Source organism: Streptomyces kanamyceticus, from assembly GCF_008704495.1.
Lineage (GTDB): Bacteria > Actinomycetota > Actinomycetes > Streptomycetales > Streptomycetaceae > Streptomyces > Streptomyces kanamyceticus.
This window is the reverse complement of sequence record NZ_CP023699.1, coordinates 5994305-6224990: the sequence shown is the minus strand read 5'-3', so window position 1 is coordinate 6224990 and position 230686 is coordinate 5994305. Positions and strand designations below refer to the sequence as shown.

Sequence of the window (230686 nt, the reverse complement as noted above, 5' to 3'; positions counted from 1 at the left end):
CTCGGCAGGACCTGCGTGGGGTCGGCCGCGCCGGGAGTCTCCGGGACGTGGGCCGGTGCCGGATCCGGCATGAGCAGCGCGCCCACGCCCTCCGCGGCGGCGATCTGCGCCGGGGTGGAGTGCACACCGACGCCCTCGGCGACGGCGCGCAGGCCGCGTGCGAGGTTCTCGGCGCTGGGCCGGCGGTCCGGGTTCTTGTCCAGGCAGCGCTCGATGACCGTCCACAGCGGGTCGGGCACGGTCGAGGGGCGGCGCGGCTCGGCGCTGAGGTGCTGGTGCAGGACTTCGAGTGCCGACCCGCCCGCGAACGGCGGACGCCCGGTGACCAGCTCGTACAGCAGGATGCCCGCGCCGTAGATGTCGACGGCGCTGGTCTGCGGACGGCCCTCGGCGGACTCCGGCGCGACGTACGCGGGCGTGCCGACGAATTCGTGGGTGCGGGTGAGGCCGGGAGAGTCCGCGAGGCGCGCGATGCCGAAGTCGGTGAGCATCGGGTGCATGCCGCCGTCGTCCTGCTTGAGCAGCACGTTCGCGGGCTTCAGGTCGCGGTGCACGACGCCGTCCGCGTGGCTCGCGGCGAGCGCGTCGGCGATCTGGGCGGTCAGCAGGGCCGCGGCGACCGGCGTGAACGGGCCGTTCTCGCGCAGGTAGCGGTGCAGGTCGGGGCCCTCGACCAGGTCCATGACGAGGGCGAGGAGATCGCCCTCGACGACCAGGTCACGGGTCCTGACGATGTTCTCGTGCGTCAGCCTGAGCAGGACGGACCGCTCCCTGAGGAAGCGCATCACGACGTCCGCGTCGTTGGCGAGCTCCTCCTTGAGGACCTTGATCGCGACGGTCTCGCCGGGCTGGCCGGGAACGGCCGCCTCGGCGCCCGCGGTCTCCCGCTGGCGGGCTCGCCAGACGGTGCCCGTGGCGCCGCGCCCGAGCGGCTCCTCGAGCAGGTACTTGCTGCCTACCGGCCGCACGTCATGCGCTCCCTGCTGGTTCCTGGGGTGGTGGTGATGCTCTGTCGTCCTTGGCGCTCCGGCCTTCGGCCGAAGATGTTCCGACCCACTGTAGTGCCGCAGAACGGGGCACCGGCGGGTCGGATTCCGCCCGGCCGCCCACTTGCGGCATCCCTCCGGATTCCTCCGGATCGCTGTCCGCAGGAAAGACGCTCAGCCGTGGCCATTGGTTGCCGAGTGGTCCCGAATTGCCCTCCCGCCGGAAGCTCGGGTGGATATCCACAACGGTCCAAGCAGGAACTTTTCCGAGCAGAGGCGACCAATCAAGATCACTTCAAGATCACTTACGGGTGGCCGCCGGGCGTGTTGTCAGTGGCAGGTGCGAGGATGCCTCCAGTACTGGCCGACGTGCCCGTGTGCGGTGGGGGGAATCACAGCGCGAGTCCCCATGCCGTGCCCAGCGCAGAAGGGACCGCTGACGGCGATGCAGATCCGGCTGACCGTCCTCGGGCCGCGCAGCGGCCAGACCGAGCCGCCAGGGCGCCCCACGGCGCCGGGCGGTCCGCACGGCGCCTGTGACGTCCTGGTCACCGCGCCCGCGGGGACCGCGCTCGCGGCGGTGGCATCGGGCCTCGCCACGGCCGTCGCGGGCACCGACGCCCCCCTGGTCCTGTACGCGGACGCGGAGCGTCTGGACGCCCAGCGCTGCACGATCGGCGAGCCCCCGCTGACCGACGGAGCGGTGCTCTCGCTCGGCGCCCCCGCCGAGCCCGGTCCCGAACCGGCGGGCGCGGCCGCCCAGTTGCACGTGGTCGCGGGCCCCGACGCGGGCGGCGTCCACCTGCTGCACGGCGGCCAGATCCGCGTCGGCCGCTCCGCGGAGGCCGACGTCCCGCTGGACGACCCCGACGTCTCCCGGCTGCACTGCGCAGTCACGCTCGCCGACGACGGCCGCGTCACGGTCACCGACCTCGGCTCCACCAACGGCACGTCGATGGACGGCAGGGAGGTCACGGGCCGCCCGGTCCGCCTCGCGCCGGGATCCCTGCTGCGGATCGGCGAATCCGCGCTCCGGCTCGCGGACGGCCGCCTCGGCCTGGGCTCGGGCGCGGGCCCCGGCGGCACGCTCCCGACGGCCCCTGACGGCGAGGGGCACGTGCGCGTGCGCACCGCGGGGGCACTCCCCCCGGAAGCGTCGGACGCCGGGGCGCCGCGAGCGCCCGAGGGCGCCACCCACCACGCGTACGGCACGGCGAGCTGGGGCGCGGCGGGCGAGGTGGCACGGGACGGGGCGCACGGAGGCGGCGCCCCTGGGCCGTACGGCATCCAAGGGGTGTACGGCACGCAGGGCGGAGCGCAGGGCAGGACACCGGGCGGGACGCAGGACGGGCCGCACGCCAGGGCGCAGGCGGGGCGAGAGGTCCACGACGCGTACGGCGCGCCCGCAGCCCGGGGCGGCCCGGCGGGCTCGGTGCAAGGAGGCGGTCCTAGGGGCTCGGTCCAGAGTGGCCCGGCGGGCTCGGTGCCGGGCGGCGGACCTAGGAGCTCGGCCCAGGATGGCCCGGCGGGCTCAGCGCAGCGCGGCGGCCCCGGCGGCTCGGCCCAAGGTGGCCCGGCGGGCTCAGCGCAGCGCGGCGGCCCCGGCGGCTCGGTGCAGGGCCCGGTGGGCTCACCCCACGGCCCGGCGGGACCCACCGACCCGGTCGTGCCGCAGCAGGGCACCGCGCCCGACGCCGAGCGCACCAGCCGGACCGGGACCCCCGCGCGCGGGACGACCGTGCCGCGCGGTCTGCGCAAGCGCGGCGGTCTCTCCGCCTGGGCCCGTCGGCTGACCGGCGGCCGGGAGAGCGGCCAGGAAGCCGACGTCTACGAGGAGTACGCACCGGAGGGCGACGCCGCCGCGCCGCCCGCGCCCACCCCCGAAGAGCTCGCCGTGGCCGCCGCCGCGCGCACCCCCGAGTCCTGGCCCGATCCCGCCGCCCTGCTGCTCACGGCGCTCGGCCCGGGACCTCGTCTCTGGGAGCGCGGCCCGAGCCACCCCGAGGCACTCGCGGTCCGGCTCGGCACGGTCGACCGGGCCGCGCCCACCGACGACGGCGCGGGCGGCCTGCTGCCCGCCGTGCCCGTCACGGTCGGCCTGCGGGAGGCGGGCGCGCTCGGTCTCGCCGGGCCCCGTGCGCGGCTGACGGGGCTTGCCAGGGCCGTCGTCGCGCAGCTCGCCGCGCTGCACTCCCCCGACTCCCTGGAGATCGTGCTGATCAGCACGGACCGCGCGCGCCCCACGGCGGAGCGCGTCGCCGAGTGGGCCTGGCTCGGCTGGCTCCCCCATCTGCGGCCCACCCACGGCCAGGACTGCAGGCTCCTGCTCGCCTACGACCGCGACCAGGCCGCGGCCCGCACCGGCGAGCTGCTGCGGCGGCTGGACGACCGCATCGCCGACCAGCGCGCCGGTGCCGACACCGCGGCGCCAGGTCCTTACACCGTGGTCGTCGTCGACGGCGACCCCGGTTCCGCCGGGCTGCGCGAGGCCACCGTCCGGCTCGCCGGGGAGGGCGCGCGGGCCGGGATCCACGTGGTGTGCCTCGCCGAGACCGTGGCCGCCTCGCCCGCGTCACCGGTCGCCGACACCTACGAAGCGGCCTGCTCGGTGTCGCCCGCCTTCCGCGCGTGCGGCGCCGTCGCGCTGCTCAGCGGTGACGTGGCGACCGCCCTGCGGCTCCTGCGGACTGCCGGTGGCCGCCCCGCGGGGCACGGCACCGTCGCCGCCGTGGACGCGGTGTCGGCGGCCTGGGCCGAGCGGTTCGCGCGGGCGCTCGCCCCACTGCGGACGGACGGCGTGGCGGGCGAAGGGCACGCGCGCGTGTCCGCGCCGCTGCCCCAAGCGGCCAGGCTGCTGGACGAGTTGGGGCTCGCCAGGGCCACCCCCGCCTCGCTGATGGCACGCTGGGCCGCGGCTGCCGACGATCCCGACGCGCTCGGCGGACGCGCCGTGGCGGTGCTCGGCGCGGGGCCGCGCGGGCCCGTGACGGCCGATCTCGTCGCCGACGGACCGCATCTGCTGGCCGAGGGCCCCGGGGGCAGCGGGCGCAGCGAACTGCTGCGGTCCGTCGCCGCTTCGCTGGCCGCCGCCGAGCGGCCCGACCGCCTCGGCATCGTCCTGGTCGACGGCCGGGACAGCACCGGGGCCGGTGCCGAGCGGCGCACCACGGGGCTCGGTGTCTGTACGGACCTGCCGCACGTCACCACCCACCTCGTCGCCAACGATCCCGTCCGGATGCGGGAGTTCGCGCAGTCCCTCGCCGCCGAGCTCAAGCGGCGGGCCGAGCTGCTCGGCAGGCTCGGGTTCGCCGAGTGGCACACGCAGCGGGAGGTGTCGGGGCGGATGGTCTCGCAGCGGTCCCAGCCGTCCGCCGCATCCGGTGCCGTCGGCTCGTCCGGGGCCACCGGCGCGCCGCCCGTGCCCGCGCAGCTGTCCGACGGCGATCTCGATCCGCCGACCAGTGCCACGCTGCGGCTGCGGCCCGCGGCGGCGCGCAGGCAGGCCGATCCCCCACCGCCGCTGCCCCGGCTCGTGGTGCTCGTCGACGACTTCGACGCGCTGCTCTCGCCCGCGCTCGGCTCGCCGGGGCGGCCCGCCGCCGGGTCCGTCGTCCGCGCCCTCGAAGCGGTGGCGCGGGACGGGGAGCGGCTCGGGGTGCATCTCGTGGTGGCCACGGGACGCAGCGAGCGGATGCCGGAGACCGAGCTGGGGCGGCGGGCCTCGCTCCGCGTGGTCCTCGACGCGGTGGCCTCGGGCCCTGAGGAGCCCGCGCCGGGCCGGGGCGAACTGCGCTCGCCCGACGGGCGGGTCACGGCCTTCCAGGCGGGGCGGGTGACCGGGCGGATTCCTCGTACATCGACGCTGCGGCCCACGGTCGTTCCGCTGGAGTGGGAGCGGATGGGGGACCCGCCCGCGCGGCGTCCCGTCCGGGAGCTGGGGAACGGGCCGACGGATCTGGCCTTGCTCGCCAGCGCGTTGGAGCGGGCCGCGCGGTCCGTCTCGGCGGAGCAGGTGCCGTCTCTTCTCTGAGTCACTTGGCGAATCTCCGGTGCGGACTGCCCCCTTCTCGGCACTCGGCACCGGAGGTTGTGCCCACCCTTCCCCAAGCTCTCGGCTTCGCTCGAGCAGGGGAGGCCCCACTCGCCGTGCGGAACGCCTGCCCACAACAGGAACGAATCGCCTACCCACAACGGGAGCAACTCGTTCAACACCGCCTATGACGCCACGTCACAACGCCATCACGATCAACGAGTTGACAGCACGGGCCATCTTGCCGCCCCTCCCCGCCCGGGCGTAGACCAGACCGCACGGGACTCGCCAGGGAAGAGAACGGGGCAGTGATGCGCAGCACTCTTCGTACACGCAGGGCACCGCACCACAGGCACACCACCGCCAGGATCGCCGCGGCAGTCGTCGCGGGGGCGCTCACGCTCACCGTCACCGCGTGCGGCGGCGACGACAACAAGGACAACAACGGAGGCAAGAGCGGCGGCACGGAATCCGGGAGCTCGCTCCAACTGCCCAAGCTGGACGGGGAGAACGTCTCCGTGGCAGCCGTGTGGGGCGGCGCGGAGCGCAAGGTCTTCCTGAAGGTCCTCGACGAGTTCGAGAAGCGGACCGGCGCCAGCGTCACCTTCGTGCCCGCCCAGGACCCCATCATCAGCTTCCTGGAGTCGAAGGTCGCGGGCGGGCAGCCGCCGGACGTCGCGATGCTGCCGCAGGTCGGCGCGATCGACCAGGCCGTGGCGAACAAGTGGGCCAAGCCGGTCGGCGCCGAGGCGCAGAAGCAGCTCGACAAGAACTACGCCGAGGGCTGGAAGAAGCTCGGGGCCGTCGACGGCAAGCAGTACGGCGTGTACTTCAAGGCCGCCAACAAGTCGCTGGTCTGGTACAACACGAAGGTCTTCGAGAACGCGGGCGTCAAGGCGCCCAAGACCTGGGCCGAGTTCATGAAGACCATGCGGACCGTCTACGACTCCGGCGTGCCGCCGATGTCCGTGGCGGGCGCCGACGCGTGGACCCTCACCGACTGGTTCGAGAACATCTACCTCTCGCAGGCGGGCCCGGAGAAGTACGACCAGCTCGCCCAGCACAAGATCAAGTGGACGGATCCGTCCGTCAAGAAGGCGCTGACCACGCTCGGCGAGGTCTTCGGTACGAAGGGCTTCGTGGCGGGCGGCTCGAAGAGCGCGCTGCAGACCGAGTTCCCCGCGTCCGTGAAGCAGACCTTCACCGGCGGCGACCAGCCCAAGGCGGGCATGGTCTTCGAGGGCGACATGGTCTCGCTCGCCATCTCGGAGACCAAGGCCGAGGTGGGGACGGACGCGAAGGTGTTCCCCTTCCCCGTGGTCGGTGACGCTTCCCCCGCCGTGGTCGGCGGTGACGCGGCCGTCGCGCTGAAGAACACCAAGGGCGCGCAGGCGCTGCTGACCTTCCTCGCCTCGCCGGACTCGGCGAAGATCTGGGCGGAGGCGGGCGGGTTCATCTCGCCGAACAAGAACCTGTCCATGTCCGCGTACCCGAACGACGTACAGCGCAACATCGCCAAGGCCATGATCGCGGCCGGTGACGACATCCGGTTCGACATGTCCGACCAGGCCCCGCAGTCCTTCGGCGGCACGCCGGGCAAGGGCGAGTGGAAGGCACTGCAGGACTTCCTGGCGAACCCGAAGGACGTCGCGGGCACGCAGAAGGCCCTGGAGACCGCCGCGGCCAAGGCCTACAAGGACTGACGCGGTGGCATCCGCTGATGCCGGGGGCGTGCCGACGACGGCACCGCCCCCGGCCCCGAAACCGCGCAGGAGCGTGACCGGTACCCGCAAGGCCGTGGCGGCGCTCTTCCTGCTGCCCGCCCTCGTGCTGCTCGGCGCGCTCGTCCTGTACCCCATCGGGTACTCGTTCTTCCGCAGCTTCCTCGACGACTCGGGCGACTTCACCGCGTTCGACAACTACAAGACGCTGTTCACCGACGACGGCATCCGCACCGCCATCAAGAACAACGCGATCTGGGTGGTCGTGGCGCCCACCCTCGCGACCATCCTCGGCCTGATCTTCGCCGTTCTCACCGAACGGGTGCGCTGGGGAACGGCGTTCAAGCTCATCATCTTCATGCCGATGGCGATCTCGATGCTGGCCGCGGGCATCATCTTCCGGCTCGTGTACGAGTCGGACCCCGACCGCGGCGTCGCCAACGCCGTACTGGTGGGCGTGCACGACACGTTCAGCAAGGCGTCGGCGTTCCCGCAGGCGCACCCGGCCATGAACTCGCCCCTGAAGTCCGCGGGCGGCGGTGCCTTCATCACCAAGGAGCCGGTGCGGGCGGGCACGCCGGTGGCGCTTCCGCTGACCGGGGTGGCGCCGGACCAGATGCCGGGCGACGCGAAGGCGGCGAAGGCCGCGAAGGCCGATCCTGGCCAGGTCACCGGCACGGCCTGGCAGGACTTCACGCGCGGCAAGGGCCGCGGGAAGCCCAACGCCCCCGACGCCGCCGAACTCGGCTACGCGGGCATCAAGATCGAGGCCGTCAAGAACGGCGAGGTGGTGGCGTCCACCTCGGCCGGGGCCGACGGGACCTTCGCGCTGCCCGAGGCAGCCGACGGCGCCCAACTGCGCTATCCGGCATCGAACTTCCGCGAGGCGTACAACGGCCTCGAATGGCTGGGCCCGACCCTGATCACGCCCTCGATCATCGGCTCCTATCTGTGGATGTGGGCCGGTTTCGCGATGGTCCTCATCGCGGCGGGCCTGGCGAGCGTGCCGCGTGAACTCCTGGAGGCGGCGCGGGTGGACGGCGCCAACGAATGGCAGGTGTTCCGCCGCATCACGGTGCCGCTGCTCGCCCCGGTGCTCGCGGTGGTCCTGGTGACGCTCATGATCAACGTACTGAAGATCTTCGACCTGGTCTTCGTGATCGCGCCGGGCTCGTCCAAGGACGAGGCGAACGTGCTCGCCGTCCAGCTGTACAACTCGGCGTTCCTGGACAAGGACCTGGGGGTGGCAAGCGCCATCGCGATGCTGCTCTTCCTCCTGGTCATCCCGGTGATGCTGTTCAACATCCGGCGCATGAGGCGGGAGGCGCATCGATGACCGCCCAGACCGAAGTGGTCAAGGCCGAACAGTCGCTCGGCGGACGGATCGCCGGGCTGCTGGGCAGCACCGCGCTGCGGGTGTTCCTGGTCCTGGTGGGCCTGTTCTGGCTGGTGCCGACGATCGGCCTGCTGCTCGGCTCGTTCCGCACCCCCGCGGACATGAGCGAGAGCGGCTGGTGGAAGGTGTTCACCGCGCCCTCGCAGATGACGCTGGACAACTACACCAACCTCCTCAAGGACGAGACGATCACCGACTCGATCCTGTCCAGCGTGATGATCACCGTGCCCGCGACGCTGCTCGTCGTGATCATCGGCTCGCTGGCCGGATACGCCTTCGCCTGGATGGACTTCCCCGGGCGCGACTGGTGGTTCCTCGGGGTCGTCAGTCTGCTCGTGGTCCCGGTGCAGGTGGCGCTGGTGCCGATCGCCGATCTCTTCGGCAAAATCGGCATCTTCGCGACCACGATCGGCGTGATCACCTTCCACGTGGCCTTCGGCCTGCCGTTCGCGATCTTCCTCCTGCGGAACTTCTTCGCGGAGATCCCGCGCGAACTCCTGGAGGCGGCACGCCTGGACGGCGCGGGCGAGCTGCGGCTCTTCGTCCGTGTCGTGATGCCGCTCGGGGCGCCCGCGATCGCCTCGCTCGGCATCTTCCAGTTCCTGTGGGTCTGGAACGACATGCTGATCGCACTGATCTTCGCCGACGCCAAGCACCCGCCGATCACGGTCGCGCTCCAGCAGCAGGTGCGGTTCTTCGGCGACAACGTGCAGATCCTCGCGCCGGGCGCGTTCATCTCGATGGTGATCCCGCTGGCCGTGTTCTTCGCCTTCCAGCGGCAGTTCGTGTCCGGGGTGATGGCGGGCGCGGTCAAGTAGCGCGCGCCGCACCGCCGTACGGAGACCGGGAGACGGCCCTTAACCGGGCCGTCTCCTCACGTCTATCCCCCGTATGCCACATCCGGCGTAACCGACCCACCCCTTCAGGCGTTCGGGGCTGTATGCCCGCGCCGACCCATGGATGTGCCTTGCCCCGGTTCAGTGTCATCGTCCCCGTGTACAAGGTCCAGGCGTATCTGCACGAGTGCCTGGAGTCCGTGCTGGCGCAGTCCTTCACGGATCTGGAGCTGATCGCGGTCGACGACTGCTCGCCGGACGCGAGCGGCGCGCTCATCGACGAGTTCGCGGCCCTGGACACCCGGGTGAAGGCCGTGCACCTCAAGGAGAACGTCGGCCTCGGCATGGCCCGCAACGCGGGCATGGAGCGGGCCACCGGCGACTACCTGATCTTCCTGGACAGCGACGACACCCTCACCCCCGGCGCCCTGCACGCGATCTCCGACCGCCTCAAGCAGACGGACGAGCCGGACGTCCTGGTCTACGACTACGCGCGCACGTACTGGTCGGGCGAGGCCGTGCGCAACCAGTTCGCCGGGCAGCTCCACGAGGAGGGCCAGGCGCCCTTCCGGCTCGCCGACAGGCCGGGCCTCCTGAAGGTCCTGATGGTCGCCTGGAACAAGGCGCACCGCCGCGAGTTCATCGAACGCGAGGGCTTCACCTTCCCCACCGGGTACTACGAGGACACGCCCTGGACGTACCCGATCCTGATGGCGGCGGGCTCGCTCGCCACCCTCGACCGGGTCTGTGTGCACTACCGGCAGCGGCGCCAGGGCAACATCCTGGGCACCACGAGCCGCAAGCACTTCGACATCTTCGACCAGTACGACCGGGTCTTCGCCTTCCTCGACCGGCACCCCGACCTCTCCGCGGCCTGGCGGGCCGTGCTGTTCCGGCGGATGGTGGACCACCTCTCGACGATCTTCACCAAGCGGGACAGGCTGCCGCGCGGCAGCCGCGCCGAGTTCCTGCGCAAGGCCCGCGCCCACTACCGCCGTTACCGCGTCCCGGGCGCCCCGGTCCCCACCCGCACCCGGCTCCGGCACGGTCTGGTGCGGCTCGGCTCCCACCGGACGTACCGCGGTCTGTGGACGGCCCTTCGGGTGCGCTCCCGCGCCAAGCGGTACGCGGCCGCCACCCGGCGCCGCCTGCGCGGCGCCCGGCTCCAGCTGCACTACCGCGTCCAGCTGCGCCTGCCGGTCCGCGCCGACCACGCCGTCTTCTCCTCGTACTGGGGGCGCGGCTACGGCTGCAACCCCGGCGCCCTGGAGGCCGCGATGCGCGAGCTCGTGCCGGGCATGCGGACGGCGTGGATCGCCGCCCCCGAGCACCACCACACGATCCCGACGGGCACCCGCAGGCTGCGTCCCGGCACCGCCGCGTACTGGACGGCGCTTGCCCGCTCCAAGTACCTGGTGAACAACGTCAACTTCGACCGCAGGCTGGTCAAGCGCCCAGGGCAGGTCCTGATCCAGACCCAGCACGGCACCCCGCTCAAGCAGATGGGCCTCGACCTCCAGGACCGTCCCGCGGCCGCGCGCGGCACGGACTTCGCCGCGCTCCTGAGGAACGCCGACAAATGGGACTACGTCCTGTCGGCCAACCGCCACTCCACACTGGTGTGGGAGCGCGTCTACCCCTCGGCGTACGCCACCCTCGAATACGGCTATCCGCGCAACGACCGCTTCCAGCAGGCGACTTCGGCGGAGGTGGCGCGGCTGCGCGAGGGGCTCGGCATCCCGCACGGCGCGGTCGCCGTGCTGTACGCGCCGACCCACCGCGACTACCGGCGCACCCAGCGCCTGACCCTGGACCTGGAGCGGATGCTGCACGCGCTCGGGCCCGGCTTCGTCGTCCTGACCCGCGCCCACCACACCTACGACGCGCCGCTCGCCGGGTCCTCCGGCAGGCTCATCGACGTGTCGGGGCACCCGAGCGTCGAATCGCTCTGCCTCGCCTCGGACGCGCTGGTCACGGACTACTCGTCGCTGATGTTCGACTACGCCAACCTCGACCGGCCCATCGTCCTGTACGCCGACGACTGGGATGCCTACGAGGCGGCCCGCGGCACCTACTTCGACGTGCGCGACTTCCCGCCGGGCGCGGTCGCGCGCAGCGAGGACGAGCTCACCGACATCCTCGCCACCGGGCACTGGGCGGGCTCGCGCTCGGCGCAGCTGCGGCGGGCGTTCCGCGAGCGGTTCTGCGCGTACGACGACGGGCGCGCCGCGGAGCGCGTCGTACGCCATGTGGTGCTCGGCGAGCGGAGCGGGCTGCCGTCCGTGGTGCCGCTGGCCGAGCGGCACCCGGCGCCGTCGGCCGCCGCGCCACGGGACCAGGCGTCCCTCCCTGGCCTGCAGCCCAGCACCCGTACGTGATCCCCGCCGTGACCTCCGTACCGGGCGAACCCGTGTGAACCACCATCGAGAGAGGCTGTCTTGTCGCGCTTCAGCATCATCGTCCCCACCCATGGCGTACCGGGGCGGCTCGCCGACTGCCTCGCCTCGGTGCTCGGGCAGTCCTTCACCGACTTCGAGCTGATCGCCGTGGTCGACGCACCGGACGGCGCCACCGGCGAGGAGGGGTTGTGCGCGGCGATCGTGGCCGAGCACGCGGAGCGCGACGCCCGGGTGCGCCGCGCGGCCTCCCCCTCGGGCGAGGGGCTCGCCGGGGCAAGGGACGCGGGGACGAGGGCGGCGGGCGGCGACTACCTGCTGTACCTCGACGGTGACGACACCCTCACGCCCGGCACCCTCGAAGCGCTCGACGCGCGCCTCGCCGAGACCGACGACCCCGATCTGCTGCTCTTCGACCACGAGCGCGTGCACTGGTTCGACGGCAGCCAGGGCCCGGTCCTTGAACGGCTGTGGGAGGGCGCGCCCCGGGGCACCTTCGCCGCGGCCGACCACCCGGCGCTGCCCGACCCGCTGGTGCCCGCCTTCTCCGCCGCCCACCGCCGCGCCTTCGTCACCCGGCACCGGCTCTGCTTCGCGCCCGGCATGTTCACGGACCTGGTGTGGAGCGTGGGGACCACGCTGCGGGCCGAGCGGATCGCCGTCCTGGACCGGGTGTGCGTGCGCCACCTGCAGCGCCGCCAGGGTGCGCGCAACCGCCGTCCCGGCGTCCACCACCTGGACCTGCTCGACCAGTTCGACCTGGCGATGACCGACGCCAAGGGCCTGGGCGTGCCCGCGCCGGTGCTCGACCGGGTCTTCCGCAGGCTGACGCACGAGCTGCTGAAGACGGCGTCGACGCCCTCGCGGCTGCCCTCCGCGCGGCTGCGCAGGCGGTTCTTCCGGGGGGCCACCAAGGCGTACCGGCTGCACAGGCCCGCCGGGTTCAGGCCGCCCGGCGGCAGCCTCGGCGTGCAGCACCGGCTGCTCGCCGCGGGCGCCTACACGGGCTTCCGCGCGCTGCGCGGCGCGAAGAACCGGCTGCCCGCGCTCATCGGTCCCCACCTGCGGCGCGCACAGCGCGGGATCCAGCGCTACCGGCACCCCTACAAGGCCTTCCTCAAGCGGCCCGTCGACGCGAACCTCGCCGTCTTCTCGGCCTATTGGGGGCGCGGCTACGCCTGCAACCCGGCCGCGATCCACGCCGCGACGCGCCGCCTCGCCCCGCACGTCAAGACGGTCTTCCTCGTCTCCGACGCCGCGACGGCCGCGCTGCCCGAGGGCGTGGAGGGCGTGGAGATCGGCAGCACGCGCTACTGGGAGGTGATGGCCGCCGCCAAGTACACGTTCAACAACGTCAACTTCGAGATGGCCGTCAAGAAGCGTCCCGGCACGGTCCACGTGCAGACCCAGCACGGCACGCCGCTCAAGCGGATGGGCGTGGACCAGGTCGAGTTCCCCGCCGCCGCCGCTGCCGCGGGGCCGCTCGGCAAGCTCCTGCAGCGCGTGGACCGCTGGGACGTCAACATCTCCTCCAACCACCACTCGACCGAGGTGTGGGAGCGCGCGTACCCGGGGGCGTACGAGAGCCTCGACGTGGGCTATCCGCGCAACGACGCCTTCTACAGCGCGAGCGCCGACGACGTGAACGCGATCCGCAAGCGGCTCGGGGTGCCCGACGGCAAGATCGCGCTGCTCTACGCGCCCACCCACCGCGACTACCGCACGGACTTCGCCACCCAGCTCGACCTGCCCGCGTTCTGCGACGCGCTCGGCGAGGAGTTCGTGGTGCTGCTGCGCGCCCACCACTTCTACGAGGGCTCTGCGGGGCTCGAAGGGATCGTGCGCTCCGGGAAGTTGATCGACGTGACGGAGCACCGCTCGCCCGAGGAGGTGTGCCTGGCCTCGGACGCGTTGATCACGGACTACTCGTCGATCATGTTCGACTACGCCAACCTCGACCGGCCCATCGTCGTGTACGCCGACGACTGGGACGTCTACCGGGAGACCCGCGGCGTCTACTTCGACCTCCTCGCCGAGCCGCCGGGCGCGGTGGCCCGCACCCAGGACGAACTGACGGCGGTGTTCCGCGGCGGGGCCTGGGAGGGCGCGTCGGCCGGGCGGCTGCGGGCCGCGTTCCGCGCGCGGTTCTGCGATCTGGACGACGGTCTCGCGGCGGAGCGGGTGGTGCGCCGGGTGCTGCTCGGCGAGGCCGTGGCGGAGCTGCCGCCGGTCGTGCCGCTGAGCGAGCGCGTTCCGGCGCCCGCCGCGCCCCGCGTCCCCCAGCACTGACCACCGGCCCCTACCGAGGACGTCCGCCATGCCCCACCCGCGCGTTCGGCATCCGGCGCCCGGCGCACCGCCCGCCGCGCCGCGCGTCGTCGCCCAGCGCACCGCGGGCACGGGCCCGGCGGCGGGGGGCGCGGCGGGTCCTTCGCGATGGTGGAACGCGCTGGTCGTGACGGTCCCCGCGGCGGCCGTCCTGGTCCTCGGCTACCGGCACCGGTGGGTGGGCGACGACGCGCTCATCTACACCAGGGCCGTGCGGCAGATCCTGGCCGGGAACGGGCCCGTGTTCAACGTCGGCGAGCGGGCGGAGGCGTCCACCGGCACCCTGTGGCAGTGGCTGCTCGCCCTCGGCGGCCTGGTCACGGGCGCCGACCCGGCGGTGCTCGCGGTCGCGCTCGGGCTGCTCGGCACGGTGGCGGGCTGGCTCCTCGCGGGGGACGCGGCGCGGCGGCTGCACGGGCGCAAGGCGCCGCTCGTGCCCGCGGGGGTCCTGGTGCTGCTGCCGGTCGCCGCCGTCTGGGACTACGCCACCTCCGGCCTGGAGACCGGGCTCGCCACCTGCTGGCTCGCGGGGTGCTGGTGGCTCCTGGTCCGTGACGCGCGCGGCCAACGGGTGCTCACCGCCGTCGTGTTGGGGCTCGGCCCCCTGGTCAGGCCGGATCTGGGCCTGGTCAGCGTGGTCTTCGTCGGCGCCTGGTGCGTGCTGCTGCGGGCCCGGTGGCGTACGGCGGCGGGGATCGTGGCGGCCGCGTGCGCGCTGCCCGGCGGCTACGAGGTATTCCGCGCCGGGTACTACGGCGTGCTCGTGCCGCTGCCGGGGCTCGCCAAGGAGGCGTCAGGGGCCAACTGGGGGCGCGGCGTGCTGTACGCCGAGAACTTCGTCCTGCCGTACCGCCTGTGGTTCCCGCTGCTCGTGCTCGCCGCGCTCGGGGCCGTCCTCGTGGTGCGGCGCACCATGCGGGGGACGGCGGGCGCGGTGCGCGGCACCGGGCGCCCGCCCAGTCGGCCGCTGCTCGTCCTTGCGGCGGCGCCGGTGCTCTCCGGGGTGCTCTCGCTGCTCTATGTGGTGCGCGTGGGCGGGGACTTCATGCACGGGCGGATGCTGCTGCCGGGTCTCTTCCTGCTCCTGCTGCCCGTGTGGGCGCTGCCCCGGGGCCGTGCCGTGGTCGCGGCGGGGGTCGCGCTCGCCGTCTGGGCGGGGTGCTGTCTGCTGCTGTGGCGCCCGCCGGTCGTCTCGGCCTCCGGCGAGATCTGGGACACCCACGTCGGCTACCAGCGGGCCACCCGCGCCCCGTTCCCGGTCAGCCAGGCCCTACACGGCGCGCGCCCCACCCGCTACCGCGCCGAGATCGCCCGTGCGCTGCGCGCGGACCGGCCCCGGCTGGTCATCGAGACCTCCTACAACCGGCCCGCGCTCTCGCTCCCGCTGGCCCGCGACCGCCGGGTGCCCGTCGCGGGGGCCATGGGGTTCCTCGGCCACAACGGCATCGTCGTACCGCTGCGGGGCCTGGCCGTCGACCCGCTGAGCCTCGCCCATCCGCTCGGCGCCCACATGGAGCGCTCGGCGACCGCGCGCGCCGGGCACGAGAAGCCGGTGGCGCCCGCCTGGCTCGTCGCCGACCTCACCGACCCCGGCGTACCCCTGCCGCGCGGCGTCGACCCGCGCGCGGTCGCCGCCGCGCGCCACGCGCTGACCTGCGGTCCGCTGCCCGAACTCCGGGACTCGGTGCGGGCGCCGCTGGATCCGGGGCGCTTCTGGCGGAACCTCGCGGGCTCCTGGCAGCGCACGGCCTTCCGCCTCCCCGCCGACCCGCGTGCCGCGGAGCGCGCCCTGTGTCCCAGACCCTGAGCCGACCCCCGGCCGCCGTCCCATCCGTCCCGACCCGTGGAAGAGCCCGTGCCCCGTTTCAGCATCATCGTCCCCGTCTACAAGGTGCAGGGCTTCCTGCGTGAGTGCCTCGACTCGGTCCTGACGCAGTCGTTCACCGACATCGAGGTCATCGCGGTCGACGACTGCTCCCCCGACCACTGCGGCGCCATCATCGACGAGTACGCCGCGGCCGACTCCCGGGTCCGCGCCGTCCACCTGCCCGAGAACGCCGGGCTCGGCGGCGCGCGCAACGCGGGCGTCACCCACGCCACCGGCGACTACCTCCTCTTCCTCGACAGCGACGACAGCTACACCCCCGGCGCGCTCACGGCGATCGAGGAGCGGCTCGGCCAGACCGCGGAGCCCGACGTGCTGGTCTTCGACCACGTGCGGACGCACTGGTGGGGGCGGGGCGGCCGGAGCATGACGGCGGACCTGCTCGCCTCCGCGGGCACCGACACCTTCGACATCCTGTCCAGCCCGCACTACCTGCAGCTGTTCCTGGTCGCCTGGAACAAGGCGTACCGCCGCGACTTCTTCACCGCGCACGGCTTCACGTACAAGAAGGGCCTGTACGAGGACGCCCCGATCACCTACGAGGCGCTGGTCTCCGCCCGGCGCATCGGCTGTCTCGACCGGGTGTGCGTCGAGTACCGCCAGCGCAGGCAGGGCGCCATCACCCGCACCCCGGGGCGCAGGCACTTCGACATCTTCGACCAGTACGCCGGTCTCTTCGCCTTCCTCGACGCACACCCCGGGCTCGACGCGGCGCGGCCGCTGCTCTTCGAGCGGATGATCAACCACTTCCTCGCGACGCTGCCGCTCACCGAGCGCGTCCTGCCCGAGGACCGCGCCGACTTCTACCGCACGATCGTGGCCTTCCACCGCCGCTACAAACCGGCCGGGTTCACCCCGCCCGACGACCGCTACCGCCTCCAGTGGCGGCTCGCGGCGGGCAGCCCCTACGCGGTGTTCCGCGCCGTCGCCGCCGCCCACTCGCTGCGCGCCGCCGCGCTGCGCAAGAAGACCAAGCTGCGCAAGCAGGCCGCCAAGAAGGCCAAGCGGACCCTGACCCGCGTCCAGCGCGCCCGCCCGCTCGACCCGCACCTCGCGGTGTACTCGGCCTTCGCGCACCGCGGGCTGCTCGGCGACCCGGCCGCCGTGCACCAGGCGGCCGGGGTGCTCGCCCCGCACATCAGGTCGGTGTGGGTGCTGCGGCCCGACGCCGTGGAACGGGCACCGGAGGGCGTCGAGGTGGTCACGCCCGACACCCCGGCCTACCACCGGGCGATGAGCCGGGCCACGTACTTCTTCAACAACGTCAACTGGGCGCCGGGTCTGGTGAAGCGCGAGGGACAGGTCCACGTGCAGACCCACCGGGGGACGCCGCTCAAGCACATGGGCACGGATCTGATCGGCCGCCCCGCCGCGACGTACCACCTCAACGTCCGCGCGCAGCTGTGGCGTTCGGACCGCTGGGACTACAGCCTGGTGTCCGGGCGGCACGCCGAGCTCGCCTGGGACCGGGCCTACCCCTGCCGCTTCACCTCGCTGCCCACCGGCGCCCCCCGCAACGACGTCCTGGTCAAGGGCGACCCGCTGCGCGGCGTCGCGGTACGGCAGCGGCTCGGGGTGCCGCAGGGCAACACCGTGATCCTGTACGCGCCGACCCCGCGCGACCACCGCAAGTGGTACGAGCCACGCATCGACTTCGAGCGGCTCACGCGCGACGCGGGCCTGGGCGTGACGCTGCTCGTGCGGCTCCACCCGCAGTACGCGGGCGCCGCCGTGCGGGGTCTGCAACTGCGCGACCTGGAGCGGCGCGGGCTGCTCGTCGACGTCACCGACGAGCCGTCCGTCGAGGACCTGATGCTCGCGTCGGACGCGCTGGTGACGGACTACTCGTCGCTGATGTTCGACTACACGTGCCTGGACCGCCCGATCGTCGTGCACGCGGACGACTGGGAGGTCTACCAGGTCACCCGCGGCACCTACATCGACCTGCTCGCCACGCCGCCCGGCCATGTCACCACCAGCACCGCCCAGTTGGCCGACCTGTTCGCGTCGGGCACCTGGCGGGACGCGCGCTCGGACGCGCTGCGGGCCGATTTCCGCGCGCGGTTCTGCGAGTACGAGGACGGGCACGCGGCCGCGCGGGTGGTCTCCCGGGTCATGCTCGGCCAGGAGTACCCGCTGACGCCCATCCCCCAGCAGCACGCGGGCCGCCGCGGCTCGGCCCCGCTGTTCGCCGTCCCCCACGGCACGCGATGAGCGGCGCGACGACCTCGGCCCCCGAGATCCCGGGGCAGTCGACGCCCCAGGTGGCCGATGTCACCACCAACTCACCGGTTCTCAAACGGAGTTGGTGGGCCGACGGGGCGGCCGTCGCGGCGGGCGGCACCCTGATCGCGCTGCACGGCTCGCTGCTCGGCCGCTGGGTGGTCGACGACGCGGCCATCACCTTCGCGTACGCGCGCAGCATCGACGAGGGGCTCGGCCCGGTCCAGCAGGCGGGCGCCGCGCCCGTCGAGGGGTACTCCAACCCCGCCTGGCTCGGGCTGCTCGTCATCGGCAGGCGGCTCGGCCTCTTCGACCACCGGGCCGTGCTCGGAGTGCCCGACCTGATCCTCTTCCCCAAGGCGCTCGGCATGCTGTGCGCGCTCGGCGTACTGATCGCGATCGCGTGCGCGGCACGGCGTCTGGTGACCCGCTCCTGGCTGGTCACGGCCGGGGCCGGGGTACTGCTCGGCGCCAACATCTCCTTCGTCGCCTGGATGTTCTCGGGCCTGGAGAACCCGCTGTACGCCTGTGTCGCCACCGTCCTCGCGGCGACGCTCGTCCGCGCGGTCACCACCGGCAACCTGCTCGGCAGGGGGCCCGCGGTGGCGTCCGGGCTGCTCGCCCTGGTGGCGGCCCTGACCAGACCGGACGGCGCGGTGCTCGCGGGCGTGTATCCGCTGCTGCTCCTGCTGACTCTGCGGCGCGGGCAACTGTGGCCGAGGGCGCGCGCCGCCGGCCTCGGCACCGCCGCCTTCGCCGTTCCGTACGCGCTGTTCATCGCCTGGCGCCACCTCGTCTTCGGGCGGCTCGTGCCCAACACGGCGGTGGCCAAGGCCCAGGAGCTGCCGGACGCCGAGCTGTTCGGCAGGACCACCGGGGAACTGCTGACCTTCGCGGGCTGGCCCCTCGTGCTGGTGGCCGCCGCGCTCATCGCCGTCGCGCTCACCCGGCACGGCATGCCGCGCGCGGCCATCGGCGCGGTCGTCCTGCCGCTCGCCCTGACGTTGTGCGCGTTCGGCGTCCTGGAGCCGGACTGGATGGGCGTGTACCGGTTCGCGACTCCCGTGTGGCCGCTGGGAGCGCTGGCCCTCGGGCTCGCCGCGGTGGGACTCGCCGAGCGCGGCGGCCCGCGGCCGCGGATCCTCATCGCGGTCGCGCTGAGCGGGACGCTGCTCCTCTCCTGGTCGGCGCAGAGCGAGCGGGCCGCCGCGTTCCGCGCCGAGCCGACCCTGCCGATGTGTCTCGTCGTCAACCGCGACGGGGTGATGTTCAACGAGTACGCGGACCGGCTCGGCACCCGCGACGCGTCCGTCCTGCTGCCCAGCCTCGGCGGCACGCTGCTCACCAGTGACCTGAAGGTGTACGACCTCGCGGGCCTCACCGAGCCGCGGATCGCCGACGCGCTCGCCGCGGGTGACGCCGAGCGGCTGCGGACGTACGCCTTCAAGGAGCTGCGGCCCACGTTCGTGCACGCCGTCGGCGTCTGGGCGCGCAAGAGCGGCATGAAGGCACCCCGGCTGACCGCCGAGGGCTATCTGCCGCTGTACCGCACGGCCGACGGCGGTGGCGACTGGGTGCGGGCCGACGCCGTGGCGCACCCGGAGCGTCTCGGGCCGCTGCGCGCGTGGGCGGCCAAGGCCGTGCCGGACGCGTACGAGAACGGGCGCGAGCGCTGCCCGACCCACCACTGATCCGACCCACCACTGAACTGTCGTACCAACCCTGATGGAGACCCGCCATGACAACGACCAGCAGCGAAGCCACCACCGGGCCCCTTCCCGCCTCCCTGGACGACGTGCCGGGCTGGTTCTGGCCCCTGGACCAGCGCCTGTTCGCCTGGTTCCTGGGCGCGGGCGCCGCGGACACGCCGCCCGGGGACCTCCTGGAGATGGGCTGTTACCTCGGCAAGAGCACCATCGTCATGGGCGAGTTCCTGCGCACCGGCGAGACGATGACCGTCTGCGACCTGTTCGGCTCGGACGACGGCTACACCAAGGAGGCCACCAAGGCCTTCTACCAGAAGTCCCTGACCAGGCAGGCGTTCGAGGCCAACTACTCGGCCTTCCACGACGCCCTGCCCGAGCTGGTGGAGGGCCGCACCGACGTGCTGCCCGGGCTGATCGCCGAGGGCTCGTGCCGGTTCATCCACATCGACGCCTCGCACATGTACGACGACGTGGCCGCCGACATCCTCACGGCGAAGAGCGCGCTGCGCGAGGGCGGCGTCCTCGTCCTCGACGACTACCGCACCGAGCACACCCCCGGCGTCGCCGCCGCCACCTGGGAGGCCGTGTTCCGGCACGGCCTGAAGCCCGTGATGCTCTCCTCCAACAAGCTGTACGGCACCTGGGGCGACCCGGCGCCGCTGCGCGACGCGCTGATGGCGGAGCTGCGCGGGGTGCCGCACTGCGCCCCGGAGATCCAGCACATCGCGGGCCTCGACGTGATCCGGGCATCGCGGGCGAAGATCCCCGCGCCCGAGCTCGTCACGTCCAGGCATCCGGCGGCGCCGAAGCCCACCGTGGTGCCCGCGCCGCGCGCGCAGGCCCCGCGGCCGCCCGCGCGCAAGCCGTCGGCGGCCCGTCGGCTCGTCATCGACCTGCTCCCGCCGGTGGTCACGCGGGCGGTGCGGAGGGCGCGCCGCTGACCCCCTGCGGGTTACCGACCGGGCAAAGTGGTCCAATGCGCCACATTGGGTTCATGTCATCCCTCCGGTCCACCCGGTTCCGCGCCGAGCGGGCCGCCGCCGGGCGAGGGGGCGACCCGCTCCCCGCGCCCGTGCACCTCTCGTTGCGCGACAGCCGCACGCTCAACGTCGCCGTGGCCGCCGACCCCGCGCGGGGGGACGTGGCGCGGGCCCGGCTGCTCATCACCCGGGGACTTCGCAGGTACGCCGTCCCGCTCGCCCTGAAGCCGCAGGCACACGGCGCCCCGCTCCTGACGGCGACGGCCACCCTGCGCGACGCGCGCGACGGCGGGCGGCCCGGTGTGCCGTTGAGCGACGGCGTCTGGCGGCTCACCGTGGAGACGCGCGGGGCCCGTGGCCGGGTGCGCCGACACGGGCTCGGCATCGAGCGCGCCCCCGCGTTGCCGCCGACGCCGACCCTGCCGCACGCCCCCGACCCCCGCACCGGGACGCTCGTGCGGATCGTGCGGACTCGCGGCGGGCGGGCCGTGCTGCAGGCGACGCGGTCGCTGCCGCGCGCGGAGCTGGTGCGGTTCGTGCCGGGCGGGGACGGGATCACCGTGCACGGGCGGCTCGTCGCGGGGGCACCGGGCAGCGCGGGGGCGCGGGGCCGGGCGGTGCGGCGCAGGGACGGCGTCGTCGTACCCGTCGAAGTGGACTGGCGCGCGGACGAGTTCACGCTGCGGGTGCCGCTCGCGGAGATGACGGGGGCCGGTCCGGGGCAGTGGGTGTGGGACTTCCGCGTGGGTGAACTGCCGCTCGGCCGCTGGCTGTCCGACGTGCGCGACCCCGCCGCCTCCTGCCCCACCCCCTTCCGCGTCTTCGCCCTGCCGGACGGCGGGCTCACCCGGGCGCACGCCCACTTCACCGCGTCCGGCGCGTTCGCGGTGACGTGCCTGGACCTCACGGATCCCACAGACCGCACGAATCCCGCAGATCACACGCAACGCACCCCGGAGTCCGCGAAGGAGACCTCATGAAGATCACCTACCTCCTCGGCTGGGGCGACGAGATGGGCGGCACCGAGCTCGCCACGTACACCCAGGCACAGCACCTCGCCGAGCGTCCCGGCATCGAGGCCGAGGTCGTCTCCGTCTTCAGGACCCGCGCCGAGCCCTTCTTCCCCGAGGCGCGCGGCCTGCCCGTCCGCTATCTCGTGGACCGCACCACCACCCCCGAACGCCCGGTGCGCGCCACCGAGTTGGACGACGCCGCCTGCCGCACCCTGGCCGCGCTGCCCAGCGAGCTGATCAGGCCCGCCTGGGAGGACGCCTTCGACCGGCTCTCCGACATCGAACTGAGCGCGGCGCTCGGCACCCTCGACACCGACGTCCTGGTCACCACCACGCCCGCGCTGCTCGCCGCCGCCGTGGCGCTCGCGCCCGCGCGGGTCGTCACCGTCCACGCGGAGCACCGGCCCACCCAGCGGCGCGGCCCGTCCGGCGAGCCGCTGCTCCTGCACGCGCCGCGCCTGGACGCGCTCGTCACGCTCACCGGACGGACCAGGGACTGGCTCGCGGAGTCCCTCGGCGCGACCGCGCCCGAGCTCGCCGTGATCCCGAACGCCGTCCCTGACGGCTTCCGGCCGCGCGCGGACGGCGAGAGCAAGGTCATCGTGATGGCCGCGCGGCTCACCGGCGAGAAGCGCGTCGACCACGCCGTGCAGGCGTTCGCACAGGTCGCAGACGCGCACCCCGGGTGGTCGCTGCGGATCTTCGGCGGCGGCCACCGCGAGCGGCAGCTGCGGCGCCTGGTGGACGGCTTCGGACTGCAGGACCGGGTCGAACTGCTCGGCCCCTGCCAGGACATGGCCGCCGAGTGGGCCAAGGCGGGGCTCAGCCTGATGACGGCGGGCCACAACGAGGCGTTCCCGCTCGTCCTGCTCGAAGCGCTCGCCGCCGGGGTGCCCACCATCGCGTACGACGTGGTGACCGGGCCCGCCGAGATCGTGCGCCACCGGGTGGACGGGCTGCTCGTGCCGCCCGGCGAGATCGGCGAACTGGCCGTCGCCATGGACGAGTTGATGGGCGACGACGAGACCAGGCGCGGCTACGCGCGGGCCGCCCGCGAGGGCGTCTACGCCCGCTTCTCCTCCGCGGACGTCACCGCGCGCTGGGAGGAGCTGTACACGCGCCTGGTGGCGGGGCGCGACCGTCCCGAGCGGCTCGGCGGGCGCGCGGACCGCGTGGCGCTCGGCGTGGCGTCCGGCGGCGGCGGCTTCCGGCCCACCGCACCGCACACCTACGACGCGGCGGCGGGCGCCGACGAGCGCGCCCGCGAGGACGAGATCCTGGCCTCGGACACCGAGGGCCGGATCATCCGCTCGGTGGGCAGGCTCGCCGAGCGCCGCGACGACGTGCGCACGCCCCGGATGGCCGACTGGAACCTGGAACTGGCCGCTTCGGCGCTTGCCGCGCGGGACGTGCCGCACGTCCTCGTGCGCACGCCGGGAGCCACCGCGCACACCCTGGCGGTGGACGCCGACGACCGGGACCGCGCGCTCAAGGCCCTCGCGGGCGCGCTGCGCGGGCAGCCCGTCTACGCCGAGCTGGTCAATCCGCGCGACGCGGCGCCGGGCACCGTGCTCGCCGAACGGCTCGACTCCATCGGCGAGTTGGCGGGCGTCAAGCTGTTCAAGCCGGTGACCACGACGACCCTGTCGCTGCGGCACGGCGCGGGCCAGGCGTGCACGGTGGCGTTCTGGAACCGGGACGCGGCCGGGTTCCGCGCGCCCTTCGGCACGACGCTCGCGGGCGCGGAGCTGCCCTCGCTCACCCCCACGGCGACGCTGCGCGTGGCCGACCGCGCCTACCCCACCCTCGACGTGTTCACCGAACTCCTCGTCAAGGACGTGGACTTCCCCGTCGACGCCGTCTACACCTGGGTCGACGACCGCGACCCCGAGTGGCGCGCCCGACGCGACGCCGCGCTCGGCGGTGCGGGGCCCGCCTCCGCCGACAACGGCGCCGTGCGCTTCCGCAACCGCGACGAACTCCGCTTCAGCCTGCGCTCGATCGCGATGTACGCCCCCTGGATCCGGCACGTCTACCTGGTCACCGCGGGCCAGACCCCCGACTGGCTCGCCGCCGAGCACCCGGGCCTGACCGTCGTCGACCACCGCGACCTCTTCGCGGACCCGGAGAGCTGCCTGCCGACCTTCAACTCGCACGCCATCGAGAGCCAACTGCACCGCATCGAGGGCCTGTCGGAGCACTTCCTCTACTTCAACGACGACATGTTCCTCGGGCGCCCCACCACCGCGGAGACCTTCTTCCTCAGCAACGGCACGCCCCGCTTCTTCTGGTCCTCCGCGTCCGTGCCCGCACTGCCCGTCTCCCCCGACGACGAGGGCTATCTGGCGGCGGCGAAGAACAACCGGGAGCTGCTGCGCGAGGCGTTCGGCCGCACCACGACGCACAGCTTCTTCCACGTGCCCTACGCGCTGCGCCGCAGTGTCCTGCGGGAGATCACCGAGCGTTTCGCCGCGGAGACCGAGGACACCGCCCGCAGCCGCTTCCGCTCGGTCGGCGACCTGTCCCTGGTCTCCTCGCTGCACCACCACTACGCGTACCTCACCGGGCGGGCCGTGCCCGGCGGCATCGCGTACGACTTCGTGGACATCGGCGACCGGCACGACCACGCCCGGCTCGGGCGGCTGCTGCAGAGCCGCGACAAGACGGCGTTCTGCATCGGCGAGTCCCCCGACAGCGCCGTGGCGGACGAGGAGATGGCACTCGCCATCCGCTCGTTCCTGACGGCGTACTTCCCGGTGCGCTCGCCCTACGAGGCCTGAGGGGCGCCCTCCGGCGCACCGCTCAGGAAGAGCCGCCGCACCACGCGTTCGGCGGCTCTTCCGTCGTCGTAGGGGCAGAACCGGTCCCTGAACGCGGACCGCAGCCGCGCCGCGTCCGGCGCGTCCCAGCCGCCGTCCGTGAACAGCGCGGCCAGCTCCTCCTCGCTGGTGGCGACGGCTCCCGGCGTCTCGCCGGGACGCCCCGAGAGCAGGTCGAAGTAGGTGCCCCTGGCGAGCCGGTAGGCCTGCCAGTCGGGTGCGTACGTCACGATCGGCCGGTCCAGGCAGGCGTAGTCGAACATCAGCGACGAGTAGTCCGTGACCAGCGCGTCGGCGGCCAGGCAGAGGTCCTCCACGCGCGCGTGCCCGGTGACGTCCACGAGTCGCGGGTGGTCGTCCAGGCCCGCGTCGGCCCCGTAGAAGTAGTGGGCGCGGACCAGGACGACGTACGACGGGCCGAGCCGTTCCACGAAGCGGCGCAGGTCGACGCGGGGCAGGAACCCCTTCTGGTAGTCGCGGTGCGTCGGCGCGTAGAGCAGCACGGTGCGTCCGTCGGCGACGCCCAACTCGCCGCGGATACGCGCCACTTCGGCCTCATCGACTCCGAAGTACACGTCGTTGCGCGGATATCCGGCTTCCAGTGCCTGGTAGGACGCCGAGGGGTAGACCCGCTCCCAGACCTCCGTGGAGTGCGGGTTGGCGGAGAGGCTGAGGTCCCACTGGTCGGTGTGGTCGAGGACCTTCTGGAAGCTGATGCCGTGCGTGCCCGCGGGGTAGCGGCGCTGGTCGAGGCCCATCTTCTTGAGCGGCGTTCCGTGGTGGGTCTGGAGGTAGACCTGCCCCGGGCGCTTGGTGAACCCGCCGGGGAAGCTGGAGTTGTTGATCAGGTAGGTCGCCCTCGCCATGGTCCGCCAGTAGCTCCGCGAGCCCTCGATGACGTACTCGACACCCGCGGGCACCTTGTGCTTGTTGCGGCTGGAGACCACCCACACGCCCCTGATGTGCGGGGCGAGTTCGCGGGCCTTGGCGTGGATCGCGGCGGGATTGCAGGAGACACCGCGGTTCCAGTAGGCGCCGTAGACCGCGAGTGCCGGGTCCAGGCCGCGGCGCAGGTCGGTGCGGTAGGCGGCCTTCATGGCGCGGGCGCGGAGCTTCTTCTTCTGCCGCTTCAGCTTGCGGGCGACGCGAAGGCGCCGGGTCTCGGCCCTGCGCAGCCCCTCGTACGCACCCCAGGAGGCGGTGGCGAGCGCCTTCTCCTCGGGGGTGCGGGGCGCGAGGCCCTGCGGCGCGTACGTCCGGTGGACGCGGGCCGCCTCGCGGAAGAAGTCGCGCCGGTCGGCCTCCCCGATCCGGCCCGGGTCCTCCAGGACGGCGAGCAGGTGTGCGATCGCGGGCGGGAAGAGCCTGGTCCGCTCCGCCGGGTCGGCCGCGGCGAGGAGTTCCTCGTACCGCGCGGCGAGCGCGAGGTGGGCGCGGCCCGGGGTCTTGGCGAAGCTGCCCGCCCGCCGCTCGCGCCAGCGCACGCACGCCCGGTCGAGGACGGCGACACCGTCGCCCGCGTCCAGGGTGGCGCGCTGGACGGGCACCACGTCCTCGTACGCGCCCTGCGGGAAGCCCAGTCGGCGCTCGTGCCAGAAGGGGCGACGGAAGACGCGGTTCCAGACGGCGACGGTGGCCGCGAGGGGGTCGCCCGTGAGGTCGTCGCCGCCCGCGCGGACGTTCTCCCACCAGTCGGTCCGCTCGTGCGCGAAGAGCAGCACGTCCGGGTCCTCGTGGACGCGAAGGGCCGCGTCGACGGCCGCCAGGGCGCCCGGCAGGAGCAGGTCGTCGCCGTCGAGGAAGAGCAGGTAGTCGCCGGTGGCGCGGTCGGCGCCGACGGCGCGGGCGGATCCGACGCCCGCGCGCGCGGGGATCCTGACGAGTTGCGCGCGCCCGTCGCCCTCCGCATACTCCCCGGCGATCGCGGCGCAGGCGTCGGGTGACGCGTCGTCGACGACGATCAGTTCGAGGTCGCCGAAGGACTGGGTGAGCACGGAGTCCAGGCATTCCCGCAGGTAGCCCTGGACGCGGTGGGCGGGGACGACAACCGAGAAGCGCGTCATGCCAACTGACCGTAGTCAGCCGGACACCGCCTGTCGAAGACCCTTCATCACTCATTGGGGTGACGAAAGGCAAAGAAGTTGACGCTCGGGACGCTGAAACGGGCAAAGGGGATGAATAAGCCCGAACTACGCCCGAAAGGTCGGCCGCCGTGCAGCCCCGTCTCAGCGTCGTCGTACCCATCTACAACGTCGAGGAGTTCCTGGAGGAATGCCTGGAGTCGATCGCGGGACAGACCTTCGAAGGACCAGGCGGCCTGGAGTGCGTCCTGGTCGACGACGGGTCGACGGACGCCGGCCCCCGCATCGCCCGCGAGTTCGCCGCCAAGGACCCCCGCTTCGTCTACGTCCGCCAGCGCAACGCCGGACTGAGCGCGGCCCGCAACACCGGCGTGCGCAAGGCGTCCCCCACCGCCGAGTTCCTGACCTTCGTGGACAGCGACGACGTCGTGCCCCACGACGCGTACGAACGGATGATCGCGAGCCTGGACGCCACCGGATCCGACTTCGCGAGCGGCAACGTCTGGCGCCTGAACGAGCGCGGCCGCTCCCAGGCCTGGCAGTACAAGTGGCTCACCGCGCCGCGCACCCGCACGCACATCGCGCGCGACCTCGACCTGCTCTCCGACCGCGTCGCCTGGAACAAGGTGTTCCGCAGGTCCTTCTGGGACCGCCACAAGTTCGCCTTCCCCGAGGGCAAGCTCTACGAGGACACCCCCGTGATGATCCCGGCGCACTTCCTCGCCGGATCCGTGGACGTCCTCAGCGACCACGTCTACTACTGGCGGGTCCGCGAGGGCTCCATCACCCGGCGACGCACCGACGTCAAGGGCGTGCGCGACCGCATCGCGGCCTGCGCGCACGTCAGCGCCTTCCTCGCCGAGCACGCCCCCGAGATGAAGAAGACGTACGACACCTCCTGCCTGCGCGACGACTTCGTGTACTTCCTCGAAGGGCTGCCGATGGGCGGCCCCGAGTACCGCACGGCGTTCATGACGGACACGGCGGCCTTCCTGCGCCGCGCCGACCCCGCCGTCGTCGCGGAGCTCCCCGTCGACCTGCGCGTCAAATGGCAGCTCGTCCGCGAGGCGCGCACCGCCGAACTCATCGAGCTGCTCTCCTTCGAGCGCGCCAACGGCACCGCCTTCCAGGTGCGCGGCGCGGTGCGGCGCAGTGCCTCCTACCCGGGCGTCGGCAAGGTCCCCGACAAGCTCGCGCGGCTCGGGCGGCGCGAACTGCCCGTGGTGGCGCGGGTGAACGAGGCACGCTGGGTCGCCGAAGGGAAGCTGCGGATCACCGGCTACGCCTACGTACGCAATCTGGCGGCGACCCGGCCCGGGCACTCCATCAAGACCGGGCTGCTCAAGTCGGCCCACAGCAAAGGGCAGTTCAGACGGGTGCCGACCAAGACGGTCGCGGCGCCGGGGGCCACCGAGCAGTCCCGGCAGCGCCTGCACTGCTACGACCTGTCCGGCTTCGAGATGACCGTCGACCCTGATCAGCTGAAGACCGGCGGCCGCTGGCGGCCGGGGAACTGGCTGCTGGGCGTGGTCGTCGCGGGCCACGGCACGGTGCGCCGCGCCGCCGTCCGCGCCGCCGAAGGCGCCTCCGCGCAGTCCGTGGTCCGCGAACTCGGCGACGGGCTCCGCCTCACCGTCGGCTTCAGCAAGGGGCGGCTCGTCCTGCGCGTCCAGGAGTACGCGGCGCGCGTGGACGCCCACCGGCGCGACGGGGACGACGTGGTCCTGAGCGGACACCTGCCAGGACGCCTGCGCCCCACGGCCCTTCGGCTCACCCACAAGCACGCGAAGACGGAGTTCGACTACCCGGTCTCGCTCACCGACGACCGCTTCGAGGTGCGCGTACGCCTGGCCGACCTGGAAGGCGTGGCGCCCACGCCGCACCTGGCGCCCAAGGAGGTCGAGCCCCCGCACGGCGACCGCTGGCAGGCCAACCTGGTGCTGCCCGACGGCAAGCTGAAGTCCCTGGCCGCCGCGCTCGGCCTGCCCCCCGGCAGGTACGCCGCGCGCCCGGGCCGCGAACTGTGCGCCACCGCCAACGACCAGGGCCAGCTCGTGGTCGAGCTGACCCGCCAGCCCATCGCCGACCGGGTCGTCTGGGGCGCCGACGGCACGCTCACCGTCGAGGGCGAGCTGGCGTCCGCCAGCTGGGGCGAGGCCGATCTCGTGCTGCGGCACAGCGGCCGCGACGAGGAGCTGACCACGCCCGCCGAACGGCGCGGCGACCGCTTCAGCGCGGTGGTCGCGCCGGGGGGCGGAGTGCTGCGCGAGGGCCGGTGGTACGCGTTCCTGCGCGAGCGCTCTGCGGGGCCCCGCGCGGCGGGCGCTGCGGCGCCGCGCGCCGCGGACGGCATGCCGGTGCGGCTCCTGGCGTCCGTGTCGGCCGGGTTCCCGCTCCACCGGACCGTGCGGGGGCGGGAGTTCACCGTCGACCGGCGCTTCGGCGACCGGCTGTTCGTCGAGTCGGGATCGGTCCTGAACCGCACCGACCGCGGCGCCTACCGGCAGCACCGGCTGCGCACCGGCCACTACCCGGCCCGCCGCACCCAGCCGCTGACCGACGCCGTCCTCTACTTCGACGGGGACTCGCCGCGCGCCGTCCACGAGGAGCTGGTGCGCCGCGGCGCGGGCGTCGAACACCTGTGGGTGACGCAGGACCAGCAGACCCGGGTGCCCGCGGGGGCGCGCGGCGTCGAGCGGTACAGCGCCGCCTGGTACGAGGCGCTCGCCCGCTGCCGCCGCATCGTTACGGCGGGGCACCTGCCGGAGTTCTTCGAACGGCGCGCGGGCCAGACCGTCGTACAGACCTGGCACGGCGCGCCCCTCAAGCGCATCGGCACCGATCTGACCGGCACGCTCTACGCCGACCACGGCCACCTCGACGCGCTGCCCTCGCTCGCCCGCCAGTGGGACGTCCTGGTCTCACCGAACCGTTTCTCCACCCCGCACCTGGGGCGCGCGCTCGCCTACGACGGCGAGGTCCTCGAGGCCGGATCGCCCCGCAACGACATGCTGTTCGCGGCGGACCGGGGCAAGGTCGCCGAGCGGGTGCGCCGCGAGCTCGGCATCGACCCCGGCAAGCGGATCGTGCTGTACGCGCCGACCTACCGGGACCATCTCGCCTACTCCCCAGGACGGTTCCGCTACGAGCCCGCCCTCGACTTCGGCTCGGCCGAGTCCGTGCTCGGCGACGACCACGTCCTGCTCGTGCGCAAGCACCCGCTGACGGCGGGCCGTCTGACGGGCGCCCGCGCACCCTTCGTACGCGACGTCTCCGGGCACCCGCGCACCGCCGAACTCCTCCTGATCGCCGACGTGTTGGTGACGGACTACTCCTCGCTGATGTTCGACTTCGCGCACACCGGGCGTCCGATGCTCTTCCACGCGTACGACCTGGAGCACTACCGCGACACCGTGCGCGGCTTCTACCTCGCCTTCGAGACCCGCGCCCCCGGGCCGCTGCTCGCCTCCACCGGCGAGGTCGTCGAGGCGCTGCGCGACCTGGACGCCATCACGGCCCGGCACGCGGAGGCGTACGCGGCGTTCCGCGAGGCCTACTGCGACCTGGACGACGGCCGGGCGTCGGCCCGCGTCGCGGAGAGGCTGATGCGGTGAGCGGCGGGGCCGTGGAAGGCGGGCTCCTCACCCGCAGGGTCACGCACGGTTCGACGGCGCTGCGCGGCGGACCGCGCTGGCGGCCCTCGCCCTACCAGGTCTTCGGCGGCCTCTTCTGGCTGGTGATGTCGCTCGCCTTCTGGCGGGTCCCGATGTGCTGCGACTTCGGCCAGCACGCGGCGGTGGTCGAACGCCTCAAGGAGAACCTCCTCCACCCCGCGCACCCGATGGCCGACCTGCCGGGCGAGGGCAGCCCCTACTACTCGCCGTACGCGGTGGCGCAGGGGCTCTTCGCCAAGGCGACGGGCCTCGCGGGCTGGGAGGTCGTGAAGCTCTCGGGGCCGCTCAACCTGATCGTCCTGCTGACCGGCATCGGCCGCTTCGTACGCGGCCTGACGGACCGTCAGTGGGCGCCGGTCGTCGCCCTGTTCGCGATGGTGCTGCTCTGGGGCACGCGGATGGCGTGGTGGAGCGGCTATCTGGGCCTGATGTCGATGACGGGGAACCTCGGCTATCCGTCGACGTTCGCGATCGGCCTGGCGTTCTGGGCGTGGGCCTGGGCGGGGGCGCTCGCCCGTGGCGGACGGCGGGGACCGTGGCCATACGCGGCGCTCGGCGCACTGTGCGGCCTCATCCTCCTCATCCACCCGATCTCGTCGGTGGCCGCGGTGATCGGCGTCGTCGCGTTCGCGGCGTCCGGGCGCAGGCTGTGGAGCTGGGCCGCGACTGCCGTGACCGCCCTGCTCGTCGCCGCCTGCTGGCCGTACTACAGCGTCTTCGCGCTGGTCGGCGACGAGTCCGTGGACTGGATCCACCGGCAGCTCTACACCGAGCTGCCGGGGCGCTTCTGGCTCGCCGCGCTCGGCCTGCCCGCGCTCTGGCTGCGCCTGCGCAGGGACCGCAGGGACCCGCTGGTCATCATGTTCGCGCTGGACTGCGCGGTCGTCGCCTACGGCTGGCTCAGCGGCCACTACACGTACGGCCGCATCCTCGGACTGACCCTGGTCCCCCTCCAGTTCGCCCTGGCCATCGAGCTGGCGGCGCCCCGGCCGTGGGGCTGGCGGCGCGGCGCCCTGGCCGGGGCCACCGCGCTCGGCGCCTGCGTCGGCTTCTGCCAACTCCAGGCGGGCGCGGTGGTGCCCCGCGCCCTCGACCCCGTCGGCTTCGACCAGCCGCCGCGCTGGCCCGACTACACGTGGGCGACCGCCCACATGCGCCCGGGCGACGTCGTCCTGACCGACGGCTACCGCCCCACCCGCTCGGTCCCCGGCTACGGCGTCAACCTGGTCGCCCCCGCCTGGCCCGACCCCGCACTCGCCGAAAAGACCCGCGAACACCGCCTGAACGACGTGCGCGCCTACCTCTCCCCCGACTCCACCCGCGCACAGCGCACGGCCGTGGTCCGCCGCTACCACGTGCGCTGGCTGCTGCTCTCGCCCGACCAGAAGGTGCCGGGGGAGGCCGTGGTGGTGGCTTGGGGTCCGCATACGGGGGAAGTGCTCGCGCGGGTGAACGGTGGGGGTGGGGTGGGGGCGTGAGGCGCGGGGGCGGTGCAGGCGGCGGCCGGGGCGAACTCTCGCTCCAGGACGGCGAGTTCGACCTGCGGCGCTGCCCAGCGCGCTGCGTCTGACGCGGCGGCGTGAGGCGTCAGCGCGGGGCGGCCCGGTCCGCGCCCGGTCCTGGGCCGTCGCCTTGACCTCACCGCGCGACAAACCGAATGATGCCGGTGTTCGGTGCGGCGGTCGGCGCCGCCACCGGCGCCGCCACCGGCACGGTCGCGGGCGCGGGCGCGGTCGCGGGCGCGGGCGCGGGCAAGCTCTGCGCCAGAGCTACAGCCTCACGGGTGCCGGTGCGGCAGGCGGAGCCCTGTGGGGCAGCCTGTTGCAGCCGTGAACCTGCGCCGCAAGGCGTCAGCGCCGGACGTAGAGGCGCAACGTCGCGCCCCGCACCGTGTACGTGGCGTGCGGCGTGAACTCCCGCTTCAGGACCGCGAGTTTGACCCCCTCCGCGCTCCGCCCCGCGCGCTGCGCCTGGCGCAGCGCGGGCGGCTCCGTCAGGACCCAGAGGCGGTCCACGACCGCGAGTCTGCGGCGGAGTTCGGCGGGGTTCACCTCCACTCCGTAGAGCGTGCCCGAGCTGTCCGGTGAGGTGGCGAGGGCGAGGTCGCGGGCTCCTCGGAAGCTGTCCGGGTAGGCGAGGCTGACGCGTCGGGCGATCAGGGGCAGGAACAGGACCGGTTCGCCGGGGCGCACCTCACGGGCGGCGAAGGCGGCCGCACCCGCCGGGTTCTCGCGGTCGTGGCCGACGGCCCGGTCGAGCCGGTGCAGCGGCAGCTGCCACCACAGGGTGACCCCGACGGCGGCGGCACCGACGGCGGCCACCGCCGTCCGGCCGCGCGAGAGCCACGGTCGCGGGGCGGGCCACGGCGGGTCCCCGGGGCGCGTACGGAGTGCCGCGCCAACCCCTCGTACGACCCGGTCCGCCCCTGCCGCCACGAGCAGCGGCAGCCCGGCGAGCGCGAACAGCACGTAGCGGTCCTGGTAGAGCGGCCACCGCTGCGACACCGCGAGGAGCACGGCGGGCGGCACTACCAGAAGCGGCAGCGCCACGACGGGCAGCGAGAGTCCGGGCAGCGAGAGCGTGCCCCGCCCCGCGCGGGACCACGGCGGCCGCAGCGCGACCACCGCGAGCAGCACCTGCCCGACCAGCACGAGCCGGGTCGGCCCCGCGAAGGCGCGCAGCAGCCGCTCCGCGGCCGCGCCGTCCGGCGCCACCAGCCACGCCACCTGGGCGGACTGCCCGCCGGACGCGACGAACAGCGGGACAAGCAGCACGCAGGTGGCACACGCGGCGACCGCCCAGCCGCGGCGCGCGGGGCGCGGCACCCGGGCGACGAGGAGGGTCACCGCGTGGGCGACGAGCAGCAGCGCGGCGAGTTCGTGGAGCAGCGCGGTGCCGGTGGCGGCGGCCGCGTAGGCGCACCAGGCAGACCACGCGGGCCGGTCGGCGGCGGTCCCCGAGCGCTCGACCGCCCGCAGGAGGAGCAGCGTGGTCAACGCGGCCCCCGCGGCGACGAGCGCGTAGGAACGCCCCTCCTGCGCGTAGTGCCCCGCGAGCGGCGTCACCGCGTACAGGAGCCCCGCCCACAGCCCGACGCGCGGCCGCGCGAGCCGCGTGCCGATGACCGCGACGAGCGCGGCGGCGGCGGACGCGGCGACCACCGAGGGCAGCCGCAGCGCGACCTCGCCGGGGTGGGCGGGGAGCACGCCGTGCATGAGGACGTAGTAGAGGCCGTGCACCGCGTCGACCCGGTGCACCAGGTGCCAGATCTCCGGGAGCGAGCGCCGCGCGACGTCCAGGGTGGTGCCTTCGTCGCGCCACATGGTGCCCCGGTCCAGGCCCCACAGTCCGAGAGTGAACATGACGAGGGCGGGCAGGAGCGCGGCGGTGAAGGGGGCGAGCGCGGGGGTGGGTGTGGAGGCGGGCGCGGGGGCGGGCGCGGGGCGCGGCGTGGCCTGCATGAAGCCGAGCTTGTGCGATTGGCACGCCTATGGGGGGTATTGACACCCTTTGCCCGTCCCGCGAATAGACCCCTAATTGGATAATTACTTGTAAGCACTGAAATTTCCTGTGCGGGGTGCGGCTGGCACCCGGAGTACGCGGCGTCGCCGGGGTCGTGAAGCGTCGTCTGTCCCGCGTCGCCCACCGCGTCGGCGGCCGCTGACGCGTCCCGTACGCCTCCTCTGCGACACTGCACCTCCAAGGACCGGACACTCCACGCGGCACGCACGGCGGCCGGTACGGCGGGCCCGAAGGACAAGAAGGACGAGAAGGAGACAGGGCGAGCATGACCTGGCTGATCACCGGCGGCGCCGGATACATCGGGGCGCACGTCGTCCGCGCCATGACGGCGGCGGGCGAGACGGCCGTGGTCTACGACGACCTGTCGACCGGCGTCGCCGAGCGCGTGCCCGCCGGGGTGCCGCTGGTCGTCGGCTCGGTCCTGGACGGCGACCGCCTCGCGCGCGCCTTCGCCGAGCACGCGGTCACCGGAGTCGTGCACCTGGCGGGCAAGAAGCGGGTCGGCGAGTCCGTGGAACGGCCGCTGCACTACTACCGCGAGAACGTGGAGGGCCTGCGGGCGCTCCTGGACGCGATGGTCACCGCGGACGTCACCCGCCTCGTCTTCTCCTCCTCCGCGTCGGTCTACGGCATGCCCGACGTGGACATGGTGACGGAGGAGACGCCGTGCCTGCCGATGAACCCGTACGGCGAGACGAAGCTGGCCGGTGAGTGGCTGGTCCGCGCCGCGGGCCGCGCCCACGGCCTGACGACGGCGTCGCTGCGCTACTTCAACGTGGCGGGCGCGGCGGCCCCCGACCTCGCCGACACCGGCGTCTTCAACCTCGTCCCGATGGTCTTCGAGAAGCTCACGGACGGCGCGGCCCCGCGCATCTTCGGCGCGGACTACGCCACCCCCGACGGCACGTGCGTACGCGACTACATCCACGTCGTCGACCTGGCCGAGGCCCACGTGGCCACGGCGCGCAAGCTGGCCGCGGCGCCCCGCGGCACGGACCTCACGCTCAACATCGGCCGTGGCGAAGGCGTCTCCGTCCGCGAGATGACCGACCTGATCAACGAGGTCACCGGATACAGCACCCCCGCCGAGGTCACCGAGCGCCGTCCCGGCGACCCGGCCCGCGTGGTCGCCGCCGCCGACCGCATCGCCGCGGAACTGGGCTGGTCGGCCAAGCACGACGTGCGCGACATGATCGCCTCGGCCTGGGCGGGCTGGCTGCGCGAGCACCCGGACGCCGCACCGCGCCCGGTGGTGTAGCAGGCTCCACCCCAAGCCCGGGTGCGTACTCTCTCGCCTCGTTGACCTGCGGTTTCTAGCGTTCTCTGTGGGATTTGTGACCACGGAGAGGGCGTAGGCGATGTTCAGGCGACGGGGTTCGGGCGGCCGTACGGGCGTGGTGGAGGTGGCCGAGCCGGACGCGCTCGTGCTCGACGGGGTCGGCAGGTCCTACCGGCGCGGCACCGTCGTCGCGCTCGAACCCGTCGACCTCGCCGTGCCGCGCGGACGGTTCCTCGCGGTCATGGGCCCCTCCGGATCGGGCAAGTCGACGCTCCTGCAGTGCGCGGCGGGCCTGGACCGGCCGACGTCGGGGACCGTGCGCATCGGCGGCGTCGAGATCGCGCCGCTGCGCGAGGCGGCGCTGACCCGGCTGCGGCGCGAGCGCGTCGGCTTCGTCTTCCAGGCACACAATCTCGTGCCGTCGCTGAGCGTCCTGGAGAACGTCGCCCTGCCGCTGCTGCTCGGCGACGCTCCCGACGACGGGCGGGCGCGGGACGCGCTCGACTCCGTCGGCCTCGGCGAGCGCGGCGACGACAGGCCCACCGAGCTCTCCGGCGGGCAGCAGCAGCGCGTCGCGATCGCCCGCGCCCTGGTCACCTCGCCCGAGGTGGTCTTCGCCGACGAGCCGACGGGCGCCCTCGACCCGGTCACGGCGCAGGACGTGCTCGCGCTGCTGCGGCAGGCGGTCGACGGGGACGGCCACACGGTGGTGATGGTGACGCACGACCCGGCCGCGGCGGCCTGGGCCGACGAGGCGCTGTTCCTCGCCGGGGGCCGGATCGCCGCGCGAGTCGAGCGTCCGGACAGCGCTCATGTACACGGCATCATGCGGGACTTGGGGCGGCGGGCGGCATGAGCGCGGCGACGTACGAGAACGCGGACCGGAAGCCGGGCCCGAAGAAGACCACGAAGAAGACCACGAAGACGACCGGCCTGAACAAGACCGGCCCGAGAAAGCCCGACCCGAAAGAGACCGGCGGCCCGAAGAAGACCGGCCCGAAGAAGACCCGTGTCACCGCGCTGCTCGCCGCCCGCGCGGCGCGCACGCACCGCAAGGCCTGGGCCGCGGTCTTCGCCGCGCTCGCCCTGACCTCACTCCTCCTCGGCGCCTTCACCCTGGCCCTGGCGTCGGCCGGACTCGGGCACGCGCGTGTGGAGCGCTACGCGGACGCCGACCTCGTCGTCACCGGTGACCAGAACACCCGCTTCACCGCCAAGCCGTGGGGCAGCAAGCCCGAGACGGCGACGGCGGGGCTCACCGAGCGCGTACGGGTCCCTCGGGCAGCGCTGAAGACGGTGCGCGCGGTTCCCGGGGTGCGCTCGGCGATCGCCGACGAGGTGTTCCAGGCGGGCGTCGAAGGGACCCGGACCACCGGACGCCCTTGGGACGCGGCCCGGTTGGGCTCCTACTCCCTGCGCGAGGGAGCCGCTCCCCGGCAGGCGTCCGAGGTCGTCGTGGGCGAGGGAACGGCCCGCGTCGGCGAGCGCGTCACGGTACGGGTCGCGGGGACCGACGCGACGTACCGGGTGACAGGCGTGGCCGAAGGCCCCCGCGACGCCGCCTACTTCACCTCCGCCGAGGCCCGCCGCCTGGCCGGTCACCCCGGCTCCGTGGCCGCCGTCGGCGTGACGGCGGCCCCCGGCACGAGCACGTCGGACCTGTACGCGCGCGTGCGGCACGCGCTGGACGCGGCGGGGCTGCACGGCGTGGGGCACCGGGCGGACGGGGACGGCGCGGGACTGCACGTACTGACGGGGAACGGGCGCGGCGGAGCCGAGTTCCTCGGTGCGGCACCCGCGAGGTCGGGCATGCTCGCGCTGCTCGGCTCGGTGATGGCGACGGTCGTCCTCATCGCGCTCCTCGTGGTGTCGTCGACGGTGGTGCAGGCGCTGCAGCAACGCTCGCGCGAACTGGGCCTGTTGCGGGCGGTCGGGGCGACGCCGCGACAGCTGCGGGGCGCGGTGGGCCGGGAGGTCGGCAGGGTCGCGGCAGGCGCGGCGCTCGTCGGCGCGGTCGCGGCCGTCCCCGCGTATCTCGCCCTGCGCACCCTGCTCGACGCACGGGGCGCTCTGCCGCCCGGCCTCGAACTCCCGCTCCCGCCCTGGCTGTTGCCCGCTCCCCTGGTGACGGCGGGACTGACGCTCCTGGTGGCCCGCGTCGCCGCGCTCATCGCCTGCGCGCGGACCACGAAGGTCCGCCCCGCCGAGGCGCTGCGCGAGGCGGCACCCGGCAACGCGCGGCGGATCACCGGCCTCGTGCTGCTCTTCATCGGGGCGAGTTCGGCGGCGACGGCGACGCTGCAGCACGGCGAGGCCGCCGCCGCGGCGGCCGGTGCGGCGGCGGTGGTCCTGGTGATCGGGTGCGCGCTGCTCGGCCCGTGGATCGCCGAGGGCGCCATGCGGGTGCTCGGCGGCCCGCTGCGCCGCCACGGCGGTCCCGCGGGCCACCTCGCGGCGGCCAACTGCACGGCGTCCGCGCGGCGTCTGGGGGCGGCGCTCACCCCGATCATCCTGGTCACGGCGTTCGTCTCGGTGCAGCTCGCGGCGGGCGCGACGATGACGCACGCCGCGGGCGACCAGGCGGAGAAGGCGGCGCGGGCCGACTACGCGGTGACCGCGGCGGGCGGCCTGCCCAAGGGCACGCTGGAGCGGATCAGGGCGACACCGGGCGTACGGGCCGCGACGGCCGTCACGCGCGGCACGGTGGTCCTGGCCCGCCGCGAGACGGGCTCGCCGCGCCTGGACCGCCTGCCGGTGCTCGGCGTCACCCCCGAGGGCCTGTCCCGGACGCTCGACCCCGCCGTACGGGAGGGCGGCCTGTCCGCGCTCCGCCCCGGCACGGTGGCGGTCGGCCGCGACCAGGCGCGCGACCTGGACGTACGCCCCGGCTCGAAGGTGACGCTGCGCTTCGGGGACGGAGTGGAGGCGCGCCTGAAGGTGGTGGCGACGTACGACCGCGAACTGGCCCTTGGCGCCTTCCTGTTCTCCCGGGACCAGCTCCTGCGCCACACCTCGGCACCGGGCCCCGACCGCATCCTGGTCGCCGCGGCGGACACCGCCACGACGTCGCTGCGCGCGGCGGCCCCCGGGGCGCGGGTCACGGCGGACCCCGCCCCCGAGCGGCTCGACCCGGAGGACCGGGCGCTCGGCGAGGTGGTGACCGTGGCGGCGGTCGGCGCGGTCGGCGGCTTCACGGTGATCGCCGTCCTGAGCACGCTGTCCCTGATCACGATCGGCCGTCGCCCCGAACTCGCCCTGCTCCGCCTGGCCGGTGCGGGCCGGGACCAACTGCGGCGCATGCTGCGCCTGGAGGCGGCGGCGACGGCACTGACCGGCCTGGTGGTGGGCGCGGCGGTGGCGTCGTTCCCCCTGCTCGCCTTCAGCCTGTCGACGGCCCGCACGATCCCGCACCTCCCGCTGCCCCAGGCGGCACTGATCGCGCTGACGGTCGCCGCGACGACGGCCGCGGGCACGCTTGTGCCGTCCTGGCCGGTGCTGCGGGGCCGCTACCCGGCGCGCTGAGCACGGCGGCGGGTCAGGACGCGGCGGGCCCGAGCCCCTCGAACAACGTCCTGGCCACCAGGTCGGCTCCCTGGGCGGGGGTCAGCTCCGGCATCTCGTGCGAGGCGAGGTTGGTGAGCTGGACGAGCAGGGCGCGCGCCCAGCGATCGGGAAGACCGGATCGCAGCGCACCCTCGGCCACCGCGCGGGCCATGAAGGCGTCGAGCCGCTCGATCAGCGCACGCAGCCGGGCGGCGGCGGCCTCGTCCTTCACCTGCTGGAGGTCCACGGGCCACCGGCGGCTGACGGCGATGATCCCCTCCGCGTACCGGTGCAGGGCGACCGCCACCGGAGCCTCGCCGAGGCGCGCGTCGGCGAGCACGCCGTCGCAGGCGTCGAGCTTGGCCACGTACACGGCGGCCATCAGCGCCTCCCGGGTCTCGAAGCGGCGGTAGACGGTGCGCCGGTCGACGCCCGCGGCGGCCGCGATCGCCGCGATGCTCGTGCCGGGATCGCGCGCGAGGAGGCGCGCGCCGGTCTGCAGGACGGCGTCGAGATTGCGTGCGGCGTCAGCTCTCATCGTGCCCGGAGCATACGCGGGGGCGCGGCCCGGGAACCAACAAGAAGCACATCCCTATTGCACTCCACCCACTAAATGCCACACACTCGTGACACTTAAAGCGCCACCGCACTCCCAGGAGCCGCAAATGCCACGAGTTCCCCAAGCGCCCCTTGCCCCTACCCCCCTCTCACCGAAGCTGAAGAAGGCCATCGACTCCAAGGTCTTCGTCACCGTGGCGACGATCCGCCCCGACGGGAGCCCGCACCAGTCGGTGGTCTGGGTGGGACGCGAGGGCGACGACCTGTTCTTCGTGACCGGCGTCGACAAGGTCAAGATCCGCAACCTGCGGCGCGACCCGCGCCTGAGCGTGACGGTCAACCCGCCGGACGAGCCGTACGGCTACGCGGTGATCACCGGCACCGCACGGCTCGACGGCGCGGACAGCCGCGACCGGATGGACGAACTGGCACTCAAATACACGGGCTTGACCTACGCCGAGCACCACCCGGAGTCGGCGGCCGCGCTCCCCGAACTGATCACCGTCCGCATCACTCCCGAGAAGATCGCCGCGAGGTTCCTGTGAGCACGAAGACGTACGTCGTCACCGGCGGCACGGACGGCATCGGCAAGGCCCTGGCCCACACCCTCCTGGAGCGGGGCCACGAGGTGACGGTCGTAGGACGCAGCGCGGAAAAGGGCGCGCGATGGCGGGACTTCGCCCAGCGGAGCGGCGCGAAGGACAGGGCCCGCTTCATCCGGGCGGACCTCGCCCTGGCCTCCGAAACGCAGGCGACGCTCGACACGATCCGTGCCACCCACACGCGGCTCGACGCCCTCGTCCTCTGCGCCCGGCACTTCCGCTCCACCCGCCTGAGCACGCCCGAGGGCCTCGAAAGCACCTTCGCGCACTTCTACTTGAGCCGCTTCCTCCTGAGCCACGGCCTCACGGACCTGCTCGATTCCGCCGACGCCCCCGTCATCCTCAACGTCGCGGGTCCTGGCGGCGGAGGGGAGATCTCCTGGGACGACCTCCAGCTGACGCGGTCCTACGACGGAGGCCGGGCGCTGGCCCAGGGCGGCCGCCTCAACGACCTCCTCGCCGCGGGCTTCGCGGCCGTCCACCCCGACTCGAAGATCCGGTACGTCCTGCTCAACCCCGGGACGGTCAGCACGAGCTTCTCCGGTTCGTACGCCCCGGACGTCCTGGCCCAGGTCGAAGCGATGCGCCGCTCGGCCCCACCGATCGCGGAGGCACTCCCCTACCTCCTCCGCCACGTGGACACCCCGCAGGGCCCCTCCTTCACGGCCTACGACCGCACCGCCCAACTCCCCACCGACACCCCCGACTTCCACGGCGCGGATGCCCACCACCTCCACACCCTCACGGAATCCCTGCTCCCCACCCTCCGGTAGGAACCCCACCGCCCCGCCCCCAAGACGAACCCACGACGAACCCGAGGCGACCCCGGCAGGCAGAATTACCCCCAACGCAACGCCCGACCCACCCGAAGGACACCCGCCCCATGAAGCCCCTGCTCTGGCTCCTGCTCCTCGCCGCACTGGCCGTGAACATATCCAGCAGCTTCCTCTTCGACGGCGCCCAGCAGGCCCTGATCAGCGTCGCCACCGGCCTGACCGCCCTCGCCTCGGGCATCACCCTCGCCGTCAGGCACCGGAAGCAGCGCGCGACCGCCTAGCCCTTGTTCAGATAGGCGAGGACCGCGAGCACCCGCCGGTGCCCGCTGTCGCTCGGCGGCAGGCCCAGCTTCACGAAGACGTTGCCGATGTGCTTGCTGACCGCCCGGTCGGAGACCACGAGCAGCGCGGCGATCGTCGCGTTGTCCCTGCCCTCGGCCATCAGCTGGAGCACCTCGCGCTCGCGCGGCGTCAGCGAGTCGATGGGGTCGTCGCGGCGGCGGGTGAGCAGCTCCGTGACCACCTCGGGGTCGAGGGCGGTGCCGCCGCCTGCCACCCGCTCCAGCGCGTCGAGGAACTCGTCGACGCGCCCCACCCGGTCCTTCAGGAGGTAGCCGACGCCACCGGCTCCCCCGCCGAGGAGTTCGGCGGCGTACGTCTCCTCCACGTACTGCGAGAGGACGAGCACCGGAAGTCCGGGGATCCGCGCGCGGGCCGCGAGGGCGGCGCGCAGCCCCTCGTCGCGGAATCCGGGCGGCATCCGTACGTCCAGGACCGCCACGTCGGGGCGGTGTTCGAGGAGGGCTGGCAGCACCTCGGGCCCGGTGGAGGCGACCGCCGCCACCTCGTGCCCCGCGGAGGTGAGCAGCAGCACGAGCCCCTCCCGCAGCAGGGCGTTGTCCTCGGCGATCACCACGCGCACGGCAGCTCCACTTCGATCACGGTCGGCCCCCCGACGGGGCTCGTCAGCTCCAGTGTCCCGTCGAGCGCGGCGACCCTGCGCCGCATGCCGAGGAGCCCGCTGCCGCCCGCGTCGTCCGCGCCGCCCCTGCCCTCGTCGCGCACCGCGATCCGCAGCACCCCCGCCGCCCGGGACAGTTCCACGCCGGCCGCCCCGGCACCGCTGTGCTTGGCGGCGTTGGTCAGCGCCTCCGCGACCACGAAGTACGCGGCGGCCTCCACCGCGGCCGGGGCGCGCACGGACTCGCCCGCCGGGTCCTCGACGCCCTCCGCGTCGACCGTCACATCGAGCCCGCTGCCCGCGGCGAGCGCCCGCACGGCGCCCGCCAGGCCGCGGTCGGTGAGGATCGGCGGGTGGATGCCGCGCACGACGTGGCGCAGTTCGGTGAGCGCCTCCTCGGCCTGGTCCTGGGCGTCGTCGAGGAGCTTGCGCGCGGCTTCGGGGTCCTTGTCGTACGCCCGCCGCGCCAGGCCCACCCGCATCGACAGGGAGACGAGCCGCGCCTGGGTGCCGTCGTGCAAGTCGCGTTCGATGCGCCGCAGTTCGGCGCCGTGCGCGGCGACGGCACCGGCCCGGGTGACCGTCAGCTCCTCGACGCGCTCGGCGAGTTCGGCGCTGCGCAGCGCGTCGGGCGACGGGGTGAGCAGGACCCGCGACCACCGCGCGTCCAGGCCCGCGAGGCCCACGACGAGCGGCAGCAGCACGGCCCGCTGCCGGAAGAGCCCGCACCACACCCCGTCGACCAGCACGCCGATGACGAACAGGGGCATCGCGACGTACAGCAGGACAAGGCCGTAGACGAAGTGCACGAAGAGCCAGCGCAGGTCGCGCCAGGTGCCGGGGTCCTTCAGGGCCGCGGTCACCCGCTCGCGGACGTCACCGGTGAGCGGGGCGTACGCCTCGGACACCGGCCGCCCCGTCCAGGCGCCGACCAGGCGGCGCTTGAACCCGGCGGTCCTGCGCAGGAGTTGGACCGTCTCGGGCAGCACGGCCGCGCCGACCACGAGCAGGGTGACGAAGGCGGTGAAGAGCAGCAGCGCCATGAAGAGGTACGAGACGAGCGCGAGCCCGGCCCCCTTGCCGAGCTGCACCATGGCGAGCCCCGCGCGGCGCAGCGTCTCCTTCATGCCGGTCATACCGGTCAGGCTAGGTCACGGGGCGCGCGGGCGAGAGCGGGCGGGCTCCCGGGCCCGTGGTGGAGTGCGCTACACCACGGGTCCGGGAGAGCGCCCCATCGTTTCCGCGGCGCGCGGCGAGCAGAGTTGATCCCAGGCCGCCGCACGGGGCGGCGGCCGCTCCGCCCGGAAGGAAGCACCCCATGAAGGCCCTGCTCTGGCTCGTCCTCGCGGCCGCTCTCGTCGTCAACGTCTCGACCAGCCTCGCCTTCGAGGGCGTGCAGCAGGTCCTGATCAGCGTCGGTACGGGCGTCGTGGCGCTCGGCACCGGGGTGACCCTGTTCCTGACCCGCCGCGGCGACGCGTGAGCGCTCCGCTGGGAGTGGGCAGACCCCGCGGGCCGGTGGGGGCTGGTCGCGCCCACGCGGCGGAGCCGCACATGTCGGAGCCCCGCGCCCCTACGGGGCGCGACACCTCTCAGAGCGCCCGCAGCCCCGCCGCCGTAGCCGCCGCGAGACTGCCCAGATACCCCTTGGGCAGCTTCGCCCGCACCACCACGGACCGCCAGTAGATCGGCCCCGACACCAGGTCGAGGGCCAGGTCCTCGTCGGCGCCCGCCCGCATCTCGCCCCGCTCGACGGCGGCGCGCACGATGCCGCTCGCGACCCCGTGCTGCCCCTCGCGCAGCGCCTTCTGCAGCGCCTCGGCGATCTCCGGGTTGCGGGCGGCCTCGGCCTGCAGGTCCGGGATGACCTGCGAGGCCACGGGGTGCCGCAGCGCCCGTGACGTCACCTCGTAGAGAAGCCGCAGATCGCCCTCCAGGGAGCCCGTGTCGGGCGCCGGAAGGCCCTGTACCGCTATCGCGGAGACGAGGTCGAGGACGAGGTGCAGCTTGGAGCGCCAGCGCCGGTAGACGGCGGTCTTGCCGACCCCGGCGCGCCGCGCGATGCCCTCGATGGACATGCGCGCGTACCCGACGGCCGCGAGCTCTTCGAAGACGGCGGCCCTGATGGCCTCGGTCACGTCCTCGCGGAGCACGGCGGCCCCGGCGGGAGCCCTGCGGCGCGGCTGTTCACCTGATGGCCTGCTCGTCGTCATGCGAACAGCATAAAGCGCGACGACGATACGGTTGCGTTCCGACGTCACGTCGCTCTACTCTCGACGTTGCGACGATACGGGCCCGTCCCGACGTCCGCCGCAGCTTCCCCGAGTCTTCTCCGAGCCTTCCCCGAGCGAAAGCGACGGACGTGAGCCAGGTCCTCGACGCACCGCCCCCCACCGCAGCCCAGGCCGACCCCGCCGACCAGGGCCTGCCCCCCGCCGAGCTGGCCGCCAAGTACGGCCTGACCGTCAGCGGCGCCCGCCCGTCCCTGCCCGCCTACGTCCGGCAGCTGTGGCAGCGCCGCCACTTCATCACCGCCTTCGCCACCGCCAAGCTCACCGCCCAGTACAGCCAGGCGAAGCTCGGCCAGCTCTGGCAGATCATGACGCCGCTGCTCAACGCGGCCGTCTACTACTTCATCTTCGGCGTCCTGATGAACACCAAGCGGGACGTCGAGGACTACGTCCCGTTCCTGGTCACCGGCGTCTTCGTCTTCACCTTCACCCAGCAGTCCGTGCTCGCGGGCACCCGCGCCATCTCCGGCAGCCTCGGCCTGGTGCGCGCCCTGCACTTCCCGCGCGCCTCGCTGCCCATCTCGTACTGCCTGCAACAGCTCCAGCAGCTGCTGTTCTCGATGTGCGCGCTCCTGGTGATCCTGCTCTGCTTCGGCGTCCCGCCCACGCCCGCCTGGCTCCTGGTGCTCCCCGCGCTCGTACTGCAGTTCACGTTCAACACGGGCCTCGCGCTCGTGATGGCCAGGATCGGCAGCAGGACGCCGGACATCGCGCAGCTGATGCCGTTCGTGCTGCGCACCTGGATGTACGCGTCCGGGGTGATGTGGAGCATCGACGCGGTCCTCAAGGGCCGCGACCTGCCGCACGTCGTGAAGGTGCTCCTGGAGTGCAACCCCGCGGCCGTCTACATCGACCTGATGCGGTTCGCGCTGATCGACAGCTTCCACCACGACCAGCTGCCGCACCACGTGTGGGCCTGGGCGGTGGGCTGGGCGGTGCTCGCCGGGCTCGGCGGATTCATCTACTTCTGGAAGGCAGAGGAGACCTACGGCCGTGGCTGACTCCCTGGCGAACGCCCCCACCGTCATCGTCGACCAGGTCGACATCGTCTACCGCGTGCACGGCGCGGGAGCCACCGCGGGCCGCGGCAGCGCGACCGCCGCGCTCGGCCGCATCCTCAAGCGCGGAAAGGGCGGCAAGGACGGCGAATCCCCCGGCGTACGCAAGGTGCACGCCGTCAAGAAGGTGTCGTTCACCGCCTACAAGGGCGAGGCCATCGGCCTGATCGGCACCAACGGCTCGGGCAAGTCCACCCTGCTCAAGGCCGTCGCGGGCCTGCTCCCCGTGGAGAGCGGCCGGATCTTCACGGACGGCCAGCCCTCGCTCCTCGGCGTGAACGCGGCCCTGATGAACGACCTGACGGGCGAGCGCAACGTGCGGCTCGGCGGCCTCGCGATGGGCATGTCCCGCGAGCAGGTCCAGGAGCGCTACGAGGAGATCGTCGACTTCTCCGGCATCAACGAGAAGGGCGACTTCATCACGCTGCCGATGCGCACGTACTCCTCGGGCATGTCCGCCCGGCTCCGCTTCTCCATCGGCTCGGCCAAGGACCACGACGTGCTGCTCATCGACGAGGCCCTGGCGACCGGCGACCGCTCCTTCCAGAAGCGCTCCGAGGCCCGCATCCGCGAGCTGCGCAAGCGCGCGGGCACCGTCTTCCTGGTCAGCCACAACAACAAGTCCATCCGCGACACCTGCGACCGCGTGCTCTGGCTGGAGCGCGGCGAGCTGCGGATGGACGGTCCCACCGGTGAAGTCCTCGCGGCGTACGAGGACTTCACCGGCGGCAAGAAGTAGCCCTGCTCAGCGAGTGGTCCCGCTCAGCGAGTAGCCCCGCTCAACCCGCGAGCAGCTTCCCCGGGCCGTCGTCGCCCGGCACCAGCCGCAGGCCGTCGGCGGCCGGCTCGCCCGGTGCCGGAGCGGGCACGCGCCCGGCGACGGACGCGGGCGCCATCTCCTTGCCGAGCAGCACCCGGCGTACGACGCGCTCCGCCGCGTTGCCGTCGTCCCACTGGCAGAACCGCTCGCGGAAGGCCGCCCGCAGCTCGGTGGCCTCGGCGCCGCGCCAACTGCCGCTGCGGAACACCTCGATGAGCTCGTCGTCGTTCGTGGCGATGACACCCGGCGTCTCGCCCGGCTTGCCGGACAGCAGGTCGAAGGTGACGCCGCGCGACTTCACGTAGACGTCCCAGTCGTCGGCGTAGGTGATGATCGGGCGGTCGAGGTTGGCGTAGTCGAACATGATCGACGAGTAGTCCGTGATCAGCGCGTCGGCGGCCAGGTTCAGCTCCTCGACGACCGGGTACGCCGACACGTCGATGAGCGCGCCCTCGTCGGCCAGGCGCGCGAGCTGCGGGTCCGCGCCGTAGAAGTAGTGGGTGCGCACCAGCAGGACGACGTCGGGGCCGAGCTCCTGGGCGACCTTGGCGAGGTCCAGGCGCGGGATGAAGCCCGCCTGGTAGTCGCGCACGGTCGGCGCGTACAGGACGGCCGTCTTGCCGGGCGCGATGCCGAGCTTCTCGCGGATCGCGGCCACGTCCTCGGCACCGGCCCGGTAGTACACGTCGTTGCGCGGGTAGCCGGAGTTGACCGACTCGAAGGCGCAGGGGTAGACGCGCTCCCACTCCTCGGTGGTGTGCTGGTTCGAGGAGACGCTGAAGTCCCAGCGGTCCGCGCGCTCCAGGAGCTTGCGGAAGCTCATGCCCTTGGCGGCCGCGGGGTAGCGCTGCTGGTCGATGCCCATGCGCTTGAGCGGCGTGCCGTGGTGGGTCTGGAGGTAGACCTGCCCCGGGCGCTTGATCACGCGGTCGGGGAAGTTGACGTTGTTCACGAAGTACTTGGCGCGGGCCATCACCTCCCAGTAGCGGGGGGTATTGGCGACCACGTAGTCGATGCCCTCGGGGACCTGGTCCTCCAGGGACTTCTTGACGACCCACACCCCGTGCACGTTCGGGGCGAGCTCCTTGGCCTTCTCGTAGACGGCCAGCGGGTTGCAGGACGGCAGGCGGTACCAGTACGCCGCGTACACCGCGAGGTTCTCGTCGATGGGGCGCTGGCGCTGCAGCTGGTAGTACGTCGCGTAGGCGCGCTTGCCGACCTTGTTCTTGGTCTTGCGCGCCTTGGCGCGGCCCTTCACGAAGCCGCTGTTGACCAGCTTGAGCCCCTGGAAGGCACGGTAGGAACCGCGGCCCACCGCATGGAACTTGGCGCCCTGTATGCCCTCGGGAACCTCGAAGCCGGCGGGCAGGTAACGGCGGTAGTGCGCGGCCGCCTTGCCGAAGAACTCGGCGCGGGCGTTCGGCGGCACCCGGTCCGGACGGCTGAGGATGAAGAGGTAGTGGTCGATCATGTGCTCGAACATGAACGCGCGCCACTGGTGCAGCTCGGGGCGCTCCTCGATGAAGCGGAAGAGACGCTCGTACGTCGCGAACGCGGCGAAGTGCTCACGGCTCGGCGTGCGCAGCGCGTTGCCCTGGCGGCGCTGGCGGTAGTGCACGCACACGCGGTCGAGCAGGGAGATGCTGGCGGCCGTGAAGAGCGACTCGTAGACGACGACCGCGTCCTCGTAGAAGCCCTCGGGGAAGCTGAAGCCGCCCTCCAGGTAGAACTCCCTGCGGTACGCCTTGTTCCACACGACCGTGAACAGGTCGAGCAGCTCGGGGCGTTCGGCGATCGTGAAGACGTCCGGGCCCGGCTCGGCGAACAGGTCGGCGTCGCGGTTGCGCCGCTCGCCGTTCCACCAGAACGTGCGCGCGTAGTCGTACAGGACCATGTCGGGGCGGTCGGTCGCGTCGATGCGCTCGACGATCGCCTCCAGGGCGCCCGGCACGAGGGTGTCGTCGCTGTCCAGGAAGAGCAGGTACTCGCCCTTGGCCCGCGCGACGCCCGTGTTCCGGGCGTTGCCTATGCCGCCGTTCTGCTCCTGGTGGACGGCGATGACGCGGAGGTCACGCTCCGCGTACTCGTCGAGGATCGCTCCCGAGCCGTCCGGGGACAGGTCGTCGACCGCGATCAGTTCGAAGTCCCCGTAGCTCTGCGTAAGCACCGAGTCGAGGCACTCGCGGAGATACCCCTGAACTTTGTAGACAGGGACGACAATACTGATCCGTGGCATGCGGACTGAGCTCCTCGGGCAAGGTGGGGCCGGAGTACAGGGCGGTCTGGAGATTTACCATAGGTACCTCCTTTCGAGTCTATGACCGTTTAACGAACTTCGCTGCACGCCGAAGGTCCCGAAACGGACAGGACTAAGGTCCCTGATCCACCGAACACGGACACACCCTCGGAGGGACGAACGGGCAAGGGGGATGCCTTTACGGGCAAGGGGGCGCCCCGAGCCGAAAGGCCCGGGGCGCCCCCCTTCGCGTGTACCGCCGCGACCTACGAATGCGTGCGCAGCAGCGTCCGCATCGTCCGCATCGCCACCGACAGGTTCGCCAGGTCGAACGCGTCCGAGCTGTGGATCTCCTCCAGGGTCGTCCGCGCCCGGCTCAGGATCGGCGCGTTCTTCTCCTCCCACGCCTTGAAGCGCTGCTCCGGGGTCGAGCCGCCGTTGCCGACGGCGAGGATGTCCGCCGTCAGCGCGGCGTGCGCCGCGTACAGGTCCTCGCGGATGGAGGCGCGCGCCATGGACTGCCAGCGGTCGGCCCGCGGCAGCTCGATGATGCGGTCCATGAGCTGGGTGATCCGCAGCCGGTCGCCGAGGTCGTAGTAGACCTCGGCCACGTCCATCGGCTCCCTGCCCATCCGGTCGGCGACCGCGACGATGTCGAGCGCCGGGAAGGCGGAGGAGAATCCGGCGACGCGCTGGGCGAGTTCGTCGGGGACGCCCGCGCCGGTCAGCTCGTCGCGGATGCCCTGGTACCACTCCAGGTCGGAGCCGCGGAGCAGGTTCGGCAGCTCGTCCCAGACCCCGCTGACGCCCGCGCTGAAGAAGCCGATGGTCTCGGCGAGCTGCAGCGGCTGCGGCCGGTTGTTGAGCAGCCAGCGCGTGCCGCGCTCCACCAGGCGGCGCGAGTGCAGCCGGATGCGGGTCTGCACATCGGCGGCGACCACGTTGTCGAGCGCCTCGACCGCGTCCCACACCTCGCTCAGGCCGAAGATCTCGCGCGCGGCGAGCTGCGCCCGCACGATCTCCTCCAGGGAGGCGCCCGTCTCCTCGCGGAGGCGGTGCAGGAAGGTCGAACCACCGGTGTTCACCGTGTCGTTGACCAGGACGGTCGTGATGATCTCGCGGTGCAGCGCGTGCCCGTCGACCTGGTCGGGGAACCGCTCGCGCAGCGCCTTCGGGAAGTACGCGTGCAGCAGCCGCCGCAGGTACGCGTCGTCGGGCAGCGTCGTCTGGATCAGCTCGTCCGCCGCCGTGATCTTCGTGTACGCGAGGAGGACGGCGAGCTCCGGCTGGGACAGGCCCCGGCCGGAGTTGAGCAGCTCGCGGATCTGCCGGTCGTTGGGCAGGAACTCCAGGCCCCGGTCGAGGTGGCCCTGCTTGCCCAGGCGCCGCATGAAGCGCTGGTGGGCGTGGAGCAGGGACGGCGACTGGAAGATCGCGTTGGAGAGCGCGGTGTTCTGCGCGTAGTTGTTGCGCAGGACCAGGTGCCCGACCTCGTCGGTCATCTCGGCGAGCAGCTTGTTGCGCTGCTTGACCGTCATGTCGCCGTTCGCGACGACCGCGTTGAGCAGGATCTTGATGTTCACCTCGTGGTCGGAGGTGTCCACGCCCGCGCTGTTGTCGATGGCGTCGGTGTTGATGCGGCCACCGGCCCGCGCGAACTCGATGCGGCCCAGCTGGGTCAGGCCGAGGTTGCCGCCCTCGCCGACGACCTTGGCGCGCAGGTCGGCGCCGTTGACGCGGATGGCGTCGTTGGCCTTGTCGCCGACGTCCGCGTTGGACTCCGCCGACGACTTCACGTACGTACCGATGCCGCCGTTCCACAGCAGGTCGACCGGCGCCTGGAGGATCGTCTTCATCAGGTCGGCCGGGGTCATCTTGGCGACGCCCGTCTCGATGCCGAGCGCCTCGCGGATGTGCGCGTTGAGCTGGATCGACTTGGCGGAGCGGGGGAAGATCCCGCCGCCCGAGGAGAGCAGCTCCTTGCTGTAGTCGGCCCAGGAGGAGCGCGGCAGCTCGAAGAGGCGGCGGCGCTCGGCGTACGACGTCGCGGCGTCGGGCCGCGGGTCGATGAAGATGTGCCGGTGGTCGAAGGCGGCCACGAGCCGGATGTGCTCGCTGAGCAGCATGCCGTTGCCGAACACGTCACCGCTCATGTCACCGACGCCGACGACCGTGAAGTCCTCGGACTGGCTGTCGGTGCCCAGCTCCCTGAAGTGCCGCTTGACGGACTCCCAGGCGCCGCGGGCGGTGATGCCCATGCCCTTGTGGTCGTAACCGGCGGAGCCGCCGGAGGCGAAGGCGTCGCCCAGCCAGAAGTCGTACGACTCGGCGACCTGGTTGGCGATGTCCGAGAACGTCGCGGTGCCCTTGTCGGCGGCGACGACGAGGTAGGTGTCGTCCTCGTCGTGGCGCACGACGTTGGCGGGGTGCACGACCTCGCCCGCCACCAGGTTGTCGGTGATGTCGAGCAGCGCCGAGATGAACGTCTTGTAGCAGGCCACGCCCTCGGCGAGCCACGCGTCACGGTCCACGGACGGGTCGGGCAGCTGCTTGGCGACGAAGCCGCCCTTGGCGCCGACCGGCACGATGACGGTGTTCTTCACCATCTGCGCCTTCACGAGACCGAGGATCTCGGTCCGGAAGTCTTCCTTCCGGTCCGACCAGCGCAGACCGCCGCGCGCGACCTTGCCGAAGCGCAGGTGGACGCCCTCGACGCGGGGCGAGTACACCCAGATCTCGTACGCGGGACGGGGCGCGGGCAGGTCGGGAATGGCCTGCGGGTCGAACTTCATGGAGACGTAGTTGTGCGGCTTGCCGCTCTCCGTCTGCTGGAAGAAGTTGGTCCGCAGGGTCGCCTTGATGACGGTGAGGAAGGACCGCAGGATCCGGTCCTCGTCCAGGCTCGCCACCTGGTCGAGCGCCCCGTCCAGCTCCTCCAGGAGCCCGTCGGTCAGCTCGGTCCCGGCCCGCTGGTGGCCCGGCGACATGCGCGCCTCGAAGAGCGAGACGAGCAGCCGCGTGGTGTGGACGTTGTTGCGGAGGGTGTCCTCCATGTAGTCCTGGCTGAAGGTCGCCCCGGCCTGGCGCAGGTACTTCGCGTAGGCCCGCAGGACCATCGCCTGGCGCCAGTTGAGCCCGGCGCGCAGGACCAGCGAGTTGAACCCGTCGACCTCGGCGGCCCCGGTCCAGGCGGCGCCGAACGCCTCCTGGAAGCGCTCGCGGCCGTCGTCTCCGAGGTAGTCGCCGTTGCCGTTGGGGGACTTGGGCATGCGCAGGCCGAAGTCGTAGATCCACGCGTGCGTACGGTCGGTGCAGCGCAGCTCGTACGGACGCTCGTCGGTGACCTCGACGCCCAGGCGCTGCAGCACGGGCAGCACGGCGGAGAGGGAGACCTGCTCGCCGGAGCGGTAGATCTTGAAGCGGCGCTCACCGGGGGCGGCGCCCACCGGCTCGTACAGGGAGAGCTCGAAGTCCTTGTCTCCCTGGGTGAGGTGCTCCAGGTGCTGCAGGTCGGCGACGGCCGCGCGCGGCGTGTGGTCGGCCTTGTAGCCCTCGGGGAAGGCGCCCCCGTACTGACGCAGGAGTTCGGCGGCGCGCTCCTCGCCGCACTCGGCGGTCAGCGCCTCGGCGAAGCCGTCGGCCCAGGAGCGTGCGGCCTCGACGAGCCGCCCCTCGACGCGCTCGACGTCGGCGTCGGAGAGGTCGGGGACCTCGGCGCCCTTGGGCACCCGGACCACGAAGTGGATGCGGGAGAGGATCGACTCCGTGTTCCAGGCGGTGAAGTCGACGCTGGCGCCGTTCAGCTCCTCCTTGAGGATGTCGATGATCCGCAGCCGGACGCCGGTGGTGTAGCGGTCGCGCGGCAGGTAGACGAGGGCGGAGTAGTAGCGCCCGTACTCGTCCTTGCGCAAGTAGAGCCGGAGCCTGCGGCGCTCCTGGAGGTAGAGGACGCTGGTCACGATGGAGCGCAGCTCGTCGGCGGGCGTCTGGAAGAGCTCGTCGCGCGGGTACGTCTCCAGGATCTGGAGCAGGTCGCGCCCGTCGTGGCTGTTGGCCGAGAAGCCCGCGCCCTTCAGCACCTCCGCGACCTTGCGGCGGATGACGGGCACGCGGCGCACCGACTCGGTGTACGCGGCGGACGAGAAGAGCCCGAGGAAGCGCCGCTCACCGACGACGTTCCCCTCGGCGTCGAACTTCTTCACGCCGACGTAGTCGAGGTAGGACGGGCGGTGCACGGTCGCCCTGCTGTTGGCCTTCGTCAGGACGAGCAGCTTGTGCTCGCGGGCCTTGGCGCGGGCGTCGGCGGGCAGCCGGTTGAAGGACGGGCTCACCGGGTGGTGGTCGTCGCCGTGCTGCGGGTCGGCGCGCAGCACGCCGAGGCCGGTGCCGGGGACGGCCGCGAGGGAGTCGTCGTCGGTGAGCGTGTACTCACGGAAGCCCAGGAAGGTGAAGTGGTTGTCGGCGAGCCAGCGCAGCAGCTCGCGGGCCTCCTCGACCTCCTGGTCCGGCACGTCGCCCGCGGTGGGCTCGGCGGGCAGCTCGTCGGCGATGCGCAGCGCGGAGTCGCGCATCTTCTCCCAGTCCTCGACCGTCTCACGGACGTCGGAGAGGATCCGGAGCAGATCGGCGGTGATCTGCTTCAGGTCCGCGCGGTCCGTCTCGCGGTCCATCTCGACGTGGATCCACGACTCGACGAGCGCGTCGTGCGGGCGCTCCGCACCGGCGCCGTCGGACAACACTTCCAGGAGCTTCCCGGTCAGGTCGCGGCGTACGACGACCTGGGGGTGGATCACCACGTGGATGCCGCGGCCCTGCCGGGACAGCTCGTTGGTGACGGAGTCGACGAGGAAGGGCATGTCGTCGGTGACCACCTCGACGACGGAGTGGCTGCAGGTCCAGCCGTTCTCCTCGACCGTCGGGGTGTGGACCCGCACGTTGGCCGTCCCCTGGGGGCGGTTCTCGGCGAGCCGGTAGTGGGAGAAGGCGGCTCCGAAGACGTCGACCGGGTCGCGGTCGGCGAGGTCCTCCGGGGCGGTGTGCAGGTAGTAGCGCTGGAGGAACGCGAGAGCCATGTCCTCGTCCGGCGTGGCCTCGCTCGTCGTCCCGGTCGGTGTGCCGCTCGGTAGGCGTCCCCCGGCCGGGCTGCTCTCAGCTACCCGGGCGGCCCGCGCGAGCAGCTCGGCCTTGGCTTCGTCCAGCTTGGTCTGCATTGTCCTCTGACTCCTGTCGCGCGCCGTTGCGTGACGTAGAAGGAAGTGATGTGACATGACGCCGGGGCGCGGGGTCTCCGGCCGAGATCGACGTTATGCCGCGGTGAGAGTTGAGCGGGCGGTTATCCGCCATCTTCAGCGGTTTCGCTGACAGATGGGTTGCTCGGCGGGGTCGGCCGCACCGCGAAGAAGCGTCAGCGATGGCCCGGGCACGGATGTCCTCCGTGGTCCCCGGGCGAAGGGCGGGGGCACTCGCGCCCCCGCGGGATATCGCGCTGATCACGGGTCAAGGCTATCGCCCCGCACCGGGGAACCGTCATGAGCCGTATGTGTACAAAAGCGGGGGGCGAACTTTGACAGTTTGCACAGTCCGGCGGGGCGCGGATGCCGGTAAGGCCCCCTTGGCAAACCGGACGCGGGGATGCACGTTGAGCAGGACGGCAACGCACACGCGCGACGGACTCGGGGAGCGAGCGCCGATGGCAGCCAAGATCCTGATAGTGACCGGTGACGCGGCGGAGTCGCTGGAGGTCCTCTACCCCTACCAGCGGCTGCGCGAGGAGGGGTACGACGTCCACATCGCCGCCCCCGCCCGCAAGAAGCTGCAGTTCGTGGTGCACGACTTCGAGCCCGGCTTCGACACCTACACGGAGAAACCCGGCTACACCTGGCCCGCGGACCTCGCCTTCTCGGAGGTGGATCCCGGCCAGTACGCCGCGCTGGTGATCCCCGGCGGCCGGGCCCCGGAGTACCTGCGCAACGACCCCGAGCTCCGCAAGATCCTCAAGTCCTTCTTCGACTCGGACAAGCCGGTCGCGCAGATCTGCCACGGCCCGCTCCTGACGGCGGCGATCGGCGGCCTCAGCGGCCGCAGGGTCACGGCGTACCCCGCCCTGGAGATGGACATGCAGGCGGCGGGCGCGACGTTCCAGGACGCGGAGGCGGTGGTGGACGGCACCCTGGTCTCGGCCCGCGCCTGGCCGGACCACTCGGGCTGGATGAGGGAATTCCTGACGGTGCTTCGGGCCAAGGCACCGGTGACGTAAGGGCTCCGGGAACAGGTTCCGATCCGTATCCGGACCCGGACCTTCACCTTCCGCTAGGTATACGGACCTCCGCGCCCGCCCTCACATCGGTATGCGGATCCTGCCGCATACCGATGGCGGGACGCCTCCGTGAACGGCAGGCTTCTGGTGCGCCGCCCCGCCTGGGGCAGCGGCAACGTGCGGCGGGGTGTGGCATGCCTGGTCCATCCCCCACGGCTGTCATGGCAAGGCACCCCGCCCGCACGCCGCACCGCGGATCGGTCGACGCGGCCGCCTGCCCTTGTCGGCGAGGGCAGGCTCCGCGCCCACTCCCCGGGTCCCCCGGCCCCCGGGCTCACCGGCCCCGGGCCCACTGACCTCGGGGCCCCATCGACCACCGGGACGGCCCCGGACCCCGGCCGCCCCGGACCCGGCCGCCACCGGCTCCGCCACGCCCATGATCTCCGCGGCGCTACCCGCTCCGCCACGCCCACGATCTCCGCGGCGCTACCCCACTTCCGGCACGCCCGCGATCACCCCGACCCCTACCCCAGCTCCCACCACGCCCACAATCTCCGTGGCCGCCACCCCACTTCCGGCACGCCCACGATCACCCCGACCACTACCCCAGCTCCCACCACGCCCACAATCTCCGTGGCCGCCACCCCACTTCCGGCACGCCCACGATCACCCCGACCACTACCCCAGCTCCCCCACGCCCGCGATCTCGGCAGCCGCCACCCCACTTCCGGCACGCCCACGATCACCCCGGCCGCCACCCCAGCTCCGCCCCCACGACCGCCACGCCCGCTACCCCGCCTCCGCCACGCCCGCGATCTCCGTGGCCGCGGCGATCTCCGTCCGCGAGCCGACGCCCAGCTTGGCGAGGATGTGCTCGACGTGCGCGTCCGCGGTCCGCTTCGAGATGACCAGACGCTCGGCGATCTCCCGGTTGGAAAGACCCTGCGCCACCAGGACCGCCACCTCGCGCTCGCGCCGCGTGAGCACGTCGGCGCCCGTGGCCCGCCGCCCGCCGCGCTGGGCGGGCGGCCTGCCCGGGGTGTCCACGTCGGCCCGCACCGCGTCGAGCACCTGCTGCCCGGAGAGCCGCGCGCCCACCGCGTGCCAGCGCTCGAACGGGCCCGCGCCCAGCGCCTCCCGCACCGCCTTGCGCGTCGCCTCCTGCTGCTCCAGGAGCGTGGGCAGCATGCCGATGGGGTCGCCACCGAGCCGCCGCGCGTTCTCCGCGTACCCGAAGAGCCAGGCCGCCCGCACCTGCCGCCCGTCCCGCGCGGCCGCCCACGCGAGACCGTGGCAGCACATCGCGGCCACCAGGACCTCGTCGACCTCGCTCGCCGCCTCGAGCCCACGGCACAGCGACGCGACGCCCGCGGCCCGCTCCCCGGCGAGCCACTGCACGAGCCCCTGGGCCATGAGCGTGGACCCGTAGATCTGGCGCTCGCCGGTGCCCTCCAGGCGCGCGAGCCCTTGCCCGCACAGGTCGAGCGCCCCCTCGGTGTCCCCGAGGACCGCCCGCAGCAGCGCGCCTTCGTACCCCATCACCACCAGGCCGAGGAGGGTGCCGTTCGCCAGCATCCGGCGTCGTACGTCCTCCAGTGCGGCGAGCCCCGTCTCCTCGCCGCACAGCGCCGCGAGCCCACTGGCGTACCCCTCGGCGAAGAGCGCCACCTCCTCGTCGCCCGCGCGCACCGCGGACTCCAGGGAGAGCGCCATCCGCTCGACGGCCGTCGCGAGGTCCGCGGTCCATACGGCGAAGGCGCCCGTCGCGAGGAGCCCCCAGGCCCGCGCCGTGCAGTCCTCGGGGACCAGCTCCAGGCCCTTCTCCATCCAGTACCCGCCCTCGGAGAGCGCTCCGGAGGCACGCCAGTACGGCCAGAGCCGGGCCGCGAGCCTGAGCCCTTCCGCCGCCCGCCCCTCGGTCGCGTACGCGTATTCGAGGGCGGCCCGCAGGTCGGCGATCTCCGCGCCGACCGCGCGGTGCAGGGCGGGCTGCCGGTCGCTGAAGAAACCTTCCTCGAAGCGCCGCCCGAGATCCCGGTAGTACGCGAAGTGCCTGGCCCGCAGCGCCGCGCCCCCGTCGCCCTCGACCGCGCCGAGGCGCTCGGCCCCGTACTCCCGCAGGGTGTCGAGCAGCCGGTAACGGTTCCCCGACTCGCCGAGCCGCTGCACCACGGACTTGTCGACGAGCCCGATGAGCTGCCCGAGCACCTCTCCCACGGGCAACTCGCCGCCCCCGCAGACCTGTTCGGCCGCGGCGAGCTCGAACGAACCCGCGAACACCGAAAGCCGGGCCCACAGCAACTGCTCGGCGGGAGTGCACAGTTCATGGGACCAGTCGATGGCCGTACGCAGGGTCTGATGGCGCGAAAGCGCCGTGCGCCGCCCTCCGGTGAGCACCTGGAAGCGGTCGTCGAGCCGCGCGACCAGCTCCTCGATGGACACCGCCCGCAGCCGCACGGCGGCCAGTTCCAGGGCGAGCGGAATGCAGTCGAGCCGCCGGGTCAGCGCGAGCAGCTGCTCGCGGTTCCCCTCGCGCACCGCGAAGCCCGGCACCACGGAAGCCGCCCGCTGGGCGAACAGCTCCACGGCATCGTCGGGCGCCAGCGGCGCCACGGGACAGCAGTGCTCCCCCGGCACGTCCAACGGCTGCCGACTGGTCGCGAGCACACACACGTCCGCGGCCTCGCGCAGCAAGATGTCCGACAGCATCGCGCAGGCGTCGACCAGATGCTCACACGTGTCCAGCACGATGAGCAGCCGCCGCCCCTGCAGATGGGCCACCACCGCGTCCAGCGGCGCCATCCCCGACTGCTCGGGCAGTTCGAGCACCGCGGCCAGCGTGGCGGGGATCAGCTCCGGATCCCGCAACGCGGACAGCTCGGCCAGCCACACGCCATCGGGGAACCGCTCCCCGAGCCCGGCGGCGGCCCGCAGCGCGGTACGGCTCTTGCCCACCCCGCCGGGCCCGACCAGCGTGACGAGCCGCGCATACGTGAACGCCGCCCGCACCTGCGTCAGTTCGTCCACTCGCCCGACGAACGAGGTCAATTCGGCGGGCAGTTGCCCGCCCCGCCGCTGCCCGAAGCCGAAACCCATGCGCTACCGCCCCCGTCACGTCGTCCCGCAAGGCTCATCCCGCCGAGGATCCCACCACAGCGTACGCAGAACGGTGCGGAGCGTGAACGGAGTCCTCCGAAACCACTCGCGGGGATCGCGTCAGGCCGCGAGCCGCTCCGCCTCCGCGACGGCCTCCGCGAGACTGTCCACCACCGGCACCCCGGCGACCTCCAGGCTCCGCCTGCTGTGCGAACCCCCGGTGTACAGAACGGCCCTGGCCCCCACGTGAGCGGCGGCCACGGCGTCATCCACGGCGTCCCCCACGACGACGACCCGCTCCACGGCGACCGCCCCTCCGAGCGCGTCCAGGTGACGCACCATCCGCTCGGCCTTGCCCGCATGCGAATCGTCGGTCCGCCCGTCGATCCGCACGAAGTGCTCCTCGATCCCGTGCCTGCGCACGATCGGCACGAGGTGCTCGTGCGGAGCCAGCGACAACAACGACTGCGTACGCCCGTCGGCCCGCCGCTCGGCAAGGAGCCGCGCGGCCCCTTCGGTCAGCCCGCAACTCTCCACCCGGGCCCAGTAATGCTTGTGGAAGACGGCGTCCATGACCCGCCACTCTTCGTCACTCGGCAGCCGTCCGATCAGCCGCTCGTAGAACTTGGGAATCGGTACGCAGTACAGATCGCGATACCTCTCCAGCGTGATCGACTCGAGCCCGATCTCCGCGAACGAGGCGTTCGTGGCCTCGATCACGGTGTGTATGTCATGCAGGAGGGTCCCGTTCCAGTCCCACACGATATGCGCCCCGCGCAACAGCTTCCCCATACCCAAACGCTACCCGGCGCTGTGGGCAATTGTTCCGCAGGGCGGAACGGGTGGGCACAGCCCCCGTCGCCGAGGAGCGGGAACGGGAGCACAAGCCACGGTGCCGGTGGGGGCAGGCCCCCGGTGCCGAAGGACGGGACGGGGGCGCGCAGCCCTCGCGGGCCCCCCGTCGCAGACGGACGCACCCCGCGGCCAAGGCGGACACGGCCCAAGGCGCCCCCGCCAGCCCCCTCAGGCGATCAGCCCCGGAATCTCCTGCGTGGCGAACCAGAGCAGCTCATGGTCCTCCGCCCCGTCCACCACGAACCGCGCATCATCGTCCCCCTGATCCGCCGCCCCCAACGCGGCGGCCGCAGCCCGCACGTCCCCCTCCGCGTCCCCCGCGTCCACATGCACCGCCGCGGCCTTCCCCAACGAGAGCCCCGCCGCGATCCGCACCTCCCCGAGCGCCCCCTGGTCAAGACCCCGGTCCGGATCAGCCACCGCCACCCCGTCCGGCACGTCCGCCGCCAGCACGACCCGTCGCCGCGCCGCCTCCGGATCCCCCGCCACCAGCCGCAGCGACGCCGCCGCCGCCCGGTTCAACGCCGCGTACTCCAGTTCCTCGATGTCATCGGAGACGTACCACTCGCGCAGCGCGGGCGTCACGGCGTAGGCGACCAGCGGCCCGGGCGCCACCTCCCCGGCCTTGTACGCCTCCGCGAGCCGGGGCAGTGTCAGGGGAACGTAGACGCGCATGACTGACCGCTTTCGTTCGTGGCCGCAGAGGGCCTTCGTGCCCACTGAGAGCCTTCGTGGCCGTTGAGAGGCCCAGGATACGTGCGGGAGTCCCCCTTCGAGGTGCCCCCACCACGGCCGGAACCGTCGACGCGCGTCCCGGCATTCACCCGGTACCGCCCAGCGTCCACCGCACTTCCGAGGCCCCCGGCCACCCGGATAGGTGAATCCGGAAGCCCCCGCCCCCACCCTCGCCGATCCCTTGCGACCCCTGCCGCGCCCGCCGTACAAGATCCCCAGCGGAAAAGTTACTTACCGGTATCGCAGGAGGTCCCATGCGCAAGGTGATGACCAGGCCACGCCGACGCCCACCCACGGGCCGCCCGCCCGCGGGCCGCCCACCGACCCGCACGGACAGCCGCCGCCCCAGCCCCACCCGCCAACCACCACCCCTCACGGCCCCGTCCGCGATCCCGGCCCAGCCACCCCCGCACCCCACGGAACTCTTCGCCGAACGCCTGGTCCTGGTGCTCAGCGGCCAACGCCCCATGCACTGGGTGGCCCGCCACATCGCCAACACGGCCTTCGACGACCTGGCCCGCCTCGCGGAACTCCGCCCCCTCGGCACGGACGGCGGCCACCGCCCCACGATCCACCGCATCGGCCACTACCAGCCGCACCCCGAGACGTACGAGGTCTTCGCCCGCATCGCGACGGGCCCGAGGCTCAGGGCGCTGGCGTTCAGGCTGCACCGGGGCGCGGACAGAAGGTGGCGCTGCACGGCGGTGGAAACGGAACGCGCGCCCTAGAAGACCCCCATAGAAAAGCCCAAGCCAAAGGGGCCGACCCAAAAGGCCCGGCCCCTCCGACTACGACGTCCCGCGGCTACGCCGCGTCCGCCCTACTTCTTGCGGCGCCGCCCGCCCTTTTGAGCCTTGCGCCGCTCCGCCCGCGTCATCCCGTCCGACTCGGACCGGACACCGTCACCATCCGTGGCGAAGTCACCCTCGTCGATGCCGCCCTCGGCATTGGGCGCCTGGAAGTGCAGCCGGTCCGGACGCTGCGGAGCCTCGAGCCCCTTGGCGCGGATCTCCGGCCGAGCGGCACCAGCACCCGCCGGAACCGCGTCCTGCGCCCCGTCCTTCGTGAGCGACGTCGCCGCGTCCTCGACGGGAACCTCCTCGACCTGCTGCTCGACCTGGACCTCCAGGTTGAACAGGTAGCCGACGGACTCCTCCTTGATGCCGTCCATCATGGCGTTGAACATGTCGAAGCCCTCGCGCTGGTACTCGACCAGCGGGTCCTTCTGCGCCATGGCACGGAGGCCGATGCCCTCCTGGAGGTAGTCCATCTCGTAGAGGTGCTCACGCCACTTGCGGTCGAGCACCGAGAGGACGACGCGCCGCTCCAGCTCCCGCATGATGTCGGAGCCGAGCTGCTCCTCACGCGACTCGTACTGCTGGTGGATGTCGTCCTTGATGGAGTCGGAGATGAACTCCGCGGTGAGGCCCGCGCGGTCGCCCGCCGCCTCCTCCAGCTCGTCGACGGTGACCTTCACCGGGTAGAGCTGCTTGAAGGCGCCCCACAGCCGGTCCAGGTCCCACTCCTCGGCGAAGCCCTCGGCGGTCTCCGCGGCGATGTACGCGTCGATGGTGTCGTCCATGAAGTGCGTGACCTGGTCCTGGAGGTCCTCGCCCTCCAGGACGCGCCGACGCTCTCCGTAGATGACCTCGCGCTGCCGGTTGAGGACCTCGTCGTACTTGAGGACGTTCTTCCGGGTCTCGAAGTTCTGCTGCTCGACCTGCGACTGGGCGGAGGCGATCGCGCGCGTGACCATCTTGTTCTCGATCGGCACGTCGTCCGGCACGTTGGCCATGGCCATCACGCGCTCGACCATCTGCGCCTTGAAGAGCCGCATCAGGTCGTCACCGAGCGAGAGGTAGAAGCGGGACTCGCCGGGGTCGCCCTGACGTCCCGAACGACCGCGCAGCTGGTTGTCGATGCGCCGCGACTCGTGCCGCTCGGTACCGAGGACGTAGAGCCCGCCCAGGTCCTTGACCTCTTCGAACTCCGCCTTGACGGACCGCCCGGCCTTCTCCAGGGCGGCGGGCAGCGCCGCGGCCCACTCCTCGACGTGCTCGACGGGGTCGAGGCCGCGCTGGCGCAGCTCCGCCTCCGCGAGGTCGTCGGGGTTGCCGCCGAGCTTGATGTCGGTGCCTCGTCCGGCCATGTTCGTGGCGACGGTGACGGCGCCCTTGCGACCGGCCTGGGCGATGATCGGCGCCTCGCGGTCGTGCTGCTTCGCGTTCAGCACCTCGTGCTGGACCCCGCGCTTGGAGAGCTGCTGGGAGAGGTACTCGGACTTCTCCACGGAGGTCGTACCGACCAGGATCGGCTGACCCTTCTCGTGCTTCTCGGCGATATCGTCCACGACGGCCGCGAACTTGGCGACCTCGGTGCGGTAGATCAGGTCGGACTGGTCGGCACGGACCATGGGCCGGTTCGTCGGGATCGGCACGACGCCCAGCTTGTAGATCTGGTGGAACTCGGCGGCCTCGGTCATGGCCGTACCGGTCATGCCGGAGAGGCCGCTGTCGTAGCCGTCGCGCTTGTAGAGGCGGAAGAAGTTCTGCAGGGTGATGGTCGCCAGGGTCTGGTTCTCGTCCTTGATGTCCACCCCTTCCTTCGCCTCGATCGCCTGGTGCATGCCCTCGTTGTAGCGGCGGCCCGCGAGGATACGGCCGGTGTGCTCGTCGACGATCATGACTTCGCCGTCGATGACGACGTAGTCCTTGTCGTTCTTGAAGAGCTCCTTGGCCTTGATGGCGTTGTTGAGGTAGCCGACCAGGGGCGTGTTCACCGACTCGTACAGATTGTCGATGCCCAGCCAGTCCTCGACCTTGGCGACGCCGGACTCGTGGATGGCGACGGTGCGCTTCTTCTCGTCGACCTCGTAGTCGCCGGTCTCCTCGATGCCCTTCAACTGGTTGCCGGGCTCGCCCTTGGTGAGGCGGGTGACCAGCTTGGCGAAGTCGCCGTACCACTTGGTGGCCTGGTCGGCGGGGCCGGAGATGATCAGCGGCGTACGGGCCTCGTCGACGAGGATCGAGTCGACCTCGTCGACGATCGCGAAGTTGTGGCCGCGCTGGACCAGTTCCTCCTGCGACCACGCCATGTTGTCGCGGAGGTAGTCGAAGCCGAACTCGTTGTTCGTGCCGTACGTGATGTCGCAGTTGTACTGCTCGCGACGCTGGGCCGGCGTCATGTTGGCCAGGATGCAGCCGACCTGAAGGCCCAGGAACTTGTGGACGCGGCCCATCATTTCGGAGTCGCGCTCGGCCAGGTAGTCATTGACCGTGATCAGGTGGACGCCCTTGCCGGAGAGGGCGTTCAGGTACGCGGGCAGCGTGCCGACCAGGGTCTTGCCCTCGCCGGTCTTCATCTCGGCGACGTAGCCCATGTGCAGCGCGGCGCCGCCCATCATCTGGACGTCGTAGTGGCGCTGGCCCAGGACGCGCTTGGCGGCCTCACGGACCGTCGCGAAAGCCTCGGGCAGCAGGTCGTCGAGCGTCTCGCCGTCGGCGAACCGCTCCTTGTACTCATCGGTAAGCGCGCGCAGCTCGGCGTCGGAGAGGCTGACGAAGTCCTCTTCGATGGAGTTGACCTGGTCCGCGATGCGGTGCAGTTTGCGCAGGATCTTGCCTTCGCCTGCACGCATGATCTTCGAGAGGACGGACACGGGGGTTGGTCTCCTTGCCGGTCGGGCCTGGCATGGTCGGTTTTACTCGTTGGGCAACGGCCATCGTATGCGAGGACCCGGCTGCGCCGGGAGGTCTGCCATGAGGTCAACGGGCGAGGAGCGCCGAAGGTGCCGGGTTGTGCCCATGAGTGCTGCGGAGTTGTGATCACGAAGGTGCGTTCGGTGATCACCGTCACCGGCGAAAAAGGCTGGCCACCAGGACCACGCCCCCGCAGAATCGCCTGATGGAGTCCGTCACCCTGACCACCGAGCGGCTGAGCCTGCGCACCTTCACGTCCGCCGACACCGGCGAGACCTACGAGGCCTGCCAGGACCCCGACGTCCAGCGCTGGACCACGATCCCCTCGCCGTACGCCCGCGCGGACGCCGAGGGCTTCATCAACCGCATGGTCCCGGACGGCTGGCGGTACGACACCGAGTACACCTTCGCCGTACGCCCCCTGGAGGGCGGCCCGCTGCTCGCCGCCGCGAGCCTGCACCACCCGCGCTCGGGCACCTGGGAGATCGGCTTCTGGACCGCGAAGGAGCACCGGGGCCGCGGCTACATGACGGAGACCGTGCTCGGCCTGGCCCGCTGGGCCTTCACCGACCTGCACTGCACGCGCCTGGAGTGGCGCGCCGAGGTCGGCAACACCGGCTCGCGTGCCGTCGTCGAGAAGGCGGGCTTCACCATCGAGGGCACGCTCCGCGGCGGCCTACTGAACAAGGGCACCCTCCGCGACAGCTGGGTCGGCGCCCTGCTCCCCTCGGACCTCGACCTCCCTTCGCACCACCCCTACCTCCCCGCCAAGCCCAAGTCCTAAGGCCGAGCCCACCAGGCCCTGACGCCACCGCTCCGGCCCGGATCACCGTTCCCCGGCCGGATTGTCAGTGCCGCCCCCTATCGTTTCGACCATGACGAGCCTGCCGCCGCGCCCCGCCCTCGCACTCTCCGCCGACGAGGCCCGCCGCATCGCCCTGCGCGCCCAGGGCTTCCTGGGCGCCCCGGACCGGAAGTCCGGCGTGCGGGGCGTGCTGCGGCACCTCGGCGCGGTCCAGCTCGACACGATCTCGGTCCTGGCCCGGTCCCACGAGCTCATTCCGTACGCACGCCTCGGCGCGGTGGGCCGCGACACCGTCGAGTCGGCGTACTGGAGCGCCACCCCCGCGGGCGCCCCCGCGCCCCGGCCGCACGCCTTCGAGTACTGGTCGCACGCCGCGTGCGTCCTCCCCGTCGAGGAGTGGCCGCACTTCGCCTTCCGCCGCCGCGCCTACCGCGCCCGCCCGCACTGGCACCACGACCTGCCCGACGGCGCGTACGACCAGGTGATCAAGCAGCTGCGCGCCGAAGGCCCCCTCACGGCGACGGAGTTGGGCGGCGCGAAGAACAAGGGCGAGTGGTGGGACTGGTCGGAGTCGAAGATCGCCGTCGAGCGCGCGCTGATGTACGGCGAGGTGGTGTGCACCGACCGCCGCTCCTGGAAGCGGGTGTACGACCTCGCGGAGCGCGCCATCCCCGCCCCGCTCCTCCATGACGACCTGGACGACCCGGAGTGCCTGCGCCGCCTGGTCAAGCTCGCCGGGCAGTCCCTCGGCGTCGGCACGCGCGCGGACATCGCCGACTACCACCGCCTCAAGGGCGAGGAGTTCGACGCGGTGGTCGCGGACTCGGGCCTGGTGCCGGTGACGGTCCAGGGCTGGGACAAGCCCGCCTGGGCGGACCCCGAGGCCCTGCGGACCACCCCCCGCGGCCGCCACCGCACGACGCTGCTCTCCCCCTTCGACTCCCTGATCTGGGAGCGTGCGCGCACGGAGCGGATCTTCGGCTTCACCCACCGCCTCGAGGCGTACGTGCCCAAGCCCAAGCGGATCCACGGCTACTTCGCGATGCCGCTGCTCGCGGGCGGCAAGCTGCTCGGCCGGGTCGACCCGGCGCGCGAGGGCAAGGTCCTGGTCGCCAAGCAGGTCTCGCTCGACTCCCCGAAGGCGGTCGCCCCGATGGCCCAGGCGCTGCGCGAAGCCGCGTCCTGGGTCGGCTGCGACTCCGTGGCCGTGGGCCGGGTGAACCGCCCCGAACTGACGGCGGAGCTGACCCGCGCCCTCAACTGACGCCCCTGATCCGCCGGACAGGCCCTAGCGGATCTCGAGGATCTTCTCCCGCATCGCGTAGACGACGGCCTCCATCCTGGAGTGCAGCTGCAGCTTCTCCAGGATGTTGCGCACGTGGTTCTTCACGGTGTTCTCCGAGATGAACAACTCCTTCGCGATGTCGCGGTTGTTCATCCCCGTGGCGACCAGCTTCAGGACTTCCAGCTCACGGTCGGTCAGCCGCGGCGCGGGCACCAGCCTGCGCTCGTCGGTGCGCTGGATCATCGACTTGAACTCGGTGAGCAGCTTCGACGCCATCGAGGGGCTGATCTGCGACTGCCCGTCGGCCACCGCGCGGATCGCCGTGGCGACCTCGTCCGTGGAGATCTCCTTGAGGAGATAGCCGGTGGCGCCCGCCTTGATCGCGTCGTAGAGGTCGGCCTCCTCGTCGCTGATCGTCAGCATGATGATCTTCGCGCTCGGCGCCACCTCCTTGATGGAGGTGCACGCCTCGATGCCACCGCGCTTGGGCATGCGTACGTCCATGAGCACGATGTCGGGCAGCAGATCCGCGGCCTTGTCCACCGCCTCCGCGCCGTCGCCCGCCTCTCCGACGACCTGAATGTCCTCCTCGGCGGCGAGGACGATCTCCAGGCCCCGGCGGAAGAGGGCGTGGTCATCCACCACAAGGACCCGGATGGGCTCCTTGCGCGGGGCGCCCGCTTGCGTGCCGATGCCGATGCCGTCCCCGGCATCCTCATCACGCATCGGTCCGAAGCTGTCCGCCATCGTTCCTCCCCCATGAAGGCCGTGGCCCGGTTGTACCTCTGCTGCGCCAACCCGGGGCGGCAGCACACCGGTTGGCCCGGCACACCCATGATTTCATGCCCGGCGCCGGTGCGCTGCGCGCACTGGTCGCACGAGGGTGCCCCTGGGGGCGCACAACGCGCTCCAGGGGCACCACCGAGACGGTCACGGGGCGGCGTCAGCCGCCGAGGGCACCGCCGCCACCGGCCATCTCGGGCCTGGTGACCATCGGGTCGGTGTTGAGGCGGATGACGCCGTAGTCATAGGCGTGCCGCCGGTAGACGACGCTGGGTTCCTTGGACTCGGAGTCGACGAACAAGTAGAAGTCGTGTCCGACCAGTTCCATCTCGTAGAGCGCCTGGTCGAGCGACATGGGGGCCGCGACGTGTGTCTTCTCGCGGACCACGAGGGGGCCGTCTCCCTGGACCTCCAGGGAACCGATCTTCTTGACCGGCACGCCGTCCGGCTCCTCGTCGCGCGCGACGGACCCGTCCCCGTTGAGGTACGCGGCGTCCGGGACGCGCTCGGCGACTTCGGCGGCGGAGAGCCTGCCGTTGCCGCGCCGGTTGTGGCGCTTCTCGTGCTGCTTGCGCAGCCGGGCGTCCAGCTTGGCCGTGGCCAGGTCCAGCGCCGCGTAAGGATCGGCCGCCGAGGCCTCCGCGCGAATCACGGGCCCACGTCCGCGGACGGTGATCTCCACGCGGTCGGAACGGTCGGCCTGACGCGGGTTGGTTTCCTTGGACACCTCGACGTCGAGGCTGATCACCTTGCCGTCGAGCTTCTGGATCTTGTCCAGCTTCAGCTTCTCGGCCACGTGCTTGCGGAACCGCTCGGGCACCTCGGTCTTGCGGCCCTTGACGACGATGTCCACGCAGAACTCCGTTCCCGGATCGCTCCGCTCCTGTGGCGGAGCAACTCCCTTTTGCACCAAGCTCCGGTGACTCCCGGAGCCTCGGACTCGGTGACTTCCACCTCCTCCTCCCCCTTGGACAAGATCTCCACCCCACCGGTACGGGTGATTACAGAAAACCCGGCTACCGGCATTCCGATATACGAGGTACGGCGTCTGCCATTCCTCACAACCGAACATATCTCGCCCGGACGGATGTCGTCACCCTCTACGAGGTCGTACCTCCATTCAGGTGTATCAACCCTCTCATCACCTGCAACGACGCAAGTTCTCAATCAGTTCCGGTTTATTTCGAAGGATTCCGGTGAGGCGGCCACGACCGCCGCACTGATCCTGTTCTCCAGGCCCATTACCGGGCCTGCCACGGCCCCGGAAACGGGTTTCCGGGCGGTCTCGGTCCCTGTTTTCTCTTGCGTGCACACTTCACGTATTACGCGCGCGGCCTCGGCCAATGAGGCACCGGTGGTCATCAGGTCGTCCACGAGAACGACCCGGCCACCGCGCGCCAGCAGCCCTGCGCCCGTGGCGGTCACCTCCAGGGCGCCCGCCAGATTGGCCTGCCGCTGTCGGGACCCGAGCCCCGACTGGTCGGCCACCGCACGCCGTTGACCCAGCACCGCGAGCACCCTCGCCGGGACACCCGCACGCCGCAGTTCGCCCGCCGCGGCGAGCGCGATCCGCCGCGCCGGGTCATGCCCGCGCGCCCGTACCGCGGCGCGCGACGACGGGACGGGAACGAGCGACAACGGCATCGTGCGCCCCTGTGAACCGCCGTGTGGGCCGCCTACCCAGGATTGCGCCCCACTATCACCCGCCACCCCTGATTCGCCCCGCAGAGCGCCGCACACGGCCTCCGCCAGCGCTTCCCCCAGAGGTCCGGCGAGCCCCAGGGCGCCACGCTCCTTGTGCGCGAGCAGTACGGCCCGCACCGCGTCCTCGTACGGCGCCGCGGCGTGCACCACGGGCAGCCCCCGCGGCTCCGGCACCGGCCGCACCCGGCGCGACGCGGACCCGCACAGGACGGCACGGCACGCGACGCAGAGCGCCGCACGCGGTCGCCCGCAGCCCGCACACTCCGCCGGCAGCACCAGGTCGGTCAGGTCCTGCCACCAGCCCCGCATGTCCACCACTGTGCCAACCGACGGGCCGCGCGGCCACCCCTGTGGATAACCACCTGTGGACAACCTCGCGGGGCGGCCTGGCGGCAACTCGCCACCAGCGCACGGACGTTCGAGAGGCCGACCCGAAGCCTCACCCCGGATAGACCGGAGCCGCCCCTTCCTTCACCACCGTCTGCCACTGCGCACCCGTGGGCAGCCGCACGATCCCGTCGTCCGAGTGCGCCACCAGCGGCTGCCGCTCGTCCTCCGAAGCCGCGATCTCCTTCACGCCGGTCAGCCCGGGCAGCGCGGTCCCCGGACGCACCGATCCGTCGCACTGGACGTACCGCATCTGCTGCACCCCGCCGGACTCGCGCCCGACCACCACGAGCCGGCTGCCGCCCGCCCACGACATGGCCGTGACCTCCTCCATCTGCGGTGCCGCCTGCGTGGGTTCGAGCACCGAGATGTCCGCCTTCTCGCCCTCGCCGCCACCGGCCCGCTCGACCCGGCCGATCCACAGGGACTTCTTCCCGCCCTTCTCCACGAGCAGGGCGATGCGCACGCCGTCGGCGGAGACCCGCACCGCCTCGATGTGCCCGTCGAGACCGGACACGTCGACCTGGACCGGCTCGCCCGTGCCCTGGCCGAACCAGAGCAGCCGCGGCCGCTTCGGATCGCGGTCGGCCACCCACAGATCGCCCCTGCCGTCCCAACTCGGCGTGGAGAGGCGGTCCTCCTCCAGCTTGGCCTTGCTGCGCACCTCCGCCTTGTGGAGTTCGCCGTTCGCGTCCAGCGAACCGACGTACAGCGAGCGCCCGTCGTACGACACCCCCGCCGCGCGCTTCTCGTCGCGCGAGACCGCGGCCGAGCGCAGCGGCTGCTCGCCGCTGCCGATGGTGCCGAGGACCGGCTCCGGGTCCGCGGTGCTGCCCGGGGCCGCGGGCATCCGGACGAGCTGCTTCTTGTCGTTGATGAAGTACTGGAAGTCGGGGCGGTCCGCGGTACGGTGCGGCGCGATCGACTCGGCGCGCTCCTCGCTCAGCACGCAGAGCATCGAGCCGTTGGACCGCTGCAGCTGCACCTCCTCGACCCCGGACGACGTCAAGTCCTGGAGCGTGAAGAGCAGTTGGGCCGCCATCTCGCTGCACCGGCGCTGACCGGTGCGGTCGGCCCGCGAGTTCAGCTGCACGGTCAGCTTGTTCTGGTCGTCGGGCGTCAGCGACTTGCCGGGATCCTTGAGCTTCGTACCGCTGCTGAAGCTCGAATCCGCCACCTGGTCCAGCCAGTTGGTGGGCCCGTGCAGGAGCGACTTCACCGTCTCGGTCAGCGGGTCGATGCGCTGGCGTATGTAGATGGGGTCGGCGACGAGCGCCCGCTGGCCGTCCGATCCCATCCCGGACGCGCGCGTGGCGTAGTAGTACTTGTTGACGGACCGGTAGATGCGCTGGAAGTCGGACTCGCCGAGCACCACGCCCGGCGGCAGCCTGTCGATGCGCCAAGGACCACCCGGGCCGCCCTGCTGACTGAGGTGGACGGTCTGCTTGTACTGCCTCTCCTGGGGGCGGTACGCGTGCTGCTCGTCCACCGTCGCGACCTCGCGGCCGGTCAGCGAGAACGTACGTCCTTCGCTGTCGTTGCCCGCGTTGCCCTCCGCGCTCGTGTTCGGACCGTCGGCGAGCACCGTCGTGGACCGCTCGGGGTGCCAGCTCTTCGACGCATCGCCGGTCAGATACTTGCGCGCCATCGCGAACTGCGGATCGTCACTGGTCAGCGCCTCCAGGAAGCCCTGCACGATCTCCACGGCCCGGGCGCCCTCGCGCGGCGGCATCGCGTAGACCCGGACCTGCGACTGGGAGTCCGGACGCTGCGAGGCGTCGACGGACTTCAGGTTCCCGCTGTCGGGCATCGAGGCGCAGCCTGCCAGCAGCGACACGCAGCCGGTCAGCAGCAGCCCGGTACGCAGCGGACGCCGCCCACGGCCTGTCCTACGACCCGTCGTGCGGCCCGTCCGGCGGCGGCCTCGCCCCTCAGGGTCAGCGCCCACGAGTGCTCTCCTCTTCCCTCGCCGGATCCTCTTCTCCGGCCGCCCTCTTCGCCCCCGGCTCCCGCTCCGGCTCCGGCTCGTGCGCGTCCCCGTCCAGGTCCAGGTCCAGGTCCAGGTCCAGGTCACCGTCCCCGTCCGGCTCGGCTTCCGGATGGTCCAGACCCGGCCCGTCCAACTCGGGATCCCCCAGCGCCTCGTCGTCCACCGGCCGACGCGACACGACCCGCGCGCCGCTGCCCGGCAGCGCCGCGGGGTCCACGTCCACGGCCGAGGCTTGCAGCAGCCGGGGCGGTATCGGCCCCTTCGCCGGTACGGGCGGCGGCACCCGCTCGGCCGACGCCTGCGCGGGCACCGTGGCGAGCTTGCTCGTGCCGCCGAGCGGCAGGCCCGCGTCGTTCAGGCCACGGTGGCGCCGCGAGTCGTCGGGCTCAAGGGGTATCGGCGAACCGCGCAGCGGCTCGTCCGCCGTACGCGGCAGCGTGAGCCTGAACTGCGAACCGCCGCCCGGCTCGCCCCACGCCTGCAGCCACCCGCCGTGCAGTCGCGCGTCCTCCAGGGCGATGGACAGGCCAAGACCCGTACCACCGGTGGTACGCGCGCGTGCCGGGTCGGCGCGCCAGAAGCGGCTGAACACCCGCGTCGCCTCGCCCGGCTTGAGCCCCACTCCGTAGTCACGCACCGCGACCGCGACCGCGCCACCGGCCGCCGCGAGCCGCACCACGACGTCCTTGCCCTCGCCGTGCTCCACGGCGTTGACGACGAGATTGCGCAGCACCCGCTCCACCCGCCGGGCATCGGCCTCGGCGACCACGGGCTGCTGGTCCCCCACGATCCGTATGTGCGTGCCCTTGCGCTCGGCGAGCGGCTCCGCGCCGCCGACCACCCGTCGTACGACTTCCCTGAGGTCTATCGCCTCGGCCTCCAGAGCCGCCGCACCGGCGTCGAACCGGCTGATCTCCAGCAGATCGGCGAGCAGCGACTCGAACCGGTCCAGCTGATCGGCGAGCAGCTCCGCCGACCGCGCGGTCACCGGATCGAAGTCCACCCGCGCCTCGTGGATGACGTCGGCGGCCATCCGCACGGTCGTCAGCGGCGTCCGCAGCTCGTGCGAGACGTCGGACACGAACCGCCGCTGCATCCGCGACAGCTCCTCCAGCTGCTGGATCTTCAGCTGGAGGTTCTGCGCCATCTTGTTGAAGGCCTCGCCGAGCCGCGCGATGTCGTCCTCGCCGGTGACCTTCATACGCTCCTGAAGGCGCCCCGCCGACAGCCGCTCGGCGATGCCCGCCGCCATCCGGACGGGCGTGACGACCTGGCGCACCACCAGCCAGGCGATGGCGCCGAGCAGCACCACGACGAAGAGCCCCGCGGTCGCGAGGGTCGTCCTGACGAGGTTGAGCGACTCCTCCTCCTGCGTCAGCGGGAAGAGGTAGTACAGCTGGTACGGGTCGCCGTTGAGGTCGTTGAGCCGTTTGCCGATCACCAGGCCCGACTGCGGCGCACGCCCGTCGTCGTAGACGATGCGCGTATTGGCCTGATAGACCTCGGTGCCCTCGTCGACCCGGCGGCGCAGCTCCTCGGGCACGCTCAGGATCGGCTCCACGCCGCCCGACGCCCGCGAACCCCGCACGCTTCCCGCGTCACCCGCGGAGGTGGGGCTCAGCGTCACCACGGCGAACGCGTTCTGCCCGCCGCTGGAGAGCTGCTCGACCAGGTCGGACATCCACACGGCGGCATTGCGCCCGTCCGCGGTACTGCCGTCCTGCCCCTGCCCCGTGCCGCCCTGCCGGGCCGCGTTCACATTGTCCTGGGCCGCCCGGAAACCTCCGTCGGCCTGGCTCTGCGACGCCTTCACCTTGGCCTTGAGCAGGCCGTTGTTCACGGAACTCATGACGGCGAAGCCGAGCATGAGGACCACGCCGAGCGACATCAGCAGGGTCGTGACGACGACCTTGAGCTGGATGTTGCGCCGCCACAGCCGCACGGCGGGCAGCAGCGGACGGCGCACCCAGCGCGCGAAGAGCCGCAGCACGGGGCTGCCCTGCACCCCGCCCTGCAACAGCAGCCCGCCGTCGACGAGCCGCCCGAACCGGGACGCGCGCCGCGCCGGTCCAGTCCGCCCCGAGCGAGCCCCCGGATCCCCGGGCGCCGAGGAGGAACTGTCCCGGGACACGTCAGCTCGGTCCGGCCTTGTAACCGACGCCACGGACGGTCACCACGATCTCCGGCCGCTCAGGGTCCCGCTCGACCTTCGAGCGCAACCGCTGGACGTGCACGTTCACCAGGCGGGTGTCCGCCGCGTGCCGATAGCCCCAGACCTGCTCAAGGAGCACCTCACGCGTGAACACCTGCCACGGCTTGCGGGCCAGCGCGACCAGGAGGTCGAACTCCAGCGGCGTCAGCGCGATCGACTGCCCGTCCCGCTTCACGGAGTGCCCCGCCACGTCGATGACCAGGTCACCGATGGCCAGCTGCTCCGGCGCGGGCTCCTCCGACCTCCGCAGCCTGGCCCGGATCCGGGCCACGAGCTCCTTCGGCTTGAACGGCTTGACGATGTAGTCATCCGCCCCCGACTCCAGACCGACCACCACGTCCACGGTGTCGCTCTTGGCCGTGAGCATCACGATCGGCACCCCGGACTCCGCCCTGATCAGGCGGCACACCTCGATGCCGTCCCGACCGGGAAGCATCAAGTCGAGCAGCACAAGATCCGGCTTGGCCTCCCGGAAAGCAGCCAGCGCCTTGTCGCCATCAGCTACGAACGACGGCTCAAAACCTTCACCACGCAGCACAATCCCGAGCATCTCGGCCAGTGCGGTGTCGTCGTCGACGACAAGGACTCGTCCCTTCATGCCTGACATCATCCCATTCTCGTAACAGTGACCGGGGCACTGGTGAGGCAGGTCACTGGCCTGTGACGATAGTCGTATCGGGCCATTACTGTCCGCCGCCGTTCGTGGCTGTTGATGTCAGCCATGGATGTCAGCGAGCGTGCTACCCCGATCGCCCTGCTCCACTCCTTGCCGCTACAGCGCGCACCCTGGCAACGCGGTCGGTGGAGCGGCTTTGGGCGGGAGCTGCTTTGGGGCGAGTGATCATGGCCCCTTAAGCTCATCGCGATTCGGGCAGTCACTGGACCTGCCCGCAAGGTCCGAATCGGGGCCATGATCTTAGAGGCTCGCCCCAAAGTGGCTGCCTAAAGCCGCTCCACCGACCGCCCCGGCCACGGGGCAACGGCCCAGGTAGTGGGAGAGCCCGCCACGGACCGCCGCCGCGATCCGGCCTGTTCGGTAACACAAAGCGTCGTTGACCTGTGGTGCGGCAATCCCCTGTACCTCCATGGCCCGGTGCTGGGTTCTTGGCCCCTTGGAGGCGACGGGCGGTCGGTGCCCCGTGGCCGGTGGCGTAGACATTCAGGCGGCGGGGCGGCGGCCGACCGGCGCCGCCCCGTTTTGGGGCTCTCGGTCCTTCGGATTGATCCCCTTGGGGACGGCTCGGGCCTGGTGGGTTGCCTTGAGGGGGTGTTCTTGTTCCTGCGCCTGGTCGTCCTACGGATGCTGTTGATCTCTTCCCTCTTCTAGGCCGGATCGCGGCGGCGGTCCGTGGCGGGCTCTCCCGCGTGACGGGGGCCGAAGCCGCAGGGCGAGGGTGGTTGGCTCCTCAGGTTGATCAGGTGGACGCGAGCGCAGCGAGCCTTGATGAAGTAGAGAAAGTTCTATCCAGCGCCATGATCCGGAGCGTCCGGCACGGGGCTGTCGGGTAGCCATCCGATTCGGCTACGGTGCGAATCATGCCTACCGCACTGGACACGCCCCAGGGGGCGGTTGAGCTGGCTGAGTCCCTGTTGCCCTCGCTTGGAAACCGCTGGTTGCATACGCAGGCTGTTGCGGCCCGTGCGCGCGAGGTGGCGACGGCTGTGCCAGAGCAAGAACGGGGCCTCCTTGTTGCCGCCGCCTGGCTGCATGACATTGGGTACGCCCCGGAGCTTCGCGAGACCGGGTTCCACCCCCTCGACGGTGCTCGGCATTTGGAAGGGCTCGGCGCTCCTTTGCGGCTCGTACAGCTGGTCGCCCACCACTCTGGCGCCGTGTATGAGGCCGAACAGCGGGGACTTTCAGCTGAGTTGGCCAAGTACGAGCGGGAAGACTCACCGCTCCTCGACGCGCTGATTTGCGCTGACATGACGACTGGTCCCGCCGGGCAGTCCTTCGACTTCGACCGCCGGATTGACGAGATCCTCGTCCGGTACGAGCCGGGCAGCGCAGTGCACACCGCGATCAGCAAGGCGCGCCCGTATCTCGGGGCTGCTGTTGAGCGCACGTGCACCCGCCTCGGTAAGTGATCAGCCGATGTAGGGCTTTGTTCGACCGGCCAATCCGTGGTCGATCTGCATCCGCATGGACGGATGGATGTTCAACCTCCGGCTTGGCCGTTGTCTTCGTTGTCTTGCAGGGTGGGCGCCATGCCTGTCCCACCGCACGCCGTGCACTCGATGGTGGTTTCGTTGCCATCACCGTCTCGAATGGTGATCGTCCCATCAGTGCAGTTGCTACATGTAGCTGCCAACTTGGCCTCCAACAGACGCTTCGTCATGTTGATCAGCCGGGTGTAGCGCCAGTCCTGCTCGATGGTGGGGATGTGCTCTCGATCGACCCAACCCATAGTTGCAATCACCGCCTTCCCCTCAACCACCGTACTGGTCATCCCGCTTGCCCGGTACAGCGTTGCTGTGTGGTGCGGAGTCCGCTTCGTCACTCGGCTGGCGAGACGTAGCAAACAGCGCGCATCTGCTGCCCCTCGCCGTAGGCGTGCGATGCGTCTCCGATGCTCTGCCATCCCATCCGTTCGTAGAGTCGGATGGCGGCCTTGTCCTTGGTCATTACGTCAAGGACCAACCGGAGATCATTGGTGTGCGCGTACTCGACAGCAGCACGAACGAGGCGTTCACCAACTGCTCTCTTTCGCGCCTGGGGCATTACAAAAAGTCGGGCGAGTACACCAACTTGAGCTTCGGTATGAGCCTGCTCCCTGTAGAGGGAGACGGCTTCCTCGGCCTGCGCCTGGCTAATTGCGACATGGCCGACTATCCGACTGTCTGCCTCTGCTACCCATGCTTGGATCAAGCCTTTTGGACTCAGCCATCCCCGTGGATCATCGACACCTTCGACGGGATAACTATCAGCGGCGTGAACCGCTACCAGCGCTGTTGCGGCCTCGTCGAGATCTGCGTCTCTGCGGGCGCGAATGACTATGGCCTGTTCGGTTTCGGCGTCACAGGACACGGACAACTCCTCACCTTATTCGACAGGGACGTTGTAGCTAAGTCCGTTCATGTCGGAACGCATTACAAACCTGGTTACCTCGTAGGGCTCGCCATCTTGGTCAAGGCTGGTATGCATCACCTCGATGACAGGGATGCCCGGCGAGAGGTTCAGGTAGCGGACCTCTTCAGGTGTGGGCATACGTGCCGTGATCTCATCATTGATGCGGGTCATCACGTGACCCTTTTCTTCAAACACCCCGTGGATTCCGTACTGGTGCGGGACTTCTTCTTGGAGCAGCCCCGTCCCCTGCGCGATGCGCCAGGGGATCCACGTAGTTACTCGGTAGACCGGGTCAGCGTCGGCGTAGAATACATTCTCGCGACGCAATACGGACTTAGCCTTTTCGGAGACATGGAGCTGCTTGGCTAGCTCTTTATTCGGCTTGATCCGTTCAATATTAAGGACTTCAAACCTTCCGACCTTCCCTTGCCTTGCACATTCGATAAGGAACGGTGATAGTCCAGTTTCCCGATGCTTTGGTGAGTACCTGTCGCTGCCAAGCCGAATAAGGGGCTGCTTCACACGAACGAATACACCGCGCCCGTGTTCAGCGACTACTAGCCCTTCTTGCGCCAGGATCTTCAGGGCCTCATCGACGGTGTTTCGTGCGGCGCTGAACCGCTCCGCAAGTTGACGTTGGGACGGGAGTTTTGCCCCGGATGCGTGCTGTCCACTTTCAATCTCATTGCGAAGTTCATCCGCAATCTGTCGGCTGAGCGGCCTCCGGTCTTCGGTCTGGTTGGTCATCGCTCCCTCTCTTGATGGTTGGCGCCAGTCTAGCCCCTGGCTCAAGCCAGTTGCATGGAGAGGGTTGACGTAACTGGTTTGAGCCAGTTCCATAAGTGGTGCAAGCCAGTCCAACTAGCTTGATTCATCTGCGAGTTGGCATCCACCCTTCAGCAAGGAGTGCGTCTCATGCGTCAGATCCCCGTAGATGTTTCGTCCGCCGTCATGATGGTGGCGCAGCCTCCGATGAAGAAGATCTCGAATCGGCAGACCGGTGAGATCGCCACGGACCGGGAGACCGGTGTCACGCTGTGGACGGTCGACGTGATGTTCGTGATGGACGGGAATGCCGAGATCCTGTCTCTGGCCGTTCCGGAGACCGGCCTGTCCGGTGAGCTCGCGATGGGTACCCCGGTCGCCCTGACGGGTGTGGTTGCCCGGCCGTGGGAGAACGAGTTCAACGGGCAGAAGCGGCACGGGATCAGCTTCCGTGCCGTGGCGGTCACCTCCCTGGCTGAGGCACCTGCCAAGTCCAAGGCGGCCTGATCATGGGCTGGTTAGCGATCGCCTTAGCGATCGTGGCCGGGTTGGCGCTGCTGCTTCGGTGGCGCCGTCCCGCCTGGTACTGGATGACCTTCGGGGTCCTCTTCGCCGCGATCCGCATCCGGGTCCGCTATGCGACCGTGATGGACGCCTGCCACTTGACCGTCCCGGCCTCACGCTTCCGGTTGGCCATGGCCCGCACGTTCGGCCGGGAGATACCCCGCCAGCGGGTTCCCCGGCTGCTGCGGCTTTCCCCGACGCGGACCGGCCTGCGGCTGCGGATCAAGATGCTGCCGGGGCAGGACGCGTTCGTGTTCTCGGCGGCGGCCGACCGGCTGCGGCACTCCTTCGCCGTCCATCAGGTCATCACCCGCGAGGCGAAGCCCGGCATCGTCGAGATCACCATGACCGGCTATGACGTCCTCAAGCGAGTCCAGATGCCCGCACGGGTCGCCTGCGACGGTCTGAAAGTGGCGCTCGCGCTGCGGGAGGATGGCCGCATCCACTGCCGCGACTACCGCGAGACACCGCACTCGCTCACCCTGGGCGCCACCCAGTCGGGCAAGTCGGTCTACCAGCGCCGCGTCATCAAGGAACTCGCGGCACTGCCCATCGCGCTGGTCGGCATCGACTGCAAGAACGGCGTCGAACTGGCCCCGATGGCCCGCCGCTTCTCCGCGCTGGCGGACAACCCCGATGACGCGATGGAGATGCTCGAAGCCCTGGTCGACCGGATGGAAGGCATCTACGAGATCATCCGGCGCGAGCAGCGCGTCAGCGCCGACACCCCGCATGCGGAGATCACCGCCGACATCTGGGGTCTGCCCGAACACCTGCGGCCCATCCCGGTCCTGCTCACCGTCGATGAGGTGGCCGAACTGGCCCTGTATTCCGGCAAGGCGCAGGAGAAGCGCCGGGATCGGATCATCACCGCCCTGGTCCGGCTGGCCCAACTCGGGCGTGCGGCTGGGGTGTTCCTGGATATCTACGGGCAGCGTTTCGGCTCCGAGCTGGGTGATGGGATCACGATGCTGCGCGCCCAGTTGACCGGGCGGACCGCGCATCGGGTCAACGACGAATCCTCGGCCCGGATGGCGTTCGGGGACATCTCCCCCTACGCGGTGTTCGCCGCCACGCAGATCCCCAACGACCGGCGCGGCATGGCCGTGGTCGGCTACTCCACGGGCGACTGGTTCCGCATCCGCACCCCGCACACGACGCTGCGCCAGGCCGTGAACGCCTGCAACCGGCACGCTGACCTGACCCCGGATCTCCCGGAGCTGGCCCGCTTCCGCCCACGCATCCCCACCGCTGCGGCCCCGGTGCCCGCGACGGCCGAACCCGTCGCTGAAGCCGTCTAGAACCCTCCCGCTCCACCGGTCGGCGCGACCACCTCGCGCCAAGTCCCTACCCCCGCCATGTCCACATCCAGAGAGGTGATCCGTCATGGGTCTGCGTCGCAAGCACCGCACCAAGGTCTACGACGTCGGTTTCGGCAACTACAACTTCCGCTGTTCCTGCGGCGCCATGGGCCGCCCGACCTGCTCACGTCGGGAGATGGCCACCAAGGCCCGGCTGCACGTCGAGCAGGCCGCACGGCGCTGACGGCGCCTCGACCGCCCACACGTCCTTATCCATCCCATGCCACCACCTGAAGGAGAGCGGCATGTGTGATCACTGCGACGACTTGGACCGCACCGTGGCGATGCTCGGTGATTTGGTCGTGTACGCCAACTGGCCTGGCGCTGATGAGCAGTTCGTGGCGGTGATCGGCCCCTCGCTGGCCGCGTCCCTGCCTACCGACCTCCCGCCCGGCAGCGGCCCCATCGACGGTCCCCCGAACTCCGGCGGGGAGTGGTGAGCGTGGTCGCGAAGAAGCCTGCCCCCGGCAAGCCCGACGTCAAGGAATGCCGGACGTGCAAGGGCACCGGGGAGGTCGCCCGGCCCGTCCGTGTCGGCCGCAAGCGCCGCGTCGTCGGCGAACAGAACGGCTTGTGTCTGGGCTGTATGGGCTCCGGCGAAGCATCCACCGACTGATCACCGCCGGGACCGGGCGGCCGGATCTATGAGCCCCGCCCCGTCCCGGCCTCCAAGCAAGGGAGGCAAGCCATGAAGGTACGGATCACTATCACCGTAGACGTGGATGCCGACGCCTGGGCCTTGGACTACGGGCTTGAGCGCAGCGAAGTACGCGGAGACGTGAAGGACTACATCGGCCACCTCGTTGCTGGCTCGCATCACGTCGACGAGGAAACGTTCATTGATGTGAGGTGGCGGTGATGGCACACCGCACCGTCCGGCGCGTGGACGCCGTGCTCGTTCAGGCCGTGATCGCCGGGGCGCTGTCCTTCGCGCATCTGCATGACATCGCCGTCGCGGCCGGACAGGACGGCTGGAAGGCCTGGGCCTACCCGGTCTCGGTCGACCTGCTCTTGGTCGCCGCCTGGCGAAGGCTGCGTAACGGCGGACCATCCCGGCTGGCCTGGTGCTGGTTCCTGACGGCTCTGGTCGCCTCGCTGGGCGCGAACGTGGCCACCGCCGGATTCCTCGACCTGGAACACCCCCCGGCCTGGTTGCGCTTCCTTGTGGCCGGATGGCCCGCGCTGGCCTTCCTCGGCGGCACCCTGCTCGCCCACGCCCCGACCATTCCGGCGCCTGCGGACACCAAGGACAGCGACCGGACGCCGGTTCCACCGGAGCCTGCTACCCCCGAGCCGGGCCCCGTGGCCGCTGTCGAGCCAACGTCGGTTTCCGCGTCCGCTCCGGTCCCGGCCTTGCCCGAAGCTCCCACGGTGCCGTCCGCACTGGTGGCCCATGCCCGCAAGGTCGCCGACGAGCACGAGGCCCGCACCGGTGCCCGGATCGACTCCGACACCCTGCGCGTGCGCCTCGGCGTCCCGGCCCCGATGGCCGACGCGATCGCCGCCCAACTCACCTGACCCAGAAAGGATCACCGTCATGCCGCACGGCTTCTTCTTCCAGCGAGTCATGGCCTACGGACCCGTAGAGATCGGCACTGACCACAACCGCGAAGGCCGCAACTGCTACACCGCCGCCTGCACCACCGACGGCTGCGGCTGGTCCGGTGACTTCAACACCTACTCCGGCGCCTGCATGGCCGCCAAGGGCCACCACTGCCAAATCCGCTGACCCCGGCCCAGACAGGAGACCCGGTCATGTCCGTCCCCCTCTGGTTCACCCTCGCGGTGATCGGCTACCTCGGCATCAAGCTGGCCCGTCCGCCGCTCTGGCTCGTCGTCGTGCTGCTGCTCGGCGGCTACCTCCTCGCCGACAGCCTGCTCGCCCCAGCCCTCGACACCGCCGTCAAGTAACCCGCCCCGAAGGAAGGCCCCACCCATGTTCCATCCCCGCATCCCCATCAACCCGGCCCCGACCGGTGACCCGATCCCGATCCTCACCCCGACCGCAATCACTCAGCCTGGCCACCCCCATGCCCCCACGTGCTGCGCCTGCCGACACGCCGCCCCGGCGCCGGTCGCGCCTGTCCGTCCGACGGCGCAGCTCACCCCCGGCTCCCTGCTTGCCGTGGTCGGTGGTGGCACGGCCGTGGTCCTGGTCGTCGGCGCGGTCCTGGTCTCCGTGCTCCTGGCGGTTGCCGTCACCGCCACCGCGCTCGCGATCTGTGCCCTGGTCATCCGCTCCCTGATCGGCGCTCAGGCCAAGCAGCGTTGACCGGCCCTCCGGGCGGCCTCAACGACCAAGAATCCGCCGCCCGGACGGCCCGCGCCCCTACCCGATCTCTCAACCGGAAGGAACCTCCATCATGACCGACCGTGGCTTTGCTGTGCCCCGAATCTGCCCGTCCTGCGATGGCGTCGCCTCCGTCGCCATCACCTCGGGCGGACGCGATCGGCACGGCCACCTGCGGACCATCACCGTCGATTGCAAGGACTGCCACGGCGTCGGCGCCCTGTTCGACCGTCCCCCGACCTTCGCCACTGCCGGGAGGTGACCGTCATGGGCCTCCTCAACTGGCATTCCGGTGAGCACTTCGATCATCGCGGCGCCTGCCCCTGCACCTTGTGCGGCAAGTCCACCCCGCTGCGTTCCCACACGGGCGAAGCAGTTCACAAGGTCTGCGCCGAAGCGTGGAACGAGCAGCACCCCGGCGCCGATCGCTTCTGCTCCGACCGCACCCCCAAGAGGCAGAACGAGGGGGACCACGCATGAGCGACACCGCGTCCTTTGCAGGCCTGGACCCCATCACCCTGGGCGATCTGCTGAGGGTGGCTTCCCAACCCGACTTCGACCGCTGGCAAGACCAGATCAAGCGCACTGGTGGCTGTGCCAACCCCATCCACCTGACCGGCTGGTCCCTGACCAAGGACAAGACGACCGGCCAGACCCTGCACCACTACACGACCGAGCACGAGCCGGGCGGACGCCTGCGCATCGCCTGCGGCAACCGCCGCGCCTCCCGCTGCCCCGCCTGCGCCTGGACGTACGCCGGGGACACCTACCACCTCATCCGCGCCGGACTCGTCGGAGACACCGACAAGGACATCCCCACCACCGTCCGCGATCACCCCCGCGTCTTCGCTACCCTCACCGCCCCCTCCTTCGGACCCGTCCACAACCGGCCCACCCACGGCCGCTGCCGCTGCGGCACCCCGCACACAGAAGACGCCCCGGTCATCGGTACGGCGCTCGATCCGGCGATCTACGACTACGCCGGGGCGGTCCTGTTCAACAACCACGCAGGAGACCTCTGGCAGCGCTTCACCACCCGCCTGCGCCGCGAACTCGCCGCCCGTGCCGGACTCACCCGCCGCGAACTCGCCGACGCCGTACGGCTCTCCTACGGCAAGGTCGCCGAATTCCAGAAACGCGGCGCCATCCACTTCCACGCCGTGATCCGCCTTGACGGACCCGACGGGCCCGAAGACCGACCGCCGTGCTGGGCCACCGCCGAACTCCTCACCCACGCCATCCGCGCCGCCGCCGCACACCCCTACACCACGATCAACGTTTCGGCGGTCGACGACCAACCCGCACGCGTCTTCCGCTGGGGCGCCCAACTCGACATCCGGCCGATCAAGGCCTTCGACGATGGCACCGACATCACCGAGCAGGCAGTGGCCTCCTACGTCGCCAAGTACGCCACCAAAGCAGCCGAGACAACCGGCACCCTCGATCGCCGGATTGGCGAACTCACCGAACTTGACCGCCACCACGTCCCCGACCACGCTCGCCGCCTGATCAAAGCCTGCAAGCTGCTCGATCCGCTCTACCCCGACCGGCGCCTGTGGGCCTGGGCTCACATGCTCGGCTTCCGGGGCCACTTCTCCACCAAGTCCCGCCGCTACTCCACCACCCTGGGCACCCTCCGCCAGCTCCGAGCCGACTACCGCGCCACCCAAGAACGCCACACCCTCGGACTCGACGACACCGACCCGGACACCGTGCTCGTCCTCGCCGACTGGCAATACGCCGGACACGGCCACACCCCCGGCGAATCCGCCCTCGCCGCCACCATCGCCCAAGACCTCCAGCTCAACCGGGAGACCGCCCGCGAAGCCCTGCACGACCAACTAGCCCTGGAAGGAGCCGCAACATGATCGCGCGAGCCCCTGAACTGTTGACCGTGAAGGAGACCATGGCCCGGCTCAAGTACGGGCGCACCAAGGTCTATGACTTGATCCGGGCGAAGCGGCTCGTCTCCATCACCGAGGGCCGCGCCCGCCGCATCCCCGAGAGCGCTATCCAGGACTACATCCAATCGCGGCTTGATGAAGCTTCCTGATGGCTGGTCAGCGCAAGCGCAACCCCAACGGCTCGGGCACAGTCACCAGGCGTGCCGATGGCCGCTATCAGGCAGCCGTATACGTCCCACAGCCAGACGGAACCAGGAAGCGGAAGTACGCCTACGGGAAGACCTTCGACGAGTGCGACGGGATGCGCCGCGATCTGCTTGAGCGCGCCAACAGCGGCATTCCAACGCCGACCCGGGACATGACCTTGGGCCAGTGGTTCGACTACTGGTTGGCGGTCATCGTCAAGCCGGATCTCTCCGCAGGTAGCTATCGGACTTACGAACAGGCCGTGCGCAATCACCTGCGTCCGCGTCTCGGCTCCAAAGTCATGGTCAAGTTGGGCGTCAAAGAGCTGCGCGGGGCCGTGAAGCTTCTGGCAGAGGAGAAGACCGCCAAGACCGCCCGGCATGTCCTCCGGGTGCTCTCAGCGGCGCTTACGGCTGCGATGGTCGAAGACATCGGACTCACGCGGAACGTGGCCAAGCTCGTGCACGTCCGGGCGCCCACGGACAGTGGGAAGAGCTGGGACGCCGTGACGGTCCTGCGCTTCCTGGCTGCGGCTCGGCGTCTGACGGTGTACTACCCGGCGTTCCTCCTCCTCTGCCTGTTGGGCCTGCGACGAGCGGAAGTGTGCGGCCTTCGGTGGGAATACATCGACCTGGACAATCGCATTCTCTGGGTGGAGCAGCAGCGACAGCGCACGAGTGCTGGCACGGTCGACGTGGATCCCAAGTCCAAGACTTCCAAGGCCCCCTTGCCGCTGCCCGCGCAGTGCATCGCCCCGTTGCGGTGGACTCGCATGCGTACGGCCTGGTTGCGAGAGCGCGCGATCAGCAGAGGACGTCCTTGGTTCGATGATCCTGAGGGGCATGTGTTCGTCACTCGGACTGGTCGCCCGCTCCTCGCGGAGAACCTCTATCTGACCATGCAGCGCGTGATCGAGGCGGCGAACCTCTACCCGGAGCCCTCGCCGTACTTCTTCGAGGCTGACGAGTCAGAGGCTGAGCAACTCGGGAAGATGAACCCCAAGGGGCTCCGCAAGTCCTGCGGCACGCTTCTGGTCCACCTCAAGGTGCACCCACGAGTCATCAAGGCGATTCTGCGGCACAGCCGGATCGCAACGACGCTCGACATCTACGCTGAGGCACTGGACCCTGATGTTGTTGCAGCGGTAAGTCAGCTTGATCGGCTGCTGCGGCAACCGGCCCGCATCCAGCAGTTAGAGGCTGGTCAGGCGGACCGTGAGGCTTCGTTGATGTAGAGCTTGGATGTCACGGCCCCTCCCCCTGTGAATCGCCGCAGGTGAAGGGGCCGATTTCGACGATCAGGCCGACAACATCCCATTAGCTAATCGTTACCTGGCGTGACCTGGCACACAGCTCGACAAGGCCCTCTGCTGTCACAGGTGACAGAACGCCCTCTTCCGTGACGATCGCCGTCACCAACTCCGGCGGCGTCACGTCGAATGCGGGGTTGTACGCCTGGGTCCCCAGGGGGGCCACCGGAATACCGCCTCCCGCGTCTCTCCCGGTCATCGGCGCGTACGGCACCGTGACCTCCGTCACTTCATGGCCGGACCGCAGCTCCACCTCGATGGACGCCCCATCCGGGGTGGCCGGGTCCACGGTCGTCACCGGCGCCACCACGATGAACGGCACATGGTGATATCGCGCCAGCACGGCGAGCGGATAGCTCCCCACCTTGTTCGCCACCGAACCGTCGGCCGCGATGCGGTCCGCACCGATCAGTACGGCATCCACCTCTCCCGCCGCGAACAGCGAACCCGCCGCGTTGTCCGTGAGCAAGGTGTACGCCATTTCGTTCCGTGCCGCCTCATAGGCGGTGAGCCGGGCCCCCTGCAGCAGCGGCCGCGTCTCGTCCACCCACAGCCTGCGCAGACTCCCTTCCCGATGCGCCTTGAGCGCGACCGCGAACGCCGTGCCCTCGCCACCGGAGACGAGCGCCCCCGTGTTGCAGTGCGTGAGGATCCGGTGCCCGCCGCCGGGCAACAGCTCGTCGAGCAGCGCCAGACCGCGCGCCGCCATCTCCGTGCTGGCCCGAGCGTCCTCGGCGTGCAGTGCCCGCGCCGCGGCCAGCGCGGCACCGGCCGCCCCGCCGACACCATCACCACCGGCTATCGCGGTACGGTACGCCGCCTGCGCCCTGCGTACACCGTACGCAAGGTTGACCGCGGTGGGCCGCGCCCCCGCGAGGGCGTCCGCCGCCTCGTCCACGTCGAACCCGCGGACGGCGGCCAGGGCGACGCCGTACGCCCCCGCGATGCCGAGCAGCGGTGCCCCGCGCACCGCCAGCGTCCGGATCGCGTCCACCAGAGCCGGTGCGTCGGTGCACACCAACTCGCTTTCCTCGCCCGGCAGCCTGGTCTGGTCGAGGAGGACCAGCACGGGCCCTTCAGGGGGTTCGTCCCAACGGATCGCGGGGATCGCGGGGATCGCCGGGAGCTCGGTCGGCCGTGTGTGCTCGCTGGATTGCGCGTACTGATCAGCCATCCGCCCAGTCTGCCCCGTACCCATCGGACAATTGAAGGTCTACAGCCCCTACGGCGCCCGGCCCCGACGCCGGTGCACCGTGACACGATGGCTGACAACCTGCCGCCGCAACCGCGGACGGGCACCGTGAAGGAGCGACGATGAACGACACTCCGGGCTGGGCCTCGCCCGGATCTGCCCCCTCCGACGGACCGGACTCCGGCAAGCCGGACTCCGCCGAGCCCACGGCCGCCGAACAGCAGAGCGGCCCGCCCTCGAAGTGGTCCAAGGAGCAGCCGCCGCCCGCCCAGTGGTCCCCGCCCAGCACCCCGGGCCCGGGCCAGACCCCGCCACCTCCGCCTCCGCCGCCCGCCCAGGGCGGCGGCTGGGGCGGCCAGCGCCCCGGCGGTCCCGGCGCCCCGGGAGGTACCGGCGGCCCCGGCGGCTACCGAGGCTGGGGCGCCTGGCAGGGCCCGCCGCCCGCCGCCAAGCCCGGCGTCATCCCGCTCCGGCCGCTCGGCGTGGGCGAGATCCTGGACGGCGCGGTGTCCACGATGCGCGCCCACTGGCGCACGGTCCTCGGCATCTCGCTGACGGTCGCCGTCCTCACGGAGGTCGTCGTCGTCCTCCTGCAAGGCCTCGTCCTGAACGACACCGTCGACACGGATGCCCTGAACGACCCGAGCGCGACCCTCGGCGAACTGACCCGCGCCATGGGCGACACGATGCTCAGCTCCGGAGTGGTCCTCGTGATCACCCTGCTCGGCACGATCGTCGCGACGGCCCTGCTCACGATGGTCACCAGCCGCGCGGTGCTCGGTAAGTCGGTGACCACGTCGGAAGCCTGGCAGGACTCCCGGCCCCAACTGGCGCGGCTGTTCGGCCTGACGCTGCTCATCCCGCTCATCGGCGTCGCGATCGTCGGCGTCGGCGTCCTGCCCGGCCTGCTGATCGCGCTGGCGGGCGCCTCCGACGCCGGAGCCAGTCTCGCCATCCTCGGCGGCCTGGCCGCGACCGTCGCCGCCCTCTGGATCGTGGTCCGCTTCTCGCTCGCCTCGCCCGCGCTGATGCTGGAGAAGCAGGGCGTCAAGAAGTCCCTCGCCCGCTCGGTCAAGCTCGTCCGCGGCTCCTGGTGGCGCGTCTTCGGCATCCAGCTGCTCGCCGCGATCATCGCGAACGTCGTGGCATCGATCATCGTCATCCCGTTCACGTTCATCGCGGGCGCGCTCAGCGGCGAAGGCGTCACGGGCTTCCTCGACAACGCGGGCGACCTGGGCTGGACCTTCCTGATCGTCAGCGGCGTCGGCTCGGTGATCGGCTCCATGCTCACGTTCCCCATCACGGCCGGGGTCACCGTGCTGCTCTACATCGACCAGCGGATCCGCCGCGAGGCCCTCGACCTCGAACTCGCCCGCGCCGCGGGCCTCCCCGGCCACGGGACCACCGCGCCCGGCACCCCGGGGAGCTGATGCGGTGACGGCGGCGGGGGCAGTTCTCACGAGGCTCGGGGCAGCACCGCTGCTGCCGCGCACCGGCGACGACCCGCCGGTGACGATCCCGCGCGACCCCGCGCGGGAAGCAGCCGAGCGCGAACTGTCCAAGCCGATGTACCACGAGAACGACCCCAGCCTCTTCCAGCGGGCCCTGAACCGCTTCTGGGGCTGGGTCGACGACCTGTTCTCCGCCGCCTCGGGGGCCACCCCGGGCGGCGGGTTCGGCCTCCTGGTCATCGTCCTCGCCGTCGTACTCCTCGCCGTCGCCCTGTGGTGGCGCCTCGGCACCCCGCAGCGCACGCCCACCTCCGCGCCGCCCCTCTTCGACGACCGCCCCCGCAGCGCCGCGGAACACCGCGCGGCCGCCGAGGCACACGCGGCCCAGGGCCACTGGAACCAAGCCGTCCAGGAACGCATGCGCGCCGTCGTCCGCTCCCTGGAAGAGCGCGCCCTGCTCGACGTACGCCCCGGACGCACCGCCGACGAAGCGGCGGCGGAAGCGGGCCACCACCTTCCCTCCCACGCCGGCCGACTGCACACCGCCGCCCGGGAGTTCGACGACGTGACGTACGGCGGCCGCACCGCCGACGAACCGGCATACCTGCGCATCGCCGAACTCGACCGCGACCTCGAACGCACCAAGCCGGTCCTGCCGAGCACCGCCCACACCACAGCGAGCAGCAGCTCCCAGGGAGCCGCCGAATGACCGGCTCCACCGGCCCCACCAGCTCCGCCGAACCGCCACAGCCGCCCGCGCCCACACCTGGCCCCATCACCGGGACCGACACCGCGCCGCAGCCCGGCACACCACCGCGTCAGGCCACTGCCCCGACGTCGACCTCGGCCACCCCCCGCCAGCTCTGGACCCGCACCCGCGGCATCGCCCTCGCCCTGGTCGTCCTCCTGGCGGCGGCCATCGCCATCGCCGCGGTCCGCTCCGGCGCCCAGCACGGCCGCCTCGACCCGCGCACCACCGACCCCTACGGCAGCCGGGCCGTCGCCGAACTCCTCGCCGACCAGGGCGTATCCACCCGCGTGGTCACCACCGTCGAAGAGGCCAGGACCGCCGCCGGACCCGACACGACCCTCCTCGTGGCCAACCCCGACGTCCTCACCGAACGCCAGCAGTCCCGCCTGCACTCGGCCACCAAGGACTCCGGCGGACGCACCGTCCTCATCACCCCCGGCGCCCCCTCCATCGACACCCTCGCACCCGGGGTCACCGCGGACGGCAGCCCCAGCGTCGACTCCACGCTCTCCCCCGGCTGCTCCCTGCCCGCGGCCCGCCGCGCGGGCGACGCCGACATGGGCGGCATCCGCTACGACACCCTCGCCCCGGACGCCGCGGCCTGCTACCTCAGCGACGGCCTGCCCAGCCTCCTGCAACTCCCCACCCCCCGTGGAAAGGGCGACACCGTCGTCCTCGGCGCCCCCGACATCCTCTACAACGACCGTCTCGACCAGCACGGCAACGCCTCGCTCGCCCTCCAACTCCTGGGCTCACGACCCCACCTGGTCTGGTACCTCCCCTCCCTCTCCGACGACGAACCCCGCGGCTTCTTCGACCTGATCCCCTCCGGCTGGCGCTGGGCCACCCTGCAACTCACCCTCGCCGCCGTGCTCGCCGCCCTGTGGCGCGCACGCCGACTCGGCCCCCTCGTCCTCGAACGCCTTCCCGTGGCCATCCGCGCCTCCGAAACCGTCGAAGGCCGCGCCCGCCTCTACCGCAAGGCCAACGCCCGCGACCGCGCGGCCAACGCCCTGCGCACCGCCACCCGCAGCCGTCTCGCCCCGCTCGTCGGCGTCTCCCCCGCCCAGGCCCACGCACCCGAGACCCTGCTCCCCGCGCTCTCCACCCGATTCCCCTCCCCCGACCGAGACCTGCTCCCCCTGCTCTTCGGGACGCCTCCCGGCAACGACGCGGCACTCATCGCCCTCGCCGACCAACTCGACGCCCTCGAAAGAGAGGTACGCCATTCATGATGGACCCGACCACTGACAACGCCGGGCCCACCGGAGATTCCCGCAGCTCACGCGCTTCCCTCGAAGCCCTGCGCGCCGAGATCTCCAAGGCCGTGGTCGGCCAGGACCCCGCCGTCACCGGCCTGGTCGTCGCGCTCCTGTGCCGCGGCCACGTCCTCCTCGAAGGCGTCCCCGGAGTCGCGAAGACCCTGCTCGTACGCGCCCTCGCCGCGTCCCTCGAACTCGACACCAAGCGCGTCCAGTTCACCCCCGACCTGATGCCGAGCGACATCACCGGCTCCCTCGTCTACGACGCCCGCACCACCGAGTTCTCCTTCCAGCCAGGACCGGTCTTCACCAACCTCCTGCTGGCCGACGAAATCAACCGCACGCCGCCCAAGACCCAGTCCTCGCTCCTCGAAGCGATGGAGGAACGCCAGGTCACGGTCGACGGCACCCCGCGTCCCCTCCCCGAGCCGTTCCTCGTGGCGGCCACCCAGAACCCGGTGGAGTACGAGGGCACATACCCCCTCCCCGAGGCCCAACTGGACCGCTTCCTCCTCAAACTGACGGTCCCTCTCCCCTCCCGCCAGGACGAGATCGACGTCCTCACCCGCCACGCCGAGGGCTTCAACCCCCGCGACCTGCGCGCCGCGGGGGTACGCCCCGTAGCGGGCCCCGCCGAACTGGAAGCCGCCCGCACCGCCGTCGCGAAGACGACCGTCTCCCCCGAGATCACCGCCTACGTAGTGGACATCTGCCGCGCCACCCGCGAATCCCCGTCCCTCACGCTCGGCGTCTCACCCCGCGGCGCGACGGCCCTGCTCTCCACGGCCCGCGCCTGGGCCTGGCTCACCGGCCGCGACTACGTCATCCCCGACGACGTGAAGGCCCTGGCCCTCCCCACGCTCCGCCACCGCATCCAACTCCGCCCCGAGGCCGAGATGGAGGGCGTCACAGCGGACTCCGTCATCAACGCGATCCTCGCCCAGGTCCCGGTCCCCCGCTGATGGCCCTCACCGGACGCACCGCCCTCCTGGCGGCCCTCGGCAGCCTCCCCGTGGGCATCTGGGCCCCCGGCTGGACCGGCATGCTCGCCGTCAACGCCCCGCTGGCCCTGGCCTGCGCCTGCGACTTCGCCCTGGCCGCCCCCGTACGCCGACTGCGTCTGACCCGCTCCGGCGACACCTCCGCACGCCTCGGCGAGTCCGCCGACGTCGAACTCACCGTCACGAACCCTTCCGGCCGCCCCCTGCGCGCCGAACTCCGCGACGCCTGGCCCCCCAGCAGCTGGCAGCCCGGCACCGAGGTCACCGCGTCCCGTCACCACTCGACGATCCCGCCCGGCGAACGCCGCCGCCTCACCACCCGACTGCGGCCCACCCGCCGCGGCGACCACCACGCCGACCGCGTCACCATCCGCTCGTACGGCCCACTCGGCCTCTTCACCCGCCAGGGCAGTCATCAGGTCCCCTGGACCGTCCGCGTCCTGCCCCCGTTCGCCAGCCGGAAGCACCTCCCCTCCAAACTGGCCCGCCTGCGCGAACTCGACGGCCGCACCAGCGTGTTGATCCGCGGCCAGGGCACCGAGTTCGACAGCCTCCGCGACTACGTCCCCGGCGACGACACCCGCTCCATCGACTGGCGCGCCACCGCCCGCCAGTCCACCGTCGCGGTCCGCACCTGGCGTCCGGAACGCGACCGGCACATCCTTCTGGTCCTCGACACCGGCCGCACCTCGGCAGGCCGCGTCGGCGACGCCCCGCGCCTCGACGCCTCCATGGACGCGGCGCTTCTCCTGGCCGCCCTGGCGTCCCGAGCAGGCGACCGCGTCGACCTCCTCGCGTACGACCGCCGGGTACGCGCCCTCGTCCAGGGCCGAGCGGCAGGAGAAGTCCTGCCCTCCCTGGTCAACGCGCTGGCCACGCTCGAACCCGAACTCATCGAGACCGACGCCCGGGGCCTGACCGCGACGGCCCTGCGCACGGCGCCCCGCAGCTCCCTGATCGTGCTCCTCACCAGCCTCGACAGGGCCCCGGTGGAAGAGGGTCTGCTCCCCGTACTCTCCCGGCTCACCAAACGCCACACCGTCCTGGTCGCCTCGGTGGCCGACCCGCACATCGAGCAGATGGCCAAGTCCCGCGGCACAACAGAAGCGGTGTACGACGCGGCGGCCGCGGCCCAGGCCCAGTCAGAACGCCACCGCACGGCAGAACAGCTCACGCGCCGAGGCGTAACGGTCGTGGACGCCACCCCGCACGAACTGGCCCCGGCACTGGCAGACGCCTACCTGTCCCTCAAAGCCGCCGGCCGCCTCTGACAGAAAAGAGAAAAGGGCAAGGAAATTGGTCCGGAACGCAGAAAACCCCCGCACCGAATGGTGCGGGGGTTTTCTCTACAATGAGTTCGGCGGCGTCCTACTCTCCCACAGGGTCCCCCCTGCAGTACCATCGGCGCTATGAGGCTTAGCTTCCGGGTTCGGAATGTAACCGGGCGTTTCCCTCATGCTATGACCACCGAAACACTATGAAACTGTCAACCGCACCGTAGTCGTGGCCCGACATACGGGGTTGTTCGTGGTTTCAGAACCAACACAGTGGACGCGAGCAACTGAGGACAAGCCCTCGGCCTATTAGTACCAGTCACCTCCACCCGTTACCGGGCTTCCAGATCTGGCCTATCAACCCAGTCGTCTACTGGGAGCCTTAACCCCTCAAAGGGGGTGGGAATACTCATCTCGAAGCAGGCTTCCCGCTTAGATGCTTTCAGCGGTTATCCTTTCCGAACGTAGCCAACCAGCCATGCCCTTGGCAGGACAACTGGCACACCAGAGGTTCGTCCGTCCCGGTCCTCTCGTACTAGGGACAGCCCTTCTCAATATTCCTACGCGCACAGAGGATAGGGACCGAACTGTCTCACGACGTTCTAAACCCAGCTCGCGTACCGCTTTAATGGGCGAACAGCCCAACCCTTGGGACCGACTCCAGCCCCAGGATGCGACGAGCCGACATCGAGGTGCCAAACCATCCCGTCGATATGGACTCTTGGGGAAGATCAGCCTGTTATCCCCGGGGTACCTTTTATCCGTTGAGCGACGGCGCTTCCACAAGCCACCGCCGGATCACTAGTCCCGACTTTCGTCCCTGCTCGACCCGTCGGTCTCACAGTCAAGCTCCCTTGTGCACTTACACTCAACACCTGATTACCAACCAGGCTGAGGGAACCTTTGGGCGCCTCCGTTACTCTTTGGGAGGCAACCGCCCCAGTTAAACTACCCATCAGACACTGTCCCTGATCCGGATCACGGACCGAGGTTAGACATCCAGCACGACCAGAGTGGTATTTCAACGTTGACTCCACGAACACTGGCGTGCCCGCTTCAAAGTCTCCCACCTATCCTACACAAGCCGAACCGAACACCAATATCAAACTGTAGTAAAGGTCCCGGGGTCTTTCCGTCCTTCTGCGCGAAACGAGCATCTTTACTCGTAGTGCAATTTCACCGGGCCTATGGTTGAGACAGTCGAGAAGTCGTTACGCCATTCGTGCAGGTCGGAACTTACCCGACAAGGAATTTCGCTACCTTAGGATGGTTATAGTTACCACCGCCGTTTACTGGCGCTTAAGTTCTCAGCTTCGCACGCCCGAAAGCGCACTAACCGGTCCCCTTAACGTTCCAGCACCGGGCAGGCGTCAGTCCGTATACATCGCCTTACGGCTTCGCACGGACCTGTGTTTTTAGTAAACAGTCGCTTCTCGCTGGTCTCTGCGGCCACCCCCAGCTCAGACAGTAAATGTCATCACCGGTGATGGCCCCCCTTCTCCCGAAGTTACGGGGGCATTTTGCCGAGTTCCTTAACCATAGTTCACCCGAACGCCTCGGTATTCTCTACCTGACTACCTGAGTCGGTTTAGGGTACGGGCCGCCATGAAACTCGCTAGAGGCTTTTCTCGACAGCATAGGATCATCCACTTCACCACAATCGGCTCGGCATCAGGTCTCAGACTTCATGCAAGGCGGATTTGCCTACCTCACGTCCTACACCCTTACCCCGGGACAACCATCGCCCGGGCTGGACTACCTTCCTGCGTCACCCCATCACTCACCTACTACAAGTCTGGTCCGTCGGCTCCACCACTTCCCTCAACTCCGAAGAGATCGGGACGGCTTCACGGACTTAGCATCGCCTGATTCGATGTTTGACGCTTCACAGCGGGTACCGGAATATCAACCGGTTATCCATCGACTACGCCTGTCGGCCTCGCCTTAGGTCCCGACTTACCCTGGGCAGATCAGCTTGACCCAGGAACCCTTAGTCAATCGGCGCACACGTTTCTCACGTATGTATCGCTACTCATGCCTGCATTCTCACTCGTGAACCGTCCACCACTAGCTTCCGCTGCAGCTTCACCCGGCACACGACGCTCCCCTACCCATCACGATCCCCGTTGGGGGTATATATCGCAATGACACGACTTCGGCGGTACGCTTGAGCCCCGCTACATTGTCGGCGCGGAATCACTAGACCAGTGAGCTATTACGCACTCTTTCAAGGGTGGCTGCTTCTAAGCCAACCTCCTGGTTGTCTGTGCGACTCCACATCCTTTCCCACTTAGCGTACGCTTAGGGGCCTTAGTCGATGCTCTGGGCTGTTTCCCTCTCGACCATGGAGCTTATCCCCCACAGTCTCACTGCCGCGCTCTCACTTACCGGCATTCGGAGTTTGGCTAAGGTCAGTAACCCGGTAGGGCCCATCGCCTATCCAGTGCTCTACCTCCGGCAAGAAACACACGACGCTGCACCTAAATGCATTTCGGGGAGAACCAGCTATCACGGAGTTTGATTGGCCTTTCACCCCTAACCACAGGTCATCCCCCAGGTTTTCAACCCTGGTGGGTTCGGTCCTCCACGACCTCTTACAGCCGCTTCAACCTGCCCATGGCTAGATCACTCCGCTTCGGGTCTTGAGCGCGCTACTAAATCGCCCTATTCGGACTCGCTTTCGCTACGGCTTCCCCACACGGGTTAACCTCGCAACACACCGCAAACTCGCAGGCTCATTCTTCAAAAGGCACGCAGTCACGAGACACCAAGCAAGCTTGATGTCCGACGCTCCCACGGCTTGTAGGCACACGGTTTCAGGTACTATTTCACTCCGCTCCCGCGGTACTTTTCACCATTCCCTCACGGTACTATCCGCTATCGGTCACCAGGGAATATTTAGGCTTAACGGGTGGTCCCGCCAGATTCACACGGGATTTCTCGGGCCCCGTGCTACTTGGGTGTCTCTCAAACGAGCCGCTGATGTTTCGACTACGGGGGTCTTACCCTCTACGCCGGACCTTTCGCATGTCCTTCGTCTACATCAACGGTTTCTGACTCGTCTCACAGCCGGCAGACTGCAAAAGAGAGATCCCACAACCCCGTATGCGCAACCCCTGCCGGGTATCACACGCATACGGTTTGGCCTCATCCGGTTTCGCTCGCCACTACTCCCGGAATCACGGTTGTTTTCTCTTCCTGCGGGTACTGAGATGTTTCACTTCCCCGCGTTCCCTCCACACTGCCTATGTGTTCAGCAGCGGGTGACAGCCCATGACGACTGCCGGGTTTCCCCATTCGGAAACCCCCGGATCAAAGCCTGGTTGACGACTCCCCGGGGACTATCGTGGCCTCCCACGTCCTTCATCGGTTCCTGGTGCCAAGGCATCCACCGTGCGCCCTTAAAAACTTGGCCACAGATGCTCGCGTCCACTGTGCAGTTCTCAAACAACGACCAACCACCCGTCACACACCCTTACCAGGATGCTTCACCGGGGTCGGCATTGAGGTCGGGACAAACCCGTACCCTCAGATACCCAACAGCGTGCCCGACCCGATCCATCAACCTTCACGTTCCACGCCGAAGCAGTACTAGTGAAGCCAACCGATCGTGCCGAGTAGTCAACGTTCCACCCATGAGCAACCACCGTCGAACATTTGCCGACGTAGTGGCATCTGGATTCCTTGCGGAATCTAGATGCTCCTTAGAAAGGAGGTGATCCAGCCGCACCTTCCGGTACGGCTACCTTGTTACGACTTCGTCCCAATCGCCAGTCCCACCTTCGACAGCTCCCTCCCACAAGGGGTTGGGCCACCGGCTTCGGGTGTTACCGACTTTCGTGACGTGACGGGCGGTGTGTACAAGGCCCGGGAACGTATTCACCGCAGCAATGCTGATCTGCGATTACTAGCAACTCCGACTTCATGGGGTCGAGTTGCAGACCCCAATCCGAACTGAGACAGGCTTTTTGAGATTCGCTCCGCCTCGCGGCTTCGCAGCTCATTGTACCTGCCATTGTAGCACGTGTGCAGCCCAAGACATAAGGGGCATGATGACTTGACGTCGTCCCCACCTTCCTCCGAGTTGACCCCGGCAGTCTCCTGTGAGTCCCCATCACCCCGAAGGGCATGCTGGCAACACAGAACAAGGGTTGCGCTCGTTGCGGGACTTAACCCAACATCTCACGACACGAGCTGACGACAGCCATGCACCACCTGTATACCGACCACAAGGGGGGCACCATCTCTGATGCTTTCCGGTATATGTCAAGCCTTGGTAAGGTTCTTCGCGTTGCGTCGAATTAAGCCACATGCTCCGCTGCTTGTGCGGGCCCCCGTCAATTCCTTTGAGTTTTAGCCTTGCGGCCGTACTCCCCAGGCGGGGAACTTAATGCGTTAGCTGCGGCACCGACGACGTGGAATGTCGCCAACACCTAGTTCCCACCGTTTACGGCGTGGACTACCAGGGTATCTAATCCTGTTCGCTCCCCACGCTTTCGCTCCTCAGCGTCAGTAATGGCCCAGAGATCCGCCTTCGCCACCGGTGTTCCTCCTGATATCTGCGCATTTCACCGCTACACCAGGAATTCCGATCTCCCCTACCACACTCTAGCCTGCCCGTATCGACTGCAGACCCGGGGTTAAGCCCCGGGCTTTCACAACCGACGTGACAAGCCGCCTACGAGCTCTTTACGCCCAATAATTCCGGACAACGCTTGCGCCCTACGTATTACCGCGGCTGCTGGCACGTAGTTAGCCGGCGCTTCTTCTGCAGGTACCGTCACTTTCGCTTCTTCCCTGCTGAAAGAGGTTTACAACCCGAAGGCCGTCATCCCTCACGCGGCGTCGCTGCATCAGGCTTTCGCCCATTGTGCAATATTCCCCACTGCTGCCTCCCGTAGGAGTCTGGGCCGTGTCTCAGTCCCAGTGTGGCCGGTCGCCCTCTCAGGCCGGCTACCCGTCGTCGCCTTGGTGAGCTTCTACCTCACCAACAAGCTGATAGGCCGCGGGCTCATCCTTCACCGCCGGAGCTTTCAACCCTCTCCCATGCGAGAGAAGGTGTTATCCGGTATTAGACCCCGTTTCCAGGGCTTGTCCCAGAGTGAAGGGCAGATTGCCCACGTGTTACTCACCCGTTCGCCACTAATCCACCCCGAAGGGCTTCATCGTTCGACTTGCATGTGTTAAGCACGCCGCCAGCGTTCGTCCTGAGCCAGGATCAAACTCTCCGTGAATGTGTACCGGTAATCCGGTGCGACACACACGAGAGCGGAACCAAGGAGAGGAATAATCTCCCGGTTCACAGCGTCCTCGCTGTGCTGCCTGCACGACCGAGGCCGTGCAGGACTTTTTCAAAGGAACCTCAACTCACCGAAGTGAGTCGGGGTATCAACATATCTGGCGTTGACTTTTGGCACGCTGTTGAGTTCTCAAGGAACGGACGCTTCCTTTGTACTCACCCTCTCGGGCTTTCCTCCGGGCGCTTCCCTTCGGTATTTCGTGTTTCCAACCTTACCAGATCCGTTTTCCGTTCCGTTTCCGGTTCGGATTTCATTTCCGGTGGCCGTTGGAGGGCCTTTGCCTTTCGGCTGATCTGACTTTATCAGAAGTTTTTGGCCGGACTTACCGGCTCAAGATTTCCGATGCGATCGGGATGGCTTCTCGATTAATGAAATTCAAGAAGCAGGGAGATGTTAACCGTTGCCGCCGGACTTGTCCAGCTCTAGGCAACTGTTCGAATCTACCTCCCCAGTCCTTCCGTGTCAACGGTTTTCTTGGGGCGAGGAGGAGACTAGCAGCTCAGCGGGGCCGTACGCACATCACGCTGCGAGGGGGACCTCGGAGCTGCGGTCGGATCCGTCCAGGTCCCCCGTTTCACCCGCGCGTGCCGCTCGGCCGCCAAGGACGTAGACGTACGCGAAGAAGGCCAGTTCAGCGGCGACGCCAATGCTGATGCGGGCCCAGGTCGGCAGGCCGGAGGGGGTGACGAAGCCTTCGATGGCGCCGGAGACGAAGAGGACCAGGGCCAGGCCGATCGCCATGCCGAGGGCCGCTCGGCCTTCCTCGGCGAGGGCCGTGCGGCGGATGCGCGGGCCCGGGTCGATGACGGTCCAACCCAGGCGCAGGCCCGTACCGGCCGCTACGAAGACGGCGGTCAGTTCCAGGAGGCCGTGCGGGAGGACCAGGCCGAGGAAGGTGTCGAGGCGGTCGGCCGAGGACATCAGGCCGATGCCCACCCCGAGGTTCAGCATGTTCTGGAAGAGGATCCAGATGACGGGGAAGCAGAGGAAGGCGCCAAGGACGAGGCACATCGCGGCTGCCTGGGCGTTGTTCGTCCAGACCTGTGCCGCGAACGAGGTCGCGGGATGGCTGGAGTAATACGTCTCGTACTCGCCGCCGGGGCGGGTGAGCTCGCGCAGTTCGCTGGGGGCGGCGATCGATGCCTGGACCTCGGGGTGCGTGGCGATCCACCAGCCGATGACGGCCGCGAGGACCGTCGAGAGCAGGGCCGTGGGGACCCACCAGTGGCGGGAGCGGTAGACCGCGGCGGGGAAACCGCGTGCCAGGAAGTGGGTCACGTCGCGCCAGGAAGCGCGACGGGTGCCTGTCACAGCACTACGCGCGCGTGCCACCAGGTGTGTGAGGCGGCCGATGAGTTGCGGGTCCGGGGCGCTGGACTGGATCAGGGACAGATGCGTCGCGGTGCGTTGGTAGAGGGTGACGAGTTCGTCGGCCTCCGCTCCGGAGAGGCGGCGTTGGCGGCGCAGCAGGGCGTCGAGTCGGTCCCACTCGGCTCGGTGGGCGGACACGAAGACGTCGAGGTCCATCGGGTGGCTGCTCCTCGTACTGCGGCGCGTGGCTGTTCAGCTTGGCAGACTGGCCAGTCCGAGGGCAGGGCAGGGAAGGGCGGCGGGCGTGAGTGAGCTTGTGACAGGTGAGGCGGTGGCGCTGGAGCTGCGTCCCGCGAAACTGCCGAGTCGGGCCCTTGCGGTGCTGATCGACCTGGTCGTGGCGTGGACCGTCTATCTCCTGGTGACCGTCGGGATCCTCGCCTCGACCGCCTCGCTGGACGACGCCGCGGCCGCAGCTGTCGCGGTCGCCACCTTCGTACTCCTTCTGATCGGCGGGCCCATCGCGGTGGAGACGCTCAGTCACGGGCGGTCGCTGGGGAAGCTGGCGTGTGGGCTGCGGGTGGTGCGGGACGACGGCGGTCCGATCCGGTTCCGACACGCGCTGGTGCGCGGGGCCGTCGGGGTCATCGAGATTCTGATGACGTTCGGGGTCGTCGCGTGCGTCGCGTCGCTCGTGTCGGCGCGCGGGCGGCGGCTCGGGGATGTGTTCGCGGGAACGCTCGTCGTGCGTGAACGGGTGCCTTCGGGGCAGGGGGCGTTCGTTCCGCCGCCTCCGCCGTGGCTGGTCGGGCAGTTCTCCGGGCTTGATCTGTCCGGGGTTCCCGAGGGGCTGTGGCTGGCGATTCGGCAGTACCTCACGCGGATGAGGCAGTTGGACCCGCAGGTGGGCTGGGCGATGGCGGAGCGGCTCGCCACCGATCTGGCGGAGCGGACCGGAGCTCCCGCGCCACAGGGCGTTCCTCCGGCGGCCTATTTGGCCGCTGTCGTGAATGAGCGGCAGGCTCGGGATGCGCGGCGGGCGTTTGGGCAGGCGGAGCCGTCGTACGCGGGATACGGCGGGTATGGAGGAGGGGCCGGAGCTGAAGCGGGTGCCGGGGCGGGTGCCGGGGCGGGCTCCCCTGCTGTCTTTCCCCCGCCCGTGACGCCTGTGTCCGCACCTATCGCCGCGCCTGCGCCCGCCGCTTCGCCTTCGGCTGCCGAGGGGGCCTCGCCTCCCGCCACGGGGTTCGCGCCGCCCGCGTAGGCGGCGGAGCCGGGCGGGTCGTGCGCGCGTCGTCAGGCGAAGGCCGACGGCGGGGATTCGAGGTGTTCGAGCTCGATGCCGGGGGCCGAGAGGACGACGTCGCCGGTGAGGTGGACGGCGTGCTGTTCGCCGGTGTCCAGGGCTGTGACCTGGTATTCGTCCACGGTCAGCGGGCCGTTGTCAGTGGCGTGTGCTTCTCTTTTCAGCAGGGTCCAGGACTGGTCGAGGGTGCGGGGGGCCAGGACCGGATCCGTGAAGGCGACCAGGCGTAGACGGGTCGCGGGGGAAGCGGGGGTCAGGCTCAGGAGCCGGGCCGTCGCGACGAGGAAAGCGGGGGACGTGCCGGTGAAGGCGTGAGCGGGGGCGTTGTTCTCCTCCGCGTGTTCGCCGGTGGGGTCGGTGCGGACCCAGGTGACGCCGTTGAGGGCCGCGGCGCGGACCTGCCAGTCGCCGGCGTGGAGTTCGAGGCGGATGGGGCGGCCGTGGTCGTCGATCGCGAGGTCGACGGAGCCCGCGGGGTCGCCCGAGGGGGTGGTGCGTTGGGAGACGTAGCGCCAGCCGGAGGGGCCGGGGGCGCAGTGGAAGTGTTCTTCACCGAGGGGGGTGTGATCGTGCGGATCATGGAGCGAATATCGGCCGCGGGGCATGGGTCTCGGTCCTCGGTCCTGTTCCTGGCGTGAATCTCGTCGGCCACGACGCGTGGGCCGCAATTGCCGGCCGCGCATGTGGGTCACGAACGTGGGGCGCAAAGGGGCAGGCCCCCGCCGCGGGGGCGAGGGCCTGCTGAAGTGGTGCTGACCGGCGGCCGGTCGACCGTCAGTAGCGGTAGTGGTCGGGCTTGTACGGGCCCTCGACCTCGACGCCGATGTACGAGGCCTGCTCGGGGCGGAGCGTCGTGAGCTTCACGCCGAGCGAGTCGAGGTGGAGGCGGGCGACCTTCTCGTCCAGGTGCTTGGGGAGCACGTAGACGTCGGTCGGGTACTCGTCCTGCTTGGTGAACAGCTCGATCTGGGCCAGCGTCTGGTCCGCGAACGAGTTGGACATCACGAAGGACGGGTGGCCCGTCGCGTTGCCCAGGTTCAGCAGGCGGCCCTCGGAGAGCACGATGAGGACCTTGCCGTCGGGGAACTTCCAGGTGTGGACCTGCGGCTTGACCTCGTCCTTGACGATGCCCTCGATCTTCGCGAGGCCGGCCATGTCGATCTCGTTGTCGAAGTGGCCGATGTTGCCCACGATCGCCTGGTGCTTCATCTTGGCCATGTCCGAGGCCATGATGATGTCCTTGTTGCCGGTCGTGGTGACGAAGATGTCGGCCTTGTCGACGATCTCGTCGAGCGTGGTGACCTGGTAGCCGTCCATCGCCGCCTGCAGCGCGCAGATCGGGTCGACCTCGGTGACGATCACGCGGGCGCCCTGACCGCGCAGGGACTCCGCGCAGCCCTTGCCCACGTCGCCGTAGCCGAGGACGACCGCGGTCTTGCCGCCGATGAGGACGTCGGTGGCGCGGTTGATGCCGTCGATCAGCGAGTGGCGGCAGCCGTACTTGTTGTCGAACTTCGACTTGGTGACGGCGTCGTTGACGTTGATCGCGGGGAAGAGGAGCGAGCCGTCGCGGTGCATCTCGTAGAGACGGTGGACGCCGGTCGTGGTCTCCTCGGTCACGCCGCGGATCTCCGAGGCGAGCTGGGTCCACTTCTGCGAGCCGTCGGTGATGGTGCGGTTGAGGAGCTGCAGGATGACGCGGTGCTCGTCGTTCTCCGCGGTGTCGACCGAGGGGACCTTGCCGGCCTTCTCGTACTCGACGCCCTTGTGGACGAGGAGGGTGGCGTCGCCACCGTCGTCCAGGATCATGTTCGGGCCGCCGGTGGGGGTGTTCGGCCAGGTCAGGGCCTGCTCCGTGCACCACCAGTACTCGTCGAGGGTCTCGCCCTTCCAGGCGAAGACCGGGATGCCCTGGGGGTTGTCCGGGGTGCCGTTCGGACCGACCGCGATGGCGGCGGCCGCGTGGTCCTGGGTCGAGAAGATGTTGCAGGAGACCCAGCGGACCTCGGCGCCGAGGGCGACCAGGGTCTCGATGAGGACGGCGGTCTGCACGGTCATGTGCAGCGAGCCCATGATGCGGGCGCCTGCCAGCGGCTGGGTGGCCGCGAACTCCTTGCGGATCGACATCAGGCCGGGCATCTCGTGCTCGGCGAGGGTGATCTCCTTGCGGCCGAACTCGGCGAGGGAGAGGTCCGCGACCTTGAAGTCCTGGCCGTTGATGAGAGTCATGAGTGAGCTGCTCCTCGTGGATGTGTCGAGGGGTGGACATGGCTGACCTGCGGCATCGGGCACAGGGGTGTGCCGACGCGCGCAGCGCAGTCCGTCGGAGGCCCTCTCTCCCTCGGACGATCCGTGCGCGGACCGCCCGACCGCCATCAGCAGCGACGTCTGGCTCCCCACAAAGCTACACCGATTGGCCCAGCTAGCCCCAGCCCGCCTCCAGGCACGTCATCACTGGCACAGAGGCCGTCAGACCCGGACGATTTGGGACCTTTGCGCTTTTGATCCTGCGCTTATGTGTTGCAGGATCAGCTTGAGATCGGGAACATGCGCGCGATCTTGTTCGACAAATGTGTTTGGGCGTTAGGAGATCCACGTGACCAGTCCGGCCGACCCCCCGATAGGCGGGGCCAGCAGCGGGCAGCGGAAGGTGAAGCTGCTCGCGGTGACCGCCTGTCCGACCGGCATCGCTCACACGTACATGGCCGCGGAGAAGCTTTCGCAGGCCGCGGAGAGCCTCGGCATCGACATGAAGGTGGAGACACAGGGTTCCATCGGGGCCGAGAACGTACTGACTGACAACGATGTCAGAGATGCCGACGGCATCATCATCGCGGCCGACAAGGACGTGGACCGCAGCCGGTTCGTGGGCAAGCGCGTGCTGTCCGTCGGGGTGTCCGAGGGCATCAGCCACCCCGAGCGGCTGATCGAGCAGGTGCGGAGCGCGCCCGTGCACGGCGGGGGCGGTGGCGGCGGTTCCGCCGAGCCGCTCTCCGGTGGCGGCGGGGGCAAGGAGCGGAGCCTGGCGTACAAGGCGCTGATGAACGGCGTCTCGTACATGATTCCGTTCGTGGTGGTGGGTGGGCTGTTGATCGCCATCTCGCTGGCGCTCGGTGGCGACGCCACGTCCAAGGGCTATGTGATCCCGGAAGGGACGTTCTGGGCGCACGTCAACGCGATCGGCGTCATCGGCTTCACCTTGATGGTGCCGATCCTGTCGGGATACATCGCGTACGCCATCGGAGACAGGCCCGCGCTGGTGCCGGGCATGATCGGTGGCTGGATCGCCAACACCGGTTCGCTGTACGACTCCGAGGCGGGCGCGGGCTTCATCGGGGCCATCGTCACCGGCTTCCTCGCGGGCTATCTGGTCCTGTGGATCAAGAAGGTCAAGGTCCCGAAGTTCGTCCAGCCGATCATGCCGATCATCGTGATCCCGATCGTGGCGACGAGCGCGCTCGGGCTCTTCTTCATCTACGTCATCGGCAAACCGATCGCCTGGGTCTTCGAGCACCTGACCGACTGGCTCAGCGGCATGACCGGCACCAGCGCGATCCTGCTCGGCGCGATTCTCGGGCTGATGATCGCGTTCGACATGGGCGGCCCCGTCAACAAGACGGCGTTCCTGTTCGGTGCGGGGCTCATCGCGACCGGCAACCAGACCGTCATGGGCATGTGCGCCGCCGCGATTCCGGTCATGCCGCTCGGGCAGGGACTCGCCACGCTGATCCGCAAGCGGCTCTACTCGCAACAGGAACGCGAAACCGGCATGGCTTCGTTGTTCATGGGCTTGTTCGGGATCTCGGAAGGTGCCATCCCCTTCGCGGCCGCGCGGCCCGCGCAGGTCATTCCCGCCAACATGCTCGGCGGCGCCGTCGCCGGTGCGATCGCCGGTATGGCGAGCGTGAAGGACGCGGTGCCGCACGGTGGCCCGATCGTGGCGGTCCTTGGCGCCGTCGGCGGCGTACCGATGTTCTTCGTGGCCATCGCCATCGGTTCGGTCGTCACCGCGCTCACCACCGTGACGCTGGTCGACCTCAGCGAGCGCAGGCGGCGCGGTGCCCCGCTGCTCGACGTGCCCGGCGGGCCCGAGCCGGTGCTCGCCGGGGTCGGGGCCGCCGCGGGCGGTGCGGCGGTCGCGGCGGACGGTCTCCAGAAGGCCCCTGCCGCTGCGGCCACGACGTCGGCCCCGGTCCCGGAGCCCGCCGGTGAAGTCCTCTCCGGTTACCTCACCGAGCGGACCGTCAAGGTCCAGCTGACCGCGGGCGACAAGGAGGCGGCGATCCACGAGATGGCCGAACTGCTCGCCACCACCGGCAAGGTCAACGATGTCGAGGAGCTGGTGCGGACCGCGCTGCGGCGCGAGGCGCAGGGCACCACGGGACTCGGCGAGGAGATCGCCATCCCGCATGCCAAGACGGATGCCGTGGACTCGCCGCTCGTCGGGTTCGCACGGTCGTCCGAGGGCATCGAGTGGGGCGCGCTCGACGGCACGAAGGCCAAGTTGATCTTCATGATCTCCGTGCCGGAGGCGGCCGCCGGGGACGAGCACCTGCGGATCCTCGCCCTGCTGTCGCGGAAGTTGATGGACACCGGGTTCCGTGAGCGTCTTGAGGCGGCGCCGGACGACGCCGCGATCCTCGACGTGCTGCGTGAGGTCCGGTAGCTCCGACCGTCGCTTTGCGTAACGTCGATGGGGCCCTGCACCGAACCGGTGCAGGGCCCCATCGCCGTACGTACGAAGAAGAACTCAGTGGCTGCCGGGCGCCTTCGCCGGGTTCGTGCCCGCGGATGCCGCCGACTCGCTGTAGATGTCCGGTTCGAGGTAGATCACGCGGGCGATCGGGACCGCGGCGCGGATGCGCTCCTCCGCGGCGTTGATCGCGGCGGCGACCTCCGCGGCCGTGTCGTCGTGCTGGACGGCGACCTTGGCGGCGACGAGCAGTTCCTCGGGGCCGAGGTGGAGCGTGCGCATGTGGATGACCTTGGTGACCGTGTCGCCGTCGACCAGGGCCTGCTCGATCTTGGTGACTTCCTCGGTGCCCGCGGCCTCGCCGAGCAGCAGGGACTTGGTCTCCGCGGCGAGGACGATCGCGATGAGGATGAGCAGGATGCCGATGCAGAGCGTGCCGATGCCGTCCCAGACGCCGTCGCCGGTGGCGAGCGCGAGGCCGACGCCGCCGAGGGCGAGGACCAGACCGACGAGCGCGCCGAGGTCCTCCAGGAGGACGACGGGCAGCTCGGGGGCCTTGGCGCGGCGGACGAACTGCGTCCAGGTGAGCTTGCCGCGCGTCTGGTTGGACTCCTTGATGGCGGTCCGGAAGGAGAAGCCCTCCGCGATGATCGCGAACACCAGGACCCCGACGGGCCAGTACCAGTGCTCCAGCTCGTGCGGGTTCTTGATCTTCTCGTAGCCCTCGTAGATCGCGAACATGCCGCCGACCGAGAAGAGGACGATCGAGACGAGGAAGGCGTAGATGTAGCGCTCGCGGCCGTAGCCGAAGGGGTGTTGCGGGGTCGCCTCGCGCTGGGCCTTCTTGCCGCCGAGGAGCAGCAGGCCCTGGTTGCCGGAGTCGGCGAGCGAGTGGACGCTCTCGGCGAGCATCGACGACGAGCCGCTGAAGATGAACGCGACGAACTTCGCCACCGCGATCGCGAGGTTCGCGGCGAGTGCCGCGACGATCGCCTTTGTTCCGCCTGACGCGCTCATAAGTGCGGGGTGTCCCTTCGCCTTCGTACGTACCGACCACGGCGCCCGGGCAGTGCTGTGCTTTGCCCGGGCTTTGCGGTGGGTCATTGTTGCAGCACGAGAGGGCCTTGGTACGTCAGGCCACCACAGTGGCACGGAAAACCGTGCCGACTCCAGACACTTCGGCCTTTTCGCCCGCGGGGACGAATGCGGACTGACCGGGTTCCAGGGCCAGTTCGCCCGCGCGGACCGCGCCCGCCGTGCAGAGCAGGATCTGCGGGGTCGCGGCGGTGAGGTCGTGCGCGGTGGCGCCCTCGGGCAGGACGAAGCGGGAGAGGCGGAACTCGTCGATCGGGGTGTCGTAGACCTCTTCGCCGTCGGGGGACGCCTCGGGGCGCAGGACGCCGGGGTCGGTCGCCTCGAAGCGGACGATGCGCAGGAGTTCGGGGACGTCGACGTGCTTGGGGGTCAGGCCGCAGCGCAGGACGTTGTCGGAGTTGGCCATGATCTCGACGCCGAGGCCGTCGAGGTAGGCGTGCGGGACTCCGGCGCCGAGGAACAGGGCCTCGCCGGGCTGCAGTTGGACGTGGTTGAGGAGCATCGCCGCGATGACGCCCCGGTCGCCGGGGTAGTGGTGGGCGATTCCGGCGTACGCCGTGTAGGCACCGCCGAGGCGCTGGGCGGCGGAGGTGACCTCGGCGACCGTCTCGGCCATCTGCTCGGGGTCGGCGCTCAGGACGGCCGTCAGGACCTCGCGCAGCGCGGCCTCTTCGGGGTGCGCGCGCAGCAGGTCGACGTACGGCTTGAGGGAGTCGACGCCGAGCCCTTCCAGGAGCGTGGCGGTCTCGACGGGGTCGCGGAAGCCGCACAAGCCGTCGAACGGCGTGAGTGCGCAGATCAGTTCGGGCTTGTGGTTGGCGTCCTTGTAGTTGCGGTTCGCGGCGTCGATCGGGACGCCGCGGCGCTCCTCCTCCGCGTATCCCTCCTTCGCCTGCGCGAGGTTGGGGTGCACCTGGAGGGAGAGCGGGGCGCCCGCGGCGAGGATCTTGAGGAGGAAGGGCAGGCGCGGGCCGAACTTGGCGACCGCTTCCTTGCCGAGCTCGTGCTCCGGGTCCGCGTCGATGAGCTCGTTGAGCGCGCCGCGCTCGGTGCGTGACGGCGCGCCCGGGTGGGCTCCCATCCACATCTCGGCCTGCGGCTCACCGCTCGGCTCGACGCCGATGAGCTCCGCGATGGCGGTGGTGGAACCCCAGGCGTAGGGGCGGACGGTGTTGGTGAGGCGGTCCACGGAGGGGGGCTCCCTTGCTACGTACGCGAATGCTGAACTGCGGCGATGACCAGTGCGGTGGTCATGATCCGTCCCCCGAGGCGAGCGCCAGGTAAACGGCGGCGAAATCCGTGACGGCGATCAGCTCCGCCAGGGCTTCGAGGTCGTCGGCGCTCTCCGGCTCCAGCTCGCTGAGCGCGACGTCGTGGCCGTGCGCGAGCTCGCGGGCCGCGGGCGCCGCGGTGAGCCCTCCCGCGTCGGCGGGCCGGTCGCGGAGCAGCACCACGCGCGCGCGGAGCGCCGCCGCGTCGTCGACGCGGTCGCGGAAGAAGTCGTCGGTGTCCTCGCCGCCCGTCGGATTGCCCGCGAGCAGGGCGCCGTGCGCGGGCAGCGCCTCGGGCAGCTCGGCGGCGAGGGCCGCGTGCCCCGCGAGCTCGGCGAGCGTGGCGGCGAAACGGCGGCCCGCGGCGCCCGCGGACTGGCCCTCGGTCCAGATGAGCGGCAGCGCGTCGGCAAGCTCGACGGCGAGCGTCTTGGCGGGATTGCTGTACGTCGCGATGGCCGGACCGCAGCGTTCCGCGACGCTGTCGAGCCGGTCGGCGACCTTTTGCAGGGTGTCGACGGGGGCGGTGATCAGGCCGGTCCTGTCGAGGAGTACGAGCAGCGGTACGAGCAGCGCCCACAGGGTGCCCGGGGCGCCGGGGGCGGCTTCGTCCTCCACGCGGCGCGCCTCGTAGGAGGCGGTGAGGCGGGTGGTCTCGTCGTGCGCGCCTTCGTAGGCGCCGTACGGCGAGGTGGCCATCGGGACGGTCAGGCCGTGGCTGCCCTCCACGCCCTCGGCGAGCGGCGAGCGGGCCGGGGCGACCGCGACGACCGTGCAGCCGCGCCGGTACGCCTGCTCGGCGAGGAGCGAGAGGCCGGGCTCCGAGCCGTCGGGGGTGGCGATGAGCAGCAGGTCGACGGGGCCCACCCAGCCGGGCAGTGCCCAGCGCAGGGCGCCCGCGGCGGGGGCGACGCCGGTCGGGGCGAGGCGGACGACCGGGCAGCCGCCGCCCGCGAGACCGCCGAGCAGATCGGCGACGCAGGTCGCGGCGGTGCCGGGGCCCGCGATCAGGATGGCGCGGGGGCGGCCGTCGGGCTTGAGGTCGGTGAGCCCCGCCTCCGCGGAGTGCCGGACCGCCGTACGGACGCGGGCGCCCGCCTCGGCGGCGGCCCGCAGCAGCCCGCGGCGGTCCGCGCGGGTGAGCGCCTCGGGGGCGTCAAGGAGTGACTCGTCGAGCATGGGGCCTCCGATCGCCGTGCGCGGCTTCCTGCCTGTGCTGGTCGTACGCCGTCCCGCGCCGTGCGCGCCCTCTGTGGGGGCGGGGCGGCGGCCGCGGGCCCTTACGCGGGGCGGCGGGCCTCGTCGACCAGGAGCACGGGGATGCCGTCGCGGACCGGGTAGGCGAGACCGCATTCCTTGGCGTCCGCCGTGCAGATCAGCTCGGTGTCCGTCTCCTTGAGCGGGGCGTGACAGGCCGGGCAGGCGAGGATCTCCAGGAGGCCGGCTTCGAGCGGCATGGGGTGGGTCCCTTCAAGCTGAACGAGTGGGTTGTCGCGCGGCCGCGGGGCGGGCTGCCGTGGTGCGGGATTCCGGTCGGATTTCCGAGCGGGATCCGTGCCGTGGCGACGCGGGATGCGGCCTGGTCAGCCTACCTCCGTGTGGGGCGGGGCGGAGGGGGATGGAGGGGGTGGAAGGGGGCGTAAGGGTGGGGGTGGGTGGTCGGTGCGGGGGCTGTCGGTGCGGGCCGACCCCGGCAGGAGCTGGCCAGTGCGGGGCTGTCGACGCGGGCCGACCCCGGCAGGAGCTGGCCAGTGCGGGGCTGTCGACGCGGGCCGACCCCGGCAGGACCTGGCCAGTGCGGGTCGGCCCCGCAGGGGCACGGCGCAGACCGACCGGCATGCGCAGGCCGACAGGCGCATAGGCATCGGGCGCACACCGACCCGTGCAGGAACGTCGACACAGGCCACTCCGCGCAGGAGTTGCCCCGCAGACCGACCCGCGCAGGAGCTGCCCGCGCAGACCGACCGGCACGAGAGTTGTCGGCGCAAGCCGACCCCGCAGGAGCTGCCCCACGGGTCAACCCCCGCGGAGACATCGGCACAGGCCAACCCGCGCGGGACCATCCCCGCAAGCCGACCGTCGCACAAGCATCAGCGCACGCCGACCCGCGTCGACCGACCGGCGCGGGCAGCGCGACCGCGCCGGGGCTGGACCCTCAGGCGTCAGCCGCGCCCTCAGCCCAGCCCCAGAGCCCTCAGAGCCCTCAGAGCCCTCAGAGCCCTCAGAGCCCTCAGCCGCGGATGATCGCCAAGGCCTCGTCCCGGGCCTTGGCCATCGTCGTCTCGTCCCGGGCCTCCACGTTCAGGCGCAGCAGGGGCTCCGTGTTCGAGGCGCGGACGTTGAACCACCAGTCGGCGGCGGTCACCGTGAGGCCGTCGAGTTCGTCCAGGGTGACGCCCTCCTGGCCCTCGTACGTCGTCTTGATCGCGGCGAGGCGCACGGCCTGGTCGTCGACCGTGGAGTTGATCTCTCCGGAGCCCGCGTACCTGTCGTACTGCGCGACGAGCGCGGACAGCGGGCCGTCCTGGCCGCCGAGGGCCGCGAGGACGTGGAGCGCGGCGAGCATGCCCGTGTCCGCGTTCCAGAAGTCCTTGAAGTAGTAGTGCGCGGAGTGCTCGCCGCCGAAGATCGCGCCGGTCTTGGCCATCTCCTCCTTGATGAAGGAGTGGCCCACGCGCGTACGCACGGGCGTGCCGCCGTTCTCCTTCACCACCTCGGGGACCGACCACGAGGTGATGAGGTTGTGGATGACCGTGCCCTTGCCGCCGTGCCGGGCGAGCTCGCGCGAGGCGACCAGGGCGGTGATGGCCGACGGGGAGACCGGGCCGCCGTTCTCGTCGACCACGAAGCAGCGGTCCGCGTCGCCGTCGAAGGCGATGCCGAGGTCGGCGCCCTCCGCGCGCACCCGCGCCTGGAGGTCCACGATGTTGGCCGGGTCCAGGGGGTTGGCCTCGTGGTTGGGGAAGGTGCCGTCCAGCTCGAAGTACATCGGGATGACGTCGAGGGGCAGTCCTTCGAGGACGGTGGGGACCGTGTGTCCGCCCATGCCGTTGCCCGCGTCGACGACGACCTTGAGCGGGCGGATGACGCTGAGGTCGACCAGGCCGCGCAGGTGCGCCGCGTAATCGGTGAGGGTCTCGCGCTGCGTGAGGGTGCCAGGGGTGGCCGCGCTCTCGGGGGCGCCGGACTCGCTCCAGCCCTCCACCAGGGCGCGGATCTCCGCGAGGCCGGTGTCCTGGCCGACCGGTGCGGCGCCCGCGCGGCACATCTTGATGCCGTTGTACTGGGCGGGGTTGTGCGAGGCCGTGAACATGGCGCCCGGCAGGTTCAGCGCGCCCGACGCGTAGTAGAGCTGGTCCGTCGAGCAGAGGCCGATCTCCGTGACGTCGACGCCGCGCGCGGCCGCACCGCGCGCGAAGGCCCGCGAGAGGCCGGGCGACGAGGGCCGCATGTCGTGCCCGACGACGATCGCGTCCGCCGCCGTGATCTGCGCGAAGGCCGCCCCGAACAGCTCGGCGAGCGACTCGTCCCACTGATCCGGGACCACCCCGCGGACGTCGTACGCCTTCACGATCTGGGACAGATCAGCAGTCACAGCCAACCCTCTCTACGGTTCTGCTAGCTCAGCGAGTACGGAGAGTTCTCCCCGGTCACCACAAAAGTACCTGCTGCCGCCGACAGCGGACCGGGCCTCCCCGGAAGCGGCCTCACGGCAGCATCCAGCCGAGCACCGCCGTGCTCTGGCCCACCACGATCAGGCACATCACCAGGAGCAGTCCCAGGCTCCACGGCAGCACCTTGCGCAACAGGTCTCCCTCCTTGCCCGCCAGGCCGACGGCGGCGCACGCGATCGTCAGATTCTGCGGGGAGATCATCTTGCCGAGTACGCCGCCGGAGCTGTTGGCCGCCGCGAGGAGCTCCGGGGAGAGCCCGGACTCCTTGGCCGCGGTCACCTGGAGGGCGCCGAACAGCGCGTTGGCCGAGGTGTCGGAGCCGGTGACGGCGACACCGAACCAGCCGAGCACCGGTGACAGGAAGGCGAGACCCGCGCCGGCCGCCGCTACGTAGTGCCCGATCGTGGCGGCCTGCCCCGAGAGGTTCATGACGTAGGCGAGGGCCAGTACGGACGTCACGGTGAGGATCGCGAAGCGCAACTCGTGGACGGTGTCGACCCATTCCCTGACCGCCACGCGTGCGTGCACCCCGATGACGGCGGCGGTGGCCACCCCGGCGAGCAGCACGAGCGTGCCGCCCGTCGACACCAGCGGCAGCGAGAACACGTTGCCGCCGACCGGCTTCCCCGTCGGGTCGACCACGTCCAGGAAGGGCCAGTCGAAGGTGCGGGTCGCCTTCGCGAGCAGGTCCTTGACGGCCGGGATCTGGGCGAGCGAGAAAACGGCGACGATGAGCGCGTACGGGGCGTAGGCGCGCAGCACTTCGGGGCGCGGGTCGTCTTGGTCGAGGTCTTCGCTGCGTACGCCGGTGAGGACCGCGGCGCGGACGGGCTCGGTGGCCGGTTTACGCGCGGAGGGGACCGCCACCAGGGCGCCCGCTCCCGCCAGGGCCGCCCCGATGTCGGCGAGTTGCGCGGAGACGTAGTTGGAGGCCGCGAACTGCGCGACGGCGAAGGCGAGTCCGCAGGCCAGCGCCGGTGCCCAGGTCTCGCGGAGCCCGCGCCGTCCGTCGACGAGGGCGACCAGGAGCAGCGGCACGACGAGCGCGAGCAGCGGCGTCTGGCGGCCGACGACGGTCGCGACGGTGTCCAGGGGCAGGCCCGTCACCTGAGCCAGCGTCACCACCGGGGTGCCCATGGCGCCGAAGGCCACGGGCGCGGTGTTGGCGACGAGGGCGACGACCGCGGCGCGCACCGGGTCGAAGCCGAGGGCGACGAGCATGACCGCGCTGATCGCGACGGGCGCCCCGAATCCGGCGAGCGCCTCCAGGAGCGCGCCGAAGCAGAAGGCCACCACGAGCGCCTGGATGCGGGGGTCGTCCGAGAGCCGTCCGAAGGAGCGGCGCAGGATGTCGAAGTGCCGGGTGCGGACCGTCATCCGGTACACCCACAGGGCGTTGACGACGATCCACAGGATGGGGAAGAGGCCGAAGAGCGCCCCTTGCGCGGCGCTGGAGGCGGTCTGGCCGAGCGGCATGCCGTACGCGAGCCAGGCGACGAGGACGGCGACGGCGAGACCGATGAGACCGGCCCGGTGGGCCTTCATGCGGACGGCGCCCAGCAGGACGAGGACGGTCAGGAGAGGCAGGGTCGCGACGAGTGCGGACAGGCCGAGCGAGTCGGCCACGGGCTCCAGTTGCTGGGTGAACACGGGCGGCCCCCCGGTTTCCGTGATGCGGAAAGTGATCTCTCACAAGTGGGGGAATGTTCGTGTCCGCAACAAGGGCACGTCAATGGGGCGTACGCCGACTGTTGTTCAGCGATAAATAACAGGGCTCTACGGAGAGGAGGCATTCCGTACGGGGCCGTACAGATCCGTACCGATCCCTACGAGGAAACGCCGTTTCAGGAATCGGGCGAGCGCAGCACCCGGAGATGGCCGCGTCGCGCGACCTCCATCGGGTCCGCCCGCCGAGCGCCGCCGCCCGCCTCGGCCGCGCGCTGCTGCGGGCGGGCCGCCTCGCGCACCGCGTTGGCGAGGGCTTCGAGATCGTCGCCGCTGGGCCGGGCGGGGCCTGACGCGTCGGCGAGCCGGACGACCTCCCAGCCGCGGGGCGCGGTCAGCCGCTCGGAGTGCTCGGCGCACAGGTCGTAGCAGTGGGGTTCGGCGTAGGTGGCGAGGGGGCCGAGGACCGCGGTCGAGTCGGCGTAGACGTACGTCAGCGTCGCGACGGCGGGACGGCCGCAAGCGGTGCGCGAACAGCGACGTACAGGGCTCACGACGTTGGACGGTACCGCACTCTTGAGCGGGCCGCGACGACTCTCCCCGAGGTCACCCCACCGTGTCGTGCCCTCCCCGCCGCGCCGGAGTGACGCGCGGGCGCCTCGTTGACCTGCGGGGACACCAGTGGCTACTGGGGCGGGTGGTGTGGGATCCGGTCACCACATGGCGCGAATCACGTCATTTATCGCGAGGCCGACAGTCCTGGAGAGATATGGAATCGAGCCCGAGCTTGGCCGGAACGGTCAAGAAGCGACATGGCGTGCGTCGTGCGGAAAGAGCGATCTCGAGGACTACTCTTCGTCAGTGATGGACGACCCCGTACAGCCCCGCTCAGCAGACCCGAGGCCCCGCCGCCGCGACCGCCACGGCAGGGGCATGCGCGGCCCCGTCGCGCCGCCCCAGGTGCCGCTCTCGGCGAGCCGTGCGGAAGCCTTCACCGACCTGGTGCAGAACTCGGTGGAGCGGCTCGAGCGGCGCTGGCCGCAGCTCACCGAGATCGAGTTCCTGGTCCTTGAGGTGCCGCCCCTCGGCGGCTCCGACGGGAGCGACGGGGAGTGGCACGACGAGGTGGTGCCGCTCGGCGGCACGGTCACGGCGTCCGAGGGGCAGCCCGCCCGCATCATCATCTACCGGCGCCCCGTGGAGATCCGCACCAAGGGGCGCGACGAGCGTGCCGCCCTCGTGCACGAGGTGGTCGTCGAACAGGTCGCCGAACTGCTCGGCCTCTCCCCCGAGTCGGTGGACCCGCGCTACGGAGACGAGGAATGACCTCCGCCGCCCCGCGCGCGGGAACCCGCTTCTCCCTGCCTTGCCGTCACTTCTGCAGCACTGACAGATCCCGCTGCGCCGCGGGCACCTCGACCGTCCCCCGGTCGTCCGGCAGCGTCTGCACCGTGAACATCGGGATGCCGTCCTCCGGCAGCGCCAGCATCCGCGAGCCGTAGACCTCGCCGCCGGACACCGACTCCACCGTGAGGGCGTACGTCCCCTTGAGTCCTTCGGGCACCGGCGGGTCCGCGATCTCCAGGGTAGTACCGCCCTTGACCGTGTACGTCTTCGATGCCGGTGAGCCGCCTTCGGTGCCCGCCGACGCCGTGACCTTCACCTTCGCCGACTTGCCCGGCGCCACCAGGGAGAGCGTGGAGCCCTTGGCGCGGTTGTCGGCCACCGTCGCGCGCGTGCCCACCGCGTCCGCCGCGGGGATGAACGCCGTCTCCTGCTTGCTGCCCTTGCCGCGGGTGACGCGCAGCCCCGCCACCACGGGCACCGCCGTGTCCGTCGGCGTCAGGATCAGCGAACCGGGCTCGCCCTTGGTGACGTCACCGAGGTCGACGGCGGCCGTCATGCCCGATTTCACGTGCAGGTTCTCGTGGCCCGCCGGGGTGATCGAGCCGTTCGGAGAGGCCAGCTGCACCTTCAGGTCCGCGTCGTCGGATCCCGGCGTGAAGGCGACCAGGCGCACCGATGTGGCGTCCTTGGGGATGCCGGGCAGCACGAGACTGCTCGCGGGGGCGGCCGCCGGGGGCAGCCAGTCGCCGCCGAGCTTCTCGTCGGAGGACTGCACATGGGCCGCGACCCGGCCGCTGCGCGCCGTCACGTGCATCGTGAGGTTCGTGTACGGCTTGCCGGTGAGCGTGGAGAGGAGCACCGGGACGCTGGAGTGCGGCTGGACCTGGATCGCCTCGCCCACCTCGGCCTTGACGACGCCGTTCGGACCGAACAGCTGGACGTCCACGACGGCCGCGGAGTCGTCGGGGTTCGTCAGGTGGATGTAGTCGCTGCGGTCCTTGGCGGTGCTCGCGGCCGGGAACCAGAAGTCCGTGTCGGGCGCCGTGCAGTTGGTGCCCTGCACGCCGCGGCCGCTGCCCACGGCGTACGTCGTGGTCTGCTGCACGCTCCAGCCGGGGGCGAACCCGCCGTCGGCGGTGCCGATGAGCGCGGGCGAGTCGCCGCCCGACGCGTCGCCCGCGACCGGCTCACCGGGCTTCTTCTGGGTCAGGAAGGGCTTGACCTTCTTCTTGTCCTCGGCCTTGGCCGCGTCCGTCAACGCCTTGCTCACGGGGAGCAGTTCCGCCTTGCCCGTGCCCTCGGTGCCGCTCGACCTCGGGGTGAACGCCGTGTACGACGTCTCGGCGAGGTCCGACGCGCTGGGCACCGGGCAGAGCAGGCTGGTGCGCTCGACGGGCAGCCGCGCCGCGGCCTTCGCCCCGTCGTCGCCCGTGCCGTCCGGGCCGCTGGACGCGGCGTACCCGGTGACGGCGCCGAGCACGACGACCACGGCGATCAGGGACTGGGTGGTGCGGTTCACTGCTGGCTCCCGTCGGGGCGCTCACTGTCGGTGCCGTGCGGCGGCTGCGGGGGCCTCGGCGGCATCGGGGGCTGCTGCCGCGCGTACGGGTCGTCGTACTGCCCGTACTGCTGCTCGCCGCCTCCGTAGACACCGCCCGCCCCTCCGTAGGAGGCGTACGGGTCGTACTGGCCTCCTTGGTAGGCGTCCGACGGGTACGCCGACTGCTCGTACGACCCGGCCGGATACTGGCCGCCCTGGTACTGCTGCTCGCTGCCGTACGTGCCGTGCTCGGCGCCCGCGTGCGCCGGGGCCTCCCACTCTTCGTACGACTGCGGCTGCGGCTGTGCCTGCTGCGGGATCGCGGCGCCGTTCTCCTCCGCGGGAGGCGGCGGTGCGTCCTGGCCCGCCTCTTGCGCCGCCTGCTCGTGCTGGGCCCGCAGCCTGCGCGCCCTGCGGCCCTCGCCCTCGACCGCCTGGGCGGGAATGACGGGCTCTTCGGGCAGGTCGTCGTCGACGTCGCGGCGGCGGCCCGGCAGCGCGAGCACCACCAGGACGAGGGCGAGCGCGCCCTGCGTCCACAGCCAGGCCGTGTGGCCCAGCGGGGTGTCGAAGGTGACGTCCAGGTGGCCGCCCGCGCTGGGCAGTTCGAAGCCCTGCGCCCAGCCGTCCAGGGTGACCCGGTCGAGCGGGCGGCCGTCCAGGGTGGCCGTCCAGCCCGGGTCGGCCGAGTCGGCGAGCCGCAGGACGCGGCCCTGGTCGCCGGAGGGGATCTTCGTGTGCAGTTCGACCGGGCCCGCGGCGACCGGCTCCGGGTCGCCGGACTTCGGGACGACGGCGGCGCGCGAGACCTGCCGGTCCACCCGCCACAGGGCGCTGCCGTCCTCCTGGCTCAGCCGGGTCAGGCCCGGCGTCGCGTCCAGGGTGCGGCTCATCTGGCGGGGCGCGCCCTCGCGCACGAGGACGTAGCGGACCGCGAAGCCGCCGAGCTGGTCGGCCTGGTCGGCTCCGGAGCCCGCGATGAGGCGGGCGACGATCTTGTCGAGCTTGTCGTCCGCCGCCGCGGCGGCGGTGAGTTCCGCGTCGCCGAGGCGCGCGCCCGAGCCCCGTACGAGCGAGTACGAGACCTCGGCCGCCGACTCGCTGTCCAGGACGAGGGTGCGGGCCTGGTCCTGCGTGCCGCTCTCCTCGGCGACGAACGCGGGCACCTGCACCGGATCGCGCCGCTCCAGCGGTCCTTCGGCGCCGCGGATCATCCACCCCGCGGCGACGAGCAACGGCCCCGCGGCCGCCGCGAACGCGATGAGCGCGGCGACCGGCTGGCGCCAGCCGAAGCTCTGCTCGGCGACACGCGCGCGTGCCCCGTCGGCGCCGAGCGCGGCCGCCGCGAGGAGCGCGATGCCGTACGCGAGGGTGGCCGGGCCCGCCCAGGCCGATTCGTTCGACAGGACGGCGAAGACCAGCGCGACCAGGGCCACGGCCCAGGCGGTGCGCACGGCCAGCGTCCGCTCACCGCGCAGCAGGGCGCCGAGCGCGGCGAGCACGACGCCGATGAGCAGCAGCCCGTCCACCGTGCCGGGGCCGCCGGGGCTGCCGCCGAGCAGGTCGAGCGCGCTCGCGGAGCCGGTGCCGAACTCCAGGCCCGCCTCGCGGAAGAAGCCGAAGGGCAGCAGCGAGAGGGACCAGGGGGCGAGCACGAGCAGCGGCGTGCCGAGCGCGGCGATGAACCGGAGGCCGTAGGCCGTGATGTCGCCGCGGCGCAGCACCAGGAGGGCGAGGCCGAGCACCAGGGCGATCGGCCAGACGATCGGCGTGAAGGCCGTGGTGAGCGTGAGCAGCAGTGCGTACGCCCACGTGGCGCGCCAGGTCCCGCGCGTGCCGTGAGCGGCGGTCAGGCCGCTGGCCGCGATGCCCGCGCGCGCCATGAGCGGCAGCAGGACGGCGAGGACGGCGGTGCCGATGCGGCCGCCCGCGAGCGCGCCGGTGGCGGCGGGCAGGAAGGCGTACGCGACCGAGGCCCAGGCGCGCAGGAGCCGGGACTGGACGAGCGGGCGCGAGGCGAAGTACGCGGCGAAACCGGCCAGCGGCACGGAGCCGACGAGCAGCACGGTGACGGCGAGTCCGGTGGAGCCGAACAACAGCGTGGACAGGCCCGCGACGAGCGCCACGTAGGGCGGCGCAGCCTCGGTGCCGCCGGTGCCGACGGCGTGCCAGCCGTCCAGGTAGCGCGACCACAGGCCGGAGGAGTCGGCGGGCGCGGGCAGCAGCGCGCCGCCCGCGAGCGCACCGCTGCCGAGCAGGGCGCGGCAGGCGATGAGCGAGACGAAGAGCAGCACTACGAAGAGCATCGGTCCCGGTTTGCGGGCGATGCGCTTGAGCCGGGCGAACTGTTCGATCTGCAGGAAGTCGGCGTCGTCGCCGCCGGGGCCCGACTCGACGGCGCCGTGCCGTCCCGCGCCCGCGGGGGCCTCCGCGTCGGCGCGGCCGACGAGACTGCCCGCCGCCTGTTCGACGGTGGCGCGCACGGTGGCGCCCGGCGGCGGGAACAGCTGCCGCATCTCGCCCGCGTCGAGGGCGGACTTGCCGCGCGTCTTGCGGGCGCCGAGGATCCGGCCGGGGCGCAGCAGTGTCGCCAGGAGACCGGCGATCTCGTCGAGGGCCTGTCCCGGCGCCTTGCCGACCAGATAGGCGACGGTGCGCAGGAGCGTGCCGACCACGAGCCGGAACAGGATCCAGGGCAGCACGGCCGTACGCGCGTTGACGAGCAGGGTGTAGGCGGCGCCCGCCTTGTCGACGCGGTGCGGCGACGTCGCCGTACGCCCGACGCAGTCGACGGTGCGGCGCTCGCGCGAGGACGCCTCGGCGTGCCGCACGACGGCGTCGGGGGCGACCAGGACGCGGTGGCCCGCGGCGTGCGCGCGCCAGCACAGGTCGACGTCGTCGCGCATCAGGGGCAGGCGCCGGTCGAAGCCGCCGAGCTGTTCGTAGACGTCGCGCCTGATCAGCATGCCCGCGGTGGACACGGAGAGGACGGGCCGCACGTGGTCGTGCTGGCCCTGGTCCTGTTCGCGCCGGTCCACGCCGGTCCAGCGGCGGCCGCTGTTGGCGATGGAGACGCCGACTTCCAGGAGCTGTCTGCGGTCGTACCAGCCGCGGAGCTTGGGGCCGACGATCGCGACGTCCTTGCCGAGCTCGTGTTCGTTCTCGACGACGCGCAGCAGTTCGGCGAGGGCGTCGGGCTCGGGCGCGCAGTCGTCGTGCAGCAGCCAGAGCCACTGCACGGGCTCGCCGTGCGGCAGGTCCGGCAGGTCGTACGCCTCGTCGCGCCAGGTCCTGCTGACCGGGTCCCAGCCGCTGGGGCGCTTGAGGTAGGGCAGCTCTTCGGGGGTGAGCACTCCGGCGGTGCGGGTGGCCTCCTCGACCGCGGTGCCGAAGCCGGAGCGGCGGGCGAGGTGCAGCACGCGGTCGGCGCCGAGGGCCTCGGTGACCAGGCGGGCGGAGTCGTCCGCGCTGCCGGTGTCCGCGGCCACGGCGTGCTGCACGGGCCGCTCCTGGCCGAGCAGACCGGCCAGGGCGTCGGGCAGCCAGCGGGCGCCGTCGTGGGAGACGAGGACGGCGGTCACGACGTGCCGCGGGAACTCGGGAGCGGCGGCCTCTTGGTGGGCTGCCGAATGGCTGTGCACGGACATCGAGGTACGGGCCCCGGTTCGATGGACTGTGGTGGACGCCTGCGCCCTGCGGGGGTGCTGGGGCGTCTCGGACGGGGCCCCACACTAACGGCTGGCACCAGGACGGCCCGCCGCCTGTGGATAACCCACGGGTGACGGGCCGTTCGTTGCGCATTGTTTGAGGGAGGTGTGTGCCGAATTGGTCGGGCGGCACGCGGCGTCGGGGCTGTCGCGCCGGATGTTCAGACGGCGGCCTTCTTCAGACGGCGTCGTTCACGCTCCGACAAACCGCCCCAGATGCCGAATCGTTCGTCGTTGGCGAGTGCGTATTCGAGGCATTCGGAGCGGACTTCACAGGCGAGGCAGACCTTCTTGGCCTCGCGCGTGGAGCCGCCCTTCTCGGGGAAGAAGGACTCGGGGTCGGTCTGGGCGCACAGCGCGCGCTCCTGCCAGCCGAGTTCCTCGTCCGCGTCCTCGACCAGCAGTTCCTGAACCAGCTCGGTCATGTGCGCCCCTCGTCTGTCTGTGCGTCCCCGTGGTGCTTGCCGTTACCGATTTCGGCTGAACGACACGAGTGAAATTACAAGTGTGCCGATCCGGGCCAGTCAAGCCGAGATCTGCTATTGGGTCCCTTATTCACTCTGCGGAACCAAGGCTATGCGGAAAGTGTTCAAATCGGCATAAACCACGACGCCGGTCAGCGACCCACACCGACGACACTCCCGGCGGGACCTCGGGGCCCCGACCCTCGGACCTCGGGGAGCCTCACAGGGAAAGACGTCGATGTTTGAGTGCCGGTTGCTGCGCCATGTGTCCCGTGCGTCGAGTGCACAAACCTTTCGCCTGAGAGAACAACCGGATGAGGTGAAACATATCCCACATTCCGGACATAGAGTTGACACCGAAGGTGTGAGCCGGTGTCCTAGTGGGCATGCTCGCGAACCTGGCTCTTTCGATGACCCGCACCAGCGGGTCCATCGGTGCTGCCCATGCGCGCTGTTGCTGTTCCTGCTCCAGCTGTTGAGTCCTTCCAGCTGTTTTTGAGCCCTCTCCACCGTTTTCGCGCTCCACCGTTTTCGCGCTCCACCCTTCCTTCGCGACACCCCAGCACTCTTACGTTGAGGAACCACCGCACGATGAACAGCGACAGCGACCTCCAGATCGCCGGCGACATCCTCGAAGTCCCGCACCTCCTGCAGCCCGCCCGCGAGCACCCCGCCACCGTGGCGGAGTTCGTCGGCCTCGCCCGCGCCATCGCCGCAGACCGCTCCCAGTGGGAACACCTCGTCGAATACGACGCGACGAGCCGCTGGTACCACCGCCTGCGCACCGGGCCTGGCTACGAGGTCTGGCTGCTCTCCTGGGTGCCGGGACAGGGCAGCGGTCTGCACGACCACGGACACTCGTCCGGCGTACTCACCCTTCTGGAGGGCGAGTTGACCGAGCGGACCGCGCGGGGCGCACGGGCGCTCGGCGCGGGCACCCAGCGCGTCTTCGCGCCGGGGTACGTCCACGAGGTCGTCAACGACTCCCTCCAGCCCGCCGTCAGCCTGCACGTCTACTACCCCGGCCTGACCGAGATGCCGATGCACGCGGCACAGTGCACCGCCGCCACCGCGGACGGTGTCCCGGAGGATGTCGTAACCGCCTGACACGCTGTCGTACCCGCCTGACATGCTGGGGGACATGCGCATTGTGGTTCTGGCCGGCGGCATCGGCGGCGCCCGTTTCCTCCGTGGCCTCAAGAAGGCCGCGCCCGACGCGGACATCACGGTCATCGGCAACACCGGTGACGACATTCACTTGTTCGGGTTGAAGGTCTGCCCCGACCTGGACACCGTGATGTACACGCTCGGCGGCGGCATCAACGAAGAGCAGGGCTGGGGACGTACGGACGAGACGTTCAAGGTCAAGGAAGAGCTCGCGGCGTACGGCGTCGGGCCCGAGTGGTTCGGGCTCGGCGACCGGGACTTCGCCACGCACATCGTGCGGACGCAGATGCTGGGCGCCGGATATCCGCTCAGCGCCGTCACGCAGGCGCTGTGCGAGCGGTGGCAGCCAGGGGTGCGGCTCATCCCCATGTCCGACGACCGCGTCGAGACGCACGTCGCCGTCACCGTGGACGGCGAGCAGAAGGCCGTGCACTTCCAGGAGTACTGGGTGCGCCTGCGCGCCTCCGTGGACGCGCACGCCGTGGTGCCCGTCGGCGCCGAGCAGGCCAAGCCCGCGCCCGGTGTCCTCGAAGCCATCGCCGAGGCCGACGTCGTGCTCTTCCCGCCGTCCAACCCCGTGGTGAGCGTCGGGACCATCCTCGCCGTGCCCGGCATCCGCGAGGCCATCGCGGACGCGGGCGTGCCGGTCGTCGGCCTCTCCCCCATCGTCGGCGACTCCCCCGTGCGCGGCATGGCCGACAAGGTGCTCGCCGCCGTCGGCGTGGAGACCAGCGCGGCGGCCGTCGCCGAGCACTACGGCAGCGGGCTGCTCGACGGCTGGCTCGTCGACACCGTCGACGAGGGCGTCGTGGAGCGGGTGGAGAGCGCCGGGATCCGCTGCCGGGCCATCCCGCTGATGATGACCGACGTCGACGCCGCGGCCACCATGGCCCAGGAGGCACTCACGCTGGCCTCGGAGGTACGCGCGTGAGCGCGCCGGGCTACCGCGTGTGGGCCGTCCCCGGACTGCCCGAGGTGCGCGGCGGCGACGACCTCGCGAAGCTGATCGCCGCCGCCGAACCGGACCTCGCCGACGGGGACGTGCTCCTCGTCACCTCGAAGATCGTCAGCAAGGCGGAGGGGCGCGTCGTCCGGGCGGACGACCGCGAGGCCGCCATCGACGCGGAGACCGTGCGGGTCGTGGCGCGCCGCGGCACCCTGCGCATCGTCGAGAACCGGCAGGGCCTCGTGATGGCCGCGGCCGGGGTCGACGCCTCCAACACGCCCGCGGGGACCGTGCTGTTGCTGCCCGCCGACCCGGACGCCTCGGCCCGCGCCGTGCGGGACGGGCTGCGCGACGCGCTCGGCGTGGACGTCGGCGTCGTCGTCACCGACACCTTCGGCAGGCCCTGGCGCGCCGGGCTCACCGATGTCGCCATCGGCGCCGCCGGAGTCCGGGTCCTCGACGACCTGCGGGGCGGCGTCGACGCGTACGGCAATGCGCTCGCCGCGACCGTCGTCGCCACCGCGGACGAACTCGCCGCGGCGGGGGACCTCGTCAAGGGCAAGGCCGCGGGGCTGCCCGTCGCGGTGGTCCGCGGCCTGCCGCACGTGGTGGGCGGCGACCCGGACGAGGGGGCGCGGGCCCTGGTGCGCGGCGCGCGGGACGACATGTTCCGGCTCGGTACGTCGGAGGCCGTGCGGGAAGCGGTGACGGGGCGGCGGACCGTGCGCGAGTTCACCGACGAGGAGGTCGACCCCGGCGCGGTGCGGCGGGCGGTGGCCGCGGCGGTGACCGCGCCCGCGCCGCACCACACGACGCCGTGGCGCTTCGTGCTCCTCGAATCCGCCGCCTCGCGGGTCGAGCTCCTCGACGCCATGCGGGACGCGTGGATCGCGGACCTGCGGCGGGACGGCAAGTCGGAGGAGTCCATCGCCAAGCGGGTGCGGCGGGGGGACCTGCTGCGGAAGGCGCCCTATCTGGTGGTGCCCTGCCTGGTGACGGACGGGGCCCACGCGTACGGGGACGAGCGGCGTGACGCCGCCGAGCGCGAGATGTTCGTGGTCGCGGCGGGCGCGGGCGTGCAGAACTTCCTGGTCGCGCTGGCCGGGGAGCGGCTCGGCTCCGCGTGGGTTTCGTCGACGATGTTCTGCCGGGATGTCGTACGGGACGTTCTTGGACTGCCTACGGGGTGGGACCCGATGGGGGCGGTTGCCGTGGGGCACCCGGCGGGTGAGCCTGCGGCTCGGGCTGGGCGGGCTGTTGAGGACTTCCTCGTCGTCCGCTGACTGTCCCCCGGGGCTGGGGCGGTTCTGGGTTCGCTTTTGGGTGCGGGCGGGTGGGGGTTGCTCGCGCAGTTCCCCGCGCCCCTAAAAGCACGTGGCTGGTCGCGCCCGCGCGGCGGAGCCGCACATGTCACAGCCCCGCGCCCCTTACAGGGGCGCGATGTTGCCCCTCGGCATCCGGGGGTGTCTGCGCGGTGGGGTTCTGCCGCTCAGGAGGATCAGGCGGGACGCCCGGTGGCGCTGGCCCTCGTACGGGGTCAGGAGCCTGAGCATCTCCGCGTCGTCCGCGTCGCGGTTGTCCGCGAGGGCGTAGCCGATGATGCCCGGCAGGTGGAGGTCGCCGGTGGTCACCGCGTCGGGGGCGCCGTTGCTGCGCTGGACCGTTTCCGCGGAGGTCCAGGGGCCGATGCCGGGGATCAGTTCCAAGCGGGCCTGCGCGTCGAGGGGGTCCATCGTGGCCGCCTCCTCCAGGCGGGGCGCCCGCGCGACCGCGCGCAGGATCGTGGCCGCCCGCTTGTCGTCCACGCCCGCCTTGTGCCACTCCCAGGACGGGATCAGGGACCAGGTCCTCGGCTCCGGCATCACGTGCATGCGGGCCTGGGCGGGGGTCGGTCCCGGTGCGGGCTCGCCGTACTTGCGGACCAGGAGGCGCCAGGCCCGGTACGCCTCGTCCGTGGTGACCTTCTGTTCCAGGATCGACGGGATCAGGGATTCGAGGACCAGGGACGTACGGGTCAGGCGCAGGCCGGGTCGGCGGCGGGCCGTCGCGGCGACCAGGCGGTGACGGGGCTCGAAGGGTTCGAGGTCGTCCAACTCACCCAGTAGTACGGGGAGTTGATCCAGGAACCAGGCCGCGCCCGGGCCCCACGCCTCGGCCTCGACGGTGCCCGCGCGGAGCGCGACCCGCAGCGTGCCCGGCCCCTGCGGGGTGCGGCTCGCACGCCAGACCGAGCCGTCGGGTGTCGTACGGAAGGTGGGGTCCGCCGGGCCGCGCCGCAGCGGGCCCAGGACCAGGCCCAGGTCCAGGGGGTGGGGCGGCCGCCAGGTACGGGGCAGGTGCGCCGTGGTCCGGCGCGGGACCCCCGCCGGTACGGCCGTCTCGCCACCGCGCACGGAGGTGCGGGTGGGGCGCGGGGCGAAACGGGAGGACATCTCCACGAGGGTAGGCGACGGGGGCTCCGCCGGGGTGGTTAGCCGGGATGAGTGGACGGACCCGGGGCGGTCGCGGGCTCCCACCGGCACGGACGGCCATGGACGCCCACCGGCACGAACCAGCCCGGGCAGTCGCTAACGCCCACCGGCACGAACCAGCCCAGGCAGTCGCTGACGCCCACCGGCACGAACCAGCCCGGGCAGTCGTGGACGCCCACCGGCACGGACGGCCCGGGCAGTCGTGGACGCCCACCGGCACGGACGGCCCGGGCAGTCGTGGACGCCTACCGGTACGGACGGAACTGGGCAGCCATGGACGCCCACCGACGCGAACGGCCCCGGACGGCGACCGGCAAGGACCGACCCGGACGGCCACGGATGCCCGTCCGCACGAACCAACCCGGCAGCTACCCGAACGTGCGGACCCGGCCCGTCACTGGTCCGAGGAGAACCGCACCGCGCCCGACGGCAGTACCGCGTCGCACCAGACGCGGGCGCCCGCGCGGAGTTCGTTGTCTGCGCCCACCTGCGCGCCGTCGCCGATCACCACGCCGGAGAGTGCCGCGCGGGCGCCGATCCGGGCGCCCGCCCCGATCAGGGAGTCCGTGACGACCGCGCCGGGTTCGACGACCGCGCCGGACAGGACCGTGCTGCCTGCCACGCGCGCGCCCTCGCCGATCCGCGCGCCCTCGCCGACGACCGTGCCGCCGGTGAGCTTCGCGTCGGCGGCGACGGAGGCGGTGGGCAGGACGAGGCTGTCGCCGCAGCGGCCCGGCACCGCCGGGGAGGGGGCGCGGCCGAGGACCAGGTCGGCCGAGCCGCGTACGAACGCCTGGGGGGTGCCCAGGTCCAGCCAGTACGTCGAGTCGACCATGCCCTGGAGGTGGGCGCCCGAGGCGAGCAGCTCGGGGAACGTCTCGCGTTCGACGGAGACCGGGCGGCCCGTGGGGATCGTGTCGATGACCGAGCGGCGGAACACGTACGCGCCCGCGTTGATCTGGTCGGTGACGATCTCCTCGGGGGTCTGCGGCTTCTCCAGGAAGGCGGTGACCCTGCCGGTCGCGTCGGTGGGGACGAGGCCGTAGGCGCGGGGGTCGTCGACCTTCGTGAGGTGCAGGGAGACGTCCGCCGCCGATTCCTCGTGGGTACGGACCAGGGCGCCGATGTCCAGGCCCGTGAGGATGTCCCCGTTGAAGATCAGGACGGGCTCGTCGGGTGCCGAGCGCAGCCGGGAGGCCACGTTGCGGATCGCGCCGCCCGTTCCCAGGGGCTCGTCCTCGGTCACGTATTCGATGTGGAGGCCGAGTGCCGAACCGTCCCCGAAGTACGGCTCGAAGACCTCGGCGAGGTAGGAGGTGGCGAGGACGATGTGGTCCACGCCCGCCGCGCGGGCCCGCGCCAGCTGGTGCGTGAGGAACGGGACGCCCGCCGCGGGGACCATCGGCTTGGGGGTGTGCACCGTGAGCGGTCGCAGCCGGGTTCCCTTGCCGCCGACCAGGAGGATCGCTTCTGTCACCTGTCGTCTCTGCTTCCTGCTGGGGCCGGCCGAACTTGAGTTTCGGCCGGCCAGTGTATGCAGACGGATGTGCAGGTCGTGCGGTTCCAGCGGTGCGTCGGACCCTCAGCGGCCCTGGAAGCGGGCCGAGCTGGACCGGGCCTTGCCGAGCTTCTTGTACAGGCGGCTACCGGGGCACTCGGTGGCGAATCCGTCCCGATGACCGGAGATCACCCGGAGCCGGACGTTCGAGCCCTTCTTGTACAGATTGCCACCGCCGGACTTCAGATATGTCGACCCGCGCGGATTGGCGCCGTACAGGCCGAGCTTCCACGCGGTCAGCCGGGCGACGGCGTTCACGGCGGCCTTCGGGGGGTTGGAGCTGCTGTACGTGCCGAGGACGGCGATGCCCATGCTGTCCGTGTTGAAACCGAGAGTGTGGGCCCCCAGGACCGGCTTGGCCACACCTCCGGCACGTCCTTCGTAGATGTTTCCGCACTTGTCGACCGCGAAGTTGTAGCCGAAGTCACGCCAGCCGCTGCTCTTGACGTGGAAGCGGTAGATGCTGCGCAGCACGGATCCGGCCTGTGAGCAGCTGTAATTGTTGCCGGACGCGCTGTGGTGCACGAAGGCTGCCTTCACGGTCCTGGTGTAGGCGAAGTCCTTCTCGCGGAGCTTCTCGTCGGCGCCCCAGCCCTTGCGCGTGATGATGCGCGGGCGCGGGCCGATGTAGGGCCGCGCCTTGCCGACCGCCTCGGGACCGCCACGGGCGGCGATCAGGTCGTCCTCCGTCTGGCGCTCGGTCAGCTCGGGGATGACGGCGGCGCCGATCGGGGCGAGGTCCGCGTTGACGGCGGAGGCCGCGGCGGACTCCGCGGTCAGGGCGGTGGCGCGGGCCACCTCCGCCTTGGCGCCCTGGAGAGGCGGCTCGTCGCCGGGGTCGACCAGGTCGAGGCGCAGGCCCTTGGGGAGGTTCGGGAGGGGGGATGCGGGCGGGGTCTGGGGCAGGGCCCGCTCGGACCCCCCGGACCGATCGGGCTGTTCGGACCGATCGGATTCCGCCCGTACGCGGAGTTCGATGCCGTCCGAGTCGCCGACCCACAGCGGGGCGGTCGAACCGCGCACGGCGCCGGTGCCGCGCTCGGGGGTGCCCGGGTCGGCGGCGTGTTCGTGGTTGTGGGTCTCCACTCCCTGCCAGGCCGACCAGGCGATCGTACCGGTCGCCCGGGTGCGGACCTGGACGGTGCCGTGCAGTTCGGCTTCGGGGTCGTCCCAGACGACGCCGACCAGGGAGAAGGGACGTACGTCGCGCCGGGCGATGCCCTCTTCGCGCGGCGCGGAGCCCATCGAGCGGTCGGATCCTGCCGGGGTGAGCGGGAGGGACTGGGTGCTGCCGGGGACCGATCCGGCGGCCCGCGCGGGGGCCGCCGCCACCGCGGACCCGGCGGGGGACTCCGCGGCGGGTGTCGCGGCGCGGGCGCCGGACGACGGCAGGGTGAGGGGCAGGGCCAGGGCGGCCGCGCACGTGACGCCGATCGAGGAAGCAAGAAATCCACGCATACGTCTGATCGTCGACACAGCGGAACACATCTGTCCATTGGGGAACTGACGGACCGTCGGCCCGGAGCGGCCGAACCGGTGGCCCCGGCCCCCTCGCCACGCCGAGGGGCCATGACCCGCCCGCGTACCCTTGCGCCCGTGAACGCCAACGACCGCACCCCTGCCGACCTGCTGCGATCCGCGCTCGCCGCGGACCCGGGCCGCCCCCTCGTCACCTTCTACGACGACGCCACCGGTGAGCGCGTGGAATTGTCCGTGGCCACCTTCGCCAATTGGGTGGCCAAGACCGCCAATCTGCTCCAGGGCGACCTCGCCGCCGAGCCCGGCGACCGGGTCGCGCTGCTGCTTCCCGCGCACTGGCAGACGGCGGTGTGGCTGCTCGCCTGTTCGTCGGTGGGAGTCGTCGCCGACGTGGGCGGGGATCCGGCGTCGGCCGATCTCGTCGTGAGCGGTCCCGACTCGCTGGACGCGGCGCGCGCGTGCTCCGGCGAGCGGGTCGCGCTGGCGCTCCGGCCGCTCGGCGGGCGCTTCCCCCAGGCGCCGGACGGCTTCGCCGATTACGCGGTGGAGGTGCCGGGTCAGGGGGACCGGTTCGCTCCGTACGCTCCTGTGGGCGCCGATGAGGCCGCGCTCGTGGTGGACGGGGTCGAGCTGAGCGGGGCCGAGGTGGTGGCTCGGGCCCGCGCCGATGCGGGGCGACTGGGCGTCGGGCCTGGGCGGATTCTCTCGGGGCTGTCGTACGGCGACTGGGAGGGGCTCAGCTCGGGGTTGTATGCCGCGCTTGCCTCCGGGGGGTCCGTGGTGCTCTGCCGGAACCTTGACCAGGTTGCTGAGGGGGTTCTTGAGAAGCGGGTCGTGGATGAGCGGGTGAGTGTCACCGTGCGGTGAGCTGCGGGATTCCGGGGGCTTGCCTCTTTCGGGTGCGGGTTCGTCGTGGTTGCTCGCGCCGTTCCTCGCGCCCCTAAACCCGCTCGCACGTGCGGGTTCGTCGTGGTTGCTCGCGCCGTTCCCCGCGCCCCTAAAAGCCAAGCCCCGCGCCCCGCTCGCACGTGCGGGTGCGTCGTGGCTGCTCGCGCCGTTCCCCGCGCCCCTAAAAGCCAAGCCCCGCGCCCCGCTCGCACGTGCGGGTGCGTCGTGGCTGCTCGCGCCGTTCCCCGCACCCCTAAAAGCCAAGCCCCCGTGGCCCGGCGCCCCGAGCAGCGCTGCCCCGCCGCCCGCGCCCCCCCCCGTTCGGCCTAGTCATTTCGCGGTCCAGAGGCCCCCCGCGTCGTCACGGTCCATGGTCGTAAGGACGCACCATGCATCGACGCAGCCATGAGGGGTGGACGTACACGTGAGCGACGGCGGAGGGATGGCCGGGTCGAGGGGTACGTACGGGCCCGGTGCCGGTGCCAGTCCCAGTGGCGTGGGTGCCGTTCGGCGCAGGCGGCGGTGGCTGCGGTACGGGGCGATCGGCGTCGCCGTCCTGGTGCTCGCCGCCGGGGGCGTGGGGTGGGCCGCGTACCAGAAGCTCAACGGCAACATCACCAAGGACACCGACGCCGCCGCCGAGCTGGCGCGCTACGAGAAGGAGCGGCCGACGCCGCTGGTGCACGACGCCCAGAACATCCTGCTCATCGGCTCCGACACCCGCGCGGGCCGGGGCAACAAGAAGTACGGCAGGGATCCCGGCACCCAGCGTTCGGACACCACGATCCTGCTGCACCTGGCGGCGGACCGGCAGAGCGCGACCGCCGTGTCGATCCCGCGCGACGTGATGGTGGACATCCCGAGCTGCCGAAGGACCGACGGCTCCCGGACCAGGGCCCAATTCGCCCAGTTCAACTGGGCGTTCGAGTTCGGCGGGACGGCCTGCACCATTCGTACGATCGAGAAGCTGACGAAGATCCGCGTCGATCACCACATGGTGGTGGACTTCGCCGGGTTCAAGGGCATGGTCGACGCGGTGGACGGCGTGCAGGTCTGTCTGCGGGCCCCGATGAACGACACCGACGCCCACGTGAAGCTCGCCGCGGGCAAGCAGACCCTCAACGGCGAACAGGCTCTCGGTTATGTGCGGGCACGCAAAAGCCTCGGCAATGGCAGCGACACCGACCGGATGGACCGCCAGCAGGAGTTCCTCGGGGCGCTCGTCAACAAGGTGCAGAGCAATGACGTCCTGCTGAATCCCGCCAAGCTCTATCCCGTTCTCGACGCGGCGACTTCTTCACTCACCACCGATCCGGCACTCGCCAGCCTGCGGGGTTTGTACGAACTGGTGCGCGGCATGCGCAATATCCCCACAGAACGGGTGCAGTTCCTCACCGTGCCCCGGCAGTCGTACTCCTACGACGCCAATCGCGACGAGCTCGTAGAACCGGCGGCCGAGGAACTCTTCACCCGGCTCCGCACCGACACCCCCGTCCAGGTGACCCCTCAGGAGCCCGAGAAATCGGCGCCGCGCCAGGAGCAGGCGTACGAGGACTCTTCGTACGAGGAGGGATCCGGCTACGAGGAGGAGTACGACGACTCCGGCGAGTACGGGAGCGACGAGAAGCCCGACGACCCTTCACATACTCCGTCCCCCGCGCCGACATTCCGGGGCAACACGGCCGCTGGAGCTACCTGCGAGTAAAACGATCGCCAAGCCGAAGAGGCTCTCCATCAAGAAATAGGGCGGATTGCCCAGTTGTAGGGGAGTGGAATTTGTCACCGGCGTCGTTCAGCGCTGAACAGGGCGGATAGTGTGAGCGATCCGGCGCGCCTGGCCTTCTGGGCCGCGCGCCGCTGAACGACTGACCGAGCGCCTTCTTGAGGGGGGAAAGGCGCCGCGTGGCCCCGACGGAGGACGCAAACAACCGTGGACGCGCAAGGCCGTGGGCGGGCGGAGAACATCGACCCCGCAGACCAGTGGGTACTCAACCCGACTACCGGTGATTACGAATTGCGACTGAGCCCTTCCGCTGGGCAGTCGACGGTTCCTGGACCCCGGAGAAACGGACCCCGAGGGGGCGGCCGTGGCCGCCCCGCGCCGGGCGGTGAGCGCCCGCGTCGTGACGAGCGGGACGAGCGCGACCAGCGTGACGAGCGCCGCGAGGTGCCCGGGCAGCGCAGGCGCCGCGTGAAGGAGCCGGAGGCCGCGACGGGCGGCAGGCGCAAGCAGAAGCCGCGGAAGTCCAAGGGCAAGAAGGTCCTGATGTGGACCGGCGGCTCGCTGGCCTTCCTCCTGGTCGCGGGCTGTACCGGTGGCTACCTCTACTACCAGCACCTCAACGACAACATCACGTCGATAGACGATGACGGCGCGAGCACCGGCGGCTTCAGCAAGGACCGGGCCATCAACATCCTGGTGATGGGCACCGACAAGCGCAGCGGCAGCGGCAACAAGGGCTACGGCGACGAGGGCAGCGTCGGTCACGCGGACACGACGATCCTCCTGCACGTCTCCAAGGACCGTACGAACGCGACCGCGTTGAGCATCCCGCGCGACATGATCACCGACATCCCGGACTGCCCGACGAAGCAGCCGGACGGCAGCATGAAGACCATCAAGGGCACGCCGAACGTCCGCTTCAACGAAAGCCTCGGCCAGTACGACCGCACGCCGAGCTGCACCATGCGTACGGTCACGAAGATCACCGGGATAACTCCCGACCACTTCATGGTGGCCGACTTCAACGCGGTCAAGACGCTCTCCAGCGCGGTCGGCGGCGTCGAGGTCTGTCTCGCCAAGGACATCGACGACCCCAAGTCGCACCTGAAGCTGTCCAAGGGCAAGCACACGGTCGAGGGTGAGGAGGCGCTGGCGTTCGTCCGCACGCGTCACACCGTGGGCCAGGGCGGCGACCTGAGCCGGATCCAGCTGCAGCAGCAGTTCCTCAGCTCCCTGATGCGCAAGCTGAGTTCGGGCGACACCCTCACCAACCCGAAGAAGATGATAGAGCTCGCGGAGGCGGGCACCGAGGCCCTCACCGTCGACTCCAAGATCGCCGACATAATGAAGCTCAAGGACCTCGGCATGGAGCTCGGCAAGCTCGACATGAAGAACCTGACCTTCGCCACGGTGCCGGTCGTCGACAACCCCGCCGAGAAGACCCCCATCACGGTCGTCCTCGATCCGCCCAAGGCCGACCCGCTGTTCGCGATGATGCGCGCGGACGAGTCGCTGACCGAGGTGAAGAAGAAGGAGAAGAAGGAGAAGGCCGCGGTGGCCGCCCGTCTCAAGGGCCCCAAGGCCGACCCCTCCGAGGTGCGGGTCGACATCTACAACGGCAGCGGGAAGACCGGCGCCGCTCAGACAACTCTCACCTGGCTGCAGAACACTGAGGGAGTGCTCAAGTCCAGCCAACTGGGCAACGCGCCCTCGGACCTCAAGAAGACGACGCTCGAGTACGCGCCCGACCAGGCGGACCAGGCCCGTCGGCTCGCCGACATCATGGGTCTGCCCGCCACCGCCCTCAAGCCGGGCAAGAGCGAGAAGAACGCACAGGGGCTCCCTGCCATGAAGCTGACGCTCGGCGGCGACTTCAAGGGCGCGGGGGTGCCCGTCTCCGGTCCGTCGAAGGCGCCGGAGGGGATCCAGAAAGTCGAAGCTGACAAGACTGTGTGTGCGAAGTGACCTGAAGCGGTCGTTCTGCGTCTAACAATGCGCCAAAGCAAGTACGTCGGCCCGAGCCGCGTATGTCGCACCGGCGCGTCAAGAGGACGCGGGGCGACCGCAGTTCAGGGATGGGGCGGGGAGGGGCATGGGGATGAGACAGAAGAGCGTGCGTGAGGAGGGGGCGCGACAACGCACCCCGCACGCGAGTGATCACGGCTGGGACGAGGGCGAGCCCAAGGGCGAGGAGCGCCCCGGGGAGCCCCCGGACGGTGGCGGCGAACCCCCGAGGGGCAGCCGCCACCGGCACCGGCGCGGTGGGGGCGGCGGAGGGCGCCCGCCGCGGCGCAAGCGGGGAGTGCTCCGCTGGTCGGCGACGGTCCTCGCCGTACTGATAATCGGCACGGCCGGCGCCGGATACCTGTACTACCAGCACCTGAACAACAGCCTGCAGACCGACGACCTGAACCTGGGCGAGGACAGAGCCCCGGCCCCCACGCCCAACGCGGCAGGCCAGACTCCGATGAACATCCTGCTCATCGGCTCGGACGCGCGCGACTCCAAGGCGAACCAGAAGCTCGGCGGCGCCAAGGAAACCTTCGGCGCACCGCCGCTCGCCGACGTCCAGATGCTGCTCCACGTGTCGGCCGACCGCAGCAACATGTCCGTGGTCAGCATGCCGCGCGACACCCTGCTGACGGTCCCCAAGTGCACGGACCCGGACGACGGCAAGGTCTATCCGCAGACCGGCCCGAAGTTCATGACGAACGAGTCGCTGAGCCGCGGCGGCCCCGGCTGCACCGTCGCCACCTGGGAGAAGCTCACCAAGATCCACATCGACCACTTCATGATGGTCGACTTCGCGGGTGTGGTCTCCATGGCGGACGCCATCGGCGGCGTACCGGTCTGCGTGGACAAGAACATCCACTCGCGCACCAGCGCGGGCAAGGGCTCGGGCCTGAAGCTGAAGAAGGGCACCACGGAGATCGAGGGCAAGCAGGCCCTGCAGTGGCTGCGCACCCGCTACGGCTTCGAGGGCGGCACCGACATCAGCCGCGCCAAGGCCCAGCACATGTACATGAACGCGCTGGTCCGCAAGCTCCGCGAGAACACCAGCCTGACCAGCCCCAACCAGCTGCGCAAGCTCGCCGAGCACGCCGTGGACGCGCTGAAGGTCGACGACGGCCTCGGCAGCATCAAAAAGCTGTACGACCTGGGCAACGAGCTCAAGAAGGTCCCGGCGGAGCGCACGACGATGACGACCATGCCGTTCGACTTCGCGGGCGAGCGCGTCGTCCCCAAGCCCGGCGACGCCGAGCAGCTCTTCCGCCTCGTCCGCGACGACATCCCGCTGGACGGCAAGGGCAAGAAGAAGAAGTCCACCCCGGAGAAGCTCTCGGACGACCCCGCGGCCGCGGACGACAAGATCGCGATCCAGGTCCAGAACGGCACGCGCACCGACGCTCTCGCCCCGGTCCCCGGCCGCGCCAGCACGGTGGCGCAGCTCCTGGCGGGCAAGGGCTTCGCGAAGGCCGCCCCGGACACGACGGCGTCGCTCGCCGAGGGACGGACGGTCGTGCGCTTCCCGAGCGTGGACCTGGAGGGCGATGCCCAGCGGGTCGCCAAGTCCCTGGGTCTGCCGCTGAGTTCGGTGAAGAAGTCGACGGACGTCTCCGGGGTGACGCTGGTCGTCGGCGCCGACTGGCGCGAGGGTGACGTACCGCCCAAGCCGAAGAAGAAGGACGACAAGACGCCGGACTCGGCGGACGCGCTGAGCGGCTCCGACAAGAAGGCGTGCATGAAGGTGGACCCGAACTACACCTGGTAGACGAGTTCGGGCAGACGACTTCGGGGCACCGGCCGCTTTCGGCCGGTGCCCCGAAGTCCCTTGCTCCGTACGGTGTTCGGGCCCTCTCAGGCCTCCTGGGTCTCCCCGAGTACGGCCGGGCGGCGCGAGGCGATGACCTTCTTGGCCAGCGCGCGCGGGCTGGTCAGAAAGCCCCAGCCCCACGACATGTGCATGGTCGCGAGGGCCACCGGGATCCGCAGCCTGGCCTTGAGCGGCAGGCCCTTGCCCGCGGGGACGGATCCGGCGGCGATGGCCGCGAGGTAGCCGCCGGGGATCACGAAGCCCCACGGCGTGAGGGCCGCGCCGACCACGATGCCCGCGGCGATCGCGCAGACCGCGGTCGGCGGCGCGAGGTAGCGCAGGTTGATGGAGCCCTCGTGGTAGCGGGCGACGACGTGGCGCCAGCGGCCGTAGTCCTTGTACTGCTTGGCGAGCGCCCGCACGCTCGGGCGCGGCCGGTAGGAGACCTTCAGCTCGGGCGAGAACCAGATCAGGCCGCCCGCTTCCCTGATCCGGAAGTTGAGCTCCCAGTCCTGGGCGCGGATGAACTCCTCGTTGTAGCCGCCCTGCCGCTCCAGGGCCTCGCGGCGGAAGACGCCGAGGTAGACCGTCTCGGCCCGCTGGGCTTCGCCGCCGGTGTGGAAGGCGGCGTTGCCCACGCCGATCTTCGAGGTCATGGCGGCGGCGACCGCGTGCTCCCAGTCGTTCTGGCCCTCGGCGTGCATGATGCCGCCGACGTTCATCGCGCCGGTCTCCTCCAGGAGGCGGACGGCGGTCGTGATGTACCCGGGAGAGAGTGCCGCGTGGCCGTCCACGCGCACCACGATCGGGTGGCGGGACGCCTTGATCGCGGCGTTCAGCGCCGCGGGGGTGCGGCCCGTCGGGTTGGGGACCGTATGCACCCGGGCGTTCGTGTTCGACGCCGTCTCGCGGACCAGCTCGGCGGCGATCTCGTCCGTGCGGTCGGTGGAGGGGCCGAGCGCGACGACGACCTCCATCTCGCCCGCGTACTCCTGCTGCAGGATCGCGTGCACCGCCTCGCGCAGGTGCCGCTCCTCGTTGAGGACGGGCATGATCACCGATACGGCTGGAGGCTGCACCTCAGACTTCGCGTTCATCACGCGTCACGTTACCGCGAACGGGGGACACGGGCGCGCGCCGTCCGGGTCGCTACCCCGGGCCGCATTTCGTATGGCCTTACGTTTCTCGGGTTCCCCGGCTCGTCGCCACTCCGTCGCCCACCTCGTCGCCCACCCCATGACCAGGCCCGTCTCCGCGGAGGTGTCCCCCCTCGTGCCCACACCGCCCCGCTCCCCCGCCCCCTCGTCGCGTCCGCGTCCACCGGCTCGAAAGTCCGCCCGAAAGCCGGCCGGAGGGGGGAAACGGCCCCGCTGGGCCATGCGGGTGGCGACCACGTTCTCCGTGACGGTCCTCGCCGCGGCCGGCATCGGGCACGGCGTCGTCACCAGCCTCGACACCGGCATCAAGCGGGTCGACGCCTTCAAGGACATGAAGAACAGGCCCGCGCCGGGCAACGGCATGAACGTGCTGCTCGTCGGCACCGACGGCCGCGACAAGATCAGCCCCGAGGAGAAGGAGAAGTACCGCCTCGGCGGCGCGCCCTGCCACTGCACGGACACGATCATGATCGTGCACATCTCGGAGGACAGGGACCGCGCCAGCGTGGTGAGCCTGCCGAGGGACTCGTACGCGGAGCTGCCCGCGCACACCGACCAGACCACCGGCGAGAAGCACCACGAGCACGCCAACAAGATCAACGCGGCGTACGCGGAGGGCGGGCCCAATCTCACGGTGCGCACCGTCGAGCACATGACGAAGGTCAAGATCGACCACTATCTGGAGGTCGACTTCACCAGCTTCATGAAGACGGTGGACGTGCTCGGGGGCGTGGAGATCTGCACGGCGCGGCCGCTCAAGGACTCCCACACCGGGCTCGACCTGTCGGTCGGCACGCACGAGCTGAACGGCGGGGAGGCACTCCAGTACGTCCGCTCGCGGTACGTCGACGGCGCGTCCGACCTGGGCCGCATGCAGCGCCAGCAGCGGTTCCTCGCGGCGCTCATCGCGAAGGCCACGGGCAGCGGCGTGCTCCTGAACCCGGTCAAGTTCCGCGACGTGACGCGGACGCTGCTCGGCTCGGTGCGGGCGGACAAGGGCTTCGGGACGGGCGAGATCCTGGACCTGGGGCGGGCGATGCGGGGCTTCTCGCCGTCGTCGTCGGAGTTCACCACCGTGCCGCTGAGCGCCAAGGGCAAGTCCATCCCCGGCATCGGCTCGACGCTGAAGTGGCAGAAGACCAAGTCCAAGAAGCTCTTCAAGGCCCTGCGCGAGGACCGTCCGCTCGCCGCGCACCGCGACAGGGCGAAGGCCGCGCTTGTGGGCGTCTCGCCCGAGCAGATCCGGGTCCAGGTGAACAACGGCGCGGGCACCCCCGGACTCGGCAAGCGGGTCGACTCGGCACTGCGGGCGACCGGGTTCCGCACCACGCGGGCGCCGGGGAACCTGTCGGGCGCCAAGGCGAAGCCCACCGAGCGGACGGTGGTCGCCTACGACCCGCGCTGGGACCGCTCCGCGAAGGCCCTCGCCACGGCGCTGCCGGGCTGTGAGATGCGGGCGGTCAAGGGCCAGGGGTCGACCCTGAAGGTGATCGCGGGCAAGGACTACAAGGCGGTACGCCCGGTACGGGCCGAGGACGCCTACCAGGGCGAGTTCGGGGCGGTCACCGGGGATCAGGTGGTCTGCCCTTAGCGGGGCGGCTCCGCCGGGGTGTGGCGGGGCTTCGGCCGTGCGGGCCCGTCGTGGCTGGTCGCGCAGTTCCCCGCGCCCCTGACAGGCCCCTCCTGGCCGTGGCGGGCCGTGTCGGGGGGTGCCTGTCCCCCGGGGCGCGGCCTGGTCGCCTGCTTTTGGCCGCGGGCTCGTCGTGGCTCGTCGCGCAGTTCCCCGCGCCCCTTCAGGGGCGCCGTGGTTCCGGTCAGTCGTCGAAGCCCTCCGCCGCCCGCGCCTCTCGGAGTTCCTTGATGGCCCGGCGGCGGGCCAGGCGGTGCGTGCGGCGGATCTGGGCTTCCTGGTAGCGGCGGCGGTCGCGGTCCGTTTCGGGGAGGACCGGGGGGACCGTGCGCGGCTTGCCGTCCGCGTCGACGGCGGCGAAGACGAGGTAGGCGGAGCCGACCTGCTGGGCGGGCGTCGACTCGTTCCAGCGCTCGGCGAGGACCCGGACCCCGACCTCCATGGAGCTGCGTCCGGTCCAGTTCACCTGGGCCTTCACATGGACGAGGTCGCCGACGCGAACCGGCTCCAGGAAGGCCATCTCGTCCATGGACGCGGTGACCGCGGGCCCGCCCGAGTGGCGTCCGGCGACGGCGCCCGCCGCGTCGTCCACCAGTTTCATGATCACGCCACCGTGTACCGTGCCGAGGAGGTTGGTGTCGCTGTGGGTCATGATGTGGCTGAGGGTGGTGCGGGACGCCGAAGTCGGCTTGCCCGGAACATCTGATTCCGGACTGGTGGCCTGATCTGTCATCCCTCCACCCTATGCCGGACGTATGTCCGACCCCTCCCCGGTCGTTTTTGCATCAGCTCTGCAACAGCACTGGCCCGAAATCCCGACCGCCCTTGTAAGGCACACCACACAAGGCTGCAAACTAACCACATGAGCGATTGGCCTGACGATCAGGGCGGCGGCCGCCGATACGGCCGCGGCAGCGGGGGCGCACAGCCGGACGGCGCCCGCGTGATGCGGCACGTACAGCGCGACCCGGCGTCCCGTCCGGCCGGACCGCCGCCGGGCGGGGTCCCACCGCAGCCCGCGTACGACGAGGGATACGACGCCCCCCAGTACGGGGACGGACAGCCCTACGGCGACGCCCGTGACGACGTGTTCGAGCCGCGCACCCCGCGCCAGGACCCCTACGGGCAGCAACAGCAGGGGTACAACAGCGGCTACAACACCGGCCAGGTGTACGGCCAGCCGAGCGGCGGGGGCCCGGGTGGCGGCAACGGCGCCGGACAGCCGCCGCGCGCCCCGCGCCCCGCGCCGAACTGGCGCAAGCGGATCAAGTGGGGCGCGATCACGCTCGTCAGCCTGCTCGTCGTGACGTCCGTCGCGACGTACTTCTGGGCCGACAGCAAGCTCAAGCGCGAGGTCGACCTCTCCAAGGTCATCGAGCGCCCCGAGGGCGGCGCGGGCACGAACTACCTGATCGTCGGCTCCGACAGCCGCGCGGGCATGTCCGCCGAGGAGAAGAAGAAGCTCCACACGGGCTCCGCCGAGGGCAAGCGCACGGACTCGATGATGATCCTGCACGTCGCGGACGACGGCGGGAACACGATGGTCTCGCTCCCCCGCGACTCGAACGTCACGATCCCCTCCTTCAAGGGCGCCGAGTCCGGCAAGCTCTACCCGAACCAGGGCCGCCAGACGAAGCTGAACGCCGCGTACGCGGAGGACGGCCCCGAGCTGCTCGTCCGCACCGTCGAGTACAACACCGGCCTGCGGATCGACCACTACGCCGAGATCGGCTTCGGCGGCTTCGCCAAGATCGTGGACTCGGTCGGCGGCGTCGAGATGGACATCCCCAAGGCCTTCAAGGACAAGTGGTCGGGCGCCGACTTCCAGGCGGGCAAGCAGACGCTCAGCGGCCAGGAGGCCCTGGCCTTCGTCCGCACCCGGCACGCCTTCTCCAGCGACCTGGACCGTACGAAGAACCAGCAGAAGTTCCTCGCGGCCCTGGCCCACCAGGTGGCGACGCCCGGCACGATCCTGAACCCGTTCAAGCTCTACCCCACGATGGGCGCGGGCCTGGACACCCTGATCGTCGACAAGGACATGGGCATCACCGACGTGGGCTCGATGTTCTGGGCGATGAAGGGCATCACCGGCGGCGACGGCACGTCCATGAACATCCCGATCTCGGGCTCCGTGGGCAGCAACCTCGCCTGGGACAAGGCGAAGGTCAAGACGCTGGTGAAGGAGCTGAACAACGACGAGAAGGTGACGGTCTCGGGCAGCTGAGCCCGCCCCTTCGAGCCGCGCAGCCGTACAGCAGCACAGCCGCACAGACGTACGACGTGAGGGCCCCGCCGATCCGGTCGGCGGGGCCCTGCCGCGTCCCTGCCCGAGCCCGCGCGCAGCGCCTCCGCACGGCGCGACACGCCGTGTCGTACCCCCGAACGCTCCGTCCGCCGCGAAGCCGCGGCCGCCCCGTGTCACGGTGATCCGAACTGCCACCGCCGACGTCCGGAGCACTGCCATGGCAGACCTGCTGGAGGAACTCAACACCGCCGCCGAGGCCGGGGAGCTCGACAAGCCCCCCGCTCCGCCCGATCCACCGCCCACCCACGAACCCCATCCCGCGCCCCTCGCGGCCCCCGCCGCACGGGCCCGTTCCCTGCTCGCCGCGCATCCCGTCGCCGACGGGTACAGCGGCCTGCCGTGGGCGCTGCGCGAGCTGCCCTGGCACGACTTCGAGACCGGCGACTGCGGCCTGGAGAGCGATCTGCCGCGGCTGCGCGCGGGCCGGGTCGGGGCGCAGTTCTGGTCCGTGCACGTGCCCGACGCGCTCAGCGCCGACCGGGCGGTCGGCGCGACCCTGGAGCAGATCGACCTCGTCAAGCACGTCGTCGCCGCCCACCCCGAGGGGCTGCGGCTCGCCCGCAACGCCTCGGAGACCGTCGACGCCCACAACTGCGGGCGCATCGCCACGCTGATCGGCCCGGCCTGCGGCGCCGCGCTCGGCGACTCCCTCGGCACGCTGCGGGCGCTGCACAGCCTCGGCCTGTGCGCGCTCACCCTCTCCGGCACGTCGTGGGCGGGCCCGGACGGGCTGACCACGTTCGGCGAGGAGGTCGTGCGGGAGATGAACCGGCTCGGGGTCATCGCGGACCTGTCCGGCGCCTCCGACGAGACGGCCCGCCGGGTCATCGCCGTCTCCAAGTCCCCGGTGATCTTCACCCGCTCCGGGGCGCGGGCCGTGCGCGACCATCCGGCCAACCTCCCGGACGAGCTGCTCGCCGCGCTGGGCGCGGCCAAGGGCCTGTGCCTGGTGCCGCTGGCCGCCGAGCGGACCGGCACCTCGGTGCGCGAGGTGGCGGACCACCTCGACCACGTACGCCGGGTCGCGGGCCCCGAGTGCGTCGGCCTCTCCGGTACGTACGACACGGCGGCCGTGCATCCCGACGGCCTCGCCGACCCGTCGTGCTACCCGCTGCTGATCACCGAGCTCATCGAACGCGACTGGTCCGAGGCGGAGTTGGCGCAGCTCACCTGGGGCAACGCCCAACGGGCCCTGCGCGGCGCGGACTTCACCGCGCGGGCGGCACGGGAGCGCAGGGCGGCGTCCACGGCGACGATAGAGGTCCTCGACGGGTAGGCCCGTCAGGGGATCCTCAATCGGCGCAGAGGCAGAACGGGTGCCCTGCCGGGTCGGCGTACACGCGCCAGCTCCGGTCCCTGTCCGTGGCGTCGAGGACGGTGGCGCCGAGCGCGAGCACCTGCTTCTCCGCGACGTCCAGGTCGTCCACCGTGAGGTCCAGGTGCAGTTGCTGCGAGCCGTCGTCGGACGGCCACGTCGGCGGTACGTGGCCGGGGGACTCCTGGAACGCGAGGGTCGTGCCCTCGTGGCCCGTCAGCTCGATCCAGTCCGCGTCGGCCTCGTCCCGGACGGGGGTGCCGCCGATGATCGCGGCGTAGAACTCCGCGAGGGCGAGGTGGTCGCGGCAGTCCAGGGCCACGGCGCGGAGCTTGGCGATGGTCATGGGTCTCCTCCTGATCACCGAGGGGTTACCGGCTTGAGCTTTCTGCCGGTAACGGTTACCTCATGCTCCCGTAGAAACGGTAACGTCGCAAGCATGAACGACAGAGCGCCCGCGCCGGACGGGCTCGCGCTGGTGCAGGAGCTGGTGAACACGCTGAACCTGGGGACGGGCGTGGACTCACTGGCCACGGAGGGTGCCCTGAGCGCGCTCGGGATCGCCCCCGGCGAGGTGGCGGCGGCCCGCGAACTCCGCGAGTCCCTGCGGGCGGCGTGCCTCGCGCACGCCGGGCACGGGCCGCACGAGCCTGTGGCCGACCTGAGCCAACTCCTCTCTTCGGGGCCGCTGTTGGTGACGGTGGACGCGGCGTCGGGCGCCGCGTCGCTGGCCCCCGCGGACGCGGCGCCGCTCACCTCGCGGGTGGCGTCGGCGATCGCCGACGCGGTGGCCGCGGGCACGTGGGCGCGGCTCAAGGCGTGCGAGGCGTCGGATTGCCACTGGGCGTACTACGACCGCAGTCCGGCGGGGCGGAGCCGGTGGTGTGACATGGGGGTGTGTGGGGCCCGTGCCAAGATGCGGGCGTATCGGCGGCGCCGGGCTTGAGCGGATTTCGTGGCTTCGGGCCACGTCTGCCTGCGGCGGGCTTGAGCGGCTTTCGGGTGCGGGTCCGCCGTGGTTGCTCGCGCAGTTCCCCGCGCCCCTGAAACCACCCCCCGCGCCGGGGCTTGAGCCTCTCCCGGGCGCGGGCCAGCCGTGGCCGGTCGCGCAGTTCCCCGCGCCCCCAAAACCGCCCCCTGCGACGGGGCTTGAGCTTCTTCCGAGTGCGGGTCCGCCGTGGCCAGTCGCGCAGTTCCCCGCGCCCCTAAAAACTCCCCCTGCGACGGGGCTTGAGCTTCTTCCGAGTGCGGGTCCGCCGTGGCCAGTCGCGCAGTTCCCCGCGCCCCCAAAACCGCCCCCTGCGGGAGCACTGCCCCGCCGGGCGAGGCGATCTTTTAGGGGCGCGGGGAACTGCGCGGCCAGCCCAACTGCGGCCCGCAGGCGACAGCCTCCCGGCGGGAGCAATCCCCCGCCGGGACGAGGCGATCTTCAGGGGGCGCGGGGAACTGCGCGGCCAGCCGGTCGCCTGCCCGCACGCGACCACCCCCTGGCGGGAGCGCTACGCCGCCGGGCGGCCCATTGCCCGGTACGTCCAGCCCGCCGCGCGCCACGCCGACGGGTCGAGCGCGTTGCGGCCGTCCAGGATGGTGGGGGTCGTCGTCACCGAGGCCAGCTCCGCCGGGTCCAGCTCGCGGAACTCTCGCCACTCCGTGAGGTGCAGCACCACGTCCGCTCCCCTGACCGCGTCCAGCGCGGTCTCCGCGTAGCCGAGGGTGGGGAAGAGGCGGCGCGCGTTCGCCATGCCCTTGGGGTCGTAGACGGTGACCTGGCCGCCCTGGAGGTGGATCTGACCCGCGACGTTCAGCGCGGGCGAGTCGCGGACGTCGTCCGAGTCCGGCTTGAACGTGGCGCCGAGCACCGCGACCCGCTTGCCCAGGAAGGACCCGCCGCCGAGCGCCTCGCGCGCCATCTCGACCATCTGGCCGCGGCGGCGCATGTTGATGGAGTCGATCTCGCGCAGGAAGGTCAGCGCCTGGTCGGCGCCGAGCTCACCGGCCCGTGCCATGAACGCGCGGATGTCCTTGGGCAGGCAGCCGCCACCGAAGCCGATGCCCGCCCGGAGGAACTTCTTGCCGATGCGGTCGTCGTGCCCGAGCGCCTCCGCCAGCTTCACGACGTCGCCGCCCGCCGCCTCGCAGACCTCCGCCATCGCGTTGATGAAGGAGATCTTCGTGGCGAGGAAGGAGTTGGCGGAGGTCTTCACCAGTTCCGCTGTCGGGAAGTCCGTGACGACGAAGGGCGAGCCCTCGGCGATCGGCGTCGCGTACACCTCGCGAAGGAGCTTCTCGGCGTGCTCGCTGCCCACGCCGACGACGATGCGGTCGGGGTGCAGCGTGTCCTGCACGGCGAGGCCCTCGCGCAGGAACTCCGGGTTCCAGGCCAGCTCGGCCGCCGCGCCCGCCGGGGCGAGTTCGAGGATGCGCGCGGCCAGGCGGGCCGCGCTGCCGACCGGCACGGTGGACTTGCCGACGACCAGGCACGGCTTGGCGAGGTGCTTGGCGAGGGACTCGACGGCACTGTCGACGTAACTCATGTCGCACGCGTACTCGCCGTGCTTCTGCGGGGTGTTCACGCAGACGAAGTGGACGTCGCCGAACTCCGCGACCTCGGCCCAGTCCATCGTGAAGCGCAGGCGTCCGCTGGCGCCCTCGATCCCGGCGACGTGCTTGCGCAGGAGCTCCTCGAGACCGGGCTCGTACATCGGGACCTCGCCCCGCTGCAGCATCTCGATCTTCTCGGGGACGACGTCGAGACCGAGGACCTCGAAGCCGAGCTCGGCCATGGCCGCGGCGTGGGTGGCTCCGAGGTATCCGGTGCCGATCACGGTGATCTTGGGGGCCATGCGGAGCTCCAGAGGTGAACAGGCGGCGTTTGCGCTGCCCGAGCATAGTCGGGCATGGCGGGCGCCCTCACAGGGCACGTTTCCCGCTGTCGCCAAGCTCACGTATCCCTCTGGTGAGCAGGCGCCTAAAATTTGGGTTACTTAACGGTAATTAGCGTCCTTGGAGCGTGAGAGACCTTGGCCGGATCGGCTGATTTCGACCTGTACCGCCCGTCCGAGGAGCACGACATGCTCCGCGACGCCATCCGTTCGCTGTCCGAGGCGAAGATCGCGCCGTTCGCCGCCGCGGTGGACGAGGAGGCCCGCTTCCCGCGGGAGGCACTGGACGCGCTGGTCGCGAGCGACCTGCACGCGGTGCACGTACCGGAGAGCTTCGGCGGAGCGGGCGCCGACGCCCTGGCGACCGTCATCGTGATCGAGGAGGTGGCGCGGGTCTGCGCCTCGTCCTCGCTCATCCCCGCCGTGAACAAGCTGGGCTCGCTGCCGGTCATCCTGTCCGGCTCCGAGGAGCTGAAGAAGAAGTACCTGTCACCGCTGGCCAAGGGCGAGGGCATGTTCTCGTACTGCCTCTCCGAGCCGGACGCCGGTTCGGACGCGGCGGGCATGAAGACGCGCGCGGTCCGCGACGGCGACTTCTGGGTGCTCAACGGCGTCAAGCGCTGGATCACCAACGCGGGCGAGTCCGAGTACTACACGGTCATGGCCGTCACCGACCCGGAGAAGCGCTCCAAGGGGATCTCGGCGTTCGTCGTCGAGAAGGGCGACGAGGGCGTCTCCTTCGGCGCCCCGGAGAAGAAGCTCGGCATCAAGGGCTCCCCCACCCGCGAGGTCTACCTCGACAACGTCCGCATCCCCGCCGACCGCATGATCGGCGACGAGGGCACGGGCTTCGCGACCGCCATGAAGACCCTGGACCACACCCGCATCACCATCGCGGCGCAGGCCCTCGGCATCGCGCAGGGCGCCCTCGACTACGCCAAGGGGTACGTCAAGGAGCGCAAGCAGTTCGGCAAGGCGATCGCCGAGTTCCAGGGCATCCAGTTCATGCTCGCGGACATGGCGATGAAGATCGAGGCCGCCCGCCAGCTGACGTACGCGGCCGCCGCCAAGTCGGAGCGCGGCGACAGCGACCTCACCTTCCAGGGCGCGGCCGCCAAGTGCTTCGCCTCGGACGTGGCGATGGAGGTCACCACGGACGCGGTGCAGCTCCTCGGCGGGTACGGGTACACCCGTGACTACCCCGTCGAGCGGATGATGCGCGACGCGAAGATCACGCAGATCTACGAGGGCACGAACCAGGTCCAGCGGATCGTGATGGCCCGCAACCTTCCGTAGCGTGCGGCGCTTCAGCGGTGACGGTGGCCTCTCCCTGACTTCAGGGAGAGGCCACCGTCTTTAAGGGGCGCGGGGAACTGCGCGATCAGCCACGACGAACCCGCAGCCGCGTCTGCCTACGGCGGTTCGACGGCGGGTGCGGCTTTGACCTCGGCCGCTCGCGCAGTTCCCCGCGCCCCTGACGGGGCGACCCGTACCTCAGCCGTCCAGTTGGGCCAGCGTCGCGATCGACGGGCCCCGTCGGGAGCTGATGTCCCGGGAGACGTCCTCCGCCGCGGCAAGCACCCGCACCGCGTTCTGCCACGTCAGCTTGGCGAGGTCCGGGCGGGACCAGCCGCGGTCCAGGAGTTCCGCGATCAGGTTCGGATAGCCCGCGACGTCGTCGAGGCCGTCCGGGGTGAACGCCGTGCCGTCGTAGTCGCCGCCGATGCCGATGTGGTCGATGCCCGCGACCTCGCGCATGTGGTCGAGGTGGTCGGCGACCGTGGCGGCGGTGGCGATCGGACGCGGCGTCGACTGCTCGAAGGCCGCGTGCACCTTCATCGCGTCCGGCGTCGTGTCCAGGTGGTGGAAGCCGTGCGCGCGCATGTTCTCGTCGGCGGCGAGGGTCCAGTCGACCGCCGCCTGGAGCACGAACTTCGGCACGAACGTCGCCATCGCGACGCCGCCGTTGGCGGGCAGGCGCTCCAGGACGTCGTCCGGGATGTTGCGCGGGTGGTCGCAGACCGCGCGCGAGGACGAGTGGGAGAAGATCACCGGCGCCTCGGACGTGTCGAGCGCCGCCCGCATCGTCGTCGCCGCGACGTGCGAGAGGTCCACCAGCATGCCGACGCGGTTCATCTCGCGGACGACCTCGTGGCCGAACGGCGAGAGGCCACCGACCCCGGGATCGTCCGTCGCCGAGTCCGCCCACGCGATGTTGTCGTTGTGCGTGAGCGTCATGTAGCGGACGCCGAGCGTGTGCAGTGCCCGCAGCGTGGCCAGGGAGTTGTTGATCGAGTGGCCGCCCTCGGCCCCCATGAGGGACGCGATGCGGCCCTCCGAGCGGGCCTTCTCCATGTCCGCCGCGGTCAGCGCGCGGGCCAGGTCCGCCGGGTAGCGGGTGAGCAACTGGTCGACGCAGTCGATCTGTTCGAGCGTGGCGCTGACCGCCGCGTCGCCCGTCAGGTCCGTGCGGACGTACACCGACCAGAACTGCGCGCCGACGCCGCCCGCCCTGAGCCGGGCGATGTCCGTGTGCAGACTGCCGCGCTGGTCCGTGGCGATGTCGAGCTTGTCGATGTCGTAGCCCGCCTTCTCCCGGAGGGCCCACGGCAGGTCGTTGTGTCCGTCGACGACCGGGAAGTCGGCGAGGATGGCGCGCGCTTGTTCGAGTGTGGTCATGCGATCACTTTCCCGAACCGAAGCCGAAACCGGAACCCGCTCCCTCGACCTTGGCCCGCAGCCGCTTGCCCTTCTCCGTCGCCTGGTCGTTCAGCTCCTGCTGGAACTCCCGCATGCGGCCAAGGAGTTCGGCGTCGTGCGCGGCGAGCATGCGGGCCGCGAGCAGGCCCGCGTTGCGCGCGCCGCCGACCGAGACCGTCGCCACCGGGACGCCCGCGGGCATCTGCACGATGGAGAGCAGGCTGTCCATGCCGTCCAGGTACTTCAGCGGCACCGGCACGCCGATCACCGGCAGCGGCGTCACCGAGGCCAGCATGCCGGGCAGGTGGGCCGCGCCGCCCGCGCCCGCGATGATCGCCTTGAGGCCGCGGTCCGCGGCCTGCTCGCCGTACGCGATCATCTCGTGCGGCATGCGGTGCGCGGAGACGACGTCGACCTCGAAGGGGATCTCGAACTCGGCGAGAGCCTGCGCGGCGCCCTCCATCACCGGCCAGTCGGAGTCCGAGCCCATGACGATGCCAACAACGGGGGAAGTCATTCGGTGATCGTTCCTCTGAGGTAGCCGGCCGCGTGCCGGGCACGCTCGAGGACCTCGTCGAGGTCGTCGCCGTAGGTGTTCACGTGACCGACCTTGCGGCCGGGCTTCACGTCCTTGCCGTACATGTGGATCTTGAGCTGCGGGTCTCGGGCCATGCAGTGCAGATACGCGGCGTACATGTCGGGGTAGTCCCCGCCGAGCACGTTGCCCATCACGGTCCAGGTGGCGCGCGGGCGCGGGTCGCCCAGCGGCAGGTCGAGGACCGCGCGGACGTGGTTGGCGAACTGCGAGGTCACCGCGCCGTCCTGCGTCCAGTGGCCCGAGTTGTGCGGGCGCATCGCCAGTTCGTTGACGAGGATGCGGCCGTCGGGCGTCTCGAAGAGCTCGACCGCGAGGTGGCCGACCACGCCGAGCTCCTTGGCCACGCGCAGCGCGAGCTCCTGCGCCTGGCCCGCCAGGGCCTCGTCGAGGCCGGGCGCCGGGGCGATCACCGTGTCGCAGACGCCGTCGACCTGCTGGGACTCGACGACGGGATAGGCCACGGCCTGGCCGTGCGGCGAGCGGACGACGTTCGCCGCCAGCTCGCGCGCGAAGTCGACCTTCTCCTCGGCGAGCACCGGGACGCCTGCCTTGAAGGGCTCTTCGGCGTCCTCGACGGAACGTACGAACCACACCCCCTTCCCGTCGTAACCGCCGCGCACCGTCTTCAGGATCACGGGGAAACCCGCGCCCTCCGCCGCGAAGGCCGCCACGTCGGCCGGATCGCGCACGATCCGGTGGCGTGGACACGGCACGCCGATCTCCATGAGCTTCTCGCGCATCACGCCCTTGTCCTGGGCGTGCACCAACGCGTCGGGCCCCGGGCGCACGGGAATGCCGTCCGCCTCCAGGGCCCGCAGATGCTCGGTGGGTACGTGTTCGTGATCAAAAGTGATCACGTCGCAGCCCCGCGCGAAGTCACGCAGCGTGTCGAGGTCGCGATAGTCGCCGATGACGACATCGCTGACGACCTGCGCCGCGGAATCCTGTGGGGTGTCACTGAGGAGCTTGAACTTGATGCCGAGCGGGATGCCCGCCTCGTGTGTCATACGAGCGAGCTGCCCCCCGCCGACCATGCCGACTACCGGGAACGTCACACCCCCAGGGTATCGGCCGGTATCGGCCACCCGGGAACGGCCGGATCCACCCGGCCCGCTGTCTCTTGCGTCACAGGGCCGCCACAGAGTCCGAGCGCCCCCGCGCGCCGACGGAGCGCGCTGGTTAGCATGGCTGGGTTGACGCGACCGAATGACCAAGCCGTCGGCATGTACGTGACCGAGGACCGAGGACCGACGAACACTGACGGGGTTGGGGCGACCACCATGACGGAACATGGCGCACTACGAGTACGCCTTGACCGGCTAGGCCGCGAGGTGGCCAAGTTCGGGGCCGTGGGGGCGGTCGGGACCCTGGTGAACTTCGGCGTCTTCAACCTCGTACGCCATCTCACCGATCTGCACGTGGTGCGCGCGAGCGTGATCGCGACGGTCGTCGCGATCGTCTTCAACTACGTGGGGTTCCGGTACTTCACGTACCGCGACCGCGACAAGGGCGGCCGCACCAAGGAACTCACCCTGTTCCTGCTGTTCAGCGCGGTCGGCCTGGTGATCGAGAACGGCGTGCTCTACGCGGCGACGTACTGGTTCGGCTGGGACGGCAAGCTGCAGGCCAACTTCTTCAAGTTCCTCGGCATGGGCATCGCGACGCTCTTCCGCTTCTGGTCGTACCGCACCTGGGTCTTCAAGGCGCTGCCCGCCCGCGAGGCGGTCGCCCATGCCGAATCGTTCCTGGAGGAATCGGACGAGCGGCCGGTGGCGCGCCGCGCGAGCTGACGCGGGTCTCCGGGGGCCCGCGGGGCTAGCGGACCGTCTTCTCGTCCGGCTGGTCGCCGTCCACGCCCCTCGCGAGCGGCGTACGGGACAGGAAGAGGCCGAACACCGGCGGTTTCGTCTGGAGCATCTCCAGGCGCCCGCCGTCCGCCTCGGCCAGGTCCCTGGCCACCGCGAGACCGATGCCCGTCGAGTTGCGGCCGCTGATGGTCCGCTCGAAGATCCGCGCGCCCAGGTCGGGCGGCACCCCTGGCCCCTCGTCCGTGACCTCGATGACCGCCTGGTTGCCCGTGACGCGGGTGCGCAGCGCGACCGTGCCGCCGCCGTGCATCAGGGAGTTCTCGATCAGCGCGGCGAGCACCTGGGCGACCGCCCCCGGCGTGCCCACGGCCTCCAGGTGGCGCTTGCCCGAGCTGACGATGGCGCGGCCCGCGCTGCGGTAGGCCGGGCGCCACTCCTCCAGCTGCTGCTTGACCACCTCGTCCAGGTCGAAGGCGACGGCGGATCCTGTGCGCGGGTCCCTGGAGTTGGTGAGCAGCCGCTCCACGACGTCGGTGAGCCGCTCGACCTGGGCGAGCGCGATCGTCGCCTCCTCCTTCACCTCGTTCAGGTCGTCGGTCATGGTGATCTCCTCAAGCCGCATGGACAGCGCGGTCAGCGGCGTACGCAGCTGGTGCGAGGCGTCGGCGGCGAGCCTGCGCTCGGCGGTCAGCATCCGGCCGATGCGCTCGGCGGAGCCGTCCAGCACGTCGGCGACGCGGTCCAGCTCGGGCACCCCGTACCGCTTGTGCCGGGGCCTCGGGTCGCCCGAGCCGAGGCGCTCCGCCGTCTCGGCCAGGTCGGTGAGCGGGGACGCGAGGCGGTTGGCCTGGCGTACGGCGAGGAGTACCGCCGCGATGATGGCGAGCAGCGCCACGGCGCCGATGATCAGGAGCGTGCGGCCGACCTCACGGGTGACGGCGGCGCGCGGCTCCTCGACGGTGACCTCCTCGCCCTGTTCGCCGGGGCGGGTCGCGCTGATCACGTCGCCGGTGGGGCGGGTGCCGATCTCGATGGCGTCGCGGCCGGGGATCTCGATGCGGGCGTACCGGTCGGATGCGACCTGGTCGCGCAGGATCGAGCCGCTGATCCGCTCGTCGCCGATCAGACGGCTGTCCACGATGCTGGCGAGGCGCAGGGCCTCGCCTTCCACTCGCTCCTGAGCGCTGTTGCTGATGGTCCGTGTCTCTACGATCACGAGGCTCACGCCGAAGACGGCGATCACTACGAGGACTACGGCGAGAGTGGAATTGATCAGTCGGCGACGCATCTACCCAGTGTCGCGGATGTGGGAGCCCCTTTAGGGGCGCGAGGAACTGCGCGATCGGCCGTCGAAGGCCCGCGGACGCGTCTGCCTCCGGCGGTTCGACGGCGGCTGCGGGTTTTCTGTGGTTGCTCGCGCAGTTCCCCGCGCCCCTACGAGGCCCTGCCCCCCGTAGGGGGTGCTCTCAGCTCTTCTCGAAGCGGAAGCCGACGCCCCGCACCGTGGCGATGTAGCGGGGATTCGCCGCGTCGTCGCCCAGCTTCTTGCGCAGCCAGGAGATGTGCATGTCGAGGGTCTTCGTGGAGGACCACCACGTCGTGTCCCAGACCTCCCGCATCAGCTGATCGCGCGTGACGACGCGGCCCGCGTCCCGCACGAGCACCCGGAGCAGGTCGAACTCCTTGGCGGTGAGCTGGAGTTCCTCGTCGCCCATCCACGCGCGGTGCGACTCGACGTCGATCCGCACGCCGTGCGTGGCGGGTGCCTCCTTGGGTTCGGTGGCGCCGCGCCTGAGCAGCGCCCGGACCCGGGCGAGCAGCTCGGCGAGGCGGAAGGGTTTGGTCACGTAGTCGTCGGCGCCCGCGTCCAGGCCGACGACGGTGTCCACCTCGTCGGCGCGCGCGGTCAGGATCAGGATCGGCACCGTGAGCCCGTCGGCGCGGAGTCGGCGGGCCACCTCCAGACCGTCCATGCCGGGCAGTCCCAGGTCCAGTACGACCAGGTCGACGCTGCCCTGCAGGCCGGCATCGAGAGCGGTCGGGCCGTCCTCACGCACTTCGACCTCATAACCCTCCCTGCGCAGGGCACGGGCCAGCGGCTCCGAGATGGACGCGTCGTCCTCGGCGAGCAGTACACGGGTCATGGGGTGATGGTAGTCCGCAGTGGACAACAGCCGTGCGGTGATCGCACAGTGGCAGGGGAAGCCTGCGGCTATGCGGTACGAATCTGAGAAACACCTTTGAATGTGCGCCGTTGGTTGCAGCGACACCTGTGATCCATGTCTCAAGTCCTTCCATATGCATCCCTGACGTGTCGTATGGTGACCCAACGCCTGATGCACTACTCAAGGACCTTTGGCCCGCTGTGCGCGCCTTGGGTCTCTTTTATGTGCGGGCCGGCCCCGGCCGGCCCTGAAGGAATGACCTGTGGTCGGGCCCTGCGCGCGAGGATGCGCCCAGGGTGTGGATCCCGGAGTCACCGTCCCTCACCCCCCGCGCGTGGGGGTGAACTCCCCCTGGGCGTGGGGTTGGACGGGGGCGACGGTGCCGACCGCCCCCCACCGGGCGCGTGCACGCACCTGCCGCGCGCGTCCCGAACCACGAGGATCGACCCATGGCGTCCAGCCTGACGAAGGACTCCGCCGGTACCCCTGGCTCCGAGAAGACCTTCTTCGGCCACCCCCGCGGACTGGCCACACTGTTCATGACCGAGATGTGGGAGCGGTTCTCCTACTACGGCATGCGCGCCCTCCTCCCGCTGTACCTGGTCGCCCCCGGCGGGCTGAACCTGGACGCGGGCACGGCGATCGCCATCTACTCCGTCTACATGTCGACGGTGTACCTGCTCTGCCTCCCGGGCGGCTGGTTCGGCGACCGCGTCTGGGGCCCGCGCAAGACGACCGCCATTGCGGCGTCCGTCATCGTGCTCGGCCACCTCGTCCTTGCCCTGCCCTCGGACGCGACCTTCTATCTCGGTCTGCTCCTCGTCGCACTCGGATCCGGCCTTTTGAAGGCCAACATCTCGACGATGGTCGGCCACCTCTACAACGGTCCCGCCGACCCGCGCCGCGACGGCGGTTTCACCGTCTTCTACATCGGTGTGAACCTCGGCGCCTTCTTCGCCCCGCTGGCGATCGGCACCGTCGGCCAGAAGGTCAACTGGCACCTCGGCTTCGCGCTCGCCGCGCTCGGCATGGCGTTCGGCCTGGTCCAGTTCCTGCTCGGCAGCCGCCACCTGTCGGAGAAGTCCGATATCGTGCCGAAGCCGCTGTCCGCCGCCGAGCGCGCCGCCACGCTGAAGAAGGCCATGATCTGGCTGCTCATCGCGGTGGTCTTCTACGCGATCGTGGTCGGCACCGGCACCTACACGCTGACCTGGGCGACGGTCCCGCTGCTCCTCATCGGTCTGATCGTGCCGATCGTCGTGCTCGGCCGCATCAAGCGCGACAAGGAACTGACGGCCACCGAGCAGTCCAAGGTCTCCGGCTACATCTGGTTCTTCGTCGCCGCCGCCGTCTTCTGGATGATCTACGACCAGGGCGCGTCGACCGTGGCGCTCTTCGCCAAGGACCACGCCGACACCAGCGTCTTCGGCTGGGAGTTCCCGGTCTCCTGGTTCCAGTCGATCAACCCGGTCCTCGTCATGGCGCTCGCCCCGGTCGCCGCCTGGCTGTGGCTCTACATGAACCGCAAGGGCAACGAGCCGAACACCGTCGTCAAGTTCGGCGTCGGCCTGGTCCTGACCGGCATCTCCTTCTTCGTCTTCCTGCTGCCGCTGACGGCGTCGGGCGACGGCAAGGTCAGCCCCTGGTGGCTCGTCCTGATCTACTTCTGCCAGACCGTCGGTGAGCTCTGCATCTCCCCGGTCGGCCTGTCGGTCACGACCAAGATGGCCCCGGCGAAGTACGGCTCCCAGATGATGGGCGTCTGGTTCCTCGCCGTGACCGCGGGTGACGCGGTAGCCGGTCTGCTCTCCACGTACGGCGTCGACCTGAACAAGACGGGAGTGGTGGCCGCGGAGGCCGCGCTCGCGGTCCTCGCCGGTGTCGCGGTGTACATGTACCGCAGGCGGGTCAAGGAGCTCATGGGCGACGTCCACTGACGGCTCCCGCCGTCGTCGACTGACCCGAATCGCCCGAACTGAAAGCCGCCGCACCACCCGGTGCGGCGGTTTTTGGCGTTTCTGCGGGTCCCGGGTCCCGTACCGGTGGAGCATCTGGCCATGCGCCGTACGTTGCTCACCCTGGTCCTCTGCGGAACGCTCCTCTCCGCCAGTGCCGCCGCCGGGACCGCCGCCCCCGACCCGCTGTCCGGGCGGGTCTTCTCGTACGGCTCCCACACGCGTCAGAACATCACCGTGTACGGGCACGGGGGCACTCCCCTGGTGATCCTGCACGGCGGCTACTGGTCCAAGGACACCGACTGGAGCGGCTGGGCCCGGTGGTTCGCGGCGCGGGGGTTCACCGTGTACGACACCGACTACCGGCTGACGTCGGACGCCGTCTGGCCCGCGCAGCGCGACGACGTGCTCGCGGCGCTGCGCTGGGTCGGCCGCAGGGAGAACGGCGCCCGACCGCTCGTGCTCGGCTCCTCGGCCGGGGGCCAGCTCGCCCTCCAGGCGGGCACCTACGGGTCGGGCCTCTCACGGGTGCGGGGCGTCGTCGCCCTCTCCCCCGTGGCCTCGCCCTACCGTGCGTGGCTGGCCGGGGCGGAGCGGGGTGCCTCGCCCGAGCGGCGGGAGCTGCGCGGGGCCGCGGAGCGGCTTGCCGGGTGCGTGCCGGATCGCGCCGGGGCGCGTTGCTGGGAGCGGTGGGGGGACCTCGCCGCGGTCTCCCATGCCTCGGGGCCGGACGATGCCCCTCTCTTCCTCGTCCACTCGACGGGCGACTTCGTCCCTGTCGTCCACTCCGTCGAACTTGCCACGGCGCAGCGCCGTGCGGGTCTGCGGGACGTGACCGTACGCACGGTGGGTGGCTCCGCGCATGGCGCTCCGCTGTTGAAGGAACCTGGCATGGCGCGGGACGTTCTGCACTGGCTCCGGGGGCGCTTTTAAGGGGCGCGGGGAACTGCGCGGCCAGCCGTCGACGGCCCGCAGACGCGTCTGCCTTCGGCGGTTCCACGGCGGGTGCGGCTTTGTTTTTGGTTGCTCGCGCCCACGCGGCGGAGCCGCAAATGTCACAGTCCCGCGCCCCTTACGGGGCTACCTCAGCGCAAGCCGCCCCTGCGGCGGGGCAGGAACGTGAAGACCGCTCCGCCCAGAAGGATCACCGTGCCTGCGACCAGGCCGAGCGCCTGCAGCGTCCCGTTGGACTCCGCGCCGGTGTCGGCCAGACCGCCCCCACTGGCAGAGCCACCCGTGGCGGAGGAGCCACCCGCCGTACCGCCGGTCGAGCCGGAGCCACCGGCCGCGCCGCCCGGCTGGGCCGCCGTGTCGATCTCCAGGGAGACCTCACTCTTGACGGGCGTGCACGTCGTCGTCGTGCCGAGCGCCTTGACCGTCAGGACGCCCGGTGACAGCGTCGACTTCCCGTCCGCCCCCGGCTTGTACGTGCCGGTCAGGTCGGGGATCGTCATCGGGTCGCCGGACTTGATGGGCTGCTTGTTGGTCGGGCCCTCGACATGCACCGTGCCCTTGTCCGCGCCGCCCAGCTTGACCTCCATCGACGGCTTCACGGAGTCCGCGGGGATGTCGGCGGGGCTGTCCATCACGGCCTTCTTGAACTGCACCGTCAGGCCGTAGTCACCGCCGGCCTTCTTGGCGTTGATCTGGACGGGCGAGGTGGCTTCCTTGTCGCCGATGGGCGTCTTGCACTTGTACGGGGTCTGGACCTCCTTGCCGGGGAAGTCGGTCTGCCCGTCGCCGCCACCGGTCGTACCGCCGTTACTGCCGCCAGTGCTGTTGCCACCGTTGGTGCCACCGTTGGCGCCGCCATTGGTGCCGCCATTGGTGCCGCCCGACGTACCGCCCGAACTGCCGCCGCCCGCCGTCACCTTGATGGTCGCGCCCGCCTGCACCTGCTCCTTGGGCGCGCACTTGGTGTCGGTCGAGATCGGCTTGCTGACGTTGATGTTGTACGCATCAGGGGTGAGCGTGATGTCGCCCGCCGCGGTCAGCTTCAGCTTGCCCTTCATGTCCGAGAGGATCATCGGGCTGTTCTTCTTGATGGGCGGGTTCGTGCGCTCGCCCTCGACCTTCAGGTCCCCGCTCTGGCCGCCGCCCACCTTGATGGTGCCGGTCGGCTTCACGGTGTCCTTGTCGAGGTCGAGCACGTCCGGGTTCTTGGACGCGGCCTGGGTCGTCTTCCACACGACCTCGATCTCGTCGCCGACCTTCGCCGTGGCCGGTGCGGTGATCTCCACCTGGGTGGTGCCCTGCACGGGCGGCAGGCCCGAGATCGGCGGTGGGACGCACTCCGTCTTGTACGCGACCGCGGCGGCCTGCGCCGGGCCCGCGGTCAGCAGGATGCCCGCCCCGCCGAGCAGTAGCGCGACCGATGCCGCGCCCGCTCTCCGTCGTTGCGTGATCACGTGTTTCCCTTCGTCGGACTGTTGTCGGACGGTGCGGAGAGCTGACCGGCGGCCGGTGCGCCGGGGTCTGTGTCGGGGGTGAACCACGGCAGGGACGACGTCGACGTGGGCGACGTGGTCGTCGGATCGCCGGTGCCGCCGGGGTCCTTCGGCGGGCGCGTCCGCCGGTCCGCCGCGACCGCCCCCTGCGGCAGCCGCAACTTCGGCAGGCGTTCGGTGAGTTCGGACAGGCGCGCGGTGCGGTGGCGGCCGGTGCGCGCGGTGCGGCGCCGGTTCGGGCGGAGCTTGTCGACGACGACCATGCCGATGCGGAAGACGGCGGCGGGCACCACGACGCAGAGCAGGATCCAGAACAGGGTGACGCCCCAGGGGCGGCCCACCCCCCACGGCTGCTCGGCCAGTACCTTCTCGCCGAACTTCAGGGAGACCAGATAGTCGCCGTGCGCGCCCGCCGACAGCTCGACGGGCAGCTTGATCTGCGCCTTCTTGCCGGGCGCGATGGTGCCGCGCCACTGCTGTTCCTCCCACTGCGGGGCGAACACGCCGTGCGAGGTGCCGACTTGGAAGACGGGGTCCTTCACGGGCGCGGAGCCGACGTTGCCCACCGTGAAGACGAGCTTTCGCGACGGCGGCGCGCCGAACCAGGTCAGGACGCCGCTCGAACCCTCCAGGCGGGTGTCGGTCAGGACCGACAGCTTGCCGCCCTTCGCCTGCTCGGGCAGCGGCTTCACCGGGTGGCCCGCGACCTTGAACACGGTGTCGGCCTGCGACTTCTCGCCCGTCACCGTCGCCACGTGGACGACGCACGGGCAGGGCTCCGGCGGCTCGGCCACGGGGAGCTTCTTGCTGAAGGCGCCGTTCTTGTCCGTGGTGACGGCGCGGCCCTCGGAGTTGGCGCAGGAGTTGGTGCCGCCGATGACGCCCTTGCCGGGTGCGGACTGGCCGCAGACCAGCATCATCAGGAGCGTGTCGGGACGCCATCCCGTGCCCTTGACGGTGACCGAACCACCCTTGCCCGCCTGGGACTTGGACAGTTCCACGCTCGGCTTGTCCGCGGCGGACGCGGTCGCCTGCGGGCCCAGCGCGAAGCCGAGCAGCGCGAGGACGACGAAGCCCCACAGTGCGTGCCTGCCGCGCCGCCCACGCCTGTTCCGCTTGCCCTTCACAATCCCTCTCCCGTCCCCGTCCCCGTCCCCGTGCTCGTGCTCGTGCCCACCCTCGCCAGTTCCCGCGTGCTGTCCTGCCGCTCCGGCGGCGCCGCTGCCCGCCCGGGTTCGTCGGGGCCCCGCCGCCGTCTGCGTACGAGATGGAAGGCGCCGCCCGCGAGGGCGAGCAGCAGGGCCGTGCCGCCCGCCACCGCGCTCCACGGCACGAAGCGGGCAGACCCGCTCGCCTGCGCGCGGGCGCCGCCCGCCGCCGTCACCGTCAGCCGCACGTCGACCGAGTCGAACGCGGGCGCGTCCGGCCAGGGTTCGGTCAGGGAGACCCGGCGGCCGGGCAGCAGCTCGACGGGCAGGGTGCGGGGCGCACGGTCGACGAGCGTGCCGAAGACGCCGTCGGCGCGCACCGCGAGCTTCGGGGTCAGCACGGTGTTGCCGCGGTTGACCAGGTCGTAGGTGATGCGGCCGGTGTCCTTGTCGACCTTGACGCGCTCCACGGTGAGCGCCGCGAGCGTCGGCCCGCCGACCCGCAGGTGCAGCCGGACGCCCACCGTGCGGCCGCCGCCGGAGGCGACGATCGCCCCGGGGTGGTCGCCGGGCAGCGCGCCCGTCGGCACCGTCACGGTGAACGGCACCTCGGCGCGGGTCCGCGGCGGCACCTTCACCTGCCGCTTCGCGAAGGCGATCCAGGCGCCGGTGTCCTTCGGCGCGCCCTTGGCCGGGGTGACGGAGAGGGCCCCGGAGCCGGTGTTGGCCGCGTCCGCGCCCCGCAGGGACACCGTGCGGGGCTTCGGTCCCGGGTTGGTGACGGTGACGGTGTCCTGGAGCACCGTGCCCGGGGTGCCCTCCGCGTAGAAGTAGGGCCGCCCGTCCTTCGCGGGTCGGGTGCCGCCGCCCGTGGCGGGGGCGACGGACCACGCGGCCCCGCCGCCGTCCGCGTGCGCGGGGGTCGCGGCGGCGGCGAGGAGTGCGGCCGCGCACAGCGCTGCGCGCGCGGAGGACGGCATCGCCATCGGCGGCATCGGCGGCTCCTGGTGCGTCGTTCGGTGGCCGGTCCTGCGGGTCGCGGAGCGCCTACCGCGAGCGTGCCGCCTGGTTCCTGCGGGTCAGCCAGAGCGTGCCCGCCGCGCCCGCGAGCAGCACGGTGCCGCCGAGGGTGCCGAGGGCGATCGCCGAGTCGGCGGGTCCCGTCTGGGGCAGTTCCTCGCCGCCGGAGGGGGCGCTGTTGGACCCGGTGCTGCCGGAGCCGCCGGTCGAGCCGGAGCCACCCGTCGTACCACCGGAACCGTCCGAGCCACCCGAGCCGCCCGAACCGCCGCCCGAGCCCTTGACGTCCAGTTCGAGGGAGGGCTTGGGGCTGTTGGACGGTGTGCAGGTGGTGGTCGTGCCGAGCGCCTTGATGGTGAGGACACCGGCCGTGAAGGTGACCTTGCCGCTCTTCTTGGGCGTGTACGTCCCCGACAAGTCGCTGATCTTGATGGGGGTGTTGGCCGGTATCGCCTCGGTGTTCGCCGCTCCGGAGACCGGCACGGTGCCGCTGTCGGCGCCGCCGACCTTGATCACCGCACTTGGCTTCATCGCGCCCTTGCCGAGCTCCACCGGGCTGGAGGAGACGCCCTTCTGGAAGGACATGGTGAGTTTGTAGCCGCTGCCGCTCTTGACGCTCTTGATGTCGATCGGCGAGACCGCGCCCTTGTTGCCGATGGGCGTCTTGCACTGGTAGTTGACGTCCTGGACCGTGGCCTGCGCGGCTGGAGCGGCCATCAGCACCGCTGAGCCGCCGGCCAGGGCCGCGGCAAGCGCGAGCGCGGCCCCTCGTTTCTGGTACGACACCTCGTGTTCCCCTCATGCCGGTCGGGCGTGCCGCGGATGCGGAATTACTGACGGCACATCAGATTGGGCGCTCAAGGTACGCCTGGGGCGTTGTCGAGGGAAGACAAAGGACAGGCCGGATCCAGGCGTGCGCTAACCGCGGGTAACAGGTTTGATCCGGCCCTCCGCGCCGCCGGTTCGCACGCTCTTCGGCTGCGGCGCCGTCGTGGCTGGTCGCGCAGTTCCCCGCGCCCCTTACGGGGCACACCCCGGCCCGGAGGGGCCTTAAGGGGCGCGGGGAACTGCGCGCTCAGCCACGACGGTCCCCGCGGTCAAAACAGAGGGCACGGGGGGGCAGGCGACCCCCGGCGCAGCGCACCCCGCCCCGGAGGGGCCTTAAGGGGCGCGGGGAACTGCGCGCTCAGCCACAACGGACCCGCGGTCAAAACAAAGGGCACGGGGGGGGGAGGCGACCCCCGGCGCAGCACACCCCGCCCCGGAGGGGCCTTAAGGGGCGCGGGGAACTGCGCGCTCAGCCACAACGGACCCGCGGTCAAAACAGAGGGCACGGGGGGGCAGGCGACCCCCGGCGCAGCGCACCCCGCCCCGGAGGGGCCTTAAGGGGCGCGGGGAACTGCGCGCTCAGCCGCAGCGGGCCCGCACAAGACATGGAAGACGAGCCGACGTCACCCGATCCGCCAAGCCGCGCCGGTCAGGCGGGCGCGCCGAGCTCCGCCCAGACCGTCTTCCCGGTGACACCGGGCGCCCGCACGACCCCCCAGTCCAGACAGAGCCGCTGCACGATGAACATCCCGTGCCCACCGGGCCGCCCCGCCCGATGCGGCGTACGCGGCGCGGGCTGCCCCGTCCCCCGGTCGGAGACCTCGATCCGCAGGACCTTCCCGTCGCAGGAGAGCCACAGCTCGTCCGGGCCCTCCGCATGGAGACACGCGTTGGTGACGAGCTCGGACACGACGAGGAGCACGTCCTCGGCGGCGGCACGCCGATCCGCGCTCTCCGCGGGCAGCCAGCCCCACGCGTGCAGCGCCTGGCGCGTGTAGTCCCGGGCGAGCGGCACGATGCCGCTCGCGCCGTTCAGGCTCAGCCTGCGGACCTGACGCCCCGCGGGAGCGTCCGCGACGGCGGCCTCGGACTCCGGGCCGCGGTCGCCCGGCGAGTAAGGCCGGGTGGTGCTCATCAGCGCTTCACCTCACCGACAAGGGGACTGAGGACTCTGTACACATCGGGGGACACTTAGGGGGCATCGGCTGCTCGCCGTCTCTGGCTGTTGATGTCTGTCTGTTGGCGGATCCAGGTCTCTCCTGCCCGGCCGAACCGTGAGAACACCCACTTATTCGGGATGGGCCGTGTGACGCTGGTAACGCCTTGATCACGCAGAGACAACTGACGCGTAACTTTCGCGTACGACCTTCATGGACTCAGTCGACCAGGGCCGCTTCGAGCGTTTCGTGAACGGTGAAGACGGCCTCCGCGCCGGTGATCTCGAAGACCCGGGCCACCACCGGCAGCATCCCGGCCAGATGGACTCCGCCCCCCGCGGCCTCGGCCTTGAGCCGGGCGCCGAGCAGCACATTGAGCCCCGTGGAATCACAGAACTCGAGACGCGAGCAGTCGACGACGAGGCGTGCGTAGCCGTCTGCCAGGCAGTTTTCGAGCGGTTCGCGCAGCAGATCGGCCGTGTGGTGATCCAACTCACCCGCAGCGGCCACCACGGCACTCTCGCCCGCCTTCCACACTTCGACCAGAAGCCGGCCCCTGTGTGCGCTGCCGACCGTCCCGCGGTCCATGCCGTCACTCTCTTCCGACCGTCGTGGCTATTGATGACGCCCCTGAACATTACGCCTTCCGTACGGTCTGGGGTACCCGAACATCCCCCAGAATTCGGACATTTCACCACGGACCGCACTTGCGACCGAGTTACCGAAGCGGGTAGGGGTAGAAGGGACAGCAATCAACACGACGGCTTTGGAGGCGCCGCACACCGCAGTGCACGTACTGGCATCGGCAGCCATATGCCGAGAACGATGGAGGACACCATGTCACCCCGGCTCGACGAATCGCGCACTGACCAAGCGACGTCGACACCCCCGCCTAACCGCTCCGCAACCGTGATCCCGGGTCCTGCCACGGAGGCCGTGCCCAGCACGACGGCCCCCGAAGCCCTCGAAGGGCTCCAAGACCTTCCCGAGATCCCGCCGTACGACGAGGTGGGGCCGCTGGATGCGCGGGCCCTGTCCAAGACCCTCTTCGAGCGCCTCGAATCGCTTGAGGAAGGCACCCACGAATACGCGTACGTCCGCAACACCCTGGTGGAGCTCAACCTCGCCCTGGTGAAGTTCGCCGCCTCCCGGTTCCGCTCCCGCAGCGAGCCAATGGAGGACATCATCCAGGTCGGCACCATCGGCCTGATCAAGGCGATCGACCGCTTCGAGCTCAGCCGCGGCGTCGAGTTCCCCACCTTCGCGATGCCGACGATCGTCGGCGAGATCAAGCGCTTCTTCCGCGACACCAGTTGGTCGGTCCGGGTACCGCGCCGACTGCAGGAACTCCGACTGGACCTCGCCAAGGCGGGCGACGAACTCGCCCAGCAGTTTGATCGCGCCCCCACGGTGGGCGAGCTCGCCGAGCGCCTGGGCATCTCCAACGACGAGGTCGTCGAGGGGATGGCCGCGTCCAACGCCTACACGGCGAGCTCCCTGGACGCGCAGCCGGAGGAGGACGACTCCGAGGGCGCGCTCGCCGATCGCATCGGCTACGAGGACCACGGACTCGAAGGCATCGAGTACGTCGAGTCGTTGAAGCCCCTGATCGCCGAACTGCCGCAGCGCGACCGGAAGATCCTCGCGCTCCGCTTCGTCGCGAACATGACGCAGTCGGAGATAGGCGAAGAGCTCGGCATCTCCCAGATGCACGTCTCCCGCCTGCTCTCCCGCACGCTCGTCAAGCTCCGCAAGGGGCTGACGGTCGAGGAGTGACCCGGCGTCACGCCATATCTCACGCCGTTCACGAGGGACCCTGTGGGGCCCACCCGCTGACTTCTCCGGTCAGAACGGGCGGGCCCCACACCCGTCTCCTCACCGCTCGCGGGACTCTCACACCTCCAACGCCTCCTGAACGAGTGCCACTCCCCGCCCACCGGGGCGATCGGGCCAGCCGGGCAGCGTCACACCGCGAATGACGTCCGGGCCGTAGTCCACGCCCTCCAGCGCGAGGACCAGCGCGAGCCGTCGCTCCGCTTGCAGCAGGCGGCGTTCGGCGGCGCGGCAGTAAGGGCGGGCGAGAGGTGACCCGCTCACGTCGACCGGACGATTCTCGGCGGCCTCACGTGCGTACGGGCTGCGCGGGAGGCGGGTCGGAGCTCGCGGGCCGGAGCGCGGTCCGCGCGGCGGTGGCTCCTCCGCCTCCGCGACGCGGGCGCGGCGGGTGCCCGTTCCGGGCAGGAACCGGGCGAGGAGGCGGCGCAGCACCTATCCCTCCCCCAGCTCGCACCAGACGGTCTTGCTGTCGGGCCCCTGTTCCACGCCCCAGCGGAGCGAGACCGCGTCGAGCAGGGCGAGGCCGCGGCCCGTCTCGTCGTCCCCCGCCGCCGTGCGGAGGACGGGCCAGACGCGCGGGTCGGGGTCGGTGACGGCCACGCGGATCCGGCCGGGGGCGCGGGTGAGGCGGACGGTGACGGGGGTTCCCTCGCCGAGGTGGCGGATCACGTTGCTGAGCAACTCGCTGACGCAGAGCTGTACGTCGGGGTGGGGGCCGTGCGGGTGCCATCCGCTCAGGGTGCGGCGGAGTTCGGGGACCACCTTGGGGACGGCGAGGAGGTCGAGTTCGAGGGTGGGGGCAGGGGCGGGGGCGGAGTCTGGGCCCGGGTCGTGCATGGGGTACGCCTTCCGTGCGCTGTGTGATGGATTGGTCACACAGTGACGTTGAGCGGCGTAGCGTGACAGGGGTTTGGGTTCCACAGTGCGATGTGTGGAAGGCGGTCAACTGTGGCGGCACGCAGGGACATTGATGGTTCGGCGAGCGTTCCCGCCTTCTACGGCAAGGAGCTGCGCTGGAAGCGGGAGGCGGCGGGGTGCACGCTCCAGGAGACTGTGGAGGGGAGTTACTTCGGGGCGACGTATCTGAGTGAGATCGAGCGGGGCGAACGGCGGATGCCGTTGGAACTGGCCTGCCATGTGGACCAGTTCCTGGGGACGGACGGGTTCTTCGAGCGGCGATGCGCGGATGTGCGGAAGGCCCGGAAGGGCGCACATGCCGAGTACTTCGTGCAGGTCTTGGAGGCAGAGCCTCGGGCACGGATCATCGAGGAGTGGAACACCGCACTTGTCCCCGGGCTGTTGCAGACCGGGACGTACGCGCAAGCGGTAATCCACTCCACGTATCCGCTGGACCTCCCGGAGGAGGTCGATGCGAAGATCGACGCTCGACTGCAGCGGGCCGGACTTTTCGACAACCCCAAGAAGCCGGAGTACTGGACGATCCTGCACGAGTCCCTGCTGAGGGAGCCGATCCTCCCGTCGGAGGGGATGGCCGAACAGCTGGACCACATCGCCGCGTTGGCAAAGCGCCGCCGGATCGTTCCACAGATCCTCCAGTGGAACGCTCCGACCCGTCCCTTCATGGATATGCCTCTCCTGTTCATGGAGTTCGACGACGCGCCGCCCCTCATGTACACGGAGGGTCCGTACCACGGCCAGTGCATCGACGATCCGGCTCTCGTGAAGCCATACCGGAAGGCATACGATCGGCTCAGGGCCGCCGCACTGCCGCCTGAGGCGTCCCTCGCCATGATCGAGGATGCGGCTGAGGATTACCGAAATGGCAAGCCACGACATTGACTTGAGCACCGCCGACTGGCGCAAGAGCAGCTACAGCAACGGCGGTGGCGGCAACTGCCTCGAAGTCGCGGACGGACTCCCCGACCTCGTCCCCGTCCGGGACTCCAAGCTCACGGACGGCGGCCCCGCCCTCCTGTTCCCCGCCACCGCGTGGACCCCCTTCATCACCGCCGTCACGGCAGGTGAACTGACGACCACCTAAGGGAGACCGCCCATGCCGTTGGACGGCGAGGACTGGCGCAAGTTCTTCGACGCGTTCGAGCGGGAGGCGTGGCGATTCGAGGCGCAGCCGACGTACGCCATGCCCAGAGAGCAGGAGAACGTCGCCCGCTTCCTGCGGGGCGAGGCCAAGCCGCCCGGCCACAACGCCCGCTGGCACGAGCGAGTGCGCGGTTACGTCGAGTCCGGCAAGCGCATCGGCCGCGTCCGCATCGTGCGTCGGCCACTCACCGACTACCAGCGGTACCAATTCGCGTGGGGCATCCCGGGCAACCTGGCGGCAGGCGAGGACATCCGCGTCCTGGACGTGACGCGGGAGGACTACGGGCTGCCGCTCACCGGGCGCGACTGGTGGATGTTCGACGAGTCCCGCATCGCCCACCTGAACTTCCGGCCGGACGGCACCCAGATCAATCGCGAGGCGTACGAGGGAGATCCAGCTCCCTACCGGGAGTGGAAGCGCATAGCCCTGGAGCACGCCGTGCCCTTCGAGGAGTACGTGAAGAGATGGCTCTAGCCCCGTGCCTAGCCAGAGCTACGCCTTGAGCATCGCGACCTCGCGCGCGTGCTCGGCCAACTCGCGTACCGCGTGAGCCTTCTGGTGCGGGCGCATGCTCTTGCGCATCGCGTGAAAGTGATCGTCTCCGCGAGCCGAGGACACCTGTTCGTACTCGGCGAGGAAGCAGCCCCAGGACTGGCACGCCGCGTCGACATGCCCGAGTTGGAGCTGCCGCTGAGCGAGCAGGGCGATGGCAACACCTCCCGCACCCCCTGATCCCGACCCCGTCCCACCTGGCGGAGGAGGGGTCGCGATGGACAAGACCGCGACATCGAGGAGGACCAATGGGTAAGCACAAGGGCGAGCCGAGCGACAAGCCGTGGACGCCGCCTCCCGAGCCCCCCAGTCCCGACGGCGGCGGCCCGAGCAAGTAGGTGACATGGACTACCAAGCAATCGCTCGCCGGGAACTCGACGTCATGGGGGCCTTCCGGTCCCCATGGCTTCGATCCGCCTTCGACGCCGTGGACCGCGAGGCCTTCGCCCCCGACGCGTTCTGGGGGTACGACACGGACGAGCACGGGCGCCACGTGGTGATCGACAAGGCGGCCGACGCGGACGCGTGGCGCCGGGCCGTGTGGAACACCCATCGCTCACTCATCACGCAGATGGACGACGGGGTCACCGCAGAGCAGGGGCCCCTCAAGGGGGACTTCACCTCTTCGATCTCGGCACTGGACATCGTCTTGGAGAAGCTGAACCAGCTCGAAGTCGAACCCGGCCATAGCCATGGGGTTCTGCACATCGGCACGGCCTCGGGCTACGACTCCGCCGTGCTCAGCGAAGTCGTGGGGAGTGAGAACCTGACCACCATCGAGTTCGATCCGGTCCTGGCCGCGCGTGGCGCCAAGAACCTTCGAGGTGCCGGGTACACGCCCACAGTCATCTGCGGGGACGGCCTGGAGGGCTGGGTGGCGACCGCTCCGTACGACAGGGTCATCTCCACGGCAGCCGTACGAAGCATCCCGCGTCAATGGCGCGAAAAGTCCCGTGACGGCGCGATCGTCCTGGTGCCCTTCAACACGCTCTACGCACGAGGTGGCCTTCTGAAGCTGCGGGTGCGTGGCGGAGTCGCGTCAGGTCGGTTCGTCGGCGGGGCCTGCTACATGTGGGTGCGCAGCCACCGCCCCAAGAATCAGCTCATGCCCCCGGTCGACAGCCGGAAGGATGCCTCGCCCATCGACCCTGAAGAGATTCTGGGGCGCGGCTGGGCTCAGGACTTCGCGCTGGGGCTGTACCTGCCGGACGTGTCCCTGTCCCACCGCGGAGAAGGCGAGGACCGGCAGGTCCAGCTCTGGGACGAGGAGGGGACGTCGGTCGCCATCGTCAACTACGACGAGTGGTGGCGTGGCAGAGCGGTGACCGTCTACGGAGAGCGGAACCTCTGGGCCGAGCTGGTCGGGGCGTACAGCGCGTGGTGTCTTTCCGGGCGGCCGGACTACAGGCGCTTCGGGCTCACCTACGACGAGGCCGGTGAGCACCTCTGGCTCAAGCATCCAGCAGACGTCCTGCGGTCCAGGCCGACTTGGTGACCCGCCGCTCACACCCGCGCGAGCACCGCCGCCCGCGACCGGCTCAGGACCACACACCCGTCTCCTCACCGCTCGCGGGGCTTTCACACCTACGGCGTACGCGGAGTCCGGCAGGTCAGGTCCTTCGCGGGGAGCCTGCCCGTGGTCAGGTAGTGCGTCGCGGCCTTGTCCGCGCAGCGATTGCCGTCGGGCGCGTAGAGGACTCCGTGTCCCTCGCCGCCCGCGACGGTGAGCAGCCGGGAGCCGCGCAGCGCCCGGTGCAGGGCCCGGCCCGCGAAGAGGGGCGTCTGGGAGTCCCACTCGTTCTGCGTGATCAGCGCCCCGACCCCGTTGTCGATCCTGGTCTGCGGTTCGCTGCCCCGCTGCCAGAAGGCGCAGGGGGTGATGGCCGCCGCGAAGTCGCCGTACAGCGGATACCGGGCCTTGTCTCGGATCGCCTCGCGGCGGTACTGCGCCGGGTCGTGCGACCAGGTGCGGGTGTCGGCGCACATGACGGACCAGGCGCTGGAGAGGAAGTGGTCGTCGGGCGCCTCGGCCCCCTGCCCCGGCGTGCCGGACGGGGCCGGGTCGACGTCGCTGCCCTTGGCCGCCCTTCTCAGTCCGGCGATCCGTTCGGCGGCCCTCTGGACGTGGAAGAACGTGCTGTTGTCGGCACGGATGGCGTCGCCGGTGAGGGGCTGTCCCTCGAACACGATGGGCTCGCGGTTCGCCCGCGCGATCAGGTCCCAGTACGTCTTGCGGACCTTCGCCGGAGTGTCGCCGAGGCCGTAGGCCGCGTGCCGACGGGCGGTCCACGCGGTCCAGCGCGTGAAAGCGTGCTCGGCCGCCTTCGCCATGTCCTGGAACATCCCCCGGTAGATCCGGGTCGGGTCGGTCGCGCTGTCCAGCACGAACCGGTCGGCCCGCCGCGGGAACAGCTGCGTGTAGACGGCGCCGAGGTAGGTGCCGTAGGAGGCCCCCAGGTAGGAGATGGTCTTCTCGCCAAGCGCCGCGCGGATGACGTCCATGTCGCGGGCGCTGTTGCGGGTGGTGAGGTGCGCCAGCTTGCCACCGGCCCTGGCCCGGCACTTCCCGGCGATGGTACGGGCCCGGGCCACGTCCTTCGCGAAGGTCTCCGCCTTGTACGGCCGGTCGGCCTGTTCCTCGGCGGTGAGACCGCAGCTGACCGGGGAGCTCCGCCCGACGCCCCTCGGGTCGAAGCCGACGAGGTCGTACCGCCGCCGTACTTCCGCGGGGTACTTCATGAGCGGGTCGACGGGCAGGTGCAGGCCCGGTCCGCCGGGGCCGCCCGGGTTCAGCAGCAGAACGCCGTGGCGTGCCTTGGCGCTGCCCGCCTTCAGCCGGGATATCGCGAGGTCGATCGTCCTGCCGCCGGGGTCGCCGTAGTCCAGCGGCACCTTGAGGGTCGCGCACCGGAAGGTGGCGGGGCCCTTGGCGTCGCAGCGTTTCCACCGGAGCTTCTGCTGCGCGTACGGGCGCAGGGGGTCCTTGGCCGTGGGGGCGCCGGATGCCGTGGAGACGACGAAGTCCGTTGCGGGCGTCAGCGCCGAAAGGGCGGCCGCCGCGAGGCCGACGGCGAGTAGGGAGGCTTTGCGGGTGATTCTGCTTCGCACGATGGTGCTCGTCCTTGTCGAAGAGAGTGGGCAGCTAATTCACCGATGCGGGAGACGACGGAGGTGAGGGAAAGGAAAGCCGCTCACATTCCGTTCACGTGGTCGCGAACGCACTGCGTGTACTCGTGGAAACTGTCGGGCTGATAGCACTCCTGCGTCTTGTTCGCGTACCAGAGCATGAAGACGGCGACGAGCCCTGACACCACGATCGCGAGGGACGACGTCACCACGGCGGTGACCGCCTTGCCCCGGCCCGCACCGGTCCGCTTGGCCGTCAGCAGCGCGGCGATGCCCAGGATCAGGCCGATCACGGCGAGCGGGCCGCCGATGAAGACGACCGAGGTGCACAGGCCGATGACGCCCAGCGTCACGGCGGCCGTGGCCAGGCTGTTCTTCGGTGCCGTCGGAGGTTCCGTCGGAGGTGCTGTCGGAGGTGCCGTCGCATTCCGTACGGCGTGGTCCTGAGCGGAGGCGTTCATCGGTCTGCCCGTCCTTTCGTCCCGTCAACTGGTGAGAACCCGATTCTGGTTTTCGGGGCCCTTGGGCACATCGCGGGAAGGCGGGAGAATTCCCTCCCCCGATCGGGGGAGGGCGCCGGTGGGCGGTCCGGTCATACTTGCCTGGCCATGTTCAGAGGAATCCGGCCGCTGCTGAGCGGCTCCACGTATGCGGGTGCGCTGTTCGCCTATTGCGGCGCGTTGGCGAGCCTTCCCCTGCTGCCTTTCGCCGCGCTACCTGCGGTGGCTTGGCCGTCCGCTCCCGTGGGCGTGCAGTTCGCGCTGACCGCGCTGGTCTGGGCCGTACTGATCGGTGCGATCGGCCTCGCCCGCACCACGCGGCGGGTGCTGATCGCCTGCGCCCGGCGGATGCTGGGGGTGCCGTTGCCGGACCCCGTGGGCGAGCGTCGGCGCGGCGCCGACCGGCTGCGGACCCCGCTCTGGCTGCTGTCGCACGTGCTCCTCGGGTGGGTGGGGGCGCAGCTCGGCGTCCTGCTGTTCGTCGCGGGTCTGCTCCTTCCCGGCGGGTGGGCCGGTGCCGAGGCCGGGGTGAGTGTGCACGGCTGGTCGCTGCGGGCGGGGAGCGGCTGGCAGAGCTGGGCGGCGGCCCTCTGCTGCGTGCTGCTCGCGGCGGCTCTGTGCCTGGCGGTGACGTACGCCCTGCGGTGGCTGGCGCCCAGGCTCCTCGGCCCTTCGTCGGGCGAGCGGCTCGCCCTCGCGGCCGAGCGGGAGCGGGCCCTCGCCGAGCGCGAACGGGTCCTGGCCGAACGCAACCGTCTTGCCCACGAGTTGCACGACTCGATCGGGCACACTCTGACGGCCGCCACGATCCAGGCGGCGGTGGCGGGCGAGATGCTCGGTGCCGACCCGGTGGCGGCGCGGGCCGCCCTGCGCAGCATCGAGGAGTCGACCCGGGCCGCCCTTGAGGACCTGGACTACGTGCTCGGCATGCTGCGCGAGGAGAAGGCGGGTACCGCACCTGCCAGGACCCTGGCCGACCTGCCCGAACTCCTCGACCGGCTGCGGCACGCGGGCGCGGTGGTGGAGCCCGACCTTTCGGGCGACTACGCGCAGGCGCAGGGCACGCTCTCCCGGGCGGCGTACCGGATCCTGCAGGAAGGGCTGACGAACGCGCTGCGGCACGGGGCGGGCGGTCCGATCCAGGTCAAGGTGGCGGCCGCGCCGGACTCGCTGGAGCTCGCCGTGGTCAACCGGACAGGCGCCGGGAGCGGCACGGGCCAGGGCGCCTTCCCGACGTCCGGGCACGGTCTGCCCGGCCTCGTCGAGCGGGTGCGGCTCCTGAACGGCGAGATCGAGGCCGGTCCCGACGGGCCTGAGCACTGGCGGCTCGCGGTCCGGCTGCCCGTACGCTTGCCCGCATGATCGACCGCACCACCCTCCTCATCGCGGACGACGACGAGGTGACCCGCAGCGGTCTGCGCACGCTGCTCGCGATGCAGCCGGGGATCGCCGTCGTCGGGGAGGCCGCCGACGGCGTCGAAGCGGTCGAGCGGGCCCGGCAGTTGCGGCCGGACGTGGTCCTGATGGACGTACGCATGCCGCGCCGCAACGGCATCGAGGCCACCCGGCAGCTCCTCGCCGAGTCGGCGGACCCGCCGAAGGTCGTGGTGATCACCACCTTCGAGAACGACGACTACGTCACCGCCGCGCTCAGCGCGGGCGCCAGCGGCTTCGTGCTCAAGCGGCTCCCCGTCCCCAAGATCGCGGAGGCGGTGCGGGTGGTCGCGGCGGGCGAGGCGATCCTCTTCCCCGCGGCGCTGCGCCAGATGGTCGCCGCCCGCCCACGGGAATCCGCGGATGCGCTGCCGCGGGCGGCGCTGACGGGCCGGGAGGAGGAGGTGCTGCGCCTGATGGCCACCGGTCGGTCCAACCCGGACATCGCGGAGTCGTGCCGGGTGAGCCTGGAGACGGTGAAGACGCACGTCGGGAACGTACTGACCAAACTCGGCGCGCAGAACAGGACCCACGCGGTGGTGATCGCGTACGAAACCGGCCTGGTCGTGCCCGGGGGCGCGGGGGCCGGGTGAGCGGGGCGTCACACCCACGCGAGTGAGCTGGGCGTCACACCCGCGCGAGCACCGCCGCCCGCGACCGGCTCAGGACCACCGCGCCGAGGGCCGCGCCCCAGCAGACCAGGACCAGGAGCGGGCGCAGCCAGGAGGTGTCCGCCCCGCCGGGGGTGACCAGCGTGGCCAGTTGGTCGAGGGAGCGGGTCGGGAGGTAGTCGGCGGCGCGGCGCAGGCCCGTGGGGAAGTCGTCGAGCGGGAACCACAGGCCGCCCAGGAGTGCCAGCGGGAAGAACACGCCGAGGCAGGTGAACTGCGCGGCCTCGCCCACCGCCACGAGGCCCACGGCCAGGCCCGCCACCACGAAGACGGCGCTGGCACCCCAGATCACGGCCAGCGCGGCGAGCCAGTCGGCCGCGGGCATCGACACGTCGTTGACCAGCGCGCCAAGGGCGAAGACCACCAGGGTCGCGGGCAGCGTGGCCAGCCACGCGGTGAGGGCCTTGGCCCCCAGGTAGGCGCGGCCCGAAAGCGGGGTCAGCAGGATCTGCCGGGCCCAGCCCTCGCCGCGCTCCGCGCCGAGCCGGATGCCCGCGGCGTTGAGCGCGCCGAAGAACGCGCCCGACACCGACATGGACAGCATGTAGTCACGGGCGAAGTCCGGGCTGTCCGAGATGGCATCGGCCGCCACCACGGTGAACATCAGGTAGAACCCCGCGGAGAAGAGCACCGAGAAGGTCAGGAAGTAGCCGCTGCGGATGAGGCAGAGGGTGTCCAGCTTCGCGTAGCGCAGCACGTGCACGTCAGTGCTCCTCTTCCAGCAGGGTGGCCACGGCGTCCTCCAGGGAGGCCGTCGTGAGGGTGAGGCCGCGCGGCACGGTCCCGGCCGTGCCGCCGACCTTGGCGTAGAGCGCGGCGAGCGTCGCGTCGCTGTCGGTGGTGGTGAGCACGCGGGTGCCGTCGTCGCGCTCCTCGGTCGTGCGGACGCCGGGCAGGCCGCGCAGCATGCTGTCGGGCAGCGGCTCGTCCGTGCGAAAGGAGACGCGGCTCTCGGTGAACGCCGAGCGCAGCTCGTCGACCGTGCCGTCCGCGACGATCCGGCCCGCCCTGAGCACCACCACGCGGTCGGCGAACTGTTCGGCCTCGTGCAGGTAGTGGGTGGTGAAGAGCACCGTCGCGCCGCTCCTCGCGCGCTCGTTGAGGATCTCCCAGAAGCGGCCGCGCGCCGCGACGTCGAGGGCGACGGTGGGCTCGTCGAGGAACAGCAGCCGCGGCAGTCCCGCCAGGGCGAGGCCCAGGCGCAGACGCTGCCGCTCGCCGCCCGACAGCTGTGTCACCTGCCGTCGGCTCAACTCCCCCAGGCCGCACTCGGCCAGGACCTCTTCGCTGGCACGCCGCCCGTACAACTCGGTTACCAGGGTGATCAGTTCGCCGACGCGCACGTTGCGCATCAGGCCCGACTCCTGCAGCATCGCGCCGAGTTCGCCCGCGGCGAGCCCGGGTCCCGGCGGGCCGCCGAGCACCTCGACGGTGCCGCCGGTCGGCCGCAGCAGGCCGAGCATGACGTGGGTCAGCGTCGTCTTGCCCGCGCCGTTGGCGCCGAGCAGCGCCACCCGCTCGCCGCGCCGCACCTCGAGGCCGACCCTGGACAGGGCCTGTATCCGGGCGCCGCCGCGCCGCCGGACGACATCGACGTCGCGCACGCGTACCAGAATTTCCGCCGCCGTCATCCTCGCCCCTTGCCCCTCGTCCGATTCCGACGCCATCGAGCCGCGCCAGAGTAGCAGTAGATCGTTTACGGGAAATGGTTCACAATCGTTCACCAATGACATTTGTAACCGGTATTCGATGACGCGGCCCGGGGAATTCCGCGTTGACAGGCGAGTTCCGGCCTTCCGATACTTGGGAACTTGTGCGGGACATTCACCATTCGCGTTCCGCGCTTCATCGATAAGTGATCCGGGAGGTGAATTCACTTGAAGATCGAGAGCGTGATCGTTGTCGAGCACCGCAGTTCGGCCCTCCAGCCGGGCCTCGTGTCGGCGGCCGACGGGGCCGCCTTCGGCGTCGTGGTGCCCGGGGCGTCCTCCTGCTGCGCAGGTTGTACGTCCACGTCCTGCGGAGCCGTAGTGCGCCCGCTGGCGTAAGCAGAAGGGGTGCCGGGCGCGCGCGGCCCGGCACCTCCAGGGGCGGCACGGCGCCGCAGGAGGAAGCGAGAGATGATTCCCAAACCTGTCATCATCAATGTCCCTGTCGACGACGTCGACGCCGGAATCGATTTCTACGAGGGGTTTCTCGGGCTCCGGCTCGCCCGCTCCCTCGCACCTGACCAGATTTCTTTCCACGCCCCCGTTTCGAGCGACGGCATACTGCTCACCGTCAATAAGCGGAATTTCCCGGGCGAGGGCCCTACGGTGATGTTCGCTGTCGAGGACATGGATGCGGCACTCGCGTCGTGGAAAGCGTCGGGCGGCACCGTCGTGGCCGGACCCTATGACCTTCCGCTGCCGCAGAAGATCCGCGACGAATTCCGTGATCAATTCCGGGACAGCCCCTTCTACCGCGGTGAGGCGGGCGACTCCATGGGGCGGGGCGCGAGCCTGCACGACGCCGAGGGCAACCGCCTGGGGATCGTCGAGCTCAGCGAGTGGGCGCACGCCACGTTCGCCCTCGGCGCGTACGCGAACCCGGTCAGCGAGGAGCAGTTGAAGGACCAGTCGATCGCGCTCGCCCGGCGGGTCCCCGCGAGCACCCAGCTGTTCGACGCGGCAGGCGCGACAGACGCGACGGACGCGACGGACGCGACGACCGAGCGGCACCGGCCAGGAGGACCCAGCGCATGAACGAGGATTCCGGTCTCACCCAGTTCAGCCTCGGCATCAACGCCTATCGCGTACTGGCGCCCGAGGCGCGGTCGGTGGGCGTGCGCACGCACCAGCTCCGCTTCGACAACCTGGGCGCCGAACCCGCCGCCGCGTCCGGCAGCCGCGTGGCCGAGGAGTTCCTGACGGCCAGCCGCCTGCGGGCCCACGACCGCGAGGGCGTCCTGTCCGCCGCCGACTACTTCGGCGACTCCATGGTCACCACGCTCGCCCAGCTCGACGACGACCCGGTCGCCACCCACCAGCTCACCGAACTGCCCGCCTCCGTCGCGGCCACGATGGAGCTCGGCGAGGCCCTGATGCGGCGGCGCAGCGTGCGCCGCTACAGCGGGGACCCCATCGCCGCGGCCGAACTCGCCACCGTCCTGCGGCTCGCCGACGGGCTCACGGCGGAGGCCGACGTGGAGCTCCTGCGCGGCGGCCACGAGACGTTCCGCTTCCGTACGGCGCCCAGCGGCGGCGGTCTCTTTCCGGTGGCGCTGCACGTCGTCGCGCTCGACGTGAGCGGCCTGGACGTGGGCGTCTACCGCTACCAGCCCGTCCGCGACGTGCTGGTCAAGGAGGACGGCAGGGCGGGCGTCGACCGGGTCCTGGACGCCTTCACCACACCGGGCACCGCGATCGCCTTCGACACCGCGGCGGCGCTGGTGGTCCTGGTCGCGAGTCCCTGGCGGAGCATGCGCAAGTACGGGCCGCGGGGCCTGCGTTTCGTCCTGCACGAGTCCGGCGCCATCGCGCAGAACATGCACCTCGCGGTGACCTCGCTCGGCCTGGGCTCGACCGACTGCGCCAGCTTCGTCGACGACGAGGTGCACGCGGCGCTCGGCATCGACGGGGTGCTGCGGGCGGCCGTGCACTCGGTGGTCCTGGGGAGGCTGGAGTGACCGGTGCCGCCGCGGCGGGCGGAGCGGGCGGCGCCGGCCGGGACCTCCTCGTCTACCTGCACATCCCGTTCTGCCGCTCCAAGTGCCACTTCTGCGACTGGGTGACGGAGGTGCCGACCTCGGAGCTCCTGCTCAAGGAGAGCGACCAGCCGCGCCTTCGCTACATCGACGCGCTCTGCCACGAAATCACCGAGCGCGGCGCCACGTTGGGCGCCGCGGGCTACCGGCCGACCATCCTCTACTGGGGCGGCGGCACCGCCTCCATCCTCACCCTCGAAGAGATCGCGAAGGTGAGCGCGGCCCTGCACGAGGCGTTCCCGCTGCGCGAGGGTCTTCGCGAGTCGACGATCGAGTGCAGTCCCGAGACCCTCGACCCCGACAAGCTCGCCGCGTTCCGCGAGGTCGGCTTCACCCGGCTGAGCAGCGGCGTGCAGTCCTTCGACGACCGGCGGCTGCGCACCCTGGGCCGCAGCCACGACGCGGACCAGGCCCGCCGCATCGTCCAGGAGGCGGCCGACGCCGGGTTCGAGGACATCAGCATCGACCTGATCTGCGGCTTCCCGGGGCAGCCGCCCGCCGAGACGTACGACGCCGTGCGCACCGCGCTCGACCTGCCCCTCACCCATGTCGCGCTGTACCCCTACCGTCCCGCGCACGGCACGGTGATGCGCCGCCAACTGGGGCGCGGCAACCGGCACATCGACCGCGACGAGCAGAAGCGCGGCTACGCCGTGGGCGCCGAGCTCCTTGCCGACGCGGGCTTCCCGGAGTACGCGATGAGCCACTTCGGCACCCCGGACCACCTCTGCCACAGCGACCTGGCCTACTTCCAGCTCCGCTCCGACTGGGCCGGATTCGGCTCCGGCGCCACCTCGGTGCTCGGCGGCCGCTACCTCTCGCACGCCCGCGGCCGCCTCCTCGACTACAACCGCGACCCGCTCGTCTTCGAGGAGGAGTACGAACTGGCCTCGGCCGCGATCGCGCCGCGCCTGCTCTACCAGTCCCTGACGACGTACGAGGGCGCGCGCCGCGACTGGTGGGAGGAGCGCACCGGGCGCCCCTTCGACGAGGTGATGGACCAGCGCGCCTGCCGCACCCTCCTCGACTTCTTCGCCTCCGTCACCACCGTTGAGCGCGACGAGGACGGCCTGCGGCTGCCTCCCGACGACGTCGCCGACGCCTTCATCGAGCTGCAGTACCTGAACGCGCCCCGGCAGGGGCGCACCGACCTGTCCGTGACTGCCGCCGCACTCATGGGCTGACCCGACCGGGAGGAGAAGTCCGTGTCCACGCGACGCACCAGCCGCACCGTGCGCATCAAATCCGTCTATTCGGTGGTCCCGCACGACAGGAACACGGTGGAACTGCGCTCCGGCGTATGGAATCCACAGTCGATCACGCTCGTCGACCACAGCGGGGCGGGGCGCCTCAGCACCCTCGTCAGCGGGCTCGACGGCACCAGGGACCGGGCCCAGCTCGCCAAGGAGGCCGGGGTCACCAGGACCGAACTGGAGGCGCTGATCGACCACTTGGACCAGCTCGCCGTACTCGAACACGGCCCCTCCACCGCGCTCGACGCCTACCTCGACCGGACGGCGAGCGGGCGCGTCGAAGAGGCCACCCTGCCGTCCCTGCGCGTCCTCGGCGGCACGGCGGCCGCCCAGGTGGCCGGGCTGCTCGGCGCCCATGAACAGCTCACCGTCACCGCGCCCGACGAACACGCCGAACAGCTGCGGCTCCTGGACGAGTGCCCGCTGGACGTCCTGGAGGACGGCCTGGCCTTCGAACGGTTCGCCGAGCGGTTCGAGGACTGGCGCGGCTGCCTCCTGGTGCACGTCGCCGACGCGGTGCACCCGCTGCGCCTCGCCGTACTGAACCGGGTCGCGCTGGCGCTCGGCACCCCCTGGATCCAGGCCGCGCTCGACGGCCCGCTGCTCCTGGTGGGGCCGACGTTCGTGCCGGACAGCACGGCCTGTTTCACCTGCTTCGAGACCCGCGTGGTGATGAACCTCCGCGAGGGCGCCGCCTACCAGCGCTACAAGAAGGCCCTGGCGGGCAACGGCGCGGCGGCCGGGGAGCAGGGCGACGGCGGCACCGGGGTGCTCTCCTCGCTGCTCGCCTCGCACACCGCGCTCGAAGCGCTGAACATGGCGGTCACCGGCATGACCAGCACCGTCGGCAAGGTGCTCGGCGTCTATCTGCCGTCGATGGAGATGGTCTACTCCGAGGTGCTCAGGCTGCCCGGCTGCCCGTCCTGCGGCACCGTGCCCGAACGCGACGGCACCGAGGTCTACTTCGACGTCAGGCGGTGGGTCGATGCCTGAGCTGCGCACCGCGTCGGGGCTGCGCCTGGTCGAGCCGCCCGACGTACAGACGAGCCGTCTGCGCCGCCGCATGCACGCGCCGCTGTGCGGTCTCATGCCCCAGCTCGGCTTCCTCACCCGGCCCCGGTACGCGCCCCGCCTCATGGTCTCGGGCGGCGACCTCACCGGCGTCCACGTCCTGCGCGACCAGCCGCGCCCCAAGCTGGGCAGCTACCACATCGGCGGCTACGGGATACGTCCCCACGAGTCGCACATCCGCACCCTGGGCGAGGTCGTGGAGCGCTACGCCGGGTACGTCGCCGCCGTGAGCGGCGCGTTCCCCGTCCGGTTCGCCCCCGAGGCCGACCTCGCGGACGAACCGCACTTCCCGGTCGGCTCCTATCTCCCGTACACCCAGGAGCAGTTGGCGAGCGAGGGATTCCCCTTCCGGCGTCCGCGCCCCGAGGAACCGCTGGGCTGGAGCCGCCTCACCTGCCTGCGCGACGGCACCGACACCTGGGTGCCCGCCCAGCTCACGACCGTCGGCTACGTGGTCCGCGACGCCGAGGGCGAACCCTGGGTGCAGCCCGCCGTCACCACCGGCACCGCGGCGCACACCGACCCGCACAAGGCGGCACTCGGCGCGCTCCAGGAGATGGTGCAGATCGACGCGGCCGTCGGGCACTGGTACGGCGGGACCAGGTCGGTGCGCATCCGGCCAGGCGCGCGCAGCGCGGCGCTGCTCAGGATCATCGCCAGGCACTGCCATCCGCTGGGCGGGCAGCCCGAGTTCCACCTGCTGCCCAGCGCCGACCTGCCCGGCTTCACCGTCGCCTGTCTGATCCGCGAGCCGGGCGGGCAGATCCCGGCGGTCGCCGTCGGCCTCGGCATCGACGTACGCCTGGAATCCGCCATGTACAAGGCGTTCCTGGAGGGCGTCGGGGTGCGGGCGCTGGCCACCTGGACGAGCGTCCAGGACCACACCACGGGCGCCGCCACCGACGACGAGGCGATCTTCGACCTGGAGAGCAACGTCGTCCTCGCCGCGTCCCCCAAGGGCGCCCGCGTCGTCGAGGAGCGTTACGGCGACTGCGACGAGGCGAGCGCCGACGACCTGCCGCCCGATCCGGCGGACACGGACCCCGAAGCCTGCGTGCGCACGCTCGTCCGGGCCTTCCACGACACCGGCAAGCGCCTCTACGGCGGCGATCTGACCACCGTGGACGCCGCCGAACTCGGCTTCGTCGTCGCCCGGTTCTGGAGCCCCGACCTGCTCACCCTGCCGCTGCCCAGCGCCCCGACGGCGGCCCATCCCCGGTTCCCGGCCTACGGAGGGTTCCAGCGGCATGCCCCTCATCCGTTCCCCTGAACTGACCGGCGCCGCCCCCGAACTGACCGGCGCCGTACCGGCCGACACCCGTCCGCTCCTCGCCGCCACCGTCGTCGTCCTCGGCCTCGCGTCGATGACCGTCGCCGCCCATCTGCACACCCGCTGGGCGGGCCTGCGACGGCTTCCGATGCTCGGTCTGCACCTCGGCGTCTGCGGCCTCGCCGTGCTCGGCGCCGCCGCGCTGCTCGGCACGGGCGTCCTGCGGCCGGTGCGGGACGTCGGCTGGGCGGGGCTCGCGGCGGGGCTGCTGCTCGGTCCGCTCGTGGGGTACGCGGCCACCCGCGCCGACCGGTCCGTGACGCGGTGGTGGGGGCGGCGGGCCGGACACTCCGTGCGCGACGACCGTCCGGTGGCGCTGCGTTCGGGGCACGCGCGGCCCGCCGGGGTCGCCGTCGCGGGTGCCGCCACCGCCGGGCGGCGCACCGGACTCATCGAGGCGCGCAACGACTTCGCGCCGACCTCCGCGGACCTGCGGGTCCGCCTGCCGCTGCTGCTCGCGGTGGCGCTGGCCGAGGAACTGGTCTACCGGGGCGTGCTGTTGGGCCTCGCCCTGCGGGCAGGGCCCGTGCTCGTCGTGGTCGGCGCGGTCCTCGGCGTGCAGCTCGTCTTCGCCGTGTCCCACGTGTTCTTCGGCTGGGGCCAGGTCCTCTCCAAGCTGCCGCTCGCCGCGCTGTGCACGGGCGCCGTGCTGCTCACCGGCACGGTGCTGCCCGCCGTCATCGGGCACGCGCTGTTCAACACCTGGGTCTGGCGCTACCACCGGGCGCGTCCCTCGGCGGCCCGCCAGAACCGCCCCGCCGCCTCGGCCTGGGGGACGGCCCGATGAGTACGCCGCTGCGCGTCCTCGTCCTCGTCGCCGTCGTGCTCCTCTACTACTGGCTCGGCAAGGCCGTCCTCTTCCGCGCCGTGCGGCACCTCGCGGCCGTGACGCGGATCGGCCCGGCGCGCTGGGGCACGGCGCAGCGCGCCGACGTCTTCGAACTGGCCGCCGCGGGGGCCAGCCACGTCGTCGTGGTGGCGGCGCTCCTGGCGATCACCGGGATCGGGCCCGGCATGCTGGTCAGCGGCCTCGCCAGACCGGAACTGCTCGGCCTCGGCGTGCTCCTGGGCATCGGCGAACTGGCCATCGGTTCGCTGATCTGCCGGGCGCTGATCGAGGTGAGGCTGGCGGGCGGGGCGCGCCGCCGAGTGCCTGCCTCGCCGGTCAACTCGGCGCGGACCACAGGAGGTTCGGGCCTCCAGACGCGTACCTCCACGCCCGTCCGCGTACGGCCCCGCGAGGACCACGGCCTCTCCCTGCGCTCCTGGCTCGGGCGCTCGCGCGGCGGCTGGATCCGGCACCACCTCACCGCCCTGAAGGTGCTTCCGCTGTGGGCGGCCCTCGGCCTTACCGGGGTCCAGGTCGCCTCCGAGGAGCTGGTGTTCCGCGGCATCGCCCTCACCTGGCTGCGTGACGCGGGACCCGGCGTCGCGCTCACCACCTCCATCGTGCTGTTCGTCGTCATGCAGGCGTTCTTCATGTCCACCTGGCAGGGCGCGATGTTCCCCCTGATGGGCGGCGTGGTGATGGGGGTCGTGCACGGCCTGGTGTTCTGGGCCGTGCCGGACGTGGCGCCGCTGGTGGTGGCCCACGTCGTGTTCTTCGTGTTCGCCGTCATCTAGCGCGTGGCGCACGGCGCGTAAGGCGCACGGCGCGTGGAGCGAGAAGGAGTACCTACGTCATGGAGCACGGCCTGTCGTTTCTTCCCGATGCCGAACACCACGGGCTGCCCGCGCCCGAGTACTTCCGGACGCTGCTCGACCTCAGCAGGCTGGCCGACGAGGCGGGGCTCAGCCATGTGAAGATCACCGAGCACTATCTGCGCGCCTACGGCGGCTACTGCCCGAGCCCGCTGGCCTTCCTGGCGAGCGTCGCCTCCGTCACCACGCGGGTGCGCCTGATGACCGGGTGCGTCCTGCCGGTCTTCCACCACCCGCTGCGGCTCGCCTCGGAGGCGGCGATGGTGGACGCGCTCAGCGGGGGGCGGCTCGACGTCGGGTTCGCGCGGGCCTATCTGCCGTACGAGTTCGAGGCGTTCGGGGTGCCGATGGACGGCAGCCGCGAACGGTTCACCGCCACGGTGGACGCGGTCCTGCGCCTGTGGACCGAGGAGAAGGTCTCCGTCGACACCCCCTACTTCCGGTTCTCCGACGCGACGGCGCTGCCCCGCCCGGTGCAGTCCCCGCACCCGCCGACCTGGATCGCCGCCGTCCGCTCCCGGTCGAGCTTCGCCTGGGCCGGTGAGCAGGGCCACGGGCTCCTGGTGACCCCGGCGCTGACGCCGCTGGAGGAGATGGCCGACCACATCGCGGTGTACCGGGAGAGCTTCGCGCAGGCCGGGCACGCGGAAGGCCGCTCGCGCGTCCTGGCGAGCCTGCCGCTGTACGTCGGCAGGGACGACCGCGAGGCGTTCGCGACGGCGGACCCGCTGCTCGCGCACTACCTGCGGGTGTGGGCCGAGTCGACGGACGCGTGGACGACGACGGTCTCCTCGGACTACCGCGGCTACACGGGCATGAGCCGGGCGATCCGCGCGATGACCCCCGAGTCGTTCCGCACCCTCGGCGGCGCCGTCGTGGGCGGCCCGCACCGCGTCGCCGACCGCATCCAGCACATCGCCGACATCCTCGACGTGGACGGCTTCCTGTGGCAGGTGGACTTCGGCGCGGTAGGCGGCGCGGTGGCCCGTCCCGGCGTGGAACGCTTCTGCGCGGACGTACTCCCAGAACTGGCCATCCGCCCCGACCCGAACCGCCCGGACTGACCGAACCGGCCGAGCCCGCGCCGCCCAGCAGGCGCCGGGGCCCGTCCGGCGACGCCTGGCAGGCCCTGCCGCTCGGCGGGCAGCGGGATTCGTCCAGCGACAGCTGGCCTTCCCCGCCGCCCCGCGAGCGCCCAGATCCGGCCCAGCCGGGCACCGCCGCCGTAACCACCTCGCGGCGCGGACGGGCTTCCCGAACCCGCGCCGCCCGGCAGGCAGGCACCGTGGACCCGCCCAGCCCGCGGCCGGCGACCGATCAGATCCAGCCCAGCCGCGCCGCCGCCGCGGCCGCCTCGTGGCGGTTGCGGGCGCCTGTCTTCGTGATCGCCCGTGACAGGTAGTTGCGCACCGTGCCCGGAGACAGCGAGACGGTGGCCGCTATCTCGGCCACCGTCGTCGACCGTCGTGAGACGCCAAGGACTTCACACTCGCGCGGGGTGAGCGGACATCGTTCGGTGAGCAGGGCGCGCACGGACAGGTCCGGGTCGAGTACCCGCTCGCCCGCCATGACCCGCCTGAGTACGTCCCGCAGTCCCCTCATGGAGACCGTCTTCATGACGAACGCGGACGTCCCCGCGGCCACCGCCCTGCGCAGCTGCGCGACGTCCCCCGCCGTGGTCAGGATGACGCTGCGCGCGCACGGGCAGTGCCTGCGGAGCGCCGCCACCGTCTCCAGGGCCTTCTCGGTGCGCTCCAGGTCGACCAGGACCACGTCCGGCGCCAGCCGGAGCGCCTCCCGGACCACATCGGCCCCGGCCTCCGCGCCGCCGACCAGGCGCAGGCCCGGCTCCTGCTGCAGAAGGCGGGTGAACGCCTTCCTGTCGAGTGTGTCGTCCTCCGTCACCAGCACGGTGATCTCACGGCGCCGGGTCCGCACAGCACTGTAGGTCTCCACTCCTGCCTCCCCCGTACGACATCCGTTCAAGGCTGCCACGGCTGGCCGGTTGTGCGCCCCATGCGTTTCCGGCCAACGGGAGTGGGCCCAGGCGCCCCAGGGCCCACTCCCGTCAGGCCACCCGCGCCCCGCGCCGCCAGACCCGGGTCACCAGGGGCACGCCGGGCCGGTAGGCGAGGTGGACGTGGCTCGGGGCGTCGAGCAGGGCCAGGTCCGCGCGGGCACCCACCGCGATCCGGCCGACGTCGTCGCGGCGCAGGGCCGCCGCGCCGCCCGCGGTGGCCGACCAGAGCGCCTCGTCGGGGGTCATGCCCATGTCCCGTACGGCGAGGGCGATGCAGAAGGGGACCGAGGAGGTGAAGGACGAGCCCGGGTTGCAGTCCGTGGAGAGGGCGACCGTGGCGCCCGCGTCCAGGAGGCGGCGGGCGTTCGGCCACTCGGCGCGGGTGGAGAACTCGGCGCCGGGGAGGAGCGTCGCCACCGTGTCGCCCTGGGCGAGCGCGTCGACGTCCGCGTCCGTCAGGTGCGTGCAGTGGTCGGCCGACGCGGCGTCCAGTTCCACCGCCAGTTGGACGCCGGGGCCGTACGAGAGCTGGTTCGCGTGGATGCGGGGGTGCAGGCCCTTCGCCTTGCCCGCCGTCAGGATCGCGCGGGCCTGGTCGCCGTCGAAGGCGCCCTTCTCGCAGAAGACGTCGATCCAGCGGGCGTGCGGGGCGCAGGCGTCGAGCATCTCGCCGGTGACGAGAGCCACGTACGCCGCCGGGTCGTCGGCGTAGTCCGGTGAGACGATGTGCGCGCCGAGGTAGGTGACCTCGTCCGTGTGGCGTGCCGCGATGCGCAGGGCGCGGGCCTCGTCGTGCGTGGTGAGGCCGTACCCCGACTTCGTCTCGAACGTGGTCGTGCCCTGGCGCAGGGCCTCGGCGAGGTAGCGGGTGACGTTGGCTTCGAGCACCTCGTCGCTCGCCGCGCGCGTCGCCGCGACCGTGGTGCGGATGCCGCCCGCCGAGTAACTGCGGCCCGACATGCGGGCGTTGAACTCCTGGGTGCGGTCGCCCGCGAAGACCAGGTGGGAGTGCGAGTCGACGAAGCCGGGGATCGCCGACCGGTTCTCCGCGTCGTACGTCGTGTCGGCGGCGGGCGCGGTCGCGGCGGGGCCGACCCAGGCGATGTGCTCGCCGTCGAGGACGACGGCCGCGTCCGTCAGGAGGCCGAGGGGGCTTCCGTCCCCCTGGGAGGGGTCGTTGGTGACGAGGCTGGAGATGTTGGTGATGAGGGTGGTGGGCATCGGTTCCTCTGCGGGTGAGTGGGGGCGGGCGTCTTGCCTCCGGCGGTTCTTTCCCCGATCCCGCCCCTTCCCGAAATCTCCCGGCTCCGCCGGACGGTGCCAGGTCGATCACCGGCTCCGCCGAGTTCGTCCTCAAACGCCGGACGGGCTGGAAGACATCCCCGGATCCGGCTGGAATTCTGGAGCGGGTCCGGGGGAAGAACCAGCTCCTCCGGCGGGGAAAATCAGCCCCTCCGGCGTTTGAGGAGCGGGGTCCGGGGCGGAGCCCCGTGGCAGGGGCGGGACGGGGCGCGTCAGTCTCTCAGCGACGCGATCGCCTCCGTCAGCGCCGACGGCACGTCGGGGACCAGGGCATGGACGCCGTCGCGTACGACATGACGGCCCCCTGCCACCGTGTGGCGGACGTCCGCCGACGTTCCGGCGAAGAGCACCGCCTCCGCGCCGAGGCGCGGGACCGGGCCCGCCGTGCGGACCGAGTCGAGGGCGATGGTCGTGAGGTCCGCCAGAGCGCCTCGCTCGATGACGCCCGCGTCGGGCCAGCCGAGGGCCGCGTGCCCGTCGGCGGAGGCCGCGCGCAGCAGGGCCGCCGCCGTCCAGTGGCCGCGCGTGTGCGAGCGGAGGCGTTCGTTCAGCTCCATCGCGCGGGCCTCCTCCAGGATGTCGATCACCGCGTGGCTGTCACTGCCCAGGGAGAGCGGGCTGCCCGCCCGCTGCAGGCGGACCGCGGGGCCGATGCCGTCGGCCAGGTCGCGTTCCGTCGTCGGGCACATGCACGTGCCGGTGGCGGAGCGGCCGATGAGCACGATGTCCTCGTCCGTGAGGTGCGTGTTGTGGACGCCCGTGGTGCGCGCGCCGAGCACGCCGTGGTCGGCGAGGAGGCGCGTAGGGGTCCGGCCGTGGACGGCGAGGCACGCGTCGTTCTCCGCCGTCTGCTCGGAGAGGTGGACGTGGAGCGGGGCACCGCGGGCCCCCGCCCATTCCGCCACCGTCCCCAACTGCCGTGCGGGGACGGCCCGTACGGAGTGGATCGCCGCACCGATGCGCGCGTGGTCACGGTCCTTGAGGAGCGAGGCCCGCTCCGCCCACGCCTGCGTCGTACCGTCGGAGAAGCGCAGTTGGTGGCGGTTGGGGGGCTTGCCGCGTTCCTCGTCGAGGAGTCCTGACGCCACGTACGCCGTGTCCAGGAGCGTGATGCGGACGCCCGCGTCGGCGGCCGCCTGGATCAGCGCCTCGCCCATCGCGTTGGGATCGGCGTACGGCGTGCCGCCGGGGCCGTGGTGGAGGTAGTGGAACTCGCCGACCGTGGTGATGCCCGCGAGCGCCATCTCCGCGTACACCGCACGGGCGAGCGCGTGGTACGTCTCGGGCGTCAGCCGGTCCGCCACCGCGTACATCGTCTCGCGCCACGTCCAGAAGGTGCCCGAGCCGACCTGGACCGTGCCGCGCAGGGCCCGGTGGAAGGCGTGCGAGTGGGCGTTCGCGAGGCCGGGGAGCGTCAGGCCGCGCAGCACCGTCGCACCCGGTGGCGGCGCGTCCGCGCCCGTGCGGACGGCCGTGATCCGGTCGCCGCTCACCTCCACCGTCACGCCCGGCTCGACATGGGTGTCGAGCCAGGCGTGCTCCAGCCAGTACGTGTCCGTCCGCTCCGTCGTCACCTGCACGCCAGCCCTTCCAGTACGTCCGCCAGTGCGGTCACCCCGGCCAGGCAGTCGTCCTCCGCCGCGTGCTCGGCCGGGGAGTGCGAGACGCCCGTGGGGTTCCGTACGAACAGCATGGCGGTGGGGATCGAGCCGGACAAAATACCCGCGTCGTGTCCCGCTCCCGTGCCGAGGACGGGGAGCGGCCGTTCCGTGCCCGCGCCGAGGATCGCGCCCAGCTCGTCGCGGAGCGCGTGCTCGAACTCGATCACCGGCGTGAAGGACTCGCGTACGACGTCGAGGTCGATGCCGTGCCGTTCCGCGTACTCACGGGCGGCCTTCTCGATGCCGGTGACGACCGTGTCCAGGGACTCCTGGTCGGGCGCCCGCGAGTCCAGCCAGCCGCGCACCAGGGACGGGATCGCGTTGACGCCGTTCGGCTCGACGGAGATCTTGCCGAACGTGGCCAGCGCGCCCGCGAGTTCGGCCTCGCGGCGGGCGGCAAGGACGGTCTCCGCGTACGACAGCATCGGGTCGCGGCGGTCGACGAGCCGGGTCGTGCCCGCGTGGTTGGCCTCGCCCCGGAAGTCGAAGCGCCAGCGGCCGTGCGGCCAGATGGCGGACGCGATGCCGACGGGGTCGCCCGACAGGTCGAGGGCGCGGCCCTGCTCGACGTGCAGCTCCACGAACGCGCCGATGCGGGCGAGGCGTTCGGGGTCGGCGCCGATGCCGTACGGGTCGTAGCCCGCCGCCTCCATCGCCTGCGGCAGCGTCACGCCGTCGCCGTCGCGGAGCTTGTGCGCGGCCTCGATGGTGAGCTGTCCCGCGGCGAGCCGGGAGCCGACGCAGGCGAGGCCGAAGCGGGCGCCCTCCTCGTCGCCGAAGTTGACCAGCGCGAGGGGTCTGATGAACTCCGCTCCCCGGTAGCGGAGTTCGTCGAGCGCGGCGAAGGAGGAGACGACGCCGAGGGGGCCGTCGAAGGCGCCGCCGTCGGGGACGGAGTCCAGGTGGGATCCGGTGACGACGGCGTTCCCCAGGCTCGGGTCGCCCAGCCACGCCCACTGGTTGCCGTTGCGGTCCAGTTCGTAGGTGAGGCCCCTTGACTCCGCCTGGGCCTTGAACCAGGCGCGGCAGTCGGCGTCGGCGCCCGTCCACGCGTAGCGGCGGTAGCCGCGGGAACGGGTGTCCTGTCCGATGGGCTTCAGGTCCCGCCACATCTCCTGGAACGACGGGGCGGATGCGGCGGGGCTCCGCCCCGAACCCCGCTCCTCAAACGCCGGAGGGGCTGAATTGCTCGCCTGCGAGGCCGAATTACTCACTCGCACCCTCTCGCATCGGAACCCGCACGCCCTTCTCGTCCGCCACCGACTCCGCGATGTCGTACCCGGCATCCACGTGCCGGATGACGCCCATGCCCGGGTCGTTCGTCAGGACGCGGCGGATCTTCTCGCCCGCGAGCTTCGTGCCGTCGGCCACCGAGACCTGGCCCGCGTGGATGGAGCGGCCCATGCCGACGCCGCCGCCGTGGTGGATGGAGACCCAGGAGGCGCCGGACGCGACGTTCACCATGGCGTTCAGGAGCGGCCAGTCGGCGATCGCGTCGGAGCCGTCGAGCATGGCCTCGGTCTCGCGGTAGGGCGAGGCCACCGAGCCGCAGTCCAGGTGGTCGCGGCCGATGGCGAGGGGCGCGGCGAGCGTGCCGTTGCCGACCATGTCGTTGAACATGTCGCCCGCCTTGTCGCGCTCGCCCTGGCCGAGCCAGCAGATGCGCGCGGGCAGGCCCTGGAAGTGGACGCGCTCGCCCGCCATCTTGATCCAGCGGTGCAGGGACTCGTTCTCGGGGAAGAGGTCCAGGAGCGCCTTGTCCGTCTTGTGGATGTCGGACGCCTCGCCCGACAGGGCCGCCCAGCGGAACGGGCCCTTGCCCTCGCAGAAGAGCGGACGGATGTAGGCGGGTACGAAGCCGGGGAACGCGAACGCCCGCTCGTAGCCTGCCAGTTGTGCCTCGCCGCGGATCGAGTTGCCGTAGTCGAAGACCTCGGCGCCCGCGTCCATGAAGCCGACCATCGCCTCGACGTGCTTGGCCATGGACTCGCGGGCGCGGGCGGTGAAGCCCGCCGGGTCCTTCTCCGCGAGCGTCTGCATGTCGTCGAAGTCGACGCCGCTCGGCAGGTACGCGAGCGGGTCGTGCGCGGAGGTCTGGTCGGTGACGATGTCGATCGGCGCGCCCTCGGCGAGCATGCGCGGGAGCAGGTCCGCCGCGTTGCCGAGGAGGCCGATGGAGAGGGGGCGGCGGGCGTCGCGCGCCTCGACGGCCAGCTGGAGCGCGTGCTCCAGGGAGTCGGCCTTCACGTCCAGGTACTTGTGCTCGATGCGGCGCTCGATGGCGCGCGGGTCGACGTCGATACAGATCGCGACGCCGTCGTTCATGGTGACGGCGAGCGGCTGGGCGCCGCCCATGCCGCCGAGACCGGCCGTGAGCGTGATCGTTCCGGCGAGGGTTCCGTTGAACTTCTTCGCGGCGACGGCGGCGAACGTCTCGTACGTGCCCTGGAGGATGCCCTGCGTGCCGATGTAGATCCAGGAGCCCGCGGTCATCTGGCCGTACATGGTGAGGCCGAGGGCCTCAAGGCGGCGGAACTCCTCCCAGTTCGCCCAGTCGCCGACCAGGTTGGAGTTGGCGATCAGGACGCGCGGCGCCCACTCGTGGGTCTGCATCACGCCGACCGGGCGGCCGGACTGGACGAGCATCGTCTCGTCCTGCTTGAGGGTCTTCAGCGTGCGCACCATCGCGTCGAAGGAGCGCCAGTCGCGGGCCGCCTTGCCGGTGCCGCCGTAGACGACGAGCTTGTCGGGGTGCTCGGCGACCTCGGGGTCGAGGTTGTTCTGGAGCATGCGGAGGGCGGCCTCCTGCTGCCATCCCAGGGCGCTCAGTTCAGTGCCGCGAGGTGCCCGAACGGGGCGGGGTCCTGACATGGCGGTGCCTCCTCGTATGAAGCTGCGTACGGAGCTACTCACTGTGACCTTGTTATTCACATCCTGATGGCCTGAATAGAGCTAGTCAATAGCGAACGAATGCACGAGTACGCCAGCGGCGTCCCGCCTCGGATGATTGGCTGGATCACATGGGCACGGACGAGGAACGCGAGCAGATCACCCACGGCGAGCAGGGCCCGGGCACCACCCCGGACCAGGAGAAGACCCAGGACCTCCGCGCGAGCGGCGACAGCGCCACCCGCCGCGACCAAGCCGTGCGCGCCGCCGTCGAACAGGGCGTCGTGGGGCCCGCCGCCCCCGTCGTCGGGCTGCTCGACGTCACCGGCATCCGCACGGCCGCCGCCGAGCTGCGCGCCGCCTTCGACGCCGTCGTCGAGCCGGGCACCCCCGTGCTGCACGCCTTCGCGGTCAAGGCCGCCCCGCTGGTGCCGGTGCTCAGGCTGCTGCGCTCGGCGGGCATCGGCGCCGAGGTGGCGAGCCCCGGGGAGCTCGGCATCGCCAGGGCCGCGGGCATCGCGCCCGCGGACACCGTCCTCGACTCCCCCGCCAAGACCCCCGCCGAACTGCGCCAGGCCCTGGCACTCGGCATCGCCGTGAACGCGGACAACCCGCAGGAGCTGGCCCGCATCGACACGCTCGTCCAGTCGGCGCCGACCGGATCGCCCATCGGCCTGCGGGTGAACCCGCAGATCGGCGGCGGCTCGATCGACGCGGTGTCGACGGCGACGGCCACCTCCAAGTTCGGGGTGCCGCTGCGCGACCCCGGCGCCCGCGACTGGCTCCTCCAGGCCTACCTGGACCGGCCGTGGCTGACCCGCCTGCACGCGCACTCCGGGTCGCAGGGCATGACCCTGGAGATGATGGTGCGGGGCGTCACCGCGGCGTACGAACTGGCCGAGGAGGTCAACGAACGCGCAGGGCGGCGGCAGATCGACACCATCGACATCGGCGGCGGACTGCCCGTCAACTTCTCCTCCGACGAGGTGAGTCCGACCCACGCGCAGTACGCGCGCCGCCTCAAGTCCCGCGTGCCGGGGCTGCTCGACGGGCGCTACGGCCTGGTCACCGAGTTCGGCCGCTCGCTGCTCGCCAAGCAGGGCACGCTCCTCGCCCGCGTCGAGTACGTGAAGAAGGCGGGCGGCCGTCCGATCGCGCTGACGCACGCGGGCGTGCAGGTGGCGACGCGGACCGTGTACGCGCCCGCGTCGTGGCCGCTGCGGATCGCCGCCTACGACCCCAAGGGCAGGCCCAGGAGCGGTCCCGCCGTCGGCCAGGACGTGGCGGGCCCCGCCTGCTTCGCGGGCGACCTGCTCGCCGAGAACCGCCCGCTGCCGCTGCTCGAACAGGGCGACTACGTGGCGGCGTTGGACACCGGCGCCTACTACTTCGCGCACCACTACTCGTACAACAGCCTTGCCAGGCCCGGCATCTACGGCTTCTCGTCGTACGCGGACGAGGTGCGCTTCGCCGCGGTGCGCGAGCCGCAGACGCTCGACGAGATCGTGGCGGAGGCGGGCGGCGGCGCGGAACGGGACGCGCTGCGCCACCTCTGAACGCGCCAGGCTCTGGGTGCACCAGGCTCTGAGCTCACCAAGCTCTGGGCTTCCTCAACTCCCGCATGGTGACGTGCGTCACGGGCAGACCCTCCCTCCAGACCCGCTACCGGTCTCGGGGGAGGCACCTGTGACGACAACCGGCACGTCCACCACCACACCACCGCCCGCCGAAGAAGGCGCCCTGCACCGCGCCATCGGCCCCAAGCTCCTGATCCTCTTCGTGATCGGCGACATCCTCGGCACCGGCATCTACGCCACCACCGGCAAGGTCGCGGGGAAGGTCGGCGGCGCGCTGTGGCTGCCGTTCGCGATCGGCTTCGTCGTGGCGTTCCTGACGGCCGCCTCGTACGTCGAACTCGTCGGCAAGTACCCGAAGGCGGCGGGTGCCGCGCTCTACACCCAGAAGGCGTTCAAGACGCCGTTCCTCACCTTCATCATCGCCTTCATGGTGATGTGCTCCGGGCTCTCCTCGGCGAGCGCGGCGGCCCGCGCGTTCAGCGGGGACTACCTCGGCGAGCTGACGGGCGACGCGCTGCCGCCCACCCTGATCGCGATCACCTTCATCGTGCTGCTCGCCGCCCTGAACATGCGCGGCGTCTCGGAGTCGGTGAAGGCGAACGTGGTCCTCACGCTCGTCGAGCTGACGGGCCTCGTCATCATCCTGGGGATCGGCGCGTACGCCGTCCTGACCGGCGACGGCGAACCGTCCCGGCTCACCGACTTTGAAGCGAACGGAACCGGATACGCCCTGATGACGGGGGTGTTGGGGGCGACGGCGCTCGGCTTCTTCGCCTTCGTCGGCTTCGAGGACTCGGTCAACATGGCCGAGGAGACGAAGGATCCGGTGCGCACCTTCCCGCGCGCGATCTTCATCGGCGTCGCGGTCACGGGCACCATCTACGTCCTGGTCGCGCTGGTCTCCTCCCTCCTGGTCGACTACAAGACCCTGGAGGGATCGAGCGGCCCGCTGCTCGAAGTCGTGAAGGCGGGCGGCGTCGACTTCCCGCACGAACTCTTCGCCCTGATCGCCCTGTTCGCGGTCATCAACTCGGCGCTGATCAACATCATGATGGCCTCGCGGCTCTGCTACGGCATGGCCAACGAACGCATCCTGCCGCGCGCCATGGGCCGCGTCCTCTCCCGCCGCCGCACCCCGGTCGTCGGCATCGTCTTCGTCTCGCTGCTCGCCATCGGCCTGGTCTCCACGGGCGAGATCGAGGGCCTGGGCGACACCACGGCGTTCCTGCTCCTGTGCGTGTTCGCGGTGGTCAACGTCTCGGTCCTGGTCCTGCGCCGCGACCGGGTCGACCACAAGCACTTCCGTACGCCGACGGTCCTGCCGGTACTGGGCGCGATCACGGCCCTGATCCTGGCGAGCCCCCTGGCGGACCGTCCGGCCGAGGTCTACATCCGGGCGGGCGTGCTGATCGCCATCGGGGTCGGACTGTGGGTGGTCAACAAGGCGGTCCTGAAGGCGCGGGGCGAGGACTGAGCTTGACGGGGGTCTGAACCGACCCGGGGGACGGCTCGATCGCTTGCTCGATACATCCGGTCATTCGCGAGCCGTCCCGGATGCCCCCGTGAGCCGATCCCGTCGAGATCGGGCACGTTCCCCCGGGAAATGCCCATTCCTCACGGAACCGGGGTTTCGCTGCGTACTTTCCTCCCACCGAGTGGTGCGAACCACCCGGTCGGGTGGTGGGGGCCACCCGGTTTCACCTGGGGAAGGGGAGGCAGCGTGCCCGGAATCGACGAGTGTCTGCTCGAGGCGATGACACTGCCCGGGGCACGCGGAGCCGCGATCGTCGACTGGACCAGTGGGCTCGCCCTCGGTTCAGTCGGCGAATCGCCCAACGGCGACCACGAGGCGACCGCCGCGGAGACGGCGGAGGTGGCCCGCGCCGCCGCCGAGTACCGGGCGTTCGCACCGGCCGACGCGACGTACGACGACACGGAGAGCGGCCCGTACGACAGCACGGGCGGCGGCACCTACGACGGCGCGGACGACGATGCCAAAGGGCTCCCCGTCGAGGACCTCATCCTCACCACCCGCGCCGGATTCCATCTGATCCGCTTCGTCGAGACGACCTTCGACAGCAGCGTCTTCCTGTACCTCTGGCTCGACCGGTGCACCGGCAACCTCGCCCTCGCCCGCAGGCAGTTGCGGGACCTGTCCGAGCGCCTGGTGCTGAGGTGAGCGCCATGCGGATCACCGCGCCCGCCACGTCGCCCATGCTGCTGCGCCTCGCCGACGAGCGGGCCACCGGCGCGTTCCTGCGCGACCAGGGCACGCTCTACCTCGTCGAAGGACGCGTCGTGCACGCGGAGAGCCCCGCCGCGCCGGGCATCGACGTACTGCTCACGGCGGGCGGGTCGCTGCCCGAGCAGGGCTGGCAGGAGTCCCTCACGCTGGCGGGGACCCGGCACGAGGTGGGGCGCCATCTGATCGACAGCGGCCGGGTGGCCGCGGGCGAGCTGGAGATGTGCCATCTCGGCGCGCTGTACGACGCCGCGTTCTTCGTGCTCGGCCCCGCCTGCGGGCCCACCCGGTTCCGCTACGGCGTCGCGCACTGGCTCGGCCGGGTGCGCCCCGTGGACGCCGAGGCCGTGGAGCGCGAGACGCGGCGCCGCCGGGCACTCCTCGACGGCATCTGGCCCTGCCCCGACGTCGACACCGCGCCCGTGGTGCCCCGGCCGCCCGCGCCGGGACAGACCGTCACCGGACGCCAGCGCGCCCTGCTGCGCCTGGCCGACGGCGTCCGCACGCCGACCGCCATCGCCTGGGCGCTCGGCCGTCCCACGTTCCACACACTGATCGAGGTCAGACGGCTGGCCGCGGCGGGCCTCGTGGAACCCCCGCAGCCGCAGGACCCCGCGGCGGCCCCCGTGGCCCTTCCCCTCCCGGTCCCGGCGGACTCCGCGGCGCCGGACATCGCCCTACTACGCCGGGTTCGCGACGCGCTGGAGGCAACCCTGTGAATGCCCGTACCGCTCACCGGGCCGAGTCCTGTCCCCCATGAAGCTCATGGCGCTCTGGAAGCGCACCGGGAGGAGAAAGCTGATGACTTCGGAAGCCGATGTGACCGGCGAACTGAAACGGCTGCGGACCCGGCTCCCCCAGCTCAGGGGCGCGCTGACCGCCAGTGTCGACGGGCTCGTCCTCGCGCAGGACGCCACGGACGTGGAGGTGGAGGGCGTCTGCGCCCTCACCGCGGCGGCGCTCGCGGTGGCCCTGCGCCTGTCCGACGCGACCCATCAGGGCGACTTCCGCGAGCTGTTGATCCGCGCCGACCACGGATACGTGGCCACCTACGCGGCCGGTTCATCGGCCGTCCTGACCCTGCTCGCCGAGCCCCAGATCAACGTGGGCCGGCTGCATCTGGAGGCTCGCCGCTCCAGCGCGCTCATCGGCGACCTGGTCGACGCCGCCGTCGTACGAGCGGAGGAACCCTGACCCATGCCCCCCACCACACCCTCACCGTCCTCGTCATCGCGGACACCCAGCAGACGGAAAGGAAGTGCACGATTCATGGCCAACACGGAGACCGCACTCAAGGAAGCCACCACGTCCATCGACGGCGTCGTCGGCGCCGCCCTGGTCGACTACACGAGCGGCATGGCCCTCGGCACGATCGGCGGCGGCAAGGAACTGGACCTGTCCGTGGCCGCGGCGGGGAACACGGACGTCGTGCGCGCCAAGCTGCGCACGATGGAACTCCTGGGGCTGAAGGACGAGATCGAGGACATCCTGATCTCGCTCGGCACGCAGTACCACCTGATCCGGCTGATCAAGGGGCGCAACAACAACGGCCTCTTCCTCTATCTGGCCCTCGACAAGGACCGGGCGAACCTCGCCATGGCCCGCCACCAGCTCAGGCGCATCGAGACGAGCCTGGACGTCTGACCCGCGCCGAGGACCGGCGGCGCCGTGCCCCGTGGTGCGGCGCCGTCAGCCGTGCGCCCTCACTCCACGAAGAGCCCCCGCGCCGCCGCCCGCACATCGAACTCCTCGAGCCGCGCCTGCGCGTCCGGCAGGCCGTCGCACATCGCCTCCAGGAGGACCCGGCCGAGCAGCATCGGGGCGCAGGCCGTGTCGAAGGCGAGGCCCGTGCCGACCGCGGCCGGGAGCAGAAGGTCGGAGTGGGCGGCGACCGGGGCGAACGCCGAGTCGGCGACCGTGATCACGGTGAGGCCCGCCGAGCGCGCGTAGGCGAGGGCGTCGACGACCTCGCGGGGATGGCGGGGCAGCGCGAAGCAGAGGAGGGCGGTGGCACCGGCCCTGACCGCCGCGTCGACGCGGTCGGCGAGCATCGTGCCGCCCTCGTTCAGGAGGCGTACGTCGGGGTGGACCTTGGCGGCGAAGTACGCGAAGCCGTACGCCTGGGACGCGGCGGCGCGCAGGCCGAGGACGGGCAGCGGGCGGGAGGCGGCGATGAGCCGTCCCGCCCGCTCGACGGGGGCCGGGTCCGCGAGGACCTCCGCCAGGTGCCGCAGGTTCTCGATCTCCGCCTGGACCGCCTGCTGGTACTCGTTGAGGGAGTCGCCGAACGACGTCTCCGGGGGCGCCACGTCCCGCAGGTGCTTGCGCAGGGCCGGGTAGCCGTCGAAGCCGAGCGCCACCGCGAAGCGGGTCACCGACGGCTGGCTCACCCCGGCCAGCTCGGCCAGTTCGACGCTGGAGAGGAAGGGGACGTCGGCCGCCCGCCGCACCATGCAGTGCGCGATGCGGCGCTGGGTCGGCGTGAGCCGGTGCCCTTCGAAGAGCACTTGCAGCCGCGCCGCAGGACTGTCACTCATACCGTTCCCCTCACAACACCCGATCCCTCGGCGGCCGTTCCGTTCGCGCCGCCCAGTTCCGTCCACAGCTCGGTGAACCGGTCGAGCAGCCCCGCTGCCGCCGTCACATCATCCGTCAGCGGCCGGTCGGCGAACTCTCCGTCCAAGACCTCGTCGGCGAGCGCGAAGGCGCGGCCGACCGGGAGCGCGGGGTCCAGGCGCATGTCGCGCTGCCTCAACGCCCTTATGGCGGCGACCAGTTCGCAGCCCACCACCAGGCGGTAGGCCGAGCAGACGCGCAGCGTCTGGCGGGCGGCGAGCGAGGCGAAGCTGGCCTGCTCCTCGACGCCGCGGGAGAGCACCGCGTGGCCGAGCGAGGCGGGCGCGGAGAAGGCCCGCAGGTCGCCGAGGGCCGCCCCGGCCGCGTATTCGAGGATCATGACGCCCGACGAGGCCGGTTCGCCGTCGGCGAGGAAGGGCCGCAGGCGGGTGAAGCCCGGTTCGTTGAGGGTCGAGAGGCGCGAGGTGGAAAGACGCGCCGCCTGGGTCGTGGCGAGCCTGAAGTGGTCGAGGGCCAGGGCGAGTTGGGCGAGGTAGAAGCCGCCGTGGTGGTAGGCGGCCAGGTCGTCGGGTGAGATCAGCGGGTTCTCGGCGGCCGCGTTGATCTCGACGGTGAGGACGTTCTCGAGGGCGTCGGCCGCGTCGTGCGCGGGCCCGTGGATCTGCGGCACACAGCGGAAGCCGTAGGGGTCCTGGATGCGGCCGAGCGGCGGCGTGGGGCGGTCGGGGGCGCCGAGCAGGCGCCGCATGCGTTCGGCGACCGCGTACGAGCCGGGGTGGCGCCGCGCCTCGTGGACGGGCAGCGCGTACGCCTCGTACGACCCGTCGACGGCCATCAGGGAGAGCGCGGCGACCACCTGGGTGGCGCCGATCAGGCCGCGCAGTTCGTGCAGGGCGAGCGCGGACTGGCCGAGGGTGAGGGCGTTGCTGCTGATCAGGGCGAGGGCGTCGTTGTTGTCGAGGGGCTGGGGTTCGGGGGCGGCGCCGGGGCCCTGCCAGGGGTGCTCGCCCGCGAGCGCGAGGCCCATCTGGGCGAGGGCGGCGATGTCGCCTGTACCGACCGAGCCGAATTCGTTGACCGTGGGGTACGCGCCGGTCTCCAGGGCCTGACAGAGCGCGGTGACGACGGTCGGCCGCAGGCCCGCGCCGCCCGCGAGGAGCTGGTTGGCGCGGACCGCGAGCATCGCGCGGACCTGCCGCGCGGGCAGCTCCTCGCCGACCGCCCCTGCGTGCGAGCGCAGCAGCCGCAGACCGTGGTCGGCGGCCGCCTCGGTGGGCACGTCCTCGTTCCGGTTCGCGCCGACGCCGGTGGAGCGGCCGTAGACGCGCCCCCAGGCCGCGATCTCTCGTGCCGCGTTCCAGGAGTCCTCGGCGCGCTTCATCCCGTCGGTCGCGGGGACGGGCAATGCATCCGATTCGGCCAGACGTACGACATCTGCGACCATCAGTCCCCGGCCGTCGAGGACGACGACCTTTTCCCTGTCGCCGGTCGCCCTGTCCGCGATACGAGACGACTTCACTCGCATTCCCTCCTAAATCGGACGTCCTGTCTTGCCCTGCGGCCACTTGTTACCAGTGATTTACGCCGGAGCATTGACAACCTATTCAGACAGCAAGAACTCTGCATGACGATATACAGCCGGGCAAGGGACTCCTCATGATCCAATTCGATACGGTCCACAAACGCTTCCCGAACGGCACGACAGCGGTCCACGACCTCAGCCTCGACATGCCCGAAGGCGGCGTGACCGTACTCGTCGGATCTTCCGGTTGCGGCAAGACGACGACCCTCAGGATGATCAACCGAATGGTCGACCCGACCTCGGGGACCATCCGCGTCGGCGGCCGCGACGTCCTCGAACAGGACGCGGCCGAACTGCGCCGCTCCATCGGCTACGTCATCCAGCAGTCCGGGCTCTTCCCGCACCGCACGGTCCTCGACAACATCGCCACGGTGCCGCTCCTGCTCGGCTGGGGCCGCAGGAAGGCGCGGGCCAGGGCGGCCGAGCTCCTGGAGACGGTCGGCCTCGCCGCCGACGCGGGCAAGCGCTACCCGCACCAGCTCTCCGGCGGCCAGCAGCAGCGCGTCGGCGTGGCCCGCGCGCTCGCCGCGGACCCGCCGGTGCTCCTCATGGACGAGCCCTTCGGCGCGGTCGACCCGGTGGTGCGCACCCAGCTCCAGGACGAACTCCTGCGCCTCCAGCGGGAGTTGAACAAGACCATCGTCTTCGTGACGCACGACATCGACGAGGCCGTACGACTCGGCGACCGGATAGCCGTCTTCCGCAGCGGCGGGCACCTCGTGCAGTGCGCCGAACCCGCCGAGCTGCTCGCCCGCCCCGCGGACGGCTTTGTCGCGGACTTCCTCGGGGCGGAGCGCGGTCTGAAGCTTTTGTCGTTGACGACGCTGGCGGATGTCCCCCGGGGGCCCGCCCCCGAGGGCGGGGTCTGGACACTCCGCCTCGACTCCGCGGGTGCGCCGGTTGCCTGGCGGCACAAGGACGGGGACGCGGCGGATGTCCCCGTCCGTCCGCTGCGCGACACGGACTCGCTGCTTGCCGCCCTTGACGAGTCCCTGTCCGCGCCGACCGGCCTCGTGGCCCGTGTCGACGCGGAGGGCCGCCTGACCGGGGTCTCGTCCCGGGAGGACATCCACGACGGGGCGGGGGCGGCGCACGCTCGGGGACGGTCATCCCGCGGCCCGGTGGGGGCTGGCCGCGCCCGCGCGGCGGAGCCGCAAATGTCACAGCCCCGCGCCCCTTCCAGGGGCGCCCCGTCAGGGGCGCGGGGAACTGCGCGCGCAACCAAGGACGGTCCGCAGCCGCCAACGGACAGCCGAGGGCAGACGAGTCCGCGCACCCCGGAAGGCACGGACGGCACGGAAGGCGCGGGCGACACGGACGCAGAGGCCACCACATGACCGTCGACTGGTCATGGATCGGCGACCACACCGACGACCTCACCACCCTCACCCTCTCCCACCTCCAGGCCGCCCTCTCCGCAGTCGCCCTAGGGCTGCTGATATCCCTGCCGCTGGCAGTACTCGCGCACCGCGTGCGACCCCTGCGCGGGCTCCTCCTCGGGCTCTCCAACGTTCTCTTCACGATTCCGTCGATCGCCGTCTTCGTGCTGCTCCTGCCGGTCAGCGGCCTCACCCGCACCACCACCGTGACCGGGCTGACGATCTACACCCTGGTCGTCCTCCTTCGGAACACCGTCGAGGGCCTGGACTCCGTGCCCACCAAGACGAAAGAGGCCGCGAAGGCCATGGGCACGCGGCCGCTGCGGACCCTGCTCACCGTCGAGCTCCCCCTCGCGCTGCCGGTGATCATGGCGGGCGTACGCATCGCGACGGTCATGTCGATCTCGCTGGTCTCCGTCGCGACCTACATCGGCGACGGCGGGCTCGGGCAGCTCTTCACGGACGGCTTCCAGCGCAACTTCCCCACCCCCGTGATCGTCGGCGTCGTCCTCACGCTGCTCCTCGCGCTCGTCGCGGACGCGCTGCTCGTCGCCCTCCAGTACGTCCTGACGCCCTGGACCCGCCGCCGGAAGGGCGCGTGACATGTACGAACTCTTCAAGGACCTCGGCGCCTGGCTGGTGGACGGCGAGCAGTGGACGGGCCCGGACGGCATCGGGCACCGGCTCGCCGAGCACCTGCAGTACTCGCTGCTCGCCACGCTCGTCGCCGCCGCCATCGCGCTGCCGGTCGGCCTGCTCATCGGGCACACCGGACGCGGCGCGTTCGTCGCCATCAACCTGTCCTCGTTCGGGCGCGCGCTGCCCACCGTCGGGCTCGTCGTCCTCGTCTTCCTGGCCAGCGGCCTGTCGATGTGGCCCGTCTACATCGCGCTCGTCGCCCTGGCGGTGCCGTCCATCGTCACCAACACGTACGCGGGCATGACCGCCGTCGACGCGGAGGTGAAGGACGCCGCGCGCGGCCAGGGCATGCGGGCCCACCAGGTCCTTTTCCAGGTCGAGTTGCCGCTCGCCCTGCCGCTGATCATGACGGGCCTGCGGCTCGCCCTGATCCAGGTCGTCGCGACGGCCACCATCGCCGCGTACGTCTCCTTCGGCGGCCTCGGCCGCTACGTCTTCGACGGGCTCGCCCAGCGCGACCTGGTCCAGGTGCTCGGCGGCGCCGTGCTCGTGGCCCTCGTCGCCGTCGTCCTCGACCTCGCACTCTCCGGACTGCAGCGCGCCCTCTTCCGTCACCGCCCCGCCAAGTCGGCCTAGGAGCAGACCAGATGAACCGCAGAAAACTCCTCGGCGGGCTCCTCGCCGCCGCCTCCGTACCCGCGCTCGCCTCCTGCAGCGGCGGCATCACCTCCCTCGACGGCGGGGGCTCCGGCGGCGGGGGCGGCGGCTCCAGCAAGGGCGGCGTGACCATCGGCACCGCCAACTTCACCGAGAACCAGGTCCTCGGCTACCTGTACGCCGCCGCCCTCGAAGCGGCAGGCGTCAAGACGAAGGTCCGCCCCAACCTCGGCACCCGCGAGATCCTCATCCCCGCGCTCAAGGGCGGCGACATCGACCTGCTGCCCGAATACCAGGGCGCCCTCCTGCACTACCTGGACACCGGGGCGAAGGCCACCGAGGAGGGCGAGATGCAGAACGCCCTCGCCATGGCCCTGCCGCGCGGACTGCAGATCCTGCCGTACGGGATGGCCGAGGACTCCGACGCGTTCGTCGTCACCCGCGACACCGCGAAGGAGTACGGCCTGAAATCCCTGGCCGACCTGGCCAAGCACAACGGCAAGCTCGTCATCGGCGCCGCCCCCGAGGTGAAGAAGCGCGAGGTGGGCGCGGTCGGCCTCAAGGACGTGTACGGCGTGGAGTTCAAGGAGTTCAAGTCCCTGGACTCCTCGGGCCCGCTGGTGAAGGGCGCGCTGCGCAAGGGCGACGTCGACGTGGCGAACCTCTTCACCACCGACACCGACATCGCCGCCGAGAAGTGGGTCGTCCTCACCGACCCCAAGAACCTCATCCCGGGCCAGCACATCGTCCCGCTCATCGCCGACCGCAAGGCCGACTCGACCGTACGCAAGGCGCTCGCCCGGCTCGGCGCCCGCCTGACGACCGAGGACCTCACCGAGCTCAACCGCCTGGTGGACAAGGACAAGAAGGACCCGGAGGACGTCGCCCAGGACTGGGCGAAGCAGCACGGCATCACCAAGAAGTAGCCAGCGAAGGAACGCACCAACTCACTCGGCACAGCAGGGGGTTCAGCGGATCATGGCAGCAGAGGATCTCGTGGAGCGGCGCTCCATCGACGTCGTCCCCGACGACGAACGGCACGGCACCGCGTTCAGCCAGTTCACCCTCTGGCTCGGCGCCAACCTGCAGATCACCGCGGTCGTCACGGGCGCGCTCGCCGTCGTCTTCGGCGGCGACGTGGTCTGGTCGCTCGTCGGCCTGGTGGTCGGCAATCTGCTCGGCGGCGCGGTGATGGCCCTGCACTCGGCGCAGGGTCCGAAGCTGGGTCTTCCCCAGATGATCCAGTCCCGCGCCCAGTTCGGCGTGAAGGGCGCGGTCGTCCCGCTGCTCCTGGTCGTCCTCATGTACGTCGGGTTCTTCGCGAGCGGCAGCGTCCTCGCGGGGCAGGCCACGGCCGAGCTGACGCACACGAACGACACCACCGGCATCGTGATCTTCGCCGTGGTCACCGCGGTCATGGCGGCGGTCGGCTACCGCGTCATCCACGTGCTCGGCCGCGTCGCGAGCGTGATCTGCGCGCTCGCGTTCATCTACCTCGGCATCCGCCTCCTGGACCGCGTGGACCTCTCCGCGCTCCTGCACGACGCCCACTTCGACCTGCCGATGTTCCTTCTCGCCGTCTCGCTCTCGGCGTCCTGGCAGCTCGCCTTCGGGCCCTACGTCGCGGACTACTCGCGCTATCTGCCGCGTACGACGTCGGCGAAGGCCACCTTCTGGTGGACCCTGTCGGGCTCGGCGATCGGCTCGCAGTGGTCGATGACGTTCGGCGTGCTCGTGGCGGCGAGCGCGGGGGACGCCTTCCTCGCCAACCAGGTCGGCTACGTCGTCGGCCTCGGCGGCACCGGCCTGATCGCCTCCTTCCTGTACTTCGTGATCGCGCTCGGCAAGCTGACCATCAACGTGCTCAACACCTACGGCGGCTTCATGTCGATGGTCACGAGCATCAGCGGCTTCCGCGGCCAGAAGGTCATCGGGCCGCGCGGGCGGGCCGCGTACATCGCGGTGATCATGGTCGCGGGCACGACGGTCGCCCTGCTGGGCAAGGACAGCTTCCTGTCGTCCTTCAAGGACTTCCTGCTGTTCCTGCTGACCTTCTTCACGCCCTGGTCCGCGATCAACCTGGTCGACTACTACCTGATCTCGCGCGAGCGGTACGACATCCCGGCCCTCTTCGACCCGCGCGGCCGCTACGGCGCCTGGCGCTGGGACGCGCTCGTCGTCTACGGCGTGGGCCTCCTCGCCCAGCTGCCGTTCCTCGTCACGCACTTCTACACGGGCCCGCTGGTCGACCCCCTCGGCGGCGCCGACGTCTCCTGGATCGTGGGGCTCGTGGTGCCCGCGGTGCTCTACTGGGCGCTGGCCCGGCGCGACCCGCGCGCCCCTGGGGCTGAGCCCCGGACGGAAAGGGGGGTTAGCCCCACCGCCACGGAGGCCGCCGCGCCGTAACGTAAACGGGTATGGAAGCCCGTGACGCCGAACTCAAGAAGGAACTCGACGCCACTCTGCACGCCCGCAGAGAGCTCGGCGAAGAGTACGACTCCGCCTTGGTCGACTCGTTCCTCGGGAAGGTCGAGCAGCGCCTTGACGGAACCATCGACCGACGCATGCGGCGCCATCTGGCCGAGCAGCAGATGGTCGTCGCCCGCGGCAGCACCCGCTCCTCCACGAACCCCATGGACTCGTGGAGCGAGCGGTTCGGCTTCGGCGTCATCTCGCTGATCCTCGCGGTCCCGCTCTCGGCGATCGGCGTGGTCAACGCCGGGATGCCGGGCCTCTTCACCACCTGGGCCGGCATCGTCGGCATCAACGCGGTGCAGGCCGTGCGCGGGGCGAACTTCGGGCGGCGGCGCCAGGAGCGCACCTCGGAGTGGGACGACTGAGACCCGTGCCGGGCCCCGCCGCTCACGCCTGACGCGTGGGCAGCACGATCAGCTGGCGCAGGTTGACGTGGCGCGGACGGCTCGCCGCGTACGCGATGAGGTCCGCGACGTCCTCCGACGCCAGCGCGCCCACCTCGGAGAACAGGCCCTCCAGCTGCCCCGAAAGCTCCGCGCTGTCGATGTGCCCGCGCAGCTCGGTGTCCGTGAAGCCCGGCTCGATGTTGGTGACGCGCACGTCGCGCGGCCCGAACTCGGTGCGCAGCGACTCCGACAGGTAGGTCAGCGCGGCCTTCGTCGCGCCGTACACCGCGTACTGCGGGAACGCGATGTGCGCGCCGATCGACGAGATGTTCACCAGGTCCGCCGTGCGCCCCTCGGCGGCCGCCTCGATCAGGTCGGCCGAGAAGGCACGGACGATCCGCAGCGCGCCCGCCACATTGGTGTCCAGCATCCGCTGCCACTCGTCGCTGCGTCCGTCGGTGACCGGGTTCGGCAGCATCACGCCCGCACCGTTCACCACCAGGTCCACCGTTCCGTACGCGGCGTGCACCCGCTCCACGGCGGCGTCCACCGACGCCTGGTCCGTGACGTCGGCCGCGACGGCGAGCGCCCGGCCGCCGTCCGCCTCGATCTTGGCGGCCAGCTCCGCGAGGCGCTCCGCGCGCCGGGCGAGCAGCACGACCGAGGCTCCCTCGGCGGCGAGGAGGCGGGCGGCGGCCTCGCCGATGCCGCTGGCGGCTCCGGTGACGACGGCGGTGCGGCCCCGCAGCTTCTCGTACGACATGTCCGAACTCCCTTGGTGATCCTGCCCGCCGGACCCTTCGTCCGGCGGCGAGAACCACTCTGCTCACCCGGCCCTCCGCTACCCAGGGCTGTGCTTTTCCTGGGTCTGGCAGTACCAGGCTCGATCCGGCGCGCCCGCCTAGGATCGGGCCCATGGACGGGGACATCGGAGACTTCCTGCGCTCACGGCGCGCTCGCATACAGCCCGACGAGGTCGGGCTCGCCTCGCACGGCCGCCGCCGCGTACCGGGCCTGCGCCGCGAGGAGGTCGCACAGCTGGCGGGCGTGAGCGTGGACTACTACATCCGGCTCGAACAGGGCCGGGGCCCCTCGGTCTCCGACGCCGTCCTCGACTCCCTCGCCCGGGTGCTGCGCCTGGACGAGACCGAGCACACCTATCTGCGCACGGTGGCCAGGCCGCGCCCGCGCAAGGACAAGCCCGTCGCCGGGCGGGTCCGCCCAGGGCTGCGGCTGCTCCTCGACTCCATCGAGCGGTCCCCCGCCTTCATCTTCGGCCGCCGCATGGACGTCCTCGCCTGGAACGCCCTGGGTGACGCCCTGAACGGCTGGTCCGCGCTGCCGCCCGCCGAGCGCAACATCCCCCGCCAGATCTTCCTCGACGGGCCCGCGCGCGACTGCTACCCCGAGTGGGAGGCGGTGGCCGCGGAGACGGTCGCCTATCTGCGCCTGGACGCCGCCCGCTGCCCCGGCGACACCCGACTCGCCGCGCTGGTGGGCGAGTTGTCTGTCAAGAGCGAGGCCTTCCGCCGCCTGTGGGCCGACCACCAGGTCAAGGAGAAGACCCACGGCACCAAGCGCATCCACCACCCCGTCGTGGGCGAACTGCTGCTCCCCTACGAAACCCTGGCCTTCCCCGGCGACCCGGACCAGATCCTGGTGGTCTACACGGCGGAACCGGGCACGGAATCGGCGGACCGCCTGGCGCTGCTTGCGAGTTGGGCACTGAGCGCCGCGTAGTCGGTGAGGCGCTGCCGCGGGGACCGCCGCACCCCCGGAAAACCAGGGGGCGGGACGACGGCGATCCCCGCGGGGGACGCGCACACGGGTCAGGGCCAGTGCCGCGTCCTGGCGTCTACGGACCCGGGAGCCGCTCCGGAGTTCCTGACGCCGACACCCATCAATGTGCCGGAGCCGTGTTAAGCGGGTGCTGCGTGAACGTGTCGTGCTCGTACCACTTCCGCGAAGTTCACCCCAAGGCTCCGGCCCAAGCGGGTCACTGACCCTGCTGCTCCGCGAGGAAGGCGAGCAGGTCCTGGCGGCTGACGACACCGGTCGGCTTGCCCTCGACGAGGACGATCGCCGCGTCGGCACGGCCGAGCACCGTCATCAGGTCCGCCACCGGCTCACCGGAGCCGACCTGCGGCAGCGGGTCCGACATGTGCTTCTCCAGCGGGTCGGAGAGCGAGGCACGCTGCGCGAACAGCGCGTCGAGCAGCTCGCGCTCCACGACCGAGCCGATGACCTCGGCGGCCATCACGTCGGGGTGTCCCGCGCCCGGCTTCACGATGGGCATCTGCGAGACGCCGTACTCGCGCAGGACCTCGATGGCCTCGCCGACCGTCTCCTCGGGGTGCATGTGGACCAGCGAGGGCAACTCGCCGCCCTCCTTGCGGCGCAGGACGTCGCCGACCTTCGGCAGGTCCCCGGCCTGCTCCAGGAAGCCGTAGTCGTTCATCCACTCGTCGCTGAAGATCTTGCTCATGTAGCCGCGGCCCGAGTCGGGCAGCAGCACGACCACGACGTCGTCGGGGCCGAGCCGCTCGGCGACCCGCAGCGCCGCCACGACGGCCATGCCGCAGGAACCGCCGACGAGCAGCCCCTCCTCCTTGGCCAGGCGCCGCGTCATCTGGAAGGAGTCCTTGTCGGACACCGCGATGATCTCGTCGGTCACGTTCCGGTCGTACGCCGTCGGCCAGAAGTCCTCACCGACGCCCTCGACGAGGTACGGACGCCCGGAGCCGCCGGAGTACACGGAGCCCTCGGGGTCGGCACCGACGACGGTGACCGCGCCCTTGGAGATCTCCTTCAGGTACCCGCCCGTACCGGAGATGGTGCCGCCGGTCCCGATGCCGGTGACGAAGTGGGTGATCTTCCCCTCCGTCTGCTCCCAGAGCTCGGGGCCCGTGGAGTGGTAGTGCGAGAGCGGGTTGTTCGGGTTGCTGTACTGGTCGGGCTTCCAGGCACCGGGGGTCTCGCGTACGAGCCGGTCGGAGACGTTGTAGTACGAATCCGGGTGCTCGGGGTCGACGGCCGTGGGGCAGACCACTACGTCGGCGCCGTACGCGCGCAGGACGTTGATCTTGTCGAGGGACACCTTGTCGGGGCAGACGAAGATGCACTTGTAGCCCTTTTGCTGGGCCACGATGGCGAGGCCGACCCCGGTGTTGCCGGAGGTGGGCTCGACGATGGTGCCGCCGGGCTTCAGCTCCCCGCTCTGCTCGGCCGCCTCGATCATGCGCAGCGCGATGCGGTCCTTCACGGATCCGCCGGGGTTGAAGTACTCGACCTTGGCCAGGACGGTCGCCTGGATGCCCGCGGTCACGTTGTTGAGCCTCACCAGCGGGGTGTTGCCGACGAGACTGATCATCGAGTCGTGGAATTGCACCGTTGTCTCCGGGCTGCGATGTAGTGCGACGAATTGGTGCGGTCAGCCTAAGGGTCCGGCTCATCCGTTCACCTCCGCTTGCGATTGGCCGACCGTGCTTACGGGGCAATGAGTGGATGTACGGCCGTATGACGCGGTACGGCCCCAGGAGGTGGCTGCAGGGCATGTCGAGGGCGAGGGTGGCACGGCGGATCGCCGCGGGCGCGGCGTACGGCGGCGGCGGCATCGGGCTCATCGGGGCCGCCACGGTGGGCGTGGTGCTCGCCGAGGTGCAGCTGGCGAAGCGGTCGGTGGGCGGCGGGCACGGGGATCCACCACGGGCCGACGGCCGCTACGGCAGGGCGTTCGCCGACCGCCCCGCCTCCTGCGAACCGGTGCGGTTCGCGATGCTCGGGGACTCCACGGCCGCGGGCCAGGGCGTGCACCGGGCCAGGCAGACCCCGGCGGCGCTGCTCGCCTCCGGGCTCGCCGCGGTCGCCGAGCGCCCCGTCGACCTGCGCAACGTGGCGCTGCCCGGCGCCCAGTCGGACGACCTGGACCGCCAGGTGACGCTGGTCCTCTCCGACCCGTCCTGGGTGCCCGACGTCTGCGTCGTCATGATCGGCGCGAACGACGTCACGCACCGGATGCCGCCGACGCGCTCGGTGCGCCACCTCTCCGCGGCGGTGCGCAGGCTGCGCACGGCGGGGGCGGAAGTGGTCGTCGGGACCTGCCCCGACCTCGGCACCGTCGAGAACGTGTACCAGCCGCTGCGGTGGCTGGCCCGCCGGGTCTCGCGGCAGCTGGCCGCGGCGCAGACGATCGGCGCGGTCGAGCAGGGCGGGCGCACGGTGTCCCTCGGCGATCTGCTCGGTCCCGAGTTCTACGCCAACCCGAGGGAGCTGTTCGGTCCCGACAACTACCACCCCTCGGCGGAGGGGTACGCGACCGCGGCGATGGCGGTGCTGCCGACCCTCTGCGCGGCGCTCGGCCTGTGGCCCGAGGAGGAGCGTCCCGATGTCTCGCGCCGCGAGGGGTTCCTGCCGGTGGCCCGGGCGGCGGCGCAGGCCGCGTCCGAGGGCGGCACGGAAGTGACCGCCGCGATGCCGACCGGGCCCCGGGGTCCGTGGGCCCTCCTCAAGCGCCGTCGCCGGCGCCGGATCCAGACGCCGGAGGCGTCGCCGCTGCCGCACTGAGGGAGTCTCGTCGACCGCGGGCCGGTGGGGGTCGCTCGCGCAGTTCCCCGCGCCCCTTATCAGGGGCCCTTCGGCGCCGACCGGGACGGACCACCAAGGGGCGCGGGGAACTGCGCGCCAAGCCCCCACCGGCCCGAGGGAAGAGTCCACCCAGGGCCCCGGCCTGAGCACCCGCTTAGGAATGCGGCCCGCGTCACATGTTCGACCCCGTGACCGTAGGCAATACGTGCGGGTAACTTCACAGGGAGCCCTGCCCTCCCTCCCCCCTGGAGCCGCGTGATGCCCGAAGCCGTGATCGTCTCCGCCGCCCGCACCCCGATCGGCCGCGCCTTCAAGGGCTCGCTGAAGGACCTGCGCCCGGACGACCTGACCGCCACCATCATCGAGGCCGCCCTCGCCAAGGTGCCGGGGCTCGACCCCAAGGACATCGACGACCTGATGCTCGGCTGCGGTCTGCCGGGCGGCGAGCAGGGGCACAACCTGGGCCGCATCGTGGCCGTGCAGATGGGGATGGACCACCTTCCCGGCTGTACGATCACGCGCTACTGCTCCTCGTCCCTGCAGACGAGCCGCATGGCCCTGCACGCCATCAAGGCGGGCGAGGGCGACGTCTTCATCTCGGCGGGCGTCGAGATGGTCTCGCGCAGCGTGAAGGGCTCCTCCGACGGTCTGCCCGACACCCACAACCCCCTCTTCGCCGACGCCGAGGCCCGCACCAAGGCCGTCTCCGAGTCCGAGGGCTCCAGCTGGCACGACCCGCGCCAGGACGGCCTGGTCCCGGACGCGTACATCGCGATGGGGCAGACCGCGGAGAACCTGGCCCGCGCCAAGGGCGTCACCCGTCAGGACATGGACGAGTTCGGCGTCCGCTCGCAAAACCTCGCCGAGGAAGCCATCAAGAACGGCTTCTGGGAGCGCGAGATCACCCCGGTGACGACCCCCGACGGGACCGTCGTCAGCAAGGACGACGGACCCCGCGCCGGTGTCACCCTCGAAGGCGTCGGCGGCCTCAAGCCCGTCTTCCGCCCCGACGGCCTGGTCACCGCGGGCAACTGCTGCCCGCTGAACGACGGCGCCGCCGCCCTCGTGATCATGAGCGACACCAAGGCCCGCGAGCTCGGCCTGACCCCGCTCGCCCGCATCGTCTCCACGGGCGTCACCGGACTCTCCCCCGAGATCATGGGCCTCGGCCCGGTCGAGGCGTCCAGGCAGGCCCTCAAGCGCGCCGGGCTCACCGTCGACGACATCGACCTCTTCGAGATCAACGAGGCCTTCGCCGCCCAGGTGATCCCCTCGTACCGCGACCTGGAGATCCCGCTCGACAAGCTGAACGTCAACGGCGGCGCCATCGCGGTCGGCCACCCCTTCGGCATGACGGGCGCCCGCATCACCGGCACGCTCATCAACTCCCTCCAGTTCCACGACAAGCAGTTCGGCCTGGAGACGATGTGCGTGGGCGGCGGCCAGGGCATGGCGATGGTCATCGAGCGCCTGAGCTAGTCCCTGCCCGGCGGCGTGCGGGCCCCCGGGCCCGATTTCGCTGACACACAGTTCGCGGGACTGACGCTCAGTCCCTGCATCTGTTCGTGACCCAATCTCCCCCAGGATGTGACCTATCTCCTGGGGGAGATACATATGCCCAGCTCAGAGTGCATCTGTGGATAAACACCGGGACGAAAGACCTGTCCAATTCGTGACGTTATGCACTGACAGGTGGATCGTGCAGGCTTCAAGCTGATGTAGGAAGTCGGGGGTCGACTTGAAACCGGGAGTACGTCAGTGAGCGCCATGCCTCTTGCCCTGCTGCTCTCCACGGCCGCTGCCACGGCCGTGGGCGCCGCCGCCCTGCACGCTGTGTACGGGCTCCGGAAGCAGCTCACGGCCCTGCGCACCGAGCTGGCCGACAGCCGTGCCGCGAGCGGAGCGCACCCCACGGTGCCTGCCGCCCGCACCACACCGGACACCGACGAGATACGCGCGGCCGTGGCCGAGGCGCTCGCCGAGGAGCGGGAGCGCGAGCTCGCCGAGGCGCGCGCGTTCTGGGCCGCCCAGGAGGCCCGCGACGCCTCCGACGCGCCGTCCCTCCTCAGCGGCCTCCCCGGGCTGCACGACGGCATCGCCGACGAGCTCTTCCTGCCCCGCCAGGCCGACTTCGCCGGTATCGAGGCGGACAGCCTGGAGCCGGTCATCGAGCCGTTCGCGGACCCGGGCGCCGACGAGTTCGCCGGGGACTCCCCCGAGCTGGCCGCCGCGCGCCGCAGGCACCCCTCGCACCCGGACTTCGTGCCGGTGCAGGCCGCGCCCGCCGCCGACGGCTACGGCGACCACGAGCGCACCGTGGCCTGCCTGGAGGAGCTGGCAGGTGCCCGCACCGCACTCGCCGACGTCCGCCCGGGACCGCTCGGCACGCTCGACGTCTACGTCTTCGCCGACGGCACCACCCTGTGCATGACCCCCGGCCACCGCGAGACCGCCGAACTCCTCGCCGACGCACTCCGCGACGGCCACACCCCGGTCCTCCTGGGCGGCTCGGGCGTCTCCGGCGCCTACGCCCTGACCTTCGAGTGCGGCACGGAGAACGTCTACATCCTGGCGGACCGGGTCATCGCGTCGGTCTGAGCCCCGTAAGGGGCGCGGGGAACTGCGCGAGCAACCCCCACCGACCCGCAGCCGACGAAGGCCCGACTACACCCCCGCCTTCCGCTGCGCCTCGGCAACAAGCGCAAGCGCCTCCTCAAGCCCACCGCGATCCGCGAGGACAAGCGCCAAGTCCCGCCCCGCGACGGTGATCTGATCAGCCGCGGCGAACATCCCCGCGTCCGGCATCTCCCGAGGCTCGGCGGACGGCGCCTCGATGCGCTGCGCCCGCACCGCCAACTCCCTGGCAAGGACGAGCGCTTCGGCCGCCGCCCCCCGCTGGAGTCTGCTCTGCGGCGCGGCCCGCAAGCGGTCGGCGAATTGGTCCACTGCGGCCGTCAAAGGCGTCGTATCGAGCACCCCGCGACCTTATGCGCCTTTCCGGGACTGTTGCCAACACCCCAACCCTCAGGCACGGTGGCGTGAAGGACGGAACACATCGCGACGCGTCCGGAGGCGCCGATGTCCCAAGTCTTCTCCGAGGAGACCCACCGCAACCTGCTCGCCCGAATCCCCCACTGCACCGGTCGTGAAGTCTCCGACTGGCTGCGCGCCGTGGACGAAGGCCCCTCTCTCTTCCGCTTCGAGGAGAAGGTCAGCTGGCTCCGCGCCGAACACAACCTCGCGTACGGCCACGCGAAAGCAATCATCCACGAGTACGACCTGCGGCGGGCTGCCCGCAAGTTCCTCTGACCGCCGATCCTCCAACCCCCGAGAATCCCTCACACATACGACGAAGGGCCCGCGGACCGGAATCGGTCCGCGGGCCCTTCGGCTGCCGGTCACCCGGCGGGGTCCCGTCAGTCGTTGCCCGAGAAGATGGCGATCAGGCGCAGGAACTCCATGTAGATCCAGACGAGCGTCATCGTCAGACCGAACGCGGCGAGCCAGGCCTCTTCCTTCGGCGCCCCGTACGCGATGCCGTCCTCGACCTGCTTGAAGTCGAGGGCCAGGAAGCACGCGCCGAGCAGGATGCCGACGATGCCGAAGACGATGCCGAGGCCACCGCTGCGGAAGCCCAGACCGTCACCGCCGCCGATGACGGCGAACAGCAGGTTCACCGCGGTCAGCAGCAGGAAGCCCATCGCGGCGGCCATCACGAAGCCGTAGAAGCGACGGTTGACGCGGATCCAGCCCGCCTTGTACGCCACGAGGACGCCGATGAAGACGGCCATCGTGCCGAGGACGGCCTGCATGGCCGCGCCGCTCGCGATGCGGTTGTCCACGACGCTGGAGACGACGCCGAGGAAGACACCCTCCAGCGCCGCGTACGTCAGGATCAGCGCGGGGGACGCCTTGCGCTTGAACGCCTGGACGAGGCCGAGCACCATCGCGATGAGGCCCGCGCCGATCGCGATGCCGTACGACTTGCTGATGTTGGCGTCGTCGACCGGCAGCAGCGCCCAGGCGAGCGCGGCCGTGACCACGAGCGTGCCGAGCGTGGTGGCGGTGCGCATGACGACGTCGTCCATCGTCATGCGGCCCGCGGTCGTTACGGGCGCCTGGGGCGCGCCGTACTGCACGTCCTGCTGGGCGTACGGATTGGTCGCGTAGGGGTTGCCCGCGGGGGCCTGCTGGCCGCCGTACGGATTGCCCTGCTGGGTCTGGGTCGCGCCTGCGGGTCCCCCGGCCTGCGGCTGCTGGCCGAAGCCGGCGTAGCCGTTGTCGCGGCTGAACCCCCGTCGCGAGAAGACCGGGTTACTGCTCCTCATTTCACTCCTCCATGGCCACCGTGTGTGGCTTTGGTACAAGAGTAATGCGTAGGCAAAGGGATCAGCCTAGTGCCTGGGGAGGATCTTTCCCTCACTGTGACCGAGAACGTCCGGGGTCGCCCGCGCTGTTCCCGGATCCGAGCCGTTCCTCCGCACGAGTGGCACCAGCGAGATGGCGACGGCGCCGAGGATCGCCGCGACCGCGAAGGTGGTGAAGCCGAGCGAGGCGTTGCCGCCCGCCACCACCGCGCCGCCGAGCCAGGGTCCGACGACCGCCCCGGTGCGCCCGACGCCGGTGACCCAGCCGAGCCCCGTGGCGCGCTGGGCGGGCGGGTAGACCGAGGGGGCGGCCGCGTACACCATGACCTGCGCGGAGAAGAGCCAGATGCCGGTGACGAAGACGATGGCGTAGGCGACGCCGAGCGGCAGCTGGGCCTTGAGCAGGAACGCGCCGCAGGCGGTGAGCAGGAACCAGACGGCGGAGACCTTGACGGCCCCGAAGCGGTCGGCGGTGCGGCCCGCGACGAGCATGCCGACGATGCCGCCCGCGTTGATCACCATCAGGAAGGTGACGGAGGAGGAGAGGGAGTAGCCGGAGGCGCGCATCAGCTCGGGCAGCCAGGTGGAGACTCCGTAGACCAGGAGCAGTCCGGCGAAGGAGGCGAGCCACAGGAGCGGGGTCGCGAGGCGCCTGCCGGGCGCGAAGAGCGCGGCGACGGCGGCGTAACGGCCCTTCGCCCCGGCCTCGGGGGCCTCGGCGGGGGTCGGGGCGGGCAGCAGGTAGCGGGCCGCTACCGCCTCCGCCTCGCGCGTACGGCCCTTGGCGAACAGCACACCGGGCGACTCGGGCAGCCACTTGACGACCAGCGGGACCGCGACGAGGGCCGGTATGACCCCGGCCCAGAAGACGACGCGCCAGCCGTGGTCGGGGCCGAGCGCGAGCCCGAGGCCCGTCGCCGCCATGCCGCCCGCGTGGTACGAGGTCATCATCAGGCCTGTGGCGAGCGCGGCCCTGCGCGGCGGCGCGAACTCGGCGACGATCGCGAGCCCGATCGGCATCAGGCCGCCGAGCCCGAGCCCGGAGACGAAGCGCCCGGCGCCGAAGGCGAACACGCTCGGCGCGAGCGCGCACAGCGCGGAGCCCAGCGAGAAGACGACGACGCTGCCCGTCACCATCGGCTTGCGCCCCAGCCAGTCGGTGAGCGTGCCGCAGCCGAGGGCCCCGACGAGCATGCCGAAGGTGGTCCAGGAGCCGACGGTGCCCGCGGTGGACGCGGTGAAGCCGAAGTCCTTGTCGTCGATGAGGTGCGGCATGACGGCGCCGTAGATGTTGACGTCCATGCCGTCGAAGAAGACGACGAGCCAGCACAGGGCGATGACGGGCGCGACGGCTCTGAAGGTGCGCTCGGGTGGGTTCACGGGGCTCTTCCTTCTCGTGCTGGTCTTCTACTGCTGGTCCAGGGGGAATCCGGTGTATGCCTCCGCGAGGTCGGTCTCGGCGGAGCGCGCGGTGGTGATCCGGTCGAGCCGGGCCAGCTGGATGCGGTCGTCGAAGGGGGTGGCGTCGGGCGCGCGGTGGAGCATGGTCGTCATCGCGTACGAGAAGCGTTCGGCCTGCCAGACGCGGCGCAGACAGTCGGCTGAGTACGCGGCGAGGCGGCTCGCGTCGCCCTTCTCGCGGTACGCGACGAGCGCGCGGGCGAACGTGACCACGTCCCCGACGGCGAGGTTGAGGCCCTTGGCGCCGGTCGGCGGGACGATGTGCGCGGCGTCCCCGGCGAGGAAGAGGCGGCCGTGACGCATGGGCTCGTGGACGTAGCTGCGCATCGGCGTGACGGACTTGGCGGTGACGGGCCCGCGCCGGAGCGTCCAGGCCGGGTCGTCGGTCTCCAGGCGCCGGTCCAGCTCGTCCCAGATCTCCTCGTCGGTCCAGTCGGCCGGGTCCGTGCCGTCAGGGACCTGGAGGTACGCGCGCGTGACGGTCGGCGACCGCATGGAGAGGAGGGCGAAGCCGCGGTCGTGGCGGGCGTAGACGAGCTCGTCGTGGGAGGGCGGCACGTCGGCGAGGATGCCGAGCCAGCCGAAGGGGTAGGTGCGCTCGAAGACGCGGGAGAGCGCCTCGGGCATCGCGTTCCTCGCCACGCCCCAGAAGCCGTCGCAGCCCACTACGTAGTCGCAGTCGAGGGTCTGCTCGCGCCCGTCGCGACGGAAGCGGACCCGAGGGTTCTCGGTCTCCGCACCCTCCACGGCCAGCGCCTCCGCCTCGAAGAGCAGCGGGCCGCCCTCGGCGAGCTGGAGGGCGATGAGGTCCTTGCAGACCTCGGTCTGGGCGTAGACCGTCACGGAGCGGCCGCCGGTCAGGGCGGGGAAGTCGATGCGGTGCCTGCGGCGGGCGAAGCGCAGCTCGATGCCGTCGTGCGGCAGCCCTTCGCGGTCCATGCGGGCCCCCGCGCCCGCCTCGCGCAGGACGTCGACGGTGCCCTGCTCCAGGATCCCGGCGCGCTGGCGCCGCTCCACGTAGGCGCGGTCGCGGCTCTCCAGGACGACGGAGTCGATGCCCGACCGGTGCAGGAGCCGGGCGAGGAGCAGTCCGGCCGGTCCCGCTCCGATGATTCCGACGGTGGTGCGCATCGGCCGATCCCCTCCGCTTGTTCGCCTGGTGAACTTTCGTTCATAATGTGCTGACGGGAGTCTCCGGGCGCGGCTGTGCGCTGTCAACGGTCGTGCGACACCCGATTTCGCGGAACACGAGGAGCGGGGCGCCATGCCGGAAGAGTCCGTACGTCCCCTGGAGCGCGGTCTCGCCGTCCTGCGCGCGCTCACCCTGGCGGACGGGGCGCGCGCGGGTGACCTGGTGCGCGCCACCGGCCTGGCCCGCGCCACGGTCGACCGGGTCGTGGCGACGCTGGCCCACCTCGGGTACGTACGCGTGCGCGGCCAGGAACTCCACCTCGCGCCCCGCCTCATGGAGCTCGGCAACGCCTACCTCGCGGCGAGCGGCCTGACCGGCGAGGTCGCGGCCCGCACCGCCCGGCTCGCGGACGAGCTCGACGAGTCGGTGTCCCTCGCGGTGCCGGACGGCGACGGGGTCCGGTTCGTGACGCAGGCCGCGCGGCGCCGCGCGATGTCGGTGGCGTTCCGCATCGGCGACCTGCTGCCGCCCGAGCGCTGCGCTCCCGGCGCGCTGTTCGCCGCCGCGTGGGACGAGGACCGGTGGGCGGCCTGGCGGTCCCGGGTGGCCACGGTCCCCGCACGGAACGCCTTCCCCGCCCTGCCACCGGGCCCCGCACCCACGCCCCCACCGGACCTCGCGGCCCGGGTGGCACACTCCCGACGGACGGGCTGGGCCCTGGACGACCAACTGATCGAGCCGGGCCTGATCGCGGTGGCGGTACCGGTACGCGACACGGACGGCCGCGTCAGATACGCCCTGTCGGCAGTGAGCCACACCAGCAGACACTCGGCGACCGACTTCGCGACGGCGATGCTGCCGCGCCTGCGCGCGGAGGCGGAGCGTCTGGAGGGGCTCGCGGGGGCGGAAGCCGACGCGGGCACAGTGGCCCCGGCAGGCCCGGAGACAACCGCGGGCGCAAGCCAGGGAGCCGACGCCACCGATGCCAAAGCCGAGCTCGGCCCCGGCTTCCTGCAGTCCCTGGCCCGCGGCCTCGCCGTCCTGCGTGCCCTCGGCGAGGCCCGTGGTGACGGGCTGCCGTTGACCGCGCTCGCCGCCGCCACCGGGCTGCCGAGGGCCACCGCGCGGCGCTGCCTGCACACCCTCCAGCAGGAGGGGTACGCGGCGTACGACGGGCGGCTGTACCGGCCGCTGCCCCGCATCCTGGAGCTCGGCCACGCGGCCCTGTCCCGGCTCGGCTTCGCCGAACTCGCCGAGCCGCACCTGCGCGACCTCGCCGACCGCGTGCACCAGTCGGCGTCGGTGACGGTCCTGGACGGCACGGACATCCTGTACGTGGCGCGGGCGGCCACCGTGCGCGTGATGAGCGTCCGCATCACGGTCGGCACCCGCTTCCCCGCGTACGCCACGGCGATGGGCCGGGTGCTCCTGGCCGGGCTCCCCGCCAAGGAACGCGATCGTCTCCTGAAGGCCGCGCCGCCGCGCGCCCTCACCGCGCACACCGTGACGGACCCCGCCGCCCTGGCCCGGATCCTGGAGAGGGCCGAGTCCGACGGCCACGCCACCGCGGACCAGGAACTGGAGGAGGGCCTGCGCTCGGTCGCGGTCCCCGTCAGGGACGCGGCGGGCCACGTGGTGGCCGCGCTGAACGTGGCGCTGCACGCGGGCCCCGGACCGCTCGACGCGACCCGCGACGCCCTGCTCCCCGCACTGCGCGAGACCGCGACGGCGATCGAGACCGATCTGCACACGGCGGCCCGCTTCAACGCGGTACGGCTGCCGTAGGCGTCAACGCAACTGAGGGGGCAGATAACTGACGGAGCGTCAGGGGCGTACGGCCGGAGATCGTCGCGCGCCGCGCACACGCCCCGCGCGGCGCTCAAGAGGAATATGCGGTGGAGGCACCCGCGAGACAGCGGATGTGCCCGGAGCCGGACTCGAACCGGCACGCCCCCGAGGGGCAGCGAGGTTTAAGCTCGCCGTGTCTGCATTCCACCATCCGGGCAGGCCGTGGGCTCCGCATCAAGGATTCGACCCTATCGGGAGGCATCCCCCGAACAGCGGAAGGACAGCCCGATGTTGTCTTATTTTATTGACGTCTGAGGGTGCATCAGCCACAGGTACGGTCCATCGGTACTTGCCGGAGGCCTTTCCCCGCTCCCGGCCGGGCTCATGACCCTCTGCGCGGAATGACGGAATTTAGCCGCCCGGCGACCCCCGTCCCGGTTTCGGACTCGGGGACTCCTGTCATCCCCAGGTATGACACGACGCCTCCGGGTCCGACTGGAGAGGGCCCTCGGAACCGGAACAACGGGTGACTTCACGGCGGCGAACGACCGTGACGATGGAGTACGTCCCCACTCGTCGTCCCGACAGGAGCACCGCCCCGTGACCACCACACCCTTCGCCGCCCGCGCCACCGCCGTGGCAGCGCGCGCCACGGATCTCTCCAAGGTGTACGGACAGGGCGAGACCCAGGTGGTCGCCCTCGACCACGTCTCCGTCGACTTCGGGCAGGGCGAGTTCACCGCGATCATGGGCCCCTCGGGCTCGGGCAAGTCGACGCTGATGCACTGCGTCGCGGGCCTGGACAGCTTCAGCTCCGGGTCGGTGCGGATCGGCGAGACCGAGCTGTCCACGCTGAAGGACAAGCAGCTCACCAAGCTCCGCCGGGACAAGATCGGCTTCATCTTCCAGGCGTTCAACCTGCTGCCGACCCTGACGGCGCTGGAGAACATCACGCTGCCGATGGACATCGCGGGCCGCAAGCCGGACAAGCAGTGGCTGGAGCAGGTCATCGACATGGTCGGGCTCTCCGGGCGGCTCAGCCACCGGCCCACCGAGCTCTCCGGCGGCCAGCAGCAGCGCGTGGCCGTGGCCCGCGCCCTCGCCTCCCAGCCGGAGATCATCTTCGGTGACGAGCCGACCGGAAACCTGGACTCGCGCTCCGGCGCCGAGGTCCTCGGCTTCCTGCGCAATTCCGTGCGGGACCTCGGGCAGACCGTCGTGATGGTCACCCACGACCCGGTGGCCGCGTCGTACGCGGATCGCGTGATCTTCCTGGCGGACGGGCGGGTCGTCGACGAGATGCACGGGCCGACGGCGGACGGCGTCCTCGACCGGATGAAGCACTTCGACGCCAAGGGGCGGACGAGCTAGTGGCCGCTCGGCCCGCACCGGGTTGTCCTCGCCGCCGCGTCGGCTGAGCGATCGCCCGGGCCGCGGACCGGCCTCGGCTGGTCGCGCAGTTCCCCGCGCCCCCAAGGGGCGCCCCCCTCCTCCCACAGGACTTGACTCCCATGTTCCGTACCGCCCTGCGCAACGTGCTCGCGCACAAGGCCAGGCTGTTGATGACCGTGCTCGCCGTCATGCTCGGCGTCGCCTTCGTGTCCGGCACCCTGGTCTTCACCGACACCTTCGGCAACGCCTACAAGAACAAGTCGGCGAAGAGCTTCGACCACGTCTCCGTCGCCATCCAGCAGGACGGCGTCCCCGTCGACGCCGACAAGAAGCCGGGCCGCCTGACCGACGGCCTCCTGAAGAAGACCACGGCGCTGCCCGGCGCCGAGTCCGCCATCGGCGTCGTCTCCGGCTTCACCGCGCTCGCCGACAAGGACGGCAAGCTGGTGGGCGGCGAGTGGGGCACCACCGGCACCAACTTCTTCCCCGCCAAGGACGGCAAGGACCCGCGGTACGACTTCACCGAGGGCACGGGGCCGAAGTCCGCCGCCGACATCGCCCTCGACTCCCGTACGGCCGAGCGCACCGGCTACAAGGTGGGCGACACCGTCCGCTTCTCCACCGACGGCCCCGTGCACACCGCCAAGGTCAGCGGCATCTTCGACACCGACGACGGCAGCGTCGTCGCGGGCGGCAGCCTCGTCGTCCTCGAAAACAAGACCGCGCTCAAGGCGCTGGGCAAGAACGAGTACGACGAGATCGACGTCAAGGCCGCCGCGGGCACCTCCGAGGCCGCGCTCAAGTCCTCCGTCGAGAAGATCCTGCCGAAGGACACGGACGCCGTCACCGGCACCAAGCTCTCCGCCGACCAGGACGCGCAGATCGAGCAGCAGACCAGCTCCATGAGCCAGGTCCTGCTGATCTTCGCGGGCATCGCGCTCTTCGTCGGCATCTTCATCATCGCCAACACCTTCACCATGCTGGTCGCCCAGCGCACCAAGGAGCTCGCGCTCATGCGGGCCGTCGGCGCCTCGCGTCGCCAGGTGACGCGCTCCGTGCTCATCGAGGCGTTCCTGGTCGGCCTGGTCGCCGCCGTCACCGGCTTCGCCCTCGGCCTCGGCGTCGCCGTCGGCCTGCAGGCCCTGATGAACTCCGGCGGCGCCTCGCTGCCGGACGGCCCCCTGGTCATCGCCCCGACGACGATCGTCGCCGCGCTCGTGATCGGCGTGCTCGTGACCATGCTGGCCGCCTGGCTGCCGGGCCGCCGCGCCGCGAAGATCCCGCCGGTCGCCGCGATGAACAGCGTCCACGCGACGCCCACCACCCGGGGCCTCGTCGTCCGCAACACCATCGGCTCGATCATCGTCGCCCTCGGCACGGTCCTGCTGTTCAACGACGACAACTACGTGATGGCGGGCGGCGCGGCCACCATCCTCGTCGGCGTCATCATCCTGACCCCGCTGCTCTCCCGCCCGTTCATCGCCGCCTCCGCGCCGCTCCTGAAGCCGTTCGGCGTCACCGGCAAGCTGTCGCGCCTGAACTCGGTGCGCAACCCGCGCCGCACGGCCTCCACCGCCGCGGCCCTGATGATCGGCCTGACCCTCATCACCGCCATGACGGTCGTCGCGACCTCCATGGGCAGCGCCATCAACAAGATGGCCGCGGGCTCCATGAAGGCCGACTACAGCGTCTCCATGGCGAACTACCAGCCGCTGACCCCCGAGGTCCGCCAGAAGATCGACAAGCTCCCCGACGTCGAGGCGACCAGCCCGCTGCGCACCGCGTACGGCGAGGCCGACGGCAGCTTCACCAACGTCAGCGGCGTCGACCCCACCACGTTCGACAAGCTGGTCGGCCTCGACCTCACCAGCGGCTCGGTGGGCGCGCTCAAGGGCGACACCGCGCTGATCGACACGGACACCGCCAAGGACAAGGGCCTCACGACGGGCGACACCTTCCCGCTGAAGTTCGAGGACGACAAGAAGACGGTCGAGCTGAAGGTCGCGGGCGTCTACGAGAGCAACGAGATGCTCAACGGGCTCTTCACGCCGACGTCCGTCGTCGACCCGCACGTCACCAAGGTCGCCGACAAGCAGGTCCTGGTGAAGATGAAGGACGGCGCGTCGGACAAGGCCGAGGACTCCATCGTCAAGGTGCTCGGCGAGAACCCGGCCATCACCATCCAGGACAAGGACGCGATCAGCAACGCGGTCGCGGGCGGCATCAACATGGTCCTGAACATGCTGTACGGCCTGCTCGCCATGGCCATCCTGATCGCGGTGCTCGGTGTCATCAACACGCTGGCCATGTCGGTCTTCGAGCGCAAGCACGAGATCGGCATGCTGCGGGCCATCGGCCTCGACCGGGCGAAGGTCAAGCAGATGGTGCGCCTGGAGTCGATCGTGATCTCCCTGTTCGGCGCGGTGCTCGGCATCGGACTCGGCCTCTTCATGGGCTGGGCCGTGGGCGGCAGCATCACCGACGCGGTCTCCACCTACTCGATGGAGATCCCGGTCGGCCGGATCGTGATCTTCCTGGCCGTCGCCGCGGTGGTCGGTGTCCTCGCGGCGGTCTGGCCGGCCCGCAGCGCGGCGCGGCTGAACCCGCTGATGGCGATCAAGGCGGAGTAGCTCCGCTCGGGTGACAGGGGGAAGGGCCCCGGACGAGAGTTCTCGTCCGGGGCCCTTCACGTACCTGCGAAGACACAGCTATGAACGCCAGTCCCTGGCCCGCAGCGGCATCCCCGACGCCCCGCTCTCCGGAGTCTTGATCGCCAGGACCTGGTTGACCCCGATCCTGTTGCGCTCGAAGGCCAGCGCGGACGCCGCCATGTAGAGGCGCCAGACGCGGGCGCGGCCCGGTGAGGTGAGGCGCTGGCCCTCCGTCCAGTTCGCCTCCAGGTTGGCGACCCAGCCGCGCAGGGTGAGGGCGTAGTGCTCGCGGATGGCCTCCACGTCGCGCACCTCGAACCCGGCGCGCTCCAGGAGGTCCACGGTGGCTCCCACGGGCGCGAGTTCACCGTCGGGGAAGACGTAGGCGTCGATGAACTCGTCGACCGTGTACGCCGATTCGTCCTCCTGCGGGCGGCGCGCGATCTGGTGGTTGAGCAGCCGCCCGCCGGGCTTCAGGAGGGCGTGCAGATCGTGGGCGTACTCCAAGTAGCGCGTGGAGCCGACGTGTTCGGCCATGCCGATCGAGGAGATGGCGTCGTAGGGGCCGTCGCGTACGTCGCGGTAGTCCTGGACGCGGATCTCGATGCGGTCGGTGAGGCCCTCCTCCGCGATCCGCTTGCGCGCGTACGTGGCCTGCTCCTGGGAGAGCGTGACGCCGACGACGCTCACGCCGTGCTCGCGGGCCGCGTGGATCGCCATGGAGCCCCAGCCACAGCCGACGTCGAGCAGGCGCATGCCGGGCTTGAGGGCGAGCTTGCGGGAGATGAGTTCGAGCTTGTCGCGCTGGGCGTCCTCCAGGGTGCTCCCCGGCGACTCCCAGTAGGCGCACGAGTAGACCATCGAGGGGCCGAGCACCAGCTCGTAGAAGTCGTTGCCGACGTCGTAGTGGTGGCTGATGGCCTGCCGGTCGCTGCCCTTGGTGTGCAGGTGGAGCCTGCCGTGTCTGCGCATCTCCTCGGGCGGCGGGGACGGCGGCAGGAAGGGCGCGGAGAGGGCGACCAGGGAGCGGACCGCGGCGCGCACGCGCGGGTCGCGCAGGGACTGCCGCACGTTCCTGGCGTCCTCGCCGCGCTCCCAGATGAACTCGGCCATCCGGTCGAGGACCTCGTAGAGATCCCCGTCGACGTCCAGGTCCCCGGCCACCCAGGCGCGGGCGAGACCCAGTTCGCCCGGCTTCCACAGCAGGTGTCGCAGGGCGCGCCGGTTGCGTACGACCAGGGTGGGTGCACCCGGCGGGCCGGCCTCGGAGCCGTCCCAGGCGCGGATACGCACCGGCAGCGCGGCTCCCATGAGCTGCTCGGCGAGGGTCTTCAGCCGCAGTGCGGCGTTCTGCATGGCGCACACCTCCGTGATGAGATCGACCGGATCCCGGAACGGACCAACACCACGTAAACACCAAAGCCCCGGCTGCGCAGTCCCGTTGCCGTGTCACGGATCGGCAAAATAGATGCCCCCGGCATCTAGTTGCCACTGGGTACGCCGAAGGGGCCGCCCGCACCACGGATGGCGGACGGCCCCTTCGGGGTGGATCAGTGACGCGAGGTCAGGAGGCCTTGGCCTTCTCCTCGGCCTTGACCGCCGGAGCGGGCTCGGCGGCGACCGGAGGCTTCGGGGCGGGCTTGGCCGCCTCGTAGAACTCCTCGCGCGGGGCCTCCAGGGCACCGAGCGAGACGACCTCGCGCTTGAGGAACATGGCGAGCGTCCAGTCCGCGAAGACGCGGATCTTGCGGTTGAACGTCGGCATCGCCATGCCGTGGTACGCGCGGTGCATGTACCAGGCGAGACGGCCCTTGAGCTTGATCTTCATCTTGCCCATGACGATCATCGCGACGCCCTTGTGCAGGCCGAGACCGGCGACCGCACCCTTGTTGGCGTGGCTGTACTCCTTCTGCGGGAAGCCCCGCATGCCGGAGATCACGTTGTCGCCGAGGACCTTCGACTGGCGAAGGGCGTGCTGGGCGTTCGGCGGGCACCAGGCGTTCTCGTTGCCCGCCTTGCGGCCGACGAGGTCCGGCACCTGGGCGTTGTCGCCCGCGGCCCAGATGTAGTCCGTGCCCTGCACCTGGAGCGTGGCCTGGGTGTCCACGTGGCCACGCGGGCCGAGCGGCAGACCGAAGCGGGAGAGCGCCGGGTTGGGCTTGACGCCCGCGGTCCACACGATGGTGTTCGAGTCGACCTCGAGGCCGTTCTTGAGGACCACGTGGCCGTCCACGCAGGAGTCCATCGACGTCGAGAGGTAGACCTCGACCCCGCGGCCCTCCAGGTGCTCCTTGCCGTACTGGCCGAGCTTGGGACCGACCTCGGGGAGGATCTTGTCCGCGGCGTCGACGAGCACGAAGCGCATGTCCTCGCGCTTCACGTTCGTGTAGTACTTGGCCGCGTCGCGGGCCATGTCCTCGACCTCGCCGATGGTCTCCGCACCCGCGAAGCCACCGCCGACGAAGACGAACGTCAGCGCCTTGCGGCGGACGTCCTCGTCCGTCGTGGAGTCAGCCTTGTCCAGCTGCTCGAGGACGTGGTTGCGCAGGCCGATGGCCTCCTCGATGCCCTTCATGCCGATGCCCTGCTCGGCGAGGCCGGGGATCGGGAAGGTGCGGGAGACCGCGCCCATCGCGATGACGAGGTAGTCGAAGGGCAGCTCGTACGCCTCGCCCACGAGGGGGGCGATCGTGGCTACCTTGCGGTCCTGGTCGATGGTGGTGACCCGGCCGGTGAGGACCTCGGCCTTCGGCAGTACGCGTCGCAGCGGGACGACGACGTGCCGAGGCGAGATGCTGCCGGCGGCGGCTTCGGGCAGGAAGGGCTGGTAGGTCATGTACGACCGGGGGTCGACGACCGTGACGGTCGCCTCTCCGTAGCGCATCTTCTTGAGGATGCGCCGAGCTGCGTACAGGCCTACGTACCCACCGCCTACTACGAGGATCCTGGGACGCTCCGTGGTGCTCATGCCATCGAGTATCCACCTGCCCGCCGGGGGTCGCTCGTGCGCCCCTTCACAAGGTTGGGGACCCCCTCTGCTACACTTCGCCGCCCACGTGACGGAGGTCATGGCGCCGCAGGGGAACCACCGCGCCACGCGAGTCGTTGTCCACCCCTTGTGAGCTGCCCCTCTGGGCCCCCGCACGGAGTGGACCACCGGACCGCTTCACCCGCGCGACACACCCGCGAAGCACCCCGGTTACACCCCGAAGTGCCCCTGCGAGCCCCTTTCGGCGGTCGCGCACCCACGAACCTCGCCCATCAGGGCCGAATTCCTTGTGAAGAACTTCACGAACTTTTCCGACGGCGTGTCGTCGGGGGGCCTTCAGACCCCCCTCATGGGTCGCTCAGACGCTACAGGAAGCGCTCAGGCGTCTCCCTGAAGAGCGCTCAGGCGATGGACCAACCAATGCCATCAAGGATGTCGTGTTCCGAGACGACGACCTCGCGGGCGCCCACCCTGTCCATGATCGCAAGCAGCACCAGCGAGCCCGCCGCGATCACGTCGACGCGGCCCTCGTGCATCACGGGGATCGCCGCGCGCTCCTCGTGCGTGGCGTGCGTCAGGCGCTCCACGATCGCGCTGACCTGCTCGTAGGAGATCCGGGCGTGGTGGATCGCCGACGAGTCGTAGGCGTCGAGGTCCAGCGCGATGCCCGCCACCGTCGTCACCGACCCGGCGAGACCCACCAGCGTGCGGGCCTCCTTGAGCGGGACCGTGCGCTCGGCGAGGTCGAGGGCGGCCTCGATGTCGGCGCGGATCGCGTCGAGTTGCGCGCGCTCCGGCGGATCGCTGACGACCCCGTCGCGTACGAGGTGGCGCTCGGTCATGCGGACACAGCCGACGTCGACCGAGCGGGCCGCGTCCACGTGCTCCGTGCCCACCACGAACTCGGTGGAGCCACCGCCGATGTCCACGACCAGGTACGGCTTGGCGAGGTCGTCGCGGCCGGTCAATTCCTTGGTCGCGCCCGTGAAGGAGAACTCGGCCTCCTGGTCGCCGGTGATGACCTCCGGCTCGACGCCCAGGATGTCCAGGACGCCGCGGACGAATTCGTCGCGGTTCTCGGCGTCGCGGGACGCGGAGGTCGCCACGAAGCGGATGCGCTCGGCGCCGTGCTCCTTGATGACGGCGGCGTACTCGCGGCAGGCCGCGAAGGTGCGCTCAAGGGCCTCGGGGGCCAGGCGCCCCGTCCTGTCGACTCCCTGGCCGAGGCGGACGATCGTCATCCGCCGGTCCAGATCGACCAGCTCGCCCGTCGCCGGATCCGCGTCCGCCACCAGGAGGCGGATCGAGTTCGTGCCGCAGTCGATGGCGGCGACGCGCGTCATTCGGCGCCCTCGGCGGCACCCTCGGCGGCGCACGGCGTCACGCACGGGCCCTTGGCCCACCACTCGGGGAGCATCGCGATGGCCTCGTCGCCCAGCGGGTTCACGCCGGGGCCCGCGGCCAGCGAGTGGCCGACCAGGACGTGCAGGCACTTCACGCGGTCCGGCATGCCGCCCGCGCTCGGGAAGCCCTCCAGGACCTCGATGGCGTCGCGGCGCGCGATGTAGTCCTCGTGCGCCTTGCGGTAGGCCGCGGCGAGCTCCGGGTCCGTGGTGAGCCGCTCCGACATCTCCTTCATCACGCCGTTGGCTTCCAGCGTGCCGATCGCGGAGGCGGCCCGCGGGCACGTCAGGTAGTACGTCGTGGGGAACGGCGTGCCGTCCGGGAGGCGCGGGGCCGTCTCGACGACGTCGGGCTGTCCGCAGGGGCAGCGGTGCGCGATGGCCCGCAGGCCGCGCGGCGGGCGTCCGAGCTGCTGCTTGAAGGCCTCGACGTCGGCGTCGGTGGGTTCGGTGCGCTCGGTGGTCGGCGGGGGCGTGTGCATGCCTGTCTTTCCATGTCCGTGGGTCAGTCGTCGGGGCGGTCGGCCTTGTCGACGCCGTCCCAGACGTTCGAGTACCAGGGGCGCGTGGCCGCCCCCTGGTCCGCGCGGCGGCTCGTCGCCGCCGCGGGGTCGATCACGGTGAAGCCGGTCTCGCCCGGCATCACGTAGTGCAGCCGCTCGCGGATGCGCTGCTCCGCGTACGCGTCGTCCTGCCAGCGCGCCTTCTCGTCGCGCAGCCTCTCGACGTCCTCGTGACGCTCGGCCTTCTGCCTGCGCAGGTCGTCGATCTCGGCGCGCTGCGAGACGTACTGCCTTATCGGGTACGCGAGCGCGACGACGAGGGAGCAGAGCACGAGCGCGAGGAGCGCCGCGCGTCCGGTGAGGCGGGAGCGGCGGGCCTGGCGCTTGGTCTGGGAGCGGTAGACCCGCTCGGCGGTCTGCTCGCCGAGCAGCCGCAGGCGGGTCGCGGTGGAGAACCGGTCCTTGGTCCCGGCCTTGGCCATGGTTCCGCCTCCCCAGAGCAGCGCGTAAACGTACGTACGTCCCCGCACACGGTACGGGACCGGGTGCGGGGACGCTTCGCTTCGCTACGCCTTTGCTCTCTATTCAATTCCTTGGATGCAAAGCACGTAACTACGTGCCTACGAGAGCTCAGCCCTTGAAGCGCGGGAAGGCGCTGCGACCGGCGTAGACGGCCGCGTCGTCGAGGATCTCCTCGATGCGGAGCAGCTGGTTGTACTTGGCGACGCGGTCCGAGCGGGCCGGGGCGCCGGTCTTGATCTGACCGCAGTTCACCGCGACCGCGAGGTCGGCGATGGTGACGTCCTCGGTCTCGCCGGAGCGGTGGGACATCATGCACTTGAAGCCGTTGCGCTGGGCCATCTCGACGGCGTCCAGGGTCTCGGTCAGCGAACCGATCTGGTTGACCTTGACGAGCAGGGCGTTGGCGGAGCCCTCCTCGATGCCGCGGGCCAGGCGCTCCGGGTTGGTGACGAAGAGGTCGTCGCCGACGATCTGGACCTTGTCGCCCAGGCGCTCGGTGATGACGTTCCAGCCGGCCCAGTCGTCCTCGTACAGCGGGTCCTCGATGGAGACCAGCGGGTACGCGGAGACGAGCTCCTCGTAGTACTCGGTCATCTCGGCGGCCGAGCGGGACTTGCCCTCGAACTCGTACTTGCCGTCCTTGTAGAACTCGGACGCGGCGACGTCGAGCGCGAGGCCGATCTGCTCGCCGGGCACGTAACCGGCCTGCTTGATGGCCTCGATGATGAGGTCGAGCGCGGCGCGGTTCGACTCCAGGTTCGGGGCGAAGCCGCCCTCGTCGCCCAGGCCGGTGGAGAGGCCCTTGGTCTTGAGGACCTTCTTGAGCGTGTGGTAGACCTCGGCGCCCCAGCGAAGGGCCTCGGAGAAGGACTCCGCGCCGATCGGGGCGATCATGAACTCCTGGATGTCGACGTTGGAGTCGGCGTGCGACCCACCGTTCAGGATGTTCATCATCGGGACGGGCAGCAGGTGCGCGTTCGGGCCGCCGAGGTAGCGGAACAGCGGCAGGTCGCTGGCCTCGGAGGCGGCGTGCGCGACGGCGAGGGAGACGCCGAGGATGGCGTTGGCGCCGAGCGAGCCCTTGTTGTCGGTGGCGTCCAGGTCGAACATGGCCTGGTCGATCAGGCGCTGCTCGGTGGCGTCGTAGCCGACGAGCTCCGGGCCGATCTGCTCGATGACGGCGAGGACGGCCTTCTCGACACCCTTGCCCTGGTAACGGTTGGGGTCACCGTCACGGAGTTCGATGGCCTCGAAGGCACCGGTGGAGGCACCGGACGGAACGGCGGCACGACCCGTGCTGCCGTCGTCGAGGCCGACCTCGACCTCGACCGTGGGGTTGCCTCGGGAGTCCAGGATTTCCCGGGCTACGACGACGTCGATGGACGGCACGAGCATCTCCTTCTGGGATGTGACGCATTTACGCGGGGCCGCTTCAGCCCTGCGTCTCACGAGCCTAACGGGCTCCGGGGCTTCGGCCAGCCGACCGCCCGTCCCGTGGGACGGGCGAGGGCCCAAATACCCGGGAAACAGGACGGAAGCCCGCGTTCCTACTGACCGGTAGCTCGCTAGGGGCGAACACGGCCGAGGCCGGGCACGGGGGTGGCGGCGGGGCGGCGGCACCCGGACATGGCCCCGCCCCGGTGCGTACGGGGGATACGCGCACCGGGGCGGGGAGCCCGTGGGGACGGGGTGGGTGGCCGTGCGTCCGCCGAGGCACGGCCGGGCCGGGCCCTTGAGCGGGGCCCTGCCGAGAGGCCTTGGCTGACTAGCTGAGGTGCAGCTGCTGGCCGGGGTAGATGAAGTCGGCGTCGTCGATGATGTCGCCGTTGAGCTTGTAGACCTTCTGCCAGCCGCCCTTGACCTTGTGCGACTCGGCGATCTTGGACAGGGTGTCGCCGGACTCGACCTTGTACTCGCCGTCGCCCTTCTTGACCGTCTTGCCGGTCGGGGTCTCGACGGTCTTCTTCTTCGTGGTCTCGGTCTGCGGCGCGGGCTGCGGCTTCGGCGCGGCCTGCTGCTGCGGGGCGGCCTGCTGCTGCGTCTTCTGCGGCTGCGGCTTGGCCTGCTGCTGCGGGGCCTGCTGCTGCGAGCCGCCGCCACCGTTGTACGCGGCACCGGAGAGACCGACGCCACAGCTCGGCCAGGCACCCTTGCCCTGGCCCGCGAGGACCTTCTCGGCGATCTCGATCTGCTGGGCCTTGGAGGCCTTGTCGGCGGTCGGCGCGTACTTCGTACCGCCGTACGCGGCCCAGGTGGACGGCGAGAACTGCACGCCGCCCTGGTAGCCGTTGCCGGTGTTGATGGACCAGTTGCCGCCGGACTCGCACTGGGCGACGGCGTCCCACTCGGCGCCGGTGGCGGCGGAGGCCGAACCAGCGGCCATCAGCGGGGCCGCCACGGCGGCACCGGTGACACCGGCGAGCGTGACGACACGGGTGGCCTTGGACGGGCGGCGGTGCTTGCCCTTGCTGGAAAACAGCATGAGTTGATCCCCTCACCGACGCCTGCGAGGTGAGCTGTCGGGTTCGGGCCAGTGAAGTTGCCCGGCCGCACTTCCTTGAGTGCGACTTAACCCCTAGCCGTTTCCCTCCGTCTCACGACCGCTCAGCCTGTCGGCTGCTCGGCCCTTCAACGGTCGGTCCCGGCACTTACCTTGGGTCCCCCGCTCCTGCCTACGGCGCTCAAAGCGACGACTGTTCCCGTCCGGCCGTTGGCAGGATTCGGCGTACCGACCGGCGGGGCCCACCAGTGGCGAGCGGTGACGACCGTAGACATGCGATCGCCGGAATTTCAAAGACGATCAGGGCTTCTGAGACCCATCTCTCACTCGCGCCAAACCGGACATACGACGCGAAGACCCCGCCCGACTCTTCGTCAACTTCCCTTACTTTTCGCCCAAATCGAGGCTCTGACCGGGGAGAATGAGGTCCGGGTCACCGCCGACGGTCCTCTTGTTCTCGGCGTAGAGCGTGGGCCAGCCGCCGTCGACGTCGAGGTCGTCCGCGATCACCGAGAGGCTGTCGCCGGAGCGGACCGTGTACGTCCCGTCGGCCGTCTTTCCGGAGCGGTCGCCGCCGCGCGAGGCGTGCCGTCCCGTGCGGTCCTTGCCGTCGCCTCCGGAGGGCCGCTCGTCGGCGCTGTCGCCTCGGTGGCGGCCGGGGGCGGAGTCGTCGGAGGGGGCGGTGGAGTCCTCGGGCGCGGGCGAAGTGGCGTCCTTCTCTCCGGACTTGCCGGAGTCGTCGGAGTCGCCCTTGCCGTCCGTCTCGCCCTTGCCGTCTTCGCCGCCCTTGTCCGGCTTGTCGTGACCCTTGTCTCCCGACGCGTCGGTCGGGTCGGAGGAGTCGGAGGGGTCAGCGGAGTCAGACGGGTCGGCCGAGTCCGAGGGCTTCCCCGAAGGCTCCTCGGAGGGCTTGCCCGAGGGCTTCTCGCCGTTCTTGCCCTTACCGCTGCCCTTCCCGTCGGATCCGCTCGGCCCCGAGGGGTCCGCGGAGTCCGAGGGAGCGGGCGTCATCGGCGCACCCGGGTCCACGTCGGCGGCCGCGCCGTCGTCGGTGAGACCCGCGATCGGGGCGCAACTCGGCCAGGCCGCCGGGCCCTGGTCGTCGAGAACCTTCTCGGCGACGGCGATCTGCTGCGACTTGGACGCCTGGTCGGCGCTCGACGCGTAGTCGAGGCCGCCGTAGTTCTCCCACATCTCCTGGGAGAACTGGATCCCGCCGTAATACCCGTTGCCCGGGTTGGCGCTCCACGAGCCGCCGCTCTCGCACTCGGCGAGCTTGTCCCACGTCGCGGTGTCGGCGGCGCTCGCGCTGGTGGCGCCGAGCAGCGGGATGGCGATGGCGGATCCGGTGACTCCTGCCGCGACGATGAGGGCCGGGGCTTGGCGGGGGCGTCGGTGACGACCATTGCCGGAGAGCATGCGGTTGCCTTTCACGAGACTATTGCGGCGACTGGGGCACCGGGTGCCCGAGTCGACGTGAACGTAGTCGCACTCGAACGCTTGTCACAAGTCGATGCAGCGGAGATCACGTGAAAGTCACAGTCTTGACAGACCGTCAGCTGAGGCTCAGTCGAACACCGTTCTCTGTGCGGCTGCGAACTCCACGGGCAACGTCCGCAGTCCCCGCATGATGAGCCCGCCACGCCACCGCAAATCGGCAGGATCCACCGCGAGTTGCAGGTCGGGAAGTCGGCGCAGCAGTGTCGCGAGGGCGGTCTGGCCCTCCAGACGGGCGAGCGGGGCGCCCAGGCAGTAGTGGATTCCGTGCCCGTATCCGAGGTGCTGGTTGTCACGCCGGGACAGATCGAGGGTGTCGGGGTCGTCGAACCGAGCGGGGTCGCGGTCAGCGGCCGCGAGCACCACCAGGACGGGATCGCCCGCGGCGATGTCCTGCCCGCCGACGGTCAGCGCCTCGGTGGCGAACCGCCACGTGGCGAGCTCGACGGGCCCGTCGAAGCGCAGCAGTTCCTCCACACCGGTCTCCAGGAGCGCCGTGTCCCCCTCTTCCAGCGCCCGCTGCAGCCGCTCGCGCTGCTCGGGGTGGGTCAGCAGCGCGTACATGCCGTTGCCGATGAGGTTGACGGTCGTCTCGAACCCGGCGAAGAGCAGGATGAAGGCCATCGCCGCTGCCTCGTTCTCCGTGAGGTGCTCGCCGTGGTCGGAGGCACGGATGAGACCGGAGATGAGGTCGTCGCCCGGGTCGAGGCGCTTGCGGTGGATCAGCTCGGCGAGATAGCCGCGCATCTTCTTCACGGACCGGGCGACACCGCCCCGCGGCCCTCCCCCGTGCCGGATCATCATGCCCGCCCAGTCGCGGAAGTCGTCCTGGTCCTCGCGCGGGACGCCGAGCAGGTCGCAGATGGCGTAGATGGGGAGCGGGAAGGCGAACTCGTGGATGAGGTCGGCTTCGCCCTTCTCCACGAAGGCGTCGATGAGGGCGTCCGTCAGCTCCTGCACGCGCGGCGCGAACTCGGCGACGCGGCGCGGCGTGAACGCCTTCGACACGAGCCGCCGCAGCCGGGTGTGGTCCGGCGGGTCGATGTTGAGCAGGTGCGTCATGAGGTTGGCGCCGCGCTCGCCCGGGATCCCGGTCTTGCTCCGCGCGTGCGCGGGCTCGTCGTGATGCGCCGGATTCTTGCTGAGCCGCTGGTCGGCGAGGGCCTGCTTGGCGTCCGCGTACCGGGTGACCAGCCAGGCGTCCACCCCGCTGGGGAGCGTGGTGCGGTGCACGGGCGAGTTCTCGCGCAGCCAGGCGTACGCGGGGTAGGGGTCGGTGGCGAACTCCCAGGTGAAGAGTTCTGGCCCCTGGGCCGCTGACGGGATCTGCTGGTCGTCCGTGGGCACGGACGGGGCGGGCTTTTCGGTCACTCCTTGACGGTATCCGGACCCATGCCGGGTCCCGACCGCAGGTGAGCGAGGGTCGCGGCGGCCCGCTCGTCGCCCTGCTCGGCCGCGCGCGCGAGCCAGCGCCCCGCGCGCTCGAAGTGCAGCCGGGCCAGCGCGCTCGCCGCCCAGCGGCTGCCGTCGGCCGCGGCCAGCTCCATGTACCGGGTGGCTTCCGTGTACTCGCCGAGCTCCACGAGGTCCTGGCCGACGGTCAGCGCGTTGCCCCGGTCGAGCTCCACCACCTTGCCGTACCAGTGCTTGGCGTCCGTCATGTCCCCCGCGCGGCCCGCGAACTCCCCGAGGGCCCGCATCACGTGGACGTCACCCGCCTCCCCACGCGCCCGCAGGTCGGACCTGGCCGCCGCGAGCAGCGCCTCGTGCTCCGCGGGCCGGTGCTCGCGCGCGCCATCGAGCATGCCCCACCAGACGTACTGATCCGCCATCGGGAAGTCCGGCGCGCGCAGGGCGTCCGCGACCAGCGTGCCGCACGCCCGCCACGTCTCCTCTTCCTCTCCCGGTACCAGCAGTCCGGCGACGCCGGTGCGGGGCGAGGCGGCCCACGCCAGCGCTTGCACGTACGCCTCGTCCGTCATCGCCTCCGACTGCTCCTCGTACTCGTTCGCCACCGCTACGAACGCCTCCAGCGGCAGCGCCTCGGTGATCCCGTGCCGGGCGAAGTCGATCGCGGCGCGCACCAAGAGGTAGCCGAGCCGCCGCTCCCCCGCGCGCCGCGCCCTGCGCCACTCCTCCCACAGCTCGGGGCCGAGCGCGAGGAACTGCGTGATGCCGAGGCCTCCGCGCCACCGCACCGCGTCCGCGAGGCGCGGGTCGTCCACCGTCGCGAGCCGCGCCAGCTCCGCCTCGCTCCACTCGGTGGGGACCTCGACGGTCCTCGCGACGCTCAGGACCCGGGCGGCCGGGTGGTGCCCGAAGCGGTGCTTGTCGTACGCCTCGTCCCGCATCGTCGCGAGGACGAGGACGCGGTCCTGGGTGAGCTGGGCGAGTACGCCGGGGGTGCCGGGCTCCGCGAGGTGGCCGTCGAGGTCGTCGAGCCACACCACGTGGGCCGCCGTGGTGTCCCGGCCCCTGAGCTGGTCGGGGAGGCCACGCAGGTCCGCTCCCCCGCGCGCGAGGAAGACCCGCGCTTCCTCGGCAACGCTCGCCCGGAGCGCCGCCCACGCCGTCGACGTCTTTCCCGCGAAGGGTTCGCCCGTGACGATGACGAGGCCGCCGTGGTGCACGGCCTGCCGCAGCAGGACGGACAACTCGTCGTCGCAGTCCCTGGCGACGTATGGCGGCAGGCCCTGCTCTCCCGCGAACCGGCGGGCGGGACGCACGCCGAAGCCGAGGCGGCGCAGCCCCCCGACGCGGGGCCAGCCGTCGGCCGCCGCGGGAGCCGTGGGGGACGCCGCCTCCTGGTGGATCGTGACCGAGCCGATGGACCCCGCCATCACGGCGTTGGCGACGGTGCCGCCGGAGATGGCGTTGGCGACCGGGGTGGGGCTTTCGCCGGGTTCCGGAAGTCCCAACGTGGGCAGCAGTTCGCGGAGTTCGCCCGCCAGCTCCGGGAGCTCGACGAGTCTGGTACTCAGCCGATGGCTCCAGGACAAGTGGGTCTCGGTGGCGGTCAGCTCCCCCGCGGCCAGCAGGCGCTGGTCCCTGGCCAGCAGCCCGGCGAATCCCCCGCGCACGCCCGCCCGCTCGAAGCAGTCCCGGAAGCGGGGCTCCATGAGGGGCCAGTCCCGCGACCGCATGGCCGACACCAGCACCCCCGCCACCGAAGCCGCCAGCTCCTCCAACTCCCGCTCCACGCAAGCCCCCTGGGATCACACCGCCGTAGGGAGCAACGGTACTAAGCCCCCGCCCCCTCAACCGCCCGCACCGCGTCCCGGTAAGCCCGCGCAGCGACCCGCAGCGCCGCCTCCGGGTCCACGCCCGCCGCCTCGGCCCGCAGCGCCAGCGCGAGCAGCTCGTAGCCGACGCCCTCGCCCGTCGGCACCGGCACCTCAAGTCCCGCCGTCCGCACCCGCGATGCCAGCTTCGCCGCGAACGCGAGGCCCGGCTGGCCCAGCGGGATGCCCTCCGTCACCGACGTGCGCTGCTTCTCCACCGCCTTCATACGGAGCCAGTGCGCCTTCACGTCCTCGGGGGTCTCGGCCGAGTCGTCGCCGAAGACGTGCGGGTGGCGGTGGATGAGCTTGTCGACGATGCCGCCCGCGACGTCGTCGATGGAGAAGGGCTCGTCGTCCTCGTCCGGGCCGCCCTCCTCGGCGATCCGCGCGTGGAAGACGACCTGGAGCAGGACGTCGCCGAGCTCCTCGCGCAGTTCGTCCCTGTCCCCCTCCTCGATCGCCTCGACCAGTTCGTACGCCTCCTCGATCGCGTACTTCGCCAGGCCCTTGTGGGTCTGCTGCGAGGACCAGGGGCATTCGTCGCGGATCCGGTCCATCACCTGGACCAGGTCGAGCAGGCGCGCGCCCGGCAGGTCGTACGAGGCGGGGAGCAGCTCCAGGTCGGGCATGGCGATGCGGCCCGAGCCCGCGAGGCGCGCCAGGCCGTCGGTGAGGGGGCGGTCTCCGTCGGCGGTGGCGATCACGAGCACCGTGCGGCCGCCCGCGCAGGCGTCGACCAGCTCCTGCGCGGTGGGCGCCGCCTGCTCGACCCGCACGCCCGCCTCCCGCAGATACGGCAGCTGCGGGTGCGTCGCGTCGGCGCACAGCACGTCGTCGGCGCCGTGCAGCGCCTGCCAGGCGGGCCAGGAAAGCAGCCCCGGCGCGACGCGGTGGCTGGTGGTCAGCAGGATGACGCGGCCGACGGACTCGTCGGAGGGGTCGGACGCGTCGGCCGGGGGCGTGGTCTCGGTGGCGTTCACCTGTCGAACGTAACCCAGCCCACTGACAGGACAGCCGGGGCGGACAGCGCGGACGGGGCCGCCAGGCCCGCTACGCCTGCTGGTCCGGGGCCGGGGCCCCCGCGTCCGTGACCTCGCGCACCCACGGCGTCTTGGCGTCGGCCCGCTTGTTCTTCTCCACGTCCCAGGTGCCGTAGCGCGGGTTCAGGTCGATGTCGAGCTTCTTGGAGGCGGTCGAGAGCGACTTCCAGAAGAGCGCCTGTCCGTCGGGCGTGTTCATGTCGGCGCCGAGCTTCTTGGCGAGCTTCTGGGCCTCGATCTCCGTGCGGAAGCTGTCGTCGAGGCGGGCGGGGGCGACGCCGTACTGCTGGAGCCAGCCCTGTTCGAGGGCCTTGCGGCCGCCCGCCTGCTGTTCGAGACCGGCCCGCATGGTCTGGATGTCGCGGCGCGTGACGCTCGCCCCTGCGTCGGTGGCCGCGCGGTGCAGGACCTTGTCGAGGACCATCGTGTGCAGCGTGCTGCGGGTGAGGCCGCCGGACTTGGCGATGGCCTGGGTGTACTGGGCGTCGTCCGGGATGGCGGCCCGCTGCGCGGCGCGCACCTCGTTCACCCGGCCCTCCAGCTGCGCGACCGTGATGCGGTCGCCGCCGACGACGGCCGCGGCACCGGGGTGCGCCTCGCCCCCGCAGGCGGTGAGGAGGGGGGCCGCGGCGATCGCGGCCGCGGAGAGGATGAGCGCTGTGCGACGACGGCGGTGCAAGGAAGCCTCCCGTTTGGAGATTGTGCGGCGGTGCACAAAGTCTTGCGGTGATCGATGGTAGGCAGTGGGCGTCGTCCCGGCCAGCCATTCGACACCTATTCGACCAACGATTTCCCGGGAGTTGGGGCACCCCCGACCCCACCGTACGAGCGTCAGCCGCGCACTTGTCCGAGCCACTGCAGGGTGCGCCGGACCTCCGCGGGGAAGGGGTGCCCGGGGCCGTGCAGCAGTTCCGCGTCGTGCAGCAGGCGCGCGAGGGTGTCGTGGGCGGCGGGGCGGTCGCCGAGGGCGAGGAGCAGCTGGCCGATGCGGCGGCGGATCTCCAGGGACTGGCGGCGGTCGTCCGTCGCGTAGTGGTTCTCGTAATAGGGGAGCAGCGCGCGGTACTCGGCGAGCGCCGCGGCGGGTTCGCCGAGCTGCTCCAGGCACTGCGCCGCCTCGTACCTGAACTGGAGGGAGTGCGGGTCGGCCTGCCCGGACTCGGCGGCCCGCTCGTCGGCCAGGCGCCGCAGCTCGGGCAGCGCGCGGCGGTACTGGCCGTCGTCCATGAGCGTGGCGGCGTACTGCTTGCGCAGGGTGCGTACGACGGGTGAGTGCTCGCCGTGCTGGGCGGCGGCGGCAGGCAGGATCGCGCCGAGGATGTCCACGGCCTGGGTGATGCGGCCCTCGCCGAGGAGGCGCTTCACGTCGTCGACGGCGCGGGCGACGTCCTGCTGGGGCGGTGCTCCCGGCGGGCCCTGCGGTCGCGGCGGCAGGTCGGGGGCGGGCGCGGGTGTCGCGGCGCGGTCCGGCCAGGGCGCGTGCGGGCGCAGGAAGGGGCGGGTGGGGTCGAGGGGGCGGCCCGAGGGGATGCCGCGCGCGGGCAGCAGCGGGGCCAGTTCCTCGTAGACCTCCTGGGCGCTGGCGTGGCGGTGCTGCGGGTCCTTGGCGAGCAGCCGCAGGACGAGGGACTCCAGGGCTTCGGGTACTTCGGGGCGCAGGCGGCGGACCGGCAGCGGCGGTTCGTAGAGGTGGCGGTGCAGGACGCCGAGCGCGGTGGATCCGACGAACGGCACGTCGCCGCTGAGGAGTTCGTGCAGGAGCACGCCGAGGGCGTAGAGGTCGGTGTAGGGGCCGACCGCGCCGCCCATCGCCTGTTCGGGCGCCATGTACGCGGGGCTGCCGATCGGCGAACCGGTGTGGGTGAGGCGGGTGGTGTCGGTGTCCATCACCGAGGCGATGCCGAGGTCGAGGATGCTGAGGGTGCCGTCCTGCTTGACCATGACGTTCCGCGGCTTGAGGTCGCGGTGCACGATCGGCACGGCGTGCACCGCGGAGAGCACGGCGCACAGCTGGGCGGCGACCGCGACGGCCCACTGCCACGGGTAGGGGTCGTGCTCGGCGAGGTGGTCGCCGAGGTCCGCGCCGTCGACGTACTGCATGACGAGGAAGAGGGCCCCGTCCTCGGCGGGCTCGGTGCCCGCGTCGTGCACGGTGACCAGGCCCGGGTGGTCGACCTGCGCCGTGACGCGGCACTCGCGCACGAAGCGGCGGCGCAGCTCCTCGGCCTCGGCGCCCGCGACCCGGTCGGGGCGGAGCAGCTTCACCGCGACGCGCCGGTCCAGGCGCTGGTCGTACGCCGTCCAGACCTGGCCCATGCCGCCCTGGCCGATGAGCGTGGAGAGTTCGTAGCGCCCCGCGACGACGCGGCCGCCGGTCCCCGTGCCGGGTACCACGGTCAGCTGCCGCCTTCCTGCTTGCGCAGATAGTCGCTGAGCTCGTCGAGTTCGGCGCGGACCTGGTGGATGCGG

190 protein-coding genes, 1 tRNA gene, 3 rRNA genes and 1 riboswitch (2 of these 195 cut by a window edge) are annotated in these 230686 nt (G+C 71.1%); of the genes, 103 read left to right on the top strand and 91 right to left on the bottom strand.

Translation table 11 applies throughout. The features are described from left to right. On the bottom strand, window positions 1-968 hold the 5' portion of the coding sequence (locus CP970_RS26690; RefSeq protein WP_055553331.1) for a serine/threonine-protein kinase. The gene continues 697 nt to the left of window position 1, outside the view; only the first 968 of its 1665 coding nucleotides appear in the window; it begins with the start codon at window positions 966-968; its stop codon lies off the left edge, out of view. 463 nt (window positions 969-1431) lie between these two features. Here CP970_RS26690 and CP970_RS26685 point away from each other — a divergent pair, with 463 nt between their 5' ends. The 12 genes from CP970_RS26685 to CP970_RS26630 all read left to right on the top strand — a co-directional run bounded on the left by CP970_RS26685 (window position 1432) and on the right by CP970_RS26630 (window position 24280). Further along, a complete protein-coding gene (locus CP970_RS26685) occupies window positions 1432-5016 on the top strand; it encodes an FHA domain-containing protein (protein ID WP_055553328.1) in 3585 nt (1194 codons plus the stop codon). 311 nt (window positions 5017-5327) lie between these two features. Continuing rightward, window positions 5328-6719: an ABC transporter substrate-binding protein gene (locus CP970_RS26680; protein ID WP_055553326.1), complete on the top strand. Its 1392-nt coding sequence runs from the start codon at window positions 5328-5330 to the stop codon at window positions 6717-6719. A 73-nt stretch (window positions 6720-6792) separates the two neighbouring features. After that, entirely contained in the window at window positions 6793-8073 is a 1281-nt protein-coding gene (locus tag CP970_RS26675) for a carbohydrate ABC transporter permease (protein ID WP_055553323.1), read from the top strand. Continuing rightward, complete coding sequence (locus tag CP970_RS26670; protein WP_055553321.1) at window positions 8070-8951, top strand: carbohydrate ABC transporter permease; 882 nt, start codon at window positions 8070-8072, stop codon at window positions 8949-8951. The genes CP970_RS26675 and CP970_RS26670 overlap by 4 nt, the downstream gene beginning before the upstream one ends. A 149-nt stretch (window positions 8952-9100) precedes the next feature. Further along, window positions 9101-11347, top strand: coding sequence for a bifunctional glycosyltransferase/CDP-glycerol:glycerophosphate glycerophosphotransferase (locus tag CP970_RS26665; protein WP_055553318.1), 2247 nt, complete (start codon window positions 9101-9103; stop codon window positions 11345-11347). Between the two features lie 60 nt (window positions 11348-11407). After that, window positions 11408-13654: a bifunctional glycosyltransferase/CDP-glycerol:glycerophosphate glycerophosphotransferase gene (locus CP970_RS26660; RefSeq protein ID WP_055553316.1), complete on the top strand. Its 2247-nt coding sequence runs from the start codon at window positions 11408-11410 to the stop codon at window positions 13652-13654. A gap of 28 nt (window positions 13655-13682) precedes the next feature. Next, window positions 13683-15500 (top strand): hypothetical protein, encoded by a 1818-nt coding sequence (locus CP970_RS26655; protein WP_063806202.1) that lies wholly within the window; start codon window positions 13683-13685, stop codon window positions 15498-15500. Between the two features lie 48 nt (window positions 15501-15548). Further along, complete coding sequence (locus CP970_RS26650) at window positions 15549-17792, top strand: bifunctional glycosyltransferase/CDP-glycerol:glycerophosphate glycerophosphotransferase (protein WP_055553314.1); 2244 nt, start codon at window positions 15549-15551, stop codon at window positions 17790-17792. Further along, entirely contained in the window at window positions 17789-19492 is a 1704-nt protein-coding gene (locus CP970_RS26645) for a hypothetical protein (protein ID WP_055553312.1), read from the top strand. Before CP970_RS26650 ends, CP970_RS26645 begins: the two co-directional genes overlap by 4 nt. 47 nt (window positions 19493-19539) lie before the next feature. Beyond that, window positions 19540-20448, top strand: a complete 909-nt coding sequence (locus tag CP970_RS26640; protein WP_055553310.1) for a class I SAM-dependent methyltransferase — start codon at window positions 19540-19542, stop codon at window positions 20446-20448. A gap of 53 nt (window positions 20449-20501) precedes the next feature. Further along, entirely contained in the window at window positions 20502-21467 is a 966-nt protein-coding gene (locus CP970_RS26635) for a hypothetical protein (RefSeq protein WP_150494032.1), read from the top strand. Continuing rightward, window positions 21464-24280: a stealth conserved region 3 domain-containing protein gene (locus tag CP970_RS26630; protein WP_150494030.1), complete on the top strand. Its 2817-nt coding sequence runs from the start codon at window positions 21464-21466 to the stop codon at window positions 24278-24280. Before CP970_RS26635 ends, CP970_RS26630 begins: the two co-directional genes overlap by 4 nt. Here CP970_RS26630 and CP970_RS26625 read toward each other — a convergent pair. Then, complete coding sequence (locus CP970_RS26625) at window positions 24268-26382, bottom strand: bifunctional glycosyltransferase/CDP-glycerol:glycerophosphate glycerophosphotransferase (RefSeq protein ID WP_150494028.1); 2115 nt, start codon at window positions 26380-26382, stop codon at window positions 24268-24270. The genes CP970_RS26630 and CP970_RS26625 overlap by 13 nt on opposite strands. 149 nt (window positions 26383-26531) lie before the next feature. On the opposite strand from CP970_RS26625, the gene CP970_RS26620 reads away from it, so the two are divergent. Together CP970_RS26620 and CP970_RS26615 are read left to right on the top strand one after the other, a co-directional pair. Then, window positions 26532-30014, top strand: a complete 3483-nt coding sequence (locus CP970_RS26620) for a bifunctional glycosyltransferase/CDP-glycerol:glycerophosphate glycerophosphotransferase (RefSeq protein WP_055552689.1) — start codon at window positions 26532-26534, stop codon at window positions 30012-30014. An 11-nt stretch (window positions 30015-30025) separates the two neighbouring features. Beyond that, a complete protein-coding gene (locus tag CP970_RS26615; protein ID WP_150494864.1) occupies window positions 30026-31552 on the top strand; it encodes a hypothetical protein in 1527 nt (508 codons plus the stop codon). Between the two features lie 372 nt (window positions 31553-31924). Here CP970_RS26615 and CP970_RS26605 read toward each other — a convergent pair whose 3' ends face one another. Next, a complete protein-coding gene (locus CP970_RS26605) occupies window positions 31925-33535 on the bottom strand; it encodes a glycosyltransferase family 39 protein (protein WP_150494024.1) in 1611 nt (536 codons plus the stop codon). A 326-nt stretch (window positions 33536-33861) separates the two neighbouring features. On the opposite strand from CP970_RS26605, the gene galE reads away from it, so the two are divergent. The 3 genes from galE to CP970_RS26590 all read left to right on the top strand — a co-directional run bounded on the left by galE (window position 33862) and on the right by CP970_RS26590 (window position 38397). Further along, window positions 33862-34854: a UDP-glucose 4-epimerase GalE gene (gene galE, locus CP970_RS26600; protein ID WP_150494022.1), complete on the top strand. Its 993-nt coding sequence runs from the start codon at window positions 33862-33864 to the stop codon at window positions 34852-34854. 100 nt (window positions 34855-34954) lie between these two features. Next, entirely contained in the window at window positions 34955-35731 is a 777-nt protein-coding gene (locus CP970_RS26595; protein ID WP_055556455.1) for an ABC transporter ATP-binding protein, read from the top strand. Continuing rightward, on the top strand, window positions 35728-38397 hold the full coding sequence (locus tag CP970_RS26590; protein ID WP_079044050.1) for an ABC transporter permease: 2670 nt from the start codon (window positions 35728-35730) through the stop codon (window positions 38395-38397). The genes CP970_RS26595 and CP970_RS26590 overlap by 4 nt, the downstream gene beginning before the upstream one ends. A gap of 13 nt (window positions 38398-38410) precedes the next feature. On the opposite strand, the gene CP970_RS26585 is transcribed toward CP970_RS26590, so the two are convergent. Next, on the bottom strand, window positions 38411-38956 hold the full coding sequence (locus CP970_RS26585; RefSeq protein WP_055556452.1) for a TetR family transcriptional regulator: 546 nt from the start codon (window positions 38954-38956) through the stop codon (window positions 38411-38413). 127 nt (window positions 38957-39083) lie between these two features. Between CP970_RS26585 and CP970_RS26580 the strand changes: the two genes are divergently transcribed. The 3 genes from CP970_RS26580 to CP970_RS44345 all read left to right on the top strand — a co-directional run bounded on the left by CP970_RS26580 (window position 39084) and on the right by CP970_RS44345 (window position 40635). Beyond that, complete coding sequence (locus CP970_RS26580) at window positions 39084-39521, top strand: PPOX class F420-dependent oxidoreductase (protein WP_055556450.1); 438 nt, start codon at window positions 39084-39086, stop codon at window positions 39519-39521. Further along, entirely contained in the window at window positions 39518-40351 is an 834-nt protein-coding gene (locus CP970_RS26575; protein WP_063806281.1) for an SDR family NAD(P)-dependent oxidoreductase, read from the top strand. The genes CP970_RS26580 and CP970_RS26575 overlap by 4 nt, the downstream gene beginning before the upstream one ends. A gap of 110 nt (window positions 40352-40461) precedes the next feature. Then, a complete protein-coding gene (locus CP970_RS44345) occupies window positions 40462-40635 on the top strand; it encodes a hypothetical protein (RefSeq protein ID WP_169801262.1) in 174 nt (57 codons plus the stop codon). Here the strand turns inward: CP970_RS44345 and CP970_RS26570 are convergent. After that, the gene (locus CP970_RS26570; RefSeq protein ID WP_055551740.1) at window positions 40632-41276 is read right to left on the bottom strand and encodes a response regulator transcription factor; all 645 of its coding nucleotides are present in this window, start codon (window positions 41274-41276) and stop codon (window positions 40632-40634) included. The genes CP970_RS44345 and CP970_RS26570 overlap by 4 nt on opposite strands. Then, the gene (locus CP970_RS26565; protein ID WP_055551756.1) at window positions 41264-42442 is read right to left on the bottom strand and encodes a sensor histidine kinase; all 1179 of its coding nucleotides are present in this window, start codon (window positions 42440-42442) and stop codon (window positions 41264-41266) included. The genes CP970_RS26570 and CP970_RS26565 overlap by 13 nt, the downstream gene beginning before the upstream one ends. 191 nt (window positions 42443-42633) lie before the next feature. Between CP970_RS26565 and CP970_RS44340 the strand changes: the two genes are divergently transcribed. Next, window positions 42634-42798 (top strand): hypothetical protein, encoded by a 165-nt coding sequence (locus tag CP970_RS44340; protein WP_169801263.1) that lies wholly within the window; start codon window positions 42634-42636, stop codon window positions 42796-42798. Between the two features lie 109 nt (window positions 42799-42907). On the opposite strand, the gene CP970_RS26560 is transcribed toward CP970_RS44340, so the two are convergent. After that, window positions 42908-43528 carry a TetR/AcrR family transcriptional regulator gene (locus tag CP970_RS26560; protein WP_055551743.1) on the bottom strand — a complete coding sequence of 207 codons (621 nt, stop codon included), beginning with the start codon at window positions 43526-43528 and terminating at the stop codon, window positions 42908-42910. A gap of 149 nt (window positions 43529-43677) precedes the next feature. Here CP970_RS26560 and CP970_RS26555 point away from each other — a divergent pair, with 149 nt between their 5' ends. After that, entirely contained in the window at window positions 43678-44607 is a 930-nt protein-coding gene (locus CP970_RS26555) for an ABC transporter permease (RefSeq protein WP_055551745.1), read from the top strand. After that, window positions 44600-45403, top strand: coding sequence for an ABC transporter ATP-binding protein (locus tag CP970_RS26550; RefSeq protein WP_055551747.1), 804 nt, complete (start codon window positions 44600-44602; stop codon window positions 45401-45403). The genes CP970_RS26555 and CP970_RS26550 overlap by 8 nt, the downstream gene beginning before the upstream one ends. A gap of 40 nt (window positions 45404-45443) precedes the next feature. Here the strand turns inward: CP970_RS26550 and CP970_RS26545 are convergent, their stop codons facing one another. Both CP970_RS26545 and CP970_RS26540 read right to left on the bottom strand, forming a co-directional pair. Continuing rightward, complete coding sequence (locus tag CP970_RS26545) at window positions 45444-47720, bottom strand: bifunctional glycosyltransferase/CDP-glycerol:glycerophosphate glycerophosphotransferase (protein WP_055551749.1); 2277 nt, start codon at window positions 47718-47720, stop codon at window positions 45444-45446. Between the two features lie 266 nt (window positions 47721-47986). Beyond that, a complete protein-coding gene (locus tag CP970_RS26540) occupies window positions 47987-52930 on the bottom strand; it encodes an NAD-glutamate dehydrogenase (RefSeq protein WP_055551751.1) in 4944 nt (1647 codons plus the stop codon). 479 nt (window positions 52931-53409) lie between these two features. Between CP970_RS26540 and CP970_RS26535 the strand changes: the two genes are divergently transcribed. Beyond that, window positions 53410-53976, top strand: a complete 567-nt coding sequence (locus CP970_RS26535; protein WP_150494020.1) for a DJ-1/PfpI family protein — start codon at window positions 53410-53412, stop codon at window positions 53974-53976. Between the two features lie 789 nt (window positions 53977-54765). Here CP970_RS26535 and CP970_RS26530 read toward each other — a convergent pair. The 3 genes from CP970_RS26530 to CP970_RS26520 form a co-directional block, all read right to left on the bottom strand. Beyond that, a complete protein-coding gene (locus tag CP970_RS26530) occupies window positions 54766-57072 on the bottom strand; it encodes an ATP-binding protein (RefSeq protein WP_150494018.1) in 2307 nt (768 codons plus the stop codon). Between the two features lie 120 nt (window positions 57073-57192). Then, on the bottom strand, window positions 57193-57864 hold the full coding sequence (locus CP970_RS26525) for an HAD family hydrolase (protein ID WP_055556776.1): 672 nt from the start codon (window positions 57862-57864) through the stop codon (window positions 57193-57195). Between the two features lie 231 nt (window positions 57865-58095). Next, window positions 58096-58602 carry a DUF6912 family protein gene (locus tag CP970_RS26520; protein WP_150494016.1) on the bottom strand — a complete coding sequence of 169 codons (507 nt, stop codon included), beginning with the start codon at window positions 58600-58602 and terminating at the stop codon, window positions 58096-58098. 314 nt (window positions 58603-58916) lie between these two features. Between CP970_RS26520 and CP970_RS26515 the strand changes: the two genes are divergently transcribed. Next, window positions 58917-59390, top strand: coding sequence for an Rv3235 family protein (locus tag CP970_RS26515; protein WP_150494014.1), 474 nt, complete (start codon window positions 58917-58919; stop codon window positions 59388-59390). Window positions 59391-59482: 92 nt separating this feature from the next. Here CP970_RS26515 and secA read toward each other — a convergent pair whose 3' ends face one another. Further along, window positions 59483-62320 (bottom strand): preprotein translocase subunit SecA, encoded by a 2838-nt coding sequence (gene secA / locus CP970_RS26510; protein ID WP_055543605.1) that lies wholly within the window; start codon window positions 62318-62320, stop codon window positions 59483-59485. 245 nt (window positions 62321-62565) lie between these two features. Here secA and CP970_RS26505 point away from each other — a divergent pair, with 245 nt between their 5' ends. Next, a complete protein-coding gene (locus tag CP970_RS26505) occupies window positions 62566-63144 on the top strand; it encodes a GNAT family N-acetyltransferase (protein WP_055543606.1) in 579 nt (192 codons plus the stop codon). Between the two features lie 91 nt (window positions 63145-63235). Then, the gene (locus tag CP970_RS26500) at window positions 63236-64429 is read left to right on the top strand and encodes a winged helix-turn-helix domain-containing protein (protein ID WP_055543607.1); all 1194 of its coding nucleotides are present in this window, start codon (window positions 63236-63238) and stop codon (window positions 64427-64429) included. A gap of 24 nt (window positions 64430-64453) precedes the next feature. Here the strand turns inward: CP970_RS26500 and CP970_RS26495 are convergent, their stop codons facing one another. The 6 genes from CP970_RS26495 to mtrA form a co-directional block, all read right to left on the bottom strand. Further along, the gene (locus CP970_RS26495; protein ID WP_055543608.1) at window positions 64454-65197 is read right to left on the bottom strand and encodes a response regulator; all 744 of its coding nucleotides are present in this window, start codon (window positions 65195-65197) and stop codon (window positions 64454-64456) included. A 196-nt stretch (window positions 65198-65393) separates the two neighbouring features. Then, window positions 65394-66086 carry a ribosome hibernation-promoting factor, HPF/YfiA family gene (gene hpf, locus CP970_RS26490; protein WP_055543609.1) on the bottom strand — a complete coding sequence of 231 codons (693 nt, stop codon included), beginning with the start codon at window positions 66084-66086 and terminating at the stop codon, window positions 65394-65396. Window positions 66087-66400: 314 nt separating this feature from the next. After that, window positions 66401-67246, bottom strand: coding sequence for a ComF family protein (locus CP970_RS26485; RefSeq protein WP_055543618.1), 846 nt, complete (start codon window positions 67244-67246; stop codon window positions 66401-66403). Between the two features lie 130 nt (window positions 67247-67376). Further along, window positions 67377-69134 (bottom strand): LpqB family beta-propeller domain-containing protein, encoded by a 1758-nt coding sequence (locus CP970_RS26480; RefSeq protein ID WP_055543619.1) that lies wholly within the window; start codon window positions 69132-69134, stop codon window positions 67377-67379. 127 nt (window positions 69135-69261) lie between these two features. Next, complete coding sequence (gene mtrB / locus CP970_RS26475) at window positions 69262-71445, bottom strand: MtrAB system histidine kinase MtrB (RefSeq protein ID WP_224058722.1); 2184 nt, start codon at window positions 71443-71445, stop codon at window positions 69262-69264. A 1-nt stretch (window position 71446) separates the two neighbouring features. Continuing rightward, window positions 71447-72136, bottom strand: coding sequence for a two-component system response regulator MtrA (gene mtrA, locus CP970_RS26470; protein WP_189176211.1), 690 nt, complete (start codon window positions 72134-72136; stop codon window positions 71447-71449). Between the two features lie 926 nt (window positions 72137-73062). Here mtrA and CP970_RS26465 point away from each other — a divergent pair. Beyond that, window positions 73063-73614 carry an HD domain-containing protein gene (locus CP970_RS26465; protein WP_055543611.1) on the top strand — a complete coding sequence of 184 codons (552 nt, stop codon included), beginning with the start codon at window positions 73063-73065 and terminating at the stop codon, window positions 73612-73614. 71 nt (window positions 73615-73685) lie between these two features. Here CP970_RS26465 and CP970_RS26455 read toward each other — a convergent pair whose 3' ends face one another. Genes CP970_RS26455 through CP970_RS26445 form a run of 3 tightly spaced genes read right to left on the bottom strand, consistent with a single transcriptional unit; the run spans window position 73686 to window position 75343 of the window. Next, complete coding sequence (locus tag CP970_RS26455) at window positions 73686-73976, bottom strand: hypothetical protein (protein WP_224058719.1); 291 nt, start codon at window positions 73974-73976, stop codon at window positions 73686-73688. A 47-nt stretch (window positions 73977-74023) separates the two neighbouring features. Next, on the bottom strand, window positions 74024-74554 hold the full coding sequence (locus CP970_RS26450; protein WP_224058716.1) for a GNAT family N-acetyltransferase: 531 nt from the start codon (window positions 74552-74554) through the stop codon (window positions 74024-74026). Window positions 74555-74569: 15 nt separating this feature from the next. Next, window positions 74570-75343, bottom strand: a complete 774-nt coding sequence (locus CP970_RS26445) for a GntR family transcriptional regulator (RefSeq protein WP_079043106.1) — start codon at window positions 75341-75343, stop codon at window positions 74570-74572. A 168-nt stretch (window positions 75344-75511) separates the two neighbouring features. On the opposite strand from CP970_RS26445, the gene CP970_RS26440 reads away from it, so the two are divergent. The 15 genes from CP970_RS26440 to CP970_RS26390 all read left to right on the top strand — a co-directional run bounded on the left by CP970_RS26440 (window position 75512) and on the right by CP970_RS26390 (window position 82900). After that, a complete protein-coding gene (locus CP970_RS26440) occupies window positions 75512-75868 on the top strand; it encodes an SCO3933 family regulatory protein (protein ID WP_055543613.1) in 357 nt (118 codons plus the stop codon). Between the two features lie 2 nt (window positions 75869-75870). Further along, on the top strand, window positions 75871-77226 hold the full coding sequence (locus CP970_RS26435) for an FtsK/SpoIIIE domain-containing protein (protein ID WP_055543614.1): 1356 nt from the start codon (window positions 75871-75873) through the stop codon (window positions 77224-77226). Window positions 77227-77311: 85 nt separating this feature from the next. Then, window positions 77312-77470, top strand: a complete 159-nt coding sequence (locus CP970_RS44335; protein ID WP_157877635.1) for a hypothetical protein — start codon at window positions 77312-77314, stop codon at window positions 77468-77470. A gap of 61 nt (window positions 77471-77531) precedes the next feature. After that, the gene (locus tag CP970_RS26430) at window positions 77532-77726 is read left to right on the top strand and encodes a hypothetical protein (protein ID WP_055543615.1); all 195 of its coding nucleotides are present in this window, start codon (window positions 77532-77534) and stop codon (window positions 77724-77726) included. 2 nt (window positions 77727-77728) lie between these two features. Then, window positions 77729-77902, top strand: coding sequence for a hypothetical protein (locus tag CP970_RS44330; RefSeq protein ID WP_169801183.1), 174 nt, complete (start codon window positions 77729-77731; stop codon window positions 77900-77902). Between the two features lie 72 nt (window positions 77903-77974). Next, the gene (locus tag CP970_RS44325; protein ID WP_157877636.1) at window positions 77975-78145 is read left to right on the top strand and encodes a hypothetical protein; all 171 of its coding nucleotides are present in this window, start codon (window positions 77975-77977) and stop codon (window positions 78143-78145) included. Further along, window positions 78145-78804: a DUF2637 domain-containing protein gene (locus CP970_RS26425; RefSeq protein ID WP_055543621.1), complete on the top strand. Its 660-nt coding sequence runs from the start codon at window positions 78145-78147 to the stop codon at window positions 78802-78804. Before CP970_RS44325 ends, CP970_RS26425 begins: the two co-directional genes overlap by 1 nt. A 19-nt stretch (window positions 78805-78823) precedes the next feature. Next, window positions 78824-79015 carry a mobile element transfer protein gene (locus tag CP970_RS26420; RefSeq protein WP_055543616.1) on the top strand — a complete coding sequence of 64 codons (192 nt, stop codon included), beginning with the start codon at window positions 78824-78826 and terminating at the stop codon, window positions 79013-79015. A 26-nt stretch (window positions 79016-79041) separates the two neighbouring features. Next, window positions 79042-79197 carry a hypothetical protein gene (locus CP970_RS44320; RefSeq protein WP_191094954.1) on the top strand — a complete coding sequence of 52 codons (156 nt, stop codon included), beginning with the start codon at window positions 79042-79044 and terminating at the stop codon, window positions 79195-79197. A gap of 25 nt (window positions 79198-79222) precedes the next feature. Then, window positions 79223-79558, top strand: a complete 336-nt coding sequence (locus tag CP970_RS26415) for a SpdD-like protein (protein WP_150494012.1) — start codon at window positions 79223-79225, stop codon at window positions 79556-79558. Between the two features lie 91 nt (window positions 79559-79649). Beyond that, window positions 79650-79838: a hypothetical protein gene (locus CP970_RS26410; protein WP_055555651.1), complete on the top strand. Its 189-nt coding sequence runs from the start codon at window positions 79650-79652 to the stop codon at window positions 79836-79838. 5 nt (window positions 79839-79843) lie between these two features. After that, a complete protein-coding gene (locus CP970_RS26405; protein WP_055555649.1) occupies window positions 79844-80056 on the top strand; it encodes a hypothetical protein in 213 nt (70 codons plus the stop codon). Beyond that, window positions 80053-81444, top strand: coding sequence for a replication initiator protein RepSA (gene repSA, locus CP970_RS26400; RefSeq protein WP_055555647.1), 1392 nt, complete (start codon window positions 80053-80055; stop codon window positions 81442-81444). Before CP970_RS26405 ends, repSA begins: the two co-directional genes overlap by 4 nt. Further along, window positions 81441-81629 carry a helix-turn-helix domain-containing protein gene (locus tag CP970_RS26395; protein ID WP_055555645.1) on the top strand — a complete coding sequence of 63 codons (189 nt, stop codon included), beginning with the start codon at window positions 81441-81443 and terminating at the stop codon, window positions 81627-81629. The genes repSA and CP970_RS26395 overlap by 4 nt, the downstream gene beginning before the upstream one ends. Next, a complete protein-coding gene (locus CP970_RS26390) occupies window positions 81629-82900 on the top strand; it encodes a tyrosine-type recombinase/integrase (RefSeq protein ID WP_055555643.1) in 1272 nt (423 codons plus the stop codon). Before CP970_RS26395 ends, CP970_RS26390 begins: the two co-directional genes overlap by 1 nt. An 82-nt stretch (window positions 82901-82982) precedes the next feature. On the opposite strand, the gene mtnA is transcribed toward CP970_RS26390, so the two are convergent. Next, window positions 82983-84149: an S-methyl-5-thioribose-1-phosphate isomerase gene (gene mtnA / locus CP970_RS26385; RefSeq protein WP_150494010.1), complete on the bottom strand. Its 1167-nt coding sequence runs from the start codon at window positions 84147-84149 to the stop codon at window positions 82983-82985. A gap of 140 nt (window positions 84150-84289) precedes the next feature. Here mtnA and CP970_RS26380 point away from each other — a divergent pair, with 140 nt between their 5' ends. The 5 genes from CP970_RS26380 to CP970_RS26360 are packed head-to-tail and all read left to right on the top strand — an operon-like array spanning window position 84290 to window position 89903. Continuing rightward, window positions 84290-85597, top strand: coding sequence for a DUF7544 domain-containing protein (locus CP970_RS26380; RefSeq protein WP_150494008.1), 1308 nt, complete (start codon window positions 84290-84292; stop codon window positions 85595-85597). Window positions 85598-85601: 4 nt separating this feature from the next. Further along, the gene (locus CP970_RS26375) at window positions 85602-86327 is read left to right on the top strand and encodes a DUF4129 domain-containing protein (protein WP_055556951.1); all 726 of its coding nucleotides are present in this window, start codon (window positions 85602-85604) and stop codon (window positions 86325-86327) included. Continuing rightward, window positions 86324-87604: a DUF4350 domain-containing protein gene (locus CP970_RS26370; RefSeq protein ID WP_079044084.1), complete on the top strand. Its 1281-nt coding sequence runs from the start codon at window positions 86324-86326 to the stop codon at window positions 87602-87604. Before CP970_RS26375 ends, CP970_RS26370 begins: the two co-directional genes overlap by 4 nt. Next, complete coding sequence (locus CP970_RS26365) at window positions 87604-88593, top strand: AAA family ATPase (protein WP_150494006.1); 990 nt, start codon at window positions 87604-87606, stop codon at window positions 88591-88593. Before CP970_RS26370 ends, CP970_RS26365 begins: the two co-directional genes overlap by 1 nt. Further along, window positions 88593-89903: a DUF58 domain-containing protein gene (locus CP970_RS26360; RefSeq protein WP_150494004.1), complete on the top strand. Its 1311-nt coding sequence runs from the start codon at window positions 88593-88595 to the stop codon at window positions 89901-89903. The genes CP970_RS26365 and CP970_RS26360 overlap by 1 nt, the downstream gene beginning before the upstream one ends. A gap of 84 nt (window positions 89904-89987) precedes the next feature. Here the strand turns inward: CP970_RS26360 and rrf are convergent. From rrf to CP970_RS26340, 4 genes are all read right to left on the bottom strand, one after another. Then, window positions 89988-90104 (bottom strand): 5S ribosomal RNA (gene rrf / locus CP970_RS26355). Window positions 90105-90195: 91 nt separating this feature from the next. After that, window positions 90196-93321 (bottom strand): 23S ribosomal RNA (locus CP970_RS26350). Window positions 93322-93614: 293 nt separating this feature from the next. After that, window positions 93615-95140, bottom strand: a 16S ribosomal RNA gene (locus CP970_RS26345). The 16S, 23S and 5S rRNA genes sit together here, the layout of an rRNA operon. A 585-nt stretch (window positions 95141-95725) precedes the next feature. Continuing rightward, window positions 95726-96733, bottom strand: coding sequence for a stage II sporulation protein M (locus tag CP970_RS26340; RefSeq protein ID WP_150494002.1), 1008 nt, complete (start codon window positions 96731-96733; stop codon window positions 95726-95728). A gap of 88 nt (window positions 96734-96821) precedes the next feature. On the opposite strand from CP970_RS26340, the gene CP970_RS26335 reads away from it, so the two are divergent. Beyond that, window positions 96822-97781 (top strand): RDD family protein, encoded by a 960-nt coding sequence (locus tag CP970_RS26335; protein WP_150494000.1) that lies wholly within the window; start codon window positions 96822-96824, stop codon window positions 97779-97781. A 32-nt stretch (window positions 97782-97813) separates the two neighbouring features. Here CP970_RS26335 and CP970_RS26330 read toward each other — a convergent pair whose 3' ends face one another. Both CP970_RS26330 and ahcY read right to left on the bottom strand, forming a co-directional pair. Continuing rightward, complete coding sequence (locus CP970_RS26330; RefSeq protein WP_055553198.1) at window positions 97814-98428, bottom strand: hypothetical protein; 615 nt, start codon at window positions 98426-98428, stop codon at window positions 97814-97816. Window positions 98429-98597: 169 nt separating this feature from the next. Further along, complete coding sequence (gene ahcY, locus CP970_RS26325) at window positions 98598-100052, bottom strand: adenosylhomocysteinase (protein ID WP_055553200.1); 1455 nt, start codon at window positions 100050-100052, stop codon at window positions 98598-98600. A 367-nt stretch (window positions 100053-100419) separates the two neighbouring features. On the opposite strand from ahcY, the gene CP970_RS26320 reads away from it, so the two are divergent. Then, window positions 100420-102489 carry a fructose-specific PTS transporter subunit EIIC gene (locus tag CP970_RS26320; protein WP_055553202.1) on the top strand — a complete coding sequence of 690 codons (2070 nt, stop codon included), beginning with the start codon at window positions 100420-100422 and terminating at the stop codon, window positions 102487-102489. An 84-nt stretch (window positions 102490-102573) separates the two neighbouring features. On the opposite strand, the gene CP970_RS26315 is transcribed toward CP970_RS26320, so the two are convergent. The 7 genes from CP970_RS26315 to CP970_RS26285 form a co-directional block, all read right to left on the bottom strand. After that, window positions 102574-103533: a cation diffusion facilitator family transporter gene (locus CP970_RS26315; protein WP_055553204.1), complete on the bottom strand. Its 960-nt coding sequence runs from the start codon at window positions 103531-103533 to the stop codon at window positions 102574-102576. A 115-nt stretch (window positions 103534-103648) separates the two neighbouring features. After that, window positions 103649-104800: a mannose-6-phosphate isomerase, class I gene (manA, locus tag CP970_RS26310; RefSeq protein WP_055553206.1), complete on the bottom strand. Its 1152-nt coding sequence runs from the start codon at window positions 104798-104800 to the stop codon at window positions 103649-103651. A gap of 61 nt (window positions 104801-104861) precedes the next feature. Next, a complete protein-coding gene (locus CP970_RS26305) occupies window positions 104862-106061 on the bottom strand; it encodes an SIS domain-containing protein (protein WP_055553208.1) in 1200 nt (399 codons plus the stop codon). 101 nt (window positions 106062-106162) lie between these two features. Further along, complete coding sequence (locus CP970_RS26300; protein ID WP_098242904.1) at window positions 106163-106339, bottom strand: Trm112 family protein; 177 nt, start codon at window positions 106337-106339, stop codon at window positions 106163-106165. A gap of 773 nt (window positions 106340-107112) precedes the next feature. Further along, a complete protein-coding gene (locus CP970_RS26295) occupies window positions 107113-108477 on the bottom strand; it encodes a phosphomannomutase/phosphoglucomutase (RefSeq protein ID WP_055547546.1) in 1365 nt (454 codons plus the stop codon). 112 nt (window positions 108478-108589) lie between these two features. Beyond that, window positions 108590-110206 carry an L-lactate permease gene (locus CP970_RS26290; protein ID WP_055547543.1) on the bottom strand — a complete coding sequence of 539 codons (1617 nt, stop codon included), beginning with the start codon at window positions 110204-110206 and terminating at the stop codon, window positions 108590-108592. A gap of 194 nt (window positions 110207-110400) precedes the next feature. Continuing rightward, entirely contained in the window at window positions 110401-110775 is a 375-nt protein-coding gene (locus tag CP970_RS26285; protein ID WP_055547542.1) for a DUF3499 domain-containing protein, read from the bottom strand. Between the two features lie 310 nt (window positions 110776-111085). On the opposite strand from CP970_RS26285, the gene CP970_RS26280 reads away from it, so the two are divergent. Next, window positions 111086-111547: a metallopeptidase family protein gene (locus CP970_RS26280; protein WP_079043513.1), complete on the top strand. Its 462-nt coding sequence runs from the start codon at window positions 111086-111088 to the stop codon at window positions 111545-111547. Window positions 111548-111593: 46 nt separating this feature from the next. Here the strand turns inward: CP970_RS26280 and CP970_RS26275 are convergent, their stop codons facing one another. From CP970_RS26275 to CP970_RS26265, 3 genes are all read right to left on the bottom strand, one after another. Continuing rightward, window positions 111594-113087 carry a DUF5719 family protein gene (locus tag CP970_RS26275; RefSeq protein WP_055547537.1) on the bottom strand — a complete coding sequence of 498 codons (1494 nt, stop codon included), beginning with the start codon at window positions 113085-113087 and terminating at the stop codon, window positions 111594-111596. Continuing rightward, window positions 113084-116755: a glycosyltransferase family 2 protein gene (locus CP970_RS26270; protein ID WP_079043512.1), complete on the bottom strand. Its 3672-nt coding sequence runs from the start codon at window positions 116753-116755 to the stop codon at window positions 113084-113086. Before CP970_RS26270 ends, CP970_RS26275 begins: the two co-directional genes overlap by 4 nt. Window positions 116756-116976: 221 nt before the next feature. Beyond that, complete coding sequence (locus CP970_RS26265; RefSeq protein WP_016642094.1) at window positions 116977-117240, bottom strand: WhiB family transcriptional regulator; 264 nt, start codon at window positions 117238-117240, stop codon at window positions 116977-116979. Window positions 117241-117870: 630 nt separating this feature from the next. Here CP970_RS26265 and CP970_RS26250 point away from each other — a divergent pair. The 3 genes from CP970_RS26250 to CP970_RS26240 are packed head-to-tail and all read left to right on the top strand — an operon-like array spanning window position 117871 to window position 120675. Further along, window positions 117871-118386 carry a cysteine dioxygenase gene (locus CP970_RS26250; protein WP_055547533.1) on the top strand — a complete coding sequence of 172 codons (516 nt, stop codon included), beginning with the start codon at window positions 117871-117873 and terminating at the stop codon, window positions 118384-118386. A 34-nt stretch (window positions 118387-118420) separates the two neighbouring features. Further along, complete coding sequence (gene cofD / locus CP970_RS26245) at window positions 118421-119377, top strand: 2-phospho-L-lactate transferase (RefSeq protein WP_055547548.1); 957 nt, start codon at window positions 118421-118423, stop codon at window positions 119375-119377. Beyond that, window positions 119374-120675, top strand: a complete 1302-nt coding sequence (locus CP970_RS26240; protein WP_150493998.1) for a coenzyme F420-0:L-glutamate ligase — start codon at window positions 119374-119376, stop codon at window positions 120673-120675. The genes cofD and CP970_RS26240 overlap by 4 nt, the downstream gene beginning before the upstream one ends. 144 nt (window positions 120676-120819) lie before the next feature. Here the strand turns inward: CP970_RS26240 and CP970_RS26235 are convergent, their stop codons facing one another. The 3 genes from CP970_RS26235 to CP970_RS26225 all read right to left on the bottom strand — a co-directional run bounded on the left by CP970_RS26235 (window position 120820) and on the right by CP970_RS26225 (window position 124879). Next, window positions 120820-121824 carry a DNA-3-methyladenine glycosylase family protein gene (locus CP970_RS26235; RefSeq protein WP_055553046.1) on the bottom strand — a complete coding sequence of 335 codons (1005 nt, stop codon included), beginning with the start codon at window positions 121822-121824 and terminating at the stop codon, window positions 120820-120822. A 433-nt stretch (window positions 121825-122257) separates the two neighbouring features. Continuing rightward, window positions 122258-123340, bottom strand: coding sequence for a mannose-1-phosphate guanylyltransferase (locus tag CP970_RS26230; RefSeq protein WP_055553044.1), 1083 nt, complete (start codon window positions 123338-123340; stop codon window positions 122258-122260). Window positions 123341-123445: 105 nt separating this feature from the next. Further along, a complete protein-coding gene (locus CP970_RS26225; RefSeq protein WP_055553043.1) occupies window positions 123446-124879 on the bottom strand; it encodes a peptidoglycan recognition protein family protein in 1434 nt (477 codons plus the stop codon). 138 nt (window positions 124880-125017) lie between these two features. Between CP970_RS26225 and CP970_RS26220 the strand changes: the two genes are divergently transcribed. From CP970_RS26220 to CP970_RS26205, 4 genes are all read left to right on the top strand, one after another. Further along, window positions 125018-125767: a TIGR03089 family protein gene (locus CP970_RS26220; protein WP_055553042.1), complete on the top strand. Its 750-nt coding sequence runs from the start codon at window positions 125018-125020 to the stop codon at window positions 125765-125767. A gap of 463 nt (window positions 125768-126230) precedes the next feature. Next, window positions 126231-127493 carry an LCP family protein gene (locus tag CP970_RS26215; protein WP_055546018.1) on the top strand — a complete coding sequence of 421 codons (1263 nt, stop codon included), beginning with the start codon at window positions 126231-126233 and terminating at the stop codon, window positions 127491-127493. Window positions 127494-127718: 225 nt separating this feature from the next. Next, the gene (locus CP970_RS26210) at window positions 127719-129476 is read left to right on the top strand and encodes an LCP family protein (protein WP_079043387.1); all 1758 of its coding nucleotides are present in this window, start codon (window positions 127719-127721) and stop codon (window positions 129474-129476) included. 133 nt (window positions 129477-129609) lie between these two features. Next, window positions 129610-131283: an LCP family protein gene (locus CP970_RS26205; RefSeq protein ID WP_079043388.1), complete on the top strand. Its 1674-nt coding sequence runs from the start codon at window positions 129610-129612 to the stop codon at window positions 131281-131283. A gap of 86 nt (window positions 131284-131369) precedes the next feature. On the opposite strand, the gene CP970_RS26200 is transcribed toward CP970_RS26205, so the two are convergent. Next, complete coding sequence (locus tag CP970_RS26200; protein ID WP_055546016.1) at window positions 131370-132422, bottom strand: glycosyltransferase family 2 protein; 1053 nt, start codon at window positions 132420-132422, stop codon at window positions 131370-131372. 175 nt (window positions 132423-132597) lie between these two features. Here CP970_RS26200 and CP970_RS26195 point away from each other — a divergent pair, with 175 nt between their 5' ends. Then, the gene (locus tag CP970_RS26195; RefSeq protein WP_169801189.1) at window positions 132598-134073 is read left to right on the top strand and encodes an LCP family protein; all 1476 of its coding nucleotides are present in this window, start codon (window positions 132598-132600) and stop codon (window positions 134071-134073) included. A gap of 223 nt (window positions 134074-134296) precedes the next feature. On the opposite strand, the gene CP970_RS26190 is transcribed toward CP970_RS26195, so the two are convergent. Continuing rightward, on the bottom strand, window positions 134297-134845 hold the full coding sequence (locus tag CP970_RS26190) for an acyl-CoA thioesterase (RefSeq protein ID WP_055544122.1): 549 nt from the start codon (window positions 134843-134845) through the stop codon (window positions 134297-134299). Window positions 134846-134974: 129 nt separating this feature from the next. On the opposite strand from CP970_RS26190, the gene CP970_RS26185 reads away from it, so the two are divergent. Both CP970_RS26185 and CP970_RS26180 read left to right on the top strand, forming a co-directional pair. Beyond that, the gene (locus CP970_RS26185) at window positions 134975-136336 is read left to right on the top strand and encodes an LCP family protein (RefSeq protein ID WP_079043169.1); all 1362 of its coding nucleotides are present in this window, start codon (window positions 134975-134977) and stop codon (window positions 136334-136336) included. 238 nt (window positions 136337-136574) lie between these two features. After that, a complete protein-coding gene (locus CP970_RS26180) occupies window positions 136575-137693 on the top strand; it encodes a dipeptidase (RefSeq protein WP_055544120.1) in 1119 nt (372 codons plus the stop codon). 16 nt (window positions 137694-137709) lie between these two features. Here the strand turns inward: CP970_RS26180 and CP970_RS26175 are convergent, their stop codons facing one another. Next, entirely contained in the window at window positions 137710-138078 is a 369-nt protein-coding gene (locus CP970_RS26175; RefSeq protein WP_055544119.1) for a VOC family protein, read from the bottom strand. Window positions 138079-138171: 93 nt separating this feature from the next. Here CP970_RS26175 and CP970_RS26170 point away from each other — a divergent pair, with 93 nt between their 5' ends. Beyond that, the gene (locus CP970_RS26170) at window positions 138172-138678 is read left to right on the top strand and encodes a CGNR zinc finger domain-containing protein (protein WP_055544118.1); all 507 of its coding nucleotides are present in this window, start codon (window positions 138172-138174) and stop codon (window positions 138676-138678) included. Window positions 138679-139231: 553 nt separating this feature from the next. Here CP970_RS26170 and CP970_RS26160 read toward each other — a convergent pair. Further along, on the bottom strand, window positions 139232-140575 hold the full coding sequence (locus CP970_RS26160) for a UDP-glucose dehydrogenase family protein (protein WP_055544117.1): 1344 nt from the start codon (window positions 140573-140575) through the stop codon (window positions 139232-139234). Between the two features lie 177 nt (window positions 140576-140752). Here CP970_RS26160 and CP970_RS26155 point away from each other — a divergent pair, with 177 nt between their 5' ends. Beyond that, window positions 140753-141910: an acyl-CoA dehydrogenase family protein gene (locus tag CP970_RS26155; RefSeq protein ID WP_055544116.1), complete on the top strand. Its 1158-nt coding sequence runs from the start codon at window positions 140753-140755 to the stop codon at window positions 141908-141910. Window positions 141911-142108: 198 nt separating this feature from the next. Here CP970_RS26155 and CP970_RS26150 read toward each other — a convergent pair whose 3' ends face one another. From CP970_RS26150 to CP970_RS26140, 3 genes are read right to left on the bottom strand one after another with little or no spacing between them, the layout of a single operon-like run. Next, entirely contained in the window at window positions 142109-143293 is a 1185-nt protein-coding gene (locus CP970_RS26150) for a dipeptidase (RefSeq protein ID WP_055544115.1), read from the bottom strand. Window positions 143294-143297: 4 nt separating this feature from the next. Continuing rightward, window positions 143298-143831, bottom strand: coding sequence for a 5-(carboxyamino)imidazole ribonucleotide mutase (purE, locus tag CP970_RS26145; protein WP_079043168.1), 534 nt, complete (start codon window positions 143829-143831; stop codon window positions 143298-143300). Next, a complete protein-coding gene (locus tag CP970_RS26140; protein WP_240507288.1) occupies window positions 143828-144946 on the bottom strand; it encodes a 5-(carboxyamino)imidazole ribonucleotide synthase in 1119 nt (372 codons plus the stop codon). The genes purE and CP970_RS26140 overlap by 4 nt, the downstream gene beginning before the upstream one ends. Window positions 144947-145192: 246 nt before the next feature. Between CP970_RS26140 and CP970_RS26135 the strand changes: the two genes are divergently transcribed. After that, window positions 145193-145702 carry a GtrA family protein gene (locus tag CP970_RS26135; RefSeq protein ID WP_055544112.1) on the top strand — a complete coding sequence of 170 codons (510 nt, stop codon included), beginning with the start codon at window positions 145193-145195 and terminating at the stop codon, window positions 145700-145702. Between the two features lie 25 nt (window positions 145703-145727). Here the strand turns inward: CP970_RS26135 and CP970_RS26130 are convergent, their stop codons facing one another. Next, window positions 145728-147008, bottom strand: a complete 1281-nt coding sequence (locus CP970_RS26130) for an ATP-binding protein (RefSeq protein ID WP_055544111.1) — start codon at window positions 147006-147008, stop codon at window positions 145728-145730. Between the two features lie 178 nt (window positions 147009-147186). Further along, window positions 147187-147864 carry a response regulator transcription factor gene (locus CP970_RS26125; protein ID WP_055544110.1) on the bottom strand — a complete coding sequence of 226 codons (678 nt, stop codon included), beginning with the start codon at window positions 147862-147864 and terminating at the stop codon, window positions 147187-147189. A gap of 470 nt (window positions 147865-148334) precedes the next feature. Between CP970_RS26125 and CP970_RS26120 the strand changes: the two genes are divergently transcribed. Continuing rightward, on the top strand, window positions 148335-149822 hold the full coding sequence (locus CP970_RS26120; RefSeq protein ID WP_055544109.1) for a peptide MFS transporter: 1488 nt from the start codon (window positions 148335-148337) through the stop codon (window positions 149820-149822). A gap of 120 nt (window positions 149823-149942) precedes the next feature. Further along, window positions 149943-150773 carry an alpha/beta hydrolase gene (locus CP970_RS26115; RefSeq protein ID WP_055544108.1) on the top strand — a complete coding sequence of 277 codons (831 nt, stop codon included), beginning with the start codon at window positions 149943-149945 and terminating at the stop codon, window positions 150771-150773. A gap of 152 nt (window positions 150774-150925) precedes the next feature. On the opposite strand, the gene CP970_RS26110 is transcribed toward CP970_RS26115, so the two are convergent. The 6 genes from CP970_RS26110 to CP970_RS26085 all read right to left on the bottom strand — a co-directional run bounded on the left by CP970_RS26110 (window position 150926) and on the right by CP970_RS26085 (window position 157028). After that, the gene (locus tag CP970_RS26110; RefSeq protein ID WP_224059301.1) at window positions 150926-152245 is read right to left on the bottom strand and encodes a hypothetical protein; all 1320 of its coding nucleotides are present in this window, start codon (window positions 152243-152245) and stop codon (window positions 150926-150928) included. Further along, window positions 152245-153369, bottom strand: a complete 1125-nt coding sequence (locus CP970_RS26105) for a hypothetical protein (protein ID WP_055544126.1) — start codon at window positions 153367-153369, stop codon at window positions 152245-152247. Before CP970_RS26105 ends, CP970_RS26110 begins: the two co-directional genes overlap by 1 nt. A 41-nt stretch (window positions 153370-153410) precedes the next feature. After that, complete coding sequence (locus CP970_RS26100; RefSeq protein ID WP_191094953.1) at window positions 153411-154430, bottom strand: COG1470 family protein; 1020 nt, start codon at window positions 154428-154430, stop codon at window positions 153411-153413. 52 nt (window positions 154431-154482) lie between these two features. Further along, on the bottom strand, window positions 154483-155241 hold the full coding sequence (locus CP970_RS26095; protein ID WP_055544107.1) for an LPXTG cell wall anchor domain-containing protein: 759 nt from the start codon (window positions 155239-155241) through the stop codon (window positions 154483-154485). Between the two features lie 691 nt (window positions 155242-155932). Further along, window positions 155933-156418 (bottom strand): ATP-binding protein, encoded by a 486-nt coding sequence (locus tag CP970_RS26090; RefSeq protein ID WP_055544106.1) that lies wholly within the window; start codon window positions 156416-156418, stop codon window positions 155933-155935. Between the two features lie 241 nt (window positions 156419-156659). Next, complete coding sequence (locus CP970_RS26085) at window positions 156660-157028, bottom strand: STAS domain-containing protein (protein ID WP_055544105.1); 369 nt, start codon at window positions 157026-157028, stop codon at window positions 156660-156662. A gap of 237 nt (window positions 157029-157265) precedes the next feature. On the opposite strand from CP970_RS26085, the gene CP970_RS26080 reads away from it, so the two are divergent. Further along, window positions 157266-158216 carry an RNA polymerase sigma factor SigF gene (locus tag CP970_RS26080; protein ID WP_398655783.1) on the top strand — a complete coding sequence of 317 codons (951 nt, stop codon included), beginning with the start codon at window positions 157266-157268 and terminating at the stop codon, window positions 158214-158216. Between the two features lie 117 nt (window positions 158217-158333). Here the strand turns inward: CP970_RS26080 and CP970_RS26075 are convergent, their stop codons facing one another. Further along, the gene (locus CP970_RS26075) at window positions 158334-158708 is read right to left on the bottom strand and encodes a hypothetical protein (protein WP_150493994.1); all 375 of its coding nucleotides are present in this window, start codon (window positions 158706-158708) and stop codon (window positions 158334-158336) included. Beyond that, the gene (locus tag CP970_RS26070) at window positions 158709-159152 is read right to left on the bottom strand and encodes an ATP-binding protein (protein WP_398655780.1); all 444 of its coding nucleotides are present in this window, start codon (window positions 159150-159152) and stop codon (window positions 158709-158711) included. A 72-nt stretch (window positions 159153-159224) separates the two neighbouring features. On the opposite strand from CP970_RS26070, the gene CP970_RS26065 reads away from it, so the two are divergent. The 5 genes from CP970_RS26065 (at window position 159225) to CP970_RS26050 (ending at window position 162385) form a co-directional block, all read left to right on the top strand. After that, on the top strand, window positions 159225-160076 hold the full coding sequence (locus CP970_RS26065) for a helix-turn-helix domain-containing protein (protein ID WP_107099115.1): 852 nt from the start codon (window positions 159225-159227) through the stop codon (window positions 160074-160076). Beyond that, window positions 160057-160278 (top strand): DUF397 domain-containing protein, encoded by a 222-nt coding sequence (locus CP970_RS26060; protein WP_055555472.1) that lies wholly within the window; start codon window positions 160057-160059, stop codon window positions 160276-160278. Before CP970_RS26065 ends, CP970_RS26060 begins: the two co-directional genes overlap by 20 nt. A gap of 12 nt (window positions 160279-160290) precedes the next feature. Next, window positions 160291-160812, top strand: a complete 522-nt coding sequence (locus tag CP970_RS26055; RefSeq protein WP_055555474.1) for a DUF6879 family protein — start codon at window positions 160291-160293, stop codon at window positions 160810-160812. A gap of 117 nt (window positions 160813-160929) precedes the next feature. Continuing rightward, window positions 160930-161070: a hypothetical protein gene (locus CP970_RS44315; protein WP_157877837.1), complete on the top strand. Its 141-nt coding sequence runs from the start codon at window positions 160930-160932 to the stop codon at window positions 161068-161070. 163 nt (window positions 161071-161233) lie between these two features. After that, on the top strand, window positions 161234-162385 hold the full coding sequence (locus CP970_RS26050) for a protein-L-isoaspartate O-methyltransferase family protein (RefSeq protein WP_079043994.1): 1152 nt from the start codon (window positions 161234-161236) through the stop codon (window positions 162383-162385). 89 nt (window positions 162386-162474) lie between these two features. Here CP970_RS26050 and CP970_RS26045 read toward each other — a convergent pair whose 3' ends face one another. After that, window positions 162475-163998 carry an alpha/beta hydrolase gene (locus CP970_RS26045; protein ID WP_079043995.1) on the bottom strand — a complete coding sequence of 508 codons (1524 nt, stop codon included), beginning with the start codon at window positions 163996-163998 and terminating at the stop codon, window positions 162475-162477. Between the two features lie 83 nt (window positions 163999-164081). Next, the gene (locus CP970_RS26040) at window positions 164082-164477 is read right to left on the bottom strand and encodes a DUF4190 domain-containing protein (RefSeq protein WP_224058708.1); all 396 of its coding nucleotides are present in this window, start codon (window positions 164475-164477) and stop codon (window positions 164082-164084) included. A gap of 147 nt (window positions 164478-164624) precedes the next feature. Between CP970_RS26040 and CP970_RS26035 the strand changes: the two genes are divergently transcribed. Then, the gene (locus CP970_RS26035; protein ID WP_055555481.1) at window positions 164625-165878 is read left to right on the top strand and encodes a sensor histidine kinase; all 1254 of its coding nucleotides are present in this window, start codon (window positions 164625-164627) and stop codon (window positions 165876-165878) included. Next, window positions 165875-166543 carry a response regulator transcription factor gene (locus CP970_RS26030; protein WP_055555483.1) on the top strand — a complete coding sequence of 223 codons (669 nt, stop codon included), beginning with the start codon at window positions 165875-165877 and terminating at the stop codon, window positions 166541-166543. The genes CP970_RS26035 and CP970_RS26030 overlap by 4 nt, the downstream gene beginning before the upstream one ends. Before the next feature lie 34 nt (window positions 166544-166577). Here the strand turns inward: CP970_RS26030 and CP970_RS26025 are convergent, their stop codons facing one another. Further along, window positions 166578-167324 (bottom strand): ABC transporter permease, encoded by a 747-nt coding sequence (locus CP970_RS26025; protein ID WP_055555485.1) that lies wholly within the window; start codon window positions 167322-167324, stop codon window positions 166578-166580. A gap of 1 nt (window position 167325) precedes the next feature. After that, window positions 167326-168252 carry an ABC transporter ATP-binding protein gene (locus CP970_RS26020; protein WP_055555487.1) on the bottom strand — a complete coding sequence of 309 codons (927 nt, stop codon included), beginning with the start codon at window positions 168250-168252 and terminating at the stop codon, window positions 167326-167328. Between the two features lie 246 nt (window positions 168253-168498). Between CP970_RS26020 and CP970_RS44310 the strand changes: the two genes are divergently transcribed. The 9 genes from CP970_RS44310 (at window position 168499) to CP970_RS25980 (ending at window position 176785) form a co-directional block, all read left to right on the top strand. Then, the gene (locus CP970_RS44310; protein WP_157877838.1) at window positions 168499-168669 is read left to right on the top strand and encodes a hypothetical protein; all 171 of its coding nucleotides are present in this window, start codon (window positions 168499-168501) and stop codon (window positions 168667-168669) included. Window positions 168670-168741: 72 nt separating this feature from the next. Next, the gene (locus CP970_RS26015) at window positions 168742-169365 is read left to right on the top strand and encodes a VOC family protein (RefSeq protein WP_055555490.1); all 624 of its coding nucleotides are present in this window, start codon (window positions 168742-168744) and stop codon (window positions 169363-169365) included. Then, complete coding sequence (locus CP970_RS26010; protein ID WP_055555493.1) at window positions 169362-170288, top strand: SagB/ThcOx family dehydrogenase; 927 nt, start codon at window positions 169362-169364, stop codon at window positions 170286-170288. Before CP970_RS26015 ends, CP970_RS26010 begins: the two co-directional genes overlap by 4 nt. After that, window positions 170285-171550 (top strand): coproporphyrinogen-III oxidase family protein, encoded by a 1266-nt coding sequence (locus CP970_RS26005; protein WP_055555494.1) that lies wholly within the window; start codon window positions 170285-170287, stop codon window positions 171548-171550. Before CP970_RS26010 ends, CP970_RS26005 begins: the two co-directional genes overlap by 4 nt. Before the next feature lie 21 nt (window positions 171551-171571). Beyond that, on the top strand, window positions 171572-172612 hold the full coding sequence (locus CP970_RS26000; protein WP_055555495.1) for a TOMM precursor leader peptide-binding protein: 1041 nt from the start codon (window positions 171572-171574) through the stop codon (window positions 172610-172612). Beyond that, window positions 172605-173960: a YcaO-like family protein gene (locus CP970_RS25995; RefSeq protein WP_055555497.1), complete on the top strand. Its 1356-nt coding sequence runs from the start codon at window positions 172605-172607 to the stop codon at window positions 173958-173960. Before CP970_RS26000 ends, CP970_RS25995 begins: the two co-directional genes overlap by 8 nt. Beyond that, window positions 173938-174807, top strand: coding sequence for a CPBP family intramembrane glutamic endopeptidase (locus CP970_RS25990; protein WP_055555499.1), 870 nt, complete (start codon window positions 173938-173940; stop codon window positions 174805-174807). The genes CP970_RS25995 and CP970_RS25990 overlap by 23 nt, the downstream gene beginning before the upstream one ends. Further along, window positions 174804-175643 carry a CPBP family glutamic-type intramembrane protease gene (locus CP970_RS25985; protein ID WP_055555501.1) on the top strand — a complete coding sequence of 280 codons (840 nt, stop codon included), beginning with the start codon at window positions 174804-174806 and terminating at the stop codon, window positions 175641-175643. Before CP970_RS25990 ends, CP970_RS25985 begins: the two co-directional genes overlap by 4 nt. A 59-nt stretch (window positions 175644-175702) precedes the next feature. After that, the gene (locus tag CP970_RS25980) at window positions 175703-176785 is read left to right on the top strand and encodes an LLM class flavin-dependent oxidoreductase (RefSeq protein WP_055555503.1); all 1083 of its coding nucleotides are present in this window, start codon (window positions 175703-175705) and stop codon (window positions 176783-176785) included. Window positions 176786-177038: 253 nt separating this feature from the next. Here the strand turns inward: CP970_RS25980 and CP970_RS25975 are convergent, their stop codons facing one another. The 5 genes from CP970_RS25975 to hutU form a co-directional block, all read right to left on the bottom strand. Further along, a complete protein-coding gene (locus CP970_RS25975) occupies window positions 177039-177677 on the bottom strand; it encodes a response regulator transcription factor (RefSeq protein WP_169801301.1) in 639 nt (212 codons plus the stop codon). 112 nt (window positions 177678-177789) lie between these two features. Next, window positions 177790-178962 (bottom strand): imidazolonepropionase, encoded by a 1173-nt coding sequence (gene hutI, locus CP970_RS25970; protein ID WP_055555507.1) that lies wholly within the window; start codon window positions 178960-178962, stop codon window positions 177790-177792. 293 nt (window positions 178963-179255) lie between these two features. Continuing rightward, a complete protein-coding gene (locus tag CP970_RS25965) occupies window positions 179256-180623 on the bottom strand; it encodes a formimidoylglutamate deiminase (protein ID WP_398655771.1) in 1368 nt (455 codons plus the stop codon). Further along, complete coding sequence (locus CP970_RS25960; protein ID WP_055548113.1) at window positions 180614-181816, bottom strand: allantoate amidohydrolase; 1203 nt, start codon at window positions 181814-181816, stop codon at window positions 180614-180616. Before CP970_RS25960 ends, CP970_RS25965 begins: the two co-directional genes overlap by 10 nt. Before the next feature lie 94 nt (window positions 181817-181910). Next, window positions 181911-183575 carry a urocanate hydratase gene (gene hutU / locus CP970_RS25955; protein ID WP_055548111.1) on the bottom strand — a complete coding sequence of 555 codons (1665 nt, stop codon included), beginning with the start codon at window positions 183573-183575 and terminating at the stop codon, window positions 181911-181913. Between the two features lie 149 nt (window positions 183576-183724). Here hutU and CP970_RS25950 point away from each other — a divergent pair, with 149 nt between their 5' ends. The 6 genes from CP970_RS25950 to CP970_RS25925 all read left to right on the top strand — a co-directional run bounded on the left by CP970_RS25950 (window position 183725) and on the right by CP970_RS25925 (window position 189056). Beyond that, entirely contained in the window at window positions 183725-185149 is a 1425-nt protein-coding gene (locus CP970_RS25950) for a type III PLP-dependent enzyme domain-containing protein (RefSeq protein ID WP_055548109.1), read from the top strand. Between the two features lie 130 nt (window positions 185150-185279). Beyond that, window positions 185280-186644: an APC family permease gene (locus CP970_RS25945; RefSeq protein WP_055548107.1), complete on the top strand. Its 1365-nt coding sequence runs from the start codon at window positions 185280-185282 to the stop codon at window positions 186642-186644. A gap of 246 nt (window positions 186645-186890) precedes the next feature. Further along, window positions 186891-187349: a hypothetical protein gene (locus tag CP970_RS25940; RefSeq protein WP_055548105.1), complete on the top strand. Its 459-nt coding sequence runs from the start codon at window positions 186891-186893 to the stop codon at window positions 187347-187349. Between the two features lie 5 nt (window positions 187350-187354). Continuing rightward, on the top strand, window positions 187355-188131 hold the full coding sequence (locus CP970_RS25935; RefSeq protein ID WP_055548104.1) for a hypothetical protein: 777 nt from the start codon (window positions 187355-187357) through the stop codon (window positions 188129-188131). A gap of 82 nt (window positions 188132-188213) precedes the next feature. Further along, the gene (locus CP970_RS25930) at window positions 188214-188606 is read left to right on the top strand and encodes a roadblock/LC7 domain-containing protein (RefSeq protein WP_079043542.1); all 393 of its coding nucleotides are present in this window, start codon (window positions 188214-188216) and stop codon (window positions 188604-188606) included. A gap of 75 nt (window positions 188607-188681) precedes the next feature. Beyond that, window positions 188682-189056 (top strand): hypothetical protein, encoded by a 375-nt coding sequence (locus tag CP970_RS25925; RefSeq protein ID WP_055548102.1) that lies wholly within the window; start codon window positions 188682-188684, stop codon window positions 189054-189056. Window positions 189057-189115: 59 nt separating this feature from the next. On the opposite strand, the gene CP970_RS25920 is transcribed toward CP970_RS25925, so the two are convergent. Continuing rightward, window positions 189116-189949, bottom strand: a complete 834-nt coding sequence (locus CP970_RS25920) for a MurR/RpiR family transcriptional regulator (protein ID WP_055548100.1) — start codon at window positions 189947-189949, stop codon at window positions 189116-189118. Further along, window positions 189946-191514: an aromatic amino acid ammonia-lyase gene (locus CP970_RS25915; protein WP_150493992.1), complete on the bottom strand. Its 1569-nt coding sequence runs from the start codon at window positions 191512-191514 to the stop codon at window positions 189946-189948. The genes CP970_RS25920 and CP970_RS25915 overlap by 4 nt, the downstream gene beginning before the upstream one ends. 131 nt (window positions 191515-191645) lie before the next feature. Between CP970_RS25915 and CP970_RS25910 the strand changes: the two genes are divergently transcribed. From CP970_RS25910 to CP970_RS25885, 6 genes are read left to right on the top strand one after another with little or no spacing between them, the layout of a single operon-like run. Continuing rightward, a complete protein-coding gene (locus CP970_RS25910; protein ID WP_150493990.1) occupies window positions 191646-192908 on the top strand; it encodes an ABC transporter ATP-binding protein in 1263 nt (420 codons plus the stop codon). Further along, window positions 192905-193552, top strand: coding sequence for an ABC transporter permease (locus CP970_RS25905; RefSeq protein ID WP_055556626.1), 648 nt, complete (start codon window positions 192905-192907; stop codon window positions 193550-193552). The genes CP970_RS25910 and CP970_RS25905 overlap by 4 nt, the downstream gene beginning before the upstream one ends. Window position 193553: 1 nt before the next feature. Continuing rightward, complete coding sequence (locus tag CP970_RS25900) at window positions 193554-194225, top strand: ABC transporter permease (protein WP_150493988.1); 672 nt, start codon at window positions 193554-193556, stop codon at window positions 194223-194225. 11 nt (window positions 194226-194236) lie between these two features. Next, entirely contained in the window at window positions 194237-195172 is a 936-nt protein-coding gene (locus CP970_RS25895; protein ID WP_150493986.1) for an ABC transporter substrate-binding protein, read from the top strand. Between the two features lie 52 nt (window positions 195173-195224). Further along, on the top strand, window positions 195225-196652 hold the full coding sequence (locus CP970_RS25890; RefSeq protein ID WP_150493984.1) for a purine-cytosine permease family protein: 1428 nt from the start codon (window positions 195225-195227) through the stop codon (window positions 196650-196652). 11 nt (window positions 196653-196663) lie between these two features. Then, window positions 196664-197086, top strand: coding sequence for a hypothetical protein (locus CP970_RS25885; protein WP_150493982.1), 423 nt, complete (start codon window positions 196664-196666; stop codon window positions 197084-197086). A gap of 22 nt (window positions 197087-197108) precedes the next feature. Here the strand turns inward: CP970_RS25885 and CP970_RS25880 are convergent, their stop codons facing one another. Then, window positions 197109-197870, bottom strand: a complete 762-nt coding sequence (locus CP970_RS25880) for an SDR family oxidoreductase (RefSeq protein ID WP_055544426.1) — start codon at window positions 197868-197870, stop codon at window positions 197109-197111. A gap of 152 nt (window positions 197871-198022) precedes the next feature. On the opposite strand from CP970_RS25880, the gene CP970_RS25875 reads away from it, so the two are divergent. Then, entirely contained in the window at window positions 198023-198847 is an 825-nt protein-coding gene (locus CP970_RS25875) for a helix-turn-helix transcriptional regulator (protein WP_150493980.1), read from the top strand. A 256-nt stretch (window positions 198848-199103) separates the two neighbouring features. Here the strand turns inward: CP970_RS25875 and CP970_RS25870 are convergent, their stop codons facing one another. Beyond that, window positions 199104-200495: a cystathionine beta-synthase gene (locus tag CP970_RS25870; RefSeq protein WP_150493978.1), complete on the bottom strand. Its 1392-nt coding sequence runs from the start codon at window positions 200493-200495 to the stop codon at window positions 199104-199106. A gap of 164 nt (window positions 200496-200659) precedes the next feature. Here CP970_RS25870 and CP970_RS25865 point away from each other — a divergent pair, with 164 nt between their 5' ends. The 3 genes from CP970_RS25865 (at window position 200660) to CP970_RS25855 (ending at window position 204289) form a co-directional block, all read left to right on the top strand. Then, the gene (locus CP970_RS25865; RefSeq protein WP_224058705.1) at window positions 200660-201670 is read left to right on the top strand and encodes an SGNH/GDSL hydrolase family protein; all 1011 of its coding nucleotides are present in this window, start codon (window positions 200660-200662) and stop codon (window positions 201668-201670) included. A gap of 279 nt (window positions 201671-201949) precedes the next feature. Further along, on the top strand, window positions 201950-203170 hold the full coding sequence (locus CP970_RS25860) for an acetyl-CoA C-acetyltransferase (RefSeq protein WP_150493976.1): 1221 nt from the start codon (window positions 201950-201952) through the stop codon (window positions 203168-203170). 288 nt (window positions 203171-203458) lie between these two features. Beyond that, window positions 203459-204289 (top strand): hypothetical protein, encoded by an 831-nt coding sequence (locus CP970_RS25855; RefSeq protein WP_055545459.1) that lies wholly within the window; start codon window positions 203459-203461, stop codon window positions 204287-204289. 66 nt (window positions 204290-204355) lie between these two features. On the opposite strand, the gene CP970_RS25850 is transcribed toward CP970_RS25855, so the two are convergent. Further along, window positions 204356-204667 (bottom strand): hypothetical protein, encoded by a 312-nt coding sequence (locus tag CP970_RS25850; protein ID WP_191094951.1) that lies wholly within the window; start codon window positions 204665-204667, stop codon window positions 204356-204358. A gap of 102 nt (window positions 204668-204769) precedes the next feature. Here CP970_RS25850 and CP970_RS25845 point away from each other — a divergent pair, with 102 nt between their 5' ends. Beyond that, on the top strand, window positions 204770-205000 hold the full coding sequence (locus CP970_RS25845; protein WP_055545457.1) for a DUF4287 domain-containing protein: 231 nt from the start codon (window positions 204770-204772) through the stop codon (window positions 204998-205000). Window positions 205001-205107: 107 nt separating this feature from the next. On the opposite strand, the gene CP970_RS25840 is transcribed toward CP970_RS25845, so the two are convergent. From CP970_RS25840 to CP970_RS25830, 3 genes are all read right to left on the bottom strand, one after another. Then, window positions 205108-206019, bottom strand: a complete 912-nt coding sequence (locus CP970_RS25840; RefSeq protein ID WP_055545456.1) for a Bax inhibitor-1/YccA family protein — start codon at window positions 206017-206019, stop codon at window positions 205108-205110. 66 nt (window positions 206020-206085) lie between these two features. Beyond that, the gene (locus CP970_RS25835; protein ID WP_055545454.1) at window positions 206086-207438 is read right to left on the bottom strand and encodes an MFS transporter; all 1353 of its coding nucleotides are present in this window, start codon (window positions 207436-207438) and stop codon (window positions 206086-206088) included. Between the two features lie 27 nt (window positions 207439-207465). Beyond that, on the bottom strand, window positions 207466-208650 hold the full coding sequence (locus tag CP970_RS25830; RefSeq protein WP_055545452.1) for a 4-hydroxybenzoate 3-monooxygenase: 1185 nt from the start codon (window positions 208648-208650) through the stop codon (window positions 207466-207468). Between the two features lie 133 nt (window positions 208651-208783). Between CP970_RS25830 and CP970_RS25825 the strand changes: the two genes are divergently transcribed. Then, window positions 208784-210436 carry an IclR family transcriptional regulator domain-containing protein gene (locus CP970_RS25825; protein WP_055545450.1) on the top strand — a complete coding sequence of 551 codons (1653 nt, stop codon included), beginning with the start codon at window positions 208784-208786 and terminating at the stop codon, window positions 210434-210436. 137 nt (window positions 210437-210573) lie between these two features. On the opposite strand, the gene CP970_RS25820 is transcribed toward CP970_RS25825, so the two are convergent. Next, window positions 210574-210656 (bottom strand) — tRNA-Leu (locus CP970_RS25820). Window positions 210657-211039: 383 nt separating this feature from the next. Here CP970_RS25820 and CP970_RS25815 point away from each other — a divergent pair. Together CP970_RS25815 and CP970_RS25810 are read left to right on the top strand one after the other, a co-directional pair. Continuing rightward, window positions 211040-211810: an ABC transporter ATP-binding protein gene (locus CP970_RS25815; protein WP_055545443.1), complete on the top strand. Its 771-nt coding sequence runs from the start codon at window positions 211040-211042 to the stop codon at window positions 211808-211810. Between the two features lie 140 nt (window positions 211811-211950). After that, complete coding sequence (locus tag CP970_RS25810; protein ID WP_055545440.1) at window positions 211951-214461, top strand: ABC transporter permease; 2511 nt, start codon at window positions 211951-211953, stop codon at window positions 214459-214461. 78 nt (window positions 214462-214539) lie between these two features. Here the strand turns inward: CP970_RS25810 and CP970_RS25805 are convergent, their stop codons facing one another. From CP970_RS25805 to CP970_RS25740, 14 genes are all read right to left on the bottom strand, one after another. Next, window positions 214540-215838 carry an SAM-dependent methyltransferase gene (locus CP970_RS25805; RefSeq protein WP_055545437.1) on the bottom strand — a complete coding sequence of 433 codons (1299 nt, stop codon included), beginning with the start codon at window positions 215836-215838 and terminating at the stop codon, window positions 214540-214542. 208 nt (window positions 215839-216046) lie between these two features. Then, the gene (locus CP970_RS25800) at window positions 216047-217450 is read right to left on the bottom strand and encodes an NAD(P)/FAD-dependent oxidoreductase (protein WP_055545435.1); all 1404 of its coding nucleotides are present in this window, start codon (window positions 217448-217450) and stop codon (window positions 216047-216049) included. A gap of 422 nt (window positions 217451-217872) precedes the next feature. After that, on the bottom strand, window positions 217873-218814 hold the full coding sequence (locus CP970_RS25795; RefSeq protein WP_055545433.1) for a Ppx/GppA phosphatase family protein: 942 nt from the start codon (window positions 218812-218814) through the stop codon (window positions 217873-217875). Then, a complete protein-coding gene (locus CP970_RS25790) occupies window positions 218811-219356 on the bottom strand; it encodes a DUF501 domain-containing protein (protein ID WP_055545431.1) in 546 nt (181 codons plus the stop codon). The genes CP970_RS25795 and CP970_RS25790 overlap by 4 nt, the downstream gene beginning before the upstream one ends. A gap of 23 nt (window positions 219357-219379) precedes the next feature. Further along, entirely contained in the window at window positions 219380-219859 is a 480-nt protein-coding gene (locus CP970_RS25785; RefSeq protein ID WP_055545430.1) for an FtsB family cell division protein, read from the bottom strand. Between the two features lie 148 nt (window positions 219860-220007). Beyond that, window positions 220008-221294 carry a phosphopyruvate hydratase gene (gene eno / locus CP970_RS25780; protein WP_055545429.1) on the bottom strand — a complete coding sequence of 429 codons (1287 nt, stop codon included), beginning with the start codon at window positions 221292-221294 and terminating at the stop codon, window positions 220008-220010. A gap of 370 nt (window positions 221295-221664) precedes the next feature. Continuing rightward, complete coding sequence (locus CP970_RS25775) at window positions 221665-222381, bottom strand: LysM peptidoglycan-binding domain-containing protein (RefSeq protein WP_150493974.1); 717 nt, start codon at window positions 222379-222381, stop codon at window positions 221665-221667. A 4-nt stretch (window positions 222382-222385) separates the two neighbouring features. Continuing rightward, a riboswitch (cyclic di-AMP (ydaO/yuaA leader) is annotated at window positions 222386-222589 on the bottom strand. 194 nt (window positions 222590-222783) lie between these two features. Further along, window positions 222784-223818, bottom strand: coding sequence for a transglycosylase family protein (locus CP970_RS25770; RefSeq protein ID WP_055552693.1), 1035 nt, complete (start codon window positions 223816-223818; stop codon window positions 222784-222786). Between the two features lie 147 nt (window positions 223819-223965). Further along, the gene (locus CP970_RS25765; protein ID WP_107099050.1) at window positions 223966-225243 is read right to left on the bottom strand and encodes a cytochrome P450 family protein; all 1278 of its coding nucleotides are present in this window, start codon (window positions 225241-225243) and stop codon (window positions 223966-223968) included. Between the two features lie 20 nt (window positions 225244-225263). Then, window positions 225264-227096 carry a hypothetical protein gene (locus CP970_RS25760; RefSeq protein WP_150493972.1) on the bottom strand — a complete coding sequence of 611 codons (1833 nt, stop codon included), beginning with the start codon at window positions 227094-227096 and terminating at the stop codon, window positions 225264-225266. Between the two features lie 41 nt (window positions 227097-227137). Beyond that, window positions 227138-228157: a nucleoside triphosphate pyrophosphohydrolase gene (locus CP970_RS25755; protein WP_055552700.1), complete on the bottom strand. Its 1020-nt coding sequence runs from the start codon at window positions 228155-228157 to the stop codon at window positions 227138-227140. A 70-nt stretch (window positions 228158-228227) separates the two neighbouring features. Then, window positions 228228-228896, bottom strand: coding sequence for a SurA N-terminal domain-containing protein (locus tag CP970_RS25750; protein ID WP_150493970.1), 669 nt, complete (start codon window positions 228894-228896; stop codon window positions 228228-228230). 152 nt (window positions 228897-229048) lie between these two features. Continuing rightward, window positions 229049-230611, bottom strand: coding sequence for a serine/threonine-protein kinase (locus CP970_RS25745; protein WP_150493968.1), 1563 nt, complete (start codon window positions 230609-230611; stop codon window positions 229049-229051). Window positions 230612-230613: 2 nt separating this feature from the next. After that, on the bottom strand, window positions 230614-230686 hold the 3' end of the coding sequence (locus CP970_RS25740) for a hypothetical protein (protein ID WP_055550102.1). Its footprint extends 446 nt past the window's final position; the window shows 73 of its 519 coding nt (coding positions 447-519); its start codon lies beyond the right edge, outside the window; the stop codon is at window positions 230614-230616.

Bases quoted from the DNA above. Each gene is read 5' to 3' on its own strand.
- CP970_RS26455 (WP_224058719.1), bottom strand. From the start codon at position 73,976: ATGACCAGTACGGTGGTTGAGGGGAAGGCGGTGATTGCAACTATGGGT.
- CP970_RS26300 (WP_098242904.1), bottom strand. From the start codon at position 106,339: ATGCCGCTCGAAGCCGGCCTCCTGGAGATCCTCGCCTGCCCGGCCTGT.
- CP970_RS26625 (WP_150494028.1), bottom strand. From the start codon at position 26,382: ATGACGCGCTTCTCGGTTGTCGTCCCCGCCCACCGCGTCCAGGGCTAC.
- CP970_RS26360 (WP_150494004.1), top strand. From the start codon at position 88,593: ATGGCCCTCACCGGACGCACCGCCCTCCTGGCGGCCCTCGGCAGCCTC.
- CP970_RS26135 (WP_055544112.1), top strand. From the start codon at position 145,193: ATGACGGAACATGGCGCACTACGAGTACGCCTTGACCGGCTAGGCCGC.
- CP970_RS25950 (WP_055548109.1), top strand. From the start codon at position 183,725: ATGGGCACGGACGAGGAACGCGAGCAGATCACCCACGGCGAGCAGGGC.
- CP970_RS26080 (WP_398655783.1), top strand. From the start codon at position 157,266: ATGGAGGACACCATGTCACCCCGGCTCGACGAATCGCGCACTGACCAA.
- CP970_RS26605 (WP_150494024.1), bottom strand. From the start codon at position 33,535: ATGCAGGCCACGCCGCGCCCCGCGCCCGCCCCCGCGCCCGCCTCCACA.
- CP970_RS26535 (WP_150494020.1), top strand. From the start codon at position 53,410: ATGGCAGCCAAGATCCTGATAGTGACCGGTGACGCGGCGGAGTCGCTG.
- CP970_RS26100 (WP_191094953.1), bottom strand. From the start codon at position 154,430: ATGCCGCCGATGGCGATGCCGTCCTCCGCGCGCGCAGCGCTGTGCGCG.
- CP970_RS25790 (WP_055545431.1), bottom strand. From the start codon at position 219,356: ATGCACACGCCCCCGCCGACCACCGAGCGCACCGAACCCACCGACGCC.
- CP970_RS25995 (WP_055555497.1), top strand. From the start codon at position 172,605: ATGCCTGAGCTGCGCACCGCGTCGGGGCTGCGCCTGGTCGAGCCGCCC.
- CP970_RS25805 (WP_055545437.1), bottom strand. From the start codon at position 215,838: ATGCAGAACGCCGCACTGCGGCTGAAGACCCTCGCCGAGCAGCTCATG.
- CP970_RS44320 (WP_191094954.1), top strand. From the start codon at position 79,042: ATGTCCGTCCCCCTCTGGTTCACCCTCGCGGTGATCGGCTACCTCGGC.
- CP970_RS25915 (WP_150493992.1), bottom strand. From the start codon at position 191,514: ATGCGAGTGAAGTCGTCTCGTATCGCGGACAGGGCGACCGGCGACAGG.
- CP970_RS26050 (WP_079043994.1), top strand. From the start codon at position 161,234: ATGGACTACCAAGCAATCGCTCGCCGGGAACTCGACGTCATGGGGGCC.
- CP970_RS26340 (WP_150494002.1), bottom strand. From the start codon at position 96,733: ATGGACCTCGACGTCTTCGTGTCCGCCCACCGAGCCGAGTGGGACCGA.
- CP970_RS26430 (WP_055543615.1), top strand. From the start codon at position 77,532: ATGTGTGATCACTGCGACGACTTGGACCGCACCGTGGCGATGCTCGGT.
- CP970_RS26205 (WP_079043388.1), top strand. From the start codon at position 129,610: ATGAGACAGAAGAGCGTGCGTGAGGAGGGGGCGCGACAACGCACCCCG.
- hutU (WP_055548111.1), bottom strand. From the start codon at position 183,575: ATGTCAGGACCCCGCCCCGTTCGGGCACCTCGCGGCACTGAACTGAGC.
- CP970_RS26410 (WP_055555651.1), top strand. From the start codon at position 79,650: ATGACCGACCGTGGCTTTGCTGTGCCCCGAATCTGCCCGTCCTGCGAT.
- CP970_RS25885 (WP_150493982.1), top strand. From the start codon at position 196,664: ATGGAAGCCCGTGACGCCGAACTCAAGAAGGAACTCGACGCCACTCTG.
- CP970_RS26185 (WP_079043169.1), top strand. From the start codon at position 134,975: ATGAGCGATTGGCCTGACGATCAGGGCGGCGGCCGCCGATACGGCCGC.
- CP970_RS26280 (WP_079043513.1), top strand. From the start codon at position 111,086: ATGGACGACCCCGTACAGCCCCGCTCAGCAGACCCGAGGCCCCGCCGC.
- eno (WP_055545429.1), bottom strand. From the start codon at position 221,294: ATGCTCGTGCCGTCCATCGACGTCGTCGTAGCCCGGGAAATCCTGGAC.
- CP970_RS26055 (WP_055555474.1), top strand. From the start codon at position 160,291: ATGCCGTTGGACGGCGAGGACTGGCGCAAGTTCTTCGACGCGTTCGAG.
- mtnA (WP_150494010.1), bottom strand. From the start codon at position 84,149: ATGGCTGATCAGTACGCGCAATCCAGCGAGCACACACGGCCGACCGAG.
- CP970_RS26680 (WP_055553326.1), top strand. From the start codon at position 5,328: ATGCGCAGCACTCTTCGTACACGCAGGGCACCGCACCACAGGCACACC.
- CP970_RS26330 (WP_055553198.1), bottom strand. From the start codon at position 98,428: ATGCCCCGCGGCCGATATTCGCTCCATGATCCGCACGATCACACCCCC.
- CP970_RS26020 (WP_055555487.1), bottom strand. From the start codon at position 168,252: ATGACGGCGGCGGAAATTCTGGTACGCGTGCGCGACGTCGATGTCGTC.
- CP970_RS25800 (WP_055545435.1), bottom strand. From the start codon at position 217,450: ATGAGCACCACGGAGCGTCCCAGGATCCTCGTAGTAGGCGGTGGGTAC.
- CP970_RS26250 (WP_055547533.1), top strand. From the start codon at position 117,871: ATGAACAGCGACAGCGACCTCCAGATCGCCGGCGACATCCTCGAAGTC.
- CP970_RS26115 (WP_055544108.1), top strand. From the start codon at position 149,943: ATGCGCCGTACGTTGCTCACCCTGGTCCTCTGCGGAACGCTCCTCTCC.
- CP970_RS26435 (WP_055543614.1), top strand. From the start codon at position 75,871: ATGGGCTGGTTAGCGATCGCCTTAGCGATCGTGGCCGGGTTGGCGCTG.
- CP970_RS26465 (WP_055543611.1), top strand. From the start codon at position 73,063: ATGCCTACCGCACTGGACACGCCCCAGGGGGCGGTTGAGCTGGCTGAG.
- CP970_RS26035 (WP_055555481.1), top strand. From the start codon at position 164,625: ATGTTCAGAGGAATCCGGCCGCTGCTGAGCGGCTCCACGTATGCGGGT.
- CP970_RS25900 (WP_150493988.1), top strand. From the start codon at position 193,554: ATGTACGAACTCTTCAAGGACCTCGGCGCCTGGCTGGTGGACGGCGAG.
- CP970_RS26120 (WP_055544109.1), top strand. From the start codon at position 148,335: ATGGCGTCCAGCCTGACGAAGGACTCCGCCGGTACCCCTGGCTCCGAG.
- mtrA (WP_189176211.1), bottom strand. From the start codon at position 72,136: ATGATGTCAGGCATGAAGGGACGAGTCCTTGTCGTCGACGACGACACC.
- CP970_RS26590 (WP_079044050.1), top strand. From the start codon at position 35,728: ATGAGCGCGGCGACGTACGAGAACGCGGACCGGAAGCCGGGCCCGAAG.
- CP970_RS25825 (WP_055545450.1), top strand. From the start codon at position 208,784: ATGCCGGAAGAGTCCGTACGTCCCCTGGAGCGCGGTCTCGCCGTCCTG.
- CP970_RS26560 (WP_055551743.1), bottom strand. From the start codon at position 43,528: ATGACGACGAGCAGGCCATCAGGTGAACAGCCGCGCCGCAGGGCTCCC.
- CP970_RS26505 (WP_055543606.1), top strand. From the start codon at position 62,566: ATGGAGTCCGTCACCCTGACCACCGAGCGGCTGAGCCTGCGCACCTTC.
- CP970_RS26565 (WP_055551756.1), bottom strand. From the start codon at position 42,442: ATGAAGGAGACGCTGCGCCGCGCGGGGCTCGCCATGGTGCAGCTCGGC.
- CP970_RS26030 (WP_055555483.1), top strand. From the start codon at position 165,875: ATGATCGACCGCACCACCCTCCTCATCGCGGACGACGACGAGGTGACC.
- CP970_RS26390 (WP_055555643.1), top strand. From the start codon at position 81,629: ATGGCTGGTCAGCGCAAGCGCAACCCCAACGGCTCGGGCACAGTCACC.
- CP970_RS26160 (WP_055544117.1), bottom strand. From the start codon at position 140,575: ATGGCCCCCAAGATCACCGTGATCGGCACCGGATACCTCGGAGCCACC.
- CP970_RS25875 (WP_150493980.1), top strand. From the start codon at position 198,023: ATGGACGGGGACATCGGAGACTTCCTGCGCTCACGGCGCGCTCGCATA.
- CP970_RS26525 (WP_055556776.1), bottom strand. From the start codon at position 57,864: ATGGGGAAGCTGTTGCGCGGGGCGCATATCGTGTGGGACTGGAACGGG.
- CP970_RS26175 (WP_055544119.1), bottom strand. From the start codon at position 138,078: ATGACCATCGCCAAGCTCCGCGCCGTGGCCCTGGACTGCCGCGACCAC.
- CP970_RS25960 (WP_055548113.1), bottom strand. From the start codon at position 181,816: ATGTGGCGGGACCTGAAGCCCATCGGACAGGACACCCGTTCCCGCGGC.
- CP970_RS26265 (WP_016642094.1), bottom strand. From the start codon at position 117,240: ATGACCGAGCTGGTTCAGGAACTGCTGGTCGAGGACGCGGACGAGGAA.
- CP970_RS26645 (WP_055553312.1), top strand. From the start codon at position 17,789: ATGAGCGGCGCGACGACCTCGGCCCCCGAGATCCCGGGGCAGTCGACG.
- CP970_RS25795 (WP_055545433.1), bottom strand. From the start codon at position 218,814: ATGACGCGCGTCGCCGCCATCGACTGCGGCACGAACTCGATCCGCCTC.
- CP970_RS26655 (WP_063806202.1), top strand. From the start codon at position 13,683: ATGCCCCACCCGCGCGTTCGGCATCCGGCGCCCGGCGCACCGCCCGCC.
- CP970_RS26515 (WP_150494014.1), top strand. From the start codon at position 58,917: ATGCGCAAGGTGATGACCAGGCCACGCCGACGCCCACCCACGGGCCGC.
- CP970_RS26420 (WP_055543616.1), top strand. From the start codon at position 78,824: ATGCCGCACGGCTTCTTCTTCCAGCGAGTCATGGCCTACGGACCCGTA.
- CP970_RS25880 (WP_055544426.1), bottom strand. From the start codon at position 197,870: ATGTCGTACGAGAAGCTGCGGGGCCGCACCGCCGTCGTCACCGGAGCC.
- CP970_RS26685 (WP_055553328.1), top strand. From the start codon at position 1,432: ATGCAGATCCGGCTGACCGTCCTCGGGCCGCGCAGCGGCCAGACCGAG.
- CP970_RS25905 (WP_055556626.1), top strand. From the start codon at position 192,905: ATGACCGTCGACTGGTCATGGATCGGCGACCACACCGACGACCTCACC.
- CP970_RS26545 (WP_055551749.1), bottom strand. From the start codon at position 47,720: ATGCCACGGATCAGTATTGTCGTCCCTGTCTACAAAGTTCAGGGGTAT.
- CP970_RS26595 (WP_055556455.1), top strand. From the start codon at position 34,955: ATGTTCAGGCGACGGGGTTCGGGCGGCCGTACGGGCGTGGTGGAGGTG.
- CP970_RS26190 (WP_055544122.1), bottom strand. From the start codon at position 134,845: ATGACAGATCAGGCCACCAGTCCGGAATCAGATGTTCCGGGCAAGCCG.
- CP970_RS26440 (WP_055543613.1), top strand. From the start codon at position 75,512: ATGCGTCAGATCCCCGTAGATGTTTCGTCCGCCGTCATGATGGTGGCG.
- CP970_RS26445 (WP_079043106.1), bottom strand. From the start codon at position 75,343: ATGACCAACCAGACCGAAGACCGGAGGCCGCTCAGCCGACAGATTGCG.
- CP970_RS26215 (WP_055546018.1), top strand. From the start codon at position 126,231: ATGGCCGGGTCGAGGGGTACGTACGGGCCCGGTGCCGGTGCCAGTCCC.
- CP970_RS25855 (WP_055545459.1), top strand. From the start codon at position 203,459: ATGCCTCTTGCCCTGCTGCTCTCCACGGCCGCTGCCACGGCCGTGGGC.
- CP970_RS26180 (WP_055544120.1), top strand. From the start codon at position 136,575: ATGGCAGACCTGCTGGAGGAACTCAACACCGCCGCCGAGGCCGGGGAG.
- CP970_RS25890 (WP_150493984.1), top strand. From the start codon at position 195,225: ATGGCAGCAGAGGATCTCGTGGAGCGGCGCTCCATCGACGTCGTCCCC.
- CP970_RS26060 (WP_055555472.1), top strand. From the start codon at position 160,057: ATGGCAAGCCACGACATTGACTTGAGCACCGCCGACTGGCGCAAGAGC.
- CP970_RS26235 (WP_055553046.1), bottom strand. From the start codon at position 121,824: ATGTCCTCCCGTTTCGCCCCGCGCCCCACCCGCACCTCCGTGCGCGGT.
- galE (WP_150494022.1), top strand. From the start codon at position 33,862: ATGACCTGGCTGATCACCGGCGGCGCCGGATACATCGGGGCGCACGTC.
- cofD (WP_055547548.1), top strand. From the start codon at position 118,421: ATGCGCATTGTGGTTCTGGCCGGCGGCATCGGCGGCGCCCGTTTCCTC.
- CP970_RS25840 (WP_055545456.1), bottom strand. From the start codon at position 206,019: ATGAGGAGCAGTAACCCGGTCTTCTCGCGACGGGGGTTCAGCCGCGAC.
- CP970_RS25830 (WP_055545452.1), bottom strand. From the start codon at position 208,650: ATGCGCACCACCGTCGGAATCATCGGAGCGGGACCGGCCGGACTGCTC.
- CP970_RS26425 (WP_055543621.1), top strand. From the start codon at position 78,145: ATGGCACACCGCACCGTCCGGCGCGTGGACGCCGTGCTCGTTCAGGCC.
- CP970_RS25935 (WP_055548104.1), top strand. From the start codon at position 187,355: ATGCGGATCACCGCGCCCGCCACGTCGCCCATGCTGCTGCGCCTCGCC.
- CP970_RS44325 (WP_157877636.1), top strand. From the start codon at position 77,975: ATGAAGGTACGGATCACTATCACCGTAGACGTGGATGCCGACGCCTGG.
- CP970_RS25920 (WP_055548100.1), bottom strand. From the start codon at position 189,949: ATGAGTGACAGTCCTGCGGCGCGGCTGCAAGTGCTCTTCGAAGGGCAC.
- CP970_RS44335 (WP_157877635.1), top strand. From the start codon at position 77,312: ATGGGTCTGCGTCGCAAGCACCGCACCAAGGTCTACGACGTCGGTTTC.
- CP970_RS26670 (WP_055553321.1), top strand. From the start codon at position 8,070: ATGACCGCCCAGACCGAAGTGGTCAAGGCCGAACAGTCGCTCGGCGGA.
- purE (WP_079043168.1), bottom strand. From the start codon at position 143,831: ATGACTTCCCCCGTTGTTGGCATCGTCATGGGCTCGGACTCCGACTGG.
- CP970_RS26370 (WP_079044084.1), top strand. From the start codon at position 86,324: ATGACCGGCTCCACCGGCCCCACCAGCTCCGCCGAACCGCCACAGCCG.
- CP970_RS26500 (WP_055543607.1), top strand. From the start codon at position 63,236: ATGACGAGCCTGCCGCCGCGCCCCGCCCTCGCACTCTCCGCCGACGAG.
- CP970_RS25930 (WP_079043542.1), top strand. From the start codon at position 188,214: ATGACTTCGGAAGCCGATGTGACCGGCGAACTGAAACGGCTGCGGACC.
- CP970_RS26540 (WP_055551751.1), bottom strand. From the start codon at position 52,930: ATGCAGACCAAGCTGGACGAAGCCAAGGCCGAGCTGCTCGCGCGGGCC.
- CP970_RS26225 (WP_055553043.1), bottom strand. From the start codon at position 124,879: ATGCGTGGATTTCTTGCTTCCTCGATCGGCGTCACGTGCGCGGCCGCC.
- CP970_RS26170 (WP_055544118.1), top strand. From the start codon at position 138,172: ATGAACGACAGAGCGCCCGCGCCGGACGGGCTCGCGCTGGTGCAGGAG.
- CP970_RS26090 (WP_055544106.1), bottom strand. From the start codon at position 156,418: ATGAGCACCACCCGGCCTTACTCGCCGGGCGACCGCGGCCCGGAGTCC.
- CP970_RS25910 (WP_150493990.1), top strand. From the start codon at position 191,646: ATGATCCAATTCGATACGGTCCACAAACGCTTCCCGAACGGCACGACA.
- CP970_RS26125 (WP_055544110.1), bottom strand. From the start codon at position 147,864: ATGACCCGTGTACTGCTCGCCGAGGACGACGCGTCCATCTCGGAGCCG.
- CP970_RS25860 (WP_150493976.1), top strand. From the start codon at position 201,950: ATGCCCGAAGCCGTGATCGTCTCCGCCGCCCGCACCCCGATCGGCCGC.
- CP970_RS26085 (WP_055544105.1), bottom strand. From the start codon at position 157,028: ATGGACCGCGGGACGGTCGGCAGCGCACACAGGGGCCGGCTTCTGGTC.
- CP970_RS44345 (WP_169801262.1), top strand. From the start codon at position 40,462: ATGAAGCCCCTGCTCTGGCTCCTGCTCCTCGCCGCACTGGCCGTGAAC.
- CP970_RS26200 (WP_055546016.1), bottom strand. From the start codon at position 132,422: ATGAACGCGAAGTCTGAGGTGCAGCCTCCAGCCGTATCGGTGATCATG.
- CP970_RS26640 (WP_055553310.1), top strand. From the start codon at position 19,540: ATGACAACGACCAGCAGCGAAGCCACCACCGGGCCCCTTCCCGCCTCC.
- CP970_RS26585 (WP_055556452.1), bottom strand. From the start codon at position 38,956: ATGAGAGCTGACGCCGCACGCAATCTCGACGCCGTCCTGCAGACCGGC.
- ahcY (WP_055553200.1), bottom strand. From the start codon at position 100,052: ATGACTCTCATCAACGGCCAGGACTTCAAGGTCGCGGACCTCTCCCTC.
- CP970_RS26635 (WP_150494032.1), top strand. From the start codon at position 20,502: ATGTCATCCCTCCGGTCCACCCGGTTCCGCGCCGAGCGGGCCGCCGCC.
- CP970_RS25775 (WP_150493974.1), bottom strand. From the start codon at position 222,381: ATGCTGTTTTCCAGCAAGGGCAAGCACCGCCGCCCGTCCAAGGCCACC.
- CP970_RS25990 (WP_055555499.1), top strand. From the start codon at position 173,938: ATGCCCCTCATCCGTTCCCCTGAACTGACCGGCGCCGCCCCCGAACTG.
- CP970_RS26150 (WP_055544115.1), bottom strand. From the start codon at position 143,293: ATGACCACACTCGAACAAGCGCGCGCCATCCTCGCCGACTTCCCGGTC.
- CP970_RS26405 (WP_055555649.1), top strand. From the start codon at position 79,844: ATGGGCCTCCTCAACTGGCATTCCGGTGAGCACTTCGATCATCGCGGC.
- CP970_RS26395 (WP_055555645.1), top strand. From the start codon at position 81,441: ATGATCGCGCGAGCCCCTGAACTGTTGACCGTGAAGGAGACCATGGCC.
- CP970_RS25865 (WP_224058705.1), top strand. From the start codon at position 200,660: ATGTCGAGGGCGAGGGTGGCACGGCGGATCGCCGCGGGCGCGGCGTAC.
- CP970_RS25985 (WP_055555501.1), top strand. From the start codon at position 174,804: ATGAGTACGCCGCTGCGCGTCCTCGTCCTCGTCGCCGTCGTGCTCCTC.
- CP970_RS26580 (WP_055556450.1), top strand. From the start codon at position 39,084: ATGCCACGAGTTCCCCAAGCGCCCCTTGCCCCTACCCCCCTCTCACCG.
- CP970_RS25980 (WP_055555503.1), top strand. From the start codon at position 175,703: ATGGAGCACGGCCTGTCGTTTCTTCCCGATGCCGAACACCACGGGCTG.
- CP970_RS25925 (WP_055548102.1), top strand. From the start codon at position 188,682: ATGGCCAACACGGAGACCGCACTCAAGGAAGCCACCACGTCCATCGAC.
- CP970_RS44340 (WP_169801263.1), top strand. From the start codon at position 42,634: ATGAAGGCCCTGCTCTGGCTCGTCCTCGCGGCCGCTCTCGTCGTCAAC.
- CP970_RS25845 (WP_055545457.1), top strand. From the start codon at position 204,770: ATGTCCCAAGTCTTCTCCGAGGAGACCCACCGCAACCTGCTCGCCCGA.
- CP970_RS25770 (WP_055552693.1), bottom strand. From the start codon at position 223,818: ATGCTCTCCGGCAATGGTCGTCACCGACGCCCCCGCCAAGCCCCGGCC.
- CP970_RS26015 (WP_055555490.1), top strand. From the start codon at position 168,742: ATGATTCCCAAACCTGTCATCATCAATGTCCCTGTCGACGACGTCGAC.
- CP970_RS26485 (WP_055543618.1), bottom strand. From the start codon at position 67,246: ATGCGGGGCTGGTGGCAGGACCTGACCGACCTGGTGCTGCCGGCGGAG.
- CP970_RS26140 (WP_240507288.1), bottom strand. From the start codon at position 144,946: ATGGTCGGCGGGGGGCAGCTCGCTCGTATGACACACGAGGCGGGCATC.
- CP970_RS26365 (WP_150494006.1), top strand. From the start codon at position 87,604: ATGGACCCGACCACTGACAACGCCGGGCCCACCGGAGATTCCCGCAGC.
- CP970_RS26495 (WP_055543608.1), bottom strand. From the start codon at position 65,197: ATGGCGGACAGCTTCGGACCGATGCGTGATGAGGATGCCGGGGACGGC.
- CP970_RS26530 (WP_150494018.1), bottom strand. From the start codon at position 57,072: ATGGGTTTCGGCTTCGGGCAGCGGCGGGGCGGGCAACTGCCCGCCGAA.
- CP970_RS26040 (WP_224058708.1), bottom strand. From the start codon at position 164,477: ATGAACGCCTCCGCTCAGGACCACGCCGTACGGAATGCGACGGCACCT.
- CP970_RS25810 (WP_055545440.1), top strand. From the start codon at position 211,951: ATGTTCCGTACCGCCCTGCGCAACGTGCTCGCGCACAAGGCCAGGCTG.
- CP970_RS26130 (WP_055544111.1), bottom strand. From the start codon at position 147,008: ATGCGTCGCCGACTGATCAATTCCACTCTCGCCGTAGTCCTCGTAGTG.
- repSA (WP_055555647.1), top strand. From the start codon at position 80,053: ATGAGCGACACCGCGTCCTTTGCAGGCCTGGACCCCATCACCCTGGGC.
- CP970_RS26305 (WP_055553208.1), bottom strand. From the start codon at position 106,061: ATGCTCGACGAGTCACTCCTTGACGCCCCCGAGGCGCTCACCCGCGCG.
- CP970_RS26415 (WP_150494012.1), top strand. From the start codon at position 79,223: ATGTTCCATCCCCGCATCCCCATCAACCCGGCCCCGACCGGTGACCCG.
- CP970_RS26315 (WP_055553204.1), bottom strand. From the start codon at position 103,533: ATGAGCGCGTCAGGCGGAACAAAGGCGATCGTCGCGGCACTCGCCGCG.
- hutI (WP_055555507.1), bottom strand. From the start codon at position 178,962: ATGCCCACCACCCTCATCACCAACATCTCCAGCCTCGTCACCAACGAC.
- CP970_RS26520 (WP_150494016.1), bottom strand. From the start codon at position 58,602: ATGCGCGTCTACGTTCCCCTGACACTGCCCCGGCTCGCGGAGGCGTAC.
- CP970_RS26270 (WP_079043512.1), bottom strand. From the start codon at position 116,755: ATGTCCGTGCACAGCCATTCGGCAGCCCACCAAGAGGCCGCCGCTCCC.
- CP970_RS26380 (WP_150494008.1), top strand. From the start codon at position 84,290: ATGAACGACACTCCGGGCTGGGCCTCGCCCGGATCTGCCCCCTCCGAC.
- CP970_RS26480 (WP_055543619.1), bottom strand. From the start codon at position 69,134: ATGCCCGACAGCGGGAACCTGAAGTCCGTCGACGCCTCGCAGCGTCCG.
- CP970_RS26010 (WP_055555493.1), top strand. From the start codon at position 169,362: ATGAACGAGGATTCCGGTCTCACCCAGTTCAGCCTCGGCATCAACGCC.
- CP970_RS25785 (WP_055545430.1), bottom strand. From the start codon at position 219,859: ATGGCCAAGGCCGGGACCAAGGACCGGTTCTCCACCGCGACCCGCCTG.
- CP970_RS26630 (WP_150494030.1), top strand. From the start codon at position 21,464: ATGAAGATCACCTACCTCCTCGGCTGGGGCGACGAGATGGGCGGCACC.
- CP970_RS25895 (WP_150493986.1), top strand. From the start codon at position 194,237: ATGAACCGCAGAAAACTCCTCGGCGGGCTCCTCGCCGCCGCCTCCGTA.